General features: G+C 65.8%; 179 protein-coding genes, 2 tRNA genes, 6 rRNA genes, 3 pseudogenes and 3 riboswitches (2 of these 193 running past the window's edge). Of the genes and pseudogenes, 82 read left to right on the top strand and 108 right to left on the bottom strand.

Annotation, left to right across the window (positions count from 1 at the left end; genetic code table 11):
• From dhaL to DMB86_RS05830, 3 genes are all read right to left on the bottom strand, one after another.
• Positions 1-784, bottom strand: the 5' portion of a protein-coding gene (gene dhaL / locus DMB86_RS05840; RefSeq protein ID WP_113716957.1) for a dihydroxyacetone kinase subunit DhaL. 959 nt of this gene lie to the left of the window's left edge; the window shows 784 of its 1,743 coding nt (coding positions 1-784); its start codon is at positions 782-784; its stop codon lies off the left edge, out of view.
• 50 nt (positions 785-834) lie between these two features.
• Complete coding sequence (locus DMB86_RS05835; protein ID WP_113716956.1) at positions 835-1,833, bottom strand: sugar phosphate isomerase/epimerase family protein; 999 nt, start codon at positions 1,831-1,833, stop codon at positions 835-837.
• 365 nt (positions 1,834-2,198) lie between these two features.
• Complete coding sequence (locus DMB86_RS05830; protein ID WP_113716955.1) at positions 2,199-2,882, bottom strand: GntR family transcriptional regulator; 684 nt, start codon at positions 2,880-2,882, stop codon at positions 2,199-2,201.
• Positions 2,883-3,088: 206 nt separating this feature from the next.
• Between DMB86_RS05830 and DMB86_RS05825 the strand changes: the two genes are divergently transcribed.
• Complete coding sequence (locus DMB86_RS05825) at positions 3,089-4,153, top strand: hypothetical protein (protein ID WP_129545476.1); 1,065 nt, start codon at positions 3,089-3,091, stop codon at positions 4,151-4,153.
• A 614-nt stretch (positions 4,154-4,767) separates the two neighbouring features.
• On the opposite strand, the gene DMB86_RS05820 is transcribed toward DMB86_RS05825, so the two are convergent.
• Both DMB86_RS05820 and DMB86_RS05815 read right to left on the bottom strand, forming a co-directional pair.
• Positions 4,768-5,442, bottom strand: a complete 675-nt coding sequence (locus tag DMB86_RS05820) for an FMN reductase (protein WP_113716953.1) — start codon at positions 5,440-5,442, stop codon at positions 4,768-4,770.
• A 156-nt stretch (positions 5,443-5,598) separates the two neighbouring features.
• Positions 5,599-6,003 carry a RidA family protein gene (locus tag DMB86_RS05815; RefSeq protein ID WP_113716952.1) on the bottom strand — a complete coding sequence of 135 codons (405 nt, stop codon included), beginning with the start codon at positions 6,001-6,003 and terminating at the stop codon, positions 5,599-5,601.
• Between the two features lie 100 nt (positions 6,004-6,103).
• Between DMB86_RS05815 and DMB86_RS05810 the strand changes: the two genes are divergently transcribed.
• The 5 genes from DMB86_RS05810 (at position 6,104) to DMB86_RS05790 (ending at position 10,697) form a co-directional block, all read left to right on the top strand.
• Positions 6,104-7,021: an ABC transporter substrate-binding protein gene (locus tag DMB86_RS05810; RefSeq protein ID WP_113716951.1), complete on the top strand. Its 918-nt coding sequence runs from the start codon at positions 6,104-6,106 to the stop codon at positions 7,019-7,021.
• Complete coding sequence (locus tag DMB86_RS05805) at positions 7,021-7,977, top strand: amino acid ABC transporter permease (RefSeq protein WP_113716950.1); 957 nt, start codon at positions 7,021-7,023, stop codon at positions 7,975-7,977. Before DMB86_RS05810 ends, DMB86_RS05805 begins: the two co-directional genes overlap by 1 nt.
• Positions 7,978-7,986: 9 nt before the next feature.
• Positions 7,987-8,760, top strand: coding sequence for an amino acid ABC transporter ATP-binding protein (locus tag DMB86_RS05800; protein ID WP_113716949.1), 774 nt, complete (start codon positions 7,987-7,989; stop codon positions 8,758-8,760).
• Between the two features lie 25 nt (positions 8,761-8,785).
• Positions 8,786-9,943 carry an NAD(P)/FAD-dependent oxidoreductase gene (locus DMB86_RS05795; protein ID WP_171814383.1) on the top strand — a complete coding sequence of 386 codons (1,158 nt, stop codon included), beginning with the start codon at positions 8,786-8,788 and terminating at the stop codon, positions 9,941-9,943.
• An 82-nt stretch (positions 9,944-10,025) separates the two neighbouring features.
• Positions 10,026-10,697 (top strand): GntR family transcriptional regulator, encoded by a 672-nt coding sequence (locus DMB86_RS05790; RefSeq protein WP_171814382.1) that lies wholly within the window; start codon positions 10,026-10,028, stop codon positions 10,695-10,697.
• On the opposite strand, the gene DMB86_RS05785 is transcribed toward DMB86_RS05790, so the two are convergent.
• The 8 genes from DMB86_RS05785 to DMB86_RS05750 all read right to left on the bottom strand — a co-directional run bounded on the left by DMB86_RS05785 (position 10,694) and on the right by DMB86_RS05750 (position 20,019).
• Positions 10,694-12,253: an amino acid permease gene (locus DMB86_RS05785; RefSeq protein WP_113716946.1), complete on the bottom strand. Its 1,560-nt coding sequence runs from the start codon at positions 12,251-12,253 to the stop codon at positions 10,694-10,696. The genes DMB86_RS05790 and DMB86_RS05785 overlap by 4 nt on opposite strands.
• A gap of 48 nt (positions 12,254-12,301) precedes the next feature.
• Positions 12,302-13,747: an aspartate ammonia-lyase gene (gene aspA, locus DMB86_RS05780; RefSeq protein WP_113716945.1), complete on the bottom strand. Its 1,446-nt coding sequence runs from the start codon at positions 13,745-13,747 to the stop codon at positions 12,302-12,304.
• Between the two features lie 207 nt (positions 13,748-13,954).
• Positions 13,955-14,917: an asparaginase gene (locus DMB86_RS05775; protein ID WP_113716944.1), complete on the bottom strand. Its 963-nt coding sequence runs from the start codon at positions 14,915-14,917 to the stop codon at positions 13,955-13,957.
• Positions 14,914-15,621 (bottom strand): FadR/GntR family transcriptional regulator, encoded by a 708-nt coding sequence (locus DMB86_RS05770; RefSeq protein WP_113716943.1) that lies wholly within the window; start codon positions 15,619-15,621, stop codon positions 14,914-14,916. Before DMB86_RS05770 ends, DMB86_RS05775 begins: the two co-directional genes overlap by 4 nt.
• A 306-nt stretch (positions 15,622-15,927) precedes the next feature.
• Entirely contained in the window at positions 15,928-18,009 is a 2,082-nt protein-coding gene (locus tag DMB86_RS05765) for a DUF5107 domain-containing protein (protein WP_171814381.1), read from the bottom strand.
• A gap of 84 nt (positions 18,010-18,093) precedes the next feature.
• Positions 18,094-18,372, bottom strand: a complete 279-nt coding sequence (locus DMB86_RS05760; RefSeq protein WP_113716942.1) for a hypothetical protein — start codon at positions 18,370-18,372, stop codon at positions 18,094-18,096.
• A 103-nt stretch (positions 18,373-18,475) separates the two neighbouring features.
• Complete coding sequence (locus tag DMB86_RS05755; protein ID WP_113716941.1) at positions 18,476-19,369, bottom strand: TIGR01777 family oxidoreductase; 894 nt, start codon at positions 19,367-19,369, stop codon at positions 18,476-18,478.
• Positions 19,366-20,019 (bottom strand): TetR/AcrR family transcriptional regulator, encoded by a 654-nt coding sequence (locus DMB86_RS05750; RefSeq protein ID WP_113716940.1) that lies wholly within the window; start codon positions 20,017-20,019, stop codon positions 19,366-19,368. The genes DMB86_RS05755 and DMB86_RS05750 overlap by 4 nt, the downstream gene beginning before the upstream one ends.
• Before the next feature lie 105 nt (positions 20,020-20,124).
• On the opposite strand from DMB86_RS05750, the gene DMB86_RS05745 reads away from it, so the two are divergent.
• Positions 20,125-20,523: a nuclear transport factor 2 family protein gene (locus DMB86_RS05745; RefSeq protein WP_113719361.1), complete on the top strand. Its 399-nt coding sequence runs from the start codon at positions 20,125-20,127 to the stop codon at positions 20,521-20,523.
• A gap of 108 nt (positions 20,524-20,631) precedes the next feature.
• On the opposite strand, the gene DMB86_RS05740 is transcribed toward DMB86_RS05745, so the two are convergent.
• The 5 genes from DMB86_RS05740 to speB form a co-directional block, all read right to left on the bottom strand.
• The gene (locus DMB86_RS05740) at positions 20,632-20,955 is read right to left on the bottom strand and encodes a maltokinase N-terminal cap-like domain-containing protein (RefSeq protein ID WP_113716939.1); all 324 of its coding nucleotides are present in this window, start codon (positions 20,953-20,955) and stop codon (positions 20,632-20,634) included.
• A 10-nt stretch (positions 20,956-20,965) separates the two neighbouring features.
• A complete protein-coding gene (locus DMB86_RS05735; protein ID WP_227878617.1) occupies positions 20,966-21,358 on the bottom strand; it encodes a TfoX/Sxy family protein in 393 nt (130 codons plus the stop codon).
• 36 nt (positions 21,359-21,394) lie between these two features.
• Positions 21,395-21,847 (bottom strand): hypothetical protein, encoded by a 453-nt coding sequence (locus DMB86_RS05730; RefSeq protein ID WP_113716937.1) that lies wholly within the window; start codon positions 21,845-21,847, stop codon positions 21,395-21,397.
• Positions 21,848-21,933: 86 nt separating this feature from the next.
• On the bottom strand, positions 21,934-23,640 hold the full coding sequence (locus tag DMB86_RS05725; RefSeq protein WP_113719360.1) for a thiamine pyrophosphate-binding protein: 1,707 nt from the start codon (positions 23,638-23,640) through the stop codon (positions 21,934-21,936).
• Between the two features lie 11 nt (positions 23,641-23,651).
• The gene (gene speB, locus DMB86_RS05720) at positions 23,652-24,734 is read right to left on the bottom strand and encodes an agmatinase (RefSeq protein ID WP_113716936.1); all 1,083 of its coding nucleotides are present in this window, start codon (positions 24,732-24,734) and stop codon (positions 23,652-23,654) included.
• A 251-nt stretch (positions 24,735-24,985) separates the two neighbouring features.
• Between speB and DMB86_RS05715 the strand changes: the two genes are divergently transcribed.
• Complete coding sequence (locus DMB86_RS05715) at positions 24,986-26,965, top strand: amino acid permease (RefSeq protein ID WP_113716935.1); 1,980 nt, start codon at positions 24,986-24,988, stop codon at positions 26,963-26,965.
• Positions 26,966-27,185: 220 nt separating this feature from the next.
• On the opposite strand, the gene DMB86_RS20245 is transcribed toward DMB86_RS05715, so the two are convergent.
• The 7 genes from DMB86_RS20245 to DMB86_RS05680 form a co-directional block, all read right to left on the bottom strand.
• A complete protein-coding gene (locus tag DMB86_RS20245) occupies positions 27,186-27,374 on the bottom strand; it encodes a hypothetical protein (protein ID WP_129545475.1) in 189 nt (62 codons plus the stop codon).
• A gap of 230 nt (positions 27,375-27,604) precedes the next feature.
• A complete protein-coding gene (locus DMB86_RS05705; protein ID WP_113716933.1) occupies positions 27,605-27,853 on the bottom strand; it encodes a ferredoxin in 249 nt (82 codons plus the stop codon).
• The gene (locus DMB86_RS05700; RefSeq protein ID WP_227878615.1) at positions 27,850-29,166 is read right to left on the bottom strand and encodes an NADH-ubiquinone oxidoreductase-F iron-sulfur binding region domain-containing protein; all 1,317 of its coding nucleotides are present in this window, start codon (positions 29,164-29,166) and stop codon (positions 27,850-27,852) included. The genes DMB86_RS05705 and DMB86_RS05700 overlap by 4 nt, the downstream gene beginning before the upstream one ends.
• The gene (locus tag DMB86_RS05695) at positions 29,163-29,741 is read right to left on the bottom strand and encodes a ferric reductase-like transmembrane domain-containing protein (RefSeq protein WP_227878614.1); all 579 of its coding nucleotides are present in this window, start codon (positions 29,739-29,741) and stop codon (positions 29,163-29,165) included. Before DMB86_RS05695 ends, DMB86_RS05700 begins: the two co-directional genes overlap by 4 nt.
• Positions 29,734-30,795: an FAD:protein FMN transferase gene (locus tag DMB86_RS05690; protein ID WP_227878613.1), complete on the bottom strand. Its 1,062-nt coding sequence runs from the start codon at positions 30,793-30,795 to the stop codon at positions 29,734-29,736. Before DMB86_RS05690 ends, DMB86_RS05695 begins: the two co-directional genes overlap by 8 nt.
• Before the next feature lies 1 nt (position 30,796).
• Positions 30,797-31,084: a hypothetical protein gene (locus DMB86_RS20515; protein ID WP_113716931.1), complete on the bottom strand. Its 288-nt coding sequence runs from the start codon at positions 31,082-31,084 to the stop codon at positions 30,797-30,799.
• 128 nt (positions 31,085-31,212) lie between these two features.
• Positions 31,213-31,797: a cupin domain-containing protein gene (locus DMB86_RS05680; protein ID WP_113716930.1), complete on the bottom strand. Its 585-nt coding sequence runs from the start codon at positions 31,795-31,797 to the stop codon at positions 31,213-31,215.
• A gap of 174 nt (positions 31,798-31,971) precedes the next feature.
• Between DMB86_RS05680 and DMB86_RS05675 the strand changes: the two are divergent.
• The 3 genes and pseudogenes from DMB86_RS05675 to DMB86_RS05670 form a co-directional block, all read left to right on the top strand.
• Positions 31,972-32,480 (top strand): annotated as a pseudogene (locus DMB86_RS05675) (sodium:solute symporter family transporter); the annotation flags it as partial.
• A 14-nt stretch (positions 32,481-32,494) separates the two neighbouring features.
• Positions 32,495-32,662: a hypothetical protein gene (locus DMB86_RS20510; RefSeq protein ID WP_171814380.1), complete on the top strand. Its 168-nt coding sequence runs from the start codon at positions 32,495-32,497 to the stop codon at positions 32,660-32,662.
• 11 nt (positions 32,663-32,673) lie between these two features.
• Positions 32,674-32,785: riboswitch (SAM riboswitch) on the top strand.
• Between the two features lie 13 nt (positions 32,786-32,798).
• Positions 32,799-33,113 carry a hypothetical protein gene (locus DMB86_RS05670; protein WP_113716929.1) on the top strand — a complete coding sequence of 105 codons (315 nt, stop codon included), beginning with the start codon at positions 32,799-32,801 and terminating at the stop codon, positions 33,111-33,113.
• A gap of 170 nt (positions 33,114-33,283) precedes the next feature.
• On the opposite strand, the gene DMB86_RS05665 is transcribed toward DMB86_RS05670, so the two are convergent.
• From DMB86_RS05665 to DMB86_RS05645, 5 genes are all read right to left on the bottom strand, one after another.
• Positions 33,284-33,514 carry a biotin/lipoyl-containing protein gene (locus DMB86_RS05665; RefSeq protein ID WP_113716928.1) on the bottom strand — a complete coding sequence of 77 codons (231 nt, stop codon included), beginning with the start codon at positions 33,512-33,514 and terminating at the stop codon, positions 33,284-33,286.
• Complete coding sequence (locus tag DMB86_RS05660; protein WP_113716927.1) at positions 33,511-34,572, bottom strand: alpha-ketoacid dehydrogenase subunit beta; 1,062 nt, start codon at positions 34,570-34,572, stop codon at positions 33,511-33,513. Before DMB86_RS05660 ends, DMB86_RS05665 begins: the two co-directional genes overlap by 4 nt.
• The gene (locus DMB86_RS05655; protein ID WP_113716926.1) at positions 34,569-35,591 is read right to left on the bottom strand and encodes a thiamine pyrophosphate-dependent dehydrogenase E1 component subunit alpha; all 1,023 of its coding nucleotides are present in this window, start codon (positions 35,589-35,591) and stop codon (positions 34,569-34,571) included. The genes DMB86_RS05660 and DMB86_RS05655 overlap by 4 nt, the downstream gene beginning before the upstream one ends.
• A gap of 211 nt (positions 35,592-35,802) precedes the next feature.
• A complete protein-coding gene (locus DMB86_RS05650; RefSeq protein WP_171814379.1) occupies positions 35,803-36,576 on the bottom strand; it encodes an IclR family transcriptional regulator in 774 nt (257 codons plus the stop codon).
• Positions 36,577-36,704: 128 nt separating this feature from the next.
• Positions 36,705-39,455: a beta-N-acetylglucosaminidase domain-containing protein gene (locus DMB86_RS05645; protein WP_113716924.1), complete on the bottom strand. Its 2,751-nt coding sequence runs from the start codon at positions 39,453-39,455 to the stop codon at positions 36,705-36,707.
• A 677-nt stretch (positions 39,456-40,132) separates the two neighbouring features.
• Here DMB86_RS05645 and DMB86_RS05640 point away from each other — a divergent pair.
• Complete coding sequence (locus DMB86_RS05640) at positions 40,133-41,224, top strand: VIT1/CCC1 transporter family protein (RefSeq protein ID WP_113716923.1); 1,092 nt, start codon at positions 40,133-40,135, stop codon at positions 41,222-41,224.
• Positions 41,225-41,313: 89 nt separating this feature from the next.
• Here DMB86_RS05640 and purU read toward each other — a convergent pair whose 3' ends face one another.
• The 7 genes from purU to glyA are packed head-to-tail and all read right to left on the bottom strand — an operon-like array spanning position 41,314 to position 50,130.
• A complete protein-coding gene (gene purU / locus DMB86_RS05635) occupies positions 41,314-42,252 on the bottom strand; it encodes a formyltetrahydrofolate deformylase (protein ID WP_113716922.1) in 939 nt (312 codons plus the stop codon).
• Position 42,253: 1 nt separating this feature from the next.
• Positions 42,254-43,627 (bottom strand): L-serine ammonia-lyase, encoded by a 1,374-nt coding sequence (locus DMB86_RS05630; RefSeq protein WP_113716921.1) that lies wholly within the window; start codon positions 43,625-43,627, stop codon positions 42,254-42,256.
• On the bottom strand, positions 43,618-44,256 hold the full coding sequence (locus DMB86_RS05625; protein ID WP_113716920.1) for a sarcosine oxidase subunit gamma: 639 nt from the start codon (positions 44,254-44,256) through the stop codon (positions 43,618-43,620). The genes DMB86_RS05630 and DMB86_RS05625 overlap by 10 nt, the downstream gene beginning before the upstream one ends.
• Positions 44,249-47,191, bottom strand: coding sequence for a sarcosine oxidase subunit alpha family protein (locus DMB86_RS05620; RefSeq protein ID WP_113716919.1), 2,943 nt, complete (start codon positions 47,189-47,191; stop codon positions 44,249-44,251). Before DMB86_RS05620 ends, DMB86_RS05625 begins: the two co-directional genes overlap by 8 nt.
• Before the next feature lie 2 nt (positions 47,192-47,193).
• The gene (locus DMB86_RS05615) at positions 47,194-47,553 is read right to left on the bottom strand and encodes a sarcosine oxidase subunit delta (protein ID WP_113716918.1); all 360 of its coding nucleotides are present in this window, start codon (positions 47,551-47,553) and stop codon (positions 47,194-47,196) included.
• A gap of 34 nt (positions 47,554-47,587) precedes the next feature.
• Positions 47,588-48,808 carry a sarcosine oxidase subunit beta family protein gene (locus tag DMB86_RS05610; RefSeq protein WP_113716917.1) on the bottom strand — a complete coding sequence of 407 codons (1,221 nt, stop codon included), beginning with the start codon at positions 48,806-48,808 and terminating at the stop codon, positions 47,588-47,590.
• A complete protein-coding gene (gene glyA / locus DMB86_RS05605) occupies positions 48,805-50,130 on the bottom strand; it encodes a serine hydroxymethyltransferase (protein ID WP_113716916.1) in 1,326 nt (441 codons plus the stop codon). The genes DMB86_RS05610 and glyA overlap by 4 nt, the downstream gene beginning before the upstream one ends.
• Before the next feature lie 183 nt (positions 50,131-50,313).
• Here glyA and DMB86_RS05600 point away from each other — a divergent pair, with 183 nt between their 5' ends.
• Positions 50,314-50,985: a GntR family transcriptional regulator gene (locus DMB86_RS05600; RefSeq protein WP_113719357.1), complete on the top strand. Its 672-nt coding sequence runs from the start codon at positions 50,314-50,316 to the stop codon at positions 50,983-50,985.
• On the opposite strand, the gene DMB86_RS05595 is transcribed toward DMB86_RS05600, so the two are convergent.
• Complete coding sequence (locus DMB86_RS05595; protein WP_113716915.1) at positions 50,982-52,487, bottom strand: PucR family transcriptional regulator; 1,506 nt, start codon at positions 52,485-52,487, stop codon at positions 50,982-50,984. The two genes, DMB86_RS05600 and DMB86_RS05595, sit on opposite strands and share 4 nt — an antisense overlap.
• A gap of 156 nt (positions 52,488-52,643) precedes the next feature.
• Here DMB86_RS05595 and DMB86_RS05590 point away from each other — a divergent pair, with 156 nt between their 5' ends.
• From DMB86_RS05590 to DMB86_RS05565, 6 genes are all read left to right on the top strand, one after another.
• A complete protein-coding gene (locus tag DMB86_RS05590) occupies positions 52,644-54,182 on the top strand; it encodes a purine-cytosine permease family protein (protein WP_113716914.1) in 1,539 nt (512 codons plus the stop codon).
• Between the two features lie 60 nt (positions 54,183-54,242).
• A complete protein-coding gene (locus tag DMB86_RS05585) occupies positions 54,243-55,502 on the top strand; it encodes a M24 family metallopeptidase (RefSeq protein ID WP_113716913.1) in 1,260 nt (419 codons plus the stop codon).
• Positions 55,503-55,629: 127 nt separating this feature from the next.
• On the top strand, positions 55,630-56,427 hold the full coding sequence (locus DMB86_RS05580; RefSeq protein WP_113716912.1) for a creatininase: 798 nt from the start codon (positions 55,630-55,632) through the stop codon (positions 56,425-56,427).
• 313 nt (positions 56,428-56,740) lie between these two features.
• Entirely contained in the window at positions 56,741-58,051 is a 1,311-nt protein-coding gene (locus DMB86_RS05575) for an MFS transporter (protein WP_227878709.1), read from the top strand.
• Between the two features lie 66 nt (positions 58,052-58,117).
• Positions 58,118-59,377, top strand: coding sequence for a M24 family metallopeptidase (locus tag DMB86_RS05570; protein WP_113716910.1), 1,260 nt, complete (start codon positions 58,118-58,120; stop codon positions 59,375-59,377).
• A gap of 80 nt (positions 59,378-59,457) precedes the next feature.
• Positions 59,458-60,258, top strand: a complete 801-nt coding sequence (locus tag DMB86_RS05565) for an IclR family transcriptional regulator (RefSeq protein ID WP_113716909.1) — start codon at positions 59,458-59,460, stop codon at positions 60,256-60,258.
• Here the strand turns inward: DMB86_RS05565 and DMB86_RS05560 are convergent.
• Positions 60,255-61,379, bottom strand: coding sequence for an LOG family protein (locus tag DMB86_RS05560; protein ID WP_227878612.1), 1,125 nt, complete (start codon positions 61,377-61,379; stop codon positions 60,255-60,257). The genes DMB86_RS05565 and DMB86_RS05560 overlap by 4 nt on opposite strands.
• A 142-nt stretch (positions 61,380-61,521) precedes the next feature.
• Here DMB86_RS05560 and DMB86_RS05555 point away from each other — a divergent pair, with 142 nt between their 5' ends.
• On the top strand, positions 61,522-61,842 hold the full coding sequence (locus DMB86_RS05555; protein ID WP_335645029.1) for a rhodanese-like domain-containing protein: 321 nt from the start codon (positions 61,522-61,524) through the stop codon (positions 61,840-61,842).
• A gap of 209 nt (positions 61,843-62,051) precedes the next feature.
• Here the strand turns inward: DMB86_RS05555 and sucD are convergent, their stop codons facing one another.
• The 4 genes from sucD to DMB86_RS05535 all read right to left on the bottom strand — a co-directional run bounded on the left by sucD (position 62,052) and on the right by DMB86_RS05535 (position 68,067).
• The gene (sucD, locus tag DMB86_RS05550) at positions 62,052-62,954 is read right to left on the bottom strand and encodes a succinate--CoA ligase subunit alpha (protein ID WP_113716908.1); all 903 of its coding nucleotides are present in this window, start codon (positions 62,952-62,954) and stop codon (positions 62,052-62,054) included.
• 12 nt (positions 62,955-62,966) lie between these two features.
• The gene (sucC, locus tag DMB86_RS05545) at positions 62,967-64,136 is read right to left on the bottom strand and encodes an ADP-forming succinate--CoA ligase subunit beta (protein ID WP_113716907.1); all 1,170 of its coding nucleotides are present in this window, start codon (positions 64,134-64,136) and stop codon (positions 62,967-62,969) included.
• A gap of 150 nt (positions 64,137-64,286) precedes the next feature.
• Positions 64,287-66,905 (bottom strand): DNA helicase PcrA, encoded by a 2,619-nt coding sequence (gene pcrA / locus DMB86_RS05540; protein WP_418202304.1) that lies wholly within the window; start codon positions 66,903-66,905, stop codon positions 64,287-64,289.
• 142 nt (positions 66,906-67,047) lie between these two features.
• Complete coding sequence (locus tag DMB86_RS05535; RefSeq protein ID WP_113716906.1) at positions 67,048-68,067, bottom strand: inositol monophosphatase family protein; 1,020 nt, start codon at positions 68,065-68,067, stop codon at positions 67,048-67,050.
• 99 nt (positions 68,068-68,166) lie between these two features.
• Here DMB86_RS05535 and DMB86_RS05530 point away from each other — a divergent pair, with 99 nt between their 5' ends.
• The 5 genes and pseudogenes from DMB86_RS05530 (at position 68,167) to DMB86_RS05510 (ending at position 70,813) form a co-directional block, all read left to right on the top strand.
• Positions 68,167-68,808 carry a hypothetical protein gene (locus tag DMB86_RS05530; protein ID WP_113716905.1) on the top strand — a complete coding sequence of 214 codons (642 nt, stop codon included), beginning with the start codon at positions 68,167-68,169 and terminating at the stop codon, positions 68,806-68,808.
• Positions 68,809-68,872: 64 nt separating this feature from the next.
• Positions 68,873-68,944: transfer RNA gene (locus tag DMB86_RS05525), tRNA-Arg, on the top strand.
• A 172-nt stretch (positions 68,945-69,116) separates the two neighbouring features.
• Complete coding sequence (gene rarD / locus DMB86_RS05520; protein WP_113716904.1) at positions 69,117-70,037, top strand: EamA family transporter RarD; 921 nt, start codon at positions 69,117-69,119, stop codon at positions 70,035-70,037.
• A 197-nt stretch (positions 70,038-70,234) separates the two neighbouring features.
• Positions 70,235-70,381, top strand: a pseudogene (locus DMB86_RS05515) (YnfA family protein); the annotation flags it as partial.
• Positions 70,382-70,405: 24 nt separating this feature from the next.
• Positions 70,406-70,813, top strand: coding sequence for an NUDIX hydrolase (locus tag DMB86_RS05510; protein ID WP_113716903.1), 408 nt, complete (start codon positions 70,406-70,408; stop codon positions 70,811-70,813).
• A 158-nt stretch (positions 70,814-70,971) separates the two neighbouring features.
• Here the strand turns inward: DMB86_RS05510 and DMB86_RS05505 are convergent, their stop codons facing one another.
• Together DMB86_RS05505 and DMB86_RS05500 are read right to left on the bottom strand one after the other, a co-directional pair.
• Positions 70,972-72,183 (bottom strand): integrase core domain-containing protein, encoded by a 1,212-nt coding sequence (locus DMB86_RS05505; RefSeq protein WP_227878454.1) that lies wholly within the window; start codon positions 72,181-72,183, stop codon positions 70,972-70,974.
• Between the two features lie 235 nt (positions 72,184-72,418).
• Positions 72,419-74,320 carry an ABC transporter ATP-binding protein gene (locus tag DMB86_RS05500; protein ID WP_113716902.1) on the bottom strand — a complete coding sequence of 634 codons (1,902 nt, stop codon included), beginning with the start codon at positions 74,318-74,320 and terminating at the stop codon, positions 72,419-72,421.
• A gap of 308 nt (positions 74,321-74,628) precedes the next feature.
• On the opposite strand from DMB86_RS05500, the gene DMB86_RS05495 reads away from it, so the two are divergent.
• Genes DMB86_RS05495 through DMB86_RS05485 form a run of 3 tightly spaced genes read left to right on the top strand, consistent with a single transcriptional unit; the run spans position 74,629 to position 76,950 of the window.
• Positions 74,629-75,453: an amino acid ABC transporter substrate-binding protein gene (locus tag DMB86_RS05495; protein WP_113716901.1), complete on the top strand. Its 825-nt coding sequence runs from the start codon at positions 74,629-74,631 to the stop codon at positions 75,451-75,453.
• A gap of 23 nt (positions 75,454-75,476) precedes the next feature.
• A complete protein-coding gene (locus tag DMB86_RS05490; RefSeq protein WP_113716900.1) occupies positions 75,477-76,130 on the top strand; it encodes an amino acid ABC transporter permease in 654 nt (217 codons plus the stop codon).
• Complete coding sequence (locus DMB86_RS05485; RefSeq protein ID WP_113716899.1) at positions 76,117-76,950, top strand: amino acid ABC transporter ATP-binding protein; 834 nt, start codon at positions 76,117-76,119, stop codon at positions 76,948-76,950. The genes DMB86_RS05490 and DMB86_RS05485 overlap by 14 nt, the downstream gene beginning before the upstream one ends.
• Positions 76,951-77,049: 99 nt before the next feature.
• Here the strand turns inward: DMB86_RS05485 and fdhD are convergent, their stop codons facing one another.
• Positions 77,050-77,886, bottom strand: a complete 837-nt coding sequence (fdhD, locus tag DMB86_RS05480) for a formate dehydrogenase accessory sulfurtransferase FdhD (RefSeq protein ID WP_113716898.1) — start codon at positions 77,884-77,886, stop codon at positions 77,050-77,052.
• Between the two features lie 130 nt (positions 77,887-78,016).
• Between fdhD and DMB86_RS05475 the strand changes: the two genes are divergently transcribed.
• Positions 78,017-80,353, top strand: a complete 2,337-nt coding sequence (locus tag DMB86_RS05475) for an FdhF/YdeP family oxidoreductase (RefSeq protein ID WP_113716897.1) — start codon at positions 78,017-78,019, stop codon at positions 80,351-80,353.
• Between the two features lie 134 nt (positions 80,354-80,487).
• On the opposite strand, the gene DMB86_RS05470 is transcribed toward DMB86_RS05475, so the two are convergent.
• From DMB86_RS05470 to DMB86_RS05440, 7 genes are all read right to left on the bottom strand, one after another.
• Complete coding sequence (locus DMB86_RS05470) at positions 80,488-81,348, bottom strand: alpha/beta hydrolase family protein (RefSeq protein WP_171814378.1); 861 nt, start codon at positions 81,346-81,348, stop codon at positions 80,488-80,490.
• A complete protein-coding gene (locus DMB86_RS05465) occupies positions 81,339-82,637 on the bottom strand; it encodes a molybdopterin molybdotransferase MoeA (protein ID WP_113716895.1) in 1,299 nt (432 codons plus the stop codon). The genes DMB86_RS05470 and DMB86_RS05465 overlap by 10 nt, the downstream gene beginning before the upstream one ends.
• 9 nt (positions 82,638-82,646) lie before the next feature.
• Positions 82,647-82,928, bottom strand: a complete 282-nt coding sequence (locus DMB86_RS05460) for a DUF6457 domain-containing protein (protein WP_113716894.1) — start codon at positions 82,926-82,928, stop codon at positions 82,647-82,649.
• 36 nt (positions 82,929-82,964) lie between these two features.
• The gene (mobA, locus tag DMB86_RS05455) at positions 82,965-83,597 is read right to left on the bottom strand and encodes a molybdenum cofactor guanylyltransferase (RefSeq protein ID WP_113716893.1); all 633 of its coding nucleotides are present in this window, start codon (positions 83,595-83,597) and stop codon (positions 82,965-82,967) included.
• 249 nt (positions 83,598-83,846) lie between these two features.
• Positions 83,847-84,644, bottom strand: coding sequence for an NlpC/P60 family protein (locus tag DMB86_RS05450; protein ID WP_113716892.1), 798 nt, complete (start codon positions 84,642-84,644; stop codon positions 83,847-83,849).
• Between the two features lie 3 nt (positions 84,645-84,647).
• Positions 84,648-84,823: riboswitch (cyclic di-AMP (ydaO/yuaA leader) on the bottom strand.
• A gap of 158 nt (positions 84,824-84,981) precedes the next feature.
• Positions 84,982-85,704, bottom strand: a complete 723-nt coding sequence (locus DMB86_RS05445; RefSeq protein ID WP_113716891.1) for a M23 family metallopeptidase — start codon at positions 85,702-85,704, stop codon at positions 84,982-84,984.
• Between the two features lie 89 nt (positions 85,705-85,793).
• Positions 85,794-86,007, bottom strand: a riboswitch (cyclic di-AMP (ydaO/yuaA leader).
• Between the two features lie 203 nt (positions 86,008-86,210).
• On the bottom strand, positions 86,211-86,906 hold the full coding sequence (locus DMB86_RS05440) for a metal-dependent transcriptional regulator (protein ID WP_113716890.1): 696 nt from the start codon (positions 86,904-86,906) through the stop codon (positions 86,211-86,213).
• A 264-nt stretch (positions 86,907-87,170) separates the two neighbouring features.
• Between DMB86_RS05440 and serC the strand changes: the two genes are divergently transcribed.
• Complete coding sequence (gene serC / locus DMB86_RS05435; protein WP_113716889.1) at positions 87,171-88,298, top strand: phosphoserine transaminase; 1,128 nt, start codon at positions 87,171-87,173, stop codon at positions 88,296-88,298.
• 36 nt (positions 88,299-88,334) lie between these two features.
• On the opposite strand, the gene DMB86_RS05430 is transcribed toward serC, so the two are convergent.
• From DMB86_RS05430 to DMB86_RS05420, 3 genes are all read right to left on the bottom strand, one after another.
• Positions 88,335-88,736 (bottom strand): nuclear transport factor 2 family protein, encoded by a 402-nt coding sequence (locus DMB86_RS05430; RefSeq protein WP_129545473.1) that lies wholly within the window; start codon positions 88,734-88,736, stop codon positions 88,335-88,337.
• A 155-nt stretch (positions 88,737-88,891) separates the two neighbouring features.
• The gene (locus DMB86_RS05425; RefSeq protein ID WP_113719353.1) at positions 88,892-89,512 is read right to left on the bottom strand and encodes a DUF3027 domain-containing protein; all 621 of its coding nucleotides are present in this window, start codon (positions 89,510-89,512) and stop codon (positions 88,892-88,894) included.
• Positions 89,513-89,523: 11 nt separating this feature from the next.
• Positions 89,524-89,904, bottom strand: coding sequence for a cold-shock protein (locus tag DMB86_RS05420; protein WP_113719352.1), 381 nt, complete (start codon positions 89,902-89,904; stop codon positions 89,524-89,526).
• A gap of 199 nt (positions 89,905-90,103) precedes the next feature.
• Between DMB86_RS05420 and DMB86_RS05415 the strand changes: the two genes are divergently transcribed.
• From DMB86_RS05415 to DMB86_RS05400, 4 genes are all read left to right on the top strand, one after another.
• Complete coding sequence (locus DMB86_RS05415) at positions 90,104-90,343, top strand: hypothetical protein (RefSeq protein ID WP_113716887.1); 240 nt, start codon at positions 90,104-90,106, stop codon at positions 90,341-90,343.
• 35 nt (positions 90,344-90,378) lie between these two features.
• Positions 90,379-93,084: a helicase-associated domain-containing protein gene (locus DMB86_RS21445; protein ID WP_113716886.1), complete on the top strand. Its 2,706-nt coding sequence runs from the start codon at positions 90,379-90,381 to the stop codon at positions 93,082-93,084.
• Positions 93,081-94,739 carry a DNA repair helicase XPB gene (locus tag DMB86_RS05405; protein WP_113716885.1) on the top strand — a complete coding sequence of 553 codons (1,659 nt, stop codon included), beginning with the start codon at positions 93,081-93,083 and terminating at the stop codon, positions 94,737-94,739. The genes DMB86_RS21445 and DMB86_RS05405 overlap by 4 nt, the downstream gene beginning before the upstream one ends.
• Positions 94,740-94,828: 89 nt before the next feature.
• Positions 94,829-95,662, top strand: a complete 834-nt coding sequence (locus DMB86_RS05400; RefSeq protein ID WP_113716884.1) for a class I SAM-dependent methyltransferase — start codon at positions 94,829-94,831, stop codon at positions 95,660-95,662.
• A gap of 143 nt (positions 95,663-95,805) precedes the next feature.
• Here DMB86_RS05400 and DMB86_RS05395 read toward each other — a convergent pair whose 3' ends face one another.
• Positions 95,806-97,221 (bottom strand): sulfatase family protein, encoded by a 1,416-nt coding sequence (locus tag DMB86_RS05395; RefSeq protein ID WP_113716883.1) that lies wholly within the window; start codon positions 97,219-97,221, stop codon positions 95,806-95,808.
• A 99-nt stretch (positions 97,222-97,320) separates the two neighbouring features.
• On the bottom strand, positions 97,321-98,166 hold the full coding sequence (locus tag DMB86_RS05390) for a sugar phosphate isomerase/epimerase family protein (RefSeq protein WP_227878611.1): 846 nt from the start codon (positions 98,164-98,166) through the stop codon (positions 97,321-97,323).
• Between the two features lie 154 nt (positions 98,167-98,320).
• On the opposite strand from DMB86_RS05390, the gene DMB86_RS05385 reads away from it, so the two are divergent.
• Positions 98,321-99,760: a sulfatase-like hydrolase/transferase gene (locus DMB86_RS05385; RefSeq protein ID WP_113716881.1), complete on the top strand. Its 1,440-nt coding sequence runs from the start codon at positions 98,321-98,323 to the stop codon at positions 99,758-99,760.
• A 74-nt stretch (positions 99,761-99,834) separates the two neighbouring features.
• On the opposite strand, the gene DMB86_RS05380 is transcribed toward DMB86_RS05385, so the two are convergent.
• The 3 genes from DMB86_RS05380 to DMB86_RS05370 all read right to left on the bottom strand — a co-directional run bounded on the left by DMB86_RS05380 (position 99,835) and on the right by DMB86_RS05370 (position 108,421).
• Positions 99,835-101,664, bottom strand: coding sequence for an alpha-L-fucosidase (locus DMB86_RS05380; protein WP_171814377.1), 1,830 nt, complete (start codon positions 101,662-101,664; stop codon positions 99,835-99,837).
• Positions 101,665-101,772: 108 nt separating this feature from the next.
• Positions 101,773-104,922, bottom strand: coding sequence for a chondroitinase family polysaccharide lyase (locus DMB86_RS05375; RefSeq protein WP_129545472.1), 3,150 nt, complete (start codon positions 104,920-104,922; stop codon positions 101,773-101,775).
• 316 nt (positions 104,923-105,238) lie between these two features.
• Positions 105,239-108,421 carry a chondroitinase family polysaccharide lyase gene (locus tag DMB86_RS05370; RefSeq protein ID WP_171814376.1) on the bottom strand — a complete coding sequence of 1,061 codons (3,183 nt, stop codon included), beginning with the start codon at positions 108,419-108,421 and terminating at the stop codon, positions 105,239-105,241.
• Between the two features lie 257 nt (positions 108,422-108,678).
• Between DMB86_RS05370 and DMB86_RS05365 the strand changes: the two genes are divergently transcribed.
• Positions 108,679-111,051: a polysaccharide lyase 8 family protein gene (locus DMB86_RS05365; protein ID WP_113716877.1), complete on the top strand. Its 2,373-nt coding sequence runs from the start codon at positions 108,679-108,681 to the stop codon at positions 111,049-111,051.
• On the opposite strand, the gene DMB86_RS05360 is transcribed toward DMB86_RS05365, so the two are convergent.
• Genes DMB86_RS05360 through DMB86_RS05350 form a run of 3 tightly spaced genes read right to left on the bottom strand, consistent with a single transcriptional unit; the run spans position 111,048 to position 115,145 of the window.
• Positions 111,048-112,988 (bottom strand): DUF2264 domain-containing protein, encoded by a 1,941-nt coding sequence (locus tag DMB86_RS05360; protein WP_171814375.1) that lies wholly within the window; start codon positions 112,986-112,988, stop codon positions 111,048-111,050. The genes DMB86_RS05365 and DMB86_RS05360 overlap by 4 nt on opposite strands.
• Complete coding sequence (locus DMB86_RS05355; RefSeq protein WP_113716875.1) at positions 112,985-113,998, bottom strand: Gfo/Idh/MocA family protein; 1,014 nt, start codon at positions 113,996-113,998, stop codon at positions 112,985-112,987. The genes DMB86_RS05360 and DMB86_RS05355 overlap by 4 nt, the downstream gene beginning before the upstream one ends.
• Before the next feature lie 7 nt (positions 113,999-114,005).
• On the bottom strand, positions 114,006-115,145 hold the full coding sequence (locus tag DMB86_RS05350) for a GntR family transcriptional regulator (protein ID WP_227878610.1): 1,140 nt from the start codon (positions 115,143-115,145) through the stop codon (positions 114,006-114,008).
• A gap of 288 nt (positions 115,146-115,433) precedes the next feature.
• On the opposite strand from DMB86_RS05350, the gene DMB86_RS05345 reads away from it, so the two are divergent.
• The 9 genes and pseudogenes from DMB86_RS05345 to DMB86_RS05305 all read left to right on the top strand — a co-directional run bounded on the left by DMB86_RS05345 (position 115,434) and on the right by DMB86_RS05305 (position 124,312).
• Positions 115,434-116,735 carry an ABC transporter substrate-binding protein gene (locus DMB86_RS05345; protein ID WP_113716874.1) on the top strand — a complete coding sequence of 434 codons (1,302 nt, stop codon included), beginning with the start codon at positions 115,434-115,436 and terminating at the stop codon, positions 116,733-116,735.
• Entirely contained in the window at positions 116,735-117,703 is a 969-nt protein-coding gene (locus DMB86_RS05340) for a carbohydrate ABC transporter permease (RefSeq protein WP_113716873.1), read from the top strand. Before DMB86_RS05345 ends, DMB86_RS05340 begins: the two co-directional genes overlap by 1 nt.
• A gap of 9 nt (positions 117,704-117,712) precedes the next feature.
• Complete coding sequence (locus DMB86_RS05335; protein ID WP_113716872.1) at positions 117,713-118,630, top strand: carbohydrate ABC transporter permease; 918 nt, start codon at positions 117,713-117,715, stop codon at positions 118,628-118,630.
• A gap of 7 nt (positions 118,631-118,637) precedes the next feature.
• On the top strand, positions 118,638-120,065 hold the full coding sequence (locus DMB86_RS05330; RefSeq protein WP_113716871.1) for a sulfatase family protein: 1,428 nt from the start codon (positions 118,638-118,640) through the stop codon (positions 120,063-120,065).
• Between the two features lie 14 nt (positions 120,066-120,079).
• Positions 120,080-120,328 (top strand): annotated as a pseudogene (locus DMB86_RS21595) (sulfatase-like hydrolase/transferase); the annotation flags it as partial.
• A 38-nt stretch (positions 120,329-120,366) separates the two neighbouring features.
• Positions 120,367-121,359, top strand: a complete 993-nt coding sequence (locus tag DMB86_RS05320) for a sulfatase family protein (RefSeq protein WP_113716870.1) — start codon at positions 120,367-120,369, stop codon at positions 121,357-121,359.
• A gap of 211 nt (positions 121,360-121,570) precedes the next feature.
• Positions 121,571-122,281, top strand: a complete 711-nt coding sequence (locus DMB86_RS05315) for a response regulator transcription factor (protein WP_113719350.1) — start codon at positions 121,571-121,573, stop codon at positions 122,279-122,281.
• 5 nt (positions 122,282-122,286) lie between these two features.
• The gene (locus tag DMB86_RS05310; RefSeq protein WP_113716869.1) at positions 122,287-123,909 is read left to right on the top strand and encodes a sensor histidine kinase; all 1,623 of its coding nucleotides are present in this window, start codon (positions 122,287-122,289) and stop codon (positions 123,907-123,909) included.
• Positions 123,910-124,018: 109 nt separating this feature from the next.
• Positions 124,019-124,312, top strand: coding sequence for a WXG100 family type VII secretion target (locus DMB86_RS05305; protein WP_113716868.1), 294 nt, complete (start codon positions 124,019-124,021; stop codon positions 124,310-124,312).
• A gap of 63 nt (positions 124,313-124,375) precedes the next feature.
• Here DMB86_RS05305 and DMB86_RS05300 read toward each other — a convergent pair whose 3' ends face one another.
• Both DMB86_RS05300 and groL read right to left on the bottom strand, forming a co-directional pair.
• Positions 124,376-125,335, bottom strand: a complete 960-nt coding sequence (locus DMB86_RS05300; RefSeq protein ID WP_113716867.1) for a ribonuclease HI family protein — start codon at positions 125,333-125,335, stop codon at positions 124,376-124,378.
• A gap of 233 nt (positions 125,336-125,568) precedes the next feature.
• A complete protein-coding gene (gene groL, locus DMB86_RS05295) occupies positions 125,569-127,212 on the bottom strand; it encodes a chaperonin GroEL (protein WP_113716866.1) in 1,644 nt (547 codons plus the stop codon).
• 431 nt (positions 127,213-127,643) lie between these two features.
• Between groL and DMB86_RS05290 the strand changes: the two genes are divergently transcribed.
• Positions 127,644-128,144 (top strand): TM2 domain-containing protein, encoded by a 501-nt coding sequence (locus DMB86_RS05290; RefSeq protein ID WP_113716865.1) that lies wholly within the window; start codon positions 127,644-127,646, stop codon positions 128,142-128,144.
• A 249-nt stretch (positions 128,145-128,393) separates the two neighbouring features.
• Here DMB86_RS05290 and DMB86_RS05285 read toward each other — a convergent pair whose 3' ends face one another.
• Entirely contained in the window at positions 128,394-128,987 is a 594-nt protein-coding gene (locus tag DMB86_RS05285; protein ID WP_113716864.1) for a LytR C-terminal domain-containing protein, read from the bottom strand.
• A gap of 42 nt (positions 128,988-129,029) precedes the next feature.
• Positions 129,030-129,248 carry a DUF3263 domain-containing protein gene (locus tag DMB86_RS05280; RefSeq protein ID WP_418202319.1) on the bottom strand — a complete coding sequence of 73 codons (219 nt, stop codon included), beginning with the start codon at positions 129,246-129,248 and terminating at the stop codon, positions 129,030-129,032.
• A gap of 249 nt (positions 129,249-129,497) precedes the next feature.
• Between DMB86_RS05280 and DMB86_RS05275 the strand changes: the two genes are divergently transcribed.
• Positions 129,498-130,253 (top strand): uracil-DNA glycosylase, encoded by a 756-nt coding sequence (locus tag DMB86_RS05275; RefSeq protein ID WP_418202303.1) that lies wholly within the window; start codon positions 129,498-129,500, stop codon positions 130,251-130,253.
• An 83-nt stretch (positions 130,254-130,336) separates the two neighbouring features.
• Positions 130,337-131,191, top strand: coding sequence for a siderophore-interacting protein (locus tag DMB86_RS05270; RefSeq protein WP_418202302.1), 855 nt, complete (start codon positions 130,337-130,339; stop codon positions 131,189-131,191).
• Between the two features lie 148 nt (positions 131,192-131,339).
• Here the strand turns inward: DMB86_RS05270 and DMB86_RS05265 are convergent, their stop codons facing one another.
• The gene (locus tag DMB86_RS05265; protein ID WP_113719347.1) at positions 131,340-132,800 is read right to left on the bottom strand and encodes a threonine/serine exporter family protein; all 1,461 of its coding nucleotides are present in this window, start codon (positions 132,798-132,800) and stop codon (positions 131,340-131,342) included.
• Between the two features lie 254 nt (positions 132,801-133,054).
• Positions 133,055-134,128: a lipid II:glycine glycyltransferase FemX gene (locus tag DMB86_RS05260; RefSeq protein ID WP_113716862.1), complete on the bottom strand. Its 1,074-nt coding sequence runs from the start codon at positions 134,126-134,128 to the stop codon at positions 133,055-133,057.
• A gap of 162 nt (positions 134,129-134,290) precedes the next feature.
• Here DMB86_RS05260 and DMB86_RS05255 point away from each other — a divergent pair, with 162 nt between their 5' ends.
• A complete protein-coding gene (locus DMB86_RS05255; protein WP_113716861.1) occupies positions 134,291-135,781 on the top strand; it encodes an ABC transporter permease in 1,491 nt (496 codons plus the stop codon).
• 3 nt (positions 135,782-135,784) lie between these two features.
• Positions 135,785-136,456: an ABC transporter ATP-binding protein gene (locus tag DMB86_RS05250; RefSeq protein ID WP_113716860.1), complete on the top strand. Its 672-nt coding sequence runs from the start codon at positions 135,785-135,787 to the stop codon at positions 136,454-136,456.
• Here DMB86_RS05250 and DMB86_RS05245 read toward each other — a convergent pair.
• From DMB86_RS05245 to mmsB, 4 genes are read right to left on the bottom strand one after another with little or no spacing between them, the layout of a single operon-like run.
• Entirely contained in the window at positions 136,453-137,283 is an 831-nt protein-coding gene (locus DMB86_RS05245; RefSeq protein ID WP_227878608.1) for an enoyl-CoA hydratase/isomerase family protein, read from the bottom strand. The two genes, DMB86_RS05250 and DMB86_RS05245, sit on opposite strands and share 4 nt — an antisense overlap.
• Positions 137,280-138,518: a CaiB/BaiF CoA transferase family protein gene (locus DMB86_RS05240; RefSeq protein WP_113716859.1), complete on the bottom strand. Its 1,239-nt coding sequence runs from the start codon at positions 138,516-138,518 to the stop codon at positions 137,280-137,282. The genes DMB86_RS05245 and DMB86_RS05240 overlap by 4 nt, the downstream gene beginning before the upstream one ends.
• Positions 138,511-140,007 (bottom strand): aldehyde dehydrogenase family protein, encoded by a 1,497-nt coding sequence (locus tag DMB86_RS05235; protein WP_113716858.1) that lies wholly within the window; start codon positions 140,005-140,007, stop codon positions 138,511-138,513. The genes DMB86_RS05240 and DMB86_RS05235 overlap by 8 nt, the downstream gene beginning before the upstream one ends.
• 5 nt (positions 140,008-140,012) lie before the next feature.
• Positions 140,013-140,969, bottom strand: coding sequence for a 3-hydroxyisobutyrate dehydrogenase (mmsB, locus tag DMB86_RS05230; protein WP_113719345.1), 957 nt, complete (start codon positions 140,967-140,969; stop codon positions 140,013-140,015).
• Positions 140,970-141,123: 154 nt separating this feature from the next.
• On the opposite strand from mmsB, the gene DMB86_RS05225 reads away from it, so the two are divergent.
• Positions 141,124-142,032 carry a LysR family transcriptional regulator gene (locus tag DMB86_RS05225; RefSeq protein WP_113716857.1) on the top strand — a complete coding sequence of 303 codons (909 nt, stop codon included), beginning with the start codon at positions 141,124-141,126 and terminating at the stop codon, positions 142,030-142,032.
• Positions 142,033-142,160: 128 nt separating this feature from the next.
• On the opposite strand, the gene DMB86_RS05220 is transcribed toward DMB86_RS05225, so the two are convergent.
• Together DMB86_RS05220 and DMB86_RS05215 are read right to left on the bottom strand one after the other, a co-directional pair.
• Complete coding sequence (locus tag DMB86_RS05220; protein WP_113716856.1) at positions 142,161-143,009, bottom strand: 3-hydroxybutyrate dehydrogenase; 849 nt, start codon at positions 143,007-143,009, stop codon at positions 142,161-142,163.
• 2 nt (positions 143,010-143,011) lie between these two features.
• On the bottom strand, positions 143,012-144,403 hold the full coding sequence (locus tag DMB86_RS05215) for an MFS transporter (RefSeq protein ID WP_171814373.1): 1,392 nt from the start codon (positions 144,401-144,403) through the stop codon (positions 143,012-143,014).
• Between the two features lie 259 nt (positions 144,404-144,662).
• Here DMB86_RS05215 and DMB86_RS05210 point away from each other — a divergent pair, with 259 nt between their 5' ends.
• Positions 144,663-145,997: a CAP domain-containing protein gene (locus tag DMB86_RS05210; RefSeq protein ID WP_113716854.1), complete on the top strand. Its 1,335-nt coding sequence runs from the start codon at positions 144,663-144,665 to the stop codon at positions 145,995-145,997.
• Between the two features lie 124 nt (positions 145,998-146,121).
• Entirely contained in the window at positions 146,122-147,129 is a 1,008-nt protein-coding gene (locus DMB86_RS05205; RefSeq protein WP_113716853.1) for an MDR family NADP-dependent oxidoreductase, read from the top strand.
• A gap of 55 nt (positions 147,130-147,184) precedes the next feature.
• On the opposite strand, the gene DMB86_RS05200 is transcribed toward DMB86_RS05205, so the two are convergent.
• The 7 genes from DMB86_RS05200 to DMB86_RS05170 all read right to left on the bottom strand — a co-directional run bounded on the left by DMB86_RS05200 (position 147,185) and on the right by DMB86_RS05170 (position 157,581).
• Positions 147,185-147,901, bottom strand: coding sequence for an SRPBCC family protein (locus DMB86_RS05200; protein ID WP_227878607.1), 717 nt, complete (start codon positions 147,899-147,901; stop codon positions 147,185-147,187).
• Entirely contained in the window at positions 147,898-148,539 is a 642-nt protein-coding gene (locus DMB86_RS05195; protein WP_113716851.1) for a winged helix-turn-helix domain-containing protein, read from the bottom strand. Before DMB86_RS05195 ends, DMB86_RS05200 begins: the two co-directional genes overlap by 4 nt.
• Positions 148,540-148,646: 107 nt before the next feature.
• The gene (locus DMB86_RS05190; protein ID WP_113716850.1) at positions 148,647-149,867 is read right to left on the bottom strand and encodes an amidohydrolase; all 1,221 of its coding nucleotides are present in this window, start codon (positions 149,865-149,867) and stop codon (positions 148,647-148,649) included.
• 98 nt (positions 149,868-149,965) lie between these two features.
• Positions 149,966-150,787, bottom strand: coding sequence for an SWIM zinc finger family protein (locus DMB86_RS05185; RefSeq protein WP_113716849.1), 822 nt, complete (start codon positions 150,785-150,787; stop codon positions 149,966-149,968).
• Complete coding sequence (locus DMB86_RS05180) at positions 150,780-153,932, bottom strand: DEAD/DEAH box helicase (protein WP_113719344.1); 3,153 nt, start codon at positions 153,930-153,932, stop codon at positions 150,780-150,782. Before DMB86_RS05180 ends, DMB86_RS05185 begins: the two co-directional genes overlap by 8 nt.
• Before the next feature lie 235 nt (positions 153,933-154,167).
• On the bottom strand, positions 154,168-156,618 hold the full coding sequence (gene ppsA / locus DMB86_RS05175) for a phosphoenolpyruvate synthase (RefSeq protein WP_113716848.1): 2,451 nt from the start codon (positions 156,616-156,618) through the stop codon (positions 154,168-154,170).
• 144 nt (positions 156,619-156,762) lie between these two features.
• Positions 156,763-157,581 (bottom strand): pyruvate, water dikinase regulatory protein, encoded by an 819-nt coding sequence (locus DMB86_RS05170; RefSeq protein WP_113716847.1) that lies wholly within the window; start codon positions 157,579-157,581, stop codon positions 156,763-156,765.
• Positions 157,582-157,929: 348 nt separating this feature from the next.
• Here DMB86_RS05170 and DMB86_RS05165 point away from each other — a divergent pair, with 348 nt between their 5' ends.
• Complete coding sequence (locus tag DMB86_RS05165) at positions 157,930-158,262, top strand: ArsR/SmtB family transcription factor (protein ID WP_227878606.1); 333 nt, start codon at positions 157,930-157,932, stop codon at positions 158,260-158,262.
• Entirely contained in the window at positions 158,252-158,653 is a 402-nt protein-coding gene (locus DMB86_RS05160; protein WP_113716845.1) for an SRPBCC domain-containing protein, read from the top strand. The genes DMB86_RS05165 and DMB86_RS05160 overlap by 11 nt, the downstream gene beginning before the upstream one ends.
• A gap of 842 nt (positions 158,654-159,495) precedes the next feature.
• Here DMB86_RS05160 and DMB86_RS05155 read toward each other — a convergent pair.
• Positions 159,496-160,296, bottom strand: coding sequence for a sigma factor (locus DMB86_RS05155; protein ID WP_113716844.1), 801 nt, complete (start codon positions 160,294-160,296; stop codon positions 159,496-159,498).
• 55 nt (positions 160,297-160,351) lie between these two features.
• Positions 160,352-162,613, bottom strand: a complete 2,262-nt coding sequence (locus tag DMB86_RS05150; RefSeq protein WP_171814372.1) for a helix-turn-helix domain-containing protein — start codon at positions 162,611-162,613, stop codon at positions 160,352-160,354.
• A 430-nt stretch (positions 162,614-163,043) separates the two neighbouring features.
• On the opposite strand from DMB86_RS05150, the gene DMB86_RS05145 reads away from it, so the two are divergent.
• On the top strand, positions 163,044-163,382 hold the full coding sequence (locus tag DMB86_RS05145) for an ArsR/SmtB family transcription factor (RefSeq protein WP_113716842.1): 339 nt from the start codon (positions 163,044-163,046) through the stop codon (positions 163,380-163,382).
• On the opposite strand, the gene DMB86_RS05140 is transcribed toward DMB86_RS05145, so the two are convergent.
• Positions 163,357-163,830, bottom strand: a complete 474-nt coding sequence (locus DMB86_RS05140; protein WP_113716841.1) for a hypothetical protein — start codon at positions 163,828-163,830, stop codon at positions 163,357-163,359. The two genes, DMB86_RS05145 and DMB86_RS05140, sit on opposite strands and share 26 nt — an antisense overlap.
• 447 nt (positions 163,831-164,277) lie before the next feature.
• Here DMB86_RS05140 and DMB86_RS05135 point away from each other — a divergent pair, with 447 nt between their 5' ends.
• Positions 164,278-164,499, top strand: coding sequence for a helix-turn-helix domain-containing protein (locus tag DMB86_RS05135; protein WP_113716840.1), 222 nt, complete (start codon positions 164,278-164,280; stop codon positions 164,497-164,499).
• Positions 164,500-165,008: 509 nt separating this feature from the next.
• Here DMB86_RS05135 and DMB86_RS05130 read toward each other — a convergent pair.
• Positions 165,009-167,390, bottom strand: a complete 2,382-nt coding sequence (locus DMB86_RS05130) for a DUF4062 domain-containing protein (protein ID WP_113716839.1) — start codon at positions 167,388-167,390, stop codon at positions 165,009-165,011.
• Between the two features lie 388 nt (positions 167,391-167,778).
• On the opposite strand from DMB86_RS05130, the gene DMB86_RS05125 reads away from it, so the two are divergent.
• Positions 167,779-168,180, top strand: coding sequence for a site-specific integrase (locus tag DMB86_RS05125; RefSeq protein WP_113716838.1), 402 nt, complete (start codon positions 167,779-167,781; stop codon positions 168,178-168,180).
• A 217-nt stretch (positions 168,181-168,397) separates the two neighbouring features.
• Here the strand turns inward: DMB86_RS05125 and DMB86_RS05120 are convergent, their stop codons facing one another.
• The 3 genes from DMB86_RS05120 to DMB86_RS05115 form a co-directional block, all read right to left on the bottom strand.
• Positions 168,398-169,213, bottom strand: a complete 816-nt coding sequence (locus DMB86_RS05120) for a PASTA domain-containing protein (protein WP_171814371.1) — start codon at positions 169,211-169,213, stop codon at positions 168,398-168,400.
• Positions 169,214-169,421: 208 nt separating this feature from the next.
• Positions 169,422-170,237, bottom strand: a complete 816-nt coding sequence (locus DMB86_RS20240) for a hypothetical protein (protein ID WP_129545470.1) — start codon at positions 170,235-170,237, stop codon at positions 169,422-169,424.
• A gap of 404 nt (positions 170,238-170,641) precedes the next feature.
• Positions 170,642-172,072, bottom strand: coding sequence for an integrase core domain-containing protein (locus tag DMB86_RS05115; protein ID WP_113716836.1), 1,431 nt, complete (start codon positions 172,070-172,072; stop codon positions 170,642-170,644).
• Positions 172,073-172,264: 192 nt separating this feature from the next.
• On the opposite strand from DMB86_RS05115, the gene istA (DMB86_RS05110) reads away from it, so the two are divergent.
• The 7 genes from istA (DMB86_RS05110) (at position 172,265) to DMB86_RS05080 (ending at position 181,151) form a co-directional block, all read left to right on the top strand.
• Complete coding sequence (gene istA, locus DMB86_RS05110; RefSeq protein WP_113716835.1) at positions 172,265-173,374, top strand: IS21 family transposase; 1,110 nt, start codon at positions 172,265-172,267, stop codon at positions 173,372-173,374.
• Entirely contained in the window at positions 173,358-174,521 is a 1,164-nt protein-coding gene (locus tag DMB86_RS05105) for a tyrosine-type recombinase/integrase (protein ID WP_113716834.1), read from the top strand. Before istA (DMB86_RS05110) ends, DMB86_RS05105 begins: the two co-directional genes overlap by 17 nt.
• On the top strand, positions 174,518-176,977 hold the full coding sequence (locus DMB86_RS05100; protein ID WP_227878548.1) for a tyrosine-type recombinase/integrase: 2,460 nt from the start codon (positions 174,518-174,520) through the stop codon (positions 176,975-176,977). The genes DMB86_RS05105 and DMB86_RS05100 overlap by 4 nt, the downstream gene beginning before the upstream one ends.
• A 77-nt stretch (positions 176,978-177,054) precedes the next feature.
• Complete coding sequence (locus DMB86_RS05095) at positions 177,055-177,600, top strand: hypothetical protein (protein WP_129545469.1); 546 nt, start codon at positions 177,055-177,057, stop codon at positions 177,598-177,600.
• Between the two features lie 6 nt (positions 177,601-177,606).
• Positions 177,607-178,374 (top strand): ATP-binding protein, encoded by a 768-nt coding sequence (locus DMB86_RS05090; protein WP_113716832.1) that lies wholly within the window; start codon positions 177,607-177,609, stop codon positions 178,372-178,374.
• 1,281 nt (positions 178,375-179,655) lie between these two features.
• Positions 179,656-179,913, top strand: a complete 258-nt coding sequence (locus DMB86_RS21505; protein ID WP_335645028.1) for a helix-turn-helix domain-containing protein — start codon at positions 179,656-179,658, stop codon at positions 179,911-179,913.
• A 233-nt stretch (positions 179,914-180,146) separates the two neighbouring features.
• The gene (locus tag DMB86_RS05080) at positions 180,147-181,151 is read left to right on the top strand and encodes a site-specific integrase (protein WP_113716831.1); all 1,005 of its coding nucleotides are present in this window, start codon (positions 180,147-180,149) and stop codon (positions 181,149-181,151) included.
• A gap of 106 nt (positions 181,152-181,257) precedes the next feature.
• Here the strand turns inward: DMB86_RS05080 and DMB86_RS05075 are convergent.
• Both DMB86_RS05075 and DMB86_RS05070 read right to left on the bottom strand, forming a co-directional pair.
• Positions 181,258-181,331 (bottom strand) — tRNA-Thr (locus DMB86_RS05075).
• A gap of 157 nt (positions 181,332-181,488) precedes the next feature.
• Positions 181,489-182,394 (bottom strand): DsbA family protein, encoded by a 906-nt coding sequence (locus DMB86_RS05070; RefSeq protein WP_113716830.1) that lies wholly within the window; start codon positions 182,392-182,394, stop codon positions 181,489-181,491.
• 178 nt (positions 182,395-182,572) lie between these two features.
• On the opposite strand from DMB86_RS05070, the gene DMB86_RS05065 reads away from it, so the two are divergent.
• From DMB86_RS05065 to DMB86_RS05000, 14 genes are all read left to right on the top strand, one after another.
• Entirely contained in the window at positions 182,573-184,048 is a 1,476-nt protein-coding gene (locus DMB86_RS05065; RefSeq protein WP_171814370.1) for an alpha,alpha-trehalose-phosphate synthase (UDP-forming), read from the top strand.
• Positions 184,035-184,808: a trehalose-phosphatase gene (gene otsB / locus DMB86_RS05060; RefSeq protein ID WP_227878605.1), complete on the top strand. Its 774-nt coding sequence runs from the start codon at positions 184,035-184,037 to the stop codon at positions 184,806-184,808. The genes DMB86_RS05065 and otsB overlap by 14 nt, the downstream gene beginning before the upstream one ends.
• Before the next feature lie 185 nt (positions 184,809-184,993).
• Positions 184,994-186,094, top strand: coding sequence for an ABC transporter ATP-binding protein (locus DMB86_RS05055; protein ID WP_113716828.1), 1,101 nt, complete (start codon positions 184,994-184,996; stop codon positions 186,092-186,094).
• A gap of 131 nt (positions 186,095-186,225) precedes the next feature.
• Entirely contained in the window at positions 186,226-187,593 is a 1,368-nt protein-coding gene (locus DMB86_RS05050; RefSeq protein WP_113716827.1) for a DUF4032 domain-containing protein, read from the top strand.
• A 1,242-nt stretch (positions 187,594-188,835) separates the two neighbouring features.
• Entirely contained in the window at positions 188,836-189,237 is a 402-nt protein-coding gene (locus DMB86_RS05045; RefSeq protein ID WP_129545468.1) for a helix-turn-helix domain-containing protein, read from the top strand.
• Positions 189,238-189,384: 147 nt separating this feature from the next.
• Positions 189,385-190,197, top strand: a complete 813-nt coding sequence (locus tag DMB86_RS05040) for a DDE-type integrase/transposase/recombinase (protein ID WP_171814369.1) — start codon at positions 189,385-189,387, stop codon at positions 190,195-190,197.
• Between the two features lie 76 nt (positions 190,198-190,273).
• On the top strand, positions 190,274-190,792 hold the full coding sequence (locus DMB86_RS05035) for a hypothetical protein (protein ID WP_113716824.1): 519 nt from the start codon (positions 190,274-190,276) through the stop codon (positions 190,790-190,792).
• 232 nt (positions 190,793-191,024) lie between these two features.
• Positions 191,025-192,605: an IS21 family transposase gene (gene istA, locus DMB86_RS05030; RefSeq protein WP_335645009.1), complete on the top strand. Its 1,581-nt coding sequence runs from the start codon at positions 191,025-191,027 to the stop codon at positions 192,603-192,605.
• On the top strand, positions 192,602-193,393 hold the full coding sequence (locus tag DMB86_RS05025; protein ID WP_113716823.1) for an ATP-binding protein: 792 nt from the start codon (positions 192,602-192,604) through the stop codon (positions 193,391-193,393). Before istA (DMB86_RS05030) ends, DMB86_RS05025 begins: the two co-directional genes overlap by 4 nt.
• 9 nt (positions 193,394-193,402) lie before the next feature.
• A complete protein-coding gene (locus DMB86_RS21590; protein ID WP_113716822.1) occupies positions 193,403-194,254 on the top strand; it encodes a tyrosine-type recombinase/integrase in 852 nt (283 codons plus the stop codon).
• Entirely contained in the window at positions 194,254-195,174 is a 921-nt protein-coding gene (locus DMB86_RS05015) for a tyrosine-type recombinase/integrase (protein ID WP_113716821.1), read from the top strand. The genes DMB86_RS21590 and DMB86_RS05015 overlap by 1 nt, the downstream gene beginning before the upstream one ends.
• The gene (locus DMB86_RS05010; protein ID WP_113716820.1) at positions 195,171-196,160 is read left to right on the top strand and encodes a tyrosine-type recombinase/integrase; all 990 of its coding nucleotides are present in this window, start codon (positions 195,171-195,173) and stop codon (positions 196,158-196,160) included. Before DMB86_RS05015 ends, DMB86_RS05010 begins: the two co-directional genes overlap by 4 nt.
• A 126-nt stretch (positions 196,161-196,286) precedes the next feature.
• On the top strand, positions 196,287-197,033 hold the full coding sequence (locus DMB86_RS05005; protein WP_113716819.1) for a Mu transposase C-terminal domain-containing protein: 747 nt from the start codon (positions 196,287-196,289) through the stop codon (positions 197,031-197,033).
• A complete protein-coding gene (locus DMB86_RS05000) occupies positions 197,030-197,845 on the top strand; it encodes an ExeA family protein (RefSeq protein ID WP_113716818.1) in 816 nt (271 codons plus the stop codon). Before DMB86_RS05005 ends, DMB86_RS05000 begins: the two co-directional genes overlap by 4 nt.
• 264 nt (positions 197,846-198,109) lie before the next feature.
• Here the strand turns inward: DMB86_RS05000 and rrf (DMB86_RS04995) are convergent.
• From rrf (DMB86_RS04995) to DMB86_RS04960, 8 genes are all read right to left on the bottom strand, one after another.
• A 5S ribosomal RNA gene (gene rrf, locus DMB86_RS04995) occupies positions 198,110-198,226 on the bottom strand.
• A gap of 229 nt (positions 198,227-198,455) precedes the next feature.
• A 23S ribosomal RNA gene (locus DMB86_RS04990) occupies positions 198,456-201,632 on the bottom strand.
• 577 nt (positions 201,633-202,209) lie between these two features.
• Positions 202,210-203,744, bottom strand: a 16S ribosomal RNA gene (locus DMB86_RS04985).
• Positions 203,745-205,561: 1,817 nt separating this feature from the next.
• A 5S ribosomal RNA gene (rrf, locus tag DMB86_RS04980) occupies positions 205,562-205,678 on the bottom strand.
• Positions 205,679-205,903: 225 nt separating this feature from the next.
• Positions 205,904-209,080 (bottom strand): 23S ribosomal RNA (locus DMB86_RS04975).
• A gap of 577 nt (positions 209,081-209,657) precedes the next feature.
• Positions 209,658-211,192 (bottom strand): 16S ribosomal RNA (locus DMB86_RS04970).
• Together the 16S, 23S and 5S rRNA genes form the textbook arrangement of a ribosomal RNA operon.
• 486 nt (positions 211,193-211,678) lie before the next feature.
• Complete coding sequence (glgB, locus tag DMB86_RS04965) at positions 211,679-215,356, bottom strand: 1,4-alpha-glucan branching protein GlgB (protein WP_227878604.1); 3,678 nt, start codon at positions 215,354-215,356, stop codon at positions 211,679-211,681.
• 61 nt (positions 215,357-215,417) lie between these two features.
• The gene (locus DMB86_RS04960) at positions 215,418-217,541 is read right to left on the bottom strand and encodes an alpha-1,4-glucan--maltose-1-phosphate maltosyltransferase (RefSeq protein ID WP_113716817.1); all 2,124 of its coding nucleotides are present in this window, start codon (positions 217,539-217,541) and stop codon (positions 215,418-215,420) included.
• Between the two features lie 168 nt (positions 217,542-217,709).
• Between DMB86_RS04960 and glgP the strand changes: the two genes are divergently transcribed.
• A complete protein-coding gene (glgP, locus tag DMB86_RS04955) occupies positions 217,710-220,325 on the top strand; it encodes an alpha-glucan family phosphorylase (protein ID WP_193926265.1) in 2,616 nt (871 codons plus the stop codon).
• A 43-nt stretch (positions 220,326-220,368) separates the two neighbouring features.
• Here the strand turns inward: glgP and glgX are convergent, their stop codons facing one another.
• The 6 genes from glgX to DMB86_RS04925 all read right to left on the bottom strand — a co-directional run bounded on the left by glgX (position 220,369) and on the right by DMB86_RS04925 (position 227,170).
• Positions 220,369-222,516, bottom strand: a complete 2,148-nt coding sequence (gene glgX, locus DMB86_RS04950; RefSeq protein WP_113716815.1) for a glycogen debranching protein GlgX — start codon at positions 222,514-222,516, stop codon at positions 220,369-220,371.
• Position 222,517: 1 nt separating this feature from the next.
• Entirely contained in the window at positions 222,518-223,516 is a 999-nt protein-coding gene (gene rlmB / locus DMB86_RS04945) for a 23S rRNA (guanosine(2251)-2'-O)-methyltransferase RlmB (RefSeq protein WP_113716814.1), read from the bottom strand.
• A gap of 296 nt (positions 223,517-223,812) precedes the next feature.
• Positions 223,813-225,237 carry a cysteine--tRNA ligase gene (gene cysS / locus DMB86_RS04940; RefSeq protein WP_113716813.1) on the bottom strand — a complete coding sequence of 475 codons (1,425 nt, stop codon included), beginning with the start codon at positions 225,235-225,237 and terminating at the stop codon, positions 223,813-223,815.
• On the bottom strand, positions 225,234-225,797 hold the full coding sequence (gene ispF / locus DMB86_RS04935) for a 2-C-methyl-D-erythritol 2,4-cyclodiphosphate synthase (protein ID WP_113716812.1): 564 nt from the start codon (positions 225,795-225,797) through the stop codon (positions 225,234-225,236). Before ispF ends, cysS begins: the two co-directional genes overlap by 4 nt.
• Positions 225,798-225,799: 2 nt before the next feature.
• A complete protein-coding gene (ispD, locus tag DMB86_RS04930) occupies positions 225,800-226,582 on the bottom strand; it encodes a 2-C-methyl-D-erythritol 4-phosphate cytidylyltransferase (RefSeq protein ID WP_113716811.1) in 783 nt (260 codons plus the stop codon).
• Positions 226,583-226,687: 105 nt separating this feature from the next.
• Entirely contained in the window at positions 226,688-227,170 is a 483-nt protein-coding gene (locus DMB86_RS04925; protein ID WP_062004578.1) for a CarD family transcriptional regulator, read from the bottom strand.
• Positions 227,171-227,445: 275 nt separating this feature from the next.
• Between DMB86_RS04925 and DMB86_RS04920 the strand changes: the two genes are divergently transcribed.
• A complete protein-coding gene (locus tag DMB86_RS04920; protein ID WP_113716810.1) occupies positions 227,446-228,024 on the top strand; it encodes a hypothetical protein in 579 nt (192 codons plus the stop codon).
• A gap of 119 nt (positions 228,025-228,143) precedes the next feature.
• Here DMB86_RS04920 and DMB86_RS04915 read toward each other — a convergent pair whose 3' ends face one another.
• On the bottom strand, positions 228,144-228,824 hold the full coding sequence (locus tag DMB86_RS04915; protein WP_113716809.1) for a response regulator transcription factor: 681 nt from the start codon (positions 228,822-228,824) through the stop codon (positions 228,144-228,146).
• A 36-nt stretch (positions 228,825-228,860) separates the two neighbouring features.
• Complete coding sequence (locus tag DMB86_RS04910) at positions 228,861-230,153, bottom strand: sensor histidine kinase (protein WP_227878603.1); 1,293 nt, start codon at positions 230,151-230,153, stop codon at positions 228,861-228,863.
• Positions 230,154-230,321: 168 nt separating this feature from the next.
• Here DMB86_RS04910 and phoU point away from each other — a divergent pair, with 168 nt between their 5' ends.
• Positions 230,322-230,686, top strand: partial view of a phosphate signaling complex protein PhoU gene (gene phoU, locus DMB86_RS04905; protein ID WP_113716808.1) — the 5' portion only. Its footprint extends 298 nt past the window's final position; only the first 365 of its 663 coding nucleotides appear in the window; the start codon lies at positions 230,322-230,324; the stop codon falls past the right edge of the window.

Raw genomic sequence — 230,686 nt, 5'->3', positions numbered from 1 at the left:
TGCCCAGGCCGTTGACAATGGGCACCACGCGGGTCCCGGGGTTCTCGGGCCGGTCTTCCAACAGCCGTGACACGAGCAGCTCGGCGAGCTCGGATGCCGTAGGCATCGGGTGTTCGGAAATGCCGGGTTCGCCGTGGATGCCCAGCCCCAGTGCCATGAGGCCGGTCGGGACGTGGAAGAGGGGCTCGGGGGCTCCGGGCAGCGTGCAGCCGTCAAAGGCGACGCCGAGGGAGCGGGTCCGGGCGTTGGCCAATATGGCGAGGCGTTCCACCTCGTCCAGGTCCAAGCCCTCCTCCGCGGCGGCGCCGGCAATCTTGAACACGGTCAGGTCCCCGGCAATGCCGCGGCGCTTTTTCAGCTGGTCCGCCGGGGCGCTGGCGATGTCATCGGTGACCAGGACCGTGCGCGTCTCAATTCCTTCGGCGTTCAGGCGCACCTGGGCCTGGCCGAAGTGCAGGACGTCGCCGGCATAGTTGCCATAGCTGAGCAGGACGCCGCCGCCGTTGTGGGCCGTCTTGGCCACTCGGTAGACCTGCCCGGCCGCCGGGGAGGCGAACATGTTGCCGCAGGCCGAGCCGGCGGCCAGTCCGGCCCCGACCAGCCCGGCGAAGGCCGGATAATGGCCGGAGCCGCCGCCGACCACAACGGCTACCTGTCCCCGGGGGCTGGCCGTTGCGCGGACCACGCCGCCGTCCACGCGGGAAACATACTGCCGGTTTGCGGCCACAAAGCCGTCAAGGGCCTCGTCCGCGAAGTTGGCGGGATCATCGAATATCTGGGTCATGGTTCCTCTTCTAATCCGCAAGGTGTCCGTGCGGGGTTGAGCGGGGCTGTTTAGACGGACACGGCTGTGGCGGGCTGCTGCCGGCCTTGGGCCACCTGGCTCGTGCCGAGTGCATAGCCGTCATGCTTGGGCAGGACCTGGCTGCGCAGGTAGGCCTGGTTGCTGGCGGTCACGCTCAGTCCGTCGCCGCCGTAGTGCTCGGTGCAGATGATGCCCTGGAAGCCGACGGAGATGGCGGTGCGGAACGCGTCGCGGTAGTTGATGATGCCGCTTTCCATGGGCGCGGGCATGGCCATGTAGCTGTCGCGGGCCACGTCCTCGTCGCGGAGGTAGTTCTTTACGTGCCAGTAGTTGGAGTAGGGCAAGGTCTTTTCCAGCACCTCGCGCCAGTCCTCGATGGGGCGGTGAAGGCGGACCAGGTTTCCCACGTCCGGGTTGAGGCCCACGTTGGCCAGCCCGATGTCCTGGACCAGTTTCACCGAGGAGTCGGCCGTGCCCAGGTAGGTGTCCTCGTACATTTCCAGTGACAGCAGGACGCCGACCTCGGCTGCATGCCCGCCCAATTCGCGGAGACGGACAACGGCGTCAGTCCACGTTTCCGTGTTTCCCGGCACATCGGTGTGCCCCTGGACGGTCCAAAACCAGAGCTGCTTTTGCTGTTCGGCAGTCAGGGCCTGGTGGAGGCCGAGGGAGACGACCTCGCAGCCGAGTTCCGCGGCGGCGTCGATGGTGCGGTGGCTGTAGGCCAGGTTGTCTGCCCAGTTCTTCGCGTCAATGACGCTGCTGCGGATGGCCGAGATGACGGGGATGCCAATCTCCGCCTGTGCGGCGGCCTGCTTGAATTCGGCGAGCCGCGCGGTGCCCAGGTCCCCCGGGCGGACCCAGCTGTCGGTCAAGTCGGCGTTCTCGAAGCCGGCATTCTTGACCTCCTGGAACACCTGGACCCAGTCGCCGGCGTCGGCATCGTTAATATGCCGGCCGGCCGCGTTGGTTCCCGGGAATTGCAGCAGTGCTGCGCTGATCGGCCAGTTGGCGGCTGTGTAGGCCATGGGTGTGACTCCTTAGTCGTGATCCTGTTTCCTATAGGATCTACTATCGCTACAGACTATGTCAAGAATCACATTTTGGGAAGGCCCACACAGAGGATCGCGCGCGGACGCAGGCCGGGCGCCATTTGCGGCCCGAGGTGCGGCCGGACTGCGGGCCGTTTGCGACCGGGCTGCGGGCCGTGTGGGCCAGGCTTCAGGACCGCGCCCTGGACACGGAATTGTCGAACGCGCCCTGACGCGCGCCAGGGCGCAACCGTCGCTGGCACGGCCAAGCCGGGTGGCCAAGCCGGGCCGTCGGGGCAGGCGGTCGGGGCGGCGGCACTCGGGGCGGCCGCCCCGGGCGGACGGATCGGGCGCGAGCCGGCTCAGGCCTGCGGCGCGTCCTCCATGGCGCGCTGGCGGACCCTTCCAACATGCTCTGTCATGGCGGCGGCGGCAGCCTCGGGCTCGCCCAGTTCGATGGCATTGAACACCGCTTGATGCTCTGCGATGGCGTGATCGGCATCGGTGATGCCCACCCCGCCGAAGAGCCTGAACCGCTGAACCTGACCACCCAGGGCCTCGTAGGCGGCAAGCATGAACGGGTTGCCGGAGTTCTCGGCGATCAGCCGGTGGAAGCGTTCGTCTGCGTCAAGGTAGTCGCGGAATTCCGCAAAGGACGGCCCCCTCGGCGCCTCCTTGAGGTCGACGATCGACTGCCGCAAGTCCCCCAGCAGTTTCGGCGTCATCCGCTGGCACGCCAACTGGGTGATGACGGGCTCAATGACCAGACGGGCATCCATCAGGTTGGCAAAGTCGTCGCGAGAGAACACAGGTGCCACCCGGTATCCCTTGAGGGCAACTCTGACCACCAGTCCTGTGTGCTCCAACCGCGCGAGCGCCTCACGCACAGGCGTCGGCGAGACATCCAGGTCGCGCGCCGTGCCGTCGATGCTGACCTGGGCTCCCGGCTCAAGGCGCCCGTCCATGAGGGATTCCAGAATCTCCTCGTAGACATGGTCGGCCAGGACCTGGCGGCTGACGGGATGCGCTCCGCGGGAAGTCTTCATAAAGTAGAATCCTATAGGATTTGAAATGAACTGCAGACAACTTAAAGGTACCTGCCCTCCCGCGGGACCCGCGGTGGCTGCCCGAACTGCGCCGGCCAGGCAGCCTGCGCGCTGGGAGTCCCGGGCAAAGCGTGAGCCGGGGGACGGCGTCGTACCTCCAACGGCGTGCGGGGCGGCGGTCCGTGGAACAATGAAGTGGATTGACCATGGCAGCCAAGAAATCACGCCCCGACCAGCTCCCCGACGGCGGCGCCGTGCACCCGGCGCACAAGTCCCCGGAGCGGCACCGCCATACCCGACAGGTTCCCGACATGCCCCGGCGCTGGCTTCTGGGCACCCTGGCCGCGGCGGCCCTCTCCACCGCCTTCAACGCGAACATTGCCGCCGACTACCAGCTGACCGAACGCTCCCAGTTCCGCGTCACCACGCCGGACAATGACGAAAACAAGACGGCTGCCAACAGGTTTCCCGGCAGGGCGTGGTACCTGCTGGGCGGCTTCGGGGTCAGCTACCGGGACAGCGGACGCAAGCTGGCGGCCCTGCAGCCGGCCATGAACGAGCGGGCGCCGGCGTCGTATATCGGCTATTCGAACGGCGGGATCGACATTGCCCAGCTGTTCATCGCCATCCAGCGCGACACCTTTGAACGCAAGATCGACACCGTCTACTTTTACGGCGACAGCTTTGGCGGGATGGCGGCGACGGTGCTGGCTGGCCTGCTGGAGGGGATCGGCATCCACGTGCGCGTGATCGTGATGGGTTCAAGCCCCAGCAGCGTGCACGACGTCCTGGATCCCAGCAAGGAATACATCTCGCTGGCCGGCCATCTGGTCCCGTACCTTGGGCTGGTGGGGCGGCTGGCTGCCGGGGTGTGGAGCGGGCTGGGCAACCCGAACGGCCAGGGCATGTACGAGGCGGCGCGCGCGGGAATCGGCCGCTCCTTCAACCAGGCCAGCGACTCACTGATCCTCAAGACCACCCAGGCCACGTTCCTGCAGGCCTTTCCCGCCCAGTACGACGGCGGCATTCCGAGCAGCACCGGAATCGGCCTGCTGTACGACCCCAAGGACTTCATCGTCAACGCCCGGATGGCCATTGTCGGTTGGGAGGCGCTGTTTCCGAAAAATCCGCACTTTGAATACGACATCCCCAACACCGGCCACGCCAGCCCCGAAATCCATCCGGAGACATACCGCGTCGCGCTCACTGTCATCCTCGACCAGCTGGACCCGCCGCCGCTGACCACCAAGCCGGTGCAGCCGATCTTCTAGCCACTTCCGGTCACTGGGCCCTCCGAAATGAAGGTCTCGACGCTCTCGCAGGGCTCGCTGCCCGACCACCGGGCAGGCGCCACGGATCGATGGTGCGGATAATGCGGGCTGTGGGCGCGGTGGGGATTCGATGGTGCAGATAATGCGGGCTGCTGGCAGTCCAAGTCGCAGGACCTGCACCACCGATCCGGGCAACCCACAGGACCTGCACCACAGATCCGGGCCACCCACCGAAGCTGCACCACCGATCCGGGCCACCCACCGAAGCTGCACCACCGATCCGGGCCACCCACCGAAGCTGCACCACCGATCCGGGCAACCCACCGAAGCTGCACCACCGATCCGGGCAACCCACCGAAGCTGCACCACCGATCCGGGCAACCCACCGAAGCTGCACCACCGATCCGGGCAACCCACCGAAGCTGCACCACCGATCCGGGCAACCCACCGAAGCTGCACCACCGATCCGGGCAACCCACAGGACCTGCACCACCGATCCGGGCACTGCAGGAATTCGGCCACTGCGGTCCCGGCAGACGCGGTCCCCGGGCTGCCCGACCTCCCGGGCTGCCCGACCTCCCGGGCTGCCCGGGCCGCCGGAGCCTCGGTGCGGGCTAGCGGGCCTGGGTTTGGGCGAGCAGCTGCTCGAACGGCAGGGACGTCATGTCCGACATGGCCCGTTCCTGCCGCTTCGCCTTGTGGTCCGCGGCAAAGCCGGGAATTCGGGTGTTCCCGGGCGCCGGCGTCGTGCTTGGGGCCAAGGCTGCCGCCAACTCACCGGCGGCCTGGGCAATGCGGTGGTCCAAGGCGTTGGTGCCGGACGTCCCCCAGTCCTCGGGCGACGCGTAGATGGCGGTGGGCATTGTCCGTGCTCGCAGGTAGCTGAACAGCGGGCGGACGGCCGTGTCCAACACCAGCGAGTGACGCGAGGAGCCGCCCGTGGCGCCGAACAGGACGGGCATGCCATCGAGGAACTTCGGGTCGAGCACGTCGAAGAAGGATTTGAACAGGCCGCTGTAGGAGGCGCTGAACGTGGGCGTGACCGCGATCATCGCGTCGGCCCGGGACACACGGTCGACGACGTCGGCCAGGGCCGGGCCCGGGTAGCCGGTGACCATGTTGTTGGCGATGTCGCCCGCGATGTCCCGAAGGTCCACGACGTCGAGCACCGCTTCGGCGCCCATCTCGCCGAGCTGTTCCCGGACGGCTGCGGCCATCTGGTCCGCGAGCATGCGTGTTGATGACGGGACGCCGAGACCGGCCGAAACTACAACTATTGTGCGCTGCATGGTGACTCCTTCTAGCTGGCACATTGTGCATGCGTTTGCATCTAGTGTCGTCAACTGGCGGCGCCCTGCGGTTATTCCCGACGGACCGCCAACGGTCGCGCAAAGTCACGGCTCCGTACGCGCGGCGCCGGCCGGAACAACCAGCCCTGCGGCAGCCTAGGTGGAGGCCTTACCGGGCGCGCAGCCCAACACGGCGACGCCGTCAATCTCAACCCTCATGCCCGGTCCCAGCCCGGCGGCAACTGTCGTGCGGGCAGGATACGGCGCGGAGAACATGTCGCCGTACACCTCATTCATGCCCTCAAACTCAGCATCGTCGGCCAAGTACACACTGACGGACACCAAATCATCCAAAGTCCCTCCGGCTGCGCTAAGCACTTCTGCGAGATTGCCGAACGCCTGGCGGGTCTGCTCCCCGATGCCCCGCCCGACCAGCTCCCTCGTCGAGGCATTAAAGCCGCCCTGCCCTGCCAGATAAACCGTCTCCCCTACGACGACCGCCTGCGAATATGACGCCACAGGAACCGGCGCCTGGCTGGTTGTTACCGCCCTCTTGGACATGCGCTGCCTTTCTTCTTTTATTTCAGCCGGCCTGTTGACGCGGCCAATGTGAGATGTGACACTTAGACTGTCAGACAGTCTGATACTAAGGAGGAATCGCATGCGCATGCAAATCAAGGCCAAGAGCTTCACGGTTTTTGCCATCGGGGCGAGTTTGATGGCCCTCACCGCCTGTGGCGGCGGTTCGCCGTCGCAACCGGACGGCAAGGATGCCGCATCCCAGGTTGTCCAGCAAAAGGATGCGGCGGTCGCGGCAATGGTGCCCGAGTCCATCACAAGTTCCGGCACGCTCCGAGTTGCCACTGACCCGACGTACGCCCCATTTGAGTCCACGGCCGCTGACGGGAAAACCATTGTTGGCTTCGACCCGGACCTGGCCAATGCCATCGCCGGGGTGCTCGGACTCAAGGTCCAGTTCGTGCCCACTTCCTTTGACGCCCTCATCCCGGCACTGCAGGCAGGGCAGGTTGACATGGCGCTGTCCTCCATCGGCGATACAAAGCTGCGGGAAAAGACGGTGGATTTTGCCACCTACTACTGGAACGGCACCCTCCTGCTGGTGGGCAAGGGCAACCCGAAGCAACTAGCGAGCGACAGGGCCTGCGGCGTCAAGGTCGGGGTCATCCGCGGCTCGCTGCAGCAAACCACCTTCCTGCCGGGACAAACCGCCACATGCAAGGCAGCGGGCCTGGCAGCCCCCACAGCCAACGTCTTCCAAAATGCGCCACAGGCGGAACTTGCCTTGCAGAGCAACCGCATTGACGCAGTCATGCTGGATGCCCCTCCGCTGGCGGATGCCGCAGCCAAGAACCCCACCAAGTTTGAAACGGTGGGGCCGCTGTTGAAGAACCCCAACCCCGGCGGCGTCGCCCTGCCAAAGAACAGCAAGCTCACGGCAGCCGTCAATGCCGCCTTGAACAAAATCATTGCCAGCGGCACCTACGGAAAATTGCTGGCGAAATGGAACCTGACGCCCATCAAGATCGAGAAGTCTGAAATCAATGGGGCGCTGTCGTGATGACTTCGCCCGAAAAGCTGATTGCGGCCCAGGAAGGCCCGCCTCCCGCCGGGAAGCGGGCGCCGGAGAAGGTCGTGAAGCTTAAGCGGCCGGGACGCTGGGCGTCCTACCTGGTCATGGCTGTCCTCGCGATTCTGGCCATCCGCTCAGTGACCACGAATCCCAACTTTGGCTGGCCGGTTGTGGCCGAGTACTTCACCTCGCCGCGGGTATTGGCCGGATTGGGCAACACCTTGCAGCTGACGGTGGCCGCGATGGTCCTGGGCCTGGTCCTGGGCGTCGTCCTGGCGGTCATGCGCCTGAGCACCAATCCGGCACTGTCCGCCCCGGCCGGGCTGTATATCTGGTTCTTCCGGGGCACGCCGGTGTTTGTGCAGCTGCTGTTCTGGGGCTTCATCTCCGCGCTCTATCCCCACGTGGGCCTGGCCATCCCCGGCGGCCCCATGCTCTTTTCCCTCGATACGAACTCTCTGATCACCCCGATCGTGGCCGCCATCCTGGGCCTGGGGCTCAACGAGGCCGCGTACATGGCGGAGATCATCCGGGCCGGCATTGTCTCCGTGGGCACGGGACAAACGGAGGCAGCCCACGCCCTGGGCATGTCCAACTTCAGGACGCTGCGGCGGGTGGTCCTGCCCCAGGCCATGCGCGTGATTGTCCCGCCCACCGCCAACAATGTCATCTCGATGCTCAAGACCACCTCACTGGTCAGCGTCCTTTCCTTCCCTGAGCTGCTGTACGCCACACAGCTGATCTACGCCGACAACTTCCAAACCATCCCCCTGTTGATCACGGCCTCGATCTGGTACTTGATCGTGACCACCATCATGACGGTCGGCCAGTACTACCTCGAACGCCATTACGGCCGAAGCAACCGGCCGGAGGGCCAGGGCATGCTGCGCCGGCTGCTGCAACTTCAATCCCGCCGCGGTGCCACCGCCAGCGCCACCCGCTAGGAGAGCACGATGAGCCAATCAACCCAAGCCATGGTCACCGCCACCGACGTCTGGAAGTCCTTTGGGCACAACGATGTGCTCAAAGGCATCAACCTTGAAGTCCGCCGTGGCGAAGTCATGACACTGCTGGGACCCTCCGGCTCGGGAAAATCAACGTTCCTGAGGCTGATCAACCACCTCGACACCGCATCCGCAGGCAGGATCACTGTCGACGGCGACCTGGTGGGCTACCGTGCACAGGGCGCGGCCCTGCACGAACTACGTCCCCAGGACATTGCCCGGATGCGGTCGGAAGTCGGCATGGTGTTCCAGCAATTCAACCTCTTCCCGCACATGACCGTGCTGCAGAACATCATGGAAGCCCCGGTCGGGGTCAAGAAGGAAGCCAAGTCCCAGGTCAAGGCACGGGCCGAGGCCCTGCTGGAGCGCGTGGGCCTGACGGACAAGCGCAACGCCTACCCGTCGTCGTTGTCCGGCGGGCAGCAACAGCGCATCGCCATTGCCCGAGCGCTCGCCATGGAGCCCAAGCTCATGCTCTTTGACGAACCCACCTCGGCGCTGGATCCGGAACTGGTGGGCGAGGTGCTCGATGTCATGCAGGACCTCGCCGCCACCGGCATGACGATGATCGTTGTCACCCACGAGATGGGGTTCGCCCGGGAGGTGGCAGACTCCGTGGTCTTCATGGACGGCGGGGTCGTCGTGGAAAGCGGCAGGCCCTCCGATGTGCTGCTCAACCCCCAGGAAGAACGCACCCAGGCGTTCCTCAGCAAAGTGCTCTAACCAACCGCCACCGACAGGATCCAACATGAAAATCGCAGTAATCGGGGCCGGCATGATCGGTGTGTCCATCGCCGCGGAGGCGGCCGCAAGGGGGGCCGAGGTTACCCTCATAGACAAAGGCTTCCCGGGATCCGGGACGTCGTCGCTGTCCTATGGGTGGGTCAATTCAAACAACAAGGATCCCCAGGACTATTTCGAACTCAACCGTGCAGGCATGGACGCCCATTACCGCCTGGCTGCGGACGGCGCGGACTGGTTTGCGCCCACGGGACACGTGGAGTTCGCCACCGACGCCGAGCACGCCACCGAACTGCTCGGGCGCCTGGACCGCTTGGCCGAACTTGGCTACGCGGCGGAAAAGATCGCCCCCGGCTACGCCCGGGAGCTGGTGCCGGACCTGGTGGTCCCCGCCGGCTGCGAAATTGTTGCGATCTTCCCCCGCGAGGCCCACTGCTACCCCAACCTGTACATCCGGGCGCGGCTGGCCGAGGCGCGACTGCACAGGCTGCGGGTCCTCGCCGGGGTGGGGGTGGAGCGCCTCGCGGGCACGGCTTCCGGAGCCCAGGTGGTCCTCAGCGACGGGTCGACGATCCTGGTTGACCACGTCGTCAGCGCAGCCGGCCGGTGGACCAATTCGATAACTGCCGCAGCGGGCCTGGGGCCGGTCATGACCGACTATCGGGAACCTGGCGACGTCACGGTGGGCTATCTTGCCGTCACGAACCCGCTGTCCGCCGACATCACCAGGCTGGTCACCAGCCCGGAACTCAATGTCAGGCCGGCCGGAGGAGGGAGGCTGATGCTCCAGGCCCTGGACCTTGACGCCACGGCCGAGCCGGACAGCACGCCGGACGCAAAATCACCGCTGGCCGCCGAATTCACCCGCCGGCTCCAGGCAATGCTGCGCAACACCGGGAATGCCTCCATCAGCGAACTGGGCGTTGGCCGGCGCGCCATGCCTGCCGACGGCCGGAGCGTCATCGGTACAGTGGCCGGCGAACCTTGGCTGTATCTGGTCGCCACGCACAGCGGCGTGACCCTGGCACCCCTGCTGGGTGCCGGCGTCGTGGCCGAAATCCATGGCGAACCCGAACCACTCTTTGACGGGTTCAGGCCGTCCCGCCTGCTGGAGGGCGAACACCCGGCAAGCCTGCCGGCGCCCCGCCGCCCCGGCGAACAGTGAACCCAATACACTGGGCACAACAGCCAACGACACCGGCAGGACCCCGGCAGGGAAGACAGACGGACCTCAGGAGCATCACACCGTGAACAAGATCCAACGCACCACCACTGCGGAGTTGAGCACCTCGGCACTGCGACAACAAATCCTCAATGGGGACGTGGCACCCGGGGCCAGGATCACCGAGGACGCCATGGCCCAGGAGCTGGGCATTTCACGCGCCACCGTGCGCCAGGCGCTGAACACCCTGGTGAACGAGGGTCTGCTGGTCCGCAATCCGGCGACCCGCGTCCTTGAAGTGACAAGCCTGGACGCGGAGGACATTTCCGAGATCTACCGCGCGCGCAGGGTGCTGGAGCTGGCGGGCGTGGAAGCTTCACGAACTGCCACCGGCGACGAGCTGGAACTCCTCAAGCGTGCCGTGGACGGGATGCGCGAGGCGGTGCAGAACGATGACGTCTTTGGTTTTGTCCAGGCGGATTCGCTGTGCCATGCACGCACCGTCGGTTTCCTGAGGTCCCAGATCCTCTCGCAAACCCATGAGGCCCTCATGACGCGGCTGCGCCTGGTCATAGCACGCCGGGAGGCTGACGAAAGCATCACTGCCCACGGATTGGCCCAGCACGAGGAATTCTGCCGACTGGTGCTTGCTGGCCAGGTTGAGCAGGCCAAGGCAAATCTGGCCGAGCGCCTGGACGCGGCGGAACGCGGCCTGCAGTCGCACCACATCGGCCCCGGCATGAGGGTCATCCGCTAGGGCGCCGCGGGGCCACTGTTGGAGCCGGCGTCGGCGGCGTCGGCGGCTGCCGTCGCGTGGCTGTGGTGGGCGATCACCGGGTGGGCGCCAGTAAAGCCGTCGCGCCCGGCGGCAATCTCGTTAATGCGGCCGCGGGAGGCGTACCAGCCGATCATCAGGGCCGGGACAATGACCACAATCGAAGCCACCGTCCAGGTGCCCACGGGCTTGTCGAACGCCATGAGGACAACGACTGCCAACAGGAAGGCAAGGGTCAGATAGCCGGTCCACGGCGCACCAATCATCCGGAATGCCGGCCGGATGGCCAGGCCCTTCTTCGACAGACGGTATAGGGCCAGCTGGCACAGCACGATCATGCCCCAGGACGCGATGATGCCCAGCGCCGCCATGTTCAGCACAATTTCAAACGCCGACGCCGGAACAACGGCGTTGAGGATCACGCCGAGCCCGGCAACGATGGCCGTCAGGGCGATGCCGCCGTACGGGACGCCGCGCTTGTTCAGCTTCGCGGCGAACTTCGGCGCGGAGCCGGCCAGGGACATGGAGCGCAGGATGCGGCCGGTGGAATACAGGCCCGCGTTCAGCGAGGACATGGCCGCGGTGAGCACCACCAGGTTCATGATGGAGTCCATGCCCTGGACCCCGATCGAGCCGAAGAACGTCACAAACGGGCTTTCCCCCGCCTTGTAGGCGGTGTACGGCAGGAGCAGTGACAGCAGAACCAGCGAGCCCACGTAGAAGACGGCGATGCGGATGATGACGGTGTTGATGGCCTTGGGCATGACCTTTTCGGGGTTCTGCGTTTCGCCGGCTGCCGTGCCGATGAGCTCGATCGAGGCGTAGGCAAACACCACGCCTTGCATGACCACCACCACGGGTAGGAGCCCGTTGGGGAAGAATCCGCCGTGGTCCGCGATCAGGTTGAAGCCCACCTGCTGGCCGGCCACCGGCGTGCCGAAGATGACAAAGTAGGTGCCAACCACCAGGAAACCGACGAGGGCCACCACCTTGATCAGCGCGAACCAGAACTCCATTTCGCCAAATACCTTCACCGAGACCAGGTTCAGGCCCAGCACCAGCAACAGCGCGCCCAGTGCCCACGCCCACTGGGGCACGGCGCCGATCCACGGCACGTATTTGGCGAAGAAGTGCATGTACAGGGCGATCGCGGTGATGTCCACGATGGCGGTCATGGCCCAGTTCAGCCAGTACAGCCAGCCGGAGACAAAGGCGGCCTTCTCGCCGAAGAATTCGCGGGCGTAGGAGACAAAGGAGCCCGACGACGGCCGGTGGATGACCAGTTCGCCCAGCGCCCGCAGGATCAGGAAGGCGAAAAAGCCGCAGATCGCGTAGCTGAACATCAGGGCGGGACCGGCGCCGGCGAGGCGTCCGCCGGCGCCCATGAAGAGGCCCGTGCCAATGGCCCCGCCGATGGCTATCATCTGGATTTGGCGGGACTTGAGCCCCTTGTGGAGGCCGGCGTCTTCCGCCGTCAGGGCCGCGTTCGGGACGTCCTGTACCAGGTCGGAAGAGTCCGTTTTCGTTTGGTTGTGCATACGCTTGCCTATCGGTGAATGCGGCCCGCGCCTTTGCGGGCCGCGTGCTTAATCGTTGAGGTTGGCCAGGTGTTCCGGACGCAACAGCTCGTCCAGTTGTTCGGCCGTCAGGAGCTTGTGCTCTAGGACAAGTTCGGCCACGCCGCGGCCGGAGGAGAGCGCCTCGAGCGCGATCATCGTCGATGCCGCATAGCCCAGGCGCGGGTTGAGCGCTGTAACCAGCCCGATGGAGTGCTCCACCTGGGCCCGCAGCTTGTCCTCGTGGGCGGTGATGCCCCGGATGCACTTGTCAGCCAGGGTGCGGCACGCCGCTTCAAGGTGGCGCATGCTCTTGGTCAGGCTGTGCACGATGACCGGTTCAAAGGCGTTGAGCTGGAGTTGTCCGCCTTCCGCCGCCATGGTGATGGTGACGTCGTTGCCGATGACCTCGTAGGCGACCTGGTTCACCACTTCCGGGATCACCGGGTTGATCTTGCCGGGCATGATCGAGGATCCTGCCTGCACGGCGGGCAGTGTGATCTCGCCCAGTCCGGCGCGCGGGCCGGAAGAGAGCAGGCGCAGGTCGTTGCAGATTTTGGACAGCTTGACGGCCACGCGCTTGAGGACGCCGGACAGGTGCACAAACGCGCCGACGTCCTGGGTGGCTTCGATCAGGTCCGCGGAGGTGACCAGCGGCAGCCCGGAAATTTCCGCCAGGTGGCGGCAGGCCAGTTCCGAGTAGCGCTGGGGAGCGTTGAGCCCGGTGCCGATGGCCGTCGCGCCGAGGTTGATTTCGTGCACCAGCAGGGTTGATTCGGCAAGCCGCGCCCGGTCCTCCCCCATGGTCACCGCGTAAGTGTTGAACTCCTGGCCGAGCGTCATGGGCACGGCGTCCTGCAGCTGCGTGCGCCCCATTTTCACCACGGTGCGGAACTCCACGGCCTTCGCGGCAAAAGCGTCGCACAGGTATTCCATCGCCTTCACCAGCGACTTGGCGGCGAAAATCGTGGCCACGTTCACGGCGGTCGGGTAGACGTCGTTCGTGGACTGGCTGAGGTTGACGTGGTCGTTCGGGTGGAGGTACTGGTAATCGCCCTTGTTGTGTCCGAGGATTTCCAGGGCCCGGTTGGCGATGACCTCATTGGCGTTCATGTTCGACGACGTCCCCGCGCCACCCTGGATGACGTCCACCACGAACTGGTCGTGCAGTTCGCCGGCGATGATTTCCTGGCAGGCCTGGACGATCGCGCCGGCGCGCTCGTCGTCGAGCAGGCCCAGCTCGTGGTTGGCCTGGGCGGCGGCCTGCTTAACCATTGCGAGCCCGTTAACGAGGTGCGTGTTGGTCGACAACGGCAGGCCCGTGATGGGGAAGTTTTCCACGGCGCGCAGGGTGTGCACGCCCCAGTAGGCGGCGGCCGGCACGTCACGGTCGCCGATGAGGTCGTGTTCGCTGCGGACGACGGCGGGGGCGGGCGCCGTGAGGGGGTCCAGCGGGGTCGCGGTCAGGTGGGTCATGGTGCTCCTTGGATGAAGGCAGGGCGAATATGTACAGGACGGTGGTTGCAGTATTTAGGGGATGTGGGTTCGCTGGCTGGGATCCCGCAACGGGCAGGCACTGCGGGAGGGTCACGCCGAAGGGCCCCGGATCTGCAGGAGGGTCGGTGGAAAGGGCCCCGGATCTGCAGGAGGGTCAGCCCGAAACGCCCCGGATCTGCAGGAGGGTCAGTAGGGGAGGCCGTGGAGGGTGCCGACTTCGTGTCCGCCGCCCAGCACGGGAAGGTTGTTGAACGGTTCCAGCAAGGCTGCCTCGACGCCGAGGGCAAGCAGCGCCGGCACCGCGGCCGGCATGCGGGCACGGTCACCGCCGTCGGAAATTTTCAGGGCCACCGCACCGCCGTCGCCCAGCGCGATGAGCTGGACACCCTCAAAGCCGTCCTTGGCCAACAGGCCCGGAACCGCGCGCATCAGCGCGGTCACGTCGCGGCCCTCGCCCGCCACCAGCTCCGGATTGCCGCGCATGGCGTCGGCCACGCGGTGCTCGGGCGTCCCCCGTGCCGCGGTGGTGAGCCGGCTGAACGCCCGCGCCATGCCGGTCAAGGACAGCGCGAAGACCTCGGTGCCGCAGCCGTCGGTGCTGATGTCCGTCAGTTCCTCCCCGGTCAGCTCGGCCACCACCTCGCGGATCAGCGCGGGCAGCGGGTGGTTGTGGTCCAGGTACGTTTCCACGGGCCAGCCGTTCGCCACGCAGGTGGCCAGCAGCGCCGCGTGCTTGCCTGAACAGTTTTGCGCCAGGTGCGTGGGGCCGTGGCCGGCGGCCAGCCAGGCAGTGCGTTCGGCGGTGCCGTAGGGCAAATCGGTGGAGTTGCCGAGATCGTCCACAGTCAGACCGGCGTCGGCCAGGATTTTTTCGGCAGTTTCCTGGTGCCCGGCGGCGCCGGAGTGGCTGGCGGCGGCCAGGGCCAGCTGCTGGTCCGTCAGGTCCACGCCGGCGCGGAGCATCGCCACGGCCATGAGCGGCTTCAATGCCGAACGGGGGTACATGCGGGCGGTGGGCTCCCCGCGCGAAAGGAGGGTCCCGCCGTCGGGCTTCACTGCCGCCAGCGAACCGTAGTGGACGCTCTCCACCATGGAACCGCGCGTCTGCACGGCGAGGGGCGCGTGGGCCGGGAATTGTGTGGATGTCATGCGTCGGTGTCTCCAATAATCAAGGTCAGGGCGGCGTCGACGGCGTTGAGGTGGACGGCCATGGCGCGGCCGGCCTCCCCGGAGTTGCCGCGGGCGATGGCGTCCAGGATGAGGCGGTGTTCGTGGTCGGACTTGAGGCGGCGGCCGGTGATGAGGTTGAGGGTTTCCGACTGGTTGACCATGGCGCCGCGGATGTCGTGGACCACCCGCTCGAAGACCCCGTTGCCGCTGGCGGTGGCGATGGCCGCGTGGAAGCTGCCGTCCAGGCTGACCCAGATTTCGGGGTCGTCCTCCCCGGCCATGTCCTCAATGATGCCGCGCATTTGTTCCAGCTGCTCCTCGGTGCGGCGCGTGGCGGCGAGCTCGGCGGCCGGCACCTCGATGTGCGGGCGGGCCTCCATGAGGCTGCGGGCCGAAAACTGGCCCAAGACCAGGTCGCCGGGCGCGCGGTTGGCGATCACGAACGTGCCCTTGCCGGTCTGCGTGGCGGTCAGCCCAAGCGCCGTGCAGGAGCGCAGTGCCTCGCGGACCACGGAACGGCTGACGCCGTATCGCTGCGCCAGCGCCGTTTCGGAGCTCAGCTTGGACCCCACGGCGAGCTGGCCGCCTTCGATGGCGTCCCGGACGGCCTTAAAGACGGCCTCCGCCGCGCTCACCCGGACAATCTGATGCTGTCCGGCTGTCCAGCTGTCTGACAAGTTCATGACATGACTATGACACGGCTCACAGGCCGGTGTCAATGCGGGTTCCTGCCATCCGGTGGCCGGTGGCGGACACAGCGAGGCCCTGAACCCGGCCACGGAAATCGACGGCGCAGCTCCCGCGACCTGAACCGGGCCCCAGAAATCGACGGTGCAGCTCCCGCGACCTGGACCGGGCCCCAGAAATCGACGGTGCAGCTCCCGCGACCTGGACCGGGCCTAAGTCGCAGGAGCTGCACCATCGATTCCCAGAATTCAATGGGGGCGGCCGGCAACCCGCAGGAGCTGCACCATCGATCCCCCTCGTGCTCAGCGCATGCTGAATTGATACTGCTCGGGCACGTCCTCCCCCGGACAGACGCGCCGCCACAGCTCGGTGATGGAATTGGCGCCCTCGCGCAGGTCCGGCACTTCAATCCCTGCCTTGAGGATCGCGGCCGCTGCACCCCTGTTCCCCGCGTCAGCATGGGCCCTGGCCTGCAGGAACTTCACCCGGCCCAGCGACAGCATGGATGCCGGCGCCCCTTCAAGCACGTCAAACACCATTTCCGGCCAGCCGTTGTCCACGGCCAGCGACATGGCTTCCAGCAGCAGGGCACGGTTGCCGGGCGCGTAGTGGCAGGCGAAATTGAGTTGAGTCAGTCCCTCGTCGACGTCCCCGGCAGCCATCAGCGCCAGGCCCAAGCCCCGGAGCGCCAGCGGCCGGCTTCGGTTGCCCAGCGGTGCGCCGGCCCCGACGATCCCGTCCGGATGGTTTCCCGCCGCGAACGTGTCAGCGGTGACAAGGCCCCCCATGGCCCGCCGATACATCCCAATCACGGCCTGCATGTCTTCGGCGCTCGTGGCGTCCGCCCGGGCGTGGACCATGACCGCGTGGTGGAACGCGGCCTCGGCGCTTTCGTTGCGTGCGGCCGCGAGCAGGTCCTCCCAGTCCAGGCCCCTGACAAACGATCCAGCCCCGCCAAACGGCTGGCGCGCCTCCTCCGCAACCGACGCCTCGAAGGGCTTCTCCACAATGCCGGCGTTCGCCGTCAGCAGGTCCAGCCACGGCGCCTGGTCGGCGGTCAGGCTTTCGTCGGCAAACGGCGTGCCGGACTCGTCAATCCAGTCCATGCCGGACGCATGCCGACGGGCCCGCTCCAGCGCACCCCAGCCGCTGCCGGCCACCACAAATTCCGTGGGAGCCACGTCCGCCCAGCGCGTGGAGTCGGCGAGCGCCGCCTCCACGGCCTCTTCGGAAACCAGGGCATCCACCCTTTCCCCGGCATGTCCACCGGCGGCGTCCCAGGCGCCACCGGCCTGGGAAGGGTCCAAGCGCGCGTTGCCGTAGGCCTCGACCCACTGCCACGACGTCCCGGCCGGCATCGGCACGTGTTCAAACTGGGTCTGGGCCAGTCCCGACTGGATCTCCGCATACCGCCGCGGCTCCGCGCCCTGCGAGGAAGGCGTCAGCCACTCCTGCCACCGGTGGCCGCCGGCGTTCTCGCCCCAGACGAACAGCTTCCGGCCCCGCAGCCGGGGTGAGGAGATGAGCGCAAGCCCGTCTCCGGCGTCGTCCATGGCGACCTCCCAGCGGCGCTGCTCCGGGGCCAGGTCGAAGAAGAAGTCCGCCGCATGTGGATTCCGGGCGGGCCAGGTGGCGTCGATCCCGTGGAAGTCGGCGGGCCGCACCACGGCCATGGAGCCGTCGTAGCCCGTGGCGTAGGCGCGCGCGGCCGGGGCGATGACCCGCGTTGCCGGGCCCATTGGAATGGCGGCGTTGCTCCACCAGTACATCGGCACGGCATGGTCATTCGGGTTGCGGATGCGCACCGCCGTGAACAGCACCTTGGAACCGGCCGGCAGCCACGCGTCAATTTGGAACACCACCTCGCGCAGGCGGTCGAACTCCCACATGCGCAGCACCTCCTGCCCCTCGGGCGTGTGCACAACCGCGGTGTGGAGCGGCGCGCAGGTGGTGGGCGAGTGCCCGCGCGTGCCGATGTTCCACTCGATGCCGCCGGCAAACCACGCGTTGCGCAGCGCCAGGTTGGCGAACTGGATGCGGTCCCCCGTGTGCAGCAGTTCCTTGCCCGCGTCCTTGTCGGTCAGCTGCCACAGCCGCCCGCCCAGCTGCGGCAGGAACGTGGCCTTGAGGTGCCCATTTTCAAGTACGACGGCGGTCAGCTCCGTTGCGCTGGTCCCCCGCGTGTACGCATCCTGCAGCGGGTAGGGGTACATGTTTTTCGCCCTGCCCCAGCGGGCACCCTCGACGATTTCCTCGGGAATGCCGCCGTCCACGACGTAGGGCGGCTCAAGCAGCGGCTGCACCGTGGGCAATGGGGAGTCGGGGCCGAGTTCGGCCAGCTCGATGGTGCGCGTGGTGACATTGATGGTGGCCGCGTTGCTCATGGGCCGAGCCTATCGGACGGCGGGCTTTCGGGGCTGCGGATCGACGCCGCGTGCAGGCGGCCATCGATCTGCTGGCCCATCCTTTCACCATGAGGCTGTGGGGCCTTTTGCGGGCGGCGTCGGGGGCCGTCCGTTCCGCCGGGCGACCATGGGCATGACAGCGGCACGCCCGATGGCTGCGCAGTCGCCGGCGAACAGGCCCACACCCCACCCCGAAAGCAGATTGGCCCACCCGCCCATACCGGCGACTGCGATCCAGAACGCAAGCCCGGTGGCCAGGGCAAGGGCGGCCACGTGGAGCCACTGGCTGCGAATCCGGCGCAGCGGCCAGGCCACCAGGACTGCCAGTGGAAGGCCAAACACGGCAGCGACCGGAAAACCATACGAAGGACCGTGTGATTGTGCCCGCCGAAATCCCGGCGATTGAGCCTGCCAAATTCCTGAGTCCCGACCCGGTCCCGCCATGTCAGCGGTCCCCTGCCATAATGTCAGCCAGCGCGCCGTCCATGTCCGGATGCTGCCAGGTGAATCCGGCGTCCTGCAGCTTCGCGGGCCACACCCACCGGCTTTTGAGCACCAGCTCAGGTTCCGTGCGTATCACCACCGCACCCATTTTCAGCAGCCAGGCGGGGGTGGGCAATCCGAACGGAACACCCACGTTCCGGCGCACCGCCGCCATGAGCTCGCGGTTGTCGACCACACGGGGCGAAGCAATGTTGACGGGGCCGTGCAGTTCGGGATGGCCGTGCAGGAACAGCACGGCGCGGATCAGGTCGTCCACATGGATCCAGCTGTACTTCTGCCCGCCGCCTCCCATGGCCCCGCCCAGCCCCAGCCTGGCCAGGTTCACGAAGGGCCGCATCACGCCGCCACCCGGGCCCATGACAATGGTGATCCGCAGCGGGATCTTCCGCGTCGCCGGGGTGGCTGCCGCCGCGAGCGCCCCTTCCCAGCCCCGCGCCACGTCCACGGAGAAGCCCGAGCCAAGTTCGCCGTCGTCCTCGGCGTGGGGCCGGTCCCGCGCATCCCGGTAGATGGTGCCCGTGCTGGCGTTGAACCAGTCGAGGGGCGGAACGCGGCATGCGGCGATGGCGCGGCCCAGCTCCGCCGTTGTCTCGAGCCGGGACCGGACAATTTCCGCCTTGTTGCGTGCGTTGTAGCGGCAGGACACCGACTTGCCGGCCAGGTTCAGCAGGAAGTCGGCGCCTTCGAGCACCCCGGCGATGGCCGCGGTGTCTCCCCAGGTGGCGTCGCCCGTCGTCCGGCCGACGCTGCGGACCTGCCACCCGGCGGCTTCCAACTCGCGCCGAAAGTGCGTGCCGATGAATCCGGAGGCTCCGGCGATCACGGCCAGTTTCATGGCTGCACCCGGTCCTTGAGCTCGAGCGCCTCCTCGACCAGCGGCTTGACCACCGGCAGCCTGGACAGGGAGACGAGCTTGCCGATCAGCGGTGCCGCGCCGTCGACCAGGGTGCGCGTGCGGCGCTGGCCTTCGGAGCGGTCGTACACCCAAAACAGCACGATCCCCATGTAGGCGAGCCACAGCAGCTCGGGCAGCCTGGTGCGGAGGAACGGGGGAACTTTTGTGCCGGCCACAACCTCCGTGAATATTCCGACGGCGGACTCCCGGACCTCGCGCGACGCCTCGCCAAACGGATTGACGGCAGATTGCGGCGGCAGTGCGCTGCCCATGAACGCCCCGCCAAAGCTGTGATACGGAGCGAGCGCGTCAAGGCCGGCGTGCATGGCAGCCCCCAGCCTCCCGGCCAAGCCATTCGTGGTTCCCAACACCTTGGAGGCGGCTGCCCGCTGCTCCGCGACGGATTCCCGGTAGAGCTCCAGGACCAGCTCGTCCTTGGACGCGAAGTAGTAGTAGGCGCTGCCCAGGGAAACGCCGGCCTCGACGGCAATGGCCCGCATAGTGGTCTTGGCATAGCCCTTGCTGCGGAACATGGCCAGCGCCGTCTCCAGCACCAGCACCCGGGTTTGCGCACTTTTGTTGCCGACCATCTGGACCCCTTGTTTTTGAACGTGTTCAGTATTGAGTCAATCACCATTTTTGAACTTGTTCAACTGAGGGATTTCACTGGACGGCAGATGGCGCGATACTGGACCATGGACAACCGGGAAGATTTTCTGGCATGGGTCAACTCCACCTTGTACCAGGCGGAAGTGGCGCTCCACAATGGGAACGCGGCTCCGCGCCGGGCCATCTGGTCCCGCAATGAGCCCGTGAGCCTGCTGGGTGCGTGGCGCGACGCTTTTGGACAGCGACAGCTTGAGGAGGTCTTCACCTACCTTGAGCACTCATTTTCCGACTGCACGTCCTACGCAGTTGAACTGCAGGCGTACGACGTGGCCGACGGCATGGCCTACACCTCGGCCCTGGAGCACACCTCGGCGTCCGTGGACGGCCAGCCCCGGACCTACACCCTCCGGGCCACGCAGGTCTATCGGCGGGAAGACGGGGCATGGAAGGTCTCCCACCGGCATGCCGACACTCTGGGTGCCTGACGGAGCAAAACGCCGACAAGCTTTCCCGGGCGCATCCCTAGGACGCGACGGGTCCGGCTGCCAGGGCCGCCAGCTGTACCGGCGTGTCCTGCCCCGCCCGGGACGCTGTCAGCGCGGGCTCACCATGCACGACGGCGGAGAGGTCCAGTGCGCGGACGATCCGCAGCGTGAGCGATCCATGGTGCCGACAAGGAACGCCGCGGCCCCGTCCAGCGGTGCGGCCCGGTAGCTCAGCGGCACCTGGCAGGCACCGGCCCCGGCGCCGACCAGGAGGGTCTCGAGGCCCACCTCGCCGTCGGGGTCGTCACAGCGAAAGGAGCCAAGCCGGACCCATGCCTTTGAGTCACCGCTGAACCACGGCTGTTGCGGCAGCCATTGGGCCAGGAGTTCCATTTTTGAAGGCCGCAGCTCGGCCTTGTACACAATCGCCATGCGGCCCCGTCTAGGTCCCTGCCGGTCCGCGCCCGCGGACAAAATCCAGCGCCTCGGCCGCCAGCGTGCCCCAGTCCAAGGTCGAATCCGGGGCAACGGCGAACCATTCCTTCATGGGCTTGCCCTTGTTGGCGTCGAAGCGGCCACCCTCACCCGCCGCGAGCAGCGCGTCCACGCGGCCCGCCGGCAGCTTCACCACGAAGCGGCCGCGGACCAGCATCGCAAAGATCCGCCCGTCGATCCGCAGGGCCGACCGCCCAAAGCCGCGTCCGGCGTCGGGCGGGGTGATGCCGGGCATCTCCGCGAACAGGTCCACCACCGTCTCAAAGCGCACCGCAGGCTCCATGGCTCCCATTATCCGCTTTGACGGATCCGCCGGCGTGTGGGCGTATCGTGTGATCACGCGCTCTGCTTGCCGGCCCGCAGACACCCGCACCGGCTACCCCAAGGACGCAATTCCGCCCTGCAATCCGGATTCAAGCAGCTGGCAGGCAACAAACGGGTCATCCTGCTTCGCGCTGTGGGCGATCAATGTCCTATTCAGCTTTCCGACACTCACTTCGACGACCTTGAAGGCGACGTCGGTTTGGTGGCGCCCCACCAACCTGTCCGAGCCAATGTCCACGCCTTTCAGGACTCCACCGCTGATGGCGGACAGGCGCTCCTGCGTGACGCGAAGTATCTCGTCCCGAAACTTCAGCCCGAAAAGATGTTCATTCAGCCGTTGGAGCGCCGCCTGCCACTTTTCTCGCTCGCCCGAATCAGGGCTTTCAGCCGCCCCGACGGCCTGAAGCGTCTCCCTCGTGACCTCAACGGTGAATTGGGCGGCCTTCCTTTCCACCTCTCCCACCAAACTGGGGCCAATGAGCGGTGCCAGCTCGGTCCACTCCAAGGCCCGGTCGGTTCTATTTCCTGGCCTTCGTCCGCGGCGCCAGCCTGTTCCCGCTCCCCGGCAGCGGGCCCCTCCGGTTCGGAACTTCAGATGTCCAGGTGCGTGGGCCCGAACATCTTCAGGAGCACGTCAACCACGACGACGTTCGGCCCGTCCGCGGCGAAGCCTTCCCTGAGCGCGTCCCCGACATCCTCGGGCCTGACTCGCCGGGCCGGGACGCCGAAGGCTTCCGCGAGCTTGACGAAGTCCGGGCGGGCCAGCTCCGTGTGCGTGGCCTTCCCGAAAGCGCCGACCATGTACTCGCGCAGGATGCCGTAGCCGCCGTCGTCCACAATCAGCCAGGTGACCGGCGCGTTGTGCTGCCTGGCCGTGGCCAATTCGGAGATGGAGTACATGGAGGAGCCGTCGCCGGCCACGGCCAGCACGCGGGCGGGCCTGCCCTGGCCCTGGAGGCCGAGGGCTCCGCCAATGGCGGCGGGGAAGCCGTAGCCGAGGCCGCCGGCGCCTTGGGCCGAGTGGAATTCGCCGTCGCGGGAGTCCCAGCAGCTCCAGCCCCAGTAGGCGGAGATGGTCATGTCCCAGAACGTCTGCATGTCCGCCGGGACCGCCTCGCGGATGTCCGCCATGAACTTTCGTTCGACGGACAGGTCCTGCCCGTCGAGACGCTGGGCAACCTTGGCGAGCGTCTCCTTCACCACCGCCTGGGGCGTGGCGCCGTGCCAGTCGGCGTCGGCACTGAGCGACGCGTCCAGGGCGTCGTCGAGCGCCGTCAGGGCCTGCCCGGCGTCGGCCCGGATGCCCAGCGCAGGGCGGTTGGACTCCAGGACCCGGGGTTCGGCGTCGATCTGGATGATGCGCCCGCGCGGTTCCATGGTGAAGTAGTTGCTGGACACCTCGCCCAGGGACGAGCCGATGACCACCAGGACGTCGGCATCCTCCAGGACCTCGGTGACGTAGCGGTCCTCGACCCACGACTGCAGCGAGAGCTCGTGGTTCCAGGGGAATGCCCCGTTGCCGCCGGGCGTGCAGACCACCGGGGCGTTGAGTTTCTCGGCGATGGACAGCAGCTGCGCCCGGGCCCGTCCCCGGCGCACCCCTCCCCCGGCCACGATGGCGGGGCGTTTGGATTCGGTCAGCCATGTGACGGCCTCGCGGACCAGCTCCACCCGGGGCGGGTTGTCGAAGGGCTCGGCCAGGGCGTCCTCGACGGCGGGCACAAAGATCGGATCCAGCAGCACGTTCTGCGGAACCTCGATCCACACCGGTCCCTGCGGCGAGGACACGGCCTCCGTCCAGGCGTCCTGGATCGCGGAGGGGATGCCGGAGGCGTGCTGGATGAGCCGCTGGCTCTTGGTGACGTTGGCCGCCGACGCCTTTTGGTCATCGAGCTGGTGCAGCATGCCCTTGCGCCGGGCCCCCAGGCCTTCCAGCGGGATCTGGCTGGCGACCACGATCATCGGCACGCCCGTGGCATACGCCTCCTGGAGGCCGGCCAGCGCGGTGAGGGCGCCGGGACCGGTCGAGAGGAACAGCACGCCCACCTCGCCCGTGGCGCGCGAATAGCCGTCCGCGGCGAACGCCGAGTTGTTCTCCACGCGGGAGGAGACGAAGTGCAGCGGGGAGCGGCTGAGGGCGTCGAACAGGCCCAGCGCGTGCTGGCCCGGGATGCCGAAGACGGTCTTCGCGCCCAGGGCCGTCAGGGTTTCGACGACGAGGTCCCCGCCGTTGCGCTGGGTGGTTCCCCTCGCCGGGGCTGCCGGGGCGCCGGGGTCAAAATCGGTCGTCTGGCCGATTGCCGCGTCACTCACTCGGCACCGCCCGTGGCGACGGTCCGGGCAGCAAAGCCGGCCGGCCGGCGTCGTGCTTCAGCATCGAGCGACTGCGCGGCATAGCCGTTCGCGGCGCCGAAACGGTCGCCGGGGACATGGTTGTCCGCCATCAGGGAGATGAGCTCAAAGCCCACGTGACTGGCGGCGACGCCGGTGATTTCGGCGTGGTCGTAGGCGGGCGCCACCTCCACGATGTCGGCGCCGATGAGGTTCATGCCGCGGAAGCCCCGGATGATCTCGATCAGTTCGCGGCTGGTGATGCCGCCGGCCTCCGGGGTGCCGGTGCCGGGGGCATGCGCGGGGTCCAGGACGTCGATGTCCACGGAGATGTAGAGGGGGCGCTTGCCGATGCGGTCGCGGATTTTCGCCACGGTCTCCAGCACGCCCTGGTGGTAGACGTCGGCGCTGGTGACGATGCCGAAGCCGAAGCGGTGGTCGTCGTCGAGATCCTTCTTGCCGTACAGCGGGCCGCGGGTGCCCACGTGCGAGATGGCCTCGGTGTCCAGCAGGCCTTCCTCGACGGCGCGGCGGAAGGGGGTGCCGTGGGTGTATTCGGCGCCAAAGTAGGTGTCCCAGGTGTCCAGGTGCGCGTCGAAGTGCAGCATGGCAACCGGCTCGCCGGCGCGCTCGGCGGCGGCGCGCAGCAGCGGCAGCGAGATGGTGTGGTCCCCGCCGATGGTCATCAGCTTCGAGCCGCCCGCCGTGAGGTCCAGTGCATTGTGCTGGATGGTCTCAATGGCCTCGTTGATGTTGAACGGGTTCACGGCCATGTCCCCGGCGTCCGCCACCTGGCAGTTTTCAAACGGGGACACGTCCCAGGCCGGGTTGTACGGGCGCAGCAGCCTGCTCGCTTCACGGACGTGGTTGGCGCCAAACCGCGCACCTGGCCGGTAGGAGACGCCGCTGTCAAAGGGGACGCCGACGACGGACACGTCAGCCTTGGCTATCTGGTCCAGCCGGGGCAGCCGCGCATACGTGGCAGCACCCGCATAGCGTGGAATTTGGGAGGAATCGATGGGCCCCAGGTTCCCATTGGCCTCGATGCGGATCTCTTTCACGGACGTCCCTCGTTTCATAGGCAGTAGACCTGCGTCACGGGCGGTCTACGTTCACCATCGTACAACTGAAGTTGCCTAATGTGAATCAAAAGTTGTCTCAAAGGGAATTCCGTTCGACGTCGGGCCAGGGCGAAAACACATGCGTCAAGATTTCGTCAAAACCGGGTTTCCCGCGAGCTTGCAGTGTTAGTCTCACTGAGCCGCCAATGGGCGGACTAGTGCCGCGCGTCCATGGGCGAAAGGATCCTCCCGTGACTTCCCTCTCCCGTCCCCCAGCGGATCCCGGGACCCCGCTCAAGCCGAAGGGCACCATGGCGTTTCGCCTATGGCTCATGGAAGGCATGCCCGAAAGTTCAGGAAAGCACCAGGGTCCCCACGGGCGCCCCGACGCCGAGCACAAGCCGCACACCTGGTGGCGGGTCATGTGCCTGACCGGGCTGGACTACTTTTCCACCCTCGGCTACCAGCCCGCCATCGCCGCACTGGCGGCCGGAGTGCTGGCGCCGCTGGCCACCATCGTCCTTGTCATCGTGACCCTTTTCGGAGCCCTTCCCGTGTACAAGCGCGTGGCCCGGGAAAGCCCGCACGGCGCCGGCTCCATCGCCATGCTGGAGCGCCTGCTCCCCCGGTGGTGGGGCAAGCTGTTCGTGTTGGCCCTTCTGGGTTTTGCCGCAACGGATTTCATGATCACCATCACGCTTTCCGCCGCCGATGCCTCGGCACACGTGATTGAAAACCCGTTTGCGCCCGCCTTCCTCCACGGACAAAACATCGTCATCACCCTGGTATTGGTCGCTGCCCTGGCCGCCGTGTTCCTTCGCGGATTCAAGGAGGCCATCGGAATTGCCGTGGTCCTGGTAGCCGTGTTCCTGTCGCTGAACCTGGTGGTGATCGCCGTCGCGCTGGTCAAGGCCCTGGGCAGCCCCCTCCTCACCGCGGACTGGTGGACGGCCCTGACCACCCAGCATGGCAACCCCGTCATGGTGGTGGCCATCGCCCTGCTCGTTTTCCCCCGCCTGGCACTGGGCCTGTCCGGCTTCGAGACCGGCGTGGCGGTCATGCCCCAGATCAAGGGGCGCCCGGGCGACACCGAGGACAAGCCGACGGGCCGGATCGCCGGGGCACACAAGCTGCTGACGACGGCGGCCGTCATCATGAGCACCTTCCTGATCACCTCCTCGCTGGCCACCACCATCCTCATTCCCGCGGCGGAGTTCCAGCCGGGCGGGGCCGCCAACGGCCGCGCCCTGGCCTATCTGGCCCACCAGCTTCTCGGCCAAGGCTTCGGCACGGTGTACGACCTCAGCACCATCGCCATTCTGTGGTTTGCCGGCGCCTCCGCGATGGCGGGCCTGCTCAACCTGGTGCCGCGCTACCTGCCCCGCTTCGGCATGGCCCCGGAATGGGCCGGCGCCGTGCGGCCCCTGGTGCTGGTGTTCGGCGTCATCGCCGTCGTCATCACGCTCGCCTTCAAGGCCAGCGTCGACGCCCAGGGCGGCGCCTATGCCACCGGTGTCCTGGTCCTGATCACCTCCGCCGCCATTGCCGTCACCCTCTCGGCCAAGCGCAAAAAGCAAAAGGCGCAGACCATCGGCTTTGGCGCCGTGTCCGTGGCGTTCATCTATACCACGGTGGCGAACTCCATCGAGCGCCCGGACGGGCTGAAAATTGCGGCGCTGTTCATCGCCGGCATCGTGGGCGTCAGCTTGCTGTCCCGCATGCGGCGCGCCTTCGAGCTGAGGGCCACGTACATCCGCATGGACGAGGCCGCCATGAAATACGTTGCAGCCGTGGACGAGGGGACGATCCGCTTCATCTCCCACGACCCCAAGACCCGCGACGCCGCTGCCTACCGCCGCAAGCTCAGCCACGCAGCCACCGTCAACGAGATCGGCGACCCGCAGGACGCCCTTTTCCTGGAGGTCATCGTGGACGACTCCTCCGACTTCGAGACGGCACTGGAAGTGCGCGGCATTGAGCTCTACGGGTTCAAGATCCTCGAGGTGCACGGCTCCACCGTGCCCAACACCGTGGCGGCCGTCCTGCTCCACGTGCGCGACGCCACCGGAGTCATCCCCCACATCTACTTCCGCTGGAACGAAGGCAACCCCATCGCCAACCTCCTCAAGTTCCTCTTCTTCGGCGAAGGCGAGATCGCGCCTGTCACCCGCGAGGTGCTGCGCGAGGCCGAGCCTGACCTGACCCAGCGCCCCTGGGTGCACGTCGGCTGACGACCCTCCCGCAGATCCGGGGCGGCATATGCTGATCATGCACTCGACAGTGGAATGGTGGCTACCACGGTAGTCACCGGGACTTGGGGGATCACGTGGGAGCACACTGGAGCAAACGGACGCATTCTCCCCACGCCCAACCCCTTCCCGGAGTGCTGGCGGTATCGGCTGCTGTCGCCGGGCTTGCGTTCCCCCGCACGGAGCTCCTGTATGGCCCCGCCTACATCGCCACGATCGGCTTGGCCGTGGCTACTCCCCTAGCCTTCTTGCTGGTGGCGCCCAAGGGCTCGTTGAAGCGGAGCCGCGCCATTCTTTGGCTATTCACCGCCACGGCGGTTTCGGCAGTGGCCTCGGCGGCAATGGGAGGACTCCTCTTGTCGATGGGCTTTGACGGTTCCGCTGCCGACATCGGCGGTTTTCCGTTGTGGCTGCTGTCTACGGGCGCCCTGGTTACCACGTCACTGGTTGCCGTCAACGTTTGGCGCAAGGAGCAGGAAGGCCCGGCGACAACCCTGAAAGCCTCCAACAGCAAGCGCGTCGGGTCAAACACCAACGCGACTGACTATCGCCGGGCCAAACACCCCCACAACTGCAGGAGCGTCCGGCCAAACACCCCCACAACTGCAGGAGCGTCCGCATTCAGGGGCGGGTGATGCGCAGGGCCAGAAGCGGGCAGAGCTTCACGGCGTCCATGGCCGGGACGAGTTCTGCGCCGGTCAGGGGCACGTTCGTCGCGTCGCCGCTGCCGCGGATCCGGCCGGGCGCGGCGAGCGGGTAGCCCCAGTCGTCGCGCGTGAGCGCTTCCGGAAGCAGTTCGGCACAGAGTCCACGTCCGTCGCACACGGTCCAGTCGATGTGCAGCCGCGCCGCCGGCCCGCCGGCGTTCATTGCGCCGCTCCGTCTGCCCGGGCTGCCGCAAGGCACTGTCCCGCCAGGTGCCACCGGACGTCGTCGGCAAATGTCTCCAGTGCGCTGTGGATGAGCTGCACCGTGCCGTCCGGGTGGTGGCAGGCGCCGCGGCCGGACACCAGGGCCGACAGCCGCTCCACCTCGCGCACCAGGTCCGGCGCGCCCGAGCCGGCAGCGAGACGCTTCATGACGTCCGCGAGCGCCGGCAGCCCGAACATGCATGGGCCGCATTGGCGTGCCGACTCCCCCGCCAAATAATCCACCATCCGTGCCGTGGCCTCGAGGCCGCACCGGCCCACACCCAGCACGTGCAACACTCCGGCGCCCGGCCGGACCCAGCCCGCGGACGGCGCCCCGGGGGACGGCGGCCCAGACGGCGCGCCACCGGACGGCGCCCCCGTCGAAAGCACCATTCCCGAAGGCCGGACCCAGCACCCGTGGTACCCGCCCACCAGGACGGCGGAAACGGCGTCGAGCCCCACCCCCGCCGACGCGAGCACGTCGCCCAGGCCGGCACCGCCGGGCACCTCGAGCACCACCTCCGACGGGACGTTGCCGGTCACCGACACCAGCCGCGTGCCCGGGTCCTCCGCAGTGCCCTCGGCGCGGAACCAGTCGGCCCCGTAGCGGGCCACGAGGGCGACGTGGGCCCACGTTTCAACGTTGTGGACCAGTGTGGGGCGGCCCTTGAAGCCACTTTCGGCCAGCCGTCCTGCAAGGTCGCGGGGCAGCGCCCTGCCGGTCTCCAGGAAATTGACCACGGCGCTGGCCTGGCCGGCCACAAAGGTGTCCGGTGCCTCGAGCAGCGCAATGCTCCGGGCATCCGCCCGTTCGGCGAGCGCCGCGGCCACAGGTTCCAGCCGTGCCGCGCCGGCATAGATGAACATGCTGCCCGCGCCGAGTGCCTCCGCCGCCGCGAGCAGCCCGTCGATGACCAGATGCGGGGCGTTGTGCAGCAGCGTGGCGTCCTTGAAGCTGAGCGGCTCGCCTTCCGCGCCGTTCGCGATGAGCACCGGCGCGCCCGTCCGCCGCGCATACCTGTTGGGCCTGCGGGAGAGGTCGACGGCGGCAAACTTCCGCCACGCGGAGAACCCCGCGCCGCCGCGGCCGGTCAGCCCGGAGGCCTCCAGCTCCTGCGCCAGCGATCCTCCCGGCGCGCGTCGCGGCATCGTGCCGTAGGCCGCGAGGTGCGCAGCATGCCCGGCGTTGGCGCCGCCAGCGAACAGCCGGGAAGCGGCGGACTGCCCGGCAGCGCCCCTTTCCACCGGCTCCACCGCCGTGTCCGCGCTCATGGCCGCCACCCGTTCCGGGCGGTTCCACCACTGCCCCGCAGCGACGCCGTCTCCAGGAAGCCGGCCGACACCCTCCACGCCGCCGCGGCCAGCACAGCCACGGTGAGTACGACGGCGGCGGCCACCACCGGCGCGCTCGTCCCGTCCGTTCCGTTCCCCACGGAGTGCGCCAGCGCCAGCGGCCACATGACATAGCTGGCCCAGTGCACCACACGGAATGTCCGCTGTCCCAGCCGGTGCCGGAGGGCGCTGGTGACCACCACGGCGGCCATCAGGTCCAGGGCCACCGTGCCCAGGCCCTGCCAAAACCCCCTGTAGCTGCCCAGGAAGGGGACCACCACGTCCACCAGGTTGACCCGCGCGTAGGAATCGAGCAGCAGGGGCGTCACATGGAAAACAAGGAACACCACTGCCAGCAGCGAAATGTTGCGGTGCAGCAGTGAAACGGAAAACCGCGGAATGACCAGCAGCGGCCGCCCGGACCTGGCCAGAATGCCCAACAGCACCGAACCCGTCAGGAGCACCATGGACACCAGGCCGCTGACCCGGGCAAAGGCCCACATGGCGTCATCCATGGAAACCAGCTCCCGCCAGCTCGGGCGCGGGCCAGCCCGCCGTCGTCAGGACGCGGCCGCCCTGGTCCACCAGACGGGCGCTGACGGAGGAATCCCGCAGCCAGGCGGCGGCCGCATGCCCCTTGACGATGGCGGCGGTGCTGTACGCATTGGCCTCCAGCGCGGTGGGCGCGGCGACGCTGGCACTGCGCCAGACGGCGTCGGCCGGCAGTCCGAAGCGCGGGTCCAGGATGTGGTGGCGCAGCGCGCCGGCCTGCTGCCAGCGGCGCTTGGACGTGCTGGAGGTCGCCAGCGCGCGGCCCGCCGGCAGGGACACCTGCTGGGCGGGGTCGCCGGGCGTGTCCTGGACCAGGACCTGCCAGTGCCCGGCCGCCCCGTCCGGGGCCGGGCCCGCGGTGGCGATGTCGCCGCCCAGGTTCACCAGCACGCCGCAGCCACGTTCGACGGCGATCCGCGCCGCCGCCATGTCCGCCGCCACCGCCTTGGCCGTGGCGCCGAGATCCACGGTGACGTCCGCGGGAACAGTCAGGCACCTGCTGTCCAGGGCGATGCGAGTCCAGCCGGGCGCGCGGGGCTCGTGCGGCTGGGGCGCGCCGGGCAGGAGGGCACTGGGCTGGGGCGCGTGCGCCTGGGACCTGCCGGCGGACGAAAGTCCTGTGGAGGACGGACCGGCAGCCAAGCGGCCGGCCGACCGGGCGCCGTCGTTCCTTCCGGGCCCGGGGAGGGAAGCAAAATCCGCGTCGTAGCCGAGGGAAATGAGGTCCCCGCCCAGGGTGGGGTCCACGGCGCCGCCCGTCCACCGGGCCGCCGCCAAGGCTGACTCCATCAGGGTGGCCAGCAGCGGAGACACGGTGGCGCCGTGCACCAGGTCCCCGCGCCGCACCGCCAGTTCCGAGTCCGTGCGGAAGCGGCTGCAGGCGAGGTCGACGGCGTCGAGCATCCCTTGTGCCAGCCTGGCCGCGGCATCGGCCTGCCCGGGATCGGTCACCACCACCGAGGCGGACAGTCCCCACACCTGCCAGGACCGGCGGGCCGTGGCGTCATCCGGCGCCACGTCAGGATCCCGCCGACCGGGAGTGGCTGGCGCTTCCGTTGCCGGGCAGCAGCTGGGTGCCGGAGGAGGAGCCGGACTGTGAGCCGGAGTCCGGTGAGGAACCTGAGTCCGAGGACGGGTCCGGCGTCGTGGTGCCGCTGTTTTGGGTCGTTGCGGCCTTGGCTGCGTTGGCGGCGTTGATGGTGCCATCCAATGCAACGCTGCCCAGTGCCGCCGTCCCCAGTGCGCCCATGGCCACCACGGACGTGACCGTCTGGGCGATTTTCCTGCCGTCGGCTGTTCGTGCCATGACGGGCCCTCGCTCTCAAAGTCCAAGTTTGGCGTTGTGTCCTGTCTTCAAGGATCAACGTGCTGGCTTTGAATTTGCCGTGAACGGGCCGGTGGGAACTTAGGTATCCGCTTGGCGGCTCGTGGGCGTCAGTAGCCCGATCCGGAGGCGGCGGGGACCAGGATGAACAGGGCCTCCACGGGGGCGGCGGAGCGGTTCTCCCAGGAATGCGGCTCCCGGCCGGGGAAGGAGAGCGTGTCCCCGGCCTGCAGGTCGTACGATTCCTGGGTCATGATCAGCGTCAGCTCGCCGCTGACGATGTGCAGCACGTCAACGTCACAGTCGACGGCGTACAGCTCGGATTCGCCGCGGCCAAACGGTTCGATGGTGGTGCCAAGGATTTGCAGGCGGCGCTCCGAGCGGGCGGTGAGCAGCCGTTCCACGATGCCCTCGCCCCCCAGCGAGATGCGCGGGCCCTCACCGCGGCGCGTCAGGTGCGTCTCGGGGGCGGCAAAAAGCTCGCCGATGGAAATGGACAGGACTTGGCACAGTGTCACGAGGGACGCGACACTGGGAGAGGTGAGGTCACGCTCCACGCGGCTCAGGAACCCCTTGGTCAGCCCGGTCGCGTCGGCCACATGCTCAATCGTGAGCCGCTGTGACTGACGGGCGGCACGGATCCGTGAGCCGATGGCCACCGGGGCAGAGCTGGGTTCAACGGGCAGTGCCTTCATGTGTGCTCCTAAGGGGTCCGGGCTACGCGCACCCACCGTGGCCCTCCCACGGGCAGGGTCACTTTGACTGTCGCGTCCATCACAGTTTAGCCTAATGGACAACGGATGTTGCCTCTTGGGCAATTTTATTTCGCGGATCCGCAGCCACTCTGGAGCACCTTCATGACCTTTAACGTTGCCATAGGCATGCTGCTGCTGAGCCTCCTCTTCGCCGGCACCATCCTGCGCCTGAAGATCTACACCGTTTCCCAGATGCTCAGCCTGCGGTACGGCCAGAAAACCACCACGATGTCCGGCATCGTCATGCTGGCCTAGACTGTCCTGATCTCGGCCACCTCTTCGGGCGCCCATGCCACAATTTTTGTGGTCCTGTCCGGCTGGGACCGGTGGCTCGCCATTGCGGTGGGCGGCGCCATCGTGCTGGTCTACTCAACCATCGGCGGCATGTGGTCCATCACGCTCGCCGACCAGGTGCAGTTCGTCATCAAGACCGTGGGCGTCTTCCTGCTCATGCTCCCGTTCGCGTGGAAGGCCGTCGGCGGCCTGTCCGGCATCCAGTTCCGGGTGGAGCCAGCTTCTTCCAATGGAACGGGATCGGCCCGCAGACCATCATCACCTACCTTGCCATCTACACCCTGGGCCTGCTGATCGGCCAGGACATCTGGCAGCGCGTGTTCACCGCCAGCTGATCTCCATCGTGGTCAGCGACGTGGTCTTCGCGCTGACCATCGCCTACGACATCCTGGTGGGCGGGCTGCCCGTGGCCATCATCGGCGGTCTGGCCTGGGCGTGGGGAGTTGGAAGTGGGGCGGGTGGTGACGTAATTTATTACGCCGCCACCCGCCGTCGTACTTTTTGGCGGTAGAGTGGTGCCAGCTTCAAGAGATGCGGCGCCAAGCTCCGACTGGCCGCGCACCAACCCCATGTTCACAGGGTGGTTCGGATGAGGAAGCGGCCCGACGCCAACCGGTGCGGGCAAGAGCACACGCAAAGGCCATGACATGACCATTACTGCCGTCAACCGCCCCGTCCGCACACAGCAGGCCAACCGCACCGTCCGCACACAGCAGGCCAAGCGCCCCGAAGGCATCCCCGTCCTGCCCGCCGTGGACATCAACCTCGGATCCGTCACGTTTTTCACCCCGGGCGGGCACCGCCAATACTGGTCCGCCGAACCGGCCGAACTGGTCAACGCTCTCACGGAGGCCGTCCGGCCGGCCCAGTGGATCCCCGAAATCGGCACCCTGGTGGTGACCGTCGCACAGACGGGTGTGCGGGCGGGCCGGCGCCTCGGCTTCCGCCTCGCGGCACACTAGCTGGCTCGGCCACCAGTCGCTGGCGTCTGGAAATACGGCCGGGTGATCAGCTCGAAGCCGTGCCCTGGCGGGTCCTTAAAGTAGACTCCGCGCCGGCCGACCGGCCAATCCGTGTCTGGCGCGAGGCCGGTCCGGTAATCACCGGACCGGCCCACATGCGGTGAAGATCCTCATTCGATGACGGCGATCACGGCACCCTGGGCCACCTCGTCGCCCTCCTGGACCCGGAGCCGGACGGTGCCGGCCAGGGGCGCGTAGATTTCGGCGTCGACCTTGTCGATGGACACCTCGGCGAGCAGGTGCCTGTCCTTGACGGGGTCGCCGTCGGCCACGTACCAGGTGGACACCACGCCGGGCTCGGACGCGTCGCCGGTCATCATCGGAAACAGGACATCAGTCACGCGGCCACCGCCTTTCTCACCGCGGCCTCGATGCGCGCGGACGTTGGCAACACAGCATATTCCAGTTCCCGGGCGTACGGAATGGGAACGTCCGGCACGCACACGCGGCTGAACGACTTCAGCAGCGACGGGTCGTGCTCGGTGATGGTGGCCGCGATCTCCCCGGAGAGCCCGAACGAGCGGTAGTCCTCATCCACCACGATGACCCGTCCGGTCTTGGCTGCCGTCGCAATCACGGCACCCCGGTCCAGCGGGACAAGCGAGCGCAGGTCCAGCACCTCCACGCTGATGCCCTCCGGCGCCAGCTTCTCGGCCACGTCCAAGCTGTGGTGCACGGACAGTGACAGCGTCACAATGCTCACGTCGGCGCCTTCGCGGGCCACCCTGGCCTTGCCGATCGGCACCACGTAGTCCCCCTCCGGCACGGCGCCGATCGAGCGCTGGTTCTTGGCCATCCAGGCCAGCCCCATGACGCCCTTGTGGAACATGTACACGACCGGGTCATCGGAGCGGATCGCCGCCGTCATGAGCCCCTTGGCGTCGTACGGGTTGGACGGGACCACCACCTTCATGCCGGGCAGGTGCGCAAACGTCCCCCACAGCGTCTGCGAGTGCTGGGCGCCGTCCGAATAGCCGCCGCCCACGGCCGTCATGAGCACCATGGGCACGCGGACGTGGCCGCCGGACTCGTAGTGGATCTTGGCCATGTGGTTGTAGATCTGGTCCATGCACACGCCAAAGAAGTCCACGAACATGAGCTCCACGACGGGCCGCATGCCCTCCACCGCCGCGCCGATGCCCAGCCCGATGAACGCCGACTCCGAGATCGGGGTGTCCAGGACGCGCTCCGGGCCGAACCGCTCCAGCAGCCCCGTGGTGGAGGAGAAGATGCCGCCGTACGCGCCCACGTCCTCGCCCATGACAAACACCGACGGGTCCGCCGCCATCTGCGAGGCGATGGCCTCCTGGATGGCCTTGGCCGTGTTCAGCCGCCGCGTGCCCGGTTCGGGTTCCCGGGGCAGCGGCCGGTGCGCGGCCGCCGCAGTTGCCTGGCTCATGAGATTCTCCCTTCCACAAAGACGTACTTGCGGGCCTCGTCCGGGTTGGGCGTTGGCGCCGCCTTGGCATGCTCGACGGCGTCCGCCACCTGGGTCAGTGCGCTCGCCTTCATCTCCTCCAGCTCTTCATCGCCGAGGGCGCCGGCGTCGCGCAGGCGCTTTTCGTAGGCGGGGATGGGGTCGCGGTCCGGCACCTGGGCAAGTTCGGGCCGGTAGCCCTGGGCGTCGCCCTCGAAGTGGCCCCACAGGCGCAGCGTGTGCACCTCGATGAGGCTGGGCCCCTGGCCTGCGCGGGCGCGGGCGACGGCGGCCCCGGCCGCGGCGTGCACGGCCTCGACGTCGTTGTCCTCCACGCGGAGCCCGGGTATGCCGTAGCCGACGGCGCGGACCGCGTTCGACGGCACGGACGTGGACGCCGCCCGTGCCACGGAAATGCCCCAGTCGTTGTCCTCGATGACGAACACGACGGGCAGCTTCCACAGCGCTGCCAGGTTCAGGGACTCGTGGAACGGGCCTGCGTTGGCGGCGCCCTCGCCGGCGACCGCGACCGCGACGTTCCGGCTGCCGGCACGCTGGAACGCGAACGCCTGGCCGAGCGCGGAGGGGAAGCCCTCGGCCACGATGCCCGAGCAGGAGAAGTGCGTGGCGGGGTCGAAGAGGTGCATGTGCCCGCCACGTCCGTGGCCCAGCCCCGTTTCCCGGCCGAAGATCTCCCCCGCCAGCGAGCGCAGGTTCATTCCCTTCCCGATGGCCAGGTGGTGCGGGCGGTGCGTGGCCGTCAGTGCATCCCGGGTCTCCAGGTGCGCGCACACGCCCGCCGCCACGGGTTCCTGCCCGGCGGAGAGGTGCATCTCCCCCGGGATCAGGCCCGCACCGATGTCAAAGCCCGGGCTCTTGTCCGCGTGGTAGTCACGCAGGACCGCTTCCTCAAACGTCCTCATGAGGATCATCCGGCGCAGCAGTTCCTGCCGCCCTTCAGTGGTGAGGCCGCTTGCAACCTCGGTTGATTGCACGGTCATCGTCTCTCCTTGCCACCAGATGCGATGCCTCCGGCGACGGTGCGCCGCACTGTGCGCGCACTCATCCAACGGCCCGCATGCCCATTAACAATGAGCCTAGGCAGGGCGCCGCGGGGCGGACACCGCACGGATTTCAGGGGATGAAAACAACGCCCTTGACAACTCCGGGCCTTCGCCTCGGAACAGTCCGTCCGTCAGCACAGTCCGTCCGTCAGCCTCCGGGCGTCCCGCCCGTGGCCAGGAGCAGTTCCAGCCGGGCGGCCGCCCGTTCCAGCGCCCGGGTGGGGTCCGTGCCGGCCCGCACTGCCCCGACCGGCCGGGAGATGGCCAGCGCCCCGGCCCACGTGGACGCCGCGACGGGGACCGCCAGGCAGGTGAACCCCAGCGCATATTCCTGCTCGTCGCGCATGGCGGTCGCTCCGCCGTCGAGCAGGTGGAGGAACTCCCGCGGCGAGGTGACGGTGTGTGGCGTGAGCCCGGCCAGCGGGTGGGCGGAGACGTAGTCGAGGCGTTCGGCCACGGTGCGCCCGGCCAGGATCTGCTTGCCGAAGGCCGTGGCGTGCGCGCCGTCCTCCAGCCCGACCCACAGGTCCATCCGCGGGGCGAGCGCGTCGTCGACAATGTCCACCAGCTCGATCTCACCGTCCCGGAAGCGGGCCAGGTAGACGGGGGCGCCCAGTTCATCGCGGAGGCTGTTGAGCACGCCCCGGACCCGGGCCAGGGCAACGGCGCTGCCCGCGGCGGCCAAGGCGGGGTGGCCGGGGCCGAGCACGAAGCCGTCGGTGTCCTGGACCACGTACCGGGAGTGGGCCAGGGTCCGCAGCACGTTGTAGGTGGTGCCCAGGCTCAGGTCGGTGGCCCGCGCGATCGACTTGGCCGGCAGCGGGCGCGACGCGGAGCCGATGCAGTCCAGGACGGCCAGCGCCCGGCTCACCGAGGAGATCAGGGTTGGGGTCTTTCCGTCGTGGATGTGCGTGGAGTGCATCACCATACCTCCCCTGCCAGACTACCGCGGTTGGCTTTTGCCGGACATGGGCAAGCGCCGCCGCCGTCCCCCTCGTGGAGGTACGACGGCGGCGCCTGCCGTGCGCCGCTGCCGTGCGCAGGCCGGTGCTACTGGGCGGCGCCGAGGATGATCTCGTTGATCACCGGGGCCGGGCCGCGGTCCAGGGCGAGCCGGACACCGGTGACGGGAGAGCCGCCGACGGTCACCTTTGTGTAACCGGCCTTGAGCTTGCCGGCCTTGGCCCACACGCCCCCACGCTGGACCTGGACGGTCCCGGACGCGGTGCCGACGACAGTCACGGACGGCACGGTGCGGGCGTCGAAAAGCTGGGTGACGTTGTCGCCCAGCACGGCGGCGCGGGCGCCGGTCCAGGCGGTGTCCACCCGGCCGTCAACGGCCGCGGACAACGTGCTGCCGGCGGCCGGGGCGATCGTGGAGGTGATGCCGGCCGGGACGGTGCTGACAGTGAATTCGCGGATCTTGATCCACTTGCCTCCCGGGTTGACGGCGGTGGCGACGATCCTCACGTAGCGGGCCGTCACGGGCGTGGCGAACGTGGCGTTGATGACGGGGGCGTTGTCAAAGGTGCCGGCGTCGGTCCACGTGGTGCCGTCCACGGAGTACTGCAGCTTCGCGTGGTACATCATGTCGGCCTGGACGATGTCCGAGTCCGACTGCTGGATCTTCACGGCGGTGATGCTGGCGGGCGCGCCCAGGTCGGCACCGATCGTGTCCCCCACCACGGGGGTGTTGTTCGTCCAGAAGATGGTGCCGGTGTCGCCGTCGAACATGTTGGCCGGGACGTTGTTGCCATACGCCTGCATGCTGGTGACGGCCTTCGGCGCCGTTCCGGCGGCGGGAACTGCTCCGAGCCAGGCGTCCGCCACGGACTTGGCCTTGGCCACGAACGCCTGGAAGACGCCGTCGCCGACCTGCGGCACCACCAGGCCCTGGTCGGCTCCGGACTGCGTGGGCTGGGTGGCCGCGCCTGCCGCGGCCACCGCGGCGTTGAGCTTGGTGCGCGCCTTCACCAGTGCCGCGCCGTCGTTGTCCTTCACGGCCTGGAGCATGTCCAGGGCGTCCTGGGTGGCGTCTCCCCAGTTGGCGGCGGTGTCGATCCAGTGCTTCGTGTCGGCGTAGAAGCCGGCCGAGGCAATCTTGGCCAGGACCTTGGGCATGTGCTGGATCAGTGAGGCCCTCGCGGCGAGCGCCGAACGGGCGGGGAAGGCCCCGGCGTCGTACGCGGCCCAGAAGGACGCGACGTCGGCGGACAGTGCGGGTGCGCTCGGGGTGAGCGGGTCGTCTTGCCAGTTCTGGTTCAGGTCGGCAAAGGCGGTGAGGGACTCCACGGCGCCCTTGTTGCTGCCGGCCAGCAGCTTCAGGGCCGCGGCCATGGACGGCTTGGGCTGATAGGCCGGGCCGTTCCAGGTGAAGTCGGCGAAGTTGAACAGCGTGGGCAGCGACGCGTACGACTCGATCATCGGGTTCGCCGTGATGCCGCTCGTGGCCGTGTAAAGGTCGGCGTCGCGGCCGATCAGCGGCGCCATGAACAGCTTGTTCTTGGCAAAGTCGTTGACCGGGTAGTTGTCCCAGATGAACAGTCCCCGGGGATCGGCTGCCGTGCCGTAGGTGACCTGGGCGGCCTTGGTGCTGGCCGTGGTGATCCGGTGCGAGACCACATTTTCACCGGTCCACTGCAGCAGGATGTCCTTGTCCATGGTCGCGCCAAGCTCGGCCTTGTAGGGGGCGGCCCCCGATCCGGCATAGTTGGTGGGCACCATCTCCAGGGGCCCGACGTCGGGGTGCTTCTTGATGAACGCGGCGTTGACGGCGTTCAGGTAGTAGGCCTGGGCGTCGGCAAGTCCCCGGAAGTTGCCCTTGGGGAACATGGCCTTGTCCGCGGCGCACTGCAGGTACGGGGAGATGTCGTCCAGGGCGATGTAGAAGTTGTGGACCCCGAGCGCGTACAGCGACTCGAACTTGGCCACCGTGGAGGCCAGGTCCGCCGGATTCGAGTAGCAGATGTCGTTGCCGGGCGAGAGCGCGTAGGTGAACTTCACGTGGTTCGCCGTGGCCGTGTCGATGAGGTCCTTCAGCTGCGCCAGCTGGTCGCCGGTGTACAGCTCACGCCACTGGGCGCGCAGCAGCGGATCATCCTTGGGCGAGTAGATGTAGGTGTTCATCTTCTCCTGGCCGTAGAAGGCGAACTGGTCCAGCCGGGCCTGGTGGGACCACGGGATGCCGTAAAAGCCCTCCACCGTGCCGCGCACGCTCATCAGCGGCCAGTCCCTGACCCGGACGGGCGCAATGTCCTTGTCGCTGATCACCTGGCGCAGTGTCTGGACGGCGTAGAAGCTGCCGCTGCCGTCGGCCCCGGCCAGCACCGCTGCGCTGCGGCCCTTGACCGTTCCGGTCGCCAGCACATAACCTTCGGCGTGCGTGAGCGTCGGTGCCGCGTCCACGCCCAGGGCGCCCAGGGCGTCGGCCACTTCGGGGTTGCTCTGCGGTGTGCCGAGGTAGACGACGCTGCCGTTTTTGACGTTGCTGTCATCGAGCGCCACGGTGACGTTGTGGCTTGATTCCTTCAGCAGCGCCGTCGCCGAGATGATCGCCGGCTTGTCCGTGGCCTGGCCCACCACCAGGGTGACCTTGCCGTTCAGGGGCACGTCGCGGCCCTGGCTGACGACGGATTGTGGCACGGGGTAGATGGCGGGCGTCTTGGCAGTGGCTTTGCTGTCCACGGCCTGTTCCCCGGCCAGGGCCGCGGGCGCGGCGCTGAGGAGGAGGGAACCGGCCACGACGGCGGCGGTCCCCACGCCGGCCATTCGTGTCCTGAGTGAGGGTCTTTCGTGTGTCATTGTTTGTCCTTGGGGTCGCTGCTGCGCGGTTGTGTAACCCGCGCCACAGCACTTAACCACGCCGGGCCCCGCGACGGATAGGGCCGCCGGCCGCCTTCGGACATCGTTCCCGTGCCGTGCGGCCGGCAACCGGCGACTGATTTTCACTGCATGGTTCGAGGCCGCCTGGGTTCCCGGGAAGCCGCGATGCCGGTCCGCACGTCGCCATTATTTTCAACAACGCGAGGGCAGGCACTACGCAACGCGGCACCATGACCGCTCCCCCGTCCGGGGCGCCCCGCCGTCGTGCGCTGACGAATTTTCACGCTGAAGGGGATGGACGGCATCCATTGTTTTTTGCCTGAAAGTCCTGACACGGCGGGAATGTTACGGAAAACTTCCGGCTGATGGACCGCCCGCCAATGCTGCAACGGTCTCCGCCCACCCGGGCCGGCCCGGACAGCAGCAGGTGATGGCCGAACATGAGCGCGTGGACATCGAGGCGGCCCGCTTTCGGAAAAGCCGCCGCCCGGGAGACAACCAAACCAGGACAAACCGCGTTGCACCCTTCCTGACTGAGCGGCCCGGAATGCAGCGCTGCCGGATTGCGGTTCCCCGAAACCTTTTTCCTAGGGCCGCCGCCCAAAAAACCGCGTCGATTCGCGCTACAGTGATGGCTGACTTGAGGAGTTTCCACCGTGCCAGAACGCATTCCCACGCCGGCCGAGATCAAGCGCTGGCGGCAGTACCTGGCCGATGAGCGGGCCGAGGCAACCGTGTATCGCGACCTTGCCAGACGCCGCGACGGCGAGGAAAAGGCGATCCTGATGGCCTTGGCCGAGGCCGAGGGCCGCCACGAACAGCACTGGCTGAACCTGTTGGGCGAGCATGCCGGCATCCGAACGCGTGCGTCCCTGCGCAACCGCCTGCTCGGGCTGCTGGCCCGCAGGTTTGGCTCCGTCTTTGTTCTCGCACTTGCCCAGCGCTCGGAATCCCGCTCCCCCTACGCCACCGACACTGACGCGACCCGCGCCATGGCGGCCGACGAGGCCATCCACGAGGAAGTGGTCCGCGGCCTGGCCACGCGCGGGCGCAACCGCCTCGCCGGGTCCTTCCGGGCCGCCGTGTTCGGCGCGAATGACGGCCTGGTCAGCAACCTCTCGCTCGTCATGGGCATGGCGGCCACGGGAGTGGGCAGCCATGTGGTGTTGTTCAGCGGCGTCGCCGGCCTGCTGGCCGGCGCCCTGTCCATGGGTGCCGGTGAATTTGTCTCCGTCCGCTCGCAGCGCGAGCTGCTCGGCGCGTCGCAGCCGACCCGGGTGACGCTCTCGGCTGCGCCCTCCCTGGACCTGAACGACAACGAGCTCGTGCTCGTCTACCTGGCCCGGGGCATGTCCCGCGAAGCTGCCGAGCACCGCGCCGCCGAACGCATGGGCCAGTTCACCTGCGATTGCGATCCCAGCCTGTCCCTGACGCCCGACAACTTTGAGCGTCCGGACGAACACGAGACGCTGGGCACCGCATGGGGCGCAGCAAGCTCGAGCTTCTGCTTCTTTGCCTCCGGCGCCATCGTGCCCATCATCCCTTTTCTCTTCGGCATGAGCGGGCTCGGGGCGCTGGTCCTCGCCTGCGTCTTGGTGGGTCTGGTGCTGATGGTGACGGGCGGCGTCGTCGGACTTCTCTCCGGCGCGTCGCCGCTGTGGCGGGGGCTGCGGCAGCTGGCGATCGGCATGGGTGCCGCGGCGGCCACCTACCTGCTGGGCCTCACGTTCGGGGCCGTCATCGGCTAGCGCCCCAACTGTGTCGCATCAACTGCACGAACATGGCGAAATATGTGCACTTTCCGCGACACAGTTGGGAGGGGAGCGGGTGGACGGGGTCAGCGCAACACGATGGTCCGGTTCCCCTGCACGATGACCCGGCCCTCGCAGTGCCAGCGGACGGCATTGCTGAGCGCCTTGCACTCGGTGTCCCGCCCGGCCGCGACCAGGTCGTCGGGCCCGTACGAGTGGTCCACGTCGATCACCTGCTGGGAGATGATGGGTCCCTCGTCAAGCTCGCTGTTCACGTAGTGCGCCGTGGCACCCACCGTCTTCACGCCGCGGGCGTACGCCTGGTGGTACGGCTTGGCGCCCTTGAACGACGGCAGGAACGAGTGGTGGATGTTGATGGCCCGACCCTCCAGCTTGCGGGTGAGCCCGTCGCTGAGCACCTGCATGTACCGGGCCAGCACCACCAGTTCCACGTCCAGTTCGTCCACCAGTTCCAGCAGCCTGGCTTCCGCCGCCGGCTTTGTACCGGCGGTGACCGGCACGTGGTGGAACGGGATGCCGTGCCATTCCGCCAGCCGCTGGTGGTCGGGGTGGTTGGAGACGACGGCGACGACGTCCACCGGCAGTTCCCCGGTGCGCGTCCTGAACAGCAGGTCGTTGAGGCAGTGCTCAAACTTGGAGACCATGATCAGCACGCGCCGTTTGGCGCCGTGCGGGCGCAGCTCCCAGCGCATGCCGTGCCGGGCCGCCAGCGGTTCCAGCGCCGACCGCAGCGACGTCAGGGTTTCCTCCCCGGCGGGCGCGGCAAAGTGCAGCCGCATGAAGAAGTGGCCGTCAGGCTCCGGCGTCCCGGGGACAGCGCGCAGGTGCTGGCGGTCGCTGAACTGGCGGTTGTCGATGATGTCCGCGCCGTGGTCAAGCAGGACGCCGGAGAGCCGGTGGACAATCCCGGGGCTGTCCGGGCAGTCCAGGGTCAGGACGTACTGGGCCGTGGCCGGCCGTGCCGTTTCGGCGGCGGTTTCCGTGGCAGTGTCGAGGGCGCCCATCTCAGCACTCAATCACGTTCACGGCGAGGCCTCCGCGGGAGGTTTCCTTGTACTTGGTCATCATGTCCGCTCCTGTCTGGCGCATCGTCTCGATTGCCTTGTCCAATGACACCTTTTGGCTGCCGTCCCCGTGCAGGGCCAGCCGTGCCGCGTTGATGGCCTTGACGCTGGCGATGGCGTTGCGTTCGATGCACGGGATCTGCACCAGCCCGCCCACCGGGTCGCAGGTCAGGCCGAGGTTGTGCTCAATGCCAATCTCGGCGGCGTTCTCGGCCTGGACCGGGGTCCCGCCCAGCACCTCGCACAGCGCGCCGGCGGCCATGGAGCATGCCGAGCCCACCTCCCCCTGGCAGCCAACCTCCGCGCCGGAGATGGAGGCGTTGAGCTTGAAGAGGATGCCGATGGCGGCGGCCGTCAGCAGGAACCGCACGACGCCGTCGTCATTGGCGCCCGGCACAAACTTCATGTAGTAGTGCAGCACGGCCGGAATGATGCCGGCCGCCCCGTTGGTGGGGGCGGTGACGATCCGGCCGCCGGCGGCGTTTTCCTCGTTGACGGCCAGGGCAAAGAGGTTGACCCATTCCATGGCCAGCAGCGGGTCCGCGGCATCGTCCGGCGTCTGGAGGTCGCGCAGCAGCCCGGGCGCCCGCCGCGTCACCTTCAACCCGCCGGGCAGGATGCCGTCGGCTGCGCAGCCGTTGGCCACGCAGGCCTGCATGACGGACCAGATGTTCAGCAGCTTGGCGCGCAGGTCTTCCTCCGTGTGCCACACCATCTCGTTGGCGAGCATGACCTCGGCAATGGACAGGCCCTCCCGCCGGCAGATGGCCAGCAGCTCGTCCGCGGTGGTGAAGGGATGGGGCAGCACGGTCTCGTCCATGACCACCCGGTCCGCACCCACGGCCTCCTCGTCCACCACAAAGCCGCCGCCCACGGAATAGTAGGTGCGCTCGCGCACCACCTCCCCGCGGTGGTCAACGGCACGGAAGGTCATGCCGTTCGGGTGGGCCGGCAGCGACTTGCGCCGGTGCAGGACCACGTCCTCGCCGTAGTTGAAGTCGACCCGGTGGGTGCCGCCGAGCATCAGCGCCGCGTCCAGGGCGGACTCGGCCACGAGGTCGTCGGCCCTGTGCGTGTCGACGGTTTCGGGGTCGTGCCCCTGCAGTCCGAGCACCACTGCCTTATCGGAGCCGTGCCCGCGGCCCGTGGCGCCCAGGGAGCCGAAGAGCTCCGCCTTCACGCGGACGACGCCGGACATCTCGCCGTCGTGCGCCAGGCCGTCGGCAAAGCGCTTGGCCGCCCGCATCGGGCCCACCGTGTGGGAGGAGGAGGGCCCGATGCCGATGGAAAACAGGTCAAGAACGCTCAGAGCCATGTCGGGTGTCCTGCAGCGGCGAACTCCCGCATGCCGTCCAGGAGCCAGCGGCCCAGGTAGTCGGCAAACGACGCCCGCGGGAAGAGCTGGAAAGTCTCCGCCCCGGTCTTCCACAGCAGCACCGGGATCTTGCCGACCTCGGTGGTGATGGCCGTGCCTTCGGTGAAGGTGCGCGGGTGGAGGTCCGCGGCACAGCTCTTCTCCAGCACCTCGCGGGCGCTGGGTCCCGACAGCTCAAAGGTGGTCCGGTTGCTGGAGAGGTCGATGACCTGGCCGGCGCCGTCGCCCAGGGCGGTCACCAGCCCGGCGACGAAGCCGCCGTCGTCCACGCCGTGGTCCGGGGCAATGGCGAGGAACTCGTCCGGGGCCAGCCACAGGGTGGACACCCCGTGGGGGCCGGACGCGACCTTGCCGCAACTCTCGGGCAGTCCGCCCGTCAGTGCGCCGATCCTGGCGCCGGCCTCGGAGAGGGGGTCGACGCGGATGCCGACCATGGTCTGGAACGGTACTTCACGCAGGCTGACCCCGCGCGACCCGGCCACCGAGCCGGCGCTGAACTCCGTCCACAGGTGCTGGGCCGGGCTCCGGCGCAGTGCCAGTACCTCTGTGTTTTCTGCTGTGTTAACCATCTCGGCGCTTCCCTTCGGCATCAAAAAGTACAGTTTCCCCGATAACCACGTCCACCAGCTCGGGGCCGACGGCGGCCACCATGCGTTCGCCGATCCGGTTGCGGCCGTCCTTGATCAGGGCCAGCCCGAAGGACCGTCCCAGCGCGGCGCTGTGGTAGCTGGAGGTGACGAACCCCTGCATCGGCACGGGCCCGTAGGCGGGATTCACGGCCACGCCGGCTTCCACGAGCTGCGTTCCTTCCGGCAGCCTGATCGAGCCGTCCACCGGCAGCACGCTGACCAGGTGCTTACGGCCCTCGCGGACGGCGTCGGCGCGCTGGTAGGAGCGCTTGCCGATGAAGTCCTTGGCCTTGGAGACCACCCAGTCCATGCCGGCGTCCGCCGGTGTGACGGTGCCGTCCGTGTCCTGGCCGACGATCGGGTAGCCCTTTTCGGCGCGGAGCACGTGCATCGTCTCGGTGCCGTAGGGGGTGATGTTGAATTCCTCCCCGGCCTCCGTGACGGCCTCCCACGTCGCCAGGCCATACCAGGCCGGGACGTTGATCTCGTAGGCGAGCTCGCCGGAGAAGGAGATGCGGCAGACCCGGGCGGCGACGCCGGAGGCCAGGACCGTCTCCTTGAAGGTCATGAACTTGAACTCGTCGTTGGAGAGGTCCAGCCCAGGGGCCACCTTGGCCAGGACGGCGCGGGACTTGGGCCCGACGACGGCGATGGTGGTCCACTGCTCCGTCACCGAGGTGAACGTGGCGTCCAGATCCGGCCATTCGGTCTGCTGCCATTCCTCCAGCCAGTCCAGCACCTTGGCGGCGCCGCCGGTGGTGGTGGTCATGAAGAAGCGGTCGTCGTCCAGGCGCAGGGTCACGCCGTCGTCGAAGATCATGCCGTCCGGGGTGCACATGACGCCGTAGCGGGCGGAGCCGGGGGCGAGCTTCTTGAACGCGTTGGTGTAGATCCGGTTCAGGAACTCCCCCGCGTCCTTGCCGCGGATCTCGATCTTGCCCAGCGTGGTGGCGTCCATGTAGCCCACGGAGTCGCGGACGGCGGCGCATTCGCGCAGCACGGCCGCGTCCATGTCCTCGCCCGGCTGCGGGTAGTACCAGGGGCGCTTCCACTGGCCGACGTCCTCGAACAGTGCGCCGCGGTCCTCGTGCCAGGAGTGGATGGAGGTGCGGCGGGCGGCGTCGAACAGCTCGCCGCGCTGGCGTCCGGCCAGGGCCACGAACGGGACGGGAGTGAACGGTGCCCGGTAGGTGGTGGTGCCGATGGCGCCGATGTCGGGGTCGACTTCGGTGCCCTGCTGGCGGAACGCGGCGGCAATGACGCCGATCGCGTTCACGCCGGAGGTCTTGCCCTGGTCGTTCGCGGTGCTGATGGAGGTGTACCGCTTGATGTGCTCGACGCTGCGCATGCCGGCGCCGGTGGACCGCCAGACGTCCGCCACGCTCTGGTCGCGCTGGAAGTCGACGAAGTGGTGGTGCCAGTCCGACGCCGTTCCTTCCGTCCCGCCGACCAGCCACAGCGGGCGGGTGGGTCCGGTGGGCTGGGCCGGGCGGGCGGGGCGGGCCGCGGCGGCGGTGGCGGCAGCAACGGCGTCGGCCGTGGCAAAGCCGGCGTTGACGGCGGCCACCGAGCCGGCCGTGGCGCCTTCGGCTACGCAGTCGGTGAGGGCGTAGCTGCCGCGGCAGGCGCCCACCGTCTGCTGGTTCTTGACCACGGTGGAGGGCACAAAGCCGGCCAGTTCCAGGTCCCAGCGGACCTTGCCCTGCGCCTGGCTGTGCAGGTGCACCACGGGGCTCCAGCCGCCGGAGACGGCCAGGAGGTCTGCGTCGATGTCCTCGACCGGACCGACGGGGGCGCCGTCGTCGTCGATCGCGGACACCGTGACCTTGTTGACGCGGGACTCCCCGGACGTGTTGACCACGGCGCTGCCCGTGATGACGCGGATGCTGTCTGCGGCCGATGAAGCGACCGGGGAGAGCTGCTGGCGGGCGTCGACGACGGCGGCCACCCCGACACCCGCGCTGAGCAGGTCCGCGGCGAGCTGGTAGGCGCTGTCGTTCGTGGTGCCGATGACCACGCGTGATCCGGCCGCGACGCCATAGCGGTTGAGGTAGGTGCGGGCGGCGGAGGCCAGCATGATGCCGGGGCGGTCGTTGTTTTCAAAGACGATCGGGCGTTCGTGGGCGCCGGTGGCCAGGACCACCTGCTTGGCGCGGATGTGCCAGATGCGCTGGCGGGAAACGCCGTCTCCGGGTTCCTCCGCCAGGTGGCCGGTGCGGTTCTGCACGGCGATCAGGAAGTTGCTGTCGTAGGAACCGAACACGGTGGTGCGGTGCAGCACCGTGCATTCCTCGCTGGTCAGCAGTTCCGCCTCGACGTCGGCCACCCATTCGAGGGCGGGCTTGCCGTCGACAGTCTCGTCGCGGCCGGAGAGGAGGGCGCCGCCCAGTTCCGGCTGGTCGTCGATGAGGATCACGCGGGCGCCGGTGCTGGCGGCCTCCCGGGCCGCGGCGAGCCCGGCGGGGCCCCCGCCGACCACGAGCACGTCGGTGTGGACGTACTTTTTGTCGTAGACGGCCTCGTCCTCAGTGGGGTCCAGCTTGCCGAGGCCGGACAGGAGTTCGGCCTCGAGCCCGTCGACGAGGGGCACGGCGGTGGCGGGCAGCATGGATTCGGCGGCGTGGCCGGGGAAGCGTCCGGCCACCTTGATGAGGGCGTTGGATTCCTCGACGCCGGCGGAGAGGATGCCGCGGGGACGGTCCTCATACAGTGAATTCCCGGCGGCCAGACGGCCGTTGGCGATCAGCGCGGAGGCCACGGTGTCACCCGGGTGGCCCGTGTGCCGAACGCCGTCCACGGTGAAGTTCCAGGTGATGCTGCGGTCGATCCGGCCGCCGCTGGGCAGCCTGTTCGGCTGGTTGTTCTGCTCGGTCATCTCTACACTCCTTCCGATGCGTTGGTGTTGCTGGCCTCGGCGGGTGCCAAGGGCTGGGACTTGGCCTGTGCGGCCGGTGGCGCGGTCAGGCCTTCCGGCGGCTGTTCGCCCATCCCGTAAATGGCCTGGATCTCATAGCTGACGGTGTCGCGGACCATGTTGAACCACTTCCGGCAGCCGGCGCTGTGCACCCACCGCTCGGCGAAGAGGCCCTTGGTGTTCTTGCGGTAGAAGAGGTACTCCGCCCATTCGCGGTCGGAGAGTTCGCCCGGCTGTTCGGGGTAGGCCACGTGGGCCTGCCCGCCATAGTGGAATTCGGTTTCGTTGCGTGGCCCGCAGTTGGGGCATGAAAACAACAACATTGTGTGCTCCTGGTCTTTCCTGTGTGGGGCCGGGTCAGTGGGCCACGGCTGCGGCGCCGTGCTCGTCGATGAGGGCGCCGGTTTCAAAGCGTTCCAGCGAGAAGGGCTTGTTCAGCTCGTGCGGGGTGCCGGTGGCGATGGTGTGTGCGAACGTCAGCCCGGCCGCGGGCGTGCCCTTGAAGCCGCCCGTTCCCCAGCCGCAGTTCACGAACATGTTTTCCACCGGGGTGGTCCCGACGATGGGCGAGGCGTCCATCGTGGTGTCCACGATGCCGCCCCAGGTGCGCAGCACGTGTGCCCTGGCGAAAATGGGGAACAGCTCGACGGCGGCCGCCATCTGCTCCTCGATCACGTGGAAGGAGCCACGCTGTCCGTAGCCGTTGTAGGAGTCCACGCCGGCGCCCATGACGAGTTCGCCCTTGTGGGCCTGGGAGACGTACACGTGCACGTGGTTGGACATGACCACCGTGGGATGGACCGGCTCGTGCAGCTCCGAGACGAGGGCCTGCAGCGGGTGCGACTGGATGGGCAGGCGGAACCCGGCCATTTCGGCCAGGACCGAGCTGTGCCCGGCGGCGCACAGGCCCACCTTTTCGGTGTTGATGGTGCCGCGGCTGGTCTGCACGCCGGTGACCTTGTCGCCGTCCTTGATGAAGCCGGTGACCTCGCAGTTCTGGATGATGTCCACGCCCAACTCGTCGCACTTGCGGGCGAACGCCCAGGCCACGTGGTCGTGCTTGGCGATGCCGGCCCGGGGCTGGTAGGTGGCGCCCATGACGGGGTAGCGGATGTTGTCGCTGATGTTAAGGATGGGACACAGTTCCTTGACCTGCTTCGGGTCCAGCCACTCGGCGTCGATGCCGTTGAGCTGGTTGGCGCCGACGCGGCGCATGCTTTCGCGCACGTCGCCCAGTGTGTGGGCAAGGTTCATGACACCGCGCTGGCTGAACAGGAAGTCGTACTCCAGCTCCTCGGGCAGGATCTCCCACAGCTTGAGGGAGTGCTCGTAGATGGCGGCGCTTTCATCCCACAGGTAGTTGGAACGGATGATGGTGGTGTTCCGGGCCATGTTGCCGCCGGCCAGCCATCCCTTTTCCAGGATGGCGATGTTTGTCATCCCGTGGTTCTTGGCCAGGAAGTAGGCGGTGGCCAGGCCGTGCCCGCCTCCGCCGACGATCACGGCGTCGTAGGACTTTTTGGGGTCCGGGTTGCGCCACAGGAATTCCGGGTGTTCGGGCAGGTGTTCGGTGCTCACTGGGCAACTCCGTTCTGGGGGGTTCCGGCCGCGTTGGAAACGTCGGTGCCGGAGAGGTGGGGGTACAGCGGGAACTTTTCTGCCAGGACGGTGACCCGGTCGCGGAGCAGCATGGCGGTCTCTTCGCTGAGTTCGCCCTTGATGGCCTCGGCGATGATGTCAGCCACCTCGGTGAACTCGGCCGCACCGAATCCGCGGGTGGCCAGGGCCGGGGTGCCGATGCGCAGCCCGGAGGAAACCATGGGCGGGCGCGGGTCGAAGGGGACGGCGTTGCGGTTGACGGTGATGCCGATCCGGTGCAGGCGGTCCTCGCCCTGCTGGCCGTCCAGCTCGGAGTTGCGCAGGTCCACCAGGACCAGGTGGACGTCGGTGCCGCCGCCCACCACCGAAATACCGTATTCGGCGACATCCGGGGCCAGCAGGCGCTCGGCCAGGATCTTCGCCCCTTCCAGGGTGCGCTGCTGGCGGTCCTTGAAGGCGTCGGAAGCGGCGATCTTGAAGGACACGGCCTTCGCGGCGACCACGTGTTCCAGCGGCCCGCCCTGCTGGCCGGGGAACACTGCGGAATTGATCTTGCGGGCCAGCGATTCGCGGCTGAGAATGACGCCGCCGCGGGGACCGCCGAGGGTTTTGTGCGTCGTGGTGGTGACGACGTCGGCGTAGGGCACCGGGTTCGGGTGCAGCCCGGCTGCCACCAGGCCGGCAAAGTGTGCCATGTCCACCATGAGGTACGCGTCCACCAGGTCGGCGATGCGCCGGAACTCGGCGAAGTCGAGCTGGCGGGTGTAGGCGGACCACCCGGCCACGATCAGCTTGGGCCGGTGTTCAAGGGCCAGCGCCTCCACCTCGGCCATGTCCACTCTCATGTCGGATTCGCTCACGTGGTAGGGAACCACGTTGTACAGCTTGCCCGAGAAGTTGATGCGCATGCCGTGGGTCAGGTGGCCGCCGTGGGCCAGGTCGAGGCCCATGATGGTGTCGCCCGGCTCCAGCAGCGCAAACATGGCTGCCGCGTTGGCCTGCGCGCCGGAGTGCGGCTGGACGTTGGCGGCCTCGGCGCCGAACAGGGCCTTGACCCGGTCGATGGCCAGCTGCTCGATCACATCAACGTGCTCGCAGCCGCCGTAGTACCGCTTTCCGGGGTACCCCTCGGCGTACTTGTTGGTCAAGACAGAGCCTTGGGCCGCCATGACGGCGGCGGGGGCGAAGTTTTCGGAGGCGATCATTTCCAGCGTCGTCTGCTGGCGCCCAAGTTCGGCCGCGATGGCCGCATCAACCTCGGCGTCCACGCCGGCCAGGGTGCCGGTGAGTACATCTACCATGGGTTGCTCCTTTGCAATTCGTATGTAGTCCACAACTACTGGCCAACTAATACATGACTGATATATTAGATTGAATGCAACAATATGTTGTAGATCACGCCGAGTCAAGGGGCTGTTTGACCAACAGCAACATTCAGCCCATTTGGCCCGCGCAAAGCAGAGCGGCAGCAAGGAGGAGAGATGATGAGTCTTGCGGTGGACAACGAGGTGGCCGAAGGCACGGGCCTGCCCCTCGCCGAGCAGGCCTACCGGCACCTGCGCGACCAGCTGATCATGCTGGAGATACGCCCGGGAGAAGCCATCAACGACTCGGCGCTGTCCGCCAGGCTGGGGATGGGACGCACACCGGTGCGCGAGGCACTCAAGCGGTTGGAGAGCGACCACCTGGTGGTCTCCTACCCGCGCCGCGGAACCTTCGCAACCCGGGTGGACATCACCGAGCTGGCAGACATCTCCGAAATCCGCGAACTGCTGGAGCCCCTGGCAGCCCGGCGTGCGGCCCGCACGGCAACGCCCGGCATGCGCGAAACGTTGCGGGAACTCGCCGCCGACATTGCAGGTTCCGGCCCCGGCGGCACGGACCAGCTGGCGCTCATGCGCTACGACATCATGGTGCACCGGCAGATCTATGCGGCCGCCGCGAATCCGCACCTGGAGGACGTGCTCATCCGCTATGACAACTTGGCTACGCGCATCTGGTGCCTGGTGCTGGACAAGATCCCGTCCGTGGCCGGACACATCGCCGAGCACAGCACCCTGCTCCGGGCCATTGCCGACGGAGAGGCCGAGCTGGCCGGCAGCCTGGCCCTGGAGCACGTGACCAGCTTCGAAAGGACGGTCCGCAGCGTCCTCTAGGCGTTTCTGCCGGACATACGCGAGGAGGGCGGCGCGGTTGCGGCCACCGCCGCGGCGATGTGGATGGCGGACAGCCTGCCGGAGGTGCGGGGGTCGCCGTCGAGCAGTTCGTGAATCTTGTTCAGGCGCTTGTGCATGGTCTGCCGCTCAATGTTCAAGGTGAGCGCCGATCCCGTCGTGTTACACCCCGATTCAAGCCAGCACAGCAGTGTCGCCAGCAGGGCCGTGCCATGCTTCTGGTCCCAGTCCACTATTCCCCCCACCGTCGCACGCACATAGGGGCCCAGGAATGCCGGATCCGGCACGGCGCCGAGGATCCGCCGGCCCAGGAAATCCATGGCATCCAGCACCTCGCCGGCTGACGCCTCCGCATATCCCAGAATTTCCCGCGCCTCAACATAGGACTTGTGCGCGCTCGGGCCGTCGGCCACCCATGGCCCGAAGGCCGCACAGACGTCCAAGGCGCCCACTGCGTCCCGCGCCGCACGCAGCAGCGCTTCGCGCGCCGTCCGCGCACTGTGCTGCGGCAGGGCGAAGAGCACCGCCAGGTCCCCGTCCCACAAATGGGATCTGACGTTCACCGCCCCCGTGCGCAGGGCCCGTGCGACGGCGGCGAAGTCGGCGTCCCTGCCGTACGTCCGGAAGACGGCCATGACCGCCGCCTGGCCGGGCTGCAGCCCGGCCTGCAGCCACAGCCGCCTGATGGACCCCGCGCTGCCGTCCTCCAGCACCGCCTCCAGCAGGCTCGCCTCGGCGACTTGGGCCGGCGTCGGGTGGAAGGCCTGCGCGAGCGCCAGCGCCAGGATGCCGGAGAGCCGGTCGGCCGCCAGTTCGAGCAGGAATGGATCCGGCGACGCGGACCGCAGTGTCAGTTGGGCGGCCAGCTGGCCGCCCACCACAATGCCGGCCACCGCCCTTGAACCGCCGTCGTCAGCCGCGCCGCCCGCATGACCCAGGGGCTGGCCGTCGGGGGCCGCCAGCGACACTTCGGCCGCCAGCCCCGCGGCCACCAACTCCAGGATGGTTGGGACGTGCGGGCCCTTGTCGGTGATCTGGCGCGCAATCCTGCGGGAGACGTCGTCGACCACCTGGTGCGCAGCCGCCTGTTCATTGACCACCAGCCGGTTCACTGCTTCGGCAATGTCGACAAAGGGGGCCACCGCCCGCAGGTCAATCAGCGGCAGCCCGTTCGCGTTGGCCGCGGCAATGAGGCCCTCGGGCAGCGGGTCGGCCCTGCCGGCCGACTGCACTGCCAAGGCAGCGATGTTCCGGACAGCCAGGCTGCGGACGTAGTCCTCCTGCTCCTTCGATGGAAGGGCAAGCAGCGCCTCGCCGCCGGAGAGCAGCAGCTCTCCGCCGCGCAGCAGCGGGGCGATCTCCAGCACCTCGCTGGAATGCACCCACCGGACCACCCGGTGCAGGGTTCCCGGGACGTCGCTGCACAGCATGGGGTCGGCGGCGGACATGGACTGGGAGGCAAGGACCTCGGCGAGCGTGATCATGGCATTCCTTCGTGGACAGGCGACATTATGTCGCTGCTTTTGGGCTAAGTGTAATCAAAAAGTATCTATGATGTGGGCCAAATCACCCATAAGCTGGGTCAATCGTCAATCCCACCAAGTCCCCCTGCAATCACACCGTAGTGAATCGAGACGCGCATGAACCGCAGCAAGCAACGGTCGCCTGAAACTGCGACCATCGACGTTGAAGACGTTCTGCAGCCCATCCCGGAATCGGCACGGACCACCAGGCTGTCCGGCCAGTTTTGGATCTGGGCGGGCGCCAACGTCGCCCCCATCAACTGGATCCTCGGGGCCCTCGGGATCCAGCTGGGGCTGGGGCTGCGCGACACCTTGATCGTGCTGATCGTTGGAAACGCCATCGGCATGGCCGGCTTTGGCTTCTTCGTCATCCTTGGCCAGCGTACGGGCGCCACGGGAATGCTGCTGGCACGCGGCGCGTTTGGCCGGCGCGGCGCCTACCTTCCGGCCGCCATCCAGGCCACCATCGCCATTGGCTGGTCGGCTGTGAACACCTGGGTCATCCTTGACCTGGTCATGGCCCTGTTCGGCATGATCGGTTGGGTTGACCCCCACCAGCAAAACATTCCGGTGCGCATCCTTGTCGCCGCGATCATCATGTCCATCCAGGTGGCGATTTGCTACCGGGGATACCGCGCCATCGCCAAGTTTGAACGCATCACCATGCCGCCAACCATCATCGTCCTGGTCGCGATGTCCATCATCGCCTGGACACACCTTGACATCAACTGGGGCTATGCAGGCCCGGCCGGCCACGTGCTGGAGGGCATGCCGCGCATCGCCGCCATGTCCGCCATCATGACCGTCATCGGCATCGGCTGGGGCATCGGCTGGTTCACCTACGCCCCCGACTACTCCCGCTTTGTCAGCCGCACGGTCAAGCCCGCCAAGCTGTTCCTGGTCAGCGTCCTGGGCCAGTTCCTGCCCGTGGTCTGGCTGGGCATCCTGGGAGCCAGCCTCGCCACGAAGAACGGGCAGGCGGATCCCGGCCAGCTCATCGTCTCCAACTTCGGCACCATGGCCATCCCGGTCATTCTGCTGGTGATCCACGGCCCCATTGCCACCAACATCATCAACCTGTACACCTTCGGCGTCGCCTTCCAGGCCCTGGATGTGAAGCTCTCCCGCCGCAAGCTCTCCATCCTGGTGGGCGTGCTGTCCATGGGTGCGGTCATCGCCTTCATGTTCGCCTCCGACTTCGCCATGATCCTCGACTCCTGGCTGGGCACCATCGTCGCCTGGGTGGCTACCTGGGGCGGCATCATGGCAGTCCACTACTTCATCTTTGAACGGCACCACAAGGATTTCTCGTACCTGTTCCTGGACCCGAAGTCCACAGCCCTGAAATCCATCAACGCGCCGGCCTTCATCGCATTTTTCGCCGGCATCGTCATGACCTGGCTGTTCATGTACGGAGGAATGCCCATCCTGCAGGGCCCCATCGCGACGGCCATGGGCGGCATAGACCTCTCCTGGCTGGCCGGCACCATCACGTCAGCAGGCCTCTACCTTGCGCTTGGCTACCCGCGCTTCCGCAAGCGCATCAAGGCCGGCGTGCCCCTGGGCATCCGCGCCGACCTGCACGACGACGCCGTGCTGGCGGAACACGGGGACGCCTGCGAGGACAAGCACGCGGAACCAGCGCAGCTGGTCTAGGGCACGCCCCGACACTTCCCTCCAATCTACACATCACCAAAAATGCAAAGGAACCACCCCATGACACTCTCCACCGCTTCCTCGTCCGCGACGAACGTTTCCGAGCTCGAGCGCCTCAAGACGCTGCACAACGGCACGAAGGCGCCCCTGACCTTCACCGACGCCGAGTTCGAACGCCGCCTGGGCGGGCTGCGCACCATCATGGCCGAAAAGAACCTCGACGCCGTGGTCCTGACCAGCTACCACAACATCAAGTACTACTCCGACTACCTCTTCACCTACTTCGGCCGCTCCTACGCCCTGGTCGTCACCGCCGACGACTCCGTCTCCATCACCGCCAACATCGACGCCGGCATGCCCTGGCGCACCAGCTACGGCGACAACATCGTCTACACCGACTGGCGCCGCGACAACTTCTACTTCGGCATCCAGGAAGCCCTGCGCCGCCGCGGCATCAAGGCCACCCGCCTCGGCGTCGAGGACGACACCCTCCCGGTCCTGCTCCGCGACAAGCTCCAGGCCGCCTTCCCCGACGCCACCCTCACCGACGTCTCCCAGGCCGCCATGCGCCAGCGCATGATCAAGTCCGCCGAGGAAATCGAAGTCATCAAGCACGGCGCCCGCATCGGCGACCTCGGCGGCGAAGCCATCAAGGCCGCCATCCGCGAAGGCATCACCGAATACGAAGTCGCGCTCATCGGCACCGAAGCCATGGTCCACGAAATCGCCCGCACCTTCCCCGACCAGGAAGTCCGCGACACCTGGGTCTGGTTCCAGTCCGGCATCAACACCGACGGCGCCCACAACTGGGCCACCACCCGCAAACTCCAGCAAGGCGACATCCTCTCCCTGAACTGCTTCCCCATGACATCCGGCTACTACACCGCCCTGGAACGCACCCTCTTCCTCGGCGAACCCGACGCCCGCTCCCTGGAACTGTGGAACGTCAACGTCGAAGTCCACGAACGCGGCCTGGAACTCATCAAGCCCGGCGCCGTCTGCAAGGACATCGCCGCGGAACTGAACGAGATCTACATCAGCCACGACCTGCTCCCGAACCGCACCTTCGGCTACGGACACTCCTTCGGCGTCCTCTCCCACTACTACGGCCGCGAAGCCGGACTGGAACTGCGCGAAGACATCGACACCGTCCTGGAACCAGGCATGGTCGTCTCCATGGAACCCATGATCACCGTCGCCGACGGCGAACCCGGCGCCGGCGGCTACCGCGAACACGACATCCTCGTCATCAACGAAAACGGCGCCGAAAACATCACCAAATTCGGCTACGGCCCCACCAACAACATCATCAACCCCTAACACCCCACACAAAGCAACACCAGCTGCGGCGGCCACCCGGCCGCCGCAGCTGGTGACTTCCCGCACGAACCAGCCGCTGCACACCCCGTGCCCCAGCAGACAACACTTATCGAGGAGCCTTCCCACCATGGACAAGTCAGTTTTCCTGGAAGACATGGATGCCTTCGCCTACCGTGACGCCCTGTCGTCGGGGGAGGCAATCGTCCTCATCCCTGTCGGGTCGCTGGAGCAGCACGGAACGCACCTGCCGCTGGGGACCGACACCATCCTGTCCAGACATTTCGCGGAAGGTGTCGCCAGGCGGCTGGGAGCGCTGGTTGCCCAACCCATCGCCTACGGGTACAAGTCGCAGCAGAAGTCCGGCGGCGGCAACCACCTGTCCGGGACCACCAGCTTGGACGGCACGTCCCTCATCGCCATGACACGGAACCTGGTCAAGTCCTTTCTCAAACAGGGCGTCAGGAACGTGGTCTTTGTCAACGGCCATTTCGAGAACTACCAGTTCCTCTACGAGGGAATCGACCTGGCCCTGGAGGAATCCGGGATCGGCCCCGGGGCGAAGCAGAGCGTGCTGTTGCTCTCCTACTGGGACTTTGTCAGTCAGGACACACTGGCGCAGGTCTATCCCGACGGTTTCCCGGGCTGGGACATCGAGCACGGGGGCGTCCTGGAGACTTCGCTCATGCTGCACCTTGAGCCCGCACGCGTGGCGATGGACCGCCTGGTCGACGGACCCGCGGCGGTGCTGCCTCGCTTTGACCGGCTCCCGGTGGTGCCGGAGCGGACGCCCGCCACCGGCTGCCTCTCCTCGGCAGCCGGATCCAGCGCTGACAAGGGTGGCCTGCTGTACGACCAAGTTGTGGCGGACCTCGCCCTGGACCTGGTCGGCGAGCTGGCGCTGGAACCGGCTGCCGTGCCCGCCTGACCGGAAGGTTGCGTTCAGAGCAACTCAATTGCGCACAGGGGGCCAGAAGGCGCCGTTTCGGGTGAATTCCCGCAGCGGCGCTTTTTGCGTGACCTCATGGTGAACGCACCTCCAAGTGGGTATTGACAGTGACCGGGAACACACATATTCTGGTGCAACAGCGTTGCACTCGCTGCAACATAAATAGTTCGCTGCAATATAAACAATGCAATATAAACAGACTGCAACCCCAACACTTTTGGTGGAACCCATGACAAATCACAAATCTCCAAGCACGGGCCGGACGGCAACGATGGCGTCCGCCGGCGGGCAGATGAGCATGAGCGGGCAGCCGAGCCCGGAAAAGGGCATCGACAAGGGCACGCGGAAGCGGGTCATCACCGCCAGCTTCATCGGCAACTTCGTTGAATGGTTCGACTACGCCGTCTACGGCTACCTGGCGGCGACCATCGCCGGCGCATTCTTCCCGGAGGCCGACAAGCAAACGGGCCTGTTGCTGACCTTCGGCCTGTTCGCCGTGTCCTTCTTCGTCCGGCCACTGGGCGGCTTCGTCTGGGGACACATCGGCGACAAGGTGGGACGCAAGAACGCCCTTTCGTTGTCCATCCTGATCATGTCCGCCGCGACGTTCGCCATCGCACTCATCCCCGGCTACGACATGATCGGACTCTGGGCGCCGATCACGCTGCTGGTGGTCCGCATTGTGCAAGGATTCTCCGCAGCCGGCGAATACGCCGGAGCATCGGCCTTCCTGGTTGAATACGCGCCGCCGAACCGCCGGGGCATCTATGCCGCCGTGGTCCCCGCCAGCACGGCCGCCGGCCTGCTGCTGGGCTCGCTCATCGCAGCCCTGCTGTCCATCACACTCACCGCCGATCAAATGCATGGATGGGGATGGCGGCTGCCATTCCTGCTGGCTGCCCCGATGGGCCTGATCGGCCGGTACATCCGGGTGAAGCTGGAGGACACCCCGGCCTTCCGCGCCCTGGAGAAGGAAGACGACGTCGTCAAGGCACCTGTCAGTTCGCTCTTCCGGAATCACTGGAGGTCCCTGCTGCTGGCCGTGGGCGCCGTATTGCTGAACGCCGTCGGCTTCTACGTCATCCTCAGCTACATGCCGACCTACCTCAGCGAGGAGCTGGGCTTTGGGGCGACGGAATCCTTCGTGGCCACGACCATTGCGCTGCTCACCTATATTGGCTTCATCTTCCTCACCGGCCTGGCGTCCGACAGGTTCGGCCGCAAGAAGGTGCTCATCACGGCATCGGTGCTCTTCGTCTTCCTGACGGTACCCGCCTTCATGCTCCTGGACACCGGAAACTTTGTCGTCATCCTGCTTGTCCAGGTCCTCCTCGGCGCCATGCTGACGCTCAACGACGGCACGCTGCCCAGCTTCCTGGCGGAGCTGTTCCCGACCAAGGTCCGCTACAGCGGCTTTGCTGTCAGCTTCAACCTGTCCAACGCCATCTTCGGCGGCACTGCCCCCTTCGTTGCCACGCTGTTGATTGCCTCCTCCGGATCAAAACTGGCACCGGGCTTCTACCTGATGGCAGCTGCCGTGGTGTCACTGATCGCCGTGGCCTGCGCCAAGGAAACCTCGAAGGCGCCCCTCCAGTCGCACTGACGGCGCGCCACGCCCCAACACTTCCCTCCAATCTACACATCACCAAAAATGCAAAGGAACCACCCCATGACACTCTCCACCACTTCCTCGTCCGCGACGAACGTTTCCGAGCTCGAGCGCCTCAAGACGCTGCACAACGGCACGAAGGCGCCCCTGACCTTCACCGACGCCGAGTTCGAACGCCGCCTGGGCGGGCTGCGCACCATCATGGCCGAAAAGAACCTCGACGCCGTGGTCCTGACCAGCTACCACAACATCAAGTACTACTCCGACTACCTCTTCACCTACTTCGGCCGCTCCTACGCCCTGGTCGTCACCGCCGACGACTCCGTCTCCATCACCGCCAACATCGACGCCGGCATGCCCTGGCGCACCAGCTACGGCGACAACATCGTCTACACCGACTGGCGCCGCGACAACTTCTACTTCGGCATCCAGGAAGCCCTGCGCCGCCGCGGCATCAAGGCCACCCGCCTCGGCGTCGAGGACGACACCCTCCCGGTCCTGCTCCGCGACAAGCTCCAGGCCGCCTTCCCCGACGCCACCCTCACCGACGTCTCCCAGGCCGCCATGCGCCAGCGCATGATCAAGTCCGCCGAGGAAATCGAAGTCATCAAGCACGGCGCCCGCATCGGCGACCTCGGCGGCGAAGCCATCAAGGCCGCCATCCGCGAAGGCATCACCGAATACGAAGTCGCGCTCATCGGCACCGAAGCCATGGTCCACGAAATCGCCCGCACCTTCCCCGACCAGGAAGTCCGCGACACCTGGGTCTGGTTCCAGTCCGGCATCAACACCGACGGCGCCCACAACTGGGCCACCACCCGCAAACTCCAGCAAGGCGACATCCTCTCCCTGAACTGCTTCCCCATGACATCCGGCTACTACACCGCCCTGGAACGCACCCTCTTCCTCGGCGAACCCGACGCCCGCTCCCTGGAACTGTGGAACGTCAACGTCGAAGTCCACGAACGCGGCCTGGAACTCATCAAGCCCGGCGCCGTCTGCAAGGACATCGCCGCGGAACTGAACGAGATCTACATCAGCCACGACCTGCTCCCGAACCGCACCTTCGGCTACGGACACTCCTTCGGCGTCCTCTCCCACTACTACGGCCGCGAAGCCGGACTGGAACTGCGCGAAGACATCGACACCGTCCTGGAACCAGGCATGGTCGTCTCCATGGAACCCATGATCACCGTCGCCGACGGCGAACCCGGCGCCGGCGGCTACCGCGAACACGACATCCTCGTCATCAACGAAAACGGCGCCGAAAACATCACCAAATTCGGCTACGGCCCCACCAACAACATCATCAACCCCTAACACCCCACACAAAGCAACACCAGCTGCGGCGGCCACCCGGCCGCCGCAGCTGCACTTAATTAACGGATCGGTAAGGAAAGATGGTGTCCATGACTACTTCCGCGGCCAAGGCAGACTCCGGCACCTCCGATGCGCGCGGGACATCCGTCATTGTCAACGCCATTGCCGTGCTGCGGTGCTTTTCGGCGGAGGAGCCCCTGCTGGGCGTGACCGAAATCGCGCAGCGCGTGGGAATGCACAAAAGCACCGTGTCCCGGATCCTGGCCACGCTGGAGCAGGAGGAGCTGGTGGAGCGGGACCCGGACTCACGCCGCTTCAAACTGGGCCTGGGCCTGATCGCCGTGGCGGGCCCGCTGCTCGCGGAGCTGGAGGAACGGCGCGCGGCCTACCCGCTGCTGCGCCGGCTCACTGAACAGACGGGCGAGACGAGTGCCCTCATGGTCTGGAACGGCCGTGAATCCATGTGTGTGGAGCAGATCGCCAGTCCCCAGCAGGTCAAGCACACCGCCCCGCTCGGTGCCCGGTACCACGACGCGTTCAGTGCCTCGGTGCAAGTGTTTCTGTCCTTGGAACCCGAGGACCGCGTGCGCAGCCTGCTCCGCGACGGGACCGTGTTCTATCCCGGCCTGGACGACGCCGGACTGGAGGCCTACGTCCTGCGGCTCGGCGACGTTGCCCGACGCGGCTTCGCCACCAACTATGGCGAGTCCTCCCTGGACGAGGTGGGCGTCGCCGCCCCGGTATACGACCACCGCGGCGACGCCGTGGCCGCTGTCCTCATCCCGGCACCCAAGTTCCGGGTGTCGCCGGAGCGCCTGCAGACGCTGGGCGAGGCGTGTGCCGCCACCGCGCGGCTGGTCACGAGCCGCCTCGGCGGCTAGGCCAGCAGCTCGCAGGCCTCCTCGACGGAATCCACCAGGTGGACCTGCTCCGCCATGGCCCGGCCGTTCGCCAGCGCGGAGAGCAGGCCCCGTACGGGCAGTTCCTCCTCCCAGTGCCTCCGGCCCACCAGGATCATCGGCGCCACCGCCTCGGCGGCCGCGTAGTAGTTCTCGCACGCGTCCTGGAATATTTCCTGCACCGTGCCAGCCGCTCCGGGCAGGAAAATGGTGCCACCGCCGGAGCGGGAGAGCAGCACGGCCTCCCGGATGGAGTTCGTGAAGTACTTGGCGATCCGGGTGGCGAACGGGTTGGGCGGTTCGTGGCCGTAGAACCAGGTAGGGATGCCCAGGCTGTCCGCCCCGCCCGGGAAGTCCGCGAGCACCCGGCCCGCGGCGCGGACCCACGCCGTGATGGAGGGCCGGAAGCCGGGGACGGCAGCCAAGGTGCGCAGGGCGCTGTCCAGGGCACCGGCGTCGTACGCGGAAAGGTAGGCGCCGAGGTTGGCTGCCTCCATGGTTCCCGGGCCGCCGCCGGTGGCCACCATGAAGCCGCGCCCGGCCAGGGTCCGTCCCAGCCGGGCAGCCTGGGCGTACTCCGCACTGTCCCGGCCCGAGGCATGGCCGCCCATGACGCCCACCACCGGCATGCCGTCCATGGCACAGGCGTCGAGGAACTCGTCGAGGGCGTCGGAAATGGCGTGGTCGTGCATGGCGGTGGCGAGCGTGGCGTTCAAGGCCCGGCCCTGGCCGTCCTGCAGCGTCCACTGGTATATCTGCGCGTCCGGAACGGCCTCGTATTCAGCCCCCGCAACGCCCGCGTACAGCTCCGATCCCGTGTACAGGTGCCCGCGGTAGGCATTGAACGGGATGTTGGGCAGTGTCGGAAAAATCAGCGCCCCGCGTGCCCGCAGCAACCCTTCAACGCCCTCCGCAAAGCGGCAGCCCATGAAAATGGCGCCCGACGCCCGCAGCCCTGCCAACTCGGCGGACCGCTGCCGCAGGTCCACCGACTGGAAGTGCCATCCGTGCATGGACGTGGCACCGCCGTCGACCAACGAATCGAAGCCGTTCAGGTCTTCGACGTCGACTGCCTTGTGACGCGGGGCGCGGGTTGAATTCACGTCCCCAGCTTAGCCATGCCGCCGAGTTCGGCGGGGGCCCCGGCGGCCGGTACGGTGGAAGGGTCAGTTTTTTTGCACGTACGACGGCGGCGGCCGCCCGGGTGCCACACCCGCGCCGCCGCCCTCACCCCCAGGAGCACCCGTGAACGAAACCGCCATGCAGGAAATCACCACCGCCGACCTGCTCGCCGCCGGCCGCGGCGTGCAGGTCATCGACGTCCGTGAGGGCGACGAGCTCGCCACCGGCATGATTGCCGGCGCCGTGCACCTGCCCTCCGGCTCCGTGCTGGAACGCGCCGGCGAACTGGACAAGTCGCGCCGGATCATCGCCGTGTGCCATGGCGGCGGCCGGAGCGGCCGCGTGGCCGCCGCCCTCACCGACCTCGGATACGACGCCGACACCTTGGTGGGAGGCATGAGCACTTGGGAGGCCGAGGGCCTGCCGATGGTGGCGCCGGAGTAGGCGCCTGCAGGAGCTCCGGTTGAGGTTGGAGATCATGACGTCCGCGAGGCACGAGCGGACGTCATGATCTCCAACCTCAACGGGTACGACGCCGTGCCGCGCCTTCACGCGCGGGGAGGCACCGGCGTCGTCCGCCACGCCCCTGGACCCACAAAAAACGCGGCCGCCGCACCGGAGAACCGGTGCGGCGGCCGCGCCTTGGCGAGGAATTACAGGGCTGCGTAGATCTCGCGCAGCAGTGAGGCGGTCTCGGATGGCGTCTTGCCGACCTTCACGCCGGCAGCCTCGAGTGCTTCCTTCTTGGCCTGCGCCGTGCCCGCGGAACCGGAGACGATGGCGCCGGCGTGGCCCATGGTCTTGCCTTCGGGCGCGGTGAAGCCGGCAACGTAGCCAACTACGGGCTTCGTGACATGGGCCTTGATGTATTCGGCCGCGCGCTCTTCAGCGTCGCCACCGATCTCACCGATCATGACGATGGCCTTGGTCTCCGGGTCGGCCTCGAACGCGGCCAGCGCGTCGATGTGCGTGGTGCCGATGACGGGGTCGCCACCGATGCCAATCGCGCTGGAGAAGCCCAGGTCGCGCAGTTCGAACATCATCTGGTAGGTCAGGGTGCCTGACTTGGAGACCAGGCCGATCGGGCCCTTCTGGGTGATGTTGTTCGGCGTGATGCCGACGAGTGCCTCGCCGGGGGTGATGATGCCGGGGCAGTTCGGGCCGATGATGCGGGTGACCTGGTTGCCGTCGGCGTCAACCTTGGACTGGGCCAGCGCCCAGAACTCTGCCGAGTCCTGCACGGGCACGCCTTCGGTGATGACAACGACCAGCGGCACGGAGGCCTCGATGGCCTCAACCACGGCGTCCTTGGTGAAGGCCGGGGGGACGAACACGATGGAGACGTCGGCGCCGGTCTCGGCGACGGCCTCCTTCACGGTGCCGAAAACGGGCAGTTCAACGGCGCCGTGGACAACCGTGGTGCCGGCCTTGCGGGCGTTCACGCCGCCAACAACCTGGGTGCCGGCCTTGAGCATCAGGGCGGTGTGCTTGGTGCCCTCGCCGCCGGTGATGCCCTGGACGATGACCTTGGAGTCTTTGTTCAAGAAGATGGACATGTTTCTAAACCTCTACTTCGAAGCGTTGGCGAGTTCGGCGGCCTTGTCGGCGCCCTCGTCCATCGTGGCGGCCAGGGTGACCAACGGGTGGTTGGCCTCGTTGAGGATGCGGCGGCCTTCCTCGACGTTGTTGCCGTCGAGGCGGACAACCAGCGGCTTGTTGGCTGCCGAGCCCAGTTCGGCCAACGCGCCGACAATGCCCTTGGCCACAGCGTCGCAGGCGGTGATGCCGCCGAAGACGTTGACGAAGACGCTCTTGACCTGGGGGTCGTTGAGGATGACGTCCAGGCCGTTGGCCATGACCTCCGCGGACGCTCCACCGCCAATGTCCAGGAAGTTCGCGGGCTTGACGCCTCCGTGGTTCTCTCCCGCGTAGGCCACGACGTCCAGCGTGGACATGACCAGGCCTGCACCGTTTCCGATGACGCCGACTTCGCCGTCGAGCTTGACGTAGTTCAGGCCGGCTTCCTTGGCCTTGGCCTCGAGCGGGTTGGCAGCGGCGGCGTCTTCCAGGGTGGCGTGGTGGGGATGGCGGAAGTCGGCATTCTCGTCGATGGAGACCTTGCCGTCCAGGGCCACGATGTCGCCGGCGCCGGTGCGGACCAGCGGGTTGACCTCAACCAGGGTGGCGTCTTCCTTCTTGAAGACGTCCCACAGCTTGATGATGGCGGCGGCCACCTTCGGGGCGATTTCCGCGGGGAAGCCCGCGGTGGCGACGATCTCATCGGCCTTGGCCGCGTCGATGCCGACGGCCGGATCGACGGCAACCTTGGCCAGCGCTTCGGGGCGCTCCACGGCCAGCTCTTCGATCTCCATGCCGCCTTCCACCGAGCACATGGCCAGGTAGTTGCGGTTGGCCCGGTCCAGCAGCACGGAGAAGTAGAACTCCTCGGCGATGTCCGCGCCCTGGGCAATCATGACCGTGTTAACGGTGTGGCCCTTGATGTCCATGCCGAGGATGGCGGTTGCGTGCTCGAACGCCTCGTCGGCGGTCTTGGCTACCTTGACGCCGCCGGCCTTGCCGCGGCCACCAACCTTCACCTGCGCCTTGACAACGGTGACGCCGCCAATCTTCTCGGCTGCTGCCTTTGCTTCTTCAGGGGTGTGCGCCACGATGCCGGCCAACACGGGAACTCCGTGAGCCTCAAACATGTCGCGCGCCTGGTATTCAAACAGGTCCACGGGTTTGTGTCCTTCTACGTCGAAGTAGTGATCATGGGGTGCAAAACCCCTTTTACACAGTACCGCCTTGCCGGGCAAGCACATATTCTCCCGTGGCACCACAGGTGACGGGGGTTATTCCCCTCACAATAACGCCCTCCACGGCTGAAGTCAGGGGCTCACCTTGGTCAGCGGCGCGTAGCGCAGCAGCAGCCGTTTCTCGCCAATGGTGAACTGGACCGTGGCCACCATCTTGTCCCCGGCACCCTGGACGGCGGAGACGGTGCCCTCACCAAACGCCGTGTGGTTGACCTTGTCCCCCACCCCGACGGAGATGACCTCCTTCTGCGGCTGCACCCGGCCGGCGGCGGCCCGGGCGGAAATGCTCGGCGGCAGCTGGCCGGTGTCGCGCCCGCCCACGGCGGAGCCGGCACCCCAGAAGGAGCCCGAGTAGCGGCTGGTGCCAAAGCCGCCGCCTGCGGGCGGTGCCATGCGCGCCATGCCTTCGCGCTTCCAGTCGATCAGCTCCGCGGGCACCTCCTCGATGAACTGGCTGGCGGGGTTGTACTGGCTCTGCCCCCACAGGCTGCGGACCTCGGAGCGGGTCAGGTACAGGCGCTTGCGGGCTCGGGTCAGCCCCACATAGGCCAGGCGGCGTTCCTCGGCCAGCTCCGTCGGGCTCGTGGCGGAGCGCGAATGCGGGAAGATCCCGTGTTCCATGCCGGTCAGGAACACCACAGGAAATTCCAGCCCCTTGGCCGTGTGCAGCGTCATCAGCGTCACCACGCCCAGCCGCTTGGCCTCGGCCACGGCCGCCGCGGCTTCCGCCTCCGAGCCGCCGGGCGCGTCGGGAATCTGGTCGGCGTCGGCCACCAGGGAAACCTGCTCCAGGAACTCCCCCAGCGTCCCGTCGGGGGTGTCCTTTTCAAATTCACGCACGACGGCGAGCAGCTCCGCCAGGTTTTCCACGCGCGACTCGTCCTGCGGATCCGTTGAGCTGCGCAGCGTCTCCAGGTAGCCGGACTGTTCCAGCACCGCCTCCAGCGACGTGGCCGGGCCCGAGCTGGCGGCCACCTCGCGGAGGTCCGCCATCATCTTGGCGAACGTGGTGACGGCGTTCAGGGACCGGGTGGCCATCCCCGGGGCCTCCTCCGCGCGGGCCAGTGCGGCGGAGAAGGAGATCCGTTCGCGCTCTGCCAGGGAGGCCAGGGCGCCCTCTGCGCGGTCGCCGATGCCGCGCTTGGGTTCGTTGAGGATCCGGCGCAGGTTGACGTCGTCGTCCGGGTTGACCAGGGCGCGCAGGTAGGCCAGTGCGTCCTTGATTTCCTTGCGTTCGTAGAAGCGGGTGCCGCCCACCACACGGTAGGGCAGGCCGGTGCGGACCAGGATGTCCTCGATGGCGCGCGACTGGGCGTTGGTGCGGTAGAAGATGGCGACGTCGCCGGGCCGCAGGTCAGTCTCATCCTGGAGACGGTCGATTTCCTCGGCGATGAAGCGGGCTTCCTCGTGCTCGGATTCGGCAACGTAGCCGATGATCTTCTCGCCGTCGCCCTCGGCCGTCCAGAGCCTTTTCTCGCGGCGGTTGGGGTTGCGGGAAATGACGGCGTTGGCGGCGCTGAGGATGTTTTGGGTGGAACGGTAGTTTTGCTCCAGCTTGATGGTGGCGGCGCTGGGATAGTCCTGTTCAAACTCCACAATGTTGCGGATGTCCGCGCCGCGGAAGGCATAGATGGACTGGTCGGAATCTCCCACCACGGTCAGTTCCGCGGGTGGGATCCCGGTGGTGGCGCCCTCTTCGCCGACAATTTCGCGCACCAGGGCGTACTGGGCGTGGTTGGTGTCCTGGTATTCGTCCACCAGGACGTGCCGGAAGCGGCGGCGGTAGGAATCGGCCACGCCGGGGAATGCCCGGAACATGTAGACGGTCTCGGCGATGAGGTCGTCGAAGTCCATGGCGTTGGCCTGGCGCAGCCGCTGCGTGTAGCCCTTGTAGACCTCCGCCACGGCGGCGGCGAAGGGCTCCTTGAAATTGGTGTTCATGGCGTTTTCGTCGGCGTCGACGAGCTCGTTCTTCAGCGCCGAAATCTTGTGCATGATGGCCTTGGGCGCAAACTTCTTCGGATCCAGTTCCAGGCCCTTGGACACCAGCGTGATGAGGCGCAGGGAGTCGGCGGAGTCATAGATCGAAAAGTTGGAATTGAGCCCGATGGTCTTTGCCTCTCGGCGCAGGATGCGCACGCACGAGGAGTGGAAGGTGGAAATCCACATGGCCTTCGCGGCGTGGCCGATCAGTGCATGGATGCGTTCGCGCATCTCGGCCGCGGCCTTGTTGGTGAAGGTGATGGCCAGGATCTCTCCGGGGTGCGCCCGGCCGGTGGCGAGCAGGTAGGCGATCCGGTGGCTGAGCACGCGGGTCTTGCCCGAGCCGGCGCCGGCCACAATGAGCAGCGGCGATCCGGCGTGGATGACGGCCTCCTCCTGCTGCGGGTTCATCCCCTGCAGCAGCCCTGCCGGATCCGGCCAGCGGCTCCCCGCCCCCGGGTCGCTGCCGTGCCCGCCGGCGCTTGGCCCGGCAACATCCGCCGGCCCGTAGCCCGTCGGCCTCCCGTCCGGAAGCGCCGCCTCCGGCAAGTCTGGTTCCGGGGCGTCGGCTCCGGGATCATCGGCGTCGGACGGCTCCCAGGCGGCAGAACCGGCGGGAGAGCCTGCCGGGAAAGGCGGCAGGAGTCCGGCGGCCCGTTCCGCGGCAGGTTTGGGCTTCTTGGCGTAGGGGTCAAACAACATGTCCATGGTGCCATCCAGTCTAGTTGGCCCCGCTGACAACCAACTGCGGGCTTCGAGGGCGCTGTGGACAACAAGCCGCCTGTGGCATCCGGTGGAGGACCCTCGTCTTGTCGAGCGTCACTTATGCGGCCCCCATACCGGGCGCCCCTTAAGGTAGGTCCTCCGTGACGGGGCCGTCCCCGAGACCTGTGTCCGCGAGCGCGGCCGTAATGGCGTCCACCGCCCCCTTCGGCCCCGCCACGAACCAGTCCAGTCCGTTGACCCGGACGACGCCGGTCTCCCCGCCCGCCGCGCGCACGATCCCCTTGCCCGGGAGCCAGTCCCAGGCCGGGCAGCTGTGCTGGAACCAGACGCCCAGTTCCGCCTGGGCCACCCGGCCCAGGTCGCAGGAGCCGGAGCCGAGCATGCGCAGCGTGGCCGGCAGCCGGGCGGCACGCTGCCAGGGCCCGGCCGCCTGGCGGGCGGCCAGCCAGCCGGGGTGGATGTAGGTCACTCCCGCGAGCAGTCCCACGTCCTGCCGGGTGTCAACCGCGACAGGTTCGCCGTTCAATGTGGCTTTCTGCAGCGACCCGCCGAGCCACAGCTTGTCCTCCTGCGGCTGGAAGATTGCCCCCAGCAGCACAGCCGCGTCGGCGAGCCCGTCACGGGCAGGCTCCCCGGCACCCCGCGACACGGGGGCGCCCAAGGAGGCTCCGGCGTCGTGCGCCAACGCGCCGGACGGATCGGCAGCCACTGGCATCGCGGTGTTGTCCGGCCCGACCGCCGGGGCCCCCCCCGCCGGGGCCTCCCCCGCCGGGGCCCCCTTCCCCGCAGTCTCCTCCGCCAGGGCCAGGGCGGAACACCAGTAGGCGGAGCCGCTGAAGAAGTTCCAGGTGCCGTCGACGGGGTCGATCACCCAGGTGCGCCCCGACGTCCCGGCGTGCGCGGCCCCCTCCTCCCCGAGGATCGAATCTTGGGGACGGCAGCGCAGCAGCTGATCCACCACGTAGCGTTCGGCGGCGGTGTCGGCGGCCGTGACGACGTCGGCAACGTTGGCCTTTTCCGTCGCCGTCCCGCGCAGCGCCTCCAGCCCGCGGTTGCGCATGCGCAGGGCGAGCAGGCCGGCTTTGCGCACCAGCGCCCCGGCGAGTTGGGCGTCGGTCAGGCGGGGGTCCAGGTTGTCGGCCATGCATCCAGCCTAATCCGGCCGCGGTCCCGGCCCTGGTCCCGGCCTGGTCCCGGGCCCGGTCCCGGAAGGGCGGGGGCGGAACTGGGCAATAATGGATCCATGGCTAAAACTCCCGCCCAGCGCGCAAAGAAACATGGTGCTGCGCCCACTCTCCCCAGCGGGCCCGTCGTCAATGCGAGCACGCGGCGCCGTCCGGCGAAGGCCCAGGGCAACGCGAACCTGATCCTGATTGCCGGCGCCGTGGCCAGCCTGTTCCTGTTTTGGTACTTCCACCTGCTGACGCTGAACCAGATGACGGACCTCTCCGGGGGCCTGGCCATGCCCGATTCCATGGTGTTCGGCTTCGGCGCCACGCATGTTGAGGCGCTCCGCTCGGCCATGAATGCCGACGCGATGGGGCAGCTGCAGTTTGTGCACAAGACCGCCGGCACCCTGTTTCCGCTGGTCTTTGGGCTGTCCGCCATGACGCTCATTGCCATCAACGTGGCCAAAAAATGGCTCCGGCGGCTGCTGTGGGTGTTCCCTGTGTTGTTTGCCGGCATCCAGCTGTGGGCCAACGTGGCCATTGACCGCATGCTTTCCGCGAAGGCGCTCGACGCCGGGGCCGTCACCTTGGCCTCGGTGCTCGTGGTTGCGTCGTGGTTCCTGCTGGTGGTGACGCTGGCGGGGATGGGCTTTGCGCTCTATGCAGGGCTCCGCAGGAAGGCCGCTCCTGCGCCGGAGGCCCCGGCGGCCCCATGATTGCCTGCCTGCGGGCCCTGCGGTTTTTTTACTTGCAAAGCCAGTCCGCTAGGCTGGTTCACGCGCCTCTGTAGTCCAATGGATAAGACGGCCCTCTCCTAAAGGGCAAATCCGGGTTCGATCCCCGGCGGGGGCACTTTTTTGTCCGTTGCGCGCCGGAGGCTGCGGGGCTGCCGCTGAGCGGGGATGGCGCGGCCGCACGGATCCTGCCGGAGTTCGGAAGTTAGTTCGCGCGTTTCAGGGACAGCTTTATCGCGGTTTTCAGGCGCATCTTGTTCATGCGCACCTTTTCAGGCAGGGGCCACGCTATGCGGAGTCATCACGCGGCACGCGGCGCCGGGGCGTCCCTTGCGGCGTCGGCCCTGTTCGCCGTCATCTTCTTCATCGCCGGATCCCTGCCCGGCTGGGGCGCCGAGGAGATCTTTGGCTGGCGCGTGATCCTGACCCTGGCCACCCTGGCAGTGGTCCTGCCGTTTGCGGCCTGGGGACGGGCCGAAATTGCCGCCCTGGTGTCCCTGGTCCGGCGCCGCCCGTCCACGTTGTTGCCCGGCGCGCTGGCCGCAGCCGTGGTGGGCGTCCAGCTGTGGCTGTTCCTGTGGGCGCCCTTGAACGGCATGGCGTTGTCCGTCTCCTTTGGCTACTTCCTGCTGCCGCTGACCATGGTGGTGGCTGGCCGGGCCTTCTTTGGCGACAGGCTCAGCCTGCTGCGGAAACTGGCCGTGGCGGCCGCGGCGGCCGGAGTGGCGCACCAGGCCTTCTCCGCTGGCGGCCTGGCCTGGCCCACATTGGTGGTGTGCCTGACCTATCCCGTCTACTTTGTGCTGCGCCGCAAGCTCGGCACCGACACCCTCGCCGCGTTTTCCGCGGAACTGCTGGCGATGTTGCCCCTGGGCGTCTGGTTCATCGTCGCCGGCCCGCATGGGGTGGCCGGCCCCGGCCTGTTCGGTGCGGGCCCTTCGGGCACCGCCCCGCACTCCGGCTATCTGGGGGCCGCCGCCATCGGGGTCCTGGGCGCGCTGGCCATGTTGTTTTACCTGCTGGCCAGCAAGTGGCTGCCGCTGTCCTTGTTTGGGCTGCTCAGCTATGTGGAGCCCGTGCTGCTGGTGGCGGTGTCGCTGCTGCTGGGCGAAAAGCTGGGCTGGTCGGCGCTGTTGACGTACGGGCCCATCCTGCTGGCGCTGGTGTTCCTGGCCGTCGACGGCCGCCGTTCCACACGCCCCCTGGGCTGAGATGAAAGATCATCCCTCACCCGCGACCGGTCTGCTGCGCTTCCACCCGGCCGCCGTGCAGACGGGGGCCGCCTCGCGTACGCTTCCCCACCCCCAATAACCAGACGGCAGTAGGCGCCAACCCACGAAAAAGAAGCGACCCGGAAGAAACGGCCCACGCACGCCGACTACGCGACCAGTCGGCCGCTGATGGAGCCGCCGCCTATGGCGGCGTATTCATTGCCGGGTCACTGGTGTGGGGCATGGTTTTCGACAAGTTCACGCCGGACCGCTGGGACGTTATCGGCGCCGTGGTGTGCCTCTTTGGCGTATACGTCATCATGTTCGCCCCGCGTCCGGCCTGATCCGGAGACGTTAGGATCGAAGCCGTGAAGAACTATTTGCGGGTATCTGCCGTTTGTGTCTACGACCGGGACGGTCGCCTGCTGACGGTGCGCAAGTCCGGCACCACCAAGTTCATGCACCCGGGCGGCAAGCCGGAGCCCGGGGAGAATGCCGCGCAGGCCGGGTCGCGCGAACTTGCGGAAGAAGTGGGCATCCAGGTGGCCGCCGCGGACCTTGTGCTGATGGGCGTGTGGACCGGCACGGCGGCCAACGAATCCAACACCGACATTGAAGCCACGGTCTTTACCGCGCCCGGGAGCTGGGCGGGTGCCGGTATTGAGCCCGCGGCCGAGATTGCCGAACTGCGTTGGATGGACCCCGCCCGTGCGGCAGACTTTGACGACCTCGCCCCGCTGCTGACAGAGTATGTCCTCCCCCGGCTCGCCCCTTAAGAAATCTGTGTTGCACGTCCTGGACGAAAATCATCTGTCATGTCTCGGACCTCTGTAGACAGTTCATGTCTCGCACCTGTGTTGACAGTTGATGTCTCATTGTTGTGTAGACACTTCCGGTCTGAGTAGTGGCCAGACCGGAAGTGTCTCACTTCTTTTTAGACGGTTTCTGGTTCGGGCTGTTCGGTCGTAGTTGTTGTTTTGACTGGCCTGATTTTACGTTTCCGCACGGCGCCGGCGGGGTCTGCCGCGATGCCGGAGGGTTTGCCGTTGCCTACGTATGGGGTGCCTTTGGGTGGGATGGGGTGGCTGATAATTTCTGAGCCAAGGCTGTCGAAGAACATGATGTCGGTGTCGTCGTGAATGATGTTCACGGTGGTGCCGATGTATTTCTTGCCCATCTTGAAATGCGTCCCCAAGACGGTGACATTGCCGTCTCGTCCGACACGACGCTGGCCGCTGAACCGCTCTGCCCCTACCGTGGGTTCTTCTGGTTCCGGCGGGCCGGGTGCCGGGGCCTTGGGTGTGGCGTTCCAGGCTTCCTGCGGTGTCATACCCGGCTTCAGGGCCTGGTGTTCACGTTCGGTGTTGTAGTACCGGTCGAAGGCATCGATCTGGGTTTGCAGGACCTCCAGCGTGGTGGCTGGTGGCTGCTGCTTCAGGTACCGGTGCAGGGTTTGATGGAACCGCTCGTTCTTGCCCTGGGTAGTGGGTTTGTAGGGTTTTCCGGTGATGGGTTCCACGCCCCGGGCCTTCAGGAATTCCACCAGTTCCCCGCGCCTGCCCAGCCGTGTCGGGTTAAGAGCCGCGCCGTTGTCACTGAGGAAGCGCTGGGGTACCCCGTGTCGGTCAATCGAGGTTGTCACGACCCTGATCGCGGCCTCGCTGGTTTCCCCGGAAGCAGCCAACGAGGCCAGGGCCAGCCGTGAATGGTCGTCGATGAGTTGGAAGATCGTGACCTTCGTCCCGCACGCCAGCACCCACTCGGTGGCGTCAATCTGCCAGCACGCATTCGGCTGCGGATAGACGAACCGGATATAGGCGCTGCGGGGCTTCTTCTTCGGCTCCGGCACCACGACGCCGGCACGGGTGAAGATCCTGGCCACAGTCGCCCTGGAGGGCGGTTGGAAGCCCTGTCGGCGCAACTTGGCGATCACTGAGAGCGGGCCGGCATCAAAGCCGGCCTTCTCCAACTCCTCGCGGGTTCCCAGCAGCAGATCGACCATGGAAGCGGGAGTGGTTTTCGGATGCCGCAACGCGATCGGAGGCCTCTTCTCCAACGCCTTGACCGGGCCGAGCGCTTGGGCTGCCGCCCGGACCTGGTAGAACCAGGCCCGGGAGACATTATGTTGTTTACAAAACGCGCTCACGGCACCGCGAGGAGCATCGGAAGGCCATGTAGCAACGAGATGACGGACTTTGATTGATGGTTGTGTTTTATGCACAATCCACAAGCAAAACCGACCAACTGTCTACAAGGCGATGAGACAGAGTGTCTACGAAGGTCCGAGACAAAACTGTCCAATAAGGTATGCGAGATCACAGGACGAAAATCATCTCAGAAAGCGTTTTCCCAGTCCAAGATGTGCAACATGGACGTGCGGGTCAGGCGTCCCCGGGGATGGCGGCGTCCGTGACCGCGGCGACGGCCTGGGCGAACTGGGTGTCGTGCAGTTCCGCATAGCGCCCGCCGGCGGCAATGAGCGAATCGTGCGTGCCGCGTTCCACGATCCGCCCGCCCTCAACGACCAGGATGGCGTCGGCCGAGCGGATGGTGGAGAGCCGGTGGGCGATGACGACGGCGGTGCGCCCTTCCAGCGCCTCCCCCAGGGCGGCCTGGACGGCGGCCTCGTTCGTGGAGTCAAGGGCCGCCGTCGCCTCATCGAGGATGACCACGGCGGGCTGGACCAGCAGCAGCCGCGCGATGGTCAGCCGCTGGCGCTCCCCGCCGGAGAGCCGGTAGCCGCGCTCCCCGACCACGGTGTCCAGCCCGTCGGGCAGGGCCTCTGCGAAGGCCGCGAGCCGGGCCCGCCGCAGCACATCCCAGATTTCGGCATCCGTGGCGTCGGGTTTGGCCAGGCGCAGGTTGGAGCGGATTGATTCGTGGAACAGGTGCCCGTCCTGGGTCACCATGCCAATCGCGGCGCGCAGCCCGTCAAAGGACAGGTCCCGCACGTCGGTGCCGCCAATGCGCACGGCGCCGGAGTCGACGTCGTACAGGCGGGAAAGCAGCTGCGCGATGGTGGACTTGCCGGCGCCGGAGGAACCCACCAGGGCAATGGTCTGGCCGGGTTCGGCGCGGAAGGAAATCCCGTGCAGTACCTCCTCGCCGCCGCGGGTGTCCAGGACGGCCACGTCTTCCAGGGAGGCGAGGGAGACCTTGTCCGCGGACGGGTAGGCAAAGCGGACGTCGTCGAACTCCACGCCCAGCGGGCCGGGCCGGACGGGCACCGTGGACGGCTTTTCCGTGATGAGCGGCTTCAGGTCCAGGATTTCAAACACCCGGTCAAAGCTGACCAGGGCGCTCATGATGTCCACGCGGGCGTTGGCCAGGGCGGTCAGCGGGGCGTACAGGCGGGTCAGCAGCAGGGCCAGCACCACCACGTCGCCGGCGTTGAGCGTGCCGCCGATGGCCAGCGAGCCGCCGAGCCCGTACACCAGGGCCAGCGCCAGCGAGGAGACCAGCATGAGGGCGGAGAAGAACACAAACTGCATGACGGCGGTGCGCACGCCGATGTCGCGCACCCTGTTGGCGCGGGAGGCAAACTCGCGCGATTCATCGGCCGGCCGGCCAAACAGCTTCACCAAGGTGGCGCCCGGGGCGGAGAACCGCTCGGTCATCTGCGTGCTCATGTCCGCGTTCAGGTTTGCCGCCTCGCGCCGCATCCCGGCCAGCCTGCTGCCGAAGCGGCGGGCGGGCATCAGGAAGATGGGCAGCAGCACCAGCGCCAGCAGCGTCACGAGCCATGAGGTGTTCAGCATGACGATCAACGTCAGGACCAGCTGCACCGAGTTGGACACGATCCCCGACAGGGTGCCGGAAAACGCCTGCTGGGCGCCGATGACGTCGTTGTTGAGCCGGCTGACCAGGGCGCCGGTGCGGGTCCGGGTGAAGAACGCGATGGGCATGCGCTGCACGTGGTCGAACACGGCGGTGCGCAGGTCCAGGATGACGCCCTCGCCCAGGTTCGCCGAGATCCAACGGATCACCAGCGACAGCCCGGCGTCGAGCACGGCCACCAGGGCGATGAGCAGCGCCAGGTTGACCACCACGTCCATGGCGGCCTTCGCCACGATCGCGTTGACCACCCGCCCGGCCAGCACCGGGGTCGCCACGGCAAGGGCCGCGGAGATCACGGACAGCACCACGAACACCAGCAGCTTGCGGCTGTAGGGTTTGGCAAACGCCACCGTCCGGCGCAGCGTGTCCTTGGAGATGCCGCCATTGCTTTTGTCGGATCGCATGGTGCTCCACAGGGAGCTCCAGGCCGCGCCTTCCATACTCATGCGGGTTTCCTTAATTGAGGGTTGGGCAAGCTACCAGCTTAAGCCACGGGCGGGCGGCAGGGTATTCCCGATTCCCACGGTTGGCGGTTTTTCCCGTCCGCGGCGGGCCCGCCCGGGGACTCCTAGTGCACTCCGGTGGCGTGAGTCAAATCACTGCCGTCGCGACGGCGTAACACAGTGACATGTTCCCTCTTCCCATCATCCGCCCCGGTGATAGCCTCCAAGGACGGGCGGCCCGCGGTCCGTTGGTTTTGCGGGCGTTGATTTCGCGGGAACCTCCCGCCTTGACCGTGAAGGAACACAAGAAGATGAATCGTCGTACTTTTGGGCTCGTCGGCATGCTCGCAGCGGCCTCAATCGCCCTTGCCGCCTGCGGGGGAACCTCCGGCACCGGCGGTTCCTCGGCCACGCCGGCAGCCGGCGGGGACACCTCCTTGAGCAGCGTCAAGAACGCGGGCGAGATTGTCTTTGCCACCGAGGGCACCTACAAGCCGTTCAGCTACCACCAGGGCGGCGCGGGCGACCTGACCGGTTACGACGTCGAGGTCGCCAAGGCCGTGGCGGACAAGCTGGGCGTCAAGGCGAAGTTTGAGGAGACCCAGTGGGACTCCATCTTTGCCGGATTGGAGGCCCGCCGCTTTGACGCCATCGCCAACCAGGTCACGGCCACGCCGGAACGCCAGACCAAGTACGAGCTCTCCACGCCGTACACCGTCTCGCAGGGCGTGATCGTCACGAAGTCGGACAACACCTCCGTCAAGTCCTTTGCCGACCTCAAGGGCAAGACCACCGCGCAGTCCCTGACGAGCAACTGGTACACGCTGGCCAAGGACAGCGGCGCCAACGTGGAGCCCGTTGAAGGCTGGGCCCAGTCCGTCTCGCTGCTCAAGGACGGACGCGTCGACGCCATTGTCAACGACAAGCTGACCTTCCTGGACTACCAGGTCACCAACCCCAATTCGGGCCTGAAGATCGCCGCCACCACCAAGGATTCCTCCGATTCCGTGTTCGCCTTCCACAAGGGCTCCAAGGCGCTGGACGGCGCCGTCAACACGGCCCTGAAGGAGCTGGCCGCCGACGGCACGCTGACCACGCTGAGCAAGAAGTACTTCGGCCAGGACGTGTCCAAGTAGGGCCCGGACGCTAGGGTTCAGGCATGGACTTATTTTGGAGTTCGCTCGGCCCGATGCTCCTGGGCGCCGTCAAGGGCACCATCCCGCTGGCCCTGGCCTCCTTCGCCATCGGCCTGGTCTTGGCGCTGCTGGTGGCCATGCTGCGGATCAGCCGCAACAGGCTGGCGAACGGGGTGGGCCGGTTCTACGTCTCGGTCATCCGCGGAACGCCGCTGCTGGTGCAGCTGTTCGTCATCTTTTACGGGCTCCCGGCCGTGGGGGTGAAGCTCGATCCCTGGCCCAGCGCCATCATCGCGTTCTCCATGAACGTGGGCGGCTACGCGGCGGAAGTGATCCGCGCCGCCATCCTCTCGGTGCCGCAGGGCCAGTGGGAGGCCGGGCACATGATCGGCATGTCCCGCGGGCAGACGCTGCTGCGGATCATCCTGCCGCAGGCCGCCCGCGTGTCCGTGCCCCCGCTGTCCAACACGTTCATCTCGCTCGTGAAGGACACGTCCCTGGCATCCCTGATCCTGGTCACGGAGATGTTCCGGGTGGCCCAGCAGGTGGCCGCCTTCAGCCAGGAGTTCATGCTGCTCTACCTTGAGGCGGCGCTCATCTACTGGGTGATCTGCCTGGTCCTGTCCACGGCGCAAACACAGCTGGAAAAGAGGTTGGACCGCTATGTCGCCCACTGACGCCCCAGTCCTGCAGGTCCGCGGCCTGAACAAGTCCTTCGGGTCCAACAAGGTGCTGCGCGGCATTGACCTGGACGTCCCGCGCGGCAAGGTGGTGGCCCTCATCGGCCCCTCCGGCTCCGGCAAGACCACCATCCTGCGCTCCCTCAACGGCCTGGAGACGCCCGACGCCGGCACGGTCACCGTGGGTGCCCGCGGAACCACGGGCGACGGTGCGGATGCCGGGGAAGGGGGCTCCGGCGTCGTGCCCCGGCTGCCGGCGCTCACACTGGACTTTGGCGCGAAGGTCACGCCCAGGGAGGTCGCATCGCTGCGGGACCGCAGCGCCATGGTATTCCAGCATTACAACCTGTTCCCGCACATGACGGTGCTGCAAAACATCATCGAAGGGCCCGTACGCGTGCAAAGGCGCCCCCGCGCCGAGGCCGTCGCGGAGGCGGAGACGCTGCTGGACCGGGTTGGCCTGCTGGAGAAGAAGGACGCACACCCGTTCGAGCTGTCCGGCGGCCAGCAGCAACGCGTGGGCATTGTCCGCGCCCTGGCGCTCAAGCCGCAGCTGCTGCTCTTTGACGAGCCCACCTCAGCACTCGACCCGGAACTGGTCGACGACGTCCTGGCCGTCATCAAGGAACTGGCCGAAGAAGGCTGGACCATGGTGATCGTCACGCACGAGCTCGCCTTCGCCCGCCAGACCGCGGACGAGGTGGTGTTCATGGACGGCGGCGTGGTCGTGGAACGCGGGCCGGCCAGCCAGGTCCTGCGGAACCCGCGGGAGGAACGCACCCAGGCGTTTGTGCGCAGGCTGCTGCACGAGATCTAACGCCAAGACGCGACCCCCTCCCTCCCTGCAGACGCTCCTGCAGATAATGGGCGCATTTTCCGGACGCTCCTTCAGATAATGGGCACTTTTCCCCGACGCTCAGTCGCCGATCCGGGCGTCGTGCGTGTACACGTTCAACGTTTTTCCCCGGCTGAATCCCACCAGCGTCAGCCCGGACTCGCGGGCCAGGTCCACGGCCAGGGACGACGGCGCACTCACGGCCGCGAGCACCGGCACCCCCGCCATCGCGGCCTTTTGGACGAGCTCAAACGAGGCCCGGCCCGAAACCTGCAGGATGGTGTTGGCCAGCGGCAGCCGGCGCTCCCGGAAGGCCGCGCCCACCACCTTGTCGACGGCGTTGTGCCGTCCCACGTCCTCACGCAGCGACAGCAGCTCGCCGTCGGGCGCAAAGAGGCCGGCGGCGTGCACGCCGCCGGTCTTGTCAAAGAGCTTTTGCTGTTCACGCAGTTCCTCAGGCAGCGACGCCAGCACCTCGGCCTTGACCAGCGGCTGGTCCACCGGCGAGGTGATCGGGTAATGCGAGGATTTCCGCACCGCGTCGATCGAGGCCGTGCCGCAGATCCCGCACGCGCTGGTGGTGGTCACGTTGCGCCGGGCCGACAGTGCCGGCAACGCGACGTCGGGACGCAGCTGCGCCTCCACCACGTTGAACGTCTGCTGCCCGTTCTCATCCTCGCCGGCGCAGAAGCGCAGCGAAATGAGCTCGTCGGGCACGGATATGATCCCCTCGGAGACCAGGAACCCGGCCACCAGGTCAAAATCGTCCCCGGGCGTGCGCATCGTGACGGTGAAGGATTCATGGCCCAGCCGGATCTCCAGGGGCTCCTCCGCCGCCAAGGCCTCCTCGCGAACCACGCGCCGGTGCCCGGCCAAATCAATCCTTGTTGCCTTCACTCGGTGAATCAGGCGTCCCACGGGTCCTCCAATTGACTGCTGCCCCTCCTTTCAAGGGTAGTTGCTCCCCGGGTAATGAACAGCCTAAGAAGGCTCCCGGCGGGATAGGCTGGCCACCGAAGAACTCTTCCCAGGCGAAAGGGATGCTCTCATGGCCGGCAAAGCGCCCCAGGAAAACATCAACGAACAGCAGCTCACCGTGCGCAGCATGCAGAAGAAGGCCGTGGGCATCCCCGGAATCCTGCACTCCATGGAGGTTTCCCTCAATCAGATGGGTCCGCTCCGCACGGCGCAGACGCTGCTGAAGATCAACCAAAAGGACGGCTTTGACTGCCCCGGCTGTGCGTGGCCGGAGGCCGAGCAACGCCACGCCGCCGAATTTTGCGAAAACGGGGCCAAGGCGGTGGCGGAGGAAGCCACGAAAAGGCGGGTCCCGCCGTCGTTCTTTGCCAAGCATTCGATCAACGAACTGCGCGAGTGGGACGATTTCCGCCTGGGCCAGCAGGGCCGGCTGACCGACCCCATGTTCCTGGCCGAGGGCAGCGACCATTATGTGCCGGTGTCGTGGGAGCGGGCGCTGGGGCTGCTGGCGGACGAGCTCAAGGCGCTCAATGACCCCAACGAGGCGATCTTCTACACGTCGGGGCGCACATCCAACGAGGCCGCGTTCCTGTACCAGCTCATGGTGCGCGGGCTGGGCACCAACAACCTGCCGGACTGCTCCAACATGTGCCACGAGTCCTCCGGCTCGGCACTGACGGAGACCATCGGCATCGGCAAGGGCTCGGTGTCGCTGGAGGACATGTACCAGGCCGAGCTGATCATCATCGCCGGCCAAAACCCGGGCACCAACCATCCGCGCATGCTCAGCGCCCTGGAGAAGGCCAAGAAGAACGGCGCCGTGATTGTGGCCGTCAACCCGCTGCCGGAGGCCGGGCTGATGCGCTTTGACAATCCGCAGACGGTGCGCGGACTGGTCGGCGGCGGGACCGCTCTGGCGGATGACTTCCTGCAGATCAAGCTCGGCGGCGACCAGGCGCTGTTTCAGGGTCTGGGCAAATTCCTGCTGGAGGAGCAGCGCCGGCCCGGTTCCCCGCACGAGGGCCGGGTGTTTGACACCGCGTTCATCGAGGAAAACACCACCGGGCTCGGCGAATGCCTGGCACAGCTGGAGGCCGTGACCTGGGAAGAAATTGTCACCGCCTCGGGCCTGTCGGAGGAGCAGATCCGTGCCACGGGCGCGCGGCTGCTGGCCTCCACCGCCACCGTGGTCTGCTGGGCCATGGGCCTGACGCAGCACAAGCATTCGGTGCCCACCCTGCGCGACGTGGTCAACGTGCTGCTGCTTCAGGGCAACATCGGCAAGCCGGGCGCCGGAGTCTGCCCGGTCCGCGGCCACTCCAACGTCCAGGGCGACCGGACCATGGGCATCTTTGAGCGCATGCCGCCGTCGTTCCATGACGCCCTCGACGCCGAATTCGATTTTGCCTCCCCGCGGGCCAACGGCTTCGACACGGTTGCCGCGATCGAGGCCATGCGCGACGGGCTGGCCCGCGTGTTTGTCGGCATGGGCGGCAACTTTGTGCGGGCCACGCCGGATTCCAACGTCACCGAGGCGGCGATGGCCAAGCTGTCCCTGACCGTGCAGATCTCGACCAAGCTGAACAAGTCGCACCTGCATGTGGGCAGGCAGGCGCTGATCCTGCCCACGCTGGGCCGCACCGAGCGGGACACCCAGGCCGGCGGGGACCAGCGCGTCACCGTCGAGGACTCCATGAGCGCCGTCCATGCCTCGCGCGGGCGCCTGGCCCCGGCGTCGGACAACCTGCTGTCCGAGGTCGCCATCGTCGCCCGGCTCGCCGAGCTGCTCTTTGCCACGGACGACGGCGGCACCCGGCCGGGCGCGCCGGTTGCGGACTGGCCGGCGCTGGCCGCGGACTACTCCCGCATCCGCGCACACATTGCCAACGTCGTGCCGGGGTTCGAGGACTTCGAGGCGAAAATCGACCGTCCCGGCGGGTTCATCCTTCCGCACGGACCGCGCGACTCGCGGTCCTTTTCCACCGAATCCGGCAAGGCCCACTTCACCGCCAACCCGCTGGAATATCCGAAAGTGCCCGCGGGGCGCCTGCTGCTGCAGACGCTGCGCTCCCACGACCAGTACAACACCACCATTTATGGCAAGGACGACCGCTACCGCGGCATCAAGAACGGCCGACGCGTGGTGTTTGTCAACGCGGCCGACCTGGCGGCGCTGGGGATTGCCGACGGGGCCATGGTGGACCTGGTCTCCGAGTGGAAGGACGGCGTGGACCGCCGGGCCCCGGATTTCCGTGTCGTGGCCTATTCAACGCCCGTGGGCTGCGCCGCCGCATACTACCCGGAGACCAACGTGCTGGTGCCGCTGGACTCCACAGCGGACGTCAGCGGCACGCCGACGTCCAAGTCGGTGGTGGTCCGCCTGGAACCCGTCCCCGCCCTCCGCTGAGGTTCGAGATCACGACGCCTCCGTTCGCTGAGGTTCGAGATCACGACGCCTCCGTTCGCTGAGGTTCGAGATCACGACGCCCCAAATCCCCCGCGAATCGGTGGTTATCTCGAACCTCAACGAGGGGGGACGGGTCAGGGCCAGGTGCCGTCGCGCAGCCAGGCCAGGGTTTGGGGCCAGAACGATTCTCGGTAGCGGCTGTGGAACAGGGCAAAATGGCCCAGTGACGCTTCGCCGTACCCCTCCGGGGACAGGTGCACCACGCGGGACGGGCTGTTGGGCGTATATGCCACGGCCCGCTCCATCGCCGGGATGGTGGCATAGGAGTCGTCGGTCGGCGCCAGGGCCAGGATGGGTGCGGTGACGGCTGCCTGGTGCGCCCGGAGGGCGGTGCGCAGGGAACCGGCGGCAGCCGTCGTGAAGTCCTTGCGGCTGCGGGCCCAGTCCAGCGCCACGCCGGCCGGAAGGTCTTCCATCAGGCCCAGGCGCTTCGCCGGAAAGTAGCCAAAGACGCCCACCAGCGGCAGTGTCAGCAGGGCGCGGCCCCAGTGCGCCAGCTGGTTCCCCGGGCGGAGGTCGCGCCAGTAGGCGTGCTGCGCGCCCACCGTCAGGATCCGGCCGAGGCCCGCGGCATGCTCCGCCAGTCCGACGCCGTAGCCGCCAAAACTGTGGCCCACCAAGTGCACGGGCAGCCCGTCCCCTTGTTGCAGCGCCCAGGCCAGCACGGCGTCGATGTCCAGCGAACCCCACTCAAACCAGCGGACGCGCTGGCCACGGAGCGGGCCGCCGCGGGATCCCCCGATCCCCCGATAGTCGAAGGAGACCGCGGCGAAGCCGTTCTCGGACAAAAACGCCGCGTAGCGGTGGTAGTAGGCGGCCCTGACGGCCGTGGCGCTGGCAATGACCACGGTCCCCCGTTTTTCCACGCCTTCGGGCACCCCGAATACCTGGCCGGCCAGCACACGGCCGTCCGAACAGGTGAACGTCAGGTCCACGGCAGCCGGAATGCGGTGAGGGCCTCCCCCATTTTGGCGCCGTGCGGCGGCACCACCATGACGCCGTCGGCCGCCGCCAGTCCCCGCATCATGGCGGAGTCGGTGTTGGCACACGGCGACGCAAGTCCGTAGAGCAGTCGGTACGGCATGAGCCGGGTGGGCCCGTGATACTCCTTGATGGGCGATCCGCAGGCTACCTCGAACGTGGCGGGCAGAGGTGCGGCGCCCAGTCTGGCCAGCAGCGGAGCGCCGATGGTGAGCAGGGCAATCATGGCGGCCAGCGGGTTGCCCGGCAGTCCTACCAGGAAGCGGCCGTCCGGAAACTCCGCCAGCAGGCTCGGATGCCCAGGACGCATGGCGACGCCGTCGATATGGAAGGTGCCGCCCATCCGTGCGATGGCCGGCCGGAGGAAGTCCGCGCTGGAGCGCCCCGTGGCCCCCGTGGTGATGACGACGTCGGCCGGGTTGCCTTCCGTGTCGGCCAGCGCCTCGAGCGTGGCCTCCAAATTGTCCGCGGCGCGGCGCAGCCCCACGACCGTGCCGCCCAGAAGTTCGACGACGCCGCCCAGCTGCGGGGTAAAGGCGTCCCGGACGTGGCCGGGCGTGGGAAGTCCGGACTGAACCACCTCGTCGCCGGTCAGCACCAGCTGCACGGCCGGACGTCCCAGCACGGACACGTCGTCCAGTCCACCCAGCGCCGCCAGCGACAGGTGCGCGGGATTCAGCGTGACACCGGCTTTCACCAGGAGCTCACCCTCCGCCGCCTCCTGTCCGGCGGGACGGATGTGCTGGCCGTTTTTTGGTTCGCCCGGACGGGCGGCGCCGCCGCGCACCAGGACGGGCAGGCCGTCGTCGTCCGTGGAGAGCAGCCCGGCTTCACTGCGCAGGACGGACTTGGCGCCTTGCGGGAGCAGGCCGCCGGTGACGATCGGTACGGCCTGTCCGGGCGAGAGGCGGCGGCCGGGCTCGGTCAGGATCCACGGCGGGCTGCCCGCGACCGCCCAGCCGTCCATGGCGGACGAGGCGTAGTGCGGCATCGGATGAAGGGCGACGATGTCGGCCGCCAGCTTACGGCCGGCCGCCCGTTCCAGGGGGATTTCATGGGCGGGCAACGGTTCAGCGACGTTGTAGGCGGCCGCCCGGGCCTCCTCCCAGGTGTGCGGCAGGGTGCGGGGCTCCGCTGCGGGTGCTGCCGGCCCGGGCGTTTCCGGCGCGTGGGCGGACGAAGTCTGCTGGTCCGGCGTTTCCGGCGCGTGGGCGGATCGCACCGGGTGGGTGTTGGCTGGCACCTGCCCCCCCTATTCGGCGGAAGCGGGCGCTTCGGCTGCGGCCAGCTTCTTGGCCAGCCCCAGTGCAGCGGCCATTGCCGGAGCGGAACCGGCCTGTCCCGAACCCGCGGCCAGACCCGCGGCCAGTCCCGCCACGAAGGTGGTCAGAGGGGCGGCCGGGCGCACCACCGAATGGGCTGCCACCCCCGCGAGGTTCAAGACGGCGTGGACATCCACTTCAATGTCGGCAATCTCAAAGGCCGCCATCAGCTTTGCCAGCCATGCGTCCAAAACCTCGTCGTTGTTGTCCATGTCCTGCCCCTTCCCGTCCCGGTCGTCCGGGCCGGCTCAAACCGGGGCGTCGATTCCGTACAAGCGGGCGTCGTCCCAGGTGTCGATGTCCGCCGCCAGTCCCGCCGGCACGGCACATTCCTTGGTGTTCACACTAGCAACCAAGGAGAAGACTGAAGCATTCTCCAGCTGGTGAGCCGTCCGGGCCGCCTCCACGGCCGCCCGCAGCGGCGCCAGCGGGTAGATCGCCGCCAGCGGCTGGCGGCGCCCGCTGTCCACGGCCATGACGCCTTCGTCGTCGCCGCAGCCGGCCACGGCGTCGGCCAGCAGCGGCACGAGCCGGCCCGCCTCCGGCATGTCGCACGCCAGGACCAGCACCCTGCCTTCGACGCCGTCCAGCACCGCCAGCCCGGCCGCAAGGCCCGCGGCCGGCCCGGAATGTGGCGGGTCCTCCTGCACCAGCTTGAGGCTGCCGGACGGCGCGCCCGGACCCAGCCAGGCTGCCAGCTGCTCCACGGGCCCGACGACGGCGGCCCTCCCGGCTGCGTTGCCGCCCGGCTCAGCCTCGATGGCGTCTTGGGCAGTGCGCACGGCGCGCGCCAGGAGTGTTTCCCCGCCCACCAGCAGCCCTGCCTTCGGCTCTCCGCCCAGACGTCGCGAAAGGCCGCCGGCGAGGATCACGGCCTGCACGGGCCCCTGCTTCCACTGTCCATGCGTCCCATGCTAGCCCGCCCCCGGTGATGCCCGCCCCACCGTGAGGTTGGAGATAACCACCGCACCGCGCCCGAAACGCCATGGCTCCGCGTCCGATGGCGGGTGCTGCCGGGCAAGGTCCGCTTCCCACTGCCGACGTCCACCCGCCACTGCCGACGGAGACAGCACAGGGCCCCGTCCGGTGGACGGGGCCCTGTGCTGCACTGCCGGTTTTTGCCGGTTTGCCTAGTGGCCCATGGCGATGAAGACGGGGGCGGAGCCTCCGACGTCGACCGACCAGACAACAGTGTTGCCGTGGAAGCCGCCGTGAACGGCCTGGCCGTTGCCAATGTAAACGGCGATGTGGGCCATGCCCACGCCACCGTCCGCGTAGTAAATGAGGTCGCCGGGCTGTGCTTCAGCCTGGGAAACCGTGCGGCCCAGGGAGAGGTAGCCTGCCGGCCAGCCGTGGTAGTGGATGCCTGCCGCGGCCAAGGAGTTGGTGACCAGCATGGTGCAGTCCTGGGCAACGCCAAGCTGTGCGAGGGCGGCAGCGGCGATCGTGGCGCCAATGCCGCTCTTTGCCACAGGTGCGGGAGCTGCTTCGGTGGTGGTAACGGTTGCGGCAGGAGCCTGCGCAACCGGGGCAGCCGGTGCGGCAGCGGGCGTCTCGACAACGTTGCTGCTCTGGGCTGCCACGGCAGGAGCCGGTGCTACGACAGGAGCCTCGACGACGGGAGCCGGCGTCGAGGTCACCTTGGGGGTGGCGAAGGAGATCTTCACGGTGGAGGCCGCAGTCACTGCCGAGGCAAGATGCGTGTTCTGGCTGAGCGTGGTTCCACCGTCGGAGGCGCGCTCCACGGTGGGGGTGGCGGCATTGGCTGCAATGCCGGAAGTAAGGACCAGTCCGGAAGCTGCTGCGATTACAGCGGCTTGGCGTCCGACACCGCCGACGTTGGAGCTGACGGCTTTCGTGATGACGGAGATCGGGCTGGTCTTAACAACCTCGGCGCGGTGGCGCCCAAGGGCAGTGTTTGAAGACAAGAAGGATCCTCTCCCAAAGCCTGCGAGGTAAGCTGTCGGATTCGGATGGGAGTCACCCGGCCGCTCCACACTCGGGCAAGGACGTTTTTCCTTGGCGAATGTTTCGCGGCTTCACCCCTAGGACTTCACACGTGAAGCCCGATAATGGTTCCCCCGCCCCTGCCAGACGATTGATACGAACGGACCGTGAGCGGTGGCAGAGCTAGGCAATCCACTCACAGGCGCCAGCTTGATTCGAAGTTGGCGCGGTTATGACGGTACAGCAGTTTTTTTCCAATGTCACGTTCAGGTCACGGTCGTGTCTCTAAGTCGTGACCTGGAACCCCTTGTGGAGGGACTAAAGCCAACCCATCGGGTCGACGGTCTGGTCGTCGACGATGACCTCAAAGTGCAGGTGGCAGCCGGTGGAGGCTCCTGTGGTGCCGCTGAGGGCCACCTGGTCCCCTCGCTGGACCTTCTGGCCGACCTTGACGCCTATCGAGCTCAGGTGGTTGTACGACGTCGACAGGCCGTTGCCGTGGTCGATCACGACACGGTTCCCCCCGCCGTACGGGTGCCATCCGGCAAAGGTGACGGTCCCGCCCGCCGCGGCAAACACGGCGGTGGAGCACTGGATGGCGTAGTCCTGCCCGGTGTGCATTTCACCCATCGCACCCGTCAGCGGGTTGAGGCGGGATCCAAATGGAGAGGTGGGCGTGAGCGTCTTCAGTGGTGCCGACAACGTACCCTTGGCGGCCTGGGGAGTGACGTTGGAAGCCTTGACCTTCAGCGTTTCCTTCAGCTGGCCGTCCGGATTGAGCGCGCTGGCAATCGCCGGGGCGTCAAAGTTGATGGCGACGTCGGACGCCGCCGTGACCACCGTTTCCGCGGCAGCCACGTGGTTGGTGTCAACGCTGGCCAGTGAGACGCCCGTCGCGGAAGGCACGGTGACGGCAAGGGCCAGACCCGTGGCGGCCAGGGCTATTCCCACCTTCTGGCCGGCCCCGTGGGCCAGGCGGGTCCGCATCAGGGTGCCGAGCGTGGCGTGGGGTGCAATGGTGGAACGTTCGGACGCGAGCATTTCGCGGCGCGTTAGCGGGACGGACACTGCTGGCGGGGCTGGCGAAGGAACCGCCCGGCGGCGCCCGTGCTGCTTGACCTCTGACACAAATAACCTCTCTGAGAAGCACCTGCGGAGTTAGCTGTCGGATTCGGATCAGAGAGTGCGGCTTTCGATCCGGCCAGGCCCCGGCACGCATCAGTCCCTGCCATGACAGGGTGCATCGATGAATTGCGAGCGGTGGCTTGGCTTCACCCCAAGGCGGACTGGTCGGTCCGCCGCTTGTGGTTCCCCCGTCCTTGCCTGAAATTGCTCAAACCACCCTCTGGAGGCAAGGCTCGGTGTCAGAGGTCGGTAACGCTTTGGTTACAGCGCCAGGTAGTTACTATACGGTACAAATGGTCACCGTGATAGTTCCGTTACATTCGGCGGCTTGGGCGTCAAGCGCCTTACGCGGATCCGCCCGGACACCAGCGGCAAAAGCGCGGCAAGCGCGCGGTGAACATCGATGAAAGGGCCCGATCCACCTAGTTCATGGCGACAAAAACGTGCGAGGCGACTTCGGGCGGCAGCTCGAGGGCGCCGTCGATGCCGGGGACGCGCACGGAGATGTATTCGCCCACCTGGGCCAGTGAAATGCTGGCTCCTGGACGCAGGCCGCCTTCGTCGAACTGGGTCAGCAGCTCCGGTTCCACCTGAATGCGCTCAGAGAGCCGGTGGATGGTGACGGACTGCTCGGGCGAATAGGTGGACATGGCCTCCACCAAGGTCACCAGGCCGGCGGCAAAAACGGGGGCCACCTTGCCGCCGAGCTCCTCCAGGCCCGGAATGGGGTTGCCGTACGGCGATTCGTCAGGCTTGCCGAGCAGCTCAAACAGCCGCTGCTCCACCCTTTCGCTCATGACGTGCTCCCATCGGCAGGCCTCGTCGTGGACGTAGGCCCAGTCCAGACCGATCACGTCTGCCAGCAGCCGCTCGGCCAGGCGGTGCTTGCGCATGACGCGCGTGGCCTTGTCCCGTCCGGCGGGCGTCAGCTCCAGGTGGCGGTCCCCCGAGACGATGACCAGCCCGTCCCGTTCCATGCGTCCGACGGTTTGGGACACCGTCGGGCCGGAGTGATGCAGGCGTTCGGCGATGCGGGCCCGCAGCGCGACGATGTTCTCTTCCTCAAGCTCCAGGATGGTGCGCAAGTACATTTCCGTCGTGTCAATCAAATCTGTCACGTCAGATTCCTCCTGGGGTTGAGCGAGATTCCGGGCACAGGCCTTTTCCCTCTAACGTTATCCTGCTTAATACAAGGTAGGAAAACCTTCCCTTGTTCCCCCCGCCTGTCACGCAGGATCCCCGGAACGCCGTTCAGGACGCGCCGTCGGCTCCCTTTGTTTCACCATGCGGCCTGCATTTCAGGATGGGCGGCGCCGTGCGGCAGAATTGGCCGCAGGCCCTTGGCGCCTTGACATCCGTCGCTTAAATTTTGGAGCAGACCCGTGAGCGAATCCACGCCCCTCACCATCCCCGCCAACCTGCGCCCGGCCGACGGCCGCTTTGGCGCGGGTCCCTCGAAGGTCCGTCCCGAGCAGGTGTCGGCACTTTCCGCGGCCGGGGCCACCCTGCTGGGAACCTCCCACCGCCAGGCGCCCGTGAAGAACCTGGTGGGCGAGGTCCGCTGCGGCCTGAAGACCTTCTTCAACGCCCCCGACGGCTACGAGGTCATTGTGGGTGTGGGCGGGTCCACGGCATTTTGGGACGTGGCCTCGTTCGGCCTCGTGGAGAAGAAGGCCCAGCATCTCTCCTTTGGCGAGTTTGGCTCCAAGTTTGCCTCGGCCACCAACAACGCGCCGTTCCTGGACGCTTCCTCCATCATCACCTCGGAGCCCGGCACGCGCCCCGAAGCGTCGGCCGAGTCCGGCGTCGATGTCTACGCCTGGCCCCAGAACGAAACGTCCACCGGCGTGGCCGCTCCCGTTAAGCGGGTGGCCGGGGTCGACGACGGGGCGCTCGTCCTGGTTGACGCCACCTCCGCCGCCGGAGGCCTGCACGTGGACGTCACCGAGGCGGACGTCTATTACTTTGCGCCCCAAAAGAATTTTGCGTCCGACGGCGGCCTGTGGCTTGGGCTGTTTTCCCCCGACGCGCTCGAGCGGGCTGCCCGCATAGGCGCCACGGACCGTTGGGTGCCGGACTTCCTGAACCTGACGACCGCCATCGACAACTCGTTGAAGAACCAGACGTACAACACGCCCGCCCTGTCCACGCTCGTGACGCTCAATGAACAGGTCAAGTGGCTCAACGGCAACGGCGGCCTGGAGTTCGCCTCCAAGCGCACCGCCGACTCCGCGGGCCGACTGTATTCCTGGGCCGAGGCGTCCAGTGTCGCCACCCCGTTCGTGTCCAGGCCCGAGGACCGCTCCAACGTGATCGTCACCATCGATTTTGACGAATCGGTGGACGCTGCCGCAGTGGCCAGGGTGCTGCGCGCCAACGGGATCGTGGACACCGAGCCGTACCGCAAGCTCGGCCGCAACCAGCTGCGCATCGCCACGTTCGTGGCCATCGAGCCCGACGACGTCACCGCGCTGACCCAGTGCATCGACTACGTGGTGGAAAACCTCTAGCAGCCGGCTGCGGACGGACGACGGCGGAGGGGCCCGTCAGGCGGGCTCCTCCCAGAAGGCGTCAAGCTGCCCCTGGTCCGAATAATGCCCGCGGACCTCGCGGATCAAGCCACCTTCCACGTGCATCAGCTGGCAGCCGGTGATGTCCAGCACGCGCCCCGCAAGGTTTCCTGTGGCGTGCTGGACAGCCACGATGTAGCGCGATCCCACGGCGACGTCGAGCAGCTCCGCCTTGAAGGTTCCGCCGGAAAGCGGTCCGAGTTTCGCCAGGAACCCGTCACGGATGGCCGGCCACCCCACGTGATCGCCGGCAATGGGGCCATGGCCGGGCAGGTGCCACAACGCGTCGGGGGCGAAACAGGACTCGGCCTTGGCCAGGTCCCGCTCCGCGACAGCCTCATAGAAGCGCCTCACCACATCCACGGCCGCGTCATCCATGCACACAGCATGTTCCCGGGACGCGGATGGTGTCAACAACTCCTTTGGCGGACCGACGCGCGGTGCCGCGTCGGCACGATTACCTTGTCTCGGAACGGGGACGGGAAAAGGTAGGAACGCGGCCACAGGGGAGGTTTCGACCCCGGAAAGGCGGGTCAGTCCTCCGGTGCGTGCACGTCGCCGGCCGGGGACACCGTGTCGGGCCCGGAATCGTCGTCGGCAACACCGCCGTCGTCGGCGGCATCGCCGCCATCTTCGGGCTGCACGCCGACATCTTCGGGGTCCACGCCGGAACCGGCGGGCTCGCCGGCCTTGGCATCCTCGGGGCGGACCCGCTCGGCCCACGGCACCCATGGCGGCGCCAGGATGGAGCCGGTGGTGGGCAGCAGTCCCACCTCGTTGACCGTGGCGTCCTTGGAACGGGAGACGCGGGTCAGGGTGGCGAACCATTGCCAGCCGGCGTAGCCGGGGAGGTGGCATTCAAAAAGGTGCGTGACCGCACGTACGCCCTCGCTGCGCACGGCCGCGTGGGGGCCGATGTCGCCATCGGCGGCGATTTCCCGCACGGCCGATCTGGCGGCGTCAACGGCCGCGGCCAGGATAGCGTCCGGCTTGCCCACCCGCCAGACAGGGACACCGGGGCGCGGCGCAGCAGCTGCCGGGGGCGCAGCAGCTGCCGGCGGCTCAGCAGCTGCCGGCGGCTCAGCAGCTGCCAAGGGCGCCGCGGCGGCCTCGAAGGCTGTCACGGTCGCGGAATCGGTGGGATGTTCGGTCATGGTGGACACCGCTATGCGTCGAAGTTGTCGGCAACCTTGCGCAACGCGGCGGCGATCTTGGCCGCGTCGCCTTCCGGGTACTTGCCGTTGGTCAGGGATCCCACCGAATGTTCCAGCAAGGTCACCAGGTCCTGCACGATCGGGGCGAGGTCGCGGGCGGGCATGCGCTTGGCCTTGGCCACGGACGGGCCGCGGTCCAGGACCTTTGCGGCCATGGCCTGGGCGCCCTTTCGGCCGTCAGCCACGCCGAACTCCATGCGCATTCCGGGCTTGATGTCGCCGGCGTCGGGTGCGAGGGCATTGGCGCGCAGAAAGACTTCCCGACCGTCGTCGGCGGTCAGGATGCCGAAGCCCTTTTCGTTGTCGTACCACTTCACTTTGCCGATCGGCACTTGCTCTACCTCATACGTTTCATCCGTTGGAACCACGCCCGGCGGCTGCACGGTGGTGGGCCGCCGCACCCGCAGGTCCGTGAATTGTGCAGCCGGTACTGACAGCGCCAAGCGTGCTGGTCTAATCCTTTCAAGGTTACCGCGTCCGCGGCCGCGTCCGCGCTTGGTGCCGCCCATGTCCGCTGTTAGCGTTATGCCCATGAGTACCCACAACACGGCGCCGGCGCGCGACGGCCGCGGTTGGCTGGCCTTCAGCCTCGCGGCCTTGCTGCTGGCACTGGCAGGGGTGACCGCACTGGCCATTTTGCTGCTGACCAAGTGGTCCGGCGGCGAGCCGTGGACCGGCTTCACCTGGATTGCCATGCTCTGCCTGCCCGCCGCGTTCGTCATGATGGGGGCGAGCGTCATCCATGCGGTGTCGCGGCGCCGGCGCCTCTAGCCCGCACCTCCCGTTTTCGCGGTAGCGTTGAGCTGATGTCCACCCTGCGGCTCTTGATCTCCGACCTCGCTGCCCGGCCCGATTCCTCGCTGCTGCGGCTGCTTTCGCTGCGCCCGGAGCTGATGCATCCCCCCGCGGCTGACTTCGCCGCCCTCGCGGCCCGCGCCGCCAGCCGCGCCGGATTGGCCCGCGCGCTCGACCGGCTCAACCAGCCGCAGCTGCAGCTTTTGACCGCCCTGGCGGTCGTCGCCGACCCTGAGGTGGGCGCCACAGCGGCGCAGCTTGCCGATGCCGTTGCCGGCGCCGGCCCGCATGACGTGGAGCGGCTCCTGGGCCCGCTGCATGAACTCGCACTGGTGCTCCATGCCCCCCGGGACGCGGACGACGCCGGCCCCCTCCTTTTCCGGCCCGTCACGTCCGTGCGTGAGGTGCTGGGCGCCCACCCTGCCGGGTTGGGCCGCGGCTATGGTGAGCTGGCCGATTCGCTGCCCGGGTGCCGGGAGAGGCTGGCGCAGATAGCCGCCGGCCTGGGGTTGCCCTCCCGGCCGGACCCATCCCGGCCGTACCCTGCAGAGCCGGACCCCGCAGAGCCGGACCCTGCCGGGCCGCGACAGCGCGGGCCGCTCGAAGACGTCCCCGCGCAAGAGCCCGGGGCAGGCGGCCCGCCGGCCGAGCCGGCCGATCCGGCCGCCCTGCTCCACGGCCACATCACGTCCTTCGCCGGACCGGACGAGCTGCTGGCCGGCGCGCCCGAGGGCACAGGGGCCCTGCTCGCCAAATTTGAAGCGGGCCCCATGGGACGGCTGGCCCATGCCCTGCGCGAAGTCGGCGCGGCCGCCGCCCCGGGCGGAGCCGCGGGCCAGGAAGCGCCCGACGGCGGCGGCGCGGCCACGGGCGCCCGGGCCCCTCGCGACGGCGGCGGTGCGGTCAACTGGCTGCTGCGCCGCGGTCTGCTGGTTCCCCTCGACGACGACCACGTGGAGCTGCCCCGTGAAGTGGGACTGCTGCTGCGCCACGGCCACGTCGTCACGGATTTTGCGCCGGCACCCCCTGCCACGCCGGTGGCCGAGGTCCGCACGTCGTTGCGCGACAACGCGGCCACGGGCGCCATCGCCTCGGTGTTGCGCGCCATGGGCGCGCTGCTGGATTCCGTGCAGTCGGCCCCGCTGCCCACGCTGCGCTCCGGCGGCGTGGGCGTACGGGCCGTGCGCGCCGTGGCCAGGGATCTCGGCGTCGACGTGGCACAGTCGTACTTTTACCTGGAACTGGCCGCCATGGCGAAGCTCATCACCCTGGACCCGGACACCTCGATGTGGAAAGCCACAGCCTCGGGCTGGCGGCCGCGCGAACGCCCGGCGCAGTGGCTGTGGCTGGCCTCCGCCTGGCTCGACGCCGGGCGGCTTCCCTCCCTGGTCGGCACCGGCTCCCCCGCCGTCAATGTCCTGGCCGGCGAGGCGAACCGGCCCGACGCGCCCGCGCTGCGCGCCACAGCCCTGCAGGTGCTCGCCCTGCTGCACCGGGGCCGGGAGGCGGAGCCGCCCACGGCCGGGGCAACGGTCCCCGCGCCCACAGTGGCCCAGGTCCTGGAGCACTACGCCTGGCACCACCCGCGCCCTGCCCGCCGGATCGCCAAGACGCTGGCAGGCTTCCTGGCCGAGGCCGAGATCCTGGGCCTGACAGGTGCGTCGGCCCTGACAGAACTGGGCCTGGCCGTCATCGAGAGGGACTGGGACAGGGCCCTCCTCCTGCTCGCCGGCGCCCTGCCTGAACCGGTGGAGCACATACTGCTGCAGGGAGACCTCACGGCCGTGGCCCCGGGCTACCTCTCCCCGGACCTGGCCGCGGAGCTGTCACTGCTCGCCGAACCGGAGGGCCGCGGCGCCGCGGGGGTCTACCGCTTCACGCCCGCGTCGGTCCAACGCGCCGTGGGCGCCGGCCGGACCGCCGCCGGCATCCTGGATTTCCTGGCGGCGCACTCGGCCACACCCGTCCCGCAGCCGCTGGCCTACCTGGTGACCGACTCCGCCGCACGCCATGGCCGGTTCACGGTGGGCGCCGCCTCCGCCGTGGTCAGCACCGAGGACCCGGGCCTCATGGCCGAGCTGCTGGCAGGCGGACTCGGGGCCCGGCTGCGGCTCACCGCCGTCTCCCCGACGGTGGCCGTCTCCGCCCTGGCGCCTGCCGAACTGGCCAGGGCAATGCTCGACGCCGGCCACTCCCCCGCCCTGGCCGGCGGCACACCGGCGGCGGGGCAGGTCCCGGACCGCGGCAGGCGGGCAGCGCGCGCGGCCCAGCACCCGGCCGTGGCGCCCTGGGAGGCCGCCCGCCTGCTGGCAGGGGAAGGACCGGCGACCGACGCGTGGGAGCCGGGGGAAGGACTGGCGGGCGACCGGCAGGAAGGGGGGCCCGGCGTCGGGCCTCCCCTGGGCCCGGCGGAGGCGCAGCTGGCCGTGCTGCGCAGCCGCCCGGCATGGACGCCCGGGCGGGGGGAGGCCGCGCCGGCACTGGTCAGGGAGCAGCTGCAGCGGGCCATCCGGGCCCGGGCGGACGTCTGGCTGACCACCGTCGGCAGCGACGGCCGGCCCGAGCGGCTGCGGCTGCACCCGGTCACCGTGGCGGAGGGTCGTGTGCGCGCACTGGACCGCGAACGGGACAGCGAGCGCGTGTTCACGATGCACCGGGTCATGGACGTGGAAGTGATTGAAGGCGCCCTTGACACCTACTCGAAAGGCAGACCATGAACGACGGGCCGCTGATTGTCCAAAGCGACAAGACCATCCTGCTGGAGACGGGACACCCGCTGGCCACCGAGGCGCGCCACGCGATTGCGGCATTTGCCGAGCTGGAGCGCGCCCCGGAGCACATGCACAGCTACCGGATCACGCCGCTGGGCCTGTGGAACGCGCGGGCCGCCGGGCTCGACGCCGAACAGGTGCTGGACACGCTGTTGAAGTACTCACGGTTCCCCGTGCCGCACCCGCTCCTCATTGACATTGAAGAGGTCATGTCCCGGTACGGGCGGCTGCGGCTGGAAAAGGACCCCGTCCACGGCCTGGTCATGCGCACCAACGACTTCCCCGTGCTGGAGGAGGTCATCCACGCGAAGAAGATCGGCCCGCTGCTGGGACCGCGGATCGACCCGTTGACCGTGGCGGTCCACTCGTCCCAGCGCGGAGCGCTCAAACAGCTCCTGCTCAAGGCCGGCTGGCCGGCGGAGGACCTGGCCGGATACGTCGACGGCACCCCGCACCCCATCGCCCTGACCGCCGGGGACGCCGACGCCCAAGCGCCCAAGGACGGCGCGTGGTCGCTGCGGCCCTACCAAAATCTGGCGGTGGAAAACTTCTGGGCGGGCGGCTCGGGCGTGGTGGTGCTGCCGTGCGGCGCCGGGAAGACGATCGTCGGGGCCGCGGCGATGGCCGTCTCCGGCACCACCACGCTGATCCTGGTGACGAACACCGTCTCGGCCCGCCAGTGGAAGGCCGAGCTGCTCAGGCGCACCTCGTTGACGGAGGCGGAAATTGGCGAATACTCCGGCGCCGCCAAGGAGGTCCGGCCCGTCACCATCGCCACCTACCAGGTGCTGACCCTGCGCCGCGGCGGGCTGTACCCGCACCTGGAGCTGCTCAACGACAACGACTGGGGACTGATCATCTACGACGAGGTCCACCTGCTGCCGGCTCCCATCTTCCGCATGACGGCGGACCTGCAGGCCCGGCGGCGGCTGGGCCTGACCGCCACGCTGGTCCGGGAGGACGGCCGCGAGGGCGAGGTGTTCTCACTGATCGGTCCTAAACGGTATGACGCGCCGTGGAAGGACATCGAGGCACAGGGCTACATTGCCCCGGCGGACTGCGTGGAGGTGCGGATCGACCTGCCCGGCGACGAGCGGATGGCCTATGCCATGGCGGACGACGCCGATAAGTACCGGCTGTGCGCCACGTCGGAAAGCAAGTCCGCCGTGGTGGAAAAGCTGGTGGCCGACCATGCGGGGGAACAGGTCCTGGTGATCGGCCAGTACATAGATCAGCTGGACGAGCTCGCCGAACGGCTGGACGCGCCGCTGATCAAGGGCGAAACGTCCGTCCGCGAGCGCGAGCGGCTCTTTGACGAGTTCCGGCGCGGGCTGATCAACACCCTGGTGGTGTCCAAGGTGGCGAACTTTTCCATCGACCTGCCCGAGGCCTCCGTGGCCATCCAGGTTTCGGGGTCATTTGGTTCCCGGCAGGAGGAGGCGCAGCGGCTGGGCCGGCTCATGCGGCCCAAGGCGGACGGGCGGACGGCACGCTTCTACACGCTGGTTGCCAGGGACACGGTCGACGCCGACTTCGCCGCCAAGCGCCAGCGCTTCCTCGCCGAACAGGGCTACGCCTACCGCATCATCGACGCCCCGTAGCCGACGCTCCTGCACATCCGGGGCCTCCAACACCGACGCTCCTGCACATCCGGGGCGCGGGACCGGCCGCGCGGACGCGGAGTAGGATCATGTCCAACATCGTCCCTGCGGCATTGTCTGGAGGAATCATGGAATACGACGAGTCGGTCGCGGCGCATTATGGCAGCGGCGGCACTTTGGAGCGGCTGCTGTCCCTGGTGCGCGATGCCGGGGGCGATCCGGAACACTTTGCCCCGGCGGCGCTCCGCGGCACGGACCAGCTCCACATCGGCGGCCCTGCCGCCACGTCCCGCGTCGCTGAACGTGCCGGGATAGGCCCCGGCACACGGGTGGTGGACATTGGCTCCGGCTTGGGAGGGGTGGCCCGGCACCTTGCCGGCGATTGCGGCGCCACAGTTCACGGCGTGGACCTGACGGCGGAATTTGTGGCCGCCGCCACGGACCTGACGCAGCGCACCGGGCTGGCAGGCTCCGTGGAATTCACCCAGGGCAGCGCCCTCGACCTCCCTTTCACTGACGCCCTGTTTGACGCCGCCGTGGTGATCCATGTCGGCATGAACATCCGCGACAAGGACCGGATGTTCGCCGAGGCCGCCCGGGTCCTGCGCCCCGGCGGCGTCCTGGCCGTGTACGACGTCATGCTGCTTGGCGGCGACGTCGAAGTGTACCCGCTGCCGTGGGCCACCACTCCGCAGACCTCGTTCCCACAACCGCCACTGGCCTACAGCGACAGCATGGGACAGGCTGGCCTCGAGGTGGACCGGGAAGCGAAGACCCTGGCCGAAGGCATCGAGTTCCTGGAACGCGCGCTCAACGGCGGAGGCCCGGTCGGACTGGACCGGGCAGCGCTGGGCAACCTGCTGGAAGCATTCCGTGCGGGCCTGCTGGCCCCCGTCGAAATCTACGCCCACCGCGTCGGTTGAGCCCGTCCAAACCCGGTGGGTGTCAGGACAGGACGGGGAGCGCTTCCAACCGGTCCAGCGCGGTTTCCATGGACCCATTCCCTGCCTGATGCCACGCGGACAACACTGGGGGCGGGAGACTTTAATGTGCGGGCTTGGCTGCCTCAGGACGGAAGGGCCAGACCGGCCTTCCACTGCTCATGCAGGGCAACCAGCTCGGCCAGGATTTCCGGCTCCGCGTCCGCCAGGTTGTTGGTCTCCGAGGCATCCGTTGCCAGGTTGGCCAGGAAGTAGCCGCTGCCGGGCTCGGCATGCTCCACCTTCCGGATGGCGTCGGCCACGGGCGAGTCCGGCTCCGCCCAGCTGAGCTTCCAATCGCCCCGGCGCACCGACCACTGCCAACCGCAGTCCCAATGGAGGGCGTCGTGCCCGCCGGCGAGTCCGTCCGCGGTCAGCAGGTTCTTCCCGTCGCAATGGGCGTAGGCCCGCGGGGACGCGCCTGCGGCAGCCAGCGCGGTAGGAAGGATGTCCATGGAACTGGCCAGGGCCGCCGTCGTGCTTCCAGCCGGCACCCTGCCAGGCCAGCGCACCAGGAACGGAACGCGTACGCCGCCCTCCCACAACGTGTACTTGGTGCCGCGCAGTGGCAGGTTCACTCCGTAGTTGCAGGTGGATCCGCCGTTGTCGGTCAGGTATATGACCATCGTGTTCGCGGCCAGGTCCAGGTCGTCCAGCTGGTCCAGGATCAGCCCGATCTGGGCATCCATGAGTTCGAGCTGCGCCAGGTAGTAGGCCCGGCCGTTGTCCAGGTTGGGGCTGACGGCGCCGTCGTACCAGTCCAGGTATTCCCCGGCCCCCGGGTTCCAGTCCTCAAAGGATGGCAGTCCGCGCTTCGCAAGCTCCTCGGCGGGCAGCTGCCAGCAAAAGTTGTGGACCGCGTTGAACGCCACCGTGGCCAGAAACGGCCTGTCCGCGTGGTCGGCGACGAACTGCCGGGTACGCTCCCCAATGGCGTCCGTGAGGAAGCCTTCGAGTTCCTGGGGTTCCTCACCGTTCCACAGAGGCTGGACGGCCATGGGCTGCGCAGCCTCACCATAGTCGGCGACGGAGTCCTCGGAATGGTGCAGGTAGTTCAGTCGCCCCATGGACTCCCCGGCCAGGCCGTAAAAGGATTCGTCGTAGCCGTGCTGCGGAGGGGTGCCGCGGTCGCCGTGGTGTTCGGTGCCGTAGTGGACCTTGCCAAAGTAGCCCGTCACGTAGTTTTCGTCACGGAGCAGCTCGGCAATGGTGGGCACCTGCACGGGACACACCTCGGAGTCCGTGAACCAGTGCGCTCCCCACCGCTGCTGGTAGCAGCCGGCGGCCAGGCCGGCCCGTGACGGGGAACAGATCGGCGCGGTGACGTACGCGTTTTCGTAGGAGGTCCCCTGCCGGGCCAACCGGTCCAGCGCGGGGGTCGTGACGTCGTCGACAATGCCCAGGATGGAGCGGTCCGCGTAGCCGTGGTCGTCGGAGACGATGACCACAATGTTGGGCTTGGCCGCGTCCTGGGCTCGGGCGGCACTGGGGTTCTTCGACATGGGGTCCTTCCGGTGGCGTGTTGCGTGGTCGGGGTGCGGGCGGGGTGTTGCGCGGCTCGGGCCGGCACGGCGTTCAGCGCCTGCCTGCAGCGCCGGCGTTCAGGCCAGTACGGCCTTCAGCGCGGCGAGGGCGTCAGCAAGCGGGGGCAGCTCCGGGTGCCAGGCACGTTCCCATTCCAGGGATACCCAGGGATCGTCGTCGCCGCGGGCGTTGGCGATTCCGCCGGCCAGGTTCCGCATGGTGCGCAGCGGCAGCTCGCCCTCCCCGGGCAGCGTCAGCGCGACGTCGTTGGTTCCGGGGATCCGCCGGCCGTCCTTGTATTGGGCGTAGGCCAGTGACGCGGCCAGCAATCCTGCGGTGCGTTGCGGGGCCTCGTCATGGCGCCACGGGTGCATGAGGTCCCAAATGACCTGCACCGGGGTGGCCGGGTCGATTTGAGCCAGAATCCTGGCCACATCCTCCCCTCGCGGGTGCGAATCGTGGGTTTCCAGCAGGAGCGTCACGCCGCTGTCCCGTGCCGCGCCCGCGGCCGCATCAAGCCGCCGGGCACCGAGGCGGTCGGCCTCGGCCATTCGCGGCGGAACAACGTCCCCCAGCGCCGGGTCCAGCCCGGCTCCCGGAAAGACCCGCACATTGGCTGCGCCCAAGTCGGCGGCAAGTTCAACGGCGGAGCGAAGTGCGTCCTCGACCGCCCACGTGGCGCCCCGCCCGGTGCCTGGCGCGGCGCACACCCGGACGTAGCTGGCCAGTGCCAGTACCGTCAGACCGGCGTCGGAAAGCGTTCGGGCGACGACCGCGCGTTCCTTGGCAGAGATGTTCGGATGGACAAACTCGCCTTCGGCGGCCCGCAGCTCCAACCCGGTGGCTCCCGAGGACCGGGCCAGTTCTACAACCTGCGCCAGGGACAGCCCCGGGCAGCCAAGCGTGGAAAACGCCAAGCGCACGGCATTCCTTTCGTAGCATTGCTCCCAGCGTACCCCCGCAGCCGACAGGAGGAAACCGCTTTCCATTGCGATTTCGGCGACCTTAATACTGCTTTATTCCTCCCTACTCCAGGTGGTAATTATGGAGGGCCCGTATCAGCCACAAGGAGCGCTCATGGTCAACGCCGCGGAAAAACGGCCCAACATCGTCTTCATTCTCAGCGACGACCAAGGGCCGTGGGCGTTGGGCTGCGCAGGCAATGACGAGATCCGCACACCCCACCTGGACGCCTTGGCTGCGGACGGCACGCGGCTGGAGAACTTCTTTTGCGTCTCCCCCGTCTGTTCGCCGGCCCGCGCCAGTCTGATGACCGGGCAGATCCCCTCCCGCCACGGCGTCCACGACTACCTGACCGGGACTGAGGTTGGCCCCGAGGCCCCCGACTACCTGGCCGGGCAACCCCTCTTCACTGATGTGCTGGCAGACAACGGCTACCGGCTGGGACTGGCCGGCAAATGGCATCTGGGGGCCAACGACGCCGCACGGCGGGGCTTTGTCCACTGGTTCGGCCTTGAGGGCGGCGGCAGCCCGTACCTGCACTCGACCATGTACCGCAACGGTGAGCGGGAGGAAGTCACGGAATACCTCACCGATGCCATCACCGCGGATGCGCACGCGTTCCTGGACCGCGAGGCCGTCCGTGAGGAGCCGTTTTTCCTGGCCGTGAACTACACGGCACCACACAAGCCGTGGAAGGGCCAGCACCCCAAGGAATTTGAGGACCTCTACGCGGACTGCGATTTTGCCAGCTGCCCGCAGGAGGAGCCGCACCCGTGGCAGCCCACCGTGGACGGCGTGGCGATCGGCGGCGAACCGGACGTCCGCGCCGCACTGGTGGGCTATTTCGCCGCCGTGAGTGCCATGGACGCAGCCATCGGCGGGCTCCTGGGGCACCTGGACCGCCTGGGCATCGCCGGCGACACGCTGGTGATCTTCAGCAGCGACAACGGCTTCAACTGCGGCCACCACGGCGTCTGGGGCAAGGGCAACGGCACGTTCCCGCAAAACATGTACGACTCCTCCGTGAAGGTCCCTGCCATCTTCCACTGGCCGGGTCACATCGCCGCCGACACCGTGCGCACCGAGCTTCTCTCCGCCTACGACGTCGCCGCCACCGTCCTGGAGCTGGCCGGGCTGGATCCGGCCCCGTTCGAGGCCGGCCCCGGCGCGTCCTTTGCCGGCCTGCTGGCCGCCGATGCCGGTTCCCGCGATCCGTCCGTGCGGGCCGATGGCGCCGTGGTGGTCTATGACGAATACGGGCCGGTGAGAATGATCCGCACCCACGATTGGAAGTACGTCCACCGCCACCCGCACGGGCCCCACGAGCTCTACGACCTGGCCGCCGATCCCGGGGAGCGGCGAAACTTGATGCTCGAGGCCGTCTCACACCCGGTGCTGCCCGGCATGCGTTCGCGGATGGCTGGCTGGTTTGCGCAGCACGGTGTGCCGGAATTCGACGGTGCCGCGCTGCCGGTCGCCGGGGCGGGACAGCACAGCCCGCTGGGCTCCGATCCGCTGGGCGCGTTCACCGGCCCCAACTGGGACGGCGCATGACGCCTGCCCCCCACCGTGTGCACCGCTGCCTGACGCCCGCACGCCGCGCTGCTGCCGCACACGGTGGGACGGTCTCATTCCAGTGGCGCAGATTCGATCGGTTCGAGCCTGAGCGCGGTCAGGTTGACCCCGTCCCGGTCCCACTTTGAGTCAACCGCCGGCAGCCCGGTGATGGTCAGCTCCTGGTCCCCCGGGCGCGCGACGTGAAGGCGCCCAATCTCGCTGCGAACCGTCTTCCAATAGTGCAGGACGGGATTTGGCTCGTCGCCGTCGCGGTGCAGCACAAACGGTGTCCGAATCCCTTGCGTCTCCAAGGTCCCGCGCATGCCGTCGGCCCACCACTGCGGGTCGAAGTTGCCAAAGGTTTCCTTGCTCAACAGCACCACCCGGTATTCGCCGGGAGTGGCCATCGTGAAGTTCCATTGCAGCGAACCCCCGGGGCCAATGTTCGCGGTCCATACGTCCAGCCGCAGCGCCGTGTGCGGGACCTGCACGATGTCCGATGATGTGGGTGGGGCACCGTCAAAAGCCAATTCGATGGTGCGGGGCAGGCCGTCAACTGGGTCGGCCAGGGCCACGGTGAGAACGGCGCCCGTCCCGTCAGGGTCGGCCAGGGTGAAAGGCAGGGGCGCTCCGGTGCCCAGGTCACGCACGGCATCCGGTTCCGCGGCGACGCCCCGCAATGAGAGCTCCCGCTTCCCCGGGTCGGTTACGTGCAGGTAGATGGCCGATTCACCGGTGGTGGCATGGCCCCAGTCAAAACTTCCTGCAAATGGTGTCGGCCCTGCGCCCCGGATGCCCGGCAATGCACGCTGCATCCAGGCGCCGATCCCGGCGAATTGGGCTTTAACCTTGTCGGGGATGGCGCCGGTGGCGTCGGGGCCGGCGTTAAGCAGCAGGTTGCCGCCGCGGCTGACAGTGTAGGCCAGCGTGTCACAGAGGCTGGCCGCTGGCTTCCAGCCGGAAGCCGATTTCGAGAATCCCCAACTGTCATTCGTGGTTGCGGCCGTTTCCCAGTCCCTGGGCGGCAGGAAGTTGTTAAAATAGTTGTCATCCATGGAGGTGTAGTCGGCGTCCGCCCCGCCACCGAGACGGCTGTTGATGACGGCGCCGGGCTGCAGTTCCCTCACCAGGTCAAACGCTTCCTGTGCACATTCGGCTGGAATGCCATTGGGCATGTCAAACCACAGCAGCCCGATATCACCGTAATTGCTGAGAATTTCACGCAACTGGGGTGCGGCCTTGCGGCGCCAATATCTGTGAAAATCCCCCTTGTCGGGTTCGAAGTCCCAACTGTTGCAGCTCTGCCCCACAGCGTCCGGGTCTTCCCAATCAATGGTTTGGGAGTAGTAGATCCCGAGCATGATGCCGTAGTCGGCGCATGCTTGCGCAATTTCAGCCAGCGGGTCACGGCGGAACGGTGTGGCCTCCGAGACGTTGTAGGCCGACACCCGTGAATGGTACATGGCGAATCCGTCGTGGTGTTTTGCCGTGTACACAAAATACTTGGCTCCGGCGTCGGCGGCCATGCGCACCCATTCACGGGCATCGAAGTCAACCGGGTCGAACGTCTTCGCCAGGGCTGCGTAGTCGGCAAGGGGAATCCTGGCCCTGAACTGGATCCATTCGGCCAGTCCCGCAACACGCTTCCCGTTCCAAAACCCACCCAAGGCAGCCGATACGCCCCAGTGGACAAACACCCCAAACCGTGCATCCGTCCACGCCTGGCGCCGTGCAATGTCTTCGGCGCCGTGGCGGACCACCGACAGCCCATGGATGCCTTCATCGGCGATGGGCGCGGCCACAGGGGCCCTGCGCGGCGGTGCCGGGGGCGTGGCGGGCGCTGCCCTGCCGCCGTTGCCCGGCGGCAGGGACGGCATGGTGCTGCTTCGTGAAATTGTCATGTTGTCTACCCTGGGCCAATACTTTCTGATTTGTCTGTCTGCTGCCGGCGGCATGCCGGCACTCGCTGCGCCGGGGCCGGCACTGCCGCCCCCGGCGCTGTCACCTGCCTATGCCCTTGTCAGGCGCAGCTCGGTCGGGATGCCGTTGGCGCAGTCGACGGTGAGCTTGGTGGTGGTGCGGCCGGTCCGTGCGCTGGCCCCTGCGCCGCTGGTGCTCCAGCGGCCTTCCAGTTCCACGGTGATGCGGCTGCCCTGGCTTGGCGATCCGCGCCACGGCGTTTCGAACGGTGACTGCGTCGGTGAGGACTTGTCCTTGCCGTCATAGAAGCGCAGGTCCGGGTCGGTGACCGAGACGGCCAGTTCGGCGCCAACCGGCTGGACCAGGACCACCGAGGGGGTGTCCACGGCCGTGACCACCCCGCCCTTGATCCGCTTGGAGGCCTCGAACACCGCGTGGGCGGTGATCCCGGTGGCCAGGTCCGCCACCACGTGGGCGTCGTCGTCGTGCTGGAGCACCGTGTACGGGGCCGTGGACTTGTTGCCCATGGCCGTGGTGAAGGCCGTCATGGAATCAGCCGTGGCACCCACCACCAACGCGTACTCGTAGCTCGCGTTGCGCGGCTTGGTCCCGTGATCCAGGACAGCGATCGCGTACGGCAGCGTGCCCGTGGTGGTGGCGCCCTGGTCCGGGGCCGTCTGCACCGCCCGGCTCACCTCCAGCTGCTGGCCGCCGGGGACGTAGTAGCCCACGTTCTGCGGGTCCACCAACCACACCGGAGCGGACGTCTTCCCCACACTGCTGTACGGCACCGTGGCGATCGCGCCAACCCGCGAGTCCTGCGTCGGCACCGACGTGTCGGCCAGGTGGCACTGGAACAAGGTGGTCTGGGTGCTGTGCGCGCGGTCGTTGTTGACAATCCCGCTACCCAGCAGCACCACCCGGTCATCGAACATGAACACGGACTTGCGCGCATGGAACGATCCGTCGTATTCGGCGTTCTCATGCAGGCTCATCATGAACGCCCCGTTTTGCCCGCCGATCGTCCCGCCGCCGCCGATCCGCTGATCCGACAGCAACACCTCCTGCCCGCCTTCGGCGTCGAGATTTGCTTTCAGCAGTTCAAAGGGCAGCTGGATGGCGGTGGTGCCAGGCATCCGGTTCCAGTCCCAGCCCGGCTGGACAAAGCCCGAGCCGGCGTTGCTGACCGGAGTCCCCCCGCCCATGACCTGCACGTGCCCGTACGTCATGTACCGGCCGTATTCGTTGGCGCCCACGTACATCTCGGTGCTCCACAGGTAGCGGTTGTGCCCGCGCACCGAGACCAGCCAATTGTCCCGACGGTGCGAGACCAGGGCCGCGTGGTTCATCACCTGGCAGCCGGTGGGGTCCGGCTCGGCGACCACGCCGGCCGCGGCCAGCGACTTCGCCAACGCCGTCTGGGCGGAGGAGGGCTTGACCGGCAGCAGGCGCAGGAACGCCGCACCGATCACCGGGTCCAGCGCGGACTTGCCGTCGGGGCTGCCCAACTGGGTCATCGCCTGGTACGGGCCGAGCGTCAGCCCGTCAACACCCGTGGGGTGCCGGTTGGACAGGGCGATCGGCCAGTTGGACTTGTTCGCGTAGAAGCGCATCGCCAACAAGGTGGCATTCCACTGCTCATGGGTCGCCCGCGAGACCGCAAATCCGGTCCCCGCCAACGCCGACAGCACCGGAGATCCGCCGGAGAGCCCGTCCACAGAGTAGGCCGGGTAGTGCCCCATGTGGTGGAACGTGGCGTTGTCCGTCTTGAAGCCGCCCTCCGTGCCGGGTGAGGGGGTGCTGGCGTTGTCGATCCACGTCTTCAGCAGGCCAAGGTGCGCGACCTGGGACGCCTCCCCCTCCGCAAGCAGGGCACTGGCCAGCAGGCCCAGCAGCGTCGTGCTAAGGATGTCCATGATGCCGTTGTAGAAACGGACAATGTTCTCATTGCCCTGACGAAGCCGGCCCAGGCCCACCATCCAGGCCAGGGTCGCGCGCACGTCGTCAAACCGTCCCGCCGTCTCCAGGTAGGGGCGCATCAGGAACACCGAATTGTAGAAGCCGCGTGCCTGGTAGCCCAGGTGGTGGATCGTGCCCTGGCAGCTGCCCGCAGTCCAGCCCTGGTCGGTGAAGTAGTCCAGCATCCGCAGGTACAGGGCGCCGACCTGGTTCTTCAGGGTCGCGTCCGTGGCCGCGTCATACGCCTTGGCCACGACGAGCATCTGGTCCGCGAAGGGTCGCAGGCCGATGCTCGGCGTGAGCGTCGCAATGTCGTTGGCCAGGGCCGCCGGGTACATCTGGGCCTGGTAGCCGATGATCGCCGGGCCGGCCCCCAAGACCCCTGCCGCTGGCACGCCCAATTGGTCGATGGACGCCTCCAGTCCGGCGACGGTGGCTGCCGTCACCTTTGCCTTGGAGCTGATGGTCGAGTAGTACGCCGCCGTGACCGTCGCGAGGTCGGCCAGCTGCGCCGCAGTGGGGGCCGGCGTTGCCAGCGGCTGGGCCTCTTGCTCGGAGAACCACAGCAGGTCCAGCCAGTGCTCGTTGGCGCCGGTGTGGACTCCCTGATCAACGAAGGGCACCTGCCGGTCCGGGGCCGCCTGCCCCGGACCGACCACGGTATTGACCATGAGCAGGTCCAGGTACAACGTCCCGGCGCTGGCAGGGGCGGTGAAGCGCAGCTGGTCCATGTCCGGCCGTGCCCGCCCGTTCATGTCCGTGTAGGGGATCCACGCCGTCCGCCAGCCGGTGAAGTCCAGGTTCATCTCGCACCAGATGTCCCTGCCTGAGCCGCGCCCACCCTCGATCTTCAGCGTTCCCGTGGATGCCTTGGACTGGTAGATCCAGAACGCAAGGGTTGCCCCGTTCGACTCAGCCGCCGCGGTGACCTGAAGGGGCGTGTTGATCAGCAGGGTTGACTGGGATTTGTAGTCCCACCGCAGGCTGGAGCCGCCGGTGTGGGCCACCGTGCTGGTGATGCTCAGTGGCGAGGCGTCGGACGTGCTCAGCTGCTGCGGCACCGCCGTCTCCAGCATGAATACCGGCGGTGTCTGCGCCAGCGCCAGCGCCTCCAGCTGCGCCAGCGTCGTCGGAGGCGCGGCGGTGGGCGTTGGGGATGCAACAGGCGTGGGGGTGTCGGCGAACGCAGGAGATACCTGGACGACGGCGACAGTGGCCGCTCCGGCTGCCGCGACAGTGAGCAGACTGCGACGGCTGATTTGTGGTGATGGACGAGGCACGTGGATCTTCTTCCTGTTATATAAATGTGATCCAAAGTACACATCTGCGGTAAATGATGAATCAAGAACCAATTCACGGGCAATCGGAAAGTGACGTCACTCGCCCCCGTTTGGACCTCATTTTGAGCCGTTTTTTATACCCATTTGGGCGAAATCTGTCACACAAGTAACTAGTACCCCATTCCTGCCCTGCCATCAGGCAGACCTCAAGGTACAAAGGAGGCAGGCCAACATGGAAAAGCACCCTTCGCCCACTTGGGCTGCTGAACAGTCCAAGTGGGCGACGGGCGCTAAGCTAATGGTCGGCCGTGGCCGTTTACGCCTTGGTCAGGCGCAGTTCGGTGGGGAGGCCGTTGGCGCAGTCGACGGTGAGCTTGGTGGTGGTGCGGCCGGTCCGTGCGCTGGCCCCTGCGCCGCTGGTGCTCCAGCGGCCTTCCAGTTCCACGGTGATGCGGCTGCCCTGGCTTGGGGAGGCCTTCCACGGCACACCGAACGGTGACTGCGTCGGTGAGGACTTGTCCTTGCCGTCATAGAAGCGCAGGTCCGGGTCGGTGACCGAGACGGCCAGTTCGGCGCCAACCGGCTGGACCAGGACCACCGAGGGGGTGTCCACGGCCGTGACCACCCCGCCCTTGATCCGCTTGGAGGCCTCGAACACCGCGTGGGCGGTGATCCCGGTGGCCAGGTCCGCCACCACGTGGGCGTCGTCGTCGTGCTGGAGCACCGTGTACGGGGCCGTGGACTTGTTGCCCATGGCCGTGGTGAAGGCCGTCATGGAATCAGCCGTGGCACCCACCACCAACGCGTACTCGTAGCTCGCGTTGCGCGGCTTGGTCCCGTGATCCAGGACAGCGATCGCGTACGGCAGCGTGCCCGTGGTGGTGGCGCCCTGGTCCGGGGCCGTCTGCACCGCCCGGCTCACCTCCAGCTGCTGGCCGCCGGGGACGTAGTAGCCCACGTTCTGCGGGTCCACCAACCACACCGGAGCGGACGTCTTCCCCACACTGCTGTACGGCACCGTGGCGATCGCGCCAACCCGCGAGTCCTGCGTCGGCACCGACGTGTCGGCCAGGTGGCACTGGAACAACGTGGTCTGGGTGCTGTGCGCGCGGTCGTTGTTGACAATCCCGCTACCCAGCAGCACCACCCGGTCATCGAACATGAACACGGACTTGCGCGCATGGAACGATCCGTCGTATTCGGCGTTCTCATGCAGGCTCATCATGAACGCCCCGTTTTGCCCGCCGATCGTCCCGCCGCCGCCGATCCGCTGATCCGACAGCAACACCTCCTCACCCAAGGGATTGAGCTTGCTCAGCAGCAGGTTGAACGGCAACTGGATCGCCGTAGTGCCCGGCAACCTGTTCCAGTCCCAGCCCGGCTGGACAAATCCCGATGCAGCGTTGGTGACCTGGTTGGTGACAGGGTCTTTCCCACTCATGACCTGCACGTGCCCGTACGTCATGTACCGGCCGTATTCGTTGGCTCCCGCATACATTTCGGTGCTCCACAGGTAGCGGTTGTGCCCGCGCACCGAGACCAGCCAGTTCTCCCGCCGCTGGGTGACCAGCGCCGCGTGGTTCATCACCTGACAACCGGTGGGGTCCGGCTCCGCCACCACTCCAGCGGCTGCCAGCGCGTTCTTCAGTGCGATCTGCGGAGAGTAGAGCTTGGCCGGCAGAAGCCGCAGCCAGGCCGCTCCCATCACAGGGTCAAGCGCGTACTTGCCGTCTGGGCTACCCGCCTGGGTCATGGACTGGTACGCGTTGATGCTCATTCCGTCGTTACCGACTGGGTGCCTGTTGGACAGCGCGATCGGCCAATCGGTGGTAGTGGAGTAGAAGCGCATTGACAGCAGGGACTGCACCCATTGTTCGTGTGCCGCCTGGGACATGGCGAAGCCGGTGCCGGCGAGAATGGCCATGACCGGCGAGCCGCCGTTCATGCCGTCCCGGGAGTAGGCCGGGTAGTGGCCCATGTGGTGGAACGTGGCGAAGTCGGGCTTGAAGCCGCCCTCGGTCCCGGGCGAAGGGGTGCTGGCGTTGTCGATCCAGGTCTTGAGCAGGCGCAGGTGCGCCACCTGAGCCGCCTCACCCTCCACGAGCAGCGCGGCGCCCAGCAGGCCCATCAGCGTGGTGTTGATGATGTCCATGATGCCGTTGTAGAAGCGGACAACATCGTCCGTTCCCTGCCGCAGCCGGCCCAGGCCCACCTGCCAGTTCAGGGTCGCCCGCACGTCGTCTAACCGGCCGCGATCGGCCAGCAGGCCCTGCATCAGCCACACCGAGCTGTAGAAGTTTCGGTTCTGGTAGCCCAGGTGGTGAATGGTCCCCTGGACACTGCCGTCGGTCCAGCCCTGGTCGGTGTAGTAGTCCAGCATGCGCATGAAGAGGTCCGCCGCCTGGCCCTTCAAGACCGGATCCGAAGTTGAATCATAGGCCTTGGCCACGGCGAGCATCTGGGTGGTGAAGGCCTGCAGCCCGATAAAGGGGGCAAGGCGGCCCATGTCCGCCGCGATGGCCGGCGGATAGATCGAGTTCTGGTAGCCCACGATCGGCCTGCCGCCGCCGAGGACCCCGGCCGCCGGGACGCCCAACTTGTCGGTCGCGGCCACCAGGGCTGCCATGGACGCCGCGGTGACTGTCACTTTCTGGCGGACCGCCGCGGTATAGGCAGTCTTGATCGCGGCGAGGTCGGCCAACTGCGCCGCGGTGGGTGCCGGCATCGCCAACGGTTTGGCTTCCTGCTCGGAGAACCACAGCAGGTCAAGCCAGTGCTCGTTGGCATCCGAGGAGACCCCGGGGTTGACGAACGGGACCTGGCGGTCCCGGGTCGGGTTGTTCGAGCGCACCGGCCGGTTGACCAGGATCTGGTCCAAGTAGAGGGTACCGGCACCGGCGGGAGCGGTGAACCGCAGCTGGTCCATGTCGGAACGGGCCGTGCCGTTCATGTCCTGGTAGCGGATCCAGGCTGTCCGCCACCCGGTGAAGTTCAGGTTCATCTCACACCATGCGTCCTTGCGTGAGCCCCGCCCGGCTTCGATCTGCAGTGTGCCCGAGGACGGCTTTGACTGGTAGATCCAAAACGCCAGCGTGTTCACGTCGTAACCGATGTCCGCCCCGTTGCCGCCCTCCGAGTCCGAGGGAGGCACGATCCCCAGGGGCGCCTTGATGCTAAGCGTGGAACGGGACTTATAGTCCCAGCGCAGGCTGGAATCACCAAAGTGGTTCACGTCGGAGACAATGCTCAAGGGCGATCCGTCGGAGGTGGAGAACTGCTTCGGCACTGCCGTCTCCAGCAAGAACGCCGGCGGCGTCAGCGCCAGCGCGTTCGCTTCCAACTCGGCCAGCGTGGCCGGCGGCGTGCTCGTTGGGGTTGCCACCGGTGTGGGAGTGTCGGCGAACGCGGGCGAGACCTGGACGACGGCGACCGTGGCCGCACCAACGGCGGCTACGGACAGCAGGCCGCGACGACTGATCTCCATGGATGGACGAGGCATGTGCATCTTCTTCCTGTTTTAGAAATGTGATCCAAACTACACAGGGGCGGCAGAGTATGAATCAAGCACCAATTCAGATTTCCGCCATAATTTAGGTTTCTCGCACTCATGTCCCGCTTCCCGTCCGTGGCCCCGTCGTGCCGACACGGAAGCAATTAGTCCTTTATTCCTGTCTTGCGGGCGGCCTTGACTGTTGTGGACCATGACGGTCCGGGCCACGTTTTTACGGGCTCAGTCAACAGCAAAGGAATCCTGCAATGGCGCATGACCTCTCCCGACGGCACATTCTCCAAGGGGCGGCACTGCTGTCCCTGGCCGGCGTCCTCACGTCCGGATTCGGCCCCCTGGCCCAGGCCGCGGAAGCGGCGACACCCGCGGACCTCGCAGCCCTCCGGGATCGCTGGGTCGACCAGGTCACCGGACGGCTCCTGATCGACCCGACCGATCCCGTGTTCACGGCCGCCATCGCGACCCAGGACCGCGCCGTGGCGAAATCCGTCGCACTCCTGTCCCCCCGCCCCGGAACGCTGGGTGTCTTTACGGACGCACCTTTCGCCACGGATGCGAAAATCGTCACCACCTACCAGCGGCTGGCCCAAATGGCAACGGCCTGGGCCACGCCTGGATCCAAATACCTCGGCAACGCCGTGCTCCTCGGCCAGATCATCGGCGCCCTGGAGGACGGCAACACGTACATCTACAACGACACCCAGGCCGAGTACGGCAACTGGTGGTCCTGGGAGATCGGCACCCCCAAGGCCCTGGCAGACACCCTCGCCATCCTTGGCGACAATGTCGGCGCGGACCTGCTGGCCAAGTACTGTGCCGCCATCGACCACTTCATTCCGGATCCCACCCGACAGTACCCCGCATCCCGCGGCCAGATCCTCTCCGACGGCGCGAACAGGGTGGACATCTGCCAGGCCATCATTGTGCGCTCCATCGTCGGCGCCGACACGGCCCGCCTGTCCGCCGCCATTGCAGCGCTGAGCCCCGTGTGGCAGTATGTCACCTCCGGAAACGGCTTTTACGCCGACGGCTCCTTCGTCCAGCACTCCACCACCCCCTACACCGGAACGTACGGCGTGGTGCTCCTGGGCGGGCTGGGCAAGCTGTTCTCGCTGCTGGGCGGCTCCAACTACGCCATCAGCGATCCGCGCAAGAAAGCCCTGTACAACACCGTGGAGGACTCCTTTGCCCCGTTCATGCACGACGGGCTGATGATGGACTCGGTCCGGGGCCGGGCCATTTCCCGGACCCAGGAACGCGGCTTCAACGACGGCACAGCGACGATCGAGGCCATCTTGTGGCTGGCCCGTGCGGTGGACCCAGTCACGGCCACGCGTTGGCGGGCGTTGTGCCAAGGCTGGGTGGCACGCAACGCTTACAGCAATCCCCTCACCGGCGCGACCATTGCGCGCACGGCCTTGTTCAGGGAGCTCACCTCCTCCACGGTTGCCGCCGTGCCCGAACCGATCGGGCACAGCTTCTTCCCCGGCATGGACCGTTCCGTCTACCGCGGTACGGGCTGGGCCGCAGCCCTGGGCCTCTCCAGCCGGCGGACCACGTGGTATGAATGCGGAAACGGCGAAAACAACCTGGGCGTCCAGACCGGTTGCGGCATGACGTATCTCTACGCCGGCAACCAGGGACAGTTCGACGACGATTTCTGGCCCACCGCAAATCTCAGCCGGCTGCCGGGCATCACCGTGGACACCACGGCCCTGCCGCCGAAGGTGGAGGGCGAGTGGGGCGCCGCAACTCCACAGAACGAATGGACAGGCGGCGTTACCTTGGACGGCATGGGCGCGGTGGGCATGCATTTGATTGGCCCTGGCAGCACGGGCCTGCAGGCCCGCAAGGCCTGGTTCTACACCAAAGACATGGTGGTGGCGCTGGGCGCAGACATCCACACCGCCAGCGGCGCCGCCGTCGAAAGCGTCATGGAGCACCGCAACCTGGGTGCCGACGGCGGCCAGGCGATCACGGTGGACGGCCAGGTGCACACCGCGGCTCCCGGGGCACCAGCACATTACCCCCGCCCCTCGTGGGCGCACGTCGACGGAACGGGCGGGTACCTGGTGCTGGACCAGGGCGACTTGACGGTCTTGCGCGAACAGCGCACGGGCTCCTGGCGGAACATCAACACCGGCGGAACGCCGGACGCCGTGAGCCGTCAGTACGCCACCATGGTCTTTGAGCACGGCACCGCGCCGACTGGCGCCACCTACGCCTACGCGCTGCTGCCCGGCGCCTCCGCCAAGGACACTGCCAAGGCCGCTCGCAAGGCCCCAAGCGTTCTCCGCAATGACAAGGTGGGCCAGGGCCTGGAACTGGACAACAAGACCACCGCAGCACTGTTCTGGGCCCCCGGCAAGGTAGGAAACCTGACGGCGGACGGGCCCGCCTGCGTGCTGTTCAACGGCAACCCGGGACAGGGGGTGCTGGCGGTTTCCGACCCGACACAGACTGCCACTTCAGTCACCGTCACCATCCAGGATGCCCACTACCGCCGCATCAGCTCCACCGCGGGTGCCACGCTGTCGGCAGGCCGGGACGGCAACGTGACCGTCACCATCCCCACCGCCGGCTTGTTGGGCCGGACCGTGGAGGTCACGCTGCACCGCTAGGTCCTGGCAGCTTCCCAGCGGAAGACGCCTTGGTTGATCGCATCCGCGGCCCACGGCGTTTTCCGCTGCCACGGCATCACCACGGGACGTCCGGCGTGGCGCAGTTCCACGCCGTCCGGCGTCCAGTCCCAGTCCAGGGCGTCGGCGGCCGTCCGCAGCGATTCGCCCGGCTCGTCCAGCGCGGAGAGCCAGAGTATCCGCAGTTCGTTCACGGGCAGCGGGTCCCATTCAAGGACGGGCAGGGCACTGTGCCGCGCCAGGATGGTGGTGCCCCCGTGCACCACCCGGCCGCCGGCCGGCCGCACGCCGCTGTCCAACAAAATAATGGCGGACCCCCGATGTCCGTCCGGGTCAAGGCTTTTCAACGGTCGGGCAACCTCCGCCGAGATTCCCGTCACGGATGCTGTCAACGGCTGCGCGGCACTGCATGCGTAGCCTGATACCGCCGGCCTGAGTCCCACGACGCCGGTGAGCCGAGCCGCGCGTACCTCAAACCCGTTGATGACGGCAAAGGCGGTCTGGACGGATACGTCCCGGCCTGCCGCGTCCAGTGAAAAGGTGCTGGCACCTCCGGCCGGGCGGACGCTTCCACCCCGCGGGCCACGGTGCCGGCTGGTGCCGCCGCCGGCGGCGGCGATGAATACGTCGTTATCCCGCCATCCGGATCCAAGCCACGGCACGGTGGCTGTGGAGAACGCCAGCCTGCGGTAGAGCGGTTCGTCTTTCTGCGGGTGTCCGCCGCTGCCGGAGTTGAGAACCCTGACAGTGCCGGTACGCAGGGTACCCGCAGCCAGCCAGGCCGGGCCGGGCAACGGGTAGGTGAAGTCGGAAATTTCCACCGGAAGCGGCTCTTCCCGATCCGTCCAGGCGGGGTGGTCGGCAGGCAGCAGGAGCCCCAGGAAGCCCTTGGCCGCCCACTGCGGGGAGCCCGGAGCGTTGTACGACTGCAGCACGGATGCATCGGCACCGTGCCAGCCCAGCGTAAGGACCCCCTCAGGGGCCGCCCCGCCAGCCAAGAAGTACTTCAGGGTGCCGGAGGCCAGCCGTCGGGCCTGCCCGGGTGAGACCGCCGTGGCTCCTTCACGCAGGGCCATCCAGAACGGTGCGGCCACACCCCAGCGGTAGATGAGCGAGCGGCCCTGGATGAGAGGTGCCCCGTCAGCTCCGAAAAGATGGCTGTAGCCTCGGACAAACAAACCCAGCCGGTCCCGGTAGACCTGCCGCCGCCCGGTTGAGTCCGGTTCCTCCAGCATGTCCAGGATGAAAAAAGGGTAGAGGTGGAACGTCCAGGCGTTGTAGTGGTCAAACCGGCGGCCCTCCCCGTCCGAATACCAGCCGTCGCCGGCATACCAGTCTTCGATCCGCGCCAGTGCCGCCTCAACGCCGGCGCCGTCGTGCGGGTAGCCAACGGACCCCAGAAAAGCCTGGATGGTGGCCGCGAAGAGGACGTGGTTGTTGTCCGCCCCGTAGTGATGCGAGGAGCCCCCCAGCCAGGCCGCCGTATTGTCCCGTACCTGTTGCGGGACGCGGTCCCAGATCCAGGTGCGGGTCAGGTGCAGCCCGAGCGCCACGGCCGTGGCCTCCACCGTTGTCTGGCTGTGGTCGGTGAGCTTCGGCCAGCGTTCGGGGGAATCGGGCTCGGTCCCGGCGTTGAGCGCCCGCGCGTACCAGTGCGCCAGTCCGGCGGGGACCCGCTCCGGGTCGCCGCCGGCTCCGGCCAGGCGCATGGCGGCCAGCAGGAATGTGCGGGCAAAACCCTCCAGGAGCTCGTCGGCATCCTGCTGATGCGCGGCAGGAAATTCCACCCTGGCCCCGCCGGGCGAGGAATGCCGCCATGCGGCGGCGATCTGCTCGTCCGCGGCCGCTTCCCAGTGGGCCCTGGTCCACCCCGTGAACGGGGATCCTTCCGGGTCAGGTGAAATTTCCTGCCAGGTCACAGGGCGCCCTGCAGGGATACGTCGCCGGCCCGGGAGCCGCCCAGCTGCACGGGATGTCCGGATTCCGCCGACTCGTAAGCCGCCAGGACCACTTCCACCACATGCTTGGCGTGTGCGCCGTCGACAGTTGGCGCGGCTCCGGCAACGGCCGCAGCGAAGTCCTGCAACTGGGCCGTGAAGGCATTTTGGATGTCGTCGCCGGTGGAGGCATGGACCTGGGTGTGTTTGCCGTCGATCTCAACGAAGGTTCCGCTGCGGGGATCGACGATCACCGTGCCGTTCTCACAAACCACCAGCATCTCGTCCACGTTTCGCGGTGTGTCGGAGACGATCGTAATGCGCACCTGGACCCCGTTGGCCAGCAGCACCTCCATGCTGCCGTCCGTTTCCACCTTCGCGCCAAAGCGGTTCAGCGTGGCGGCGGTGACACGAACGGCCTGAGCCCCGCCGATCCAGATGGAGCGGTCCAGGCAGTGTGCCCCGATGTTGATGAACGCCCCGCCCCCGGAGATGGCCTTGTCAAAGAACCAGCCGGCACGTGTACCCGGCCGGTAGTCCGTGCTGCGGTAATCATGGACCAGGAGCACTGCCCCCAACTTGCCGGATGCCAAGACCGCTCGCAGGGCCAGCTTTTCGGCCATGAAGTGCTGGATCAGCCCCACCACCATGACCACGTGGGCAGCTGCGCAGGCCTCTTCCATGGCGACACAGTCCGCCACGGTGGTGGCCATTGGCTTTTCCACCAGCACGTGGACGCCGTGTGCGGCTGCAGCCAGCACCATCTCCTTGTGCAGGCTGTGCGGGGTGTTGATCACGACGGCGTCGACGACGTCGTCGTCGAGCATCTGGCGATAGTCCGTGTAGACGGCGGCTCCCCACGGATCGGCGACTTTGGCGGCGATGTCCGCTTTCAGATCGCATACGGCGCTCAGTTCGATCCCGTCAATGATGGCGGCGCCCTCGGCGTGCAGCACAGCCACGGCCCCGGCCCCGATGATTCCCAACCGCATGTTCAGCTCATTCCTGTTCGTTGTGTGCGGATTGCCATGTGGCACCGCAAGATTCCCTGATCACCAGGCGGGGCCGAAGCCGCACTTGATGGATGGGGCAGTCATCGCCCTCGGCAAGGCGCCGCAGCAGGATCTCGGCGGCCATTTTGCCCATCCTGTGTTTTGCCGGCGAAACAGCTGTCAGGGGCACCTCGGCCAGATCTGCCATTTCGTCGTCGTAGGAGACCAACGCCAGGTCCTCCGGTATGCGAACACCGGCACGACGGGCGGCAGCCTCCAGCAACGTCGCTTCCCTGTCCCCAAAGACCAAGGCCGCGCTGGCCCCGCTCTGGGACAACTCGACCATGAGCCTGTCTGGGGCCCCGTTCTCCCAGTCCTGCCGGGGCACGCGGTGTATCTGCGGCTCAAAGCCGAGGTCGGCGGCCGCCCTCTGGTAGCCGGCCACAATGGCCGCCTCGGTGGGGGTTTCGGAGCGTGTCAGCAGGGATACCCGGGGGTGGCCAAGTCCGTGAAGATGCTGCACGGCATCGTAGGCCCCGCCCTGGTGGTCCGAACAAACGTGCTCGGTCCGGTCGCCGGGGCCCAGGTCTGTCAGGCTTCGCTCAAGCAGCACCACCGGCACCTTCAGTGACATCAGATCCGTGACACGCTGCTGGGGGTTGTCGATCCCCGTCAGGGTGGGCACCAGGATCAACCCGTCCACCCCGGAATCAACAAGGAATTCGATACTGGAGTCTTCCCGTTCGGGAACGTAATTGTAGGTTGCAAGCTGCAAGCTGACGTCCTGGGCAGAGAGGGTTTCCTCGATCCCTTGCAACACCCGCGGGTAGTAGAGCTGTGTATCCGGCAACAGCACGCCCACCGTCAGGCGTGAGCGCCGCCGGACGGGCTGGCGCTGTGCCACGAAGCTGCCCGCGCCCTGTCGACGCACCACGAGCCCTTCCTGGACCAGGTCGTCAAATGCCCGGCGGACGGTTGTCAGGGACAGCCCGGTTTCAGCGGCCAGCTGGGCCTCCGTGGGAAGTTTGGCCCCGGCGGCCCAGGTGCCCGCCATGATGCCGCGGCGGATGTCCGCGGCGAGGGACCGGAATTTCAGGTCCCGTGCGTCTGCGTCACGGATTCTTCTCGGGGCTGGATTCACACTCACTGCTTCCTTTCACGGTGCATCCCGGCCAGTCTGCCAAATCATTACAAGATGAATAAAGGATGAATTGGGGAACAATATCGCATCGATGCGAACACCGGCCTTAGCCAACACGAGCAATACGACAAATCCGCACCAGCACGGGCATGGACTGTGAGTCGACATCGGAACATTCTGTGATCGATAACAATATCGTCTCCGAATTACTCCTTGATTCCTACCTTTAACCACTGATTGAGTCATGTCACTAGGCCGTGACCTGCGGCACAACTATTTCAAGAGGTGTCCCCCATGAGTACAAGATTTAGGTATACCAAGACCTTGGCAGTGGTGGCCGCAGCCACACTCGCACTGACGGCCTGCAGCGGTACCACCGGCGCCAATTCTTCCGACAGCAAAACAGCAACGTACTGGTCGATGTGGAAGGTTGGCGAGCCCCAGCAAAAGGTGATTGCAGGCGCCATCGCGGATTTTGAAAAGCAGACCGGTGACACGATCAACGTCCAGTGGCAGGGCCGCACCAACACCAAGAAGATCATTCCGGCGCTGAACACCAACAACGTCCCGGACATCATTGACGGCTCCGAGTCCAACCTTGCCATCGCGTTGGGGAACACCGGCCAGGCCCTGTCAATGCAGCCGGCCTACGACTCAGCGGTCGACGGCAAGAAGCTTTCGGCCCAGATTCCGGCCAAGTTCCTGGCCGTGAACAACATCAAGGACTCCAGCGGCCAGCCGTGGATGGTGCCTTACAGCCTCTCCTCGGACGGCATTTGGTTCAACGCCGCCAAGAACCCGGACCTGGTGACGAGCCCCCCGACTTCCTGGGACGCTCTCGCGGCCCTCATGAACAAGGAAAAGGCCGCCGGTCAGACACCGTTGGCCGCCGATGCTGACATCGCCGGCTACAACGCCTACTGGTTCGTCAGTGCATTGGTCCATGCCGAAGGCCCCGGCGCGTTCGCCAAGATTGCCGCGGACAAGACCGGCGCTGGCTGGGACTCCCCCGCAGTGCTGGCCGCAGCCAAGACGGTGCAGCAAATCGTTGACAACGGATACCTGATCAAGGGCTACAACGCCAGCAAGTGGCCTGCGCAGCAGCAGGCCTGGGCCACCGGCGGTGCAGATCTGCTCTTCAACGGCTCCTGGATCCCCACGGAGACCGGCTCGTATGCCTCGCCCGGCTTCAAATACGCGTCCTTCCCGTACCCGAACACGGCCGGCCAGCCCACCATGGCACGCGTTGACTTCGTCGGCTTCGCCATTCCCAAGAAGGCAAAGAACCCCAGCGTCGCGCAGAAGCTGGCCGCGTTCTTGATGACCAAGAAGTACCAGGACGCCATCGGAACCGTAGCCAAGACCCTGCCCGTGCGGGCAGACGCCACCGTCTCGCCGGAGCTCGCCTCGGTCAGCAAGACCATCGCCGACGCCTCCGAAATCTACATGGGCAACGACGGCGTCACCTACGCCGGCTACATGGAAAAGAACTTCAACCCCACCGACGACGAGCTGTTCAGCGGCAAGATTGACGCCGCACAGTTTGTCTCCCAGATGAAGGCGAAGACCATCGCCTACTGGAAGGCCCAGGGCTAATGTCAGCCCCGACCCTCAAGCGCACCCGTCGCAACCCCGCCCCGGCTTCCAAGCCGGGGCGGGGCGGGCAGGGCGGCAGCATCATGGACCGCCAGCGACGCAAGCTTCTGGTACCGTTCGTCGGGCCAGCTTTTGTCCTTTACTCGCTTTTTTTCATCATCCCCTCGATCGCCGCTGTCTGGATCAGTCTCAACAATTGGGCCGGCTCCGGCCCCATGACGTTCGTGGGCTTCAAGAACTACATCCAGGTCTTCCACGACCCGCTGTTCGTGCGGTCCTTTGGCAACACATTGCTTCTTTTGGTTGTGGTGGGGTTGGCCATCTTTATCCTGGCCTTCCTGATGACCCTTGTCCTTCGGGACATGGCCGCCAAGAAGATTGCCCGCAACGTGATTTTCTTCCCGCACCTGATCAATGCCTTGGTCTTTGGCATCCTGGCCGGCTTCATCTTCAACCCGGGGGGCATGGTGAACTCCCTCCTCAAGCCCTTCGGCGTCACGAATCCGCCGGCATGGCTGTCCCCTGACAACCTTTTTCCATTGATCATGCTCACCATGGTGATCACCACCACCGGCTACTTCACCACCATCATCATGGCCGGTGTGGACCGAATCCCACCGTATTTCTACGAGGACTGCGCCCTTGCCGGTGCCACAGCCTTCCAGCGCCTGAGGTACGTCATTCTGCCGCTGACGTGGGACGTGTTCGGCACGTGCGCCGTGCTGTGGACCATTTCCTCCGTCAAGATCTTCGAGATCATCTGGGTCTTTGGCGGCAGCAGCGGGGCAGGCCTGCCACCCACCCAAACCTGGAGCACGGCCGTGTACACGTATGTCACGGCGTTTTCCGGTGAATCCACCCCGGCCTACGGTGCGGCCACGGCCTCCGCGATCATCTCCCTGGCCTTGGTATCGGTGCTGGTTGTGCTCTTGCGCCGCGTCATGCGTCGCGACGCCATTGAATTCTAAGGACTACTCATGACCACCCTTATCCCGTCCGAGAACGCCGCCCCGGCGCCGGTTCGCCGCAAAAAGAACCGCGCCGGCGTCAGTCCCGCCATGCAGGCCGATCACAACCTGCTGCGAAGCATTGGAGTCTTCGTGCTGTGGGCAGTGGTGGTGGCGTTCATCGCCATGCTCGTGTGGATTGTCGTGCAGTCTTTCCGCGACACCCATGCAATCCTTGCCAATCCCTGGGGCATGCCCACGGCGTTCAACTTGGACAATTTCGTCACGGCCTGGAACGTCAGCGGTTTCGCCTTGGCCACGCTTAACAGCGTGGTGACAACGGCGGTTTCCTCCTTCGTCTGCGTGGCTGTTGCCGCACCTGCCGCCTATTACCTCGGCCGCGTGGAAAACCGTCTCACCGAGGGCCTGAGCATGTACTTCATCCTGGGGCTTGGCATCCCTGTGCAGGTCATCCTGATCCCGCTCTTTGTGATGCTGAACCAGGTACACCTGACGGACAGCCTGATCGGTCTGAACCTCGTGTACATCGGCTTGTCGATGCCGTTCACCGTGTTTTTGCTGACGGCCTTCTTCCGCAGCCTGCCCGTTGAAATGGAGGAAGCGGCGGCGCTCGACGGCGCCACGCCCCTGCGCACCTTCGTCCAGGTCACCCTGCCTCTGGCCAAGGGTGGCATTCTGACCGCCTTTGTGCTGATCGTTGTGGGGAACTGGAATGAAACCCTGCTGGCCTTGACCCTGCTCCAAAGCACGGAAAAGTACACACTGCCGGTTGCCTTGATCTCGTTTGTGCAGCAGCAGACGTACTCCGGCGCCAACTGGGGCGGACTGTTCGCGGGCCTGTGCATCGTGATCCTGCCCATGCTACTCATCTACATCTGGTTGGGACGCCGCCTTACGGAGGGCCTGACCCTGGGAATGGGGAAATAGCATACCTATGCAAAACAACCCCAATGTGTTGTTCCTCGTCGCCGACCAGTTCCGGGCCATGTGCCTGGAACCGGGCGGCGACGCTGTTTCCACACCCTTTCTTGATGCCATGGCGGAACGCGGACTTTCCCTGCAGCAGGCGGTCAGCAACTATCCTGTGTGCAGCCCGCACCGGGCCATGATGATGAGCGGGCAGTACCCGTCCTTCAATGGGGTGACCCATAACGTGAATTCCGAAACCGCGGAGTGGGGCGTGGGCCTGCGCCCCGATGCCCCCTCATGGGCCGCGGTGTTGCGGGGCGCCGGTTACCGCACCGGCTACATCGGCAAGTGGCATTTGGAGGCGCCCCTGCCCGCGGATGCCATCTATGGCACCGGCCCCCTCGACGACGGCCGCTACTGGGATGCCTACTCCCCCACCGACCGCCGCCACGGCTTTGATTTTTGGTACTCCTACGGCTGCTGTGACAACCATCTCTCCCCCCATTATTGGACGGGGAACGCTGCCCGGAACGAGCGCCTGGACATCCAGGGCTGGTCGGCGGCCCACGAAACGGACGTGGCCATCGACTTCCTGCACCGGAGCGTGGCCCGCGGCCCGGACCGCGCTCCGTTCGCCCTTGCCGTGTCCTGGAACCCGCCACACCAGCCCTTTGACCAGCTCCCGGTTGGCCATGACACCAGCTATTCTGCGATGTCACCGTCGGAGCTGCTCAACCGCCCCAACGTGGACCTCGACTCGGATGCCGGGCGCGAGGCGGCAGAAATCGCCCCGCTGTACTACGCGGCCGTCAGCGCCATCGATGCCCAGGTGGGGCGCCTGCTCCAGACCCTCGACGAGCTGGACCTCACGCAGGACACCCTGGTGGTCTTTACCTCTGACCACGGCCAGCAGATGGGCAGCCAGGGACTCCTGTACAAGAACGTGCCGTATGAGGAGTCCATGCGGATCCCCTTCGTCATGCAGTGGCCAGGCAGGCTGCGCCGCGACCCCGCCACGGCCTCCGGCGTGGGGCTGTGCAGCGTGGACATCGCCCCCACACTCCTGGGCCTGCTGGGCTGTGGTGGCCAGGTGCCTGCCGAAATGCAGGGCACGGACGTTTCCGCGGCCCTTTTGCAGGACGGAACGGACGACGCCGGACGGGACGTCGCGCCGTCGGCGGCGGCCCTGTACTTTTATTACGCCCGGGACGAAACCGAGCACCATGTGCGCGGCCTGCGGACCGCCATGGAAAAGTTCATTGCCCGCTTCAACGAGCGCGACGGGCTCTCCACGACCCTGTACGACTTGGTCCGGGACCCCTATGAACTCGAACCCGTCGACGACGAGGAAGGGACCATGGACCACGCCGCGGCGCTCCAGGCCGCCCTGGCCGATGCGTCGCAAACGTGGCCGGGGGAAGCGGCCCTCGCGGCGCTGGCGGGACGCGCGTGAACATCCTGGTGATCATGGCGGACCAGTTCGCCGCCCACGCCGTCCACCGGTCCAGGGACACGGACGCGCACTTCCGCACCCCCAACCTGGACCGCCTGGCGGCGGCGTCGGTGTCCTACACGCAGGCGTACACACCCTTTCCGTTGTGCGTGCCGGCCAGAAGCGCGATGGTCACCGGACGCTACCCCCACGAGCTGGGCATCCTGTCCAACGCCAAGGGGAAAACGGAGCCGGGGCACGCCCCGGCATCCCTGGGTCACTGGTTTGCCGCCGCCGGCTACGACTGCGCCTACGCCGGGAAATGGCATGCGCAGCAAGCCAGCGCAACCGCCCTGGACGGCTTCGCGCCCATCCACCCGTTTGGGGACGAGGGCTGGCAGAGGCCTGCGCCGAATGGCTGGGCGCCCGCGCCACGGACAGGCCGTACCTGCTGGTGGCATCCTTCGACGACCCCCACACGATCTGTGAATACGCCCGCTCACAGCCCATGCCCTACGGTGACGTTCCCGCCTGCCCTGTGGAAGACACCCCACCTCTGCCGGCGAACCATCTCCGGGCGCCATACTCCCCCGCGGCCCTGCGCACGGAGGCCGGGGCTGCGGAGCGGATGTACGGCACACGGGACTATACCCCCGACGACTGGCGCCGGTACCGCGGGGCCTACGCGCATCTCGTCGAGCGGGTCGATGGGCGCATCGGGCGGCTGCTGGAGTCCATTGACCTGGCCAAGACCACTGTCGTTTTCCTCAGCGACCACGGTGACGGGGACGCCTCGCACGGGTGGAACCAGAAGACGGCCCTGCACCAGGAATGCATCCGGGTCCCGCTGCTGGTGCACGCGCCCGGCCGGGCGCCGGGCACCGTCGACACCCCCGTGGCCGGTGTCCTGGCCCTTCTCCCCACGTTGTGCCAGGTGGCCGGGATTTCGCCGCCACCGGGCCTTGCATGCCGGTCCCTGCTGGATGGGCAGCCGGACGCGGTGGTGGTGCAGACACTGTTTGAATCGGGCTCGAAGCCGCAGACCACCGGCCGAGCCTTGATCAAGGGCAGGTTCAAGTACACCGTCTACAGCTGGGGGCTGCACCGGGAGCAGCTGCACGATCTCATGGCCGATCCCGGGGAGCAACGCAACCTTGCCGTCGAGTCTTCCCAGGCGCGGGTGCTCGAGGCGATGCGCGGGCACCTGCTGGACTGGGCCCTGGAACACAAAGACACGGCCTTCCTGAAAAAGCTGGTCCTGCCGTCGTCCGCACCCACCCACGTCCGGAAGGATATCTTCGCCGTTCCCTACTGACCGCGCCCGGCTCCGTCCCCGGGGGCGAAAGCGGCGCGCACCCGGCAAAGGGTGGGCGCCGCCGTCGTTCGGGCCGCCTGCGGCGAAGACCAGCGGGGAGCGGTCCTAGACCGTTCGCCGCTGGTCTCTGGGAGCCTGCTGGGCGTAAGCTGGCAGAACTTATCCACGGAATAGCCAGCTTATTCCCAGCCAATGGTCGGAGACTTATATGGTGAAGAAGACCGGACCTGAAGCAAAGCTGCTCGTTGTTGACGACGAGCCCAACATTCGCGAACTGCTCTCCACTTCCCTCCGGTTCGCCGGGTTTGAAGTGGTCGCTGCCGCCAACGGCCGCGAGGCCCTGGCCGCGGCTGAGGAGCACAACCCAGACCTTGCGGTGCTGGATGTCATGCTGCCGGACATGGACGGGTTCACCGTCACGCGGCGCCTGCGTGCTGCCGGGAGGCACTTCCCTGTCCTGTTCCTGACCGCGCGGGACGACACCGAGGACAAGGTGACGGGCCTGACGGTCGGCGGCGACGACTACGTGACCAAGCCCTTCAGCCTGGACGAGGTGGTGGCGCGCATCCGCGCCGTGCTCCGCCGCACCCAGCCCATGGAGGACGACGACGCCGTGCTGCGCGTGGCCGACCTGGAGCTCGACGACGACGCCCACGAGGTGCGCCGCGCCGGCAAGACCGTGGAACTCTCGCCCACCGAGTTCAAGCTGCTGCGCTACCTGATGCTCAACCCCAACCGGGTGCTGTCCAAGGCGCAGATCCTGGACCACGTCTGGGAATACGACTTCAACGGCGATGCCTCCATTGTGGAGTCCTACATTTCCTACCTGCGCCGAAAGGTGGACACCGACGCCTCGCTGCCCGCACTGATCCAGACCAAGCGCGGCGTGGGCTACGTGCTGCGGACAGCCGACAAGCGCTAGCTGCCTTGATCACGTTGTGGAAGAACGCATCGCTGCGCTCTCAGCTGGTGGCGATCATCAGCGCGCTGCTGGCGCTTTCGCTGCTGGCACTCGGCGCCACAACGTTCCTCCTGCTGCACACGTTCCTGGAAGACCAGCTGGATTCGCAGCTGACCACCTTCCAACGGTCAATCGTCGGGATCGGCACGGTGGATACCCAAAGCACCGGGCAGTCCCCCTTTGGTTTTGACTACTACGTGGGCTTCCACTATCTGGACGGCGCCCTGGCTGACCAGAACCGCCAAGGCAACGACAAGCCGGTCTATCCGCTGAATTCCATGCCCCAGGCCATGGCCCTGAACGGAAAAAAGTTCACGGTGCCCAGCACGGACGGCGGCGCGCCCTGGCGCATCACCGTCATCGCCCCCCAAAGTTTCCAGATCACGGATTCGCTCGGAGCCAAGCGCCTCTACACCGGCTACGTCGTGGTGGGCCTGCCCTATGAAGACCTGAACACCACCATGGAGCGGCTGGCGATCGTCATTACCGGCGTTGCCATCCTGGCCATCACGCTGGGCACGATGATCGCCTACTGGACTGTCAGCCGCTCGTTCCGGCCGCTGAGCAGGGTGGAAAAGACCGCAGCCGCCATTGCCGCCGGCGACCTCTCCCGCCGTGTCGACATTGAAAACCCGTCCACCGAGGTTGGCCGGCTCTCCGGCTCCCTGAACACCATGCTGGCCCACATCGAGCATGCGTTTGCCGCGCGCACGGCATCCGAAACGCGCATGCGCCGCTTTGTTGCGGACGCTTCCCACGAACTGCGCACGCCCTTGGTCACCATCCGCGGCTTTTCCGAACTGTACCGCCACGGCGCGCTGCAGACCCCCGACGACGTCGGAACGGCCATGGGCCGCATTGAGAGCGAAGCCAAGCGCATGGGCGAGCTCGTCGAGGACCTGCTCATGCTGGCGCGCATCGACGAACAGCGCCCGCTGTTGCTCAAGCCCGTGGACCTGCTGATCATCGGCCATGACGCCGTCCTGGACGCCCGGGCCTCTGCGCGGGACCGTGTGTTCTCCGTGGTCGGCCTGGACGGGGGCGCCGGGATGCCAGCGCCGACGGTCGGCGACGAGGCCAAGCTGCGCCAGGTGGTGGCAAACCTCATGGGCAACGCCCTGCGCTACACCCCCGCGGGCTCACCGGTGGAAATCATGGTCGGAACGCGCCAGTCCGACGGCCGGAAAACCTCGGTCATCAAGATCCGCGACCACGGCCCCGGCATCTCCGCGGAGGAAGCCCCGCGGATCTTCGAACGCTTTTACCGGGCGGATTCCTCCCGGGACCGGAACACTGGCGGCAGCGGGCTGGGCCTGGCGATCGTCGCCGCCATCGTGGCCTCCCACCATGGGACCGTGCGCGTGGAGCAGACGCCCGGCGGCGGCGCCACCATGTCCATCGAGCTCCCCTTTGAGGAACCGGACGACGCCGGGACCCGGGACGCGCCGCCAGCTGACCGTGCCGTCCCTCCCGTGCCGCTGCAGGCGCCCCGCGGCCCGGGAACGACTGAGGCCAGGAGTGCGGAGCCGGCTGCGGACCGGACCGGAAGGCAGGGCAATCCGCCCTCCACAGGCGGCCCGCGGGACTGACGGGCCCACAAACGCCGCCCAGGCACTGGTGGGCCGCCAGCGTGGGTCCTAACGTGAAGTGCACCAACCAGCATTCCACCCGGTGGAACCCAACCTGCAGGAGTCACCCATGCCGCAATTCAACGTCAACAGCGACGATCTGGCCCTCAAGAGCACGGCAGTGAAGGGTTCGGTGGACCGCATCAGGATGGAGGTCGACGGCATGAAGCGCAACCTCATGGACCTGCAATCCACCTGGACCGGCGCGGCAGCCACCAACTTCCAGTCACTGCTTCAGGAGTGGCACGCCACCCAAGTCAAGGTGGAGGCCTCCCTGGAAAGCATCAACTCGGCCCTGTCCATGGCCGCAACGCAATACGCCCAAGCGGAGGACGCGAACGCCCGGATGTTCACCGCGCGCTGACGGCGGCGGCCCGGCGCGGACTACGACCCGCCAGGCAGCACGCAGCAAGGCACGCCGCCCGCACTACGCTTCGAGAGTGCCTTGATGGAACCGGACCTGCCAACGGCCGTTCTCGCGCTGCCAGATGGAACTGCGCAGCGCGGTCCCCCGCCGGTCAACGCTGCGGTACGTCAGCAGGGCCGTGGCGGCATCGAGGCGGTTCAGCGTGAGGACCTCCAGGCTCGCGTCGGCCGCCTCCGCCTCGCAGAACATGCCCAGGACCTCCTGGCGCGACCACCGCTGCCCGGACGCGCCAATCTCCTCGAAGTCGGGGTGCAACAGTTCCCCGGCCCGGAGGGGGTCCGCCCGCACCGCCGGGTCCAACAGTTCCCGCTCCAGTTCCACCACGGCGCGCAGTGATGCGTCCGGACCCGGCGGAAAGGCAGGATCGGGGCCGTCGTCGAACATGGAAAACAAGTCAGGCTGCTCCGGAATGTCCGCCGGCTCCGGGGCGCGCGTGGCTCCCGTGGCGGGGCCTGCCGCCGCGGCGGGGTTCATGGGCGCCCTTCCGGGTCCGGCGCCGGCAAACCCCGGCCCATGGATGGGTGCGCGCTTGGCCTGGTAGGCGGTGGCGGCATCGCGGGCGCGGTCGTCGGCCGCCTCGTTGAGGTCGTGCCCGGCGTGGCCCTTGACCCACTCGAACGTGTATTTCCTGCCGACGATGGCGGCGTCGATATCCTTCAGGAGGTCCACGTTGAGCACGGGCTTGCCATCAGCCTTACGCCAGCCCTTGCGCTTCCAGCCTGGCATCCATTTGGTGATGCAGTTGATGACGTACTGGCTGTCGCACAGGATGTGCAGCGGTTCCTCGGGCAGGTGCGCGGTGGAGTGGAAAAGGTCCAGCACGGCCATGAGCTCGCCCATGTTGTTCGTGCCGTGTGGCCAGCCTCCGGCACGCCAGCAGGTTTCGTCCACGTACCAGGCCCAGCCGGCGGGGCCGGGATTTCCCAAAGCCGAACCATCGGCTGCCGCAACAATTGTCATGTCCACATACTTTCAGAAGTTTCCGACCCTTAAACGCCAAAGGCGCCCCCGCCGGTGTGGCAGGGGTGCCTTTCGCTATGGTGATTCCAGGCACCCAAGGCGCCAACCCACATGTGCGCCCAAGGCGCCTGGGTGACTCCGGGCACCCAAGGCACCACCCACATATGGGCCCCGCGCCCGAGGGGCCCCGATGCTGGTTCGCTAGCGAACCAGCATCGGGGAGGGCGTGGGGACTAGAAGCCGCCCATGCCGCCCATGCCGCCCATGCCGCCCATGTCGTCGCCGCCACCGGCCGGTGCAGCCTTTTCGGGCTTGTCGGCCACAACGGCTTCGGTGGTGAGGAACAGGCCTGCAATGGAGGCCGCGTTCTGCAGTGCGGAACGGGTCACCTTGACCGGGTCGTTGACGCCGGCAGCCAGCAGGTCTTCGTACACGCCGGTCGCGGCGTTCAGGCCGTGGCCGACGGGCAGGCCGCGGACCTTGTCGACAACCACGCCGGGCTCGAAGCCGGCGTTGAAGGCGATCTGCTTCATCGGGGCATCGATGGCGACCTTGACGATGTTGGCGCCAGTGGCCTCGTCGCCGGTCAGGTTCAAGCCTTCGAATGCCTTGACGCCGGCCTGGATGAGGGCAACGCCACCGCCGGGGACGATGCCTTCTTCCACAGCAGCCTTGGCGTTGCGGACAGCATCTTCGATGCGGTGCTTGCGTTCCTTGAGCTCAACTTCGGTTGCGGCTCCGGCCTTGATGACTGCAACGCCGCCGGCCAGCTTGGCCAGGCGTTCCTGCAGCTTCTCGCGGTCGTAGTCGGAATCGGAGTTTTCGATCTCGGCGCGGATCTGGGCCACGCGGCCAGCGATGGCGTCGGCTTCGCCGGCACCTTCAACGATGGTGGTCTCGTCCTTGGTGACAACGACCTTGCGGGCCTTGCCGAGCAGGTCGAGCGTGGTGTTTTCCAGCTTCAGGCCGACTTCCTCGGCGATGACCTGGCCACCGGTAAGGATGGCGATGTCTGCCAGCTGGGCCTTGCGGCGGTCGCCGAAGCCCGGTGCCTTGACGGCGACCGACTTGAACAGGCCGCGGATCTTGTTCACGATCAGCGTGGCCAGTGCTTCGCCTTCAACGTCTTCGGCGATGATCAGCAGCGGCTTGTTGGACGCCATGACCTTCTCGAGGACCGCAACGAGGTCCTTGACGTTGGAGATCTTGGAGTTGACGATCAGGATGTACGGGTCTTCAAGAACCGTTTCCTGGCGCTCGGTGTCGGTGACAAAGTAGGCGGAGATGTAGCCCTTGTCGAAGCGCATGCCTTCCGTGAGCTCCAGCTCCAGGCCGAAGGTGTTGGACTCCTCGACCGTGATGACGCCTTCCTTGCCAACCTTGTCCAGAGCTTCGGCAATGAGTGCACCGATCTCGGGATCACCGGCGGAGATGGAGGCCGTGGCCGCAATCTCTTCCTTGGTCTCAATTTCCTTGGCGGAGACGAGCAGCTGGTCGATGACGGCCGCGACGGCCTTCTCGATGCCGCGCTTGAGCGAGAGCGGGTCGGCTCCGGCTGCGACGTTGCGCAGGCCTTCCTTGACCAGCGCCTGGGCCAGCACGGTGGCCGTGGTGGTGCCGTCACCGGCGATGTCGTCCGTCTTCTTGGCAACTTCCTTGACCAGCTCGGCGCCGATCTTCTCGTAGGGATCGTCCAGCTCGATCTCCTTGGCGATGGAAACACCATCGTTGGTGATCGTGGGGGCGCCCCACTTCTTTTCGAGGACCACGTTGCGGCCGCGCGGCCCCAAGGTGACCTTGACGGCGTCGGCGAGGATGTTCAACCCACGCTCAAGGCCGCGGCGTGCCTCTTCATCGAATGCAATGATCTTGGCCATGTAGGCTTCAGTCCTTTCGGGACAGTCATTATGGACTCAGGTTCCCCCAATGGTGCCCGCGACGGACGGAATCGGTGCCGGCGATCTCTTTCACGCCTGCCCCGGAATCCTCACCACGAGAGGAAAGTTGTTGACCTCCGACGGCGGATGGCTGGCTAGGATCTAGCAGTCACCGCCTCAGAGTGCTAAGTCAATAATTAGCACTCGGCACCCGAGAGTGCAAGCGCGGTGTCTCGATGTGTGCTGCGGGCGAACACACCGACGGCGCTGCCGGTGCAGGGACGGATGCCGCCGTGCCGCTCGAATGCTTCCGCCGTTTGGAATTAGCGGCTAGCGTTAATCGAAGAATGTCCGAACGGGGCGCCTGCACGCCGTGTACCGATGCCGGGAGCGCCGGCACGCCGAACTATCGTGACTCCAAGGAGCCCGCCATGACTGAGAACCCAAGCACCGGCAATCCTTCCGACCCGTCCGGCCATTCCGTCGCCGGTGAGCCCAAGGTTGGGCCGGTTCCCGCTGGTTATGACGTGCCGGAGCAGCCATCCGCGCCGGGCTTTGGTCCTCCTGCGTACCAGCAGCCGGTGGAGCAGGTGCCCACCGCATTTCCGGGCCAGCAGCAGGGGTGGCAGCAGCAGCCGTACCAGCAGCCGTATCAGCAGCAGTACCAGCAGCCCGCCTACGGTCAGCAGTATGGCGGGCAGAAGTCGAAGGTCGCGGCGGGCGTCCTGGGCATCCTGCTCGGCGGCCTCGGCATCCACAACTTTTACCTGGGCTTCACCAAAAAGGCCCTGATCCAGCTGCTCGTCTCTGTCCTAAGCGTCGGCTTTCTCGCGTGGGCCATGGCCATTTGGGGGCTCATCGAGGGCATCCTGATCCTGGTCGGCAATGAGGGCTTCCGCACCGACGCCAGAGGCGTTCCCCTCAGGGACTGACACACAAATCAGGGACTGACACACAAAATTCGCGCCGAGAGTCGCCGAGAGTACAGATGAGGCGGGCAACTACCCGAGTTGCCCGCCTCATCTGTACTCCCGGCGTCGGCGGAACCCACCGAACTTGCCACAGTTGCATCTCGGCGCTTCCAGCCGCCCCCACGCCGTCGCCGACCGGTCGCCCGCCAGCCACCAGCCTGGACGGGCTGGACAGCCTGCACGGGCTGGACAGGGCGAACGGGGCGGGTATTAAGCCCCCGGGCCGAGCACGATGGTCAGCGGGATCCCCATCTCCGCGGAGTCCAACAGCGTCGCGATGTTCAGCAGCTTTCCCAGGGCCTCGGCGTTGGCCTTCTGCGCCGGGCCGCTGTAGATGATGGAGGAGACCGATTGCGGCGCGCCGTTCCAGTTTCCCGTCTGTGACACCGTCCAGCCGTCGCTGGTGGCCGTTGCGCTGTATTGCGCCGCGAGCCCGCCGATTCCCGTGGCATTGAAGATCGCCACAGGCGTGGACTTGTCCACCACGGATCCGGGCGTCGGCGTGGGCGACGGCGCCTTTACCGCAGTGGTGCGTGGCGCGGCGCTCGGCGTGGCGGACGCAGGGGCCTTAGTGCCCGGCGCGGTGGCGGCCGTAGAGCTGGTCGGCGCGTTGACGGCCGTGTCCTGCCCACTGATCTTGGGCACAATCAGGAAGGCCAGCAGGCCGACGCATAGCGCGGCAACACCAAAGATCATCACCGGCACCAGACTGCGTGTGGCAACCTCGAGCGAGGCGCGGTGGACGCCGTGGCGCGCAGAGTTCTCCGGAACACGGTCAAATTCGTCCCGCGGGTATTTAGTCATGGTGCAGTGCTGTCCTTGGGGGTGAGGCAGTGGAAGCGCGCGTCAATGCCCGAGCCTGCGTGCGGTCCGGGCCTTTTGACGCGACGTACGTAGTCTACGCAACCGCTTCACCAGCATGGGGTCGTGCTCCAGCGCGGCCTCCGTGTCGATCAACGCATTGAGGATTTGATAGTAGTGGGTGGCGGAGAGGTCGAACATCTCACGGATGGCCTGTTCCTTCGCCCCGGCATACTTCCACCATTGCCGTTCCAGCGCGAGCATCCGGGCATCCCGCTCGCTCAGCCGGGAATCGCCGGAGTGGCCTGCCTCGGGTGAGGGCTGTGTCGATCCTGCTTGCGGCACGGCACACTCCTTCAACTCCAGATACAGGCTTCACGTGCGGCGGCGCCCGGCGGACGCGGCCCGTTCCTCCATGATAAGGGCGAATCACACGCATGTCATTCCGCCGCGGCCCCGTCCCCGGCGCGAGTCCCCAGGCTGGTCCGGCGGCCGGGAGGCGAGAATGGAAGCATGGACCCGAACCCCGCCCTTTTCGAGCTCCCCTCCCCCGCCGCCTGGGATGCCGCCCAGCTGCGTGCCCTGGAGACGATGGGCGCCGACCCGCTGTCGCTGCTGGCCCCCGACTGGGCCGGCGCCCTGGCCGCCGAGGAACCAGCCCTTCGCGGCCTGGGACTCATGCTGCGCCGGGAGTACGACGCCGGGACCTCCTTCCTGCCTCCGCCCAGCCGGGTGCTGCGCGCCCTGGCCGCGCCGCTTGCCGGTGTGAAGGTCCTGGTGGTGGGCCAGGATCCGTACCCCACTCCCGGCCACTCCGTCGGCCTGGCGTTTGCGGTGGACCGGTCCACCCGGCCGCTGCCGCGCAGCCTGAACAACATCTACAAGGAGCTGCAGGACGATCTCGGCATCGCCCCGGCAGCGCACGGCGACCTCAGTGCCTGGGCGGCCCAGGGCGTCCTCCTGCTCAACCGCGTGCTCACGGTGGCCCCGGGCGCGGCAGGCTCGCACCGGCGTCGTGGTTGGGAAGGCGTGACGGAGGCCGTCATCAGGGTCCTGGCCGCGCGGAAGCAGCCGCTGGTGAGCGTGCTCTGGGGGCGGGACGCTCAAAAGCTTGAGCCCCTGCTGGCCGGCACCGCCATCATTGAGTCGGCACACCCGAGCCCGCTGTCGGCGTCGCGCGGGTTTTTTGGCTCGCGGCCGTTCAGCCGGATCAACGCAATGCTTCAGGAGCAGGGCAGCGTGCCAGTCGAGTGGGCGCTGCCCGCCTGAAACACGGGGCGCCCGCTGGTAGGGTAAGGGCTACCTAACGTGATGCCGGTTCAGCTGCCGGCCGTTCTTCTCAGGAGTGATTTGTGAGTTCCGCTGACACCGGCAAGGAAGCGCTCGTTGCACCGGCAGTGAAGCGACGGACGCAATTCACGCTGACGGTGGTGCGCAAGGAGCAGCTCGGCCCGCACATGGTCCGTGTGGTGGCGGGCGGGCCCGGGCTCGCCGCCTTTGAAGCCAAGGATGCCACGGACATGTACGTGAAAATCCACTTCCTGCAGCCCGGCGTGGACTACGCGGAGCCGGTGGATGTCTTTGGGCTGCGTGAGTCCATGCCGCGGGACCAGTGGCCGGCAACGCGCACCTACACCGTCCGCTGGGTGGATCTGGCTGCCCGGGAGATCGCGATTGACTTCGTTATCCACGGAGACGCCGGCCTGGCCGGCCCGTGGGCGGAGGCGGCCGCGCCCGGGGACCGCATCATCTTCTCCGGCCCAGGCGGCGCCTACCGGCCCAACCCGGACGCCGACTGGTACCTGTTTGCCGGCGACGAGGCCGCTCTGCCCGCCATGGCCGCCGCCATCGAGGCGCTGCCCGCCGACGCCGCAGGCCGCGCGTATGTCGAGGTGGACACCGAGGACGACATCCAGCCTGTGGCCGCGCCGGCAGGGGTCGAGGTGACATGGCTGTTTCGCAACGGCGCCACGCCGGCCCAAAGCACGCAGCTGGTGGACGCCGTTGCCGGCGGGACCTGGCCGGACGGTGAAGTCGACGCCTTCATACACGGCGAACGTGAATACATGAAAGCCCTCCGCGACGTCCTGTTCAAGCAGCGCGGACTGGCCCGCAGTCAGGTCTCGCTCTCCGGCTACTGGGCCTACGGCAGGACCGAGGACTACTTCCAGGCGGAGAAGAAGCAGCCCGTCGGCAAGATCCTCTGAGCCGCCCCGTCGAGGTTCGAGATCACCACGCCCCGCCCCGTCGAGGTTCGAGATCACCACGCCCCGCCCCGTCGAGGTTCGAGATAACGACCGATTCGCGGCGTCCGATCGGTGGTTATCTCGAACCTCAACGGATGGACGGAACCGGTCAGCGGCGGCGGTTGCGGCGCCGGTCCTTCTGCCCGCTGGGGCGGGTGAGCGGTCGGGCCATGTTGTCGCCGAGGACCACGCCGGCGGCCACGGCCAAAATGACCACGAGCGCGTTGAAGATGCCCACGGCGCCGGTCACCGAGTCTCCCGGCGTGAGCGTCATGACGAACATGGCGCGGAAGATGGACAGGCCCACCAGCAGGAAGATGATGGACGGAACGGCCACCACGAGCTGCGGGGCGCCCAGCCGCAGTGAGATGACACGCGCCAGGATCCCCACCACGATCGCGGCCAGCGCGGGCGCAAACCGCGCGCCCAGACCCAGCTCCATGCCGCCGTAGTACGCCAGATAGCCGGCCAGCGCCACGGCCATCGTGGGCACCAGCAACCGCACCGACGTCTGCTCGGCGATGCAGATGGCGATCGTCGCGACGGCCACGAGCGGCAGCACCAGATAAAGTGGCAGCGAGCCGACGATCGGCTCCGCCACGTTGATCCGGTTCCCGCCCAGCATGGAGGCACTGACCAGGGCGACGGCGATGCCCGCGACGATGGCACCGAACGTCAGGAACGCCGAGAGGAACCGGCCGGCGGCCGTGACCGGGAAGCCGTTGATCGCATCCTGCACCGCGGAGACGAGCCGCCCCGAGGGCAGCAGCAGCAGGATCCCGCCGGCGACCACCATCGAGGGGCTCAGCGGCACGTGGAACATGAAGCACACCAGGGCCACGATGGTGACGATGAACGACGTGATGGCCGTGACGAAGAAGTCCGGAACCCGCCACCTGCCCAGCACCCGGGCAATCTGTCCGGCCAGCAGGATGGTCAGCAGGGCCACGACCATGCCAAACGGGCTGCCGCCGATGACACCCACCACGGCGGCGGCAAACACGGCCTCGGCCAGTGACACCATCCAGCGCGGAAAGGGCTTGGGCCGCTTGATGATGGTGTCCAGCCGCCGGTACGCGTCGTCCCGGGCCACGCCGCCGGTCACAATGTCCGTGACCAGCTCGTGCACCTGGACGAGCCCGGCATAGTTGTTGGTCCAGGACCTGACCACGCGCAGCAGCGTGATGGGGACGCCGTCGCGGTGGGCGTAGTTGAGGATGACGGACTGGTTGGTGATGTCCACTTCGATGTTGCGCAGGCCAAAGGCCGCCGTGACCGCAATGATGGAGGTCTCCACCTCCAGCGCGCCGGCGCCGTACCGGAACATGGTCTCGGCCATGCGCAGCGCAAAGTCAATGGTCTTCCGCGCCGATTCGTCGGCCCGGCCCACCTGGATGGTGGGATTCGCGTACGGGCTGCCCGCAAGCCGCTCCACGATGTTCATGGGCGCGGTGGGCGGGGTCTCCCCCTGCACCAGGCGGCGCAGCACCGTGCGCGCGGCCTTGTTGGGGCGCGACGGCGGCACCGCCGGTGCCGCCGGTGCCGCCGGCAGCGGCACCTTGGGGATCATCCCGGCTGCCGGAACGTCGCGGGGCTGCATCCCGGCCGCCGGAACGTCGCGCGTCGCCGACGGCCCCGTTTGGCGCTGCCCCGTTTGGCGCTGCCCGGTTTGGCGCGTGCCGGACCGCGCCCGGCCGCCCCGGTCCTGCTCTTCCCGTTCGTTGGAGCTGCTGCTCATCCGCTCTCCTCAGGGGTCCCGCCCCACCGGACACAACCGCGCCCCGTGGGGCCGCCGTCGTGCTTGTCAATGGCTGGAAAAATGGGCTAGTAAAACTTTTGGCCCGTGCGTCGGGTATACAACTGACGCATCACCCGTTCGCCGGCGACCGTCCACAATTTGTACCGCACCGGGCTGAACACCACATCCCAGCAGCCTACAAAATCGGTGACCGTCTTGGTGAAGCTGGTCTTGAACAGGCCCAGGCCGTGGTGCGGGTGGGTGGGATCCTTGAGCCTGTGCGACGGCGGCGTGCCGCAGAAGTCGTACTGGACGGCGCCCAGGCCCTTCATGTCCTGGATGGCCTCCCACTGGATCAGGTGCGAGTCGCCGTACTGCGACCGCTCCTGCAAGGAGCCGCCGTCCTTGTACGTGGCCTTGGTGCCGTAGTTGATGACGAACGCGCCCACCGACGGGACCCCGTTTTCATGGACAAAGTAGAACCTGCCCTGGCCGCGGCTGGTGAACTCGCTCCAGAACTGGCGGAAGTACCCGAACTCACGGGCTGCCCCGGCATTCTTGGCCTCAAAGGTGCCCACCATGAGGTCGTACAGCGAGCGCATGGTGGCCTCGGTGGACTCCGGGCGCACCACTTCGACCCCCTCGCGCTGGGCACGGCGCACTGCGTTGCGCCCGCGCGAGTGGAGGTTGCGCAGGAGCTGGTTCGGCTCCGGGGAAATGTCCAGCAGGGCGGTGTTGTCGTTGGGCTGCAGGTCCGGCACCTTCACGTATCCGGCCCCGGACAGCACGGCGCGCGCCCGCTCGGAGGCGACCACGTCGGGCTCAATCTTCGCCGCAAAAACGTTGAGGCGGGCCCGCCGGGTGAACACGCGCAGGGCGGCCATCATGGCGGGGATGTGCTCCACGTCGGCGGTGTCCGGGCCCTTGATCAAGTACCACAGGCGGCCCAGTCCCGGGAACTTCTTCTCCAGGGCGAGGTTGTAGCTGGTGTAGTCGGCGCCCTCAAACGCCAGATACTGGGGCGTCCAGCCGTAGTTTTTCTTCACGGCGGCGAAGGAGGCGGACTGGAGGAGGTTGCCGCCGTTGGGGTTCGCCGTGACCAGGGTGTCCCACTGGTCGACCTCGGCGGCGGTGGCAAATCGGGCGGTAAATTCCAGCAAAAGACCCTCAATCGTGTCGGCATGTGTTCGCTGTTCCCAGTCTACTGGGCCGGGTTCTCACATCCCACGCACAGCCGGCCCCTATGGAACACCCGGACGGTGGCCAGAACATGGTGTCTGGACGGCTGCCGCACGGGCAGCCACAGGTGCAGGGAGCAAGACATGGGTGTGGTTTCCCGGAGCGTGGGCAACGCGTTCCGCAATAAGGTGCGCAGCGGCGCCGTGGTGGTCATTTTGGCGGTGGCCATTGGACTCGCGCTGGCCATGCTGGTGGCCAACCAGGCCGTGGGCGCCAAGGTCGACTCCCTCAAGGCCTCCGTGGGCAACAACCTCACGGTCAATCCCGCCGGATCCCGCGGCGGACTGGGCGGCGGCAACCCGCTGACGACGGCGGACGCCACCAAGGCGGCGACCGTCGCCCACGTGACCAGCGTCAATGGGACGCTCGCGGTCCGGCTGTCGAACGCCGCCGCCGCGGCCGCCGCGACGGCGTCCGGATCCGCCGCGGGCAACGGAAGCGGCGCGGACCGCGGAGGGGCCGGCCGCTTCGGCTCCAGCGGCACCACCAGCCTGGTCTCCGCGGTGGACCCCGGGGTGCTGGGCCAACGCAACAACAGCAACGGCAGCTCCGGCACGTCCACGGACGGCGCCGGCGGAGCCACGGGAGGCACCACCACCACGCGCCCGGCATTCACGATTCCGATCCAGGCCACCGGCGTTTCCACCTCCGCCACGGCGGCCGGGACTGCGATCAAGCTCACCGGCGGCTCGCAGCTGACTGACTTCGCAGCCTCCTCAACCCAGGCCCTGGTGGGTTCCACCCTGGCCGCGAAGAATTCGCTGAAGGTCGGTTCAACCTTCACCGTCCAAAGCCGCACCATGAAGGTCGCCGGCATCTTTGACGCCGGTGACGCGTTCGACAACAACGGCATCTACCTGCCCCTCGCGGCCACTCAGACCCTGGTGGACCAGGCCGGCCAGCTGAGCAGCCTGAACGTGGTGGTGGACAGCATAGACAACGTCCCCTCCACCCAGACCGCCCTCACCGCCGCACTTGGCGCCTCCAACGTCGACGTGACGGCAGGTTCGAACAACCTGCAGTCCGCCATCACGTCGCTGGGCACCGTGCAGAACATTTCGCTGATCGCCTTCATCGCCTCACTGGTGACGGCGGGACTGATCGTGCTGCTGATCATGATCATGGTGGTGCGCGAGCGGCGACGTGAAATCGGCGTCCTCAAGGCGATCGGCGCTTCCAACCGCACCATCGGCGTCCAGTTTGTCATCGAGGCCATGGTGCTGGTGGTCCTGGGCACGGTGGTGGGCGGCGTGGTGGCCGCCTTCAGCAGCAATCCGATCGTCAGCGCCCTGGTGGCCGGCAACACCGGCTCCACCGCCTCCGCGGCCGGGCCGGTGGGCCGCCGGGCAGGCGGCGGCTTCGGCGGCGGCGGCTTTGGCGGCGGCGGCTTCACCCGGACCCGCGGCGCGTTTGCCGGAGCCAGCCAGCTCATCGGCACGATCAGCACGTCCGTCGGCTGGCAGACCCTGGTGCTCGGCGCCGTCGGCATCCTGGCGATCGCCGCCATCGGCGCACTGATCCCGGCCCTGCTGACCGCCAAGGTCCGCCCCATCGAAGTCCTGCGAGGAGAGTAAGCAATGCTGCAAGTCAAAGACGTAGTCAAGTCCTTCAATTCCGGGGACCGCACCATCAAGCCCGTCAACGGGGTCAGCTTCAGCCTGGAACAGGGCAGCTTCGCCGCCATCCTGGGCAAGAGCGGCAGCGGCAAGAGCACGCTGCTGTCCCTGCTGGGGGCGCTGGACAAGGCGACGTCGGGCGACGTGTTCGTGGATGACGTGAACATTTCCACGCTCCCGGACAGGAAGCTCACGGCCTACCGTCGGGACGACATCGGCTTCGTGTTCCAGTCCTACAACCTGATCCCGAACCTCTCGGCCAAGGAAAACGTCATGCTGCCCATGGAGTTCGCGGGCGTCTCCCACGCGGAGCGCAGCAAGCGCGCGGCCGAGCTGCTGAACCAGGTGGAGCTGACGGAGGAGATGCACGGCCGCCTGGCCAACAGGCTCTCCGGCGGCATGCAGCAGCGCGTCGCCATTGCCCGGGCCCTGGCCAACAACCCGAAGCTGATCCTGGCGGACGAGCCCACCGGCAACCTCGACGACGAAACGGGCGAACTCATCATCGCCCTCCTGCGCCAGCTGGCCCACGAGAAGAAGACCACCATCCTGGTGGTCACGCACGACCACGCCCTGGCGGCCCAGACGGACCGGAAGTTCCGCCTGGCCCGCGGGCAGATCACCGAAGACTAGGCCTGCGGGCGGCGCCAAGTGAACCTTGGCGTCTCCTTCGCCAGGAAGGCGGCCACGCCGATCCTCGGATCGGCGCTGGCCGCCATTTCGCGCTGCCAATAGGCGTTGCGCTCGGCCAGGTCAGCCTCCGGGATGTGGCCGCTGATGGCGTTCACCAGGTCCTTTTGCGACTGGATGGAGAACTGCGAGCGCCCTGCCAGGTGCAGCGCGAACGCCCGGACCTCCTCCCAGAACGTGTCGCTGGAGAGGACCTTCATGGCCAGACCGAGGCGCATCGCCTCTGCGGCATTGACCATGTCGCCGCTGAACAGCAGGTACTTGGCCGCGGCCGGCCCTGCCAGCTCCACCAGCTTCCGGATCCCGGAAAGCGGGTAGACAATGCCGATCTTCGCCGGCGTGATGCCGAAGACGGCGTTTTCGGACGCCATCCGGATGTCGCACGCGCCGGCAATCTGCCAGCCCCCGCCCACGCAGTAACCGTCGATCGCCGCCACGGTGGGTTTGCGGAAGCGGGACAGCGCGTCCTCGGCCACGGTAATGTCGCCGCCGTCGCGCTGCCCTGTTGCGGGGTCGTGCAGGATGTCCCGCACGGAAGCGATGTCCGCGCCGGCGGAAAAGTGCTTACCGGCCCCGCGGACCACCAGGACCTCGACCGAATCGTCGTCCTCCAGCCGTGCCAGCAGCGTGGCGAACTGCGGCCACATGCGCGCCGTGATGGCGTTGCGCATGGACGGGTTGTCCATGACCAGGGTGGCGACCGGTCCGTCCCGCTCGACCCGCAGCTCGCCCCGGCCCTCCTGAACCGTGCTACCGGCGGCCGTGCTCACGGTGTGGCACCCACCCCGGCATCCGCCGTCGTGCCCGGCGCCGCCAGCACAATCCCGGCGTCCACCAGGCCAGCCACCTGTTCGGGGCTCAGGCCCAGCCCGGCCAGCACGGCCAGCGTGTCCTCGCCCAGCACCGGCGGTGCCTTGCGGACCCGCGGGGCGTGCCGGTCCACGGAGATGGGCCCGCGGACCAGCGGCAGCGGCGAACCGTCGGCGCGGTGGACGGTCTGCACCATCCCCAGCGACCGGACCTGCGGGTCGGCGAACGCCTGCTCGTAGTTGTAGATGGGCCCGGCGGGGATGGCTGCGCCGCGCAGCAGCGGCAGCCACTCGCCCGCGGTCCGGCGGGCCAGGAGGTCCTCAAGCACCACTTTCAGTGCCGCCCGGTTCATGTTGCGCAGCTTGCCGGTGGCGTAATCCGCGTTGTCGGCAAGCTCCGGGTCGCCCAGCAGCTCGCACGCATCCCGCCACTGCTTTTGGTTGCCCACGGCGATGATGACGGGGATGTCCGCGGTCCTGAACACCCCATATGGCGAGAGGACGGGATGGTTGTTGCCCTGGGGCTCGGGGACCTCGCCGGTGCTGAGGTATTTTTGGCCTTGGAACGCGCCCAGGGCCAGCCCGGTTTCCAGGAGCGAGGTCGAGACCTCCATCCCGACGCCGGTCCCGTTCCTGCCCACGAGGGCGGCGGCGATGCCGAGCGCGGTGTTGATGCCGGCCACCATGTCAATGATCGGCACGCCCACCCGGTACATGTTGTCCGCGTCGGCGCCGGTGACGGACATCAGCCCGGTCATGCCCTGCGCCACCTGGTCCAGTCCGGGCGCCTGGCTCAGCGGGCCCGTGGCCCCGAAGCCGCTGACGGAGGCGATGATGATTCCCGGCTTGGCCTTGCGCAGCGCGTCCGGGTCCAGGCCCATGACGGCCAGCACGCCGGGGCGGAAGTTTTCCACCACGACGTCGGACCCCACGGCCAGCTGCCACAGCAGTTCCCTGCCCCCGGGCGTGTAAAAGTCGATCGCGATGGACGACTTGTTCCGGTTGGCGGAGTCAAAGTACAGGCTGTGGTCGTTCTCAAATGGCGGCCAGGAGCGGCTGGAGTCCCCGCCCTTGATGCTTTCGGTCTTGATGACCTCGGCGCCGAGATCGGCCAGCAGGGCGGTGGCGTAGGGGCCGGCGAGCGCGCGGCTGAGGTCTAGGATGCGCACGCCCTCCAGCGGCAGGCGGCTACCCATGGGGCACCGCGCGCAGCTTGACGTTGATCTGCTTGGTCTGGGTGAACCCGGCCAGCATGCCCTCGAGGGACACCTCGCGGCCGATCCCGCTTTGCTTGTACCCGCCGTAGGACTGGCCCACCACCTGGCCGCCGCCCTGGTTGACCTGCACCCAGCCGGCGTCGATCCGGTGGGCGGTGTTCAGGGCGTTGTCAAGGTTGTGGCTCCACACGTAGGCCGCCAGGCCGTAGTTGGTGTGGTTGGCCATCCGGATGACCTCCTCCGTGTCCCTCCAGGGGATCGCGACCAGGACGGGTCCGAAGATTTCCTCCTGGGCGAGCCGGAATTCGTTGCGCACGCCGCTGAAGACGGTGGGCAGGTGGTAGTAGCCCTCGGTCAGGGCGCCTTCGGTGGGGGCGCTGCCGCCCAGCACCGCCTTCATGCCGGCGGTCGTGCGGCCCTCGTCGAGGTAGCCGGTGATGGCCGAATGCTGCTTGCGGTTGATGATGGCGCCCATGTCCGTGGCCTCGTCCAGCGGGTCGCCCACCGTCAGCGCGCCCAGCTTGGCGCTGAGGCGGCCCAGCACGTCGTCGTAGATGTCCTCATGCAGGAACAGGCGGGAGCCGGCCGTGCAGCTTTGGCCCTGCCGGGTGAAGCGGGAGGCGAGGAGCAGGCCGTCGAGGAGTTCGTCGTCGTCCGCGGCGTCGGGGAACACGATCGACGGGTTCTTCCCGCCGAGTTCCAGCGACATGTGCGCCAGCCGCGCGCCGGCCTCGCCCGCCACCTCGCGGCCCACCTCGGTGGAACCGGTGAAGGAGACCTTGTCGACGCCGGGATGGTTGGCCAGCGCGCTGCCGATCACCCCGCCGCGGCCGGTCAGGGCATTGACGACGCCGGCCGGCAGGTGCCTGTTGCACACTTCGGCCAGCTGGAGGATGGTGAGCGGGGCGTCGTCGGCCGCCTTCATGATCACGGTGTTGCCGGCGGCGAGCGCGGCGGGGATCTTAAATGCGGCGATCATCAGCGGCGAGTTCCAGGGCAGGATGCAGGCGACCACGCCGAGGGGTTCCAGCCGCGTGTACTGGAGCTGGTTCTCGCCCGCGGGCAGCGTGGTGCCCTTGACCTCCCCGGCGACCCCGGCGAAGTAGCGGAACATCGCCACCATGGTGGTGGATTCGGGGCGGGCCTGGGTGCGCAGCGCGTTGCCGGTGTCCAGGGCGGTCAGCCGGGCAAATTCCTCGCTGCGCTGCTCGAGCTCGTCGGCGATGGCCAGCAGCGCCTTGGCCCGGCCGGTGAAGTGCTGGGCGCGCCAGGCCGGGTAGGCGGCGCGGGCCGCGGCGACGGCACGGTCCACGTCCTCCACGGTGCCGGCGGGCACGCGGGCGATCACCGTTTCGCGGCGGGCGGGGTTGAAGACCTCGCGCCACTGCGAGCCGGCGGAGGGCTGTTCCTCTCCCCCGATCCACATGGGCCAGTCGCGGACGGCGGCAGTTGTTGAAACCTCAGTCATGGTTGTTACTTTCCTTGTTCGTTGTTTGCGGGCCGGCCGTGAGCCTGCTGGGCGGGGGCGGGCTGGCCCGCTTGGAGCGAGCCGTCCACCAGGGACACGATCATGGAGCAGTCCTTGGCGCCCTGCCCGCCGTCGATAAGGCGCTGGAAGAGCTGCTGGACGTGCTCGCCGATCTCCAGCGGCGTCTGTGTGCTGCGGGCCGCGGCAATGGCCAGGCCGATGTCCTTGTTGGCCAGTTCCGCCGTAAAGGTGGGGGCAAAGCCGTTGTTGGCCGCCGAGGTGGGCACCACGCCCGGCACCGGGTACCAGGTGCGCAGGGCCCAGCTGTCGCCGGAGGAGACGGAGGCGATGTCCCAAAAGACCTGCTTGTCCAGGCCCAGGCGGTCGGCCAGCACGGCGCCTTCCGAGGTGGAGGCCAGATTGATGAACAGCATGAGGTTGTTGCAGATTTTCGCGGCCTGCCCCGTGGTGGGTCCCCCCGTGGGGATGATGTTCGCGGCCATCGGCTTGATGTAGCCGGACGCGTCCGCCACGGCGCCGGCTTCGCCGCCAATCATGAACGTGAGGGTCCCCGCGGCGGCGCCGCTCATGCCGCCCGAGACCGGGGCGTCCACGAAGCGGAAGCCGGCGGCAGCAGCGGCGTCGTGCACGGCCTGCGCGGACTCGATGTCAATGGTGGAGGAGTCGATGAGGAGGGTCTCCTGCGCGGCATGGGCCAGGATCCCGGCGTCCCCGAAGTACACGCTGCGGACGTGGTCTCCCTTGGGCAGCATGGTGAAGACGACGTCGGCGCCCTGGACGGCCGCCTCGACCGACCCGACCGCCTCCACCCCGTTGGCGACTGCCGCCTCCAGCGCCGCCGCGCTAAGGTCAAAGCCCCTGACGGCATGCCCCGCCTTGACCATGTTCGCCGTCATGGGACCGCCCATGTGTCCCAAACCAATCCATGCCACAACTGCCATGATCGAAGCCCCTTCGCCCGCTGAACCCATTATGCCCCGGCACACATTGATGCCGGCTATGACCAGCATCACACCCTGCTAGAGTGCAAACAAGACCGAAAAAGGCAGAATGCATGTGCAAGTTTGCACATTGTGCCGGTGAAGGGGCGGAAAGATGGATTTCAAGAGGTTTCCCAGCGCGGACGACCTGCTGGTGCTGCTGACCGTGGCCCGGCTGGGACGGTTCACCGCGGTCGCGAACGCGCTGGAAACCACCCACACCACGGTCTCGCGGCGAATCCTGGCGCTGGACAAGCAGCTGGGCGGGCGGACGCTGGAGCGGACGCCGCAGGGGTGGGAGCTGACGGACCTGGGGCGCGCCGCCGTGGCGGCGGCCGAGGGCATCGAGACGAACCTGAGCTCTCTCGCGACGGGCGTGGAGCAGCGCATGGACCCTGTGTCCGGCATGGTGCGGGTCAGCGCGTCCGACGGCTTTGGCGCGCTGGTGGCCACACCGGCGCTGGTGAAGCTGCAGCGCAGGCACCCCATGCTCCGCGTGGAACTGCTCAGCGCGACGCGGCGGCTGAGCCGGAACCGGTCCGGGGTGGACCTGGAAGTGGTGGCCGGCAGCGTCGACGCCGGTCGCGCGGAGGTCATCTTCCTCTCCGACTACACGCTGCGGCTGTACGCGGGAACGGGCTACGCGCAGGAGCACGGGCTGCCGGAGACCGGGGAGGGGCTGAAGGACCACCGCTTTATCTCGTATGTGGAGTCCACGCTGCAGGTGGCCGAGCTGGCCCAGCAGCACCACCGGCTGACCAGCGAGCCGGCCGAGTTTCAGGCGACCAGCGTGTTTGCGCAGATCGAGGCCGTCCGGGCCAATGCCGGCATCGCGATGCTGCCGGCCTTCATGGCAGACGGGCAGGAGGGCCTGGTCCGCGTGCTGCCCGGGGAGATATCGCAAACGGTGCAGTTCTGGGCCGCGGCCAGGCCCGAGTCGCTGCGGTCCCCCGCCGTCCAGGCAGTCGTCGCGGCGTTCCTGCAGGAGGCCCGCCGCCGCCGCGGCCAGCTCGTCACCGACTGACCGACGCTCGGTTGCAATCGGGGCACTTTTTGGCAACGCCCCCTCACACAGTGCGGTAGCGTTGGCTGTTTTTGCCCCGGTTGCAACCGAGCGTCGGACGATGAACCCCCGATTGCGCGGGAGAGTTATTAGGCCGTCCAGCCGCCGTCCATGACGTAGGAGGCACCGGTTGCCATGGCGGCCTGGTCGGACGCGAGCCACGCGACGAGCCCGGCAATCTCCTCCGGCTCGATCAGCCGCTTGATGGCGTTCTTGGCGAGCATGACTTCCGCAAGGACCTGCTCCTCGGGGATGCCGTGCGTCTTCGCCTGATCCGCCACCTGCCCCTCGACCAGGGGCGTGCGGACGTAGCCGGGGTTGACGCAGTTGCTCGTGACGCCGTGCGGACCGCCCTCCTTGGCCGTGACCTTCGACAGGCCCTCAAGCCCGTGCTTGGCCGCCACATAGGCGGACTTGAAGGAAGATGCCCGCAGGCCGTGGATGGAGGAAATGTTGATGATCCGCCCGTAGTCCTGCCCGTACATGTGCGGCAGCGCGGCCCGGATCAGCAGGAACGGCGCCTCGAGCATGATGGTCAGGATGCGGCGGAACGCGGCCGGATCGAACTCCTCGATGGGGCTGATGGTCTGGATGCCGGCGTTGTTGACCAGGATGTCCACCTCGAGCGTGAGCGTTTCCAACGCGCTGGTGTCAAGCAGGTCCACCTCCCAGGACTCGCCGCCCACCTCCGCCGCCACGGCCGCGGCACCTGCCGCATCCCTGTCGGCCACGATCACGTGGGCCCCCCGGGCGGCCAGCGCCCGGGCGATGGCGGCACCCAGCCCCCCGGCGCCGCCGGTGACCAGCGCGCGCTTGCCGGCCAGTCCGCCGTCGGCCGCCCCCTTGCCCGGCACACCCACGGCGCCCGTTACACGCCCGACGCCGGTCACGCGCGCCCCGCCGTCCCCGGCCGGAGGAACTGTTGAGTTTTCTTCCATGGCTAACCCGCCTTCGTTACGGCCTCGCCTGCGGCGGCACGGCCCAAGGCCAGCGTACCGGCGGCGTCGGCGTCGTCAATGTCCTGCAGGGAGACTCCCTTGGTTTCCTTCAGGAATAGCACAGCCACGGCCGTGACAACACAGGCGCCGAGAAGGTAGATGGCCACCGGGACCGAGGAGTGGTAGCGCTCCACGAGTCCGGTGGCGATGAACGGGGCGATGGAGCCGGCCACAATCGAGGTGACCTGGTAGCCCAGTGAAACGCCGGAGTAGCGCATGCGGGTGGGAAACATCTCCGCCATGATGGAGGGCTGGCCGGCATACATAAGCGCATGGAAAACGAGCCCGATCATCACGGATGCCAGGATCAGAAAATCGTTCTTGGTGTCCATCATCGGAAAGGCGAAGAAGCCCCACGTTGCCCCGGCCGCGGCACCGAGCATGTACGTGGGCTTGCGGCCGATCCTGTCGGAGAGCCTGCCCACGAGGGGCACCACGCAGAAATGCAGTCCGTGGGCCAGCAGGAGCAGCAGCAGGATGCGTGAAGTGTCGACGTCGACGATGACCTTCAGGTACGTGATGGAGAAGGTGACAACCAGATAGTAGAGAATGTTTTCCGCGAACCGCAGCCCCATGGCCGTGAACACCCCGCGCGGGTAGCGGCGGAAGACCTCGAACACGCCATAGCCGGCCGCGGGATTGTTTTCGATCTCCGCGTGTGCCTTGAGGAAGATGGGGGCGTCGCTGACCTTGGTGCGGATGTAATAGCCGATCAGGACGATGACGGCGGAAAGCCAGAACGCGACACGCCAGCCCCAGCCCAGGAACGCGGCCTCGCTGAGCGCCGAGGAGAGGAAGAGGAGGACGCCGGTGGCGAGCAGGTTGCCCATGGGCACGGCCGACTGCGGCCAGGAGGCCCAGAAGCCGCGCGACGTGTCCGGGCTGTGCTCGGCCACCAGCAGGACGGCCCCGCCCCATTCCCCGCCGACGGCGAAGCCCTGGATGAAGCGCAGGGCCACCAGCAGCGCCGGCGCCCAGTACCCGACCTGGTCAAAGCCGGGCAGGCAGCCCATCAGGAAAGTGGAGATGCCGACCAGGATGATGCTCAGCTGCAGCAGCTTCTTGCGCCCGAACTTGTCGCCAAAGTGGCCAAAGACGATGCCGCCGATGGGACGGGCCACGAAGCCGACGGCGTAGGTCAGGAACCCGGCCATGATCCCGTCGAGCACGGAGCCGGCGTTGGGGAAGAACATGTGGCCAAACACCAGGCTGACTGCCGTGGCGTAGAGGAAGAATTCATACCACTCCACGACGGTGCCGGCCATGGAGGCGGCCACCACCTTGCGCAGCCCTGATTGCCTGACCGACGTGACCGGCCCGCTGTGTTGACTCATGTGCATCTCCTCCGCGCCCCCATCGGCGCGTGCCGTCCTTCGAAAAACAGGTCGCGGAATCGTTTTCCTCCGCTGTGACCCAGCGCACGTTGCGGCGCTCCCTGCGAGTATGCCAGTGCGCGCATTCGATCAACAATGACCATTAGCGCAGACGCTGTGAACAAAAATGCACAACCACCACGCGCGTCCGGGCTGCGGCTAGTATGGGGTAGTTCCACCTCCCACCAACGGCTCAGCGTTCAAGGCGAGACAAAAACACATGCGAAAATTCCTTGGGGCCTTCGGTGCCCTGGCACTCACGGCCGCCCTCCTGTCCACCGGCATCGCCCCGTCGTCGGCCGCACCCTCCGGCGCCGCCCCGGCAGCAGTTCCCGCGGCGCCAGCTCCGGCCGCGTTCCCGGCAGCAGCCCCGGCGGCCCCCACCGTCACCGATCCGTTCCTGGCCCAGGTCCTCGTTGTCGCCAACAAGTACCGTGCCGCCAACGGCGCCGGCCCGGTGGCGTGGAATCAGGCGGTTGCCACCGGTTCCCAGCAGTGGGCGGCCACGGTGAACGCGAGAATCAGCGCGGGCACGCTGGACATGAACAAGATCCACCGGACCGACTACGGCGCGTCGATCCTGCCCAAGGGCGCGGACATGTCCTCGGAAATCATCGGCATCAACAACACGCCGCAGCAGATCGTCGACTGGTGGATGGGATCCCCCGGCCACCGGGCCGCCCTGCTGGACAAGCGCGCCACGGACATCGGCATGGGCCAGGTGAAGACCACCCAGGCGGGCTGGAGCGGCATGACCGTGGTGGTGGCCAACCTGGCCGGCTATGCCTCGACGCGCGCCACCCAGCCCAAGCCCCCGCCCGTACCGGTGGTCAACGACGGCGACGTGGCGGCCGTTGACACCGCCGGGAACTTCTATGTTTACGGCTCGGCCCGCGGCGGGGATCTGTGGCAGCGCACCTTCGTTGCCTCCGGGTGGACCGGCGTGCAGCAGCTGGAGATCGTCGACTTCAACTCCGACGGACTCCAGGACATCCTGACCGTCTGGAAGTCCGGCGCACTCACCATCAGCTACGGCCAGTCCAACGGCACGCTCACGGCGGCACTGGCCATCGGCAGCGGCTGGGGTCCGTACGACATCGTCGCGAGCAAATGGCGCAGCACCGACAGGTTCCCCGGCATCGTGGCCAAGCAGCGCGCCACGGGCGACCTCTTCTACTACCCGACGCCGAACGGCGCAGGCTTCTCGCCCCGGATCAAGATCGGCAACGGCTGGGGCAGCCTGACGATCATCGGCACCGACTTTGACGGCGACGGCCGCGCGGACATCGCGGCCCGCAACCCCGCCGGCCAGCTCCTGCTCTACCGCGGCAACGGCAGCGGCGGCTTCATGTCCGAAGCGCGCAGGGTGATCGGCACGGGCTGGGGCGGCATGACGCACATTTCCGGCATCACCAACCACCTGGGCGCCAACGGGCAGGGCATCCTCGCCAGCGGCGGCGGCAACCTCTACCATTATTCGATTCTGAAGAACGGGTTCGGGGCGCGCGCGCAGATCGGCACCGGCGGCTGGGGACCGCTGCTGCTGGGCAGCTGACCCGCCCGTCTGGTCCGGCGGCCCATGAAGTCCGACGCCGGTCACCCCAGTCCGGCGTCCCTCGCACGGACAATGGCCTCGCCTCGGCCGGCCACCCAGCGGCGTCAAGGCCTATGCTGGTGACATGGATTCCTGCGAAGTGCAGCTGGCTGACATTCCGGAGGGCACGGCCGAGGCCCGCCATTTCAGGCTCGCACCGGCGGATGTGCCGTCCCCTGGCCCGGGCCAGGTGCTGGTGCGCCTGCGGCGGCTGGGCCTGAACGCCGGGCTTGCCAACAGGATTGGCGGCCCGGACACCCCCTACGGGCCGGGGATCCGCCCGGGCGACGTGCCGGCCAGCGACGCCGTCGTGGAGGTCCTCGACTCCCGCAGCGATGCGTTCGCCACGGGTGAGCTCGCCCTCCGAAAATCACCGTGGCGCAGCATTGACGCCGCCGACGCCGGGGAGCTGCGCCGCATCCCCGCGGAGCTTGCGGACCTTCCCTTGGAGGCCCACCTGAGCGTGCTGGGGCATGTCGGTTTCACCGCCTACACCGGCATGGTGCGCTTTGGCGCGGTGCGCGCGGAGGACACCGTCTTCGTGTCCGCGGCCGCTGGCGGGGTGGGCAGCTGCGCGGTGCAGTTCGCCAAGGCCCTCGGCGCCACGGTGATCGGCAGCGCCGGTTCCGTGGAGAAGTTGGGGTTGCTGCGTAGTTTGGGTGTGGACGCCGTTTTCAACCACCACGACGGCGCGGCACTGGCCCTGCTGCGGGCGGCCGCACCGGAGGGGATCGACCTGTTCTACGACAACGTGGGCGGGGCACAGTTGGAGGCCGCGCTGGAGGCGCTGCGCTTTGGCGGGCGCGTGGTGATCTGCGGAGCCGCATCCCAGTACGGGAAGGGCTCCGGCCGGCGTGGACCGGCCAACTACACCCGTTTGATCTACCAGCAGCTGACCATGCGCGGCTTTGACGTGACATCGAATGAGGACCTGCGCCCGGAATTCGAGTCCGCCGCCGCCCGGTGGCTGCGGGCGGGGACAGTCCGCAGCGTCCACACCGTCCTGGACGGCTTTGACCGCACCCCGGAGGCCTTCGCCGCGCTGCTTTCCGGCGGCGGCTCCGGGCGCATGATCGTCAACTGCGACGCCTGACCCGCCCGGCTCGGGTCCCCCGGCGGAGGGGAACGCCAGGAATGCCGGAGGAACGCTACGAGTACAGCCCGTCCAGCCACGCACCCCATGCCGCCCCGGCCGCTTCGCCGTCGGCACCGTCGGCGAAAAGGTGGACAGTCATGCCCACCACGGCGCCAAACGCGTTGCGCCCGAAGAAGCGGTACATGGCGTCTTCGGCGCGCAGCCCAACAAAGTTGTCGTCCAGGTAGTCCACCACGGCGTCCACGGCGCCCACCCCGGCAATGGTGACGCTGACGTGCCGCCCGGCTCCGGCGTCGTGAATCCCCAGGGCGGCCTTGACGGCCTCAAACGCGTCCGGCGCGCCGGAGGCCTCCGGGCCCTGGACGTCGGCAAACGCGGCCTGCCTGCCGGGGAAGTACTTCACGTACTGGCCGAGGGTGTGCTGGTAGAACGCGGTGTGCTTGGCCGCGCCGTCGTACTGGTTGTCCCAGTCCTCGAAGAAGACGCCGCTGTGCACGTAGCGCAGCCAGGACCGGCCGCCGGGGCGCTCGGAAATGTCGTATTCGAGGGTGTTGTAGAAGCCGCCCTCGCCCTCCATGTGGTTGGCGAAGCGGTGCGGCGGCTCCCAGACGGTTACGGTGCTGCCAAACGGGCCCGCCCCGCCGAGCCTCGGCTCAATCTCCATGGGCCACAGCCAGCCGGAGTTGCCCAGCGTGGCCGCGTCGAATACCTGCTGCGGCGTGCCGTCGATCTCCGACTCGTGCACAATCGTGAATTCCTTGGCCATCATTGCTCCTTGGTGCGGCCGGGCGTTCCGGCATGATTAGTGGGTTTCAGTTCAGGTGCGCCGGTTTTGACGCTGGGGTGAAGTGCGACGACGAGGCGGTGGTTGCGCCCGCCCCTTGCGTTCGCGCTGTGGTACTTGTCCACCAGCCCGGCCACGCTGGCCGAGAGTTCAGCGACAAAGGCTGCCCGGTCCGCGGCGCTGGCAAAGGTCAGCTCGCCGTCGAGGGCAAAGGTGGCCAGCCGCTTGTTCGCGCGGTCGGCCCCGGTGATCAGGGTCCCCACGTCCCTGACCAGGCGGGCGGCGACGGCCAGCATCCAACGGGCGGAGAGCCTGTTGGGTTCAAGCGAGGGGTCGGGTGCGACGCCGGGCAGGGCTGCGGGTGAGATGACGAACGACCGCGCGGCGGCCCCCATGATCCGTTCCGTGACGTTGCCCTTGCGGCGTTCCTCCACGAGCGCGACGAGGCCGTGCCTTTCCAGTTCCTTGAGGTGGTAGTTCACTTTTTGCCGGGCGAGCCCCATCCTGGCCGCCACGGTGGCGGCGGACGCAGGGACGCGCAGTTCGGCCAGCAGAAGGGCGCGGATGGGATCCAGCGACGCCTCGGCGGCGGCTGCGTCCTCGATCACGGCTACGTCCAACATGGTTCCATCATGACACCGAATAATTTATTTGTCTAGGAATATTTATTTTCCCAATGACCGGTGTCATGACCGCCCCTGTCATGGCTGCCCGGGACAGGCCGCCCGGGTCAGGCGGACGCGAGCCATTCGCGTGCGGCGGTGACGAGCGCCTGGACGCCCGCGTCCAGGGTCGGCTGGATCCGCGGCGCAAAGAGAGGTGAATGGTTTGAGGGTATGTCTTCGGGCATCCTGCCCGTGGCTGCCCATGTCCCGAAGGCCGCCGGGTCCATCCCGCCAAGGAACCAGAACACCAGCGGCACTCCGGCGGCGGTGGCCAGCACCCCAACGTCCTCGCTACCGGAGACCGGCCCGGGGTCAATGACCTTGTCGGCGCCAAAGGCGTGCCGAAACGCCTCGGCCGTTCGAAGCGTTGCACCTTCGTCATTGATGGTGAGAGGAAAATGTTCGGCATAGGTGATGGTGGGCGCCTGCGCCGAACCCGCCGCCGACGCTTCCGCCTTGACCACCCGTTCGATCGACCCCAGCAACTTTTGCCGGACCGCGTCATCGAAGGTGCGAAGGCTGAGGCCAAGCCTGGCTTCGGCGGGAATGATGTTGTTCTTGGTCCCGGCGTGCAGCTGGCCCACCGTCAGCACGGCGGAATCGGCGGCGGCGATCTTGCGCGAAACGAGGGTGTGCAGGCGTACCGTGGCTGCGGCGGCCATCAGGACCTGATCAATGGTGGTCTCCGGCCGTGAACCGTGGCCGCCGGCACCATGGAGGGTGATGTCGATCGAATCCGCCGACGCCATGGCCGCCCCGGCGCGAAGGCCGATCCACCCGGCAGGGAACGGCGCCACATGCTGGCCCAGCACCACGTTGGGAGCCGGGATGCGGTCAAAGAGCTGGTCCTCCACCATGGCGGCCGCCCCGCCGCCCCACTCCTCGGCGGGTTGGATGAGCGCAACAACCGTCCCGGACCATCCGGACAGGTCATTGGCAAGGCGTTCCACGGCACCGACCAGGCAGGCCACGTGGACGTCGTGGCCGCAGGCATGCATGACGGGGACGTCGTTGCCGTCATGGTCCCGGCCACGGACGCGGCTTGCATACTCCAGCCCGGTGGCCTCCTCCACGGGAAGCCCATCCATGTCCGCCCGAAGAAGAACGGTGAGGCCGGCGCCATTTGAGAGGACGCCGACAACACCGGTCCGCCCGATGCCGCTGTGCACCGCGAGGCCGAGCGCCTGCAGGTGCCCGGCCACGATCCCGGCGGTGCGGTGTTCCTGAAACGAAAGTTCAGGATGGGCATGCAGGTCCCGGTACAGGGCTTCGATATCAATGCTCATGCACAAAGACTAGAGGAGCCCCGACGACGGCGCGAGGATCGGACCCGATCGGTTCCACGCTTCCGCACTACCGGAAGCGGCGGGCGGCCCCATTCACCTCAAGCACGCCCGGCGGATGCCTGAAGTGCCACATAAACCGGTCGCAGGACTTCGGCGAGCGGATGAGAGCGGACCGTGACATCCACCGGCGGGGCCTGGTCCACCAGCAGTCCCCGGGCCGCGGCGCTGCGACGTGCCGGAATCTCCACCGGAGGGACAAAAAAGGCGTCCAGCACTTCCGTGAGCGGGGCGCCGGCGCTTTGCCCGGCCGTTTCCGCCGTGTCGGCCGCGTTCATCCGGCCCAGCAGGTCCTCGCGTTCGCGCCCGCGCCAGGCGAGGATCCGGAAGGGATCGTCGTCGAACTGCTCGGCCAGGAGATAGAACACGGCGGCCAGGTGCTTGCACGGCACTTCCCAGTCGGGGCAGGAGCAGTCCAGGCTCAGCTCGCCGGCGCTGCGGGGGAACAGGGACAGGCCCACGGCGGTGAAGACGTCCTCGATGTCGGCCGGCATTTCCCCTGCCAACAGGGTCGCGACGTACCAGGCGTTGCCGGCGAGCGACTCCTCCACGGCAGCCCACTCGGCCTTGCCGAACGCGGTGATGCCGATCCGCACCCGGTAGGGTTTTGGCCGTGAGCCCTGGACGCTGGCGGTGACCGTGCCGGCGTCGATGTCGAGGGAAACCACCTGCCCGCGGCGGGCGTAGTTGCGCCCGCGCTGGAGCCGTCCGCCGACGCCGAGTCCCTCCAGCACCTCAATGAACCGCGCCGACCACCAGCTCGTGCCGATGGCTCCCCGGACGCTGCGGGCTTTCACGCCGCCCTCGACACTGCGCGGGCGGGACGGCGGATAGAACGGCGAATCGTAGCGGCCCTTACTCACTCACGGCCTCCTTGGACAGGGCGAACAATTCGCGCAGGCTCTGGGTGGACAGCTCGGTGAGCCAGCCCTCGCCGTCGCCCACCACCATGTTCGCCAGCGCAGCCTTCTCCTCGATCATTTTGTCGATCCGCTCCTCCAGCGTGCCGCGGCAGATGAACTTGCGCACCTGCACCCGCCGTTTCTGCCCGATCCGGAATGCCCTGTCGGTGGCCTGGTTCTCGACGGCCGGGTTCCACCAGCGGTCCAGGTGGATGACGTGGTTGGCGGCGGTCAGGTTGAGCCCCGTGCCGCCGGCCTTCAGCGAGAGCAGGAAGATCGGCGGCCCGTCGGCCTGCTGGAAGCGGCGCACCAGCTCGGTCCGGTTCTGCCGGGACGTGCCGCCGTGCAGGTAGGCGACGTCGGTGTCGAAGCGGGCCGCGAGGTGCGGCATCAGCATCTCGGCGAACTCGGTGTACTGGGTGAAGCACAGCACTTTGTCGCCCTCGGCAATGATCTCCTCCAGGATCTCCTCGAGCCGGATCACCTTGCCGCTGCGCTGCCCGACGGCGGAGCGGTCGTGGAGCAGCTGGGCCGGGTGGTTGCAGATCTGCTTGAGCTTCGCCATGGCGGCCAGCACGTTGCCGCGCCGTTCGATGCCGTCGGAGCCCTCGATCTTCTCCATCATGTCATCGACCACGGACTGGTATAGCGACGCCTGCTCGTTGGTCAGCGTGTAGTATTGCTTGATTTCGATCTTTTCCGGCAGGTCGTCGATAATGGCCGGGTCGGTCTTAACGCGCCGCAGCAGGTACGGCCGGGTGATCGCCCGCACCCTCTCCGCCGCCGCCTCGTCGCGGTGGCGTTCGATCGGGATCGCATAACGGGTGCGGAACAGCTCCGCCGAACCGAGTATTCCAGGGTTCAGGAAGTCCATGATCGAGAACATCTCGCCCAGCCGGTTCTCCACCGGCGTGCCCGTGAGGGCGATCCGGTGGCCGGCGGTCAGGCGCTTGACGGCCTTGGCCGCGCGGGAGAGCCGGTTCTTCACCGCCTGCGCCTCGTCGAGGACCACACGGTTCCAGGTGATGCCCTCGAACTGTTCCGCATCGCGCGTCAGCGTCGTGTAGGTGGTGACCAGGATGTGGACGCCGTCCAGGCCTTGGGCGAAGTCCCCGCCGCGCAAGCGGTCCGTCCCGTGGTGCACCCGCAGGCGCAGTCCGGGCGCGAATTTTGCGGCCTCGGCCTCCCAGTTGCCGATCAGGGACATGGGGCACACCAGCAGGGTGGGGCCGGCGTCGGGCTGCTTTTCGCGGCTGACGGCCTCCAGGGCAAGCAGCTGGATGGTCTTGCCCAGCCCCATGTCGTCGGCGAGGCAGGCGCCCAGCCCCAGGCCGGCGAGGAAGTCCAGCCAGGCCAGGCCGCGTTCCTGGTAGGGGCGCAGGGTGGCGCGGAAGCTCGACGGCGGCGCAACGGGCTGGATCCGTGCGTCGGCCGAGCCACCCAGGAGTGCCCCCAGCCAGCCGTCGGCCGTGACCCCGGCGACCTCGAACGGCAGGTCAAGGTCGTCGGGATGGGCGGAAGCGAGCCGGAGAACGTCCGCGACCGTGCCGCGCGCGGCACGCTCGCGCTGCAGGAAATCGATGCCGCGGCGCAGCTGCTCGGCGTTGACGGTCACCCACTGGCCGCGAAGCCGGACCAGCGGCGCCTTCGCCGCGGCCAGCGCCGCGATTTCGTCCTCCGTGAGCGTGTGGTCGCCCACGGCGATGCTCCACTGGAAGTCGCACAGCTGCTCCCGGCCGAAGGCGGCGGGACCGCCCGTGCCGTCCTCCATCGGCGTGGACGCCGAGAGCTTGAGCGCCAGCTTTGCCCGTTTGTCCCACCAGGAGGGCAGCAGCACCCCGAACCCCGCCTCGTCCAAGGCCGGGGCGCCGTCCTGCAGGAAGGCGAAGGCGGCCTCCGCGCCCAGGTCGAGCCCCGCGGGACGCGGCTGCCGAAGCCCGGGTTCCAGAGCGGCACAGACGCGGACGGCCTTGCCGAGTTCGGCGAGCAGCACCTCCTGCGGGCGGCCGAGCCACCGTGCCAGGGCACCGCCGTCGCGCCAGACTTGTTCTGCCGGCACCAGCAGGCTCGGGTCAGCGGAAGACTGGAGGAGGAACTCCAGCCGCCACCCGGGCACCTCCAGCGGGGCAGCCGAAGCGGATGCGTCGGGAGCGGATGCATCGGGAGCGGATGCATCGTCACCAAGGTCAGGCGGGAGGGGCGTGCCTTCCACGGCGGCCCCCATGCCCGGAACTTCGCTCAGCCGGAAGGTGGCTCGCGCCGGGGCATTGTCCTCCCGGGCATAGCCGTGCCAGGGCAGCAGCCGCTGTTCGAGTTCAGCAAGCACCGAAGCCGAGGTCCCGATGCGGGCGTCCTGGGCGCAAAGGGCCTCCAGCCATGCCTCGGCGGCGGGCAGCTGGCGGGGTTTGCGCCCCCGTCGGGGCGGCAGCACGGCCAGGCCGCCCGGCAGCCGGTCACGGACCGCGGCGTCCGTGAGCACGTCCAAGGCCGACGCCGCCAGTTCGCCCGCATCCTCAGACCCCGGTTCCGCCCGGAACGACGGCGGCATGCCGGCAATGAGGTCCCCAAAAGCCAGCGCGTCGGGCCCCCGCAGCACAGCCCGCCAGCGTGCCTCGGCAACGACGTCGCCCTCGGAGCCATCAGGGTTGCCGTCAGGAACACCGTCGATCCAGGCGATCGCCGGGAGCACCCGGCCCCGTTCCGCCAGTTCGTCGGCATATTGCCAGACCTCCCCGAGGAACCGAACGGATGCCGCGATCCGGACGTCGCCCAGCGGTTCCTGCCGGTCCGCGGGGAATTGCTCCGGTAACAGCATGGACGCCAGCGCCGTACCGCCGGTTCCCCCGGCACGGGCGGTGAACGCCGCGGCGTCGATCCACACCACGGGAACCGTCCACGGCAGCAGGGACGGGTTGCTGGAGCTCGCTGGGCGGGGCGTGACCCGCACGATCTCCGGCGAATCCAGCGGTGCGCGCCGCAGCGAGGGCAGGAGCAGCGTGGCCGTGCCGGGCTGCCCCGCTTGCAGTTTCGCGACGGCGCCGGCGGGGGCGGCGAAGGGATGGGGCCGGGCGGACTTCAACGACTGGTTGCCGCTCGTCACAGCCATGTCGGAGTCCTCGGCCCACAACCCGGGACCGCGCCCAATCGACCAGAACGCATGGAGCACCAGCAAAGGCACGGCCTTTCTTTCTTGCGGGAATTGCCACCCAGACTACCACCGCGCCAATGGCACAACGTCGCGGCCCCCACAGCTGCAGCCGCCTGCTACAGCGCGCCGCTGTCAGGCCACCTCCGCAGCGGCGGCCGAAAAGTCCCGCCGCCCGCGGGCCAGCCCTGCTGGCTCAGGCCACCTCCGCAGCGGCGGCCGGAACGGTGCCGCCAACCGCGCCGCCAACTGCCGCCCCCGCCGCCCCTCCGGTGGCACCGCCGGCGAGCCGGAGCCAGGTGTCCACGACGGTGTCGGGGTTCAGCGAGACGGAATCGATGCCTTCCGCGACAAGCCACTCGGCGAAGTCCGGGTGGTCGCTGGGGCCCTGGCCGCAGATGCCGACGTATTTGCCGCGTTCCTTGCAGGCCTTGATGGCCATGCCCAGGAGTTTCTTGACGGCGGGGTCCCGTTCATCGAACCCGCCGGAAACGATCGCCGAGTCCCGGTCCAGGCCCAGTGCCAGCTGCGTCATGTCATTGGACCCGATGGAGAATCCGTCGAAGTGGTCGAGGAATTCATGGGCGAGCAGCGCGTTGGACGGAATCTCGCACATCATGATCACCTCCAGGCCGTTCTCTCCCCGGCGCAGGCCGTTTTCCGCCAGCAGCTCGATGACGCCGCGGGCCTCGTCCAGCGTCCGCACGAACGGAATCATCAGCTTGACGTTCGTCAGACCCATCTCGTTGCGGACAAAGGACAGGGCCTCGCATTCGAGGTCGAAGCAGTCCCTGAAGGTCGGCTCCAGGTACCGTGAGGCCCCGCGGAAGCCGAGCATCGGGTTCTCTTCGTGCGGCTCGAAGGCCGGCCCGCCCAGCAGGTTCGCGTACTCGTTGGACTTGAAGTCGGACATCCGCACAATCACCGGCTCCGGCGCGAACGCCGCGGCGATGGTGGACACCCCTTCGGCCAGGCGCTTGATGTAGTAGTCGCGCGGGCCGTCGTACGCGGCGATCCGCTCCCGGATTTCCGCGGCCACGCCCGCCGGCTGGCTGTCCAGGTTCAGCAGTGCCTTGGGGTGGATGCCGATCTGGCGGTTGATGATGAATTCCAGCCGGGCCAGGCCCACCCCATGGTTCGGCAGCTGGGCGAAGGTGAATGCCTGTTCCGGGGTGCCGACGTTCATCATGACCTTCACGGGGGCCTCGGGCATCTGGGCGATCGAGGTTTCCTCGACGCTGAAGTCCAGGATTCCGGCGTAGATGAAGCCGGCCTCGCCCTCGGCGCAGGAGACGGTGACGTCGACGCCGTCAGACAGGGCCTCCGTGGCGTCACCGGTGCCGACGACGGCGGGAATTCCCAATTCCCGGGCGATGATGGCCGCGTGGCAGGTGCGTCCGCCGCGGTTGGTGACGATGGCGGAGGCGCGCTTCATGATGGGTTCCCAGTCCGGGTCGGTCATGTCGGCGACGAGGACGTCTCCGGTCTGGAAGTCGGCCATCTGGTCAATGGCGGTGAGGATCCTGACGCTTCCGGCGCCGATGCGCTGGCCGATGGCGCGCCCCTCGGCCAGGACCTGGCCGGCGCCGTTGAGGCGGAAGCGGCTCTGGGTGCCGGGGGCCCGGCGGGACTGGACGGTCTCCGGGCGGGCCTGCAGGATGTACAGGCCGCCGTCGATCCCGTCCTTGCCCCATTCGATGTCCATGGGGCGGCCGTAGTGCCTTTCGATGGCGACGGCGTGCCGGGCGAGCTGCTCGACGTCGTCGTCGGTCAGGCTGAAGCGGTTCCGCAGGGCCGGCTCCACGGGGACGAAGTCGATGGTGCGCCCGATCTCGCGGCTGTCGGTGTAGGTCATCTGGAGGGCCTTCTCGCCCAGCCCGCGCTTGAGGATGGCGGGGCGGCCGGCCAGCAGGGCGGGCTTGTGGACGTAGAACTCGTCCGGGTTGACGGCGCCCTGGACCACTGCCTCGCCGAGGCCATAGGAGGAGGTGACGAAGACGGCGTCCTGGAAGCCCGATTCGGTGTCCATGGTGAACATGACGCCGGAGGCGCCGATGTCGGAGCGGACCATGCGCTGGACGCCGGCGGAAAGTGCCACCTCGGCGTGCTCGAACTGGTGGTGCACCCGGTAGGCGATGGCGCGGTCGTTGTAGAGCGAGGCGAAGACATCCTTGATGGCCTGCAGGATGTTTTCGATGCCGCGGACGTTAAGGAACGTCTCCTGCTGGCCGGCAAAGGAGGCGTCCGGCAGGTCTTCCGCGGTCGCGCTGGAACGCACGGCCCAGGACAGGTCCGCGCCCGCTCCGTGCTTCTCCACCAGTTGCCGGTAGGAGTCGCGGATCTGCCCTTCGAAGTCGGGCAGGAACGGCGTCTCGCGGATCAGGCGCCGGATCTCCTGGCCCGCGGCGGCGAGCGCCGTCACGTCGTCGGTGTCCAGGCCGGCCAGCCTGTCGACGATCTGACGGTCCAGGCCGGAACCGGCCAGGAACTGCCGGTACGCGTCCGCCGTCGTGGCGAAGCCGTCGGGCACCTGGACGCCGGCGGACGTCAGGTTCTGCACCATCTCCCCGAGGGAGGCGTTCTTTCCGCCCACCCGGTCCAGATCCTTGAGTCCGAGTTCGGAAAACCACAGAATGTCTGTCGTCATGATTGCTACTCCTTCGTAGTGTGTCGCCGCAGGCGCAAGGCACCGGTCGCGGGGAGGCCGGCGTTGCACGTTCTGTCCACAGTGACAGGTCTGTAAAATTCTTTCCACATGACATGCGCCACATTCCGCTTGTGAAACTTTTCCCTAATGTTTGAAACGCATCTTTTGCAGTATGGTGGCCGCCATTTCCTCCACCGAGACGGTGGCCGAATTCAGGTAGGGAATTCCGTGCGCCTCGTAGAGCCGCTCGGCGCCGCGCAGCTCGAACCCGCACTGGCGCAGCGAGGCGTAGGAGGAGTCCCGCCGTCGTTCCGCGCGGATCTGGCTCAGGCGCAGCGGATTGGTGGTGAGCCCGAAACACTTCGAAACAAACGGCGTCAGCGGCTTGGGGAGGCCCTCCTGTTCAAAGTCCTCGTCGACCAGCGGGAAGTTCGCGGCGAAGATGCCGTGTTGCAGCGCCAGGTACATGGTGGTGGGCGTCTTGCCGCAACGCGACGGTGCCACCAGGATGATCTGGGCCTTTTCCAGCGCGCGCAGGCTCTGCCCGTCGTCGTGCTCCATGGCGTACTCGACGGCGGTCATCCGGGACTGGTAGCGGGCGGCGTTCCCCAGCCCGTGCGCCCGCCCCGGTTCCCCGCTCGCGTGGGTGCCCAGGGCCTGCTCCAGCTGTCCGACGTGCGTCCCGATGAGGTCCACGATGATTCCCTGGCAGGTGCCCAGCGTCCGGCGGATGTCACTGCTGACCGCCGTGGAAAAGACGATCGGCCGCAGTCCGGTGGCGGCGAGCCCGTCAATGACGTTCACGACCGAGCGTGCCTGTTCGACGGTGGTGATGAACGGGATCGTGTTGCGGTCAAAATTGTTCGCCGGGAACTGCGTCAGCAGCGTGTTGCCCAGCGTCTCCGCGGTGATGCCGGTGCTGTCCGAGAGGAAATAGACAGGCCTGGGATCGTCAGTGGTCATAAGGCATTGTGCACCATGCATGCCCCGGGACGGGTATCCACGCGGAGGTCTCGGAGCCCGGGCCGGGCATTCCCGGGCCGGCCGTTGTTAAGCACGACGGCGGCGCCACCTCATGTTGTGCGGCCCACTGCCGCTGTGGCACTGACGTGCGCCCAGGACCGCTTTGGAAGATGAAGGTGTCAAGGATGGACAAGATGTTGTTGCCCGGGAGGAGGACTGGCAGTCGCGCTTGTGGTGCGGCGCGCTCCCGATCCCTGCGAGCCCCACGCCTTGCGGCCGCTCCAAACCAATCCGTGGAGTCCAGGCATGGCCGTTGACTAATGCGTTAGTGACCACTAACGTATAAGCGTGCCCGACCTTCTCGAAACCGCAGCGGAACCCAACAGGCGCAGCCTGTTGCAGCTGCTGGGACGCGGGGAGCGGAGCGTCAGCGAGCTGGCGGAGAATTTTCCGGTCAGCCGGTCCGCGATCTCCCAACACCTGCTGTTGCTGGCCGACGTCGGACTGGTCCGTGCCAGGAAGGACGGCCGGCGGCGGTACTACAGCCTGGACCCGCAGGGGATGTCCCAACTGCGCACCTCGCTGGAAATGTTTTGGACAATCGAATTGGACCAATTGGCGGCCGATGCCGCCGCCGCATACCAGTCAACCCACCCACAGGAGAATTCCGATGACCATTGAGCAATCCGTCTTCATTCCGGTCGACCCGGACACCGCCTTCGCCCTCATCACGGAGCCGGAGCGATTGCGCCGCTGGCAGACCGTGGCCGCACGCGTGGACCTGAGGGTTGGCGGGGACTACCGCTGGACCATCACGCCCGGGCATTCCAGTGCGCAAGGTGTGTTTGTACCCGCTATCTGGGCAACGAGAATGCTAGTGCCACCGAGTATGGCTGCCATCCCCACGGGGACCACCACTACCAGCGCGCCAAGTACTCGCTGGATCAGTCGCGCTTTCGCGATGGTGGCCAGGACCGCCGCGGGCATTAGTAGACGATTCTGCTGGCAGAGGTGTAAAAACCGGCCAGTGCGCAACGATTTTGTGGAGCCGTGGCGGCTGGTGGGCAGTTGACCATAACGCTGACCGGAACGCGGTAAGCAGCCGAGTGTGGATCCGTTGTCGAACGGTCAGTGACACTGACCGTTATGGTGCAAACATGCAGCCCGACCCACGGGGCAGGGTGGTCCCGAAATTGCGCCAACCCATTGTCACAGCTGGCTTGGACGACTCTGGCCGTCCGGTACGCCCCATAGGCGGAGAGTTGAGCGAAAGCGGCCGAGTTGATGCCGGTCCCCTCGAACTCCTGCGTATACACAGTGAGTGGGTTCGAACCATCAGCCAGGACCACCCACCAGCTGCGCACGTGAGCATACACTTCCGTGTAGGTGGAGGTGCGGCTGTCCCAAGTGTAGAGCGCGCGGGCGGTGTCCTCGGCGTACGCCTTGAAATCGAGGGTCCGTGGCTCCCCCGGTGACACCCCGGCATCAGCCGGTGCCGTGGCCGCTGCGACCGCAGGACCCGTCCCTGCTGTCGTTTCGCTTGTCGGAAACGGGAAGGTCGGACCACTCGTAGCCCGTTGGGGCGAGCCTGCACCCGGTGGCAAAAACAAGGCGATGACCACCGCCGCCAGGGCACCCAGTAATGCGATCAGGAACCACTGTCGCCGGAACGGGGCAGGTAGCCTTTCCATGCTGATGGTCCGCGCATTGGAGACCTCCTTTACCCGTCCATGCAGGAAAGGATCGAACTGCGTATGACCCAGCCGCGGCGAATCTCAGGCGGCGCTCAAGCCGGGCCACGCCGTCGTGCGCTTCCAAACGACACAGATGCTGTCTGCCGCTGTCGCATTGCCTGTACGTCATTGCCCTGGGGACGCAAGAAGGCTGGGTGCAGCCACGTTCCTGGCTTTGGGGCTATGAGGGCATGGCCTGCGGCGGCTGCGACATCCCGATGACTTTCAGTGCCGCCATGTAGAGTGCCCTGGCGCGTCCGGTCTGCACGGCGACGTATCTCGGCGTGACGTTGGTCTTGGCCGCAATGACGGGAAGGGCGGCGAGACGTTCCGGTCCGCTCAACTTGGGAACAACGATTGTTTCCGCGATGGCGCGGTGCAGTTCGGTGGGCAGGCATTTCGAGGCGCTCATGGCGATTACGTCGGCATTTGCTTTGTCGGAATCCACCACGGCCAGTGCGTTTCTCACCGTGATGGCAACTTGGCGCACGAATTTCAAATCCCTGCGCGCCCGGCGATTGGCCGGGGTGTCGGTCCGGTCGGCAACGGCGGTTGCTGCGCCTTGGCTGTCGTCATAATCGTCCAAAAGAAGGAACATGGCTGACCCCCAGGCTTCTTCTCCGGCATACATGCGTGTCAGCTTCAGTATGTTCAGGGCCCATTCTCGATCGGCAACCCCGGCAGGCTCGGCAACGACGTCCTGCGGCCGATCGACGCTGGGATGGTCGTCGGATTCCGCCGTGAACAGGGGAACGGTGTAGCGGGCGGCTGCCTTGGCGATGTGGGCCGCACACACGTGATTGGCAATGCCCTGGACCCACGCCCCGAAGCGGACGCCCGGCATTGGCTGGTACCGTCCCCGTGACACTCCGGTCCACACTGCGACGCGGATGTCCTGCAGTACGTCCTCCAGCTCGTTGGGGCACCCAGCCCTGGCCAGGCGTGAACGAACGAACTGGGAAATATCGTCCACCGCCGTCATGACATCTTCACCACTAATATCAGGACCGTGAGCTCAGGACTCCGGACATCACGATTTAATTGATGAGAGCCGGGGCCTTGGTTTTGATCTCGTATTTGAGGATGAGGCTGCTGCCGGGGTAGCGGGTTTTGGTGCTGGTGAGGTGGGTGCAGAGTTCGGCGGCGGCCGCGGTTTTGGCTTTGGTCGGTAGGGGGTCCAGTGTGATGGTGAGGTAGCCGGGCTTGGTGGTGTCGATGTCGCCGGTCTGGTTGAACATCTGGCGCATGAGGGCGTGGGCTTCCTGGTTCGCGCGTTTGTATCCGGTGTTGGTGCGGATCTCGCGGGCGATGGTCATCGCGGTGTTGTAGGCGGCCATGCGGATGCCGGTGTGGATCAGCTTGACCTCGGTATCCAAGACTTGCTGGCCCGGGTTCAGATCCCCGAGGCGCAGCTTCGCCGGGATCTTCTTGTGGGCTTTCTCTGCAGCAATCAAGGCGGTTTCTGCCTCCCAGAGCGGTGCCATGACTTGGTTGTGCATGGCACTGGTGACCGTGATGGTTAGTTCATTGCTGCCTTCTGCCGGAGTTTTCAGCGCCATGAGGTTGATATCGGCAATGGCGGCGGCCTCCGCGTGCTGGTTCCTGGCAGCCACGACTTTTTGGTACGCCTTCGCTTTGGCAGGGTTGGGGACCATCCGGTCTTCGTCGTCACCGGTGGAGGCATAGGAATCGTGAGAGTCCAGCTCGAAGTGCATGCGGGCGTAGCGGAACTGGTTTTCCTGCCGCCACCTATTGCCCATTCGATACACGAGTTCCCCGGCGGGAAGGTCACGGTCGGTGGTGAGGATGTGGATTTGCCGTGTGCCTCCACCGGTGGTGCCCACGATCCGGCTGATCTGGCGGATGCTGAAGACTTCGCCGGTTTTCTTCGTTGTTGCCAGGGGGAGGTCAACGATCGTGTCAGCGACCGACCATTTGCGTTCTTCCCCGTGGTCGTCGGTGTGGGAGACCTCAGTGAATAATTTCTCTTCGATGTCTTTGGTGGTGCCTTTGCGCCAGGTCAGCACGTCAAAACCAGCCGCATCCATGTGCTTGAACAACGCCGGTGACCAGCCTCCCCTATCGAAGCCGACCAATACCCGCCGGTCGTCCCCGACCACTGTGCGCAGTTCCGGCAGCAGGCCGCGGAGTTCCGCGGCCAGGGACGCGCCCGGTTTGGCCATGACGACGAAGACGGGGGATCCTTGGGCGTCTGTGACCCAGGTTTCCTCGGTAGCCGGGACCGGGAACTTCAACCGGGTGGAGTAGATTTTCCCGATCTTTTTCGTGCCTTGGTAGGCGCGCACGTGTCCGTCAACGTAGAGGATCGCGGCCAGGTTCTCCCCGCCCGGGCCGGTGCCGGCAAGGTGGTGTTTGGCCAGGGCAGCGATCAGTTCCCCGGCGTTGCCGGCCTCAGCAAGTTGGCTGATTCTGCGGCGGATGGTTTTTACTTCCGGGGCCCGATCCAATCCCAACACGCGTCCGAGTTCCACTGGGTCGAAGCGGGTGGCACCCTCGGCCCGGGCTTCCCCAGCCAGCGCCCGCAGCACGGCATCGATCAGGACGGACTCGAGGCCGTAGAAACCATTCGGCAACGCCCCGTACACCTCCTTCGCACAGCTGAGCAGGCCGGTGGTTTCCAGTGCCGGGAAGGCCAGGAACAATCCCGCGTGCCGGATGTGGGCGGCCGGGGAAAACACTGGGACCGCGCATTCAAGCAGTCCGGCGGCGGCACGTTCCGCTGCGCGAGGTGCCGGGACCGGCTGGAGCGGCAACCCGGGCTGCTGTGCTGGTTCCAAGGCTTCAGCTTCATCGGCGGTGGGTGTTTCCGCAGCGTCAGCAGCGGCTTGTTCGGCAGCGATTTTCAAGGCCCGGCGGACACTGAACTCCGAGACGCCGACCGCGTCACCGACGGCCTGCTGGGACAAACCGGTGCTGCGCAGTTCCACGATCCGGGCGATGACACTCTCGGTGAGCCGGGAAGCCCGCTTCGGACCCTTCTTCTCCGGCACCAACGCGGCAATGCCGCCTTCAGTCAGCAGTTGCTTCCACAGCCACACCGTGGTGGGTGTGACATCAAAGGCCGCTGCGATCTCAGCGACGCCGGCTGCCATAAGCGCCGCGAGTCTCACCGCTGCCCAACGGCGGCCGGCCTCATCACCGCCGTCCCAGGAAAACGAGGCTTGTCCGTGCAGAAAAACAGTGCCGCCACCATCGGCGTCGCTCACGAGTTCCCCGGCCAGGCCCAGCTTCACAGCACCGGAAGCCATCGCCACAGGAAGAGGACGTTGAGCAGTCATGAGACCCATCATTTCACCCTTCCAATAGAGGTATTTTCCTTAATCTATTATATCGAAGAATGGGCAAAATTAACAGGGTTCCAGCAAGAAGAAACCCCGGAAACTCAATAAACACCCAAACCCGTCATCCGACCGTGTCCGGGGTCCTGGAGCTTGGGAACCGGGCCTGAAATCGCCCGGAAGTTGGTCTTTGCGGTGGGGCCTTCGAGCTGACGGGTAAGAGACCATCGTCGTCTTCGTTCACGAGAAACTGCACATTATTGGGGTAGGCCACCACACCGTCTAAATGGAGCGACGGCATTGCGGCCATGGTATGGATCCCGGTTGCGCACCAGAACCCCAGAGAGGATATAAACCAGTGTCAGCTCACGGTTTCCCAATGTCAACCCCTACTATGTCATTCTGTGGATAAAAGGTGCAGAATTGAACCATGCCTAAGATCACGCACCCGGTAGACCTGGCCTGGACGGCCGATGTGGAAGCGTCAATGGAGACGTTCGGCAATCGGGCCCGCCTCGAAATCATCCGGTATCTGGAGGGAAGTGGGCCGGTGCCGCGCGGGGACATCGTGGATGCCGTCAGTGCCAGCGAGGCAAGCGTTGCCCAGCACCTGATCGCGCTTGAAAAAACGGGGGCCATCGTCGTGGACATCGTTCAGGGCCGCCGGCACGGCAGGTCACCACGCTATTCGGTGGCTGAAAACCGCATCAAGGAACTATTGGATGCCCATCAGGACTATCTCCTTAATCGACGGCCGACCCTCCCCTAGGGTGCAGGGCAATATCCTGATCCAGGTATTCAACAATGATCTCCAATGTCTCCGGCGAAACATCCCCAAGTGTCTTGGCCGCAAATGACTTGACCCTGGCGGCCCGCAGCGACTTCACGAACTCCAACTGCCGGCCGACCATCTCAGGAGTTTCTATGTCCTCGACACTGAGCAAATACTCGGGATCCACGTTGAAATAGTCAGCCAGCGCGGTCAACAGCGGCCGGTCCTGGACCAGTCGCCCATTGCCATCCTTCATGTAGGACCACCGCGCCCTGGACAATCCCACCCCACGAACCGTCATCGCCGCACGAATTTCCGGAAAAGTCAGTGCCTCCCCTCTCTCCGCGACAGCGACGTCGAGCAAGAGGTGAAGCTTTCGAGCAAGCTCACCTTGAGGCGTGCGCCTGGCCTCGTCGCCTGCACCGGGCGATTCCTGGTCCGCCATGGTTCTCCAATCCGCTACTCGGGAGTTCTTCAAGTATGTTCCGGCCCCTTGAACGCTTCAAGAAGCCAAAAGGCTTTATCAGTTCGCGAAACACGACCTGCATCATCAGCAACTCAAGGCCAATCCTGCGCACTTCTACGCTTCCATGTTTGTCCATCTTCGCAGTCGCCTGATCCAACTGCATCCGTTCCCTTGTAGTCATGCCGTTACGGTCTCCGGAGTCAAGGATCAAGACTGGCGGTACCACCGTCGAGAATGGCGACGTAGCCATGATCGGGAACCCCGCTATCCACAGCGGGCGACCGATGTTGCAGGGGACCGCCGGCACGTGACCGGCCCCAGGCGAGTCGGCCGCCGTCGTCCGTCCGACATGCCAACGGAAGTCATGTAGTTTCACTGTCTTTGCACCATGGAAGGGGGAAGACCAACACTAAACAGGAGAATTCGATGACCGAGCAGACAGACCACGCACCGTCCACCCATGGTTTCGTCGATGAGTGGATGACGCCCAAGGAGATCTGCCATGAGCTGCAGATCCCCGAGCAGACTTTCTACCAGTGGCGCGTCAAGCACGCGGGACCGAGGGCCCACAGGATCGGGCGCCACCTTCGCATCCGCCGCACGGACTTCAACGCGTGGCTCGCCACAACAGAAGACCCCGTTGGCTAGGGCAAAACGCCACTCGGGACCTGGGAAGAATTACCCGCCGAAAGCTCGGCCCGACCACATGGCGGGACCGGGCAACCATGCGCGGCTACGACTGAAAGCCCCGGATGTACCAAATGACCGGGCCAACCGGGGCACAGGCTGAAGCCGCCCTCCTGTCCAAGTTCAACGAGATACTCCCGCCACCGACGACGTGTTCAGCCCTGACATGGTCATGAGCGAACTCGCCAAGTTCTGGTGGCTGGAATTCGAAGACCTGGGACGAGCGGCCCCAAAACGGTGGCGCATCAAAACAGCTAGCCGCAATTGAGTTTGTAAGCGAAGCGCTTCGCTTGGTTCAGGGACAGGAGTCAGCAGACCTCCGTTTTGTCACTCTGTCCCGAAAATTCTTAGCCGAAACTTGACGATTTCGTTCCGCCAGGAATTCCCAAAAGAGCTATGACCAGACCGCCTAATACGATCCCCGGGCGGCCAACGCCACTTTCAGATCATTCTCAGGTTCCTCTTCTCCGCTAGGGATCTGAACGGCTTTCCTCATCCGTGGTTACCTTCAGGCCATACAGGATCTCGTCGATGCCTGCAATCACGTTGTACCAATACTGCCTTTGCCCGGAAACATATTCCACTAGCAGGGTCCTGAGCTCATCGTTAGAACATCTCGTCCCCAAGACATCTAGAGCGGTCATCCTTTCACCTGGGCTCTCAGAATGAAGGGCTTCCCGCAACTCCTCGTGGGTTCGTTCTGGCTGGCGAAGGAACCACTGCCGAGAAGCTTCGCGGAGGTTGGAAGTCTCGGCGGTATTCCAAACTCGGGCCAAAGCGGGGGCCAAGTCCGATGCCATGGCTACCTCAGCAACGTCTACGAAAGTAGATGCATCCAAGGCCGGCAATTCTTCTTGGATCGCCGGTAGTAATTCCGGTCGAGCGATTTTTGAAAGAGCAACCAAGACTCGAGAAGGGCCAACTAACTGACCTCTGTCCAGTTGGCGAACAAGCCTCAGCGCGTCTTCGCCACCCGCTCCGTAATTTCCGATGCACTCACTGGCGGCTGCGCGAATTTTCTCTGCAACGAATTCAAGGGTCGTCGGGTTGTCTCCCAAGAAAGGTGCAAGCCGACCCCTCCATCTCGCTGCGTCTGTGTCTAGGATTTGCCGAGATTCTTCGAGCATGCCTTCACCCTCCTTGAATGTGAGTGCTTGCCAGTGTTCATAGTTGAAGGGGGATGATTCGACGAGAGCCTGCAGCTGTTCAGTCGTTCTCAGAGCTGCCAGCAGTCGCGGTTCTAGTTCCTGCGGAAAGCTGTGAGAATTGCTGCTGTTGCTGACGATTTCCAATGCCACTTCTCCGAAGGCCGAATCGCTCGCGGCCTTCGCCGACAACATTTGAATAGTCTCTCTATCCTTCCAAGCCAACGTTTCACGGAGCAATGTATCCTTGAGTTCGCCTTCTGTAAGAAGTCTCCTGACAGCGACCCTACGCAAGCGAGGGGTCGCATAACGGGCTACCCATTCCAAGCGCCGCGAAGGCAAACTATCGATGTGAGTGGCCAAGTATTCAGAGATGGCGTCCGCATTCTTGGCGAAGCTATATGGGGCCCATGAAGCAAGTTTGGCGAAATCACCGTTTACGGCCTCCTCAAAAGCGCGCAATGCCTCCTTGGTGGATTCGCCGATTGTAGGTTGTTGGGACAAGGACCGTACGAGCCAAATGTCATCCGGTCGAAATTGGGAAACCAGATAGTTGAATGCCGCTTCAGCTCCAGGGAGCGCCGCGAAAATCTCTATCCAGGCTTTCTGGACTTCGTCAAGATCTGTTGAATCGGTGGCATTTTCTGGCTGTTGCCAAAGAGCCAGTGGCCGCAGGTTGAGACTAGTCAGAATTTTAAGCGCACCCCGAACAGCGCGTTCGTCATCGATCCGAGTGAAATCTAGCAATCTACGTTCCACACGGTCTTGGCGGTTCTTTCCCTCGAAATTTAGGATGGCCCATCCAGGTATCGTTCGTTCTTCCGGCGACGTCGAGCGGCCTATATCGATGAAAAAGGTCCGCACCCAGATGCTGCCTTCAAGATCGGTGAGTTGTAAATCGTCCCGACGACCATACAACCGATTGGCAAGATGTGACCCTAGCGGTTCCGGGTCGCGCTCACATGCGCGAGCGAATAGCGCTAGACGGTCGATGTCCAGTTTGGGCCCTTCGTTGTTCTTTCCAGCCATTATGGAAGTAAAAGCGCCCAAAACTTCGGCAAGCTGTTCAGCTGCCGCATTTGGCGGAGGCGCGCTTCCACCGTCATTTGAGGTGGCTTGCAGCTCTCCTCTGCTTGGAGTGGAAGTACCCGTGGCGTCCAAGGCCGATTGGCCCGAGTCAGCCTCGAGAGCAAGGGGGAGGACATGCTCGAGCAGGAAATTCGAAACTCGCTTGCCAAGTTGATCGGCATTAGAGAATTCGCCGTAGAGCGCGATGCGTTCAGCTTTGACTTTGGTTCTGAACTCGATGACCTGACTAAGCTGTGGTCCGGGATCGGCTAGCGAATCCTCGTCGATGTTGGCAAAAAACATGCCAATGGCAGGGGCGTCTTCTCCGTTCCTTCGACGCTCTAGGGCTATTTCGAATTCTTCCTCGAAGCCCGATGAACGCTCCCCTGTAGCCGTCCCCCATCGCTTGTTTAGGAGTCCAATGAATACGTCACATTCGCGTACCATCGGATTAATGCGCTCTTGAGGCCTGCCGTAACCCGGCATAGTAAGCTCCCAGCCCACAACTCGAAGCCGAATCCCGCATGCCGACAATGCATGATTCAGTTCGTCCCCTGTTGACCGGATGATTTGTCGTTCATCGGCTAAGTCACCTGGCGAGGCAATGAAGACGACCAGTTCCTTTATGTCTTTCTGCATCCATTCTCACCTTTGAACGACCGTTTTCCAGCAAGCGTACCGTTGCCGTTCTGCGACAGGAGAATCGGCAATGGTCCCCGGAAGTAGTACCTGACCTGGTAAGGACGATAGCGTGCCGACCAATACCGCCCGCGCTACAGGGAAATCGTAGACACATACATCCTGACCGGCGTTGGCAACCTCACCATTCGCGAAGCCAACGTCTCCACCTGGACAAATTCCTCGAGAGCGTGCGCACCAAACACGGCAAGGCAACAGCCAAAATGTCCAAAACGCTGCTCTCCCGCATGATGTCATTCGCCACACAGCCGCCCCAGCCAATCCGCTTCGGGAAGTTGCCCGCATCCCCACCGGCAACAAAGAAGACCAGGCACTCACGATCGACGACGTGGCTAAACTTCCGCACGACGTCTACCGGTGGCAGCAGCCAACCGGACGCCAGAACGGACTGCACGAAAAGGACATCCTCGACGTCATGGACATCACGCTGGCCACCGGCACCCGGATCAGGGAGGCGCTGGCCATCCGGTGGTCCGACGTCGATCTGGCGGCCGAGAAGCCGACCGTCACCGTCCGCCGAACGATCATCGACATTCGGGGCAAGAACAGACTCAAGATCCAGGACCACCCCAAGAGCGCGAACTTACGGCAAGGCTACTTCCTGCCGCTCTTCGCCTTCGAGATGCTTCGCCGGCGCCAGGCCGATCCAGTTCGACAAAAGGTCCTTGACCTCGTATTCCCCTCAAGTACCCTGACCATTCGTGACACCAACGGTTTCCGAAAGCAATAGCGCAACGCCCGTACGCAGGGCTCCGGACTGTGATGATGGTAGAAGTCGATCATCACAGTCCGGAGTCCAGGACGGGCGCTGGCTTCGAATAGGTCACACCGTAAACCACCCGCCGAATCGCCCGCGGATTCCGCAACTTCGAGAACTATTGAATCCGAAATCTACTCGCTGTTGGTCGCAATCACGCCTAAATACGAGGGGACGGCGATGGTCATAATTAATTATTTGGATCGGTGGAGGAACCCGCAGACGGAGCTGGGTTTACCTCCGACGGCAAACCCAGAAGCTGAAAATCTCCCAAAACAACGTCAGCTTCCTTGGCTGTAGCTGTCATCGTAATTCCTAGCCTTAGAACACCGGCTACGTCTTCATTTATCGAAATTGGTTTTCCAAAAGTCAACGTAACATGTTTTAATATGCGGCCATCCGCCACGATTTCGACCATAACGGCTGCATCAGTTGGTGCATTATCAGACAACCCTAGAGTTCCATTAAGTACCCTGTAGTTTCGAGATAAATCAAAATCAGTCAGAAGATTATTGCCGCCCCCCAACGTTACTAATATACCATGGGCATAAGAAACGCCGTTTGATTTACCCGTACCAGGTTGCCAACTGTAAACACTGGAAGAAACATAATTCATATCACTTAGATAGGTGACAACTGGGTGTCTCACGACCTGCAGCGTAACCCGCCCCGCATTTGCCGTGCCGGCCGGCGGGTCCTGCTTTAGGACTAGGCCATCAACACGCTGCCCATCAAGTATCGGAACTTCAACCACTTGAAACCCCAAACCCTTCAATCTTTGATCCGCGTCTTGAAAGGTTGAATTGACGACATCTGGAACAATGGGAGCCGATGTCGAAACGGTGAGAATTATTCCAGTTTGAAAAGGATTTCCCGCAGCTGGTTCCTGCGCAATGACTGTGCCGGGGGGCTGTGGCGAGATCTTGGTGATCTTCGTGATTTGAGCGTTGTAGGGTACTAATTGTGCTATTGCAGAATCATAGTTAATCCCAATCAGGTCGGGCATTGTACTTGGAGGAGCAGGTGGGTTAGTGGATTGCGCGCTGGTCGTTGAGATCTCGGGGACTACCGGCGACCTCGACGTTGAGCCCCCACTCGCGCACCCTGTTGCCAACATGAGAAAAACTGAAAAGGATACAGTCAGACTCATAAGTCTGTGCTTGGTTTTCATCACTTTCACCTCTGTTTCGATATTTTAGAGAAGGGTAATAATTTCAAGGAAGTGCAGTGCCACTGACAGCCACTGCGTATGCCGATTCAACGCACGTGAGACTTGATTGGCCAAGCGTCGCAATTTTTAGCTTTAATGCTCTCTTGCCTCGAACATTCAATTTCATGGAGACACCCTGAGCTGGGGATAAAATTCTAGAATCTTCAGAAATACCATCAATCGTCAATACGATATTCATTCTTACAGAAACCGGCGCAGAGTCACCTAGTGAGAATGAAATTAAGATTGTCGAATAAGCTTGACCCAGTTCCGCCTGAGCCTCGATCGAGCTATCAGAACAATTTTTCGCCGAGATTGTGTATGTTTTTGTTTGAACCGGCCGTCCAGCTAGTAGGACGCTCGTCTCTACGGGTTTTGGATCGAGGAGTTCAGCGATCGACTTAGCCGTAAAAATGGCATTACCATGACTTTCCGTTACGGTCGGTTTTCCGGATATTTGGGCATCGGGCGATATTCTGGGCGACAGAGGGAAAATTGAAAGAATCACGACTGATCCGACTGCGCTAGATGAAATTAATAGGCGGATAATTTTCTGTTTTGATTCTTTTATATAGGGATCGATCTCGCCGCGCTGCTTTAGGTCATTCGCGTCCTTTTCGTACTGTTGTTTCGTGACAGTGGCGTAAAAAGCTATCCAAATAGTCAAAGGCATTACAGGTATGAAAATTTTCCATAACTGAATGGTTGATGTGGGGAAATTAAGGAGTTCGCTGACTATAATCCAAATGGATAACGAAATGAACACCCCAGTTATCGAGCCGATCACTAGGTCAGAAATTGAGAGCTTCCAGCGTGCCATCCGATCCGAGCCTCCCTTTGTTCATTAGTTGCTACTGTAAGTGATCTGCCGGGTGTGCGCACTAGGTCGACGAGACTCATCTAACGTGCTCGCGAAATCTCTGGCCACAGCTAGGAGCCTTTGGTGTGCTGGACGGATGGGTTACGTGTTGTAGTTGTCTGTGCGCAGGTAAATCGCGCAGAATGCAGCCTTCGCGCCCGCAAATGCTTCGAAGGAGACAAAGGGCGAGATACTGGACCGCATATCGGCTGAGTGGCAAATACGGCTTTAGGGTACCGCCAGTCCGGGTAGGTGGTGTGTAATCTCGCTACATCGTGGACAGTGAATCTCACCTCTTCGTGGACACCGGGTCTCAATACTTTGTACACAGCTACCGGCACTGGCGGGCCGGTAGCTGTGAGTGGCTATCGCGTGGCCATCACGTCGGGCTGTTCTTCTTGGCGGTGAGCGAATTGCTCCGCGTAGTGCTCTCGCTTCCGGTCCCACTGTTTTGTCGAGTACGCCGCCTGAACGCCTAGAACGGAATACGAAGCAACATAGCGGCCCCGAACGTTCAGGGCAACCATCGGCAGCGGGAAAGAGAACACGATCTCACCGGTGACTGGATCGGTGAGCAGGAACGAGTCGTCGGTGATGGTCCGGTAAAACAGGCGGCCCGCGTAGGTCATGGGCAAAGAGACGTGGAAGCCTTGGTAATAGACCTGCCGGTTCGCGCGGGTGATCTCCACCAGCGACTGGTCCGCGGCCTTATCCTGGGCGTTGTCGTCGGGCAGAATGGCCCCGGTCTTGGAGATCGTCAGGGTCGCCCGATCGAGGTCTCCCTGACGGCGGGCGCGGACCTGTGAGTAGTGCGACGCTTTCGCTTCCAGGACCGATAAAGGAATCGGCTCCGTTGCCGGTGTATGTTCCAGCAGATCCCACGCCGTGCGCGGTGTCGCATGGTCCAGGGATTGGTGCGGACGGCGGTTGTTGTAGTGGTCCCGAAACCGGTGAATCCTGCCCTGGAGCTGCTCGAGCGTAGCTGGCTGATGCGCATCGAGGAACCGCAGCAGGGTTTGGTGGGAGCGCTCGTTCTTCCCCTGCGTGGTGGGTTTGCCCGGCAGCCCGCTGATGGGCATGGTGCCTTTGGAGGCGAGGAAGATCTCCACGGAACCAATCCGTCCGGCCCGCAGCTGATTGAATGCCAAAGAGTTATCGGAAAGCACTTCCCTGGGCGGACCGTAGGCAGTGATGGCTCGTTCGAGGACGTCCTTGGCATCGGCACTGTTCTCGGAACGGGAATACGCTGCTGTGCCCACATCAAAGCGGGAAGCGTCATCGAGCAGCTGGTACACGGTGACGATCTGTCCGCCGGCGAGTCGGTACTCGAAAGCATCGAGTTGCCACAACGACATCACGGTGGCGCGCACGAACGGGATGTACGAGGATTTCGGGCGCTTTCTGGGGGCTGCGTCAACGTGGCCGACGCTGGATAGCAGGCGGGCTATCGTCGCGACCGAGGGAACCTTCCCGCCGGGGAACTTCTCTTGCTGGCTAGCTTCGTAATAAATTGAGCGTGGGCCGTAATCCCAACCATCGGCCTTGAGTTGCTTGCGGATCTTCACTAACTCGTTGACAACCGCGGGGCCATATTTGCGAGCCGGAGTCTTTGGTGCACGGGAGCGGGGGTGAAGGGCCGCCGTGGATTCATGGACAGCCCGGCCGCGGATCTTATAGAAAACGCTACGCGAAATCTTGACCGAACGGCAAAACTCCATGACTGACAGTGCATGAGGCTGGGTCGGATCGTAGTTGATGATCGCGGCGCGAGTTTGGGGTGAAAGAGAGTTAGTCATCCAATGACTATCACCGCCAACCCGTCGGTAAAAGTGTCTCCGATGTGGTGAGACAGCGTGTCTCCGATGTCATGAGATCGTGTGTTCACGATGTGGTGAGACAGGACAGTTTCGGCTAGGTGGTACCGCTGTGGTCCTCTTGGAATACCGGCGGCACATTCGGTGACGCCGCGTTGATGGAGAGGGCCCTTGATGGCTGATTACAGCGCGATCATGGCGTTGGTGTTGGAGCGCCGAAGCTACCGCGAGATTGTTCAGATGGTGGGTTGTTCACGCCGGGAGGTTTCCCTGGTGAGTAAGACTGTCAAGGCCCGTGGAATCACGGCGGCACAGGCGGGCTCGATGAGCCGGGATGAACTGGCGGAGCTGTTCCCTGATGGCAGGAAGAACGTCTCGGCCGGCTTCGTGCAGCCGGACTTCGCCGGGATTGTGAATTCGATGAAATTCAACCGGCATTACACCCTGCAGCAGGCCTGGCACCGGTACGTCCAGGCGCCTGCGGTGCAGGGAAGGAAGTACGGCTATACGCAGTTCTGTCAGTTGTTCAACGACTACGCGGCGGTTCACGAGGTCGTGGCCACTTTGCACCACGAACCTGGCCGGGCGATGTTGGTGGATTGGGCCGGGGACACACTGCCTCTCATCGACGCCGTGACCGGCGAGGTGACCAAGGCGTACCTGTTCGTGGCGGTGCTGCCGTATTCGGGCATGGTCTTTTGCACGGCGTTTACCGATATGAAGCAGGAGGCATGGAACAGCGCCCACGTTCAGGCTTTTGAGTTCTATGGCGGCGTCACCCCGATCGTGGTGCCAGACAATGCTGCGACCGCCACCAACCGGCACAGCAAGGGCGATAGCACCCGGGTCGTCAACGCCAAGTACCAGCAACTGGCCGACCACTACGGCACGGCGATCGTGCCGGCCAGATCGAACCGGCCCCGCGACAAGGCGGCCGCAGAATCTGCGGTCAACGTCGCCAACAAGCGGGTCATCGGGTACCTGGCCGAGGAACTCTGGAGCACTCTGGCGGAATTGAACGCGGCCATCGAGGAGCGGGTCGATGAGATCAACGGCCAGATCAGGCGGGTGGATGGCACGACCAGGGCCGAGCAGTTCACCGAAGAGGAAGCGCCGCTGCTGCAGCCCTTGCCGGCGGAACGGTTTGAATCCGTGGAATGGAAGCAGCTGAAAGTCGGGCGGAATTACCACCTGTTGACTGAACAGCCTGCCGGGTTTGGGCATGTCGCAGAGGGACGGGTCAGCTGGGGACATAGCGTCTTGGATCATGGTCGAAGAATCTGATTGTTCCAGGGAGTTGGAATATCTGCGTGTGCCTGCGGTCGGTTCGCTGGAGGCAACCGGGTCGCGGTGGGAGCCGTATCGGCTGGTGGGCGCGGACGGCGGAACAGTCCATGCCGTCGAGGCGTTTTTCGCTGATCTGCTGGCGGCCGGGCGCAGCGAGGCAACCGTCCGCTCGTATGGCATGGATCTGCTGCGCTGGTTCCGTTTCTTGTGGGCGATTGGCGTGGCCTGGGATCGTGCATCCCGGATCGAGGCGCGGGATTTCTGCCGCTGGCTGGCGGTAGTGGCCCGGGAAGGCCGCGGGTATTCAATTTCGGCCCGGCTCCACAGCGAGACGGTGCTGCGGGGCTTCTACGATTTCCACCGCGATGTCGGATCGGGCCCGTTGGTCAATCCGTTCCCGCTTGCTCGGTCCCGACGCACCGGACGGGCGAACGCCCATCACAATCCTATGGATCCCTACCGGCTGGAAAAGTCGGGCTTGTACCGGCCCAAGCCGCAGCGCAGGATTCCACGGAGCATCCCTGATCGGGTTTTCGACGACATCTTCGCGAAGTTGCGCTCGAACAGGGACCGCGCCATGGTGGCCTTCTACGTGTCTACCGGTGCGCGCGCCTCGGAGTTGTTATCGGCCACTCAGGGAGGCGTGGACCCCGGAAGGCAACTGATAACGGTGGTGCGCAAGGGAACCCGGGAAGTGCAGGAATTGCCGGCGTCACCAGACGCGTTTGTGTGGCTACGTTTGTATCAGGTCGAGATGAAAGATGCGATCGGGCAGGGTCCGCTGCAGCCGTTGTGGTGGACGCTGGACCGGCCGGCGCGGCCATTGACCTACCACGCGGCACACCGGATGTTTGAGCGTGCCGGCCAGGCGGCCGGCCAAGAAGCAACGCTACACGCGCTTCGGCACACCGCTGCCTACCGGATGGCCGAGGACCCCTCGATGCCGCTCACAGACGTGCAATACGTCCTTGGTCATGCCCGGCTGACGACCACCCAGATTTACATCACGCCGCGAAAGGAGGACGTGATCGCCCGCGTGTTGGCGCACCACTCCGCCCGCGACCGCATCGAGCAGCCGCCCCCGGCGGCGCCGGGCTACTCGCCAGAAACCCTCGCCGTGCTCTTTGGAAAGGCCACACCATGAGCATCAGCGCCGTTATGGCCCCGGCAGAACAAAGCAAAGACACCAACGGCGACTGGCCACCACAGTCGGATGACACCAGGGACGTGGCCGCATGGCGGGCACGGTTTCCCCCGAGGCCCACCGTCGATCGGTGGCCGGCCACCGGCGTTGACAGGCGGACCTTGGATCAACGGGCGTCGGAAGCGCTGTGTGCCCCGGTATCGAAATCGATGCGGCTGCTGGGCCTTCGCGGATTGTTGATGCTCCTGGACTGGTTGTCAGAGCACCCGGGCGACACCTGGCAGGAACGATGGCTGGCCAGCGGAGCGGACGCGGCGGGCGACGACTGGGCCGAGCTGCCCGCCCGGTGGCTACGTGAGCGCGGCGACTACTCGCCCTCCCGGCTGGAGGTGATGACCAGTTCCTTCCTGATCGCCGTCGGACTCGATGTGGTTCGCCCGTCCTTGCGGTGGCTGCTGACCGGAGGAAAGAAACGCAAGCTGGTCCGTCACCTGACCCGTACCCGCGACGGTGAAGGATTCGCCCGGCTGGGCGACCACTGCGAGCGTGACGAGACAGTCGGCACCGACGTGGGCAAGCACGTGCTGTTTCGTTGCGCCGTGATCGTCGCCGCAAAAGGCGGCACAGTCGAGGACATCACCGTCGGTGATGTCCTCGAGGTCATCGACCTGGAGAAGGAGATTCGCGCCAAAGCACCCTCAGCCGGGGCGAGCATCCGCGTCCTGCGGCAAACCGGGATCATTACAGCAGACGTACCGAGCCTCAAACAGATCCACAGCACCGGGCAACGCACCGTCGAACAACTCGTCGACCGCTACAACATTGCCTGCATCCCAATACGCGACCTGCTGGTCGACTACCTGCGTGAGCGGCAGCCGTCCGTCGACTACTCCACACTGCTGTCGCTGGCCTACGCGCTGGTCCGCTGCTTCTGGGCCGACCTGGAACGCCACCACCAGGGCATCGAATCGTTGAACCTACCCCGCAATATTGCCGGGGCGTGGAAGCGACGACTGAGCACCAAAATTCGCACCATTGTCCGCGACGGCAAGGAAATCCAGATCGAGACCGAGCGACTGTCGCACCTGGATATTCTGGCAGCGGTCCGGGCGTTCTACCTCGACCTGTCCCAGTGGGCATTAGAAGACCCTAGCCGGTGGGCCCCATGGGTGGCACCGTGTCCTATCAGCCAGGACGATCTGTCACGCCGGAAAATGGTGCGGCACCGCAAGGCGCGCATGGACAGCCGCACCCGCTCCCGATTGCCGGTAATGCCCGTATTGACCAACTCCACCACCACCTGGCGCCGTCAATCAACAGCGCTCCTCGCCGCCGGGCTACGCGCCGCGCCCGGCGAACCGTTCACCTCCGACGGCATCACCATGACCAGGATTAAACGTCCGCACGGCACGCAGGCCAACGTCTGGGTCACCAACCCGGACACCGCCAAAAAAACCCTGCTCAACCGCGATGAAGACCATGCATTTTGGGCGTGGGCGGTCATCGAGGTGCTGCGGCACACCGGCGTCCGCATCGAGGAACTGCTTGAGATCAGCCACCACAGCCTGATCCAATACCGGCTGCCGGACAGTGGGGAACTCGTTCCGCTCTTGCAGATCGCCCCGTCTAAAACCGACACCGAACGGTTGCTGGTGGTCAGCCCCGAACTGGCCGAGGTGCTTTCCACGATCATCAGCCGCCACCGCAAACCCGAGGGCACCATCCCCCTGGTCAGCGCCAGAGACGAACACGAACTGGTTTGGCGCCGACCTGCCCCGCTCCTGTTCCAACACCTCGTCAACGGCGAACACCGTGCCATTACCGCACGATTTGTCTCCACCCTGCTCGACGAAGCGCTGGCACGCACCGGCCTGACAGGCCCTGATGACGGGCAGCCGCTCCGGTTCACCCCGCATGATTTCCGCAGGATCTTCATCACCGATGCAATCATGAACGGGCTTCCGCCGCACATCGCGCAGGTCATCGCCGGCCACCAGGACATCGGCGTCACCATGGGATACAAGGCCGTCTATCCAGAGGAAACGATCACCGCCCACCGGGCGTTTATAGCCCGGCGCCGCGCCCTGCGACCGAGCGAGGAATACCGCGAGCCCACCGACGACGAGTGGCAGCAATTCCTTGGCCATTTCCAACGCCGCAAGGTATCGGTCGGGACCTGCGGCCGCGCGTTCGGCAGCAACTGCATCCACGAACACGCCTGCATCCGCTGCTCCCTGCTCTGGCCCGATCCGAACCAGCAGACCCGCCTACTCGAGATCCGCGACAACCTCAAAGCCCGCGTCGTCGAAGCCCATGAGCAAGGCTGGCTCGGTGAAGTCGAAGGCCTCGAAGTCAGTCTCGCCGGCGCCGAAGACAAACTGGCCCAAGTGCAACGGCGCACCAACACATCCGTCGCCCTCGGCATCCCGACCATCGGCCACCAGCCCGCTGGCTGACGCCGGCGATTCGCGATGATATATATGACTCATTCGAGTTCAGAGAACATGTCACCGCCGATTACCAGCACTACTCGGTGCCCTACAAGCTGACGGGTCGGATCTTGAAGGTCCGGCTGACCGGCGTGAAGGTAACCATCTTTGACGGCGACGCTGTGGCTTGTGAGCATCCGCGCAAGCACGGGCGCAAGGGCCAGTACTCAACCATGGTCGAACACGTGCCCAGGCAGCATCAGGACGTGCACGGCCTCTGGTCCCGGAAATGGTTCCTTGACCGCGCCCGAAGCTTCGGCCCCGCCACGATCCAGGTGATCGAGATGGTCCTTGACCGGCCAAAAATCCAGGCTCAGGCCTTTTTGGACTGCCAGAACATCCTGGAGGGCCTGGGCAAGAACAACAGGCAACGCCTGGAAGCGACGTGCCAGCAGATCCTGAACCAGCACGGCTATCCGACCTACACCACGCTCAAGCGGCTGATGGCCTCGATGAACAGTGACAGCCAACAAGCGGCGCCGCCACTGCCGGCGGCCCCGAACACGAAGAAGGCACCGGCCGCAACCGACACAGCGGAACGCAGCGACGTGTATGTCCGCGGCGCAGACTACTACCAGGAAGGCCGGTAGCAGGGTATGTTCACCAGTGTTGATTACGAGAAATTCCGGGCGCTGCGCATCACCCAGGTCGCCCTCCAACTCGAGGAACTGCTCAAGGACGATGGCAACGACCTCAAAACCCCGGAGGAGCTCTTCCTCACCGCAGTGGATGAAGCCCTGGAGGTCCGGCGCTCAAACCGCATCGACAAGCTCATAGGCAAGGCCCGGTTCCCCATCCCGCACGCCTCGATCGAAGAGATACGGTACCTGCCCGCGCGCGGGGTCTCCTCGGTGCGAATGCAACGCTACGCCGCCCATGACTGGCGGGCGGACCCGACGAACCTGCTGCTGATTTCCCCCACGGGCGCCGGGAAAACCTACATCGCCTGCGCGATAGGGATCGCCGCGTGCCATGCGGAGCACTCGGTCCACTACACCCGGATGGACGAGCTGGCACTGGAACTGGTCATCGCCCGCGGCGACAGGATCGCCCACCAAAACCTGCTCAACAAGCTCAGCGACGTTGACCTGCTCATCATCGACGACTTCCTCACCATCGGCATCGATGAGACCGCAGCCAACGACCTATTCACCGTCCTGGTCAACAGGGACCAGCGGCTGCCCACCATGATCGCCAGTCAATCCGGACCAAGATACTGGATCGAAAGCCTGCCGGAGAAAGTCGCCGCCGATTCCATCGTGAACCGGCTCGCAAGCCGGGCCCGCACGATCAACCTCGGCGACGTCGACATGCGCCGGCTGCATGCCCAAGAAGCCCGCGACGCCACCGACCACTGGGAATAACCGCCACACTCCGGCAACGCACCAGCGCCCTCTCGGCGGCGGTCAACCCTGGTGCTGGCCAGAAACCGAGTTCCGCGGTTTCTGGTCGGTACCGGGTCGCCGAAATCAGCGGTACCACCTACCCGGACTGCCCGTACCATCAGGCCGTATTTGCCAGCTGAGATTGGCTGGTCCAAGGCGAATGCACGCCGCCAGCTTTGAAAGGTGTGGTGCCGAAGGGTTCGATCAGGCCGTTCAAGTGACGGGCGCGCCCTGACACCTGCGGGTACGGCACTGTCAAAGTGCTCCCGCAGGTCTGGGTTGTGGCCAGGCAGTCGTATGAAACGACCTGGCTGCTGGCGATGAGTGCCACCACGATTGACTGACTGTTGGAGCCCCTCAAGCGGGAAATGCACCCGGATGGTCACTCGACCTCTCGGTCACGGCGGAACCAGTGTAGTGAGGCGATTCCGATCAGGTCCCGGATTCCCGTCATTGACTGGGAGCCTGGTCCGGTCGCTATTGAGAATGTGTGGCGCACCACGGGAACAGTGCCCTATTGCCAGTACGCGTTCATGCTGACCGTTATGGATGTCTTTACCGAATGGACGATCAAGCGGGCGATCAAAATCCAAACTGCCAAGTTTACGGTCGCTGCAATGGCGGAGATCCAGGACGAGTTCCCGTGTCGCCTCGACCACATCCACTAACAAGGCCCGAAATTATTTAACAAACCCTTCCCGAAGTGGCGTCACGGACACTTCATTTGTGTGACCCGCTCCCGGCCGAACAACTGACAACGAGAACGCCTTCGTTGAGCAATAGAACAGTGCCGTCGTGCGCCGCTCAGCCAGCAACTACCATTACGACACCAATAAATAGATGCTCCCGCTCAACTCACTCTAGCCACTGGAACCCTTCCCAAGAACTTGTTCTTGTTTGGCAGTGGCGCCCTCCTTGTTTGCCGAGGACGACTTCACCGACAACTCCCGCGGCCGGTGAGACAGGTGACATCGATGTCTGTTCCCGCGATAGTGCGGGTGATCGTGTCGTTTCTATTTGCCCGGCCTTACGGTGATGGTGCCGTTTGCTGACAAAGACGGCTCAAGGCCCCGGTTGCACCAACGCATTCCGTCGGGTCTCTATACCATTGCGCCTTTGGCGCAGACGGGTGACCAGGTCGAAGTGTCCGGGGTCGCCACAACCAACAACGCGGATTGGTCATTGGAAACCCGATTGGTGACCTTATCCCTCCGCGCCCTCTGAGTCCCCAACCTAAGTCATACATCTTTGGCATACAAAATGCATGGAAAGGAGTACGGCAACACCCAGGAGGAGATTCCGATGACCGAACAGTCAGTCCATGCAACGCCAACCCACGAGTTGACCGAAGAGTGGATGTCACCGAAAGAGATTTGCCACGAACTGCAGATCCCTGAACAGACCTTTTACCAGTGGCGCTCTAGGGGCGTCGGCCCACATGCTTACAGGATTGGCCGACACCTCCGCATCACGCGGTCCGATCTGGATGCGTGGCTAGCCCAGCGGTCGGATCCCTGAGACATAAGTCCCGGCGAATCGTGAGTAGACATCCCAACCCTCTCGGGACGTGGAGCAGCATCAGCACGGACCGCGCCACAGGCAAGACGTGGCGCGCCCGTGCATATTTCCGTGACTGGGACGGCGAACGGAGGCTGATTGAGGCCCGTGGTCCGTCCGCGGCAGCGGCTCGTCGAAACCTTCAAGGCAAGTTAAGGGATCGCCAAACGCCAAGGAACGGTCTTGTTGATCAGATGAGCAAGATTAGCAAGCTAGCCGACATCTACTTGGCCGAATTGGAGCAATCCGACAAGGCATCACGCACGAAGGACAAGTACGCATACTGCGTCAAAAAGTACATCACACCAGCTCTGGGTGCCGTTCGAATTGGCGAAGCCACCTCGGGCATGATTGACCAATTCATTCGCAGCGTTGTTAAAGACGTGGGGCCTGCGACCGCGCGAAGCTGCGGAGCCGTCTTGTCAGCAATGTTCAAGGTTGCCCGTCGCCATGATGCAGTGGTCGTCAATCCGGTACTAGGCATCGCCATCCCACGGGTCCAGCCTGCAAAGCCGCAGGCCCTGAGCATTGCACAGTATCAGGATCTTAGGACGAAGATCATTGGTTGGGAGCGGGCCCCGGCACTCGGGCGAAATCGCATGCAAGACCTCCACGAGATCGCTGACTTCCTCGTCAGCACTGGACTTCGGCCAGGTGAATTGTTTGCGCTTCGATGGGACGACATCGACTTGGACGCCGAGCCGCCGACGTTGTTCATTAACGCAACCGTCATCCGAACCACCAGTGGCGGAGTCAGGATTCAGGACCACCCCAAAACCAGGCACGGCATTCGAAGGATTACCATTCCTTCATTTCTCGTAGCTCAGCTCCGCACCAGAAAAAATCTTCAGACTGACTCCAAGGCATCAAACACCTACAACTTGGTGTTCCCCTCGTCCACCGGAACCGTCTGCGATCCGAATAACATCGGCAGGGCGTGGCGCAGAGCGGCAGATGCCATTGGTTACAGCTGGGTGACACTAAAGACTTTCAGGAAGGCCAATGCCACCCTCATCGCAAGGACAATGGGGGTCGAGGCTGCTGCCTACCAAGCGGGACATTCCAAGGTCTCCATGACGCTCCAGCACTACATCGAGGAGTATCAGGAAGCGTTGGACACCCGTGCTGTCCTCGACGCCTTCGGGTCCCCTGACGGGCCTGAACAGACGCCACCTTCGGACCTAAAAGATGAAAAGTAATGAGCGTTGGGACGCGATTGTCATGAGTTAGTAATGAGTTAAGTTTGAATGGCCCCGATTCGAGGCCATTCAAACTTTCAAAATCCCTGTCATTCCGGGCTTTCTGGGCCCCCTGTCGGATTCGAACCGACGACCCCCGCTTTACAAGAGCGGTGCTCTGGCCAGCTGAGCTAAGGAGGCAGACGCCCTCAGGCGCTAGACAAGGTTACCGTAGGACCCGCCGGAAAATGAAAACCGGCTCCTTGCGCGCGATGCACACTGCAGCGCACTGCGCACTGCGCACTGCGCACGCTACCCAATACATACGGATTCGCAAGGAGCCGGCCGCCGAATCGAACTACTTCTTGGCCGCCATCGCCGTGTTAAGGAACGTGTTGAAGTCCTGCACCTTGTTCGGGTCCCACTGCTGCCCGTTGACAAAGAGCGTCGGCGTGGCGTTGATGCCGGCGGACGCGCCAAGGGCGCCGGTGTAGGCAACGAAGGGCCGGTACGTCTTGGCATCAACACAGCTGTTGATGTTGGCCGCGCCGGCCTCCGTGGCCAGCTTCTCCAACGTCGCGTTGTCGAGGCCCGAGCTGTTTTCCTCCGGCTGGTGGGCGTAAAGGGAGTCCAGGTAGGCCTTGAACTTGGCCGGGGACTGGTCCACCACGCAGGCCGCCGCGGCGGCTGACCGCGAGGAGTAGTTGGTGCCGGAGGAGAAGCGGTCAAGGAACGGCAGCGGGCGGTACTCCACGGTGATCTTGCCTTCGTTGCGCAGGCTGTCCAATTCCGCCCCGTATGTCTTCTCAAAGTTGTTGCACGCCGGGCACATGAAGTCCAGGTACATCACCACCTGCGCGGGCTGGCCGGACGCCGGCGCCTTGACGCCGATGCCTGCCGGGTCCCCCACGGCCGTGGGTGCCGCCGTGGGGGCCGGCGGAACGGACTTCATGTCCACGGTCTTGGCCGCGGTGGTGGGCGCAACGACGGCCCCGTTCTTGCCCACCGTCACGCCGCCAAAGGCATTGGCGTTGGCCGGCACGGGACCGGAGGAGGCAACGGGCTCGTTGCCCTTCTGCGTCTGGATGACCACCAGGGCAATGATGACCACAATGACCACCGCTGCGGCGAGCACACCGCCACGGATCAGCCAACTGTTGCGCTTTTCCTTCTTCAGCTGCGCCTCGCGAAGAAGCCTTGCCTTTTCGCGCGCCTGCGCCGTGCGTTCAGCCTTGGTCAACCGTGGTTCGTTCTTGGGGCTCATAATTCCTCAGGTGTGTGGGCGCAACAATAGGCAGCGCAACGGCAACTAAAGTCTAATCCTAGGCGGCAAAGCTTGGAGAATGCCCATCACGCACGGCGCTGGGCCGTGCCAGCCTTCGCCCCCTGTGCCGCAACGGCTAAGCTGGCACCAAATGAGCCGTTAAACCATTGGAGCCCCCTTGTCGGTCAAATCGCAGCCCCAGAACCGGGCTGGCCGTGTCCCCGAAGCCGTCCATGGCACCTCAGACTTCATCGTCGTTTCCAATCGGCTGCCCGTGGACCGCGTCCCCGTGGAGGAGTCCGACGACGGCTGGCGGCGCTCCCCCGGCGGCCTTGTCACGGCGCTCGCCCCCGTCATGGCCACCCGCGATGGCGCATGGGTGGGCTGGCACGGGGCCCCGGACGAGTCCTTGGAACCGTTCCACCACGACGGCATGGACCTGATCCCCGTCCCGCTCTCCAGCGACGAGGTGGAGCTGTATTACGAGGGCTTCTCGAACGCCTCCCTGTGGCCGCTCTACCACGACGTCATCGCACCCCCGGAGTTCCACCGCACCTGGTGGGACGCCTACCGCAGGGTGAACATGCGCTTTGCCGAGGCCGCGGCGGAATCCGCCGCCAAGAACGCCACCGTCTGGGTCCAGGACTACCAGCTGCAGATGGTGCCGCGCTACCTACGGCAGCTGCGACCGGACCTGCGCATCGGCTTCTTCAACCACATCCCCTTCCCCCCGCCGGAGATCTTCGCCCAGCTGCCCTGGCGCCAAGCCATCATCAACGGTCTGCTCGGCGCGGACCTGATCGGCTTCCAGCGGCCCAACGACACGGCCAACTTCCTGCGCTCGGCCCGGCGCTTCCTCGGCGCCAGCGTCAAGGCCCAGCAGGTGCACGTCAAGGAGGGGGACGGAACCATCAGCCACATTGCCCGGGCTGAGCCGTTTCCCATCTCCATCGACGCCACCCAGATCCAGAAACTCGCGGCCCGCCCCGACATCGTCGCCCGCGCCAAGCAGATCCGGGAGGACCTGGGCAACCCCAAGACCATCCTGCTCGGCGTGGACCGGCTGGACTACACCAAGGGCATCACCCACCGCCTCAAGGCCTACGGGGAACTGCTCAAGGACGGGATTATCACGGTGGAGGACGCCGCCCTGATCCAGGTGGCCAGCCCCAGCCGCCAGCGCGTGGAGTCCTACCGGCTGCTCCGCGAAGAAGTGGAGGGCATGGTGGGACGGCTCAACGGCCAGTTCGACTCCATCCAAAACACCGCGGTCCGCTACCTCCACCACAGCTACCCGGTCGAGGAAATGGTGGCGCTCTACCTGGCCTCGGACGTCATGCTCGTCACCTCCCTGCGGGACGGCATGAACCTGGTCGCCAAGGAATACGTGGCCGCGCGCAGCGACAACACCGGCGCCCTGGTCCTGAGTGAGTTCACCGGCGCCGCCGACCAGCTCAAGCAGGCGCTGCTGGTCAACCCCCACGACATCGACGGGCTGAAGGCGACCATCGTGCGCGCCATCAACCTCCCCAGGACGGAGGCCAGCCGCCGGATGCGCGCCATGCGCAAGCAGATCCTCTCCCACGACGTCCAGCGGTGGAGCGAGGACTTCCTGACGACGCTGCATAACGAGGCCGTCCGTGACGACAGGTGAGCTGCCCGCGGAGGTACGGGACGCCGTCGTACGCGTGGGCCGGACAGCTCGGCTGCTGGTCGCGATGGACTTTGACGGCACCATGTCCCCCCTGGTTTCCCACGCCGACGACGCCCGGCCGCTCCCGGAGGCGGCCGCGGCCTTCGCGGCCCTGACGGCCCTGGAAGGGACGACGACGGCACTCGTCTCCGGGCGCGCCTTGGCCAGTTTGCGGGCGGTCGCCTCGCCCCCGGAGCGGGCCCTGCTGGTGGGCAGCCACGGTGCCGAGGTCTGGCTGGGGCCCGACTCCCCTGCCCTGACGCTGTCGCCGGCGCAGGAAGACGCGCTCGCGCTGGCCCGCCGCTGCGTCGAGTCGGCGGTTGCCGCGCATCCGGGCACGGCCGCCGAACAAAAGCCGGCCGGCGTCGTCCTTCATTTCAGGCTGGCCTCCGTACGGCACGGACAGGACGCGGTCGACGCGGTCCGCGCGGAACTTGAGGGCACGCCGGGGCTGTTCCTGAGCGAGGGCAAGATGGTCCTTGAAATTTCCGTGGTGCAGGCCAACAAGGGTGAAAGCATTGCGATGCTGCGCGCGGTCACCGGCGCCACCGCCGTCGTGTTCGTGGGCGATGACGTAACCGACGAGCACGCCTTTGCCGCGCTGGAACCCGGAGACCTTGGCATCAAGGTGGGGCCCGGCGACACCGCCGCCGGCATCCGGGTCGATTCACCCCAACAGGTTCCTGCGGTCCTGGAACTCCTGCTCTCCACGCGTTCCTGAACGGGCGAGGGCCCAAGTGTGACCGCATGATGACATGGCCACGCCGAACCCGGGCAAACATGTGTCATACTTCATACATCAGAGCCGATTCCGCCCTCGGTGGAGTGCGGCCTGCACAACTGAATACAAAAACCATTCACAACGGATCGTTCGGCACGTACCTGCCGATGAAGGGATTTAATACTGTGGCTACAGTAACTTTTGACAACGCTACGCGTTTGTACCCGGGCACCACCACGCCCGCTGTCGACAAGCTCAACATCGACATCGCCGACGGCGAGTTCCTCGTTCTCGTCGGCCCCTCCGGCTGCGGAAAGTCCACCTCCCTGCGCATGCTCGCCGGCCTGGAGGACGTCAACTCCGGCCGCATCCTCATTGGCGATCGCGACGTCACTGACGTCCCGCCGAAGGACCGCGACATCGCCATGGTCTTCCAGAACTACGCGCTGTACCCGCACATGTCGGTGGCGGACAACATGGGCTTCGCCCTGAAGATCGCCGGCGTGTCGAAGGAAGAGCGGGCCAAGCGCGTCAAGGAAGCAGCCAAGCTCCTGGACCTCGAGGCGTACCTGGACCGCAAGCCGAAGGCGCTCTCCGGCGGCCAGCGCCAGCGCGTTGCCATGGGCCGCGCCATCGTGCGTAACCCGCAGGTCTTCCTCATGGACGAGCCGCTCTCCAACCTTGACGCCAAGCTGCGTGTGCAGACCCGCACGCAGATTGCATCGCTCACCCGCCGCCTGGGCGTCACCACCGTCTACGTCACCCACGACCAGGTCGAGGCCATGACCATGGGCGACAGGGTCGCCGTGCTGAAGGACGGCCTGCTGCAGCAGGTGGACACCCCGCGCAACCTGTACGACCGCCCGCAGAACGTGTTTGTTGCCGGCTTCATCGGCTCCCCCGCCATGAACCTGCTCGAACTGCCCGTGGTCGACGGCGGCGTGAAGTTCGGTGGGTCCGTCTACCCGGTCCCCTCCGATGTCCTCGGCGCGGCCGCGGGCAACACCGTCACCCTGGGTGTCCGTCCGGAAGACCTGGAGATCGTCGGCGCCGGCGAGGGTCTGGCCGTGGAGGCCGACGTCGTTGAAGAGCTGGGTGCCGACGCCTACGTGTACGGCCACACCACCATCGACGGCGCCGAGCGCGACATGGTGGTCCGTGTCGACGGCCGCCGTCCGCCGCTGAAGGGCGACACCGTCCACGTCCGCCCGCAGGTCGGCCACGTCCACCTGTTCGACGCCACCTCCGGCGCCCGCCTGGGCGACCAAAGCGTCGTCAACAACTAACACTGGATCTCGACAAGCTCGATCACCTGCGGTCCCCAGTGGTCGAGCCTGTCGAGACCCGCAGCCGCGGTTGCCGGCCGGGTATTCATCCGGCAGGCAACCGCGTTTTGCTTTTAAGAGAGAATTGGCCCATGAGTGAAACAGCCGGCGCCCAGTGGAACGACGAACCCACAGACTTTGACGAGGTCGGAAAACTGCCGCGCCAGCCTGCGCCGCCCGTGCAGGTCATGGGCTCGCTGAACATCACGGCAGCCACCGCCGATCCGGGCCTGCTGGACCTGCCCTGGCACATCACTCTGGAGGAGTGGCCCGCCGCCAACCTCGCCGCGTTGCCCCGTGGCATCTCCCGGCACGTGGTCCGCTTCGCCCACCTGGACGGCTCCGTCATCGCCATCAAGGAAACCTCGGAGCACGTTGCCCGGCACGAATACCACATGCTGCGCAAGCTGGCGCGGCTGGATGTGCCCTGCGTGGAGCCGGTGGCCGTCATCACCGGGCGCACCACCGCCGCCGGCGCCCCCCTGGACCCCGTCCTCGTCACCCGCCACTTGAAGTTCTCCCTGCCGTACCGCGCCTTGTTCTCGCAGAAGCTGCGCCGCGACACCCTGACCCGCCTGATCGACGCGCAGGCCCTGCTGCTGGTCCGGCTGCACCTGGTTGGCTTCTACTGGGGGGACGTTTCCCTCTCCAACACCTTGTTCCGCCGCGACGCGGGCGCATTTGCCGCATATCTGGTGGACGCCGAAACCGGCGAACTCTACCCCGATCTGTCCACGGGGCAGCGCGAATACGATCTTGAAATCGCACGCGTCAACATCGCCGGGGAACTCATGGACCTGCTCGAGGGCGGCCTCATCGAGGAGAAGGTGGACCCGGTGGCCACCAGCGAACTGATCATGGAAAGCTACCGCCGCCTCTGGGCCGAGCTCACCGAGAAGGAGTCCTTTGAGCTGGAGGACCGCTGGCGTGTGGGCGCGCGCATCCGCCGCCTGAACGAGCTCGGCTTTGACGTGGAGGAATACGCCATCAAGACCACCCCGGACGGCTCCACCATCCAGCTTCAGCCCAAGGTGGTCGACGCCGGCCACCACCAGCGCCGCCTGCTGCGCCTGACGGGGATCGACGCCCAGGAAAACCAGGCCCGGCGCCTGCTCAACGACATGGACTCGTTCCGCAACGACGTGGCGCCTGGCATGGACGAGGAAATCAGCGCCCACGAATGGGTCAGCTCCATCTTTGAGCCGATTGTCCGGGCCATCCCCCGCGAACTCGGCGGGAAACTGGAGCCGGCAGAGGTGGTCCACGAAGTCCTGGAACACCGCTGGTACATGTCCCAGCAGGAGGAGCGAAACGTGCCGCTGGCGGAGGCCGTGCAATCCTACGTGGACACCATTCTGCGCTACCGCCGTGACGAGGATGCCATCATGCTCAGCACGGACACCGCCACGATCAAGATGCTTGAGTCCGGGGTCCTGCCGGACATCACCAACGACAATTAGTCCCCAGCTCCTCCCCGGTAACGCCTCGCTGGGCGAGCCCTTACCGGGGTCCCTCGGAGCTGTGGGCCCAACGCTCCTCCCCGGTATCGCCTCGCTGGGCGAGCCCTTACCGGGGTCCCTCGGACCTGTGGGCCCAACGCTCCTCCCCGGTGGCAGACTGCCGCGCGAATCCGGCCCGGCTAGCGCATCTAACTGTGCGCGCCGGCTCGCCGGCCCTGCTTGTTGTTCATCGCGTAGAGGCCCACCGAAGTGGCGGCTGCCAACGTCAGGCAGAGCAATATCAACATCCACGTCATCAGGGTCGGGCCGTGGGACGGCTTTTGCTCAGCGTCAGATTCGCGTTCCCCGGCGCCTGAGCATTATTCGTGTCCGCGAAGCCACCAAACACGCCGGCGGTAGCAGTCCCGATTGCAGATTCCGTGTCGACGAACGTCGGCCAAGGCGTTTCCGAGACGGGTCCAGGCACGGCACCCACGCGGCCTCCGCGGACACCGCCGGGAGCAAGGCACCGGCGAATACCAGCATGCCCGTCAGGGCCCCGGCAGCGGCCACAGCCAGCGCCTTCCGGCGCGCGGTGGCCACGAGCACGTGTGAATTCTTGATCATGAGGAATTTCCGGAATGGTCGTCAACGTCCAGTGCGAACCACTGCCCCGCACTGAACAATGCCCGAATATGCGAAGCTTCGTCACATGCCGACACATGTCACGTGCCCGTGGCCCTTTCCGAGCTTTTGCTGGCGCATCTGAATGCAGGCCCCGTGCGCCGGACTTCCCCGGTGTTACGCGTCGCAGTGGATGACCGTGGGTAGTCGCTTTGCCTGACGATGTGGTGTGGTGAGTTGGTTTTCCTTGTCGGCCTCTTGACGTTCTTCGTTGGCGGCGTCAGGCTGACGATGGACCCTTGATCTGGAATTTTGTTTCTGATCTTAAATGACGAACGACCCGGTGCCAGTTTCGAAGCCGCACCAGGTCGTTCTGACGCGAAATGAGTCGCGCTGTTGCTTACGGTAAGCCACGATTCTGCTGCTGTCGACTCTCAGCTCTTTGGCCGTGAACTGAGGTGTCCGGTGTGCCGTGGATCGCTGAAGCCTTGGGGTTTCGGGGTGGAGCGTGTGATCCGGTGTGGGGTACCGGTGGTGAACCGCCGGTACCTCCCTCGCAGGGCCCGGTGCGGTGAGTGCGGTGTCACCCATATCTTGTTACCGGCGGTGCTGGCTGCCCGGCGGGCTGATCATGCGGAGGTGATCGCTGACGCTGTGGAACTGAGCGCCGTGGCGGGGTTGGGGTTCCGGAAGATCGCTGTGAAGCTTGATCGTCCTGAATCCACGGTGCGGGATTGGCTGCGGGACTTCACGGCCAATGCCCCGGCCATCGCGGCGGCTTTCGCCGTCCGGGTGCATCGGGGAACCGCCGAGGCCCTGGGGTTCTGGCCGGCACCGGCACTGACCCAGAAAACCAATGCGTGGGCAATGCTGATGGCCCACGCCCAGGTCCTGGCCCACCAGCACCGCGCCGTTGCCCAGCCCGTGGTCAAGGTGCCGTGGCAGTATGCTGCTTTGTTTGCTCATGGGCCGTGGTTCTTCAGCAGGGTTGGGTGGCCCGATGGGGTGCAACACCAGCTCGCCCTGCCACGACAAGGGTAAGTGGGCCAAGGTGGGGTTCACGTGCCATTTCCGCATCCCGGTGGTGGCACGATCCCTTGTTTTCCCCCACCGGAAGGATCCTTTTCGATGATGAGCGCTTCAGCCCACCTGCCCCATGAGCTTGACCCTGCCCCTCCGCCGGCCCTCGTGGACGCCGACATCAACATCAAAGGCCCTGTCCTGGCGGTTCTGCCGGAGTTGGGGCCGGTGGTTTCCCCGGTGCGTGCCAACCCTGCCCCGCGGGCAAATACGCCGTTGATGCGCAAGGAACACCGCGATAATATTGCCCTCTTCCGTTATCAGGTGATTCGGGGCGTGGCGGATCCGTCGTTGAGTACCCGCCAACGCGGGCCGTTGGTGCGGGCGTTGGCGCTGGTGGATCATCCGTGGCCGTTCGGCGGGACCCGCCGTTTCTCCAGGGAGACTCTGGACCGGTGGGTCAAGGCCTGGCACGTGGGCGGCTTTGACGGGCTGAAACCCGAGGAACGGGCCTGTACCCCCTTCACCGATTCGACCGTGTTGACCCTGGCCGAGTCGTTGAAACGTGAGAAACCGAATCGGACCGCTGCCCAGGTCAAGCGGATCATTACCGAAACCCTGGGGCAGGCACCGTCGGAGACGACGCTGCTGCGCCACTTTAGGGCGAAGAACATTTCCACGGGCACCCGGCCGGTGGCCACCGGCCGCTTTGAAACGAACGCCTCGAATGAGATCTGGGTTGGTGATGCTTTGCATGGGCCCCGGATTGGGGGCCGGAAAACGTATCTGTTCGCGTTCCTCGATGATCATTCCCGCATGGTTACTGCCGCCCGCTGGGCGTATGCGGAGGACGCCATCCGGCTCTCCGCGGTGTTGCGCCCGGCCCTGGAAACCCACGGAATCCCCGAGGTCGCCTACCTGGATTATGCCGATGTTCGCGTTATGCCGATCTTTCCGTATCGTCCCAGTTCAGCGGCTTAGGGACGAGGAAAATATCGGCATAATATCGGCGTGGGCGCATCCTTCATGTATCAGTTATCGCGTGAAGGAGGATGTCATGGGTGTCCCTGCAAGCAAGGTGGCCAAGGTCCGGGTGAGGGGGCCGCTGGCGCCGTTCGTGCCGGCGTTCAGGGCTGCGTTGAAGGAGGCAGGCTATACGCCGCTGAGTATTGTCAATGAGTTGAGGATGCTCTCCGATTTTAGCCGTTGGCTCCAGGAACACGCGTTCGGGGCCACGGATGTGACGGCCGCGCGGATTCATGATTTTGTTGCGGCCAGACATTCCGCGGGACATGTTGTTGCGTATCCGCCCCGACTTTTTGCCACGATCACCGGGATCCTCGTTGACCGGGGCGTGATCGAGGTTGAGCATGAGGAGCCGTTAGTTGGCTCACCGGTTGACGCGCTGCTGGCAACGTTTGAGGCGTTCCTGCTCACTGAGCGGGGACTGGCCGCATGCACCGCGGCAGCTTATGTGTTGCGGGCCCGTCGTTTCCTGGCCCGGCAGGCGCCCGGAGGGGATCTGGTCGGGTTGGCCGCCCGGGACGTGACGGACGCGATTCGTGCCGAGTGTTAGCTGCAACTTTAAACTGACCATAGACGGCATTTTTGATTGACCGTTCGCGGCAGTGGTTTTGACCAGTGGCTGCAAGTGTTTTGACCAGTAGTTCGCCGCCGTCCGGTGGCTGGGTGTGCTGGGATTCCCTTGTCCATCCCCGTGTCTTTACGGGGAGAGCCCCTTCCTTCGGGGTGAAATGACGATGCCAATCGTTTCAATTTCACCCTTTGCGGGAAGGAAGGGGCTTATTTTGAAGTCTCCAGGAGAGTTCATGGAAATTTTAGCTGCTTATGACATGACCCAGTCGTATCGAGGTGCCGCGGTGGTTTGCGGTGTCTCACACAACACTGTCCGTTCGTATGTGAAAGCACGGGCTGCCGGTGCGCAAGCGCCGATCGCCCGCAAGCGTGGCAGGATCACTGACCCGTACCTGCCGGCGATGACACAGCTGGTGGAGCAGTCCCGCGGAAAGATCCGCGGCGACGTTGTTCACGACAAGCTCGTTGATCTGGGATACGCCGGTTCGATCCGCACGACCCGCTATGTGCTGGCCGGGTTGAAATCGAAGTACCGGGCCCAGAACGCCAGGGTTCACCGGCCCTGGACTGTGGCCCCAGGGCTGTGGCTCCAGTGGGACTACGGAGACGGTCCTGTCGTTGACGGCGCCAAGACCGTGTTGTTCGTCGCGTGGATGGCGTACTCACGCTTCCGTATCGTCATTCCCTTGCGGGATAAGACGATGCCGAGCGTATTCGCGGCCCTTGACAGGTCATTCAGGCTGATTAATGGTGTACCAACGTATGTATTGACCGACAATGAGAAAACAGTCACGGTCGAGCATGTCGCCGGCGTTCCGGTCCGCAACCCGCAGATCGTTGCGTTCGCCCGGCACTACTCCACCGCCGTGCACACGTGCATGCCGGCAGACCCTGCCTCCAAGGGCGGGGTGGAAAACGCGGTGAAGATCGCTAAAGCCGACCTCGTGCCCAAAGACACCAACCTGCGTCCGGAGTACGGCTCCTTCGCCGAGCTGGAGCAGGCCTGTGAGGCGTTTATGGAGGATGTGAATTCCTCCGTGCACCGCGCCACGCTGGAGATCCCCAAGGACATGCTCCGGTTGGTGGAACAGCCTAAGCTTCACCCGGTTCCGGCGGTGCCGGTCACGGCGAGTTTCGGTCAGGTCCGCCAGGTCCCGCCGAACACGCCCATGGTTACGTATGAGCATTCGCGCTATTCCGTCCCGCACACCCTGATGGGGCAACGGGTGTGGGTGCGTGGTACCGACACCCACGTCATCATCGTGCACGTTGACAAGGCCGGGCCGGTGGAAGTCGCTCGCCATAAGCTCACCCGCCCCGGCGTACCAGCGGTCATTGACGCGCATTTCCCACCAGCCTCTGCTGGCGCCCTGGAACGGGTCATCCGCCCCAGCAACAGGGCCGAAGAGGAATTCCTGGCCCTGGGCGCCGGGGCAGCACTCTGGCTCAAGGAGGCCGCGGCAGCCGGCACGAACAAGATCCGCCACAAAATGGAACGGGCTGCCACGCTCGCCAAGGTCATGGGCAACGATGTCGTCGACCAGGGCCTGGGAGCTGCCGCGGTGCACCACCGTTTCACCCATGAGGACCTGGTTTCCATCATCACCAACACCGCTACCGGCGAACCATCCAGCACCATCAACAACACCCGGCATGCCGTGACCGATCAAAGCCAATGGCTGTCCCAAGGCACCAGCGGTTGGGCGAACTTCGGCACCACCAACCCGACCACCACGCCCGGCGAGGAGACCATTCCCGCCGATATCACCGATCTTGAAGGAGCAGCAGAATGAGCGCCGCAACCCTGGCTCCGGCGCCGCTGGCAGACGTGGCAGTAGAACAGGTGATTGCGCTGATGCGCACCACCCGGATGCCCCACGCCCGCGCCGTTGTCGCCGACGTCCTGGCCACCGCGAAAGCCCAGCGTTGGGACCCCACCGAGGTCGTCAGGGTCCTGCTCGAGGCCGAAGCGACCGGGCGGAACCGGTCCATGCTCACCACCCGGCGCAAACGTGCGGGGTTCCCGACCGGGAAAACCTTCGATGTGTGGGAGGAATCCCTCTCCACCCTGCCCGTGGCGACGACCTCGTTCCTGCGAACTCTGGAATGGGTGCGGCGGCGGGAGAACCTGATCGCTTGCGGCCCCTCCGGCACCGGTAAGACCCTGCTGCTGGAATCGTTGGGCCAGCAGGCCATCGATGAAGGCCTCTCCGTGTCTTGGCTGAGCCTGGAGGACCTCGGCGCGCTCGTACGCCGGCACCGCATCGATGACAGCGTCAACAAAGCCATCACCCGCGTCACCAATGTCGATCTGATTTGCATTGACGATATTGGCCTTTTGCCTGTCTCCGGCGACGCCGCCGAAGGCTTCTACCGCGTCGTGGACGCCTCCTACGAGAAACGCTCCCTCGCGATCAGCTCCAACATCCACCCCTCCGGGTTCGATGAGCTCATGCCAAAAACCATCGCCACCGCGACCGTGGACCGGCTCATGCACCACGCGCACCTCTGCCAAACCAGCGGTGAGTCCGTGCGCCTCATGCAAGCCCAAAACGGGAAAGGAACCCACCCGATGAACTAACCGCGCACCATGGTCAGGCGCCGCAACCCCAGCACACCCCCGGCGCCTGGCCACTGGTCAAAAGTACTTGCCGCCCATGGTCAACCGACTGCCGCCACTGGTCAAAACAAACTGCCGCCAGTGGTCAGTTCTAAGTTGCAGTTGACAGCCGAGGCCGCCCTGGTTTCGGTTGGTTCGACCCAGTTCTTCGTGGTTGCCGTCCGTTCATTCCTGCGCTTCTGTTTCCTGGAAGGCCTGATCCCGACGGATTTGTCAGGGGCGGTGCTCACTGCCACGGGCCGGCGTCGCTCACCCCTGGCATCAGGGATCAGTACTTCCGATGCGACAAAGTTGTTGGAGTCGTGCGACGGGCGAAGCAATGAAGGGCGCCGGGACCATGCCGTCCTGCTCCTCTTGCTGCGTTTGGGGCTGAGGGCCAGTGAAGTCTCCGGGCTTGTCCTGGAGGACATTGATTGGCGTGCCGGGCTGGTCACGGTGCATGGCAAGGGCCACCGCGTTGACCAGCTGCCGCTGCCGCCGGAGGTGGGGGCGGCGATCGCCGCCTACTTGCAACGCGGACGGCCACGCCCATGCTCCCATCGGGAGGTTTTCCTCCGATCCTTGGCACCGGTCGGGGGCTTGGGCCGCGGAGGGATCTCCTGCATCGTGCGCCGTGCCTGTTGCCGGGCCGGTGTGCCGCCGGTGGGTGCCCACCGGCTCCGGCACACCCTGGGGTGTGAGATGGTCAATTTCGGTGTTCCGCTGCCCGAGATCGCCCAGGTGCTCCGTCACCGGAGCCTGACGAGCACGGCCCTCTATGCCCGGGTCGACATTGACGGGCTCCGGGCCTTGGCCCGGCCCTGGCCAAGGAGTGTGCGGTGATGAGCGAGCTCCTTGACCATGTCAATGATTATCTGAAACTCCGCCGGGATCTGGGTTTCAAACTCAGGCAGGAAGGCTACCACCTTCCACAATTGGTGGCGTTCATCGAAGCATCCGGTGCCACGGTGCTCACGAACGAGCTGGCCATTGCCTGGGCCAAGCAGTCGCATGACGTTCAGCCCATCACCTTGGCCCACCGACTCGGCTCGGTCCGCGGCTTCGCCCGCTACCTGCAAACCATCGACCCGGCCACCGAGGTCCCTCCGCTTGACGTGTTTGGTGCCCACCAGCAACGCATCACCCCTTATCTGTGGTCGCAGGAGGAGATTGTTGCGTTGCTGGCCGGGATGCGTGACCTGCGCCCGGAACTGCGGGCCGCGACCTACGAAACCCTTCTGGGCCTGATCGCCGTGACGGGGATGCGGCACGGGGAAGCCCTCGGGCTCAGCGTTGGGGACGTCAACCTCACGGACGGGGTGCTGACGGTCAGGCAGGGGAAGTTCAACCTGACCCGGTTCATCCCCCTGCACCCCACCACGACCGCAGCCCTTACCGAATATGCCAAACTGCGGGAACTGCTGTGCCCCACACCGCAAGCGACGGCTTTCTTCATCACACCGGCGGGAACCGCCCTGCGGGCCAGCAGCGTTGAAGCAACCTTCAGGGACGTCACCACCCGGATCGGGCTGCGCACCGCCACGTCCCACCCCAGAATCCATGACCTGCGGCACAGCTTCAGTGTTCAAACCATCATTGACTGGCACCGCGCCGGCACGGACATCGGGGCCAACATGGCAGCCCTATCAACCTATCTGGGCCACAGGACACCGGAAGGCACCTATTGGTACCTCTCCGCGGCGCCGGAGCTGATGGGGCTGGCCGCGGCACGACTGGATGAACGCTACGGGGCCCGGCCATGACCGCCCTGGCCCCGACCCTGCAAGCATTCTTCACCGACAAGCTCATCAGCCAACGCGGCGCCAGCCCCCATACGATCGATGCCTACCGGACCACGTTCAAGATCCTGCTCGGCTACGCCTCCGACCAACGCCACACCCCGCCGAGCAAGCTCGAGTTCGACGATCTCGACGCCGAGCTCGTGGCCGCGTTCCTGGCACACCTGGAAACAGTCCGGCACAACAGCGTCCGGACCCGCAACAACCGCCTGGCCGCGATCCACTCGTTCTTCGCTTACGCGGCACCGCGACATCCAGAACATGCCGCCACGATCCAAAGGGTGCTCGCCATCGCACCCAAACGATTCGAGAAGAACCTGGTCACCTACCTCACCGATGCCGAAGTCGACGCTCTCCTGGCAGCCATCAACCAAGACACCTGGACCGGCCGGCGCGACCACGCCATGTTCCTGCTCGACATCCAGACCGGGCTGAGAATCTCGGAACTGACCTCACTGACCTGCGCCGACGCCACCCTGGGCACCGGGGCGAACATCCACTGCATCGGCAAGGGACGCAAGGAACGACGCACCCCGCTCGTCCCCGCCACCGTGGCCACCCTGCGCGCCTGGCTCGAAGAACGCGGCTGGGCCCCGACGGACCCGCTGTTCCCCACCAGCACCGGGCACCGACTCAGCCCAGACGCCATCGAGCACCGCATCGCACACTACCTCGCCATCGCCGCCAAGGACTGCCCGTCCCTGGCGACCAAGCACGTGAGCACCCATGCCTTGCGCCATACGGCGGCAATGCGGCTGCTCCAAGCCGGGGTCGACATCACCGTCATCGCGCTCTGGCTCGGCCACGAACAGGTCTCCTCAACCAACAGCTACCTCCACGCCGACATGACCCAAAAGGAACGGGCCATCGCCACCGTCACCCCGCCGAACAGCAAACCCGGCCGCTACCACCCACCCGATGCCATCCTCACCTTCCTCGAGGCCCTATGATTATGCCGATAATTTCCTCGTCCCTAAGCCGCTGAACTGGGACGATACGGAAAGATCGGCATAACGCGAACATCGGCATAATCCAAATTGTGCCGACGTCGGCACAACCTGGACAACGGGGCCGCCATGGCTGACAAATCCTTGGCAAGGACCTGCGCGAAGCTGGGGATCCGTTTGGTGCACTCGGCCCCGTACCGGCCCCAGGGAAGAGGCAAGATCGAGCGGTTTTTTAACACTGTCACGAGCCAGTTTCTGGGTGAAATCACCGTGACCGACACGCCCATGCTGCCGGGCACCAGCCCGGAGGCCGGCTCCGAAGTCAGCTCCCTTCAAGAGCTGAACACCCTGTTTACCGCATGGGTGAACATGATCTACCACCACACCGTGCATTCCAGTACCGGGCAGACACCCCTGGCCCGGTGGGAAGCGTCCTGGGAACACCGCACCCCGGTGAGCAAGCCCTTGGAAGTAATCCGCCAAGCCTTTCTCTGGTCAGACACCCGCCGGGTGACCAAGACCGGGACAGTGTCCCTGCACTCCAACACTTACGAAGTCGACCCGCTGCTGGCAGGCACGAAAGTCGAGCTGGTCTATGACCCCTTTGACCTTGACGGGGTTATCACGGTCAACAACCACCAAGGCCTCCCTGCAGGGACAGCGAAGCCCCTCGATATTGGTCGGCACGTGCATGCCAAAGTCACCAACGCCGTCAAGGACAACGACACTGCGACCAACATCAGTACCGGGATCAACTACCTGGACCTGGTCGCCACCCGGCACCGCGAATCAATGACCGCCGCACCGATCAGCTTCGCCGACATCCACGAACAGAACATCAACATCCGTATCCAGCCCAAGGAGGAGTCCAGATGAGCCAAATCGATACCCTGCAAAGCTATTTTGGTTTTACCCGCATGCCGTTCGGCCGTGACATACCGCCGGCAGCCCTGAACCAGCACCCCGGCCACCGTGAAGCAGTCGCACGCATCAGCTGGTGTATCGAGCAACGCCGCATGGGCGTGATCGCCGGGGAAGTCGGGGCCGGAAAGACCCTCGCGGCCCGCGCCGCCCTGGCCCACCTGGAACCGGCCCGGCATCAAATTATTTACATCCCGGACCCGACCATCGGGATCCGAGGGATACGCTCGACCATCGTTACCGCGCTCGGGGCGACGCCCTCGTTCTTCTCCGGTGCCTTGGCCGCCCAGGCCGCGTCCCTGCTCGCCGGGGAACTCGATGAACGCTCCCGCCTGCCGGTCATCGTCATCGACGAAGCACATCTACTTTCCAACGAGGACCTTGAGTCGCTTCGTATGCTCAGCAACGTCTCGATGGATACGGAGTCGCACTTCGCGTTGCTGCTCATCGGCCAACCCACCCTGCGGCGCCGGTTGAAACTGGCCGTCATGGCAGCCCTGGACCAACGCATCGGCACAAGGTTCACCATCGGCGGCATGAACCAGGAAGACACCGGCGCCTACATCAAGGGACACCTCGGCTTCGCCGGACGATCCGATCCTCTATTTTCCGAGGACGCCATCACCGTCATCCACCAAGCCTCACGCGGCTACCCACGCACCGTGAACAATCTCGCCCTCGCCGCGCTCATGGCCACCCGCTCAACAAAAAGTGCGATCGTGGACCAATCCGCAGCACAATCAGCGGTCAGTGAATTCAGCGAATAACCACCGGCAGCCATGACGATCACGCCGCCACCATGACCACGAACGCCCCGCCCGGAAAATCCTGGCGGGGCGTTTTCATACCCGCTTCGTCGTCAAACCCGGTGGCGGCCCCATCGTCAAACAACGCGACGGTCAACACCCGGGGGCCGGGTGAAACCAGGCCCTTCGCCCGTGTCGAGCCGTTGCTGGTCCTGGGGTGTTTGTGGGGTTAAAGTTGGGGAGGCCCCAACACTGGTGTGTTGGGGCCTCTACCCTTTTGGTGTTGTCCGGCGGTGTCCTACTCTCCCACATCCTCTCGAATGCAGTACCATCGGCGCTGTGGGTCTTAGCTTCCGGGTTCGGAATGGGACCGGGCGTTTCCCCCACGCTATGACCACCGTAACTCTTCCTCCGCCCGCGGTGCCGGCCCCTTGGTGTTGGGGTTTCGGTGGTGCGGGGGAATTCTGTAGTTGGTGTCCTGTTGTGGACAACAGTATTTGATTATACACGCCCTTCCCGGCCCCTTTGGGGGGTGGGTGGGTGGGGTGTGCTGGTTTTTCCCGGGGCGCAAACCTGTTGGGTTTGTTGTTGGGGAACCATATAGTGAACGCGGGCATGTGGTGTTGTTTTTGTGGTGTAAGTTATCGGCCTATTAGTACCGGTCGGCTTCACGAGTCTTTAGTCCTCGCTTCCACGTCCGGCCTATCAACCCAGTGGTCTGCTGGGGGCCTCTCACACGCTAGGTGCATGGAAATCTCATCTTGAAGCGGGCTTCCCGCTTAGATGCTTTCAGCGGTTATCCCATCCGAACGTAGCCAATCAGCGATGCACTTGGCAGTACAACTGACACACCAGAGGTTCGTCCGTCCCGGTCCTCTCGTACTAAGGACAGCCCTTCTCAAATTTCCTGCGCGCGCAGCGGATAGGGACCGAACTGTCTCACGACGTTCTAAACCCAGCTCGCGTACCGCTTTAATGGGCGAACAGCCCAACCCTTGGGACCTACTCCAGCCCCAGGATGCGACGAGCCGACATCGAGGTGCCAAACCATGCCGTCGATATGGACTCTTGGGCAAGATCAGCCTGTTATCCCCGAGGTACCTTTTATCCGTTGAGCGACGGCCATTCCACAATGTGCCGCCGGATCACTAGTCCCGACTTTCGTCCCTGCTCGACATGTCTGTCTCACAGTCAAGCTCCCTTGTGCACTTACACTCGATACCTGATTGCCAACCAGGCTGAGGGAACCTTTGGGCGCCTCCGTTACTCTTTAGGAGGCAACCGCCCCAGTTAAACTACCCATCAGGCACTGTCCCTGACCCGGATTACGGGCCGAAGTTAGATGTCCAAAGTGACCAGAGTGGTATTTCAACGATGACTCCGCCGCCACTGGCGTGACGGTTTCACAGTCTCCCACCTATCCTACACAAGCCACTCCGAACACCAATACCAAACTATAGTAAAGGTCTCGGGGTCTTTCCGTCCTGCTGCGCGTAACGAGCATCTTTACTCGTACTGCAATTTCGCCGAGTTTATGGTTGAGACAGCGGGGAAGTCGTTACTCCATTCGTGCAGGTCGGAACTTACCCGACAAGGAATTTCGCTACCTTAGGATGGTTATAGTTACCACCGCCGTTTACTGGGGCTTAAATTCTCAGCTTCGCCGCACGAGTGCGGCTAACCGGTCCTCTTAACCTTCCAGCACCGGGCAGGAGTCAGTCCGTATACATCGTCTTGCGACTTCGCACGGACCTGTGTTTTTAGTAAACAGTCGCTTCCCCCTGGTCTCTGCGGCCCACACCCGCTCACGGGACGCGATGGTCCCTTCACGGGGCAGGCCCCCCTTCTCCCGAAGTTACGGGGGCATTTTGCCGAGTTCCTTAACCATAATTCTCTCGATCGCCTTGGTATTCTCTACCTGATCACCTGTGTCGGTTTGGGGTACGGGCGGTCCGAACCTCGCGTCGATGCTTTTCTTGGCAGCATGGGATCACCAAATTCCCCCTTGCGGGGGTCCCGTCAGATCTCAGGAGCGCCAACCCAATGGCCACGCGACGGATTTGCCTATCGCGTTCCCTACATCCTTAGACCGGGACAACCATCGCCCGGCTTGGCTACCCTCCTGCGTCACACCTGTTAATACGCTTGCCTCCCCGGTTCAGTTCCCACGCGCCCCACACATTCCTGGCCCGAAGGCACGCAAATGGCGGTTTGGGCGGTTAGTATCACCGGCTCAACATTGGCGGTTCTTCACCGGTACGGGAATATCAACCCGTTGTCCATCGACTACGCCTGTCGGCCTCGCCTTAGGTCCCGACTTACCCAGGGCAGATTAGCTTGACCCTGGAACCCTTGATCATTCGGCGGACGGGTTTCTCACCCGTCTTTCGCTACTCATGCCTGCATTCTCACTCGTGTGGGCTCCACCGCTAGTTCACACTGCGGCTTCCATGCCCACACGACGCTCCCCTACCACTCCAAACCCCTGAACCACGGAACGAATCCACGGCTAGGGTACATGTTTGAAATCCACAACTTCGGCGGTGTACTTGAGCCCCGCTACATTGTCGGCGCGGAATCACTTGACCAGTGAGCTATTACGCACTCTTTTAAGGATGGCTGCTTCTAAGCCAACCTCCTGGTTGTCTAAGCAATCCCACATCCTTTCCCACTTAGCACACGCTTAGGGGCCTTAGTTGGTGGTCTGGGCTGTTTCCCTCTCGACTATGAAGCTTATCCCCCACAGTCTCACTGCCACGCTCTCACTTGCCGGCATTCGGAGTTTGGCTGACGTCAGTAACCTTGTAGGGCCCATTAGCCATCCAGTAGCTCTACCTCCAGCAAGAAACACGCAACGCTGCACCTAAATGCATTTCGGGGAGAACCAGCTATCACGAAGTTTGATTGGCCTTTCACCCCTACCCACAGCTCATCCCCTCCATTTTCAACTGAAGTGGGTTCGGTCCTCCACGCGCTCTTACACACGCTTCAACCTGGCCATGGGTAGATCACTTCGCTTCGGGTCTAGATCACGCCACTGCAACGCCCTGTTCAGACTCGCTTTCGCTACGGCTTCCCCACACGGGTTAACCTCGCGACGTAACACTAACTCGCAGGCTCATTCTTCAAAAGGCACGCCATCACCACAACAACCACCCCCAAGGGGGCGCGGCGGCTCTGACGGATTGTAAGCACACGGTTTCAGGTACTATTTCACTCCCCTCCCGGGGTACTTTTCACCTTTCCCTCACGGTACTTGTCCGCTATCGGTCATTAGGTAGTATTTAGGCTTATCAGGTGGTCCTGACAGATTCACACGGGATTTCTCGGGCCCCGTGCTACTTGGGAAAAATCACCCGGAGGCGTGCCATGCATTTCGGTTACGGGACTCTCACCCTCTACGGCAGGCCATTCAAAGCCCTTCACCTATACACGCACCTAACCCCCCACCGGCCCGGCAGGACCAGTACGGCAACTCCCACAACCCCGACCATGCAACGCCCGCCGGCTATCACACATGGCACGGTTTAGCCTGATCCGCGTTCGCTCGCCACTACTGACGGAATCACTATTGTTTTCTCTTCCTGTGGGTACTGAGATGTTTCACTTCCCCACGTTCCCCCCACACACCCTATATATTCAGGTGCGGGTCACCACCTGGCCTCACGACCGGTGGCGGGGTTTCCCCATTCGGACACCCTCGGATCAAAGTTCGGTTATCAACTCCCCGAGGCTTATCGCAGATTCCTACGTCCTTCTTCGGCTCCTAATGCCAAGGCATCCACCGTGTGCCCTTAAAAACTTGACCACAAAAAACAGTCAACACACACTAAAACACTTATCGAGAGAACCATGAAACCGCCACCACCAACACCCCACAGGGCGCCGGCAGCATCAGATCCAGGTTCAAACATACTCAAAGAAATTGCTTCCTTTATAAGATGCTCGCGTTCACTATATAGTTCTCAAACAACAACCCCAACACACACCACCCCGCCAGGGAACACCAACACCCCAAAAAGGGGCACCAGCACCACCCGGCGAACCGGCCATGCACGGGAAAACCACGAAACACAACACCCCCACCCCCCCAACCAAGGGAAGGCAACGGGAACGTTGTTGTTCCAGGACCCAACAGTGTGCCAAACACCACCCAACACCACAAACCAACCCTCCATGATCCGTTCCCCACCCCCTTTCCACGCAAGCGCAAAAAAGGAGCCGTACTAGAACCGGGCCGGCCCGTGCCGCCAGGCACCTGCCTTATTGATATTCCACCCTTGAGCGGCCCGCCCGGAAACATGCGTCCCGGCAGCAGGCCATACTCCACGCACCCCCCACGAACGGTCCATGCGGACCCCGTGCAGGTGCCTGGTGCTCCTTAGAAAGGAGGTGATCCAGCCGCACCTTCCGGTACGGCTACCTTGTTACGACTTAGTCCCAATCGCCAGTCCCACCTTCGACCACTCCCTCCCTTGCGGGTTGGGCCATGGGCTTCGGGTGTTACCAACTTTCGTGACTTGACGGGCGGTGTGTACAAGGCCCGGGAACGTATTCACCGCAGCGTTGCTGATCTGCGATTACTAGCGACTCCGACTTCATGGGGTCGAGTTGCAGACCCCAATCCGAACTGAGACCGGCTTTTTGGGATTAGCTCCACCTCACAGTATCGCAACCCATTGTACCGGCCATTGTAGCATGCGTGAAGCCCAAGACATAAGGGGCATGATGATTTGACGTCGTCCCCACCTTCCTCCGAGTTGACCCCGGCAGTCTCCCATGAGTCCCCGGCACTACCCGCTGGCAACATAGAACGAGGGTTGCGCTCGTTGCGGGACTTAACCCAACATCTCACGACACGAGCTGACGACAACCATGCACCACCTGTAAACCGGCCGCAAGCGGGGCACCCGTTTCCGGGCGTTTCCAGTCCATGTCAAGCCTTGGTAAGGTTCTTCGCGTTGCATCGAATTAATCCGCATGCTCCGCCGCTTGTGCGGGCCCCCGTCAATTCCTTTGAGTTTTAGCCTTGCGGCCGTACTCCCCAGGCGGGGCACTTAATGCGTTAGCTACGGCGCGGAAAACGTGGAATGTCCCCCACACCTAGTGCCCAACGTTTACGGCATGGACTACCAGGGTATCTAATCCTGTTCGCTCCCCATGCTTTCGCTCCTCAGCGTCAGTTAATGCCCAGAGACCTGCCTTCGCCATCGGTGTTCCTCCTGATATCTGCGCATTTCACCGCTACACCAGGAATTCCAGTCTCCCCTACATCACTCTAGTCTGCCCGTACCCACCGCAGATCCGGAGTTGAGCCCCGGACTTTCACGGCAGACGCGACAAACCGCCTACGAGCTCTTTACGCCCAATAATTCCGGATAACGCTTGCGCCCTACGTATTACCGCGGCTGCTGGCACGTAGTTAGCCGGCGCTTCTTCTGCAAGTACCCTCAACCACACAACGTGCGGCCTTGTTCCCTACTGAAAGAGGTTTACAACCCGAAGGCCGTCATCCCTCACGCGGCGTCGCTGCATCAGGCTTGCGCCCATTGTGCAATATTCCCCACTGCTGCCTCCCGTAGGAGTCTGGGCCGTGTCTCAGTCCCAGTGTGGCCGGTCACCCTCTCAGGCCGGCTACCCGTCGTCGCCTTGGTAGGCCATTACCCCACCAACAAGCTGATAGGCCGCGAGTCCATCCAAAACCACAAAAGCTTTCAACCCCCCACCATGCGGCAGAAAGTCAATATCCAGTATTAGACCCAGTTTCCCAGGCTTATCCCAGAGTTAAGGGCAGGTTACTCACGTGTTACTCACCCGTTCGCCACTAATCCCCGATGCAAGCACCGGATCATCGTTCGACTTGCATGTGTTAAGCACGCCGCCAGCGTTCATCCTGAGCCAGGATCAAACTCTCCGTTAATAAAACAAACAGACACACAACAACGCACCGGAAAAAGACACGAAGCCATGCACTAAATTCGAAACCAGCTAAACGATCATGCATCACCACAGGGGCGGCAACACACAACCAAATAACCAATCCATAAAACAATAAATTGGTATCAATAAAACTTGGCACACTATTGAGTTCTCAAACAACAACCACACCCAGCCAACACACCCGAACCATCCAACAGTCCGCGACGATCAGCACCGGGGCAACTTCTCAAACTTACCCGATCCGCCTCCAAGAAGCAAACCCGGCCCCCCGCGCCCCCAACCAACAGGAACCCGGACAACCACCCGCACACACGCCAAAACAACCGGCAAAACCGGCCACATGAACACAGGATTTCCGCTCCCCCGAACACCGGGACAACTCGAAAAACAATACACACCTTTCGATGGCAGCGCCAGCCACAACGATGTGACGCTCGGCACCATTCTGGCTGCATGCCGCAAATCCTCCGTTTCCCAGCGGCGGGCCGGCGTCTTCCAGCAGGGACGCCTCAACGGGGATTGCAAAGCGGGCTACCAGGGACGAAGCGCCGGGCGCCACGCCGGCTCCTCAAACGCTCAATGCGATGTCACTGACCCAGGCCGTCCCCGCCTGGACAACCGGCGTTTCCCCTGGCACCGCGCACGCATGCGGCCCCTGTGCCCCGGCCAGCACGCCTTGCCATGCCATGCCAAAAGGAACCTCGCCTTACTGTTTAATACAGCCATGCTACTGAGTTCAGAAATAGTGTAATACGTGTGTACTAAATCCCCTGGCGCGCCCCTGCGGGCCTGACGCCAAGCGCCCCGATTTGGAGCGTAAGGGCGCTGCCGTGGGTGCCGTTCCTGTCCGCCCTGTCCGCGGATGTAACGCGCGCTTACGCTTGCCGCCCCTCCACCGGCCCTTTCAGGCAGCCCGCTGGTCCGGCCACGGTGGACGGCCAGCTGGGGTCGACGACCGGCAGATGAATGGGCACCAGGTGAGCCACCGCAGCCGCCTGTTCCCTGGGGGACGGCGGCCAACACCAACACGTCGCTTGACGACCCGGGCACGCCGGCTCGCGGTCGGCCCGCCGTCTAGGGCAGCCGTCAGTCCCCGCACTTGGTCCGGCTTTCCCAGTCAGCACTCCTGGGCCGCTACCGGGTCGGGCTTTCCCAGTCAGACCTCCTGGGCCGCTACCGGGTCTGGCTGGCTGGCTGGCTGGCTGGGGTCAATCGACGCTACTTTCCCGTGCGCATCTGGCGACTGAACCAAGTCCGCCTTCGCGACGAAGCCGCGGACTACCGCCACGACACCGAACATAGTAATGCCGGTGACTCCTGGAATGGCTCCTCAGGAGGCAGTGACCGGGAACCATCACTTAGAGACGCTGCGTTTCGCACCACCACCGGCTGGGATGATGTGCACGCGACCAGCTCGTGGCGGGCCATGTCACCGCCTGTGCCCATGCGGTCGTCCACGATGCGTCTGATGTCGGGAGAATACCGTGCCGTGGACGTTGCCGCCTCTTGGCAATCTGTTCAGCGCCGGCGGCCATATCGAAACAAAACCGCCGACCATGCCCAAATACGAAGAGCCACGTTGCCGGCATCACGGCACTGGCGCCACGGCCTTTCGGCCTGCCGTTCGGACTGGTGGGGCTTGCGGTGGTGGTGGCCGTGGCTGTCTGATCCGGTGCCGCGGTAGTGGTCGGGCAGCGGGGCGTGCGAGGGCGTCGCGACCTGGTCCTGTGGTAGTTGGTTGTTAAAGTTGGGGAGGCCCCAACACTGGTGTGTTGGGGCCTCTACCCTTTTGGTGTTGTCCGGCGGTGTCCTACTCTCCCACATCCTCTCGAATGCAGTACCATCGGCGCTGTGGGTCTTAGCTTCCGGGTTCGGAATGGGACCGGGCGTTTCCCCCACGCTATGACCACCGTAACTCTTCCTCCGCCCGCGGTGCCGGCCCCTTGGTGTTGGGGTTTCGGTGGTGCGGGGGAATTCTGTAGTTGGTGTCCTGTTGTGGACAACAGTATTTGATTATACACGCCCTTCCCGGCCCCTTGGGGGTGTGGGTGGGGTGTGCTGGTTTTTCCCGGGGCGCAAACCTGTTGGGTTTGTTGTTGGGGAACCATATAGTGAACGCGGGCATGTGGTGTTGTTTTTGTGGTGTAAGTTATCGGCCTATTAGTACCGGTCGGCTTCACGAGTCTTTAGTCCTCGCTTCCACGTCCGGCCTATCAACCCAGTGGTCTGCTGGGGGCCTCTCACACGCTAGGTGCATGGAAATCTCATCTTGAAGCGGGCTTCCCGCTTAGATGCTTTCAGCGGTTATCCCATCCGAACGTAGCCAATCAGCGATGCACTTGGCAGTACAACTGACACACCAGAGGTTCGTCCGTCCCGGTCCTCTCGTACTAAGGACAGCCCTTCTCAAATTTCCTGCGCGCGCAGCGGATAGGGACCGAACTGTCTCACGACGTTCTAAACCCAGCTCGCGTACCGCTTTAATGGGCGAACAGCCCAACCCTTGGGACCTACTCCAGCCCCAGGATGCGACGAGCCGACATCGAGGTGCCAAACCATGCCGTCGATATGGACTCTTGGGCAAGATCAGCCTGTTATCCCCGAGGTACCTTTTATCCGTTGAGCGACGGCCATTCCACAATGTGCCGCCGGATCACTAGTCCCGACTTTCGTCCCTGCTCGACATGTCTGTCTCACAGTCAAGCTCCCTTGTGCACTTACACTCGATACCTGATTGCCAACCAGGCTGAGGGAACCTTTGGGCGCCTCCGTTACTCTTTAGGAGGCAACCGCCCCAGTTAAACTACCCATCAGGCACTGTCCCTGACCCGGATTACGGGCCGAAGTTAGATGTCCAAAGTGACCAGAGTGGTATTTCAACGATGACTCCGCCGCCACTGGCGTGACGGTTTCACAGTCTCCCACCTATCCTACACAAGCCACTCCGAACACCAATACCAAACTATAGTAAAGGTCTCGGGGTCTTTCCGTCCTGCTGCGCGTAACGAGCATCTTTACTCGTACTGCAATTTCGCCGAGTTTATGGTTGAGACAGCGGGGAAGTCGTTACTCCATTCGTGCAGGTCGGAACTTACCCGACAAGGAATTTCGCTACCTTAGGATGGTTATAGTTACCACCGCCGTTTACTGGGGCTTAAATTCTCAGCTTCGCCGCACGAGTGCGGCTAACCGGTCCTCTTAACCTTCCAGCACCGGGCAGGAGTCAGTCCGTATACATCGTCTTGCGACTTCGCACGGACCTGTGTTTTTAGTAAACAGTCGCTTCCCCCTGGTCTCTGCGGCCCACACCCGCTCACGGGACGCGATGGTCCCTTCACGGGGCAGGCCCCCCTTCTCCCGAAGTTACGGGGGCATTTTGCCGAGTTCCTTAACCATAATTCTCTCGATCGCCTTGGTATTCTCTACCTGATCACCTGTGTCGGTTTGGGGTACGGGCGGTCCGAACCTCGCGTCGATGCTTTTCTTGGCAGCATGGGATCACCAAATTCCCCCTTGCGGGGGTCCCGTCAGATCTCAGGAGCGCCAACCCAATGGCCACGCGACGGATTTGCCTATCGCGTTCCCTACATCCTTAGACCGGGACAACCATCGCCCGGCTTGGCTACCCTCCTGCGTCACACCTGTTAATACGCTTGCCTCCCCGGTTCAGTTCCCACGCGCCCCACACATTCCTGGCCCGAAGGCACGCAAATGGCGGTTTGGGCGGTTAGTATCACCGGCTCAACATTGGCGGTTCTTCACCGGTACGGGAATATCAACCCGTTGTCCATCGACTACGCCTGTCGGCCTCGCCTTAGGTCCCGACTTACCCAGGGCAGATTAGCTTGACCCTGGAACCCTTGATCATTCGGCGGACGGGTTTCTCACCCGTCTTTCGCTACTCATGCCTGCATTCTCACTCGTGTGGGCTCCACCGCTAGTTCACACTGCGGCTTCCATGCCCACACGACGCTCCCCTACCACTCCAAACCCCTGAACCACGGAACGAATCCACGGCTAGGGTACATGTTTGAAATCCACAACTTCGGCGGTGTACTTGAGCCCCGCTACATTGTCGGCGCGGAATCACTTGACCAGTGAGCTATTACGCACTCTTTTAAGGATGGCTGCTTCTAAGCCAACCTCCTGGTTGTCTAAGCAATCCCACATCCTTTCCCACTTAGCACACGCTTAGGGGCCTTAGTTGGTGGTCTGGGCTGTTTCCCTCTCGACTATGAAGCTTATCCCCCACAGTCTCACTGCCACGCTCTCACTTGCCGGCATTCGGAGTTTGGCTGACGTCAGTAACCTTGTAGGGCCCATTAGCCATCCAGTAGCTCTACCTCCAGCAAGAAACACGCAACGCTGCACCTAAATGCATTTCGGGGAGAACCAGCTATCACGAAGTTTGATTGGCCTTTCACCCCTACCCACAGCTCATCCCCTCCATTTTCAACTGAAGTGGGTTCGGTCCTCCACGCGCTCTTACACACGCTTCAACCTGGCCATGGGTAGATCACTTCGCTTCGGGTCTAGATCACGCCACTGCAACGCCCTGTTCAGACTCGCTTTCGCTACGGCTTCCCCACACGGGTTAACCTCGCGACGTAACACTAACTCGCAGGCTCATTCTTCAAAAGGCACGCCATCACCACAACAACCACCCCCAAGGGGGCGCGGCGGCTCTGACGGATTGTAAGCACACGGTTTCAGGTACTATTTCACTCCCCTCCCGGGGTACTTTTCACCTTTCCCTCACGGTACTTGTCCGCTATCGGTCATTAGGTAGTATTTAGGCTTATCAGGTGGTCCTGACAGATTCACACGGGATTTCTCGGGCCCCGTGCTACTTGGGAAAAATCACCCGGAGGCGTGCCATGCATTTCGGTTACGGGACTCTCACCCTCTACGGCAGGCCATTCAAAGCCCTTCACCTATACACGCACCTAACCCCCCACCGGCCCGGCAGGACCAGTACGGCAACTCCCACAACCCCGACCATGCAACGCCCGCCGGCTATCACACATGGCACGGTTTAGCCTGATCCGCGTTCGCTCGCCACTACTGACGGAATCACTATTGTTTTCTCTTCCTGTGGGTACTGAGATGTTTCACTTCCCCACGTTCCCCCCACACACCCTATATATTCAGGTGCGGGTCACCACCTGGCCTCACGACCGGTGGCGGGGTTTCCCCATTCGGACACCCTCGGATCAAAGTTCGGTTATCAACTCCCCGAGGCTTATCGCAGATTCCTACGTCCTTCTTCGGCTCCTAATGCCAAGGCATCCACCGTGTGCCCTTAAAAACTTGACCACAAAAAACAGTCAACACACACTAAAACACTTATCGAGAGAACCATGAAACCGCCACCACCAACACCCCACAGGGCGCCGGCAGCATCAGATCCAGGTTCAAACATACTCAAAGAAATTGCTTCCTTTATAAGATGCTCGCGTTCACTATATAGTTCTCAAACAACAACCCCAACACACACCACCCCGCCAGGGAACACCAACACCCCAAAAAGGGGCACCAGCACCACCCGGCGAACCGGCCATGCACGGGAAAACCACGAAACACAACACCCCCACCCCCCCAACCAAGGGAAGGCAACGGGAACGTTGTTGTTCCAGGACCCAACAGTGTGCCAAACACCACCCAACACCACAAACCAACCCTCCATGATCCGTTCCCCACCCCCTTTCCACGCAAGCGCAAAAAAGGAGCCGTACTAGAACCGGGCCGGCCCGTGCCGCCAGGCACCTGCCTTATTGATATTCCACCCTTGAGCGGCCCGCCCGGAAACATGCGTCCCGGCAGCAGGCCATACTCCACGCACCCCCCACGAACGGTCCATGCGGACCCCGTGCAGGTGCCTGGTGCTCCTTAGAAAGGAGGTGATCCAGCCGCACCTTCCGGTACGGCTACCTTGTTACGACTTAGTCCCAATCGCCAGTCCCACCTTCGACCACTCCCTCCCTTGCGGGTTGGGCCATGGGCTTCGGGTGTTACCAACTTTCGTGACTTGACGGGCGGTGTGTACAAGGCCCGGGAACGTATTCACCGCAGCGTTGCTGATCTGCGATTACTAGCGACTCCGACTTCATGGGGTCGAGTTGCAGACCCCAATCCGAACTGAGACCGGCTTTTTGGGATTAGCTCCACCTCACAGTATCGCAACCCATTGTACCGGCCATTGTAGCATGCGTGAAGCCCAAGACATAAGGGGCATGATGATTTGACGTCGTCCCCACCTTCCTCCGAGTTGACCCCGGCAGTCTCCCATGAGTCCCCGGCACTACCCGCTGGCAACATAGAACGAGGGTTGCGCTCGTTGCGGGACTTAACCCAACATCTCACGACACGAGCTGACGACAACCATGCACCACCTGTAAACCGGCCGCAAGCGGGGCACCCGTTTCCGGGCGTTTCCAGTCCATGTCAAGCCTTGGTAAGGTTCTTCGCGTTGCATCGAATTAATCCGCATGCTCCGCCGCTTGTGCGGGCCCCCGTCAATTCCTTTGAGTTTTAGCCTTGCGGCCGTACTCCCCAGGCGGGGCACTTAATGCGTTAGCTACGGCGCGGAAAACGTGGAATGTCCCCCACACCTAGTGCCCAACGTTTACGGCATGGACTACCAGGGTATCTAATCCTGTTCGCTCCCCATGCTTTCGCTCCTCAGCGTCAGTTAATGCCCAGAGACCTGCCTTCGCCATCGGTGTTCCTCCTGATATCTGCGCATTTCACCGCTACACCAGGAATTCCAGTCTCCCCTACATCACTCTAGTCTGCCCGTACCCACCGCAGATCCGGAGTTGAGCCCCGGACTTTCACGGCAGACGCGACAAACCGCCTACGAGCTCTTTACGCCCAATAATTCCGGATAACGCTTGCGCCCTACGTATTACCGCGGCTGCTGGCACGTAGTTAGCCGGCGCTTCTTCTGCAAGTACCCTCAACCACACAACGTGCGGCCTTGTTCCCTACTGAAAGAGGTTTACAACCCGAAGGCCGTCATCCCTCACGCGGCGTCGCTGCATCAGGCTTGCGCCCATTGTGCAATATTCCCCACTGCTGCCTCCCGTAGGAGTCTGGGCCGTGTCTCAGTCCCAGTGTGGCCGGTCACCCTCTCAGGCCGGCTACCCGTCGTCGCCTTGGTAGGCCATTACCCCACCAACAAGCTGATAGGCCGCGAGTCCATCCAAAACCACAAAAGCTTTCAACCCCCCACCATGCGGCAGAAAGTCAATATCCAGTATTAGGCCCAGTTTCCCAGGCTTATCCCAGAGTTAAGGGCAGGTTACTCACGTGTTACTCACCCGTTCGCCACTAATCCCCGATGCAAGCACCGGATCATCGTTCGACTTGCATGTGTTAAGCACGCCGCCAGCGTTCATCCTGAGCCAGGATCAAACTCTCCGTTAATAAAACAAACAGACACACAACAACGCACCGGAAAAAGACACGAAGCCATGCACTAAATTCGAAACCAGCTAAACGATCATGCATCACCACAGGGGCGGCAACACACAACCAAATAACCAATCCATAAAACAATAAATTGGTATCAATAAAACTTGGCACACTATTGAGTTCTCAAACAACAACCACACCCAGCCAACACACCACCGGAACCGCTAAAAACAGCTCATATCCCGTGGCGATCAGTGCCGGAGCAACTTTTCAATCTTACCCGCAAGACTTTCAACAAGTCAAATCCATGCTTCAAACCGGTATTCAGTTCCCTGCAATTCTCATTGCGGGTTTTGAACACATAACATCGGGCCTATTTTGTAGGCTTGAAGTATTTGTCTGATCCAGAACCGGACTGTTTGCCCGGCGGGGTATTAACTCTAACACCTTGGAGCCGGGTTCGCCAAATGCCAGAAGGCCCATTCCGACACGGGCGTGTCAGTCCTTGGCCGGCTGGAGGTAGATGGCGCCAAGTGGCGGAATCCGGAGGGCAAGCGAGGCGTTCTGGCCGTCCCATGACTTTCCCTCCGCGGCGAGACGCCCTTCGTTAAGGACATTGGACCCGCCAAATTCCGCATGGTCCGTATTGAGGGCCTCCTCCCACTGGCCGGCGTGGGGCAGGCCCACTCGGTAACCCTCATAGGCGACGCCGGCAAAGTTGATGATGCAGACCAACGGGTTCCCCTTGCCGTCCCAACGGATGAAGGACACCACGTTGTGCGTGGTGTCTCCGCCGTTGATCCACGTGAAGCCCTCAGGCTTGTTGTCCTGGGCCGAGAGCGCGGGGGTGGCGGTGTAAACGCGGTTGAGCTCCTTGACCAACAGCTGGATTCCGCGGTGCGGCAGGTTCTCCGCCAGCCACCAATCCAGTCCGTGCTGTTCGCTCCATTCGGCTTCCTGGCCGAATTCGGTACCCATGAAGATCAGCTGCTTACCCGGGTGAGCCCATTGGAACGCCAAATACGCACGAAGGTTGGCCAGTTGCTGCCACCGGTCCCCCGGCATTTTTCGCAGCAGCGATCCCTTGCCGTGGACCACTTCGTCATGGCTGATGGGCAGCAGGAAGTTTTCCGTGAATGCGTAGACCAGGGAAAACGTGATCTGGTTGTGGTGCCAGCCGCGGTTCACCGGGTCCTCGGCCATGTACGTCAGGGAGTCGTGCATCCAGCCCATGTTCCATTTGATGCCGAAGCCCAGCCCGTTGGCGCTGGTGGGTGCGGTGACGCCGGGGAATGCCGTGGACTCTTCGGCAATGGTGACAATGCCCGGGTTTCGCCGGTAGGCGGTGGCGTTCATTTCCTGGAGGAAGCTGATGGCTTCCAGATTTTCCCGGCCGCCGAAGCGGTTCGGGCTCCACTGCCCCTCTTCGCGCGAATAGTCCAGGTAGAGCATGGACGCCACGGCGTCCACCCGCAGTCCGTCGATGTGGAATTCCTCGAGCCAGTACAGGGCGTTGGCCACCAGAAAGTTCCGCACCTCGTTGCGGCCAAAATCGAAGATGAGGGTCCCCCAGTCCGGGTGTTCGCCAAGGCGCGGGTCGGAGTGTTCGTATTGCGCACCGCCGTTGAACTTGGCGAGGGCCCATTCGTCCTTCGGGAAGTGGGCAGGGACCCAGTCCATGATGACGCCGATCCCCGCCTGGTGTAGTGAATCGATGAGGAAACGGAATTCATCCGGGTGCCCGAAGCGCGAAGTCGGCGCGTAGTACGACGTGACTTGGTACCCCCACGAGCCGCCAAACGGGTGTTCGGACACAGGCATGAACTCGACGTGCGTGAAGCCAAGCCATTTGACGTACTCGACGAGTTCGACGGCCAGCTCGCGGTAGGAAAGCCCCTGGCGCCATGAGCCCAGGTGTACCTCATACGCGCTCATGGGCGAGTTGTGCGGATCCCGTGCGGCGCGGGCAGCCATCCATTCTGAGTCCTGGAACGCGTAGTTGGATTCCACCACCCGGGACGCCGTCAGCGGCGGGACTTCAGTACCGTAGGCCATGGGATCGGCTTTTTCCAGCCACTGGCCGTGTTCGGTCAGGATCTCAAACTTATAGCGGTCGCCCACGGCAGCGTCAGGAATGAACAGTTCCCACACACCGCTTGTTCCGAGGCTGCGCATGGCATGCGCCCGGCCGTCCCAGTTGTTGAATTCGCCGATCACGCGCACTGCCCTCACGGCGGGAACCCACACCGAGAAGCTGACACCGGAAACATCGCCCAGGCTGGAGTGGAAGCGCTGCACATGTGCGCCCAGAACGGTCCACAACGTTTCGTGCCGTCCTTCCGCCATCAGGTGAAGGTCCAGTTCTCCCACGGTGGGCAGGTACCTGTAGGCGTCGTCGCTTTCATGCGTGCCGTCGGCGTAGCGGACCTGCAGCCGGTAGTCCGGGACATGGCCGGCTTCCTCCACGGGCACCACGGCAACCCATATGCCACCGAATTCGTGTGTCATGGCGTAGCTCCGGCCGCTGGTCACCACCTTCACCGACTCCGCCAAGTGGCGCAGCGTGCGGATGGTGGCAAATCCGTCCGAATCCAAATGCGCGCCGAGCACCGAGTGCGGTGCGTAGTACGTGCCCTCGGAAACACTGGCCAAGACTCCGGCCTCGACTGCCAGCGGTGCTGTCTTCTTCGGTCCCATGTCCACACTGCTTTCCCTTGATTCAAAAAAATCCCGTACGGCCTTTACCGGCACCCCAACCCAATCAGGCCGGTTCTGCAATTCATAAACAACCTCGTACAACGCCTTGTCCAGCCACAATGACATAAAAAGTGCCGAATCCGGTTCAATGCTGTTCGGCCGGACGTCCTGATAGCCGTCAATGAAGGCCGCGCTGGCGCCATGGACCCAATCCGCCGCGTCGCCAACCGTGGTGGAGCCGTGATTGACGGCGTGTGCGCCAGCGTAGTCGAGCGAACGCAACATGCCCACTACGTCACGCAATGGCACGTCCGGGTCGCTGCGTCCGGCCAGGGGGCGGAGTGGTTCGCCCTCAAAGTCCAAAAAGTACCACCGGGGACCGGCTGCGTCGCCCACGTGGAGGAGCTGGCCCAGGTGCAGGTCGCCGTGGATGCGTTGCAGGGGTGGCGCCTGACGCATTTGGCGCAGCTGTGCCATGATTTCGCCGAGCGCCTCTCCATAGGGCCCGACGGCGACGCCCGCCAACCCCCAGGCCCACGTGAGCCGCGCGATGACTGCCTCCACCAACGCGTCGGGCTGGGCGGCAGGGTCTTTGGCGCCCAAGGACGTGAGCAGGTCGCCGTGCATGTGTGCCAGACCGGCACCGATGGCGCGGGCGTGGGGGGCGAAATCCCTGCCGCTGGACGCCGCGGCCACTGCCATCCCCCACCCGTCCTCGCCGCCGGCGACGAAAGAGTGGATGACGAAGAGCGTGGTCTCGCCAGGCCCGGCGCCAAGGAATGAAGGCCGGACGCTGGCGGTCGCGTGCAAGGCGGGAACGAAGGCGCATCCGGCCCTGGCCAGCGCACGGCCGATCTCCACTTCGGGGTGCGCCCCGGCCTGGAGCACGCGGAAGAATTTAGCAACCAGGGGTTGGCCATCCAGGTCAAAGACCACCGAGCTGTTTGACTGTTCGCCCGGCATGGTCCGCATGGCCGCAACGCGCTCCGCGCCGCCGGCCCCCGCCACGTCGGCGCCACCTGCGCCCGTGCCGCCGGGGCCGCGGCCGCTGCTCCACGTGCGCACGCCCTCCAGCGGCGTGGCACCGGAAATCACGTCCAGCCAGGCGGACATGAAAGCGGGGTCGGCCAGCGCGTCATACACCCAGTGGCCGGAAGGCAGCTTCCCCAGCATCGCGGCGCCGGGGAGCCCCGGAGGGCTGCTGCGGGAGACGCCCAGCGGAACGTGCAGCGTGACGGGGGGACCGACGTCGTCCGCGGGCGGCGTCGAAACAGTGGGACCGGCGGGCCGTCCGCCTAACGCGGTGACCAACGGGAGCACGTCCAGGAACAGCACCGTGAAGGCCGTGCCGCTGGAGGTGGGCAGCTCCAGGGATCCAGCCAGGCGCAGGGTGCTGCCGTGACCGGCGTCGCCCTTGAGCGGATACCAGCGCTGGGCGGGCAGCCAGTCCGCCACGAGGCCAAGGAGCGCGCGGTCCATCAGCCCGCGGCCGATCCGGGGCAGGGGCGGGGCGCCGGGCCGGGCGATGGGGACGGCATTCCTACCGCCGAACGTGCAGGATGTGGGCCGGTTCCAGGTGTGCGTCGAGGCGGAAGTAGTTCTGCTTGCCCCAGTTCCAGGTGGCGCCGGTGATGAGCTCGTCCACGATGAATGTGCCGTCCGGGGAGAGTCCGTCCAGCTCCAACGCGTCCAGGTCAAGGGTGACCTGGCCTTCGCGCATGCTGTGCGGGTCCACGTTGATGACCACAATGATGGTGTCCTTGCGGGCCGGCGCGTGCGCCGTGGCCGCGACGGCCTTGTGTTTGCTGAAGACGAGCGTGGCGTCGTCGGAGCTCCGGTGCAGGGTCAGGTTTTCCAGGTCCAGGAGGGCCGGGTGGGCGCGGCGGATCGTGTTCAGCAATGTGACGAAGGGCGCCAGCGACTTCCCGGCGGCCTCGGCCGCGGCAAAGTCCCTGGCCTTGTATTCGTATTTTTCGTTGTCGATGTTCTCTTCCGAGCCGGGCCGGGCCACGTGTTCAAACAGCTCGTAGCCCGCGTACATGCCCCACAACGGGCTGCCCATCGCCGCGAGCACCGCGCGGATCTTGAACGCGGCGGGACCGCCGTACTGCAGGTATTCGGTCAGGATGTCCGGGGTGTTGACGAAGAAGTTGGGGCGGAAGTACGCGGCGGATTCCCGGCTGACGTGCTGCAGGTATTCCTCCAGCTCTTCCTTGGTGTTGCGCCAGGTGAAGTAGCTGTACGACTGCTGGAAGCCGGCACGGCCCAGCGCGGCCATCATCGCCGGCCGGGTGAAGGCCTCGGCCAGGAAGACGACCCCGGGGCTTTCGGCGTTGACGGTGCCGATGAGCCATTCCCAAAACCACACCGGCTTGGTGTGCGGGTTGTCCACGCGGAAGATCATCACGCCGTGGCTGATCCACAGGCGCACAATCCGCAGGATTTCGGCTGACAGTCCCGCGGGGTCGTTGTCAAAGTTCAGCGGGTAGATGTCCTGGTACTTCTTGGGCGGGTTCTCCGCATAGGCGATGGTGCCGTCGAGGCGGGTGGTGAACCACTCCGGGTGCTCCGTGGCCCACGGGTGGTCCGGCGCGCACTGCAGGGCCAGGTCCAACGCCACCTCCAGTTCCAGCTCCCGGGCCGCGGCCACAAAGGCATCGAAGTCCTCAAAGGTGCCCAGGTCCGGGTGGATGGCGTCGTGCCCGCCGGCTGCGGAGCCGATGGCCCACGGGGAACCTGGATCCCCCGGGCCGGCCACCAGCGAGTTGTTCGGGCCCTTGCGGTTGACAGCGCCGATCGGGTGGATCGGCGGGAGGTACACCACGTCAAAGCCCATGGCGGCGACCGCCGGGAGGCGGCGGGCCGCCGTCGTCAGCGTCCCGCTGGTCCACACGCCCGTGTCCGGGTCGCGGCGGGCGCCCTCGGAGCGGGGGAAGAACTCGTACCAGGCGCCCCGGCCCGCGGCGTCGCGCTCCACCTTCAGCGGGTAGTTCTGGCTGCGCGTCACCAGGTCCCGCAGCGGGTAGCGGGCGACGGCGGCACGCACCCGTGCGCCGGTGCCGGCGGCCAGGCGGTCGTTGGTGTTGAGCGAGACGTCCGCGAGCGCCTTGGCTGCCTGCTTGAACGTTTTGGCGTCTTCCGGGTGCGGCGTTGACGTGGCTGCCGTGGACAGCAGCAGGTGCCCCTCGGCCAGCATGACGTCGACGTCGACACCGGCGTTGATCTTGACCTGCGCATTGTGGGCCCACGTGGCGTACACGTCGGTCCAGCCCTCCACCGCGAACTGCCAGTCGCCCACCGCGGTGGGGGTCAGCGTGCCGCCCCAGGCATCCGTGCCCTTGCCCCGGGGGGTCATGCGGGCGCGCTGGACCTCCTTCCCGCTGGGGTCCAACAGGACTGCGGTGGCTCCGACGGCGTCGTGCCCTTCACGGAAAACGACCGCGCGGATGGCGACGTCCCCGCCGCGGACGGCCTTGGCCGGGAACCTTCCGCCCTCGATGACGGGCTGGACGGCCGTGACGGGTATGCGGCCGAAGCGCAGGCCCTCCGCCGGGGAAGCGGCCGGCGCAGGCGCGGCGGCCGTGTCCTGGCCCGCAGCGGCTTGCGTGCCTGGCCGGCGGGTGGCTGGTACAGGTGGAACGCGCTTCGAGGTAGTCACAAACATGACGTTAGCGACTCCGCCCCCATAATGCGAAGGCCTTGGGACGATATGGGGCTTTTCGGGGCGCTTATGAAGCGGCGGCCCGGGCGGAGAACCTTCGTTACGTCATGAAGCGGCGTTTATGTCACCGCCGTCGCCGGGCCGAAACGTTCATGGGCTAGGGTGACCGGCATGAAGGCCATACGCAGGTTCACCGTCCGTACCGTCGTCCCCGCGCCCATCGGGGCCCTCCCACGCCTGGCCACCAACCTCCGGTGGTCCTGGCACCTGCCGACCCGCCAGCTCTTTCAATCGCTGGACCCTGTCCTGTGGGACGAGGCGCGGCACGATCCGTTGGCCCTGCTCGCGGCAATTTCGAGCGAAAAGCTCCAGGCCTTGGCCGCGGACCCGGACGTGGTGGCACGTGTGGCCGACGCCGACCGGAACCTGGCCGCCTATCTGGAGAAGCCGCGCTGGTACCAGTCCCTTGGCGTGGACGCGCCGAAGACCATCGCGTACTTCTCTCCCGAGTTCGGCATCAGCGAGGTGCTGCCGCAGTATTCCGGCGGGCTGGGCATCCTGGCCGGCGACCATCTTAAGTCCGCCTCGGACCTGGGCGTGCCCCTGATCGGGGTGGGGCTGCTGTATCAGGCCGGCTATTTCAAGCAGTCGCTGTCCCAGGATGCCTGGCAGCAGGAGACCTACCCGCTGCTGGATCCCGACGCGCTGCCGCTGACCCAATTGCGCGAACAAGACGGCACCCCCATACAGATCTCCCTGCCGCTGCCCGAGGGCCGGGTGCTGCGCGCCAACATCTGGCGGGCGGACGTGGGCCGGGTGCCCCTTCTGCTGCTGGATTCCAACGTGGCCGCGAACGACGCCGCAGCCCGCGGCGTGACGGACCGCCTGTACGGCGGCGGAGGCGACCACCGCCTGGCCCAGGAACTGCTGCTGGGCATGGGCGGGGTCAAGGCGCTGCGCGTCCACGCCCGGCTGACCGGCATGCCCGAACCGGAGGTCTTCCACACGAACGAGGGCCACGCCGGGTTTCTCGGCATCGAGCGCATCCGCGAGCTCATGGACCCGTCGGTCACGCCCGACCCGCTGTCCTGGGACGAGGCCCTGGCGGCCGGCCGCGCCTCCACGGTGTTCACCACGCACACCCCGGTGCCGGCCGGCATCGACCGCTTCCCGCGGAACATGGTCGAGCACTTCTTTGCCGGCGAGCTCGCCCCGGGCGTGCCGGTGGAGAAGATCCTTGCCCTGGGCGCGGAAAATTACGACGGCGGCAATCCCGAGGTGTTCAACATGGCCGTCATGGGGCTGCGCCTGGCCCAGCGCGCCAACGGCGTGGCCAAGCTCCACGGCGTGGTCTCCCGCGACATGTTCTCCGGACTGTGGCCGGGCTTTGACCACGACGACGTCCCCATCACCTCCGTGACCAACGGCGTCCACGTGCCCACCTGGGTGGATCCGCTGCTGGCGCAGCTTGCCAGGGCGAAGTTTGGCGCCGACGTGCTGGACGGCCCGGACTGGGCCAAGGTGTATGACGTCAGCGACAGCGAGGTGTGGGAGCTGCGGCGCCGCCTCCGCTCGGCTCTCGTGGACGATGCACGGCGCCGCCTGCGCGCGTCCTGGAAAAAGCGCGGGGCCGCGGACGCGCAGCTGGCATGGACCGACTCGGTCCTGGACCCCGACGTGCTGACCATCGGCTTTGCCCGCCGCGTGCCCACCTACAAGCGGCTGACACTGATGCTGCGGGACCCCGCCCGGCTCAAGGCGCTGCTGTTGCACCCTGACCACCCCATTCAGCTGGTGATTGCGGGCAAGTCGCACCCTGCCGACGACGCCGGTAAAAAGATGATCCAGGACCTGGTCCAGTTCACGGACGACCCCGAGGTCCGCCACCGGATCGTCTTCCTGCCGAACTACGATATCGCCATGGCGCGCACCCTTTTCCCCGGCTGCGACGTGTGGCTGAACAATCCGCTGCGTCCGCTTGAGGCCTGCGGGACATCAGGGATGAAGGCGGCCCTCAACGGCTCGCTCAACCTCTCCGTCATGGACGGCTGGTGGGACGAGCTGTTCGACGGCGAAAACGGCTGGGCGATTCCCACCGCCAACCGGGGCACCAACGACGAGCAGCGCGACGACATCGAGTCGGCAGCACTCTACGAACTGCTGGAGACCCAGGTGGCGCCCCGTTTCTACGGCGACGCGGTGTCCGCCGGCGCGGGCGCCGCCGGACCGTCGCAGCCGGGACGGGGCGGCCTGCCTTCGCACTGGATCTCCATGATCAAGCACACCCTCGCCACCCTGGGCCCGGAGGTTTCCGCGGAACGGATGGTGAAGGAGTATGTTCAGCGCCTGTACCAGCCGGCCGCCGCATCCGGGCGGAGGGCCCGGGAAGCCGGGTACGCCGCCACAAGGGACCTTGCGGCCTGGATTGGCAACGTGCGCAACGAATGGACCGGCATCCGCATTGAGCACGTGGAATCGTACGGACTCGCGGATGATCCGCAGATCGGGCAGTCCCTGCGGGTCCGCGCCAACGTGTATCTGGGCACCTTGGTTCCCGAGGACGTCACGGTATCCGTGTCGTACGGCCGCGTCGGCGACACTGATGAACTCAGCGACACCCGTGCCCTGGATTTGCGGCACGCCACCGACCTGGGCGACGGCCGGCATCAGTTCGAGGCCGAACTGGTCATAGACCGTTCAGGCAGCTTTGGCTACGGCGTGCAGGTCCTGCCCCGCCACGCCGGCCTTGCCGACCCTGCGGAACTGGGCCTCATCGCCACGGCGTGACGAACCGCCTGGGCCTCGACAGGTCCGGCCACCGGGACCAGGGTCAGGCAGGCCCGAGTCCGTTGCGGTAGATCTGGACAGTGTTGGCCTCGACCGGGACCGCTTCCCCGGCCGGGACGCGCGGCACGGCACGGGACAGGCGGAAGGTGGGGACGCCGTCGTCGTTCATGTAGGGGCCCGCGGTGGTCATCCGCAGCTTGTACGGATGCGGCACTGTGGACGCGTCCGCGGCAAAGCGCGGGTTGGCCGGCAGTGTCACGAGTTCGTCCGTGATGCCAGTGTTGAATACCACGAGCCCGTCCACTTTGCCGTTGGGTGAGCCCATCAGCATGGTGAGGATGCGTTCGTGCGGGTTGGTCCACCGTTCCGGCGTCATCAGCTGGCCGTCGGCGCCAAACCAGTGAATGAAGGACTCGCCGCCGCGCATCGGGAAACTGCTGGGTTGTTCACTCAGGAAGTCCCTGCGGATCTGCACCAGACGCTTGGTGGCAGCCAGCATGGTCTGCGCCTCCAGATCCATGGACCAGTCCAGCCAGGCGATCTCGTTGTCCTGGCAGTAGGCGTTGTTGTTGCCGCCCTGACTGCGGCCCAGCTCGTCGCCGGCACAAATCAATGGCATGCCTTGGGCCAGCAGGAGTGTGGCCATCATGTTGCGCGCGCTCCGGGCCCGCTGCGCCAGAATCGAGGGGTCGTTGGTGATCCCCTCTACGCCGTGGTTCCAGCTGCGGTTGTCCCCGTGCCCGTCGCGGTTGCCTTCCTGGTTGTCCGCGTTGTGCTTTTCGTTGTACGCGGTCAGGTCCGCCAGCGTGAAGCCGTCGTGGGCGGTGACCAGGTTCACGGAGGCCATGGGACTGCGCCCGGATTTGGCAAACAGGCCGGCGGAGCCGCCCAGCGCGTCGCCGAGCTTGGCCAGGCTGCCTTGGTGGTGGCCGTCAAACGTCGCGGCGCGGTCGCTCAACCAGACCTCGCGCACGCTGTCGCGGAAGGAGTCGTTCCAGTCTGACCAGCCTGTGGGGAAGTTTCCGGTCTGCCAGCCGCCGTAGCCCACATCCCAGGGCTCGGCAATAAGCTTGGTGGAGGCCAGCACCCCGTCCGTGGCGGCGGCCAGCAGAAACGGATGCTGGTTGGTAAATTCGTGGGCGCCGTCGCGGGCCAGGGACACGGCCAGGTCGAAGCGGAAGCCGTCGATGTGGAACTCTTCCACCCAGTAACGCAGCGAGTCCATGGCCATTCTAATGACGTGCGGGTTGCCAAAGTTCAGCGTGTTGCCGCAGCCGGTGGTGTCCACGTACCTGCCGTCGCGCATGCGGTAGTACTGCTCCTCGCCGAGCCCGCGCCAGCTAAGCGCGGGACCGCCCTGTCCGCCCTCGGCCGTGTGGTTGTAGACCACGTCCAGGATGACCTCGATGCCGGCCAGGTGCAGCAGCTTCACCATGCCCTTGAGCTCGTCCTGCACGGCCTGTGGGCCGCGTTCCCGCGCGCCGGCACTCGCGTACGCCACGTGCGGGGCGAAGTAGCCCAGCGTGTTGTAGCCCCAGTAGTTGTGCATGCCCGTGCCGTGCAGGTGGGGCTCGTCAATATGAAAATGGATGGGCAGCAGCTCGACTGCGGTCACGCCCAGTTCCTGCAGGTGCCTGATCATGGCCGGGTGGGCCATGCCGGCGTAGCTGCCGCGGATCTCCTCGGGGATGCCCGGATGCAGGATGGTTTGGCCGCGCACGTGGGCCTCGTACATGACCGTGTTGCGGCCCGGGGTCCGCGGGCTTTTGGCCTCCCCCCAGTCAAAATTCGACTGCATGCGCACGGAGGCGTACTTCACGGTGCCGTCGGCGCCGGTGGCTTCGTCAATGAAGCGGCCGTAGGGGTCCAGCAGCAGCTGGACCATGTCGGGGTCGATGTTCCCCGCCGTGCCGTCCGGGGGGCCGGCACGGAAGCCGTAGCGGCTGCCCACCGGCAGGCCCGAGACCAGGCCGTGGTGCACGCCGTCGGTCATGTCCGGCAGCAGGACGGCCTTCCAGGCCGCCCCCGGCGGTTGGAAATACAGCACGACCCGCTCCAAGGCAGGGGCGTACACGGCCACGTTGACGGTATCCCTGCCTTGCTGGCCGGAATGCGCGGTGACGCCCAGCGGGAAGCGCCGTGAAAGCGCCGCCCCCAGCGTGCTCACATCCTCAACGACAGTTTCGGGCATACTACGCTTGGGCCGCCCGCTGCTTGGAGACCTCGTAGAGGCTGATGCCGACGGCCATTGAGGCGTTCAGCGACTCCATGGCCGAGTTGATGGGGATGGAGACAATCTGGTCGCAGTTCTCGCGAACCAGGCGGGAGAGGCCCTTGCCCTCGGAGCCGACCACCAGGCAGATGGGGTCCTGGGCGAGTTCGAGGCCGGGCAGCGAAACGTCGCCGTCGCCGTCGAGCCCGAGGACAAAGTAGCCCATCTTCTGGAAGGCGCCGATGGCGCGGTTCAGGTTCGGGGCCTTCGCCACGGGTACGCGCACGGCGGCGCCGGCGCTGGTCTTCCACGCGGCGGCCGTCACGCCCGCGCTGCGGCGCTCGGGAATGACGACGGCCTGGCCGGAGAACGCGGACACACTGCGGATGATGGCGCCGAGGTTGCGCGGATCGGTGATGCCGTCCAGCGCGACGATGAGGGGTGCGTTGGCAATGTGGCCCTTTTTCCACTTGTCCATGATGTCCCCGGCGGTGTCCACGGCATCCTCGTAGTCGTAAGGCGGGATCTGCAGGACCAGCCCCTGGTGGACGGCGTCCTCGGTGAGGCGGTCCAGTTCCGGCTTGTGGGCTTCCAGCAGCGGGATGCCGCGCTCGGTGGCCAGCTTGATCGATTCACGCACGCGCTCGTCCATGTCGACGCGCACGGCAACGTAGAGGGCCTTGGCCGGGATGCCGGCGCGCAGGGCCTCCACCACGGAGTTGCGCCCCGTGACGAGTTCTTCCGTGGCCTTGCCCTTGGGGCCGCTGCTGCGGCGCGGGGCAGGATTGCCGCCCGTGGCGTGCTTGGCGGCCGAACGTTCCGCCAGCTGCTTGCTCTTGTGGGCCTTGTGGTAGGTGCGTTCCTCGGCCTTCGGAGTGGGCCCCTTGCCCTCAAGTGCCTTGCGGCCCAGTCCGCCGGTGCCCTTGCTGGGACCCTTCTTGAGCTTGCGGACTGCGCCGGAGCGGGAGCTGTTGGCCATGGTAAAACCCTTACGATTGGTGCGGCCGCCGGTCTTTGTTCAGGGCCCCGAAGTCGTTAAACTGATGGATCCGTGCACGCGTTTTAGGCACACAGGAAAACGGGAACTGCAAACCCGTAGCTAACAGCTTACGGCCTGCAGCGGAATATCGTGATATGCGGGGCGAAAAGTGCGGTTTGTCACGGCTCCGGGAGGCATGGACGCTCGGTTGCAATCGGGGCAAAAAAGGGCAACGCTTCCGCACCCCTTGAGGGAGGGTTGCCGAAAAGTGCCCCGATTGCAACCGAGGGTTGGGGTCAGCGCTTCAGGGACCAGGTGGCGCCGGCGGCCGTGTCGGCCACGTCGACGCCGGCGGCCGCCAAGGCGTCCCGGATGCGGTCCGATTCGGCCCAGTTCTTCTCTGCCCGGGCCTTTGCCCTCGCCTCCAACTGGGCCTTGACAAGCACGTCCAGGGCCGCCGTTTCGGCTGCGGTGTCCCCTCCCCGCGACCACTGGTCGTCCAGGGGATTGATCCCCAGCGCCCCGGTCATGGCCACGGCCCCGTGGAATGCCGTCTCGGCGCCATCGCGATCCTTGGCGGCCAGCGCGGTGTTGCCGGCGCGCACGGTCTCGTGCAGCACGGCGAGGGCGGCCGGAATGTTCAGGTCGTCGTCCATGGCGGCACGGAATGCGGCCGGAAGCGACATGTTCCGGAACCAGCCGAACGCGCCGTCCGGATACAGGTAGCCCAGGGCGGCGTGCATGAACGTCTCAATGCGTTCGACGGCGGCCGCGGCCTCCGTGAGCGAGCCCGGGCGGTAGTCCAGCACGGAGCGGTAGTGCGCCTGGCCCAGGTAGTAGCGGACCACCAGCGGGCGGGCGATCTCGAGCATTTCGCGCGGGTTGATGGTGTTGCCGATGGACTTGGACATTTTTTCACCCTCGTAGGTGACCATGCCGTTGTGCATCCAGAAATTCGCGAAGCCGTGGCCGGCCGCCTGCGACTGCGCCATCTCATTCTCGTGGTGCGGGAATCGCAGGTCCAGGCCGCCGCCGTGGATGTCGAACTCCGTGCCGAGGTACTTGGTGACCATGGCCGAGCACTCCAGGTGCCAGCCCGGCCGGCCGGGGCCCCACGGGGACTCCCAGCGGGCCGTCTCCGGCTCGCCCTCCTTGTAGCCCTTCCACAGCGCGAAGTCGCGCGGATCGCGCTTGCCCCGGGGATCGGCGTCGGGCGCGGCCTGCATGTCATCGATGTTCTGGTGGGTCAACGACCCGTAGCTGGCCCAGGAACGCACGTCGAAGTAGACGTCACCGGAGCCGTCCGGGGCCGGGTACGCGTGTCCACGCTCGATGAGCTGGGCAATGAGGGCGTGCATTTCCGGGATGTGGCCGGTGGCGCGGGGCTCGTAGGTGGGCTTGAGGATGCCGAGGGCGTCGTAGGCGTCCTCGAAGGCCTGCTCAAAGCGGTAGGCCAGGGCCCACCAGGGCTCGTCGTTTTCGGCGGCCTTGACCAGAATCTTGTCGTCAATGTCCGTCACGTTGCGCACCACGGTGACGTCCAGGCCGCTGCTTTGCAGCCAGCGGGTCAGCTGGTCAAACGCCAGGGCGGAGCGGACGTGGCCGATGTGCGGCTCGCCCTGCACGGTGGCGCCGCAATAGTAGAGGGAGACGCGGCCCTCCTGCAGCGGGACAAAGTCACGGACGGCGGCGGTGGCGGAATCATAAAAGCGCAGGGTCACGGCTCTAGGTTATCCTCTCGGGCGGCCTCTGCCCCGGCTGCCCGCCCCCGCGGCCTGCCGGCCGGCACCACGAGCGCGGTGGCGACGGCGGTGATGCCCTCCCCGCGCCCCGTGAAGCCCAGGCCGTCCGAGGTGGTGGCGCTGACGGACACCGGGGCGCCGGCCGCAGCGGTCAGCGCGGCCTCCGCCTCCGCACGGCGCGGACTGAACTTGGGCCGGTTGCCCACGAACTGCACGGCGATGTTGCCGATGTCAAAGCCCGCGTCCCGGACGATGCGTGCCGCTTCGGCCAGCAGCGACGCCCCGCTGGCACCCTTCCATTCGGGCCGGTCGGTGCCAAAATGGGTGCCGAGGTCGCCGACCCCGGCGGCCGAAAACAGGGCGTCCGCCGCGGCATGGGCGACGGCGTCGCCGTCGGAATGGCCGGCGAGTCCGCGTTCGCCGTCCCACAACAGGCCCGCCAGCCAAAGGGGTGCCGGCTGGTCCGCGGGCGCGAACGCGTGGGTGTCCACGCCGATCCCCGTCCGCGGCAAGACGGGCCGCTGGCGCGCCTCAGCCACGGCTACCCCTCCACCCAGCGCGGGCGCAGCGGCCCCTGGAGCATGGCCTCGGCCAGCAGCAGGTCCATGGGTGTGGTGATTTTCAGGCTGTGTGTGGAGCCCTGGACCACATAAACGTCCTCGCCGATCGCCTCGACGAGCATCGCGTCGTCCGTGATGCCGGCGGCGGCGTCAGCATCCAGGGTCCCAGCATGGGCGTGGGCGCGGCGCAGGGTTTCCAGCTGGAACCCCTGCGGTGTCTGCACGGCACGCAGACGGTTGCGGGCCGGGGTCCCGGCGACTTTTTCCACGCCCGCGCCGGTGGCCGGCAGCTCGGCCGGGACCACCGACTTAATGGTGTCCACCACGGCAAGGGCCGGAACGACGGCCTTGGCCCCGTCGCGCAGGGCAGCAGCCACGCGGTCGAAAACGCCGGCGGGGGTCAGCGGGCGCGCCGCGTCGTGGACCAGCACGCTGCTGATGCCGGGCATGACCACGGCCAAAGCCGTGCGGACGGATGCGGCCCTGTCGGCACCGCCGTCGACCACGTCCCACCGCACCTCACGTCCGGCGCCGGATTCCTCGGCCAGCTGGTGGCACAGTTCCACCAATTCCTCGTCGCCAGCCGGAACGGCGATGCAAATTTGCGATGCCAGCCCGGCGTTGACCACGCCCCGGACGGCATGCGCCAGCATGGGTGCGCCACCCAACGGAACCCTCGCCTTGGGCATCCCGTGGCCCAGGCGCTGCCCGGAACCGGCGGCAACAATGATGACGGCGCAGCGCGCGCCCGTTTCCTCGATCATGACTCCACAGTAGCCCCGGCGCGAAAGGAACCCCGGCACCGAGGTGCCGGGGTTCCTTCTGGGGGCCTGCATGCCGCTGCGGGCGGGCCGTTCGGTTGGCTGCTGCTACGAAGCCAAAACCTCGTCCAGGACTTCAGCGGCCTTCTCTTCGTCTGTCTTTTCCGCCAGCGCGAGCTCGGAAATCAAGATCTGGCGGGCTTTGGCCAGCATCCGCTTCTCGCCCGCGGACAGGCCGCGGTCGTGGTCGCGGCGCCAGAGGTCGCGCACAACCTCTGCGACCTTGATGACGTCGCCGGAGGCCAACTTTTCCAAGTTGGCCTTGTAGCGGCGGGACCAGTTGGTGGGCTCTTCCGTAAATTCCGCGCGGAGCACTTCAAACACGTGCTCCAGTCCTTCCTTGCCCACAACGTCGCGGACCCCGACCAGGTCAACGTTTTCCGCGGGCACTTCGATGGTTAGATCCCCCTGGGCAACCTTGAGCTTGAGATACATCTTCTCTTCACCCCGGACCGTGCGCATCTTGATCTCTTCGATCTTTGCCGCACCGTGATGTGGGTAAACTACTGTCTCGCCGACCTCAAAAAGCATGTGGATTCTCCCTTTCCAATACCCCTAGTTTACCACGTCCGCACACCCACTCCCTTGAGTTTCCGCAGGTCAGGGGCCCCTGACGCTACGCCCACGGCACAATTGCTCCAACAAGTGGAGATTTTTTGGGCCCTTGACTAATCGGCTCCGAAGTGCAGTGTGGGGCGCGCACAATACACTCCCCCGCCGTGAAACCGCCATGAAAGCACGCATTTGCCCTGTTTACGGATAAGCTGGTGCCAGATATTTGTCTTTTGCCATGAGGAGTTACTGACGTGAGAAACGCTGCCGGCCTGCCCGGAGCCAAACGAGCAAAGCGCTTGGGCCTGATTGCCGCCATCGGCATTGGTGCCCTGGCGTTCACCGGCTGCAGTGCCATCAACGAGCAAAGCACCACCAAGATCAAAACCGTGGCCGACGGCGTGGACACGGACCTGGGCAGCCTGGCGCTGCGCAACGTGTTGATCGTCTCCCACGGCAACGATGCCCCGGGGGCCGTTCTGGGCACCTTCTACAACAACTCCAAGTCCAACATCTCCCTGACCATCAGTGGCGGCCAGGGATCCCAGACGGAAGTGACCGTCAAGCCCGGCGTCCCGTTGGTCCTCAACGGCGACACCGACAAGGCCATCCTCAGCACGGTCAAGGCCGCTGCCGGCGCCATGGAAGTGATTCAGCTGCGCGAATCGGGCGCGTCCACGGAGTCCACCTCGCTGAACGTTCCCGTCCTGGACGGCACGCTCGCCGAATACAAGCCTGTGCTTCCCACGGCAACGCCGTCCGCATCGGCCACGGCAACGCCGTCCGCGTCGGCCACGGCAACGCCGTCCGCGTCGGCCACGGCAACGCCGTAGCAGCGTTGCTGCAGCAACCACGTTGTGCCCAAGGGCCGGCCCGCTCGTTTCGAGCAGGCCGGCCCTTCTTGTGTCCGGGCCGCGAGGTGGCATTATTCCGCCCGCCCCGGCACTGCCCGCTACGGCTCGAACTTGTAGCCCAGCCCGCGGACAGTCACCAGGAAACGCGGCGCGGCCGGATCGGGTTCGATCTTGCTGCGGATCCGCTTGACGTGCACGTCCAGTGTCTTGGTGTCGCCCACGTAGTCTGCGCCCCAGACCCGGTCGATGAGCTGCCCGCGGGTGAGCACGCGCCCGGCATTGCGCAGCAGCATTTCCAGCAGTTCAAACTCCTTCAGCGGAAAGGCCACGGCCTCGCCGTGAACGGTCACAACGTGCCGCTCCACATCCATCCGGACCGGGCCGGCATGCACCGTTGAGCTGACCAGTTCCTCGGGTTCGCCCTGCCTGCGCAGCACGGCGCGAATGCGGGCGATGAGCTCGCGGGAGGAATACGGCTTCGTGACGTAGTCGTCGGCGCCGAGCTCAAGCCCGACCACCTTGTCAATTTCCGAATCCTTCGCCGTCAGCATGATGATGGGCACGGTGGAGCGCTGACGCAGGTGCTTGCACACCTCGGTGCCGCTCATGCCCGGCAGCTGCAGGTCCAGCAGCACCAGGTCGGCGCCGCCGCGTTCAAAGGCAACCAGGGCGTCCAGCCCGTTGTCCGCGACCTCCACCTCATATCCCTCCCTGCCCAGCAGGAAGGACAGGGGATCACTGATGGACTCTTCGTCTTCGACAATTAAGATCCGGCTCACGCGTGCTTGCTCCTTGAATTGGCGCTGTGGTGTGGTTCAGCGCTGGTGACGCTCGGCCGGAAGGCTCCAGCCGCCGTCGCTGGTGGACGGGGAAAGTTCGGGCAGACGCACGGTGAACGTGGAGCCTGTCCTGGGCGCCGACCAGAGGGTGACCTCACCGCCGTGGTTGCCCACAACGTGCTTGACGATGCTCAGCCCCAGACCGGTGCCCCCCGTGTGGCGGGACCGGGCCGCATCCACCCGGTAAAACCTCTCAAAGACACGTTCCTGGTCCGCCGGGGACATGCCGTCCCCCTGGTCGGAGACACTGACGCTGACGACGCCGTCCCGCACCGAGAGGCCGATGCCCACCTGCGTGTTTTCCGGGGAGTAGCGCACGGCGTTGTCGATGAGGTTCCGCAGCGCGGTCACCAACTGGGCGGCGTCGCCGTGGACCCGGGCGGGGACGGCGGGGCCCACGACAATGGCGATGTTTTTGCTCTGGGCCGCCAGCCGGGTCCGGTCCACGGCCTCGGCGATGACGGCGTTCATGTCAACGTCGGCACCGGCCTGGGCCACGTCCTTGCTCTGCAGCCGGGAGAGTTCGATGATGTCCTGGACCAGGGCGGCCAGACGGGCGGACTCGGTGATCATGCGTGAGGCGAAGCGGCGCACGGTGGCCTCGTCGTCCGGGAAGGACTCCAGCGCCTCGGCCAGCAGCGAGATGGCACCGACGGGCGTCTTAAGCTCGTGGGAAACGTTGGCGACGAAGTCGTTGCGCACCGCCTCGGTGCGGGCAATCTCGGTGCGGTCGTCGGCCAGCAGCAGGATGTAGTCTTCCCCCAGCGGGGCCACGCGGACCTGGATGACCAGGGTCCCCTGGCCGGGGCCGGGCTCGTTTCCGGGGCCGTTTCCGGGGCCGGGCGTCTGGCCGGGCGCGGCCGGCCGCTGTGGGGCACCCGGGTCCGTGTCCGGCGTCGTACGCGGGGCACCGTCCGGTCCGGGCAGGACGACGCGCGGCAGGAGCAGGTCGCGTTCCTCGATGACGCCGTCTCGGCGCACCCGATGGGCCAGGTCCAGCAATTCCTGATGGACCACCGTGTGGCCGCGGACCAGACCGAAGGCATAGGCGCCCGGGCTGGCCCGCACCACGCCGTCGACCACGTCAATGACAATGAACGCCTTGCCCACCACGGAGAGGATCTCAGCGGAACCCTCCGGAAGCGACGGTTCCCGCACCTCCACCATCTGGCGCCGCGATCGTTCGCTGGCGCTGAAGGCGAGCATGCCGAACACGCCCATGGCCAAGCCAACCAGTCCGGCCGCAACTCCAAGCAGCAATGGATTCACATCCCAAGACTATGCGCACTTTCCGCCCGGTTCACCCGGAAGGGCGCCCCGTGTCCGCCCGTTCAACCAACGTTCACTTTGCGGTGCCTGCGCGTTCATCCTCGCGTGGCAGGCTGGGTCATGATCGAGCCCACCTGTGTGTTGGGCTGTCCATGAAAGGAATCACGCGTGCGCAAAGTTTTTCAGGCCGAACTTCACCAAATCGGGGAGGGCCTGGTGGAGATTTCGTCCTTGGTGATCGACGCCATCGAAAAGTCCACCGCCGCCTTCGCCGCTGCCGACCTGCAGGCCGCCCAGGACGTCATCGCCGCCGACGCGCGCATCGACTTCCTGCAGAACGACCTCGACGAGCGTGCCATTGACGTCCTTGCACTGCAGGGCCCGGTGGCCAGCGACCTGCGCATGATCGTCGGCTCGCTGCGCATGAGCGCCTCGCTGGAACGCATGGGCGACCTGGCCCGGCACATCTCCCAGCTGACCCGGCTGCGCTATCCCCGCCACGTGATCCCCGCGCCGCTGGTGGAGACGTTTGC

The sequence above is a fragment of the Arthrobacter dokdonellae genome (genome assembly GCF_003268655.1).
In the GTDB taxonomy this organism is placed as follows: Bacteria; Actinomycetota; Actinomycetes; order Actinomycetales; family Micrococcaceae; genus Specibacter; species Specibacter dokdonellae.
The sequence above is the reverse complement of the archived record's forward strand: the minus strand, read 5'-3'. Positions and strand labels throughout refer to the sequence as shown.

Bases quoted from the DNA above. Each gene is read 5' to 3' on its own strand.
- DMB86_RS05485 (WP_113716899.1), top strand. From the start codon at position 76,117: ATGTCGCCCACTGACGCCCCAGTCCTGCAGGTCCGCGGCCTGAACAAG.
- DMB86_RS05565 (WP_113716909.1), top strand. From the start codon at position 59,458: ATGGTGTCCATGACTACTTCCGCGGCCAAGGCAGACTCCGGCACCTCC.
- DMB86_RS05090 (WP_113716832.1), top strand. From the start codon at position 177,607: ATGTTCACCAGTGTTGATTACGAGAAATTCCGGGCGCTGCGCATCACC.
- DMB86_RS05490 (WP_113716900.1), top strand. From the start codon at position 75,477: ATGGACTTATTTTGGAGTTCGCTCGGCCCGATGCTCCTGGGCGCCGTC.
- DMB86_RS05630 (WP_113716921.1), bottom strand. From the start codon at position 43,627: ATGGCTCTGAGCGTTCTTGACCTGTTTTCCATCGGCATCGGGCCCTCC.
- DMB86_RS05035 (WP_113716824.1), top strand. From the start codon at position 190,274: ATGGGTGTCCCTGCAAGCAAGGTGGCCAAGGTCCGGGTGAGGGGGCCG.
- DMB86_RS05370 (WP_171814376.1), bottom strand. From the start codon at position 108,421: ATGCCTCGTCCATCCATGGAGATCAGTCGTCGCGGCCTGCTGTCCGTA.
- DMB86_RS05395 (WP_113716883.1), bottom strand. From the start codon at position 97,221: ATGTCGAAGAACCCCAGTGCCGCCCGAGCCCAGGACGCGGCCAAGCCC.
- DMB86_RS05805 (WP_113716950.1), top strand. From the start codon at position 7,021: ATGACTTCGCCCGAAAAGCTGATTGCGGCCCAGGAAGGCCCGCCTCCC.
- DMB86_RS05770 (WP_113716943.1), bottom strand. From the start codon at position 15,621: ATGAACTTGTCAGACAGCTGGACAGCCGGACAGCATCAGATTGTCCGG.
- DMB86_RS05825 (WP_129545476.1), top strand. From the start codon at position 3,089: ATGGCAGCCAAGAAATCACGCCCCGACCAGCTCCCCGACGGCGGCGCC.
- DMB86_RS05740 (WP_113716939.1), bottom strand. From the start codon at position 20,955: ATGGCGATTGTGTACAAGGCCGAGCTGCGGCCTTCAAAAATGGAACTC.
- DMB86_RS21445 (WP_113716886.1), top strand. From the start codon at position 90,379: ATGTCCACCCTGCGGCTCTTGATCTCCGACCTCGCTGCCCGGCCCGAT.
- DMB86_RS05700 (WP_227878615.1), bottom strand. From the start codon at position 29,166: ATGAGCGCGGACACGGCGGTGGAGCCGGTGGAAAGGGGCGCTGCCGGG.
- DMB86_RS05010 (WP_113716820.1), top strand. From the start codon at position 195,171: ATGACCGCCCTGGCCCCGACCCTGCAAGCATTCTTCACCGACAAGCTC.
- DMB86_RS05430 (WP_129545473.1), bottom strand. From the start codon at position 88,736: ATGGATGACGCGGCCGTGGATGTGGTGAGGCGCTTCTATGAGGCTGTC.
- glgP (WP_193926265.1), top strand. From the start codon at position 217,710: ATGAAGGCCATACGCAGGTTCACCGTCCGTACCGTCGTCCCCGCGCCC.
- DMB86_RS05140 (WP_113716841.1), bottom strand. From the start codon at position 163,830: ATGGCGGACCAGGAATCGCCCGGTGCAGGCGACGAGGCCAGGCGCACG.
- DMB86_RS05645 (WP_113716924.1), bottom strand. From the start codon at position 39,455: ATGACACACGAAAGACCCTCACTCAGGACACGAATGGCCGGCGTGGGG.
- DMB86_RS05190 (WP_113716850.1), bottom strand. From the start codon at position 149,867: ATGAGCATTGATATCGAAGCCCTGTACCGGGACCTGCATGCCCATCCT.
- DMB86_RS05830 (WP_113716955.1), bottom strand. From the start codon at position 2,882: ATGAAGACTTCCCGCGGAGCGCATCCCGTCAGCCGCCAGGTCCTGGCC.
- purU (WP_113716922.1), bottom strand. From the start codon at position 42,252: ATGGGCGCCCTCGACACTGCCACGGAAACCGCCGCCGAAACGGCACGG.
- DMB86_RS05785 (WP_113716946.1), bottom strand. From the start codon at position 12,253: ATGCACAACCAAACGAAAACGGACTCTTCCGACCTGGTACAGGACGTC.
- DMB86_RS05775 (WP_113716944.1), bottom strand. From the start codon at position 14,917: ATGACATCCACACAATTCCCGGCCCACGCGCCCCTCGCCGTGCAGACG.
- DMB86_RS05745 (WP_113719361.1), top strand. From the start codon at position 20,125: ATGGACAACCGGGAAGATTTTCTGGCATGGGTCAACTCCACCTTGTAC.
- sucD (WP_113716908.1), bottom strand. From the start codon at position 62,954: ATGTCCATCTTCTTGAACAAAGACTCCAAGGTCATCGTCCAGGGCATC.
- DMB86_RS05750 (WP_113716940.1), bottom strand. From the start codon at position 20,019: ATGGTCGGCAACAAAAGTGCGCAAACCCGGGTGCTGGTGCTGGAGACG.
- DMB86_RS05240 (WP_113716859.1), bottom strand. From the start codon at position 138,518: ATGGGTAGCCGCCTGCCGCTGGAGGGCGTGCGCATCCTAGACCTCAGC.
- DMB86_RS05380 (WP_171814377.1), bottom strand. From the start codon at position 101,664: ATGACAATTTCACGAAGCAGCACCATGCCGTCCCTGCCGCCGGGCAAC.
- DMB86_RS04960 (WP_113716817.1), bottom strand. From the start codon at position 217,541: ATGTTTGTGACTACCTCGAAGCGCGTTCCACCTGTACCAGCCACCCGC.
- rlmB (WP_113716814.1), bottom strand. From the start codon at position 223,516: ATGGCCAACAGCTCCCGCTCCGGCGCAGTCCGCAAGCTCAAGAAGGGT.
- DMB86_RS05195 (WP_113716851.1), bottom strand. From the start codon at position 148,539: ATGTTGGACGTAGCCGTGATCGAGGACGCAGCCGCCGCCGAGGCGTCG.
- DMB86_RS05680 (WP_113716930.1), bottom strand. From the start codon at position 31,797: ATGAAGGCACTGCCCGTTGAACCCAGCTCTGCCCCGGTGGCCATCGGC.
- DMB86_RS05275 (WP_418202303.1), top strand. From the start codon at position 129,498: ATGGACCCGAACCCCGCCCTTTTCGAGCTCCCCTCCCCCGCCGCCTGG.
- DMB86_RS05130 (WP_113716839.1), bottom strand. From the start codon at position 167,390: ATGCAGAAAGACATAAAGGAACTGGTCGTCTTCATTGCCTCGCCAGGT.
- DMB86_RS05650 (WP_171814379.1), bottom strand. From the start codon at position 36,576: ATGCACTCCACGCACATCCACGACGGAAAGACCCCAACCCTGATCTCC.
- DMB86_RS05815 (WP_113716952.1), bottom strand. From the start codon at position 6,003: ATGTCCAAGAGGGCGGTAACAACCAGCCAGGCGCCGGTTCCTGTGGCG.
- DMB86_RS05385 (WP_113716881.1), top strand. From the start codon at position 98,321: ATGGTCAACGCCGCGGAAAAACGGCCCAACATCGTCTTCATTCTCAGC.
- DMB86_RS05495 (WP_113716901.1), top strand. From the start codon at position 74,629: ATGAATCGTCGTACTTTTGGGCTCGTCGGCATGCTCGCAGCGGCCTCA.
- DMB86_RS05625 (WP_113716920.1), bottom strand. From the start codon at position 44,256: ATGGTTAACACAGCAGAAAACACAGAGGTACTGGCACTGCGCCGGAGC.
- DMB86_RS05425 (WP_113719353.1), bottom strand. From the start codon at position 89,512: ATGACCGAACATCCCACCGATTCCGCGACCGTGACAGCCTTCGAGGCC.
- DMB86_RS05225 (WP_113716857.1), top strand. From the start codon at position 141,124: ATGGATTTCAAGAGGTTTCCCAGCGCGGACGACCTGCTGGTGCTGCTG.
- ispD (WP_113716811.1), bottom strand. From the start codon at position 226,582: ATGATCGAGGAAACGGGCGCGCGCTGCGCCGTCATCATTGTTGCCGCC.
- DMB86_RS05070 (WP_113716830.1), bottom strand. From the start codon at position 182,394: ATGAGCCCCAAGAACGAACCACGGTTGACCAAGGCTGAACGCACGGCG.
- DMB86_RS05235 (WP_113716858.1), bottom strand. From the start codon at position 140,007: ATGACTGAGGTTTCAACAACTGCCGCCGTCCGCGACTGGCCCATGTGG.
- DMB86_RS05820 (WP_113716953.1), bottom strand. From the start codon at position 5,442: ATGCAGCGCACAATAGTTGTAGTTTCGGCCGGTCTCGGCGTCCCGTCA.
- DMB86_RS05215 (WP_171814373.1), bottom strand. From the start codon at position 144,403: ATGAGTCAACACAGCGGGCCGGTCACGTCGGTCAGGCAATCAGGGCTG.
- DMB86_RS05600 (WP_113719357.1), top strand. From the start codon at position 50,314: ATGAGTCTTGCGGTGGACAACGAGGTGGCCGAAGGCACGGGCCTGCCC.
- DMB86_RS05530 (WP_113716905.1), top strand. From the start codon at position 68,167: ATGGCTAAAACTCCCGCCCAGCGCGCAAAGAAACATGGTGCTGCGCCC.
- DMB86_RS05100 (WP_227878548.1), top strand. From the start codon at position 174,518: ATGAGCATCAGCGCCGTTATGGCCCCGGCAGAACAAAGCAAAGACACC.
- DMB86_RS05080 (WP_113716831.1), top strand. From the start codon at position 180,147: ATGAGCAAGATTAGCAAGCTAGCCGACATCTACTTGGCCGAATTGGAG.
- DMB86_RS05305 (WP_113716868.1), top strand. From the start codon at position 124,019: ATGCCGCAATTCAACGTCAACAGCGACGATCTGGCCCTCAAGAGCACG.
- DMB86_RS05255 (WP_113716861.1), top strand. From the start codon at position 134,291: ATGGGTGTGGTTTCCCGGAGCGTGGGCAACGCGTTCCGCAATAAGGTG.
- DMB86_RS20245 (WP_129545475.1), bottom strand. From the start codon at position 27,374: ATGTCGGCAGCGGAACCGTCAAAGCCCATCGACAAGAGGAGTCCTCCC.
- DMB86_RS05475 (WP_113716897.1), top strand. From the start codon at position 78,017: ATGGCCGGCAAAGCGCCCCAGGAAAACATCAACGAACAGCAGCTCACC.
- DMB86_RS05145 (WP_113716842.1), top strand. From the start codon at position 163,044: ATGCCTAAGATCACGCACCCGGTAGACCTGGCCTGGACGGCCGATGTG.
- DMB86_RS05160 (WP_113716845.1), top strand. From the start codon at position 158,252: ATGACCATTGAGCAATCCGTCTTCATTCCGGTCGACCCGGACACCGCC.
- DMB86_RS05210 (WP_113716854.1), top strand. From the start codon at position 144,663: ATGCGAAAATTCCTTGGGGCCTTCGGTGCCCTGGCACTCACGGCCGCC.
- DMB86_RS05000 (WP_113716818.1), top strand. From the start codon at position 197,030: ATGAGCCAAATCGATACCCTGCAAAGCTATTTTGGTTTTACCCGCATG.
- DMB86_RS05015 (WP_113716821.1), top strand. From the start codon at position 194,254: ATGAGCGAGCTCCTTGACCATGTCAATGATTATCTGAAACTCCGCCGG.
- DMB86_RS05590 (WP_113716914.1), top strand. From the start codon at position 52,644: ATGAACCGCAGCAAGCAACGGTCGCCTGAAACTGCGACCATCGACGTT.
- DMB86_RS21505 (WP_335645028.1), top strand. From the start codon at position 179,656: ATGCATGGAAAGGAGTACGGCAACACCCAGGAGGAGATTCCGATGACC.
- DMB86_RS05705 (WP_113716933.1), bottom strand. From the start codon at position 27,853: ATGAACGCCGGCGGGCCGGCGGCGCGGCTGCACATCGACTGGACCGTG.
- pcrA (WP_418202304.1), bottom strand. From the start codon at position 66,905: ATGGACATGTTGTTTGACCCCTACGCCAAGAAGCCCAAACCTGCCGCG.
- DMB86_RS05345 (WP_113716874.1), top strand. From the start codon at position 115,434: ATGAGTACAAGATTTAGGTATACCAAGACCTTGGCAGTGGTGGCCGCA.
- DMB86_RS05800 (WP_113716949.1), top strand. From the start codon at position 7,987: ATGAGCCAATCAACCCAAGCCATGGTCACCGCCACCGACGTCTGGAAG.
- DMB86_RS20515 (WP_113716931.1), bottom strand. From the start codon at position 31,084: ATGGCACGAACAGCCGACGGCAGGAAAATCGCCCAGACGGTCACGTCC.
- DMB86_RS05340 (WP_113716873.1), top strand. From the start codon at position 116,735: ATGTCAGCCCCGACCCTCAAGCGCACCCGTCGCAACCCCGCCCCGGCT.
- DMB86_RS05135 (WP_113716840.1), top strand. From the start codon at position 164,278: ATGACCGAGCAGACAGACCACGCACCGTCCACCCATGGTTTCGTCGAT.
- DMB86_RS05755 (WP_113716941.1), bottom strand. From the start codon at position 19,369: ATGAAACTGGCCGTGATCGCCGGAGCCTCCGGATTCATCGGCACGCAC.
- rarD (WP_113716904.1), top strand. From the start codon at position 69,117: ATGCGGAGTCATCACGCGGCACGCGGCGCCGGGGCGTCCCTTGCGGCG.
- DMB86_RS05660 (WP_113716927.1), bottom strand. From the start codon at position 34,572: ATGAGCCAGGCAACTGCGGCGGCCGCGCACCGGCCGCTGCCCCGGGAA.
- DMB86_RS05200 (WP_227878607.1), bottom strand. From the start codon at position 147,901: ATGATGGCCAAGGAATTCACGATTGTGCACGAGTCGGAGATCGACGGC.
- DMB86_RS05250 (WP_113716860.1), top strand. From the start codon at position 135,785: ATGCTGCAAGTCAAAGACGTAGTCAAGTCCTTCAATTCCGGGGACCGC.
- DMB86_RS05265 (WP_113719347.1), bottom strand. From the start codon at position 132,800: ATGATCCCCAAGGTGCCGCTGCCGGCGGCACCGGCGGCACCGGCGGTG.
- DMB86_RS05620 (WP_113716919.1), bottom strand. From the start codon at position 47,191: ATGACCGAGCAGAACAACCAGCCGAACAGGCTGCCCAGCGGCGGCCGG.
- DMB86_RS05765 (WP_171814381.1), bottom strand. From the start codon at position 18,009: ATGAGCAACGCGGCCACCATCAATGTCACCACGCGCACCATCGAGCTG.
- DMB86_RS05300 (WP_113716867.1), bottom strand. From the start codon at position 125,335: ATGACAATTGTTGCGGCAGCCGATGGTTCGGCTTTGGGAAATCCCGGC.
- DMB86_RS05355 (WP_113716875.1), bottom strand. From the start codon at position 113,998: ATGCGGTTGGGAATCATCGGGGCCGGGGCCGTGGCTGTGCTGCACGCC.
- istA (WP_113716835.1), top strand. From the start codon at position 172,265: ATGGCTGATTACAGCGCGATCATGGCGTTGGTGTTGGAGCGCCGAAGC.
- DMB86_RS05835 (WP_113716956.1), bottom strand. From the start codon at position 1,833: ATGGCCTACACAGCCGCCAACTGGCCGATCAGCGCAGCACTGCTGCAA.
- DMB86_RS05795 (WP_171814383.1), top strand. From the start codon at position 8,786: ATGAAAATCGCAGTAATCGGGGCCGGCATGATCGGTGTGTCCATCGCC.
- ppsA (WP_113716848.1), bottom strand. From the start codon at position 156,618: ATGACGACAGACATTCTGTGGTTTTCCGAACTCGGACTCAAGGATCTG.
- DMB86_RS05695 (WP_227878614.1), bottom strand. From the start codon at position 29,741: ATGGATGACGCCATGTGGGCCTTTGCCCGGGTCAGCGGCCTGGTGTCC.
- DMB86_RS04925 (WP_062004578.1), bottom strand. From the start codon at position 227,170: ATGCTTTTTGAGGTCGGCGAGACAGTAGTTTACCCACATCACGGTGCG.
- DMB86_RS05220 (WP_113716856.1), bottom strand. From the start codon at position 143,009: ATGGAAGAAAACTCAACAGTTCCTCCGGCCGGGGACGGCGGGGCGCGC.
- DMB86_RS05285 (WP_113716864.1), bottom strand. From the start codon at position 128,987: ATGACTAAATACCCGCGGGACGAATTTGACCGTGTTCCGGAGAACTCT.
- DMB86_RS05290 (WP_113716865.1), top strand. From the start codon at position 127,644: ATGACTGAGAACCCAAGCACCGGCAATCCTTCCGACCCGTCCGGCCAT.
- DMB86_RS05170 (WP_113716847.1), bottom strand. From the start codon at position 157,581: ATGACCACTGACGATCCCAGGCCTGTCTATTTCCTCTCGGACAGCACC.
- DMB86_RS05150 (WP_171814372.1), bottom strand. From the start codon at position 162,613: ATGACTGCTCAACGTCCTCTTCCTGTGGCGATGGCTTCCGGTGCTGTG.
- DMB86_RS05025 (WP_113716823.1), top strand. From the start codon at position 192,602: ATGAGCGCCGCAACCCTGGCTCCGGCGCCGCTGGCAGACGTGGCAGTA.
- DMB86_RS05120 (WP_171814371.1), bottom strand. From the start codon at position 169,213: ATGCCCGACCTGATTGGGATTAACTATGATTCTGCAATAGCACAATTA.
- mmsB (WP_113719345.1), bottom strand. From the start codon at position 140,969: ATGGCAGTTGTGGCATGGATTGGTTTGGGACACATGGGCGGTCCCATG.
- DMB86_RS21590 (WP_113716822.1), top strand. From the start codon at position 193,403: ATGGTCAGGCGCCGCAACCCCAGCACACCCCCGGCGCCTGGCCACTGG.
- DMB86_RS05580 (WP_113716912.1), top strand. From the start codon at position 55,630: ATGGACAAGTCAGTTTTCCTGGAAGACATGGATGCCTTCGCCTACCGT.
- DMB86_RS05155 (WP_113716844.1), bottom strand. From the start codon at position 160,296: ATGACGGCGGTGGACGATATTTCCCAGTTCGTTCGTTCACGCCTGGCC.
- DMB86_RS05115 (WP_113716836.1), bottom strand. From the start codon at position 172,072: ATGACTAACTCTCTTTCACCCCAAACTCGCGCCGCGATCATCAACTAC.
- DMB86_RS05005 (WP_113716819.1), top strand. From the start codon at position 196,287: ATGGCTGACAAATCCTTGGCAAGGACCTGCGCGAAGCTGGGGATCCGT.
- DMB86_RS05615 (WP_113716918.1), bottom strand. From the start codon at position 47,553: ATGTTGTTGTTTTCATGCCCCAACTGCGGGCCACGCAACGAAACCGAA.
- aspA (WP_113716945.1), bottom strand. From the start codon at position 13,747: ATGACCCACCTGACCGCGACCCCGCTGGACCCCCTCACGGCGCCCGCC.
- DMB86_RS05405 (WP_113716885.1), top strand. From the start codon at position 93,081: ATGAACGACGGGCCGCTGATTGTCCAAAGCGACAAGACCATCCTGCTG.
- DMB86_RS05670 (WP_113716929.1), top strand. From the start codon at position 32,799: ATGACCATTACTGCCGTCAACCGCCCCGTCCGCACACAGCAGGCCAAC.
- DMB86_RS05585 (WP_113716913.1), top strand. From the start codon at position 54,243: ATGACACTCTCCACCGCTTCCTCGTCCGCGACGAACGTTTCCGAGCTC.
- DMB86_RS05280 (WP_418202319.1), bottom strand. From the start codon at position 129,248: ATGCTCGCGCTGGAACGGCAATGGTGGAAGTATGCCGGGGCGAAGGAA.
- glyA (WP_113716916.1), bottom strand. From the start codon at position 50,130: ATGGTAGATGTACTCACCGGCACCCTGGCCGGCGTGGACGCCGAGGTT.
- DMB86_RS05105 (WP_113716834.1), top strand. From the start codon at position 173,358: ATGGTCGAAGAATCTGATTGTTCCAGGGAGTTGGAATATCTGCGTGTG.
- DMB86_RS05655 (WP_113716926.1), bottom strand. From the start codon at position 35,591: ATGACCGTGCAATCAACCGAGGTTGCAAGCGGCCTCACCACTGAAGGG.
- DMB86_RS05460 (WP_113716894.1), bottom strand. From the start codon at position 82,928: ATGGACAACAACGACGAGGTTTTGGACGCATGGCTGGCAAAGCTGATG.
- DMB86_RS05575 (WP_227878709.1), top strand. From the start codon at position 56,741: ATGAGCATGAGCGGGCAGCCGAGCCCGGAAAAGGGCATCGACAAGGGC.
- DMB86_RS05400 (WP_113716884.1), top strand. From the start codon at position 94,829: ATGTCCAACATCGTCCCTGCGGCATTGTCTGGAGGAATCATGGAATAC.
- DMB86_RS05330 (WP_113716871.1), top strand. From the start codon at position 118,638: ATGCAAAACAACCCCAATGTGTTGTTCCTCGTCGCCGACCAGTTCCGG.
- DMB86_RS05205 (WP_113716853.1), top strand. From the start codon at position 146,122: ATGGATTCCTGCGAAGTGCAGCTGGCTGACATTCCGGAGGGCACGGCC.
- DMB86_RS05415 (WP_113716887.1), top strand. From the start codon at position 90,104: ATGAGTACCCACAACACGGCGCCGGCGCGCGACGGCCGCGGTTGGCTG.
- DMB86_RS05595 (WP_113716915.1), bottom strand. From the start codon at position 52,487: ATGATCACGCTCGCCGAGGTCCTTGCCTCCCAGTCCATGTCCGCCGCC.
- DMB86_RS05320 (WP_113716870.1), top strand. From the start codon at position 120,367: ATGGCATGCGCAGCAAGCCAGCGCAACCGCCCTGGACGGCTTCGCGCC.
- DMB86_RS05570 (WP_113716910.1), top strand. From the start codon at position 58,118: ATGACACTCTCCACCACTTCCTCGTCCGCGACGAACGTTTCCGAGCTC.
- DMB86_RS05180 (WP_113719344.1), bottom strand. From the start codon at position 153,932: ATGGCTGTGACGAGCGGCAACCAGTCGTTGAAGTCCGCCCGGCCCCAT.
- glgX (WP_113716815.1), bottom strand. From the start codon at position 222,516: ATGCCCGAAACTGTCGTTGAGGATGTGAGCACGCTGGGGGCGGCGCTT.
- DMB86_RS05445 (WP_113716891.1), bottom strand. From the start codon at position 85,704: ATGCTCGCGTCCGAACGTTCCACCATTGCACCCCACGCCACGCTCGGC.
- DMB86_RS05365 (WP_113716877.1), top strand. From the start codon at position 108,679: ATGGCGCATGACCTCTCCCGACGGCACATTCTCCAAGGGGCGGCACTG.
- groL (WP_113716866.1), bottom strand. From the start codon at position 127,212: ATGGCCAAGATCATTGCATTCGATGAAGAGGCACGCCGCGGCCTTGAG.
- DMB86_RS05050 (WP_113716827.1), top strand. From the start codon at position 186,226: ATGAGTGAAACAGCCGGCGCCCAGTGGAACGACGAACCCACAGACTTT.
- DMB86_RS05810 (WP_113716951.1), top strand. From the start codon at position 6,104: ATGCGCATGCAAATCAAGGCCAAGAGCTTCACGGTTTTTGCCATCGGG.
- DMB86_RS05500 (WP_113716902.1), bottom strand. From the start codon at position 74,320: ATGAGTATGGAAGGCGCGGCCTGGAGCTCCCTGTGGAGCACCATGCGA.
- DMB86_RS05335 (WP_113716872.1), top strand. From the start codon at position 117,713: ATGACCACCCTTATCCCGTCCGAGAACGCCGCCCCGGCGCCGGTTCGC.
- DMB86_RS20240 (WP_129545470.1), bottom strand. From the start codon at position 170,237: ATGGCACGCTGGAAGCTCTCAATTTCTGACCTAGTGATCGGCTCGATA.
- glgB (WP_227878604.1), bottom strand. From the start codon at position 215,356: ATGGACCGCGCGCTCCTTGGCCTCGTGGCGGACTGGCTGCCCGCCCAG.
- DMB86_RS05535 (WP_113716906.1), bottom strand. From the start codon at position 68,067: ATGGCCGACAACCTGGACCCCCGCCTGACCGACGCCCAACTCGCCGGG.